This is a genomic window from Ancylobacter dichloromethanicus (assembly GCF_018390645.1).
GTDB lineage: Bacteria > Pseudomonadota > Alphaproteobacteria > Rhizobiales > Xanthobacteraceae > Ancylobacter > Ancylobacter dichloromethanicus.
The window spans coordinates 298,759-481,612 of record NZ_JAHBGC010000004.1 but is presented as its reverse complement, the minus strand read 5'-3'; the positions used below and the strand labels follow the sequence as shown (position 1 = coordinate 481,612).

Below are 182,854 nucleotides of genomic sequence, written 5' to 3'. Positions count from 1 at the left end.
GGCGGCGGCCTGCGCGGCGGCGGCCTCGGCCTCCTGGCGCGCGATCTTGGCGGCCTTGCGCGCTTCGGCGGCGGCCTGGCGGGCCTCGGCGGCAGCCTTGCGCTCGGCCGCCTTGGCAATCATCACCGGGTCGTCCGGCCCCGGCCGGGCCGCGAGCTTCTCAAGCAGGCGGGCCTTGGCTTCGGCGGCGGTCTTCTGGCGGTCTTGAAAGGTATCGCTCATTTTCATGCGCCTCCCTTATCTCTTTTTGAACGAGATTGACAGCCGCTTGCGACCAACTAGTTTCCGCGCGCGATCCGGCCGCATGCAGCCGCGTCTCGCTGCTCGCGGTGCGGTTCATGACTCCCAGAGATCTGGCCTCCTACGTCTTCCTGGCGTTCGTCTGGGGTGCGTCCTTCGTGGTGATGGATCACAACATCCACGCCTTCGGCTGGGTCGGCTCGGTCTCCTTCCGCGCCCTGCTGGCGGCGGCGACGCTGTTCCTCGCCGCCCGCGCCATCGGCCGCCGGCTGGATTTCTCGTTCGGCCTCTTTCCGCTGTTCGTGGTCGGCGCCACCACGGTCGCCGCCCAGCTGGCCCTGCTGGCCTATGGGCTGCCGCGCATCGGCACCGCCATGTCGGCGATCCTGGTCGCCACCATCCCGCTGTTCTCGATGCTGATCGCGGCGCTGTGGCGGGTCGAGCCGATCCGGCTCGGCGGCGCCGTCGGCATCGCGCTCGGCGCCGCCGGCATCGTGCTGCTGGTCGGCTTTCCGGCCCAGCCGGTGACGGCCGATTTCCTCGTCGGCTGCGCCGCGACGCTGGGCTCGACCCTGTCCTCGGCCTTCGGCAGCGTCTATGCCGGGCGCCGCCTGTCGGCCGCCGGCTCGTGGGAGATCACCATCGGCGCCTTCCTGTTCGGCGGGCTGCTCACCCTGCCGCTGCTCGCCTTCGTGCCGGTGCCGGGGATGCCGGAACTGAAGGATTTCGGCACGCTGGTCATCGCCGGGGTGGGCATGAGCGCCATCACCTATGTGATCTTCTACCGGCTGATCGCCTCCATCGGCCCGACCCGGGCGCTCAGCGTCGAGTTCGGCGTCACCGGCGTCGCCATCACCATCGGCACGGTGCTGCTGAACGAGCCGCTATCGCTGCCCCAGCTCGCCGGCGGCGCGGTCATCGGCATTGGCTGTGCGCTGGTGCTCGGCCTCATCCGCCTCGGCCGCACCGAGGCGGCGATGGAGCACCCGGGCGCCTGAGGGCGGTCGCGCCCCGCGCGGCGCCGATCCGGGACCCAGCGGCACCCCCCCGCGCAGCGGACAACCCCCGCCCCGGCCGTCACCCGGCGGAAAACCCGCGCAGGGGCGAAATCGACTTCACCCCGCCAGCAGCGTGGAGCGGCTGAGGCGGCGCACGGCGAGGTCGACCCGGGCGGAATCGCGCCGGGTCCGCTCCACCGTCTCGCCGGTGAATTTCAGGTGCTGGTAGATCGCCTTCTCCGCCGCCTCCGGGTCGGCCGCCACCACCGCCTCGCCGATGGCCTTGTGCTGGATCAGCAGCGCGTCGCGGGATTCGGCCTGGGTGAACAGGCTGGTGCGGTTGAAGAAGATGTCGCGCCGCAGCATCTCGGAGAAGGCCCGCATGACGTGCAGGATGACCAGATTGTGCGAGGCGGCATAGATCAGCCGGTGCAGCACGATGTCGGCCTCGGCCTCGCGGTCGGGGTCGCAGGCCTCGTGGGCCGCCTGCATCTCGGCGAGGCATTCGCGGATCGCCTGCCGCTCCGGTGCCGTCGCGCGCACCGCCGCCAGCCCGGCCGCCGTGCGCTCCACCGCCGCGCGGTATTCGAAATAATCCGCCGTCACCTGCTCGTTGGACTGCAACAGCCCGGCGAGCGGGTCGGTGAGGCCGGACAGGAACTCGGTCACGCGGGTGCCGTCGCGGCTGGTCGCCAGCAGGCCGCGCTGCTCCAGCAGCGCCAGCGCGTCGCGCAGCGAGGGGCGCGACACGTCGAGCCGCTCGGCGAGGTCGCGCTCGCTGGCCAGCCTTTCGCCCGGGCGCAGCACGCCTTCGAGGATCAGCCGCTCGATATGCTCGGCGATCGCCTCCGCCAGCTTGGGTGTGCGCAAGCGTTCCACGGTCTCCCCCTTTCGTGCCCTTCGGCGGCGGACACTACATCGGCGCGCGAGGCCGCGCATCCATCCTGCTTGACTTCGGTGGTAAGGAAATTTTACCAAAGCGCGCCTCGTCCTCCCGCCGGAGGCTGGGGCGGGCGGGCGGCCATGCGGCCGGCCATGTCGATCGGGCCCGCCCTGCCATACCATTGACGTCGGCCGGAGGAGGCGTATCAGCCTGCCCGGAAACAGAAGCCGGGGGAGAAAAACGCCAATGGCCGTCGTGACCAATATCCAGGACCTGCGCGCCATCGCCATGCGCAAGGTGCCGCGCGCCATCTTCCACTATGCCGACCGCGGCTCCTATGACGAGACCACGCTCGCCGCCAACCGGGCGGACCTCGCCGCCATCGGGCTGCGCCAGCGGGTGATGATCGACGTCTCCGACCGCTCCACCGCCACCACCCTGATCGGCGAGAAGGTCGCGCTGCCGCTGGCCATCGCCCCCACGGGGCTGACGGGGCTCTTCCATGGCGACGGCGAAATCCACGGCTGCCGCGCGGCGCAGGCGGCGGGCATCCCGTTCACCCTCTCCACCATGTCGATCTGCTCGATCGAGGACGTCGCCGGCGCGGTGGACAAGCCGTTCTGGTTCCAGCTCTATGTGATGCGCGACCGCAAATTCTCGGAATCGCTGGTCGAGCGCGCCAAGGCGGCGAAATGCTCGGCGCTGGTGCTGACGCTCGATTTGCAGATCCAGGGCCAGCGCCACAACGACATCAAGAACGGCCTCGCCGTGCCGCCCAAGCTCACCCTCGCCAATGCACTCGACATCGCCACCAAGCCGCGCTGGATCGCCAGCGTGCTGATGGGCAGGCGCCATTCCTTCGGCAACCTCGCGGTGCGCCAGGAGAGCGACAGCCTCTCGACCCTCTCGCAGTGGATCGCCGGCCAATTCGACCCGTCCCTGTCGTGGAAGGACGTGGAATGGGTGCGCTCGATCTGGCCCGGCAAGCTCATCCTCAAGGGCATTCTCGATGTCGAGGACGCGAAGATCGCGGCGCAGACCGGCGCCGACGCCATCGTGGTCTCCAACCATGGCGGCCGCCAGCTCGACGGCGCGGTGTCCACCATCAAGGCGCTGCCGCGCATCGTCGACGCCATCGGCGGGGGAAAGAGCGAGATCTGGTTCGACGGCGGCGTGCAGTCGGGTCAGGACATCCTGAAAGCGCGCGCGCTCGGGGCGAAGGGCTGCATGATGGGCAAGGCGTTCCTGTGGTCGCTCGCCGCCGGCGGCCAGGCCGGCGTCGCGCAGGCGATCGAGATCATCCGCAAGGAACTCGACGTCTCCATGGCCCTCACCGGCACCCGCGACATCGAGCAGGTCGACAGGAGCGTGCTGGAGTTGTGAGGGGCAGGCGCAAAAGCCTGTCGCGGCGTCGACCTATCGCGGCCTCGGCCTACCCCCTCGCCTTGCGCCGCACCGCCCCGCGCGGCAGGCGCAGCGGCCAGCGCACCATGTGGTCGATGAAGTCCTCCAGCGGCAGCTCGTCCTCCAGCGCCGCCACCTTGCCGCGCACCGAGACGCCGGCGGCGTGGACGCTCTCGGGGTCACCCGAGACCAGCGGGTGCCACCAGTAGAGGTCGCGCCCCTCCTCCACCAGCCGGTAGCCGCAGGAGGGCGGCAGCCAGTCGAGCGCGCGCACCGTCTGCGGCGTCAGCCGCACGCAATCGGGCACCTGCGCCTGCCGGTCGGGATAGTTGCGGCAGCGGCAGCCGAAATCGTCCAGCAGCTTGCAGCCGATGTCGGTATAGGCGATCGCGTCCGTATCCTCGTCCTGCAGCTTGACGAGGCAGCAGCGCCCGCAGCCGTCGCACAGGCTTTCCCACTCGGCGGGGTCCATCTCGTCGAGGCTCTTGGTACGCCAGAACGGCGCCGCCGCGGCGGCGGTCGAAGTATCGTGCATCGGTCTGGGTTTTCCGGCTCGGTCTCGGGCGCCGGTTCATGCTTCACGAACCGGCCATCACGCATTAGATAGCGTCGCATCCCCGCTCTGGCGAGCCTTGTTGCCGCCCTCGTCGCGCGGCAAGTGCTTTGTTATAAGAGCAAACGGGACTTCCGGGCGCCGCTGGAGCACGGGCTTGAACGACACGAACGCCGATCTGCCGGACCAGCCGCCACGGGAACCGCCCGCGGGCGGGCGCACGCCCTCGCGCCTGCGCCGGCGGCTGCGCCATCTCCTGCTCGGCATCGATTCCTGGATCGACTCGTCGATCTATTCCGGCGGCGTCGGGCTGCGCTCGACCTGGGACGGCTTCGTCGCCTTCACCGAACGCTTCAACGTGCAGGGCCCCCCCCGCCACGCCCTCTCCCTCGCCTCCGAAGCTATGACCTGGGGCGCGGTGGGCGCAGTGCTCATGCTGGCGCTCGCCGTCCCGGCGTTTCAGGAAACGTCGGATGACTGGCTCAAGCGCGCCGAGCTGTCGGTCACCTTCCTCGATCGCTATGGCAACACCATCGGCGAGCGCGGCATCCGCCACAACGACACGGTGCCGCTGGAGGAGTTTCCCGATCACCTGATTAAGGCCGTGCTCGCCACCGAGGACCGGCGCTTCTACGAGCATTTCGGCATCGACATTCCCGGCACCTTCCGCGCCGTTCTCTCCAATGCGCGGGCCGGCGGCGTGGTGCAGGGCGGCTCCTCGCTCACCCAGCAGCTCGCCAAGAACCTGTTCCTTTCCAATGAGCGCACGCTGGAGCGCAAGATCAAGGAAGCCTTCCTGGCGCTGTGGCTGGAGTTCCACCTCACCAAGAACCAGATTCTCAAGCTCTATCTCGACCGCGCCTATATGGGCGGCGGCGCCTTCGGCGTCGACGCGGCGGCGCAGTACTATTTCGGCAAGTCGGCGCGCGACGTGAACCTGGCCGAGGCGGCGATGCTGGCCGGCCTGTTCAAGGCGCCATCGAAATTCGCCCCGCATGTCAACCTGCCGGCGGCGCGCGGGCGTGCCAGCGTGGTGCTCGACAATCTGGTCGAAGCCGGCTTCATGACCGAGGGCCAGGTGTTCGGCGCCCGCCGCAACCCGGCCACGCCGGTGGACCGCAAGCAGGACGACCTGCCCGAATATTACCTCGACTACGCCTTCGACCAGGTGAAGCGCATCGTCGAGACGCTGCCGAGAAGCTATGCCGAGCGCTCCTTCATCGTGCGCACCGCGCTCGACCCCAACATCCAGAAGGCCGCCGACACCGCCATCCGCGACAGCCTGCGCCAGTTCGGCAAGGACTATGGCACCAAGCAGTCGGCCATGGTGGTGATGGAGCCGAACGGGGCGGTGCGCGCCATGGTCGGCGGGCGCGACTATGGCGAGAGCCAGTTCAACCGCGCCACCGACGCGCTGCGCCAGCCCGGCTCCTCGTTCAAACCCTTCGTCTACACGGCGGCGCTGATGACCGGGAAATACAAGCCCAACACCATCGTGGTCGACGGCCCGATCTGCATCGGCAACTGGTGCCCGCAGAATTACGGCCGCTCCTATGCCGGCTCGATCCCGCTGATCAACGCCCTCACCCGCTCGCTCAACACGGTGGCGGTGAAGCTGGCGGAATCGATCGGGCGCGGGCGCATCGTCGATCTCGCCCACGCCATGGGGCTGAAGACGGAACTGAAGATCACCCGCGCCCTGCCGCTCGGCGCCGCCGAAGTGACGGTGATCGACATGGCCACCGCCTATTCGGCGTTCGCCAATGGCGGCTACGCGGTCGATCCGCACGCCGTGGTGGAAATGCGCACGCCCAATGGCGAGCCGGTCTGGAGCTTCGCCCAGAACGGCGCAAAGCCGAAAGAGGTCATCCCGCCGGAGATCATCGACATGATCAACCCGATGCTCAACAGCGTGGTGGAGCGCGGCACCGGAAGGCGCGCCATGATCCCCGGCACCAAGGTCTCGGGCAAGACCGGCACCACCAATGCCTATCGCGACGCCTGGTTCGTCGGCTTCACCGGCAATTATGTCGGCGCCATCTGGTTCGGCAATGACGACTACACCTCGACCCGCCGGATGACCGGCGGCTCGCTGCCGGCGATGACCTGGCAGAAGGTCATGGCCTTTGCCCACCAGGGCATCGAGATCAAGCCGACGCCGGGGCTCGGCAACCAGCCGGCGCCGAAGCTCGACGGCGCGGCGGCGCAGGCCTCCGCGCTGGAGATCGAGGGCGTGCAGCGCCCGGTCACGCTTTCGCCGGCCTCGGCGGAGCGGCTGATGGGGCTCTCGGCGCGGCTGCGCGAGGCGGCGAGCGAGCCGGCCCGCCGGCCGACCGCCGCCATCGCCCCCGCCCCGCCCCCCGGCGCCAGCCTGGTGGGGAGCAACTGACCGCCGCAATTGACCCCGTCGCCGCAATTGACCTCGCCATCGCAAGCGCCCATCCATGTGGCGCCCGCTCCACCGGATAGCTCCTGCCCGTGCGCTCCCTGCTGTTCCTCCTGACCCTGGCCATCGGCGCCGCCCTCGGGCTGGGCCTTACCTGGATCACCACGGTGAACGGGTATGGGCCGGGGCTGGTGCGTTCCGGCCCCTGGGAGACCTGGCCGCGCGCCGGCACGGAGACGGCGGACCCCTATGCGCGCGCCGCCTTCGCCCGCGCCGGCGAGCTGCCGCTGGAACTGGCGGACGGCATCGCCTTCGTCGCCGACACCGATTCGAGCGGCAAGCCGCTCGACGGGCGCTGCGATATCCGCGTCTCCGGCGGCCTGCCGCAGGCCCGCTTCTGGACGCTGACCGTCACCGACCGGGACGGCAGGCTGATCGAAAACGCCGCCGACCGGACCGGCTTCACCAGCACCGAAGTGGTGTGGAACCGCGACAGCACGCTCGATGTGGCGCTCGGCCCGCGCGCGCGGGCCGGCAACTGGCTGCCCACCGGCGCGCGCGACCGCATCGTGCTGACCTTCCGCCTCTACGACACCTCCGTCGGCCTCGCCAACCGCACCAGCGACGCGCCACAGATGCCGAAGGTCGTCACCGAGCGCTGCCCGTGGGAGCGCACCTCGTGAGCGCGCCCGCCCGGCAGGTGCCGCGCCGTCCGCGCCGGAGCGCACCGCGATGAGCCGCATCGTCCTCACCGTCCTCGTCGGCCTCGTGCTCGGCCTCATCGTCCACCTCGCGGCGGTGCTGGTGCTGCCCTATCTGGCCGAGCAGGACGCCTATGCGCGCCTTGCCGCCGTGGCCACGCCGAACGAGATGACGCCGATCGACGATCCGTCGGCGCTCGGCGCCGTGCTGCCGGCCACCGACCCCGCCTTCATCTCCGCCGTATGCCTGTACGATCTCGCCGCGGGGCCGCTCAAGGTGCGGGTGCCGACCACCGAGGACTACACCTCGGTGTCGTTCTACACCCGCTACGGCCTGCCCTTCTACGCCATCAACGACCGATCGGCCGGGCGTTCCATCATCGAGCTCGACCTGATGAACACCAAGCAGCGCGCCGCTTTGCCGGAGGACGACGACGTCACCGCGGCCGACCGGCTGATCGTCGAATCGCCGGGCGACGAGGGCGTGGTGCTGATCCGGGCGCTGGTGCGCGAACGCAGCGCCCGCGAGGATGCGCGCGCGCGCATGCAGATGGCCAACTGCGCCCCCGCCTCCTGATCCGATGGCGGGTGACCGCGGCGTTCAATGCCGCGTCAGCACGGTTCCTGGGTCGCCGGGGCCAGCCCGTCGACGCCGGGCCGCACCATCTGCACCACGGGAAGGATGATCACCTTCGCCGAGCCTTCGGACGGCACGCGGACGCTCGGGGCCTGCCCTTGCGCCCAACGCTTCGGAAACGGCACCAATGCTCCCATCGCGCCCTCCCTTTCTCCAGCCAACCGGATGCGACCAGTACGGCGCAACCATGGTTAACGGCTTTCTAACGTTCGGTGCGTAGTTTTGTTTCGTGCCTCCGCCCGGGGCGCGAGGAGTCATTCACGAGCAGCCCGCCGTCCATGCCTTCCATGTCAGGCTCCGGCCCCATCGATCCGGTCGACCCCATGCATCTCCCCTACCGAGATACCCGTCCGGCGATGCTGCGGTTGCTGGTGCGCGAATTCCTGAAGCAGCCGGATCTCGGCGAGGCGGCGGAAGCGCGGTTCATTACCCTCGCGGTTCGGCTGATCGAAGGCGTGGAGGTGCCGGTGGCGGCCCGTTATGTGCGCGAACTCGCCCCGCACCCGGCGCTGCCACGCGCGCTGGCGCGTTATCTGGCGACGGCGAACATCTCGCTGGCCGGACCGATCCTGCGCCTGTCGCCGGTTCTCGACGAGAAGGATCTGGCCGAACTGGCCGAAAACGCCGCGCCCGCGCATCTCGCTGCCATGGCCGCCCGGCGCGAAGTCTCACCGGCGCTCGCCAAACGCATCGCCGAACTCATTCACCGCGGCCGCGCGCAAGCACCGGCGGATGATGCTGCCACGCCGCGAGCACAAGCCGGCCGCACCGCGCCAACGCAGGGCGTCGGCCTGTCGCCAGCCACTCCGGCCGCAGCCGCCCCGACGGCGCCAGAGCCCCCGCTTTCCGCCGGCCCCGGTTTTTTCAACGCCGGGCCAGAGGAACGTGCCGGCCTCGTCGCCCGCCTCGTAACCCTGCCGCCGCTGCCTCTAGCCGAGCGTCCGGCGGCGGCCCCGGCGAGCTTCGTCGACGCCTTGCTCGACGCTGCCAAGGCGAAAAGTGCAGACGCGCTCGCCACGCTGATGGAGCGGGCACTGGGCGTCACCCCGGAGAACGCCGCTCGCATCGTCGCCGACGACACCGGTCAGTCGCTGGCCGTGGTCGCCCGCGCGCTCGGCCTGTCCTTCGCCATCCTCTCGCGGGTGCTGTTCCGGCTTCATCCGGCGGGACGTTCCGCCGGGGAGATGGCGCGGCTGGCCGAAATGTTCGATGAACTGCCGCTCGCCAGCGCCCAGCATCTGGTGGCCTCCTGGCGGCCCGGACGGCGCCCGCCACGCGAGCGGACGGAAGACCCGCCGTCCATGCGCAGCTTCGGTGGACCGCACGCGACGGCGGCTGCGGCGCCGGCCACCGCCGACAATCGCCAACGCAAGCATTGACCCGAGAAAAACGACGGGAAAAGCCGGCTAGCCGCGCGAAAGATCGAGGAAGCAGCGCCCGGCGCGGTCTTCGATCTCGACCAGCCAGAGGTCGGAATCATAGCGCATCTCGCGCACCATCCGCGCTTCTGCCTCGCTCTCCGGCGCGCCCGCCGGCACCAGCGGGGTGAAAAGGCGTACCCCCTCCTCCGGAAGCCCTTCGAGTGACGGCAATGCCGGACCGTAGAGCGCGGCCCTGCCGTCCTGTGTCGCCACCTTGACGAACACGGCGCCCGCCTCCTCGGCACCGCGGCGTCGCACGGCGGCGAAAGCGCCGGCGCCATTGGCCCGACGCAGCAGGGCGGACACGAAGATCGCGCTTTTCAGCCGCATCGAGCCCTACCGGATCGTGAAGCCGGAGACGGCGTTCAACTCGCGAATCACACGCTCCGACATTTGCCCCGTCACCGGCAGGCGGCGGTCGCGCTCGAAGCGCTCGATGGCCTCCTGCGTCGCCGCGCCATAGACGCCGTCGATGCGGATCGGGCCATAGCCGAGGCGGGCCAGCGCCTTCTGGATATCCATGATCCGCGGCGACACGGGCACCTCGCCGGGCGGCAGAAGGCCGGAGGCCGACGCACCCGCGGCCTCCGCCATCGGCGTCGGCGCGGCGGGGGCAGCGGCGGCCGGTGGGGCAACGCGCGGCACTGCGGGCTTGGAAGGCGGCAGGGGTGTGGACGCCACTGCCTGCGCCGCGTCCATCGGCAGCGACGCCGCCGTCGCGGCAGGTGTAGGGGCGGCAGGAGTCGCGGCGGCGGGTGTCGGGGCTATGGGCGCCGGCGGGCTGGCAGCGGCGCGCGGGTTCTCCACCTGACGGATGTCGCCCGGCGCGGAGACCGGCACCGGAGCCCGGCCCGCCGTTCCCGGCCGCCCCTGTTGCAGGGCCAGCGCGTTGAACAGCACGGCGGCGCTGGCAGCACCGGCGAGGAAGAGCATGAACAGGTCCGACCGCCGCCGGCCGCTGCGGTATGGGCGCCCCGCGGCGCGCTCGCCGACGAGGTCGATATCGTCCACCAGAAGGTCGCTGGCGTAGGAACGGGGCATGGAACCGTATTCTGGCAACCGAATCGGGAAGCGCAATCGGCGCGGACGCAGCGACCATGCCATGCGCGGTTTAAGCGAACCCTAAAAGCCACGGGCGTGCTTAACATCGGCTTTCCGCGATCGACTGATTTTGCACGTTTCCGACACCGGTTGAGCAACCCGCAACCGCTATGGTCCGGCCATCGAAGTCTACATTCCGGGCGAGGCGTGCCATCCGGCGCACGCTCGGGACGGCATCCGCGAGAAGGATCATGTTCTTTCTGCTGCGCATTGGGTTCTGGCTCACCGTCGTTTTCCTGCTGCTGCCGGCGGTGATCGGCGGACCGGCCTCGCGCGCCCCGGACAGCGGCACGCCGGAGAGCGGCGAGCCCAAGGTCAGCGCCATGCAGGCGCTCTCGGCGGCGACCTCGGCGGTGGCGGACGCTGGGGGCTTCTGCGCCCGCCAGCCGCAGGCCTGCGCCATCGGCGCCAGCGTGATCGAACTCATCGGCGAGCGGGCCGAGGCCGGCGCGCGCTTTGCACTCGGCTATCTCTCCGAGCAGATCGTCGAGGAAAAGCGCAAGGCGGCGGCCCGTGCCGGCGGCTCGCGCGCCGGCGACACGCTGACCACCCATGATCTCAGCCCCGTCTGGCAGGGGCCGAAGCCGCCGGCCGGGTTTGCCCCTTCCGACATCACCGGTTCCGCCACCCCGGCGGCGCCGGCCCCCGGGGCGATGCCTGCCAAAGCCATCCCGGCCCTGCCGGCCGCGCCCGGCGTCGTCCCGCTGCCGCCCAGGCGGCCGGCCTGAGAAGGTCGGGCTGGCCCCAACCATTGCGCTCGCGCGCCCCGCCCCCCTATATGCGGGCGGAGAGGCGCCGATGACATCAAAGATCGACAGCATCATCGAGGACTTCGAACTCCTCGACAATTGGGACGACCGGTACCGCTACCTCATCGAGTTGGGCCGCGCCCTGCCGCCCTTCCCGGAGGAGCGGCGCACCGAGCAAGCCAAGGTCCAGGGCTGCGCCAGCCAGGTCTGGCTGGTGAGCGAGACCAAGCAGGGCGAGAACGGCCCGCGCCTCGCCCTGCTTGGCGATTCGGACGCGCATATCGTGCGCGGCCTGGTCGCCATCCTGCTTGCGCTCTATTCGGACCGTCCGGCCCGCGATATCTTGGCGACCGACCCGGGAGCGGTGTTTGCGCGCATCGGCCTCAAGGACCACCTGACGCCACAGCGCTCAAACGGCCTGCGCTCCATGGTGGAGCGGATCCGTGGGGAAGCGCGCAAGGCACTCGCGGACACCGCCGCCTAAAGCCCTTCGCCGGCGCCACCCGTGACCGCCGCCCTCCAGGCACGGGTGCGAGCGCGGCTCGGGCCCTGCGCCGCCTCGCTCAGCCCGTAGTGCCGCGCAAGCCGGTCGAGCCCCAGCGCCAGCACCACCTTGGCGGTGCGCGCCGGCCAGCCACGCTCCTGCTCGACCTGCTCCAGCCCCTTGAGGAAGCAGCAGACATCCATCAGCAGGCCGGAAAATTCCGGCCCCGCGGCCTCCATGGCGCGCGACACGCGCTGGCGGGCCGCGAAGGAGGCCTCCGAAGCGTTGAGCCCGGGCGCCGCGCCGCGCTGGTCCGTCCGCGTCACCGCGTCCCAATTGGCGGTCAGGCGCGGGGCCATGCCGGCGCGGGTGAAATCCGCCCGCAGCCGCTCGCCGGCGATAAGCTGCACCGGCGCGATGAATCGACTACCGTCGCGACCGCGCCGCCGCGCCAGCCAGCCGAGCGGGCTTTCCTCGAGGTCGACCGCGACGGCGCAGCGCACGCCGTCGATCTCCACCTCGACATGGTCGATGCGGCGTTCAACCATGGGCACCTCCCCGGTCTCCAGGGAGAGCGAGGCGTCGTACGTCCTCCTCCAGCGCGGCGACCCAGCGGTCCCAGCCGGCGATCTCGCGCCGCTCCTCGATCCGGCGGCAGGCATGGGCGACGGTGGAGCGATGACGGCCGAAACCGGTGGCGACCCGGGTCATGGGCAGGCCCAGCCCGACATGGGCGAGATACATCGCCAGGGCTCGGGCCGAGGCGCAGCGGCGGTCGAGCCGGTGCTCATGCAGCACGAGGCCGAGGGGAATGGCGGTCGCCTCGGCAGCCAACGACGCGGCGATGAGGCACGGCTCGGGCCCCGACGCCGTCGAAGGCGCCGGATTGTTGTCTACGGCCATGGACGAAATCTCCATTGAAGGAATTTAAGCCTACATGCGGAGGCGTCGACTGACAAGAACATAACTAGAACATACGTCAGTATGCATTTCCGCAACGAAGGGCATTGCGGAAACAGGCTCTCGTTCTAGGAATTATATCCGCACTGGCGTCACTGGCCCGATACTGAAGCCGGTTCAGCGGAGACATTCATGACATTCCACCGGCACCATCGCCGCATCCGCGCGGCACGCAGCGAGGAGCCCGAGGACATTATCGCCGGAAGGGTGGCCGCCCTGCGGCCGTTTCTAGGCTCGCCGGGAGCGGATCGCGGCGCGGCGCTGCAGCGTCTGCTGCGCGCCGAGCGACGCGCCGCGCGCAGCGGCATCGGCTATGACGCGGCGCGCCACGCCGCGCTGCGCCGCCTGCTCGCCGAAGTCGAGGCGCGGGCCCCCGCCGGGAAGCCAAACAACGAAAAAGGCCGCCACACATGGTGACGACCTTCCCGGTAGCGTGTCGCCGCAAAGGCGCGGCGCCCGATCTGCTTACTCAGCCGCCCGCGGCCGCCCGTCGGCGCTGCTGGCCGAGGCCCATCTCCTTCGCCAGCGCTGAACGCGCGGCAGCGTAGTTGGGCGCCACCATGGGATAATCCGCCGGCAGGCCCCATTTCTCGCGATACGCCTCGGGGGTAAGGTCATATTGCGTTCGCAGGTGCCGCTTCAGCGATTTGAACTTCTTGCCGTCCTCGAGGCAGACGATGTAATCAGGCATAACCGACTTCTTGAGCGGCACGGCGGGCTTCAGCGGCTCCGCAACCGTCTCGACCTCACCCTTGTCCACCCGCTGCAACGCGCCGTGCACTTCTGCAATGAGGGTGACTAGTTCATTGGCCGAGACCGCATTATTGCTCACATACGCCGAGACGATATCGGCGGCCAGTTCGATATAGCTGTCGGCGTCGTTGGTGTCGCTCATGGCTCATTCTTCAAATGATGTAGCTAAAGTTTGACGCGGCGCCGAAGCGCGCTCTCACGCCCGCCCTTGTACGTGCAAATACGTCTCTCTCCCACGTATTCGCGCCGCCATTGACCTCAAGAACACAGATAGACTTGAATAGCAGGGATAACAAGGTTTTTCGGCGGGATTCGTCGCAATCATGTGTGCAACGCCGTACAGCCGCCAGACTGTCGCCCCACTGTGCAAGCTCTACGAGGTCTAGAGGCTGCTTCACCGCCGACGACCTGGCGGCCAGCGCGCAGGCAAAACTTCGTGAACGACGCTAACACTTGCCGCTGCCCGTGGTGGCGATTATCTCTGCGGAAAACCTCAAGGATTTGCCCATGGACCAGACCTCCCGCCGCCCCCGCGTGGTGAAGACGGACGCCGAGTGGCGCGCCCGGCTCACCCCCGAGCAGTATCGCGTCACGCGTGGCCACGGAACCGAATGCGCGTTCAGCGGTCCGCACCTCGCCCAGAAGGAGCCGGGCCTCTACCGCTGCGTGTGCTGCGAGGCGCCGCTGTTCCGCTCCAATGCGAAGTTCGAATCGGGCACCGGCTGGCCAAGCTTCTTCCAGCCGGTCGATGCCGAGGCCGTCAGCGAATATCACGACCACTCCTACGGCATGCACCGGGTCGAGGTGCGCTGCGCCAGTTGCGACGCCCATCTCGGCCACGTCTTCCCGGACGGGCCGCCGCCCACGCGCCAGCGCTTCTGCATCAACGGCGTCGCCCTCGCCTTCGAGGCGGAAGCTCTCGCCGGCGAGGAAAAACCCGCGTGACAACGGACAAATCCGCCGTCAACGACATCGCCAACGGCGCCCGCCCGACTGCCGTGCACCCGCCGCTGGTGCGCCATTTCCACGGCCGGACGCTGGTCGACGAACACGCCTGGCTCCGCGCCGACAATTGGCGCGAAGTCATGCGCGACCCCTCCGTGCTCGGCGCCGACATCCGCGCCTGGCTGGAGAGGGAGAACGCCGAGGCCGAGGCGTGGCTGGCACCGCACGCTGAGCGGCGCCAGCAACTGGTCGGGGAAATGCGCGGCCGCATCAAGGAAGACGACACGTCCGTTCCGGCGACCGATGGTCCGTTCGCCTATTTCACCCGGTTCCGCGAGGGCGGGCAGCACCCGCTGATCTGCCGCCGCCCGGCCGGCGCCGTCGCCGGCGAGACTCTCCTCCTCGACGGCGACGCTCTGGCGCGGGGAAAGGCCTATTTCCAGTTCGGCGACGCCCGGCAATCGCCCGACCACCGGCTCTACGCCTGGACGGCGGACGAGGCCGGTTCCGAATATTACACGCTTCGCATCCGTGACATCGAGGCCGGCACCGATCTGCCGGACCTCGTCACCGAGACGACGGGCGATGTGCTCTGGAGCGCGGACGGCGCCTTTCTCTTCTACATCCGCCGCGATGCCGAGCACCGCCCCAGCTTCGTCTACCGCCACCGTCTGGGCGCCGATCCGGCCGAGGACACGCTGGTTTACGAGGAGCCGGACAAGGGTTTCTTCGTCTCGCTCGGCCACACCCAGTCGCGGCGTTTCGGCCTGATTTCCTGTGGCGACCACGATACCAGCGAGGTCTGGCTGCTCGACCTCGAAGCGCCGCTGGAGCCCCCCCGTCTCGTCGAGCCGCGCGAGGCGGGCCTGCGTTACGGCGTCGAGCATCACCCGTCGCTCGGCGGCATGGAAAGCCTGATCATCGAGACCAATGCGGAGGGGGCGGAGGACTTCAAGATCGTCGCCGCACCGCTGGCAACGCCGCGCCGCGCCCACTGGCGCGACCTGGTGCCGCACAAACCGGGCCGGCTGCTCCTGTCCATGAGCGTGCTGCGCGGCCATCTGCTGCGACTCGAGCGCGAGGACGGCCTGCCGCGCCTGGTCGTGCGCGCACTGGCGGACGGCGCGGAACACGTCGTCGCCTTCGCGGAGGAGGCTTATTCGCTTGGCTTCGATCCCGGCTACGGCTTCGACAAGACCGAGATCCGCTTCACCTATTCCTCGATGACCACCCCGTCCGAGGTATGGGACTACGATGTGGCGAGCCGCGCCCGCACGCTGCGCAAGCGGCAGGAGGTGCCCTCGGGCCACGATCCCAGGCGCTATGTCACCCGTCGCCTGATGGCGCCGACAGCAGATGGCGAACTGGTCCCGGTCTCGCTGCTGTTCGCCCGCGACACCCCGCTCGATGGCACCGCTCCCTGCCTGCTCTATGGCTATGGCGCCTATGGCATCGCCATTCCCGCCGGCTTCTCAACCACGCGCCTGTCGCTTGTCGATCGCGGCTTCGTCTTCGCCATCGCTCACATACGCGGCGGCACGGAAAAGGGCTGGCGCTGGTACCGCGAGGGCAAGCTGGCCAGCAAGACCAACACGTTCCGCGACTTCATCGCCGCCGGCGAGCACCTTGTCGCCGAACGGATCGTCGCCCCGGATCGCATCGTTGCCCATGGCGGCTCGGCCGGCGGCATGCTGATGGGTGCCGTGGCGAACATGCGCCCCGACCTGTTCGCCGGAATCGTCGCCGAGGTGCCGTTCGTCGACGTGCTGAACACCATGCTCGATGATACGCTGCCCCTGACCCCGCCGGAATGGCCGGAATGGGGGAATCCGATCACCGATCCGGAAGCCTTCGCTACCATCCAGAGCTATTCGCCCTATGACAATGTGGAAGCGAAGGACTATCCCGCCATCTTCGCCCTCGCCGGCCTCACCGACCCGCGGGTAACCTATTGGGAACCGGCAAAATGGGTGGCGAAGCTGCGCGAGATGAAGACCGGCAGTCGCCCGCTCCTGCTGCGCACCAATATGGAGGCCGGACATGGCGGCGCCTCGGGCCGGTTCGACCGGCTGGAGGAAACTGCCATGGTCTATGCCTTCGCCCTCGCCATGGCAGGACACTGAGCGAAGGCGTCCACATGGGAAACGAAAAAGGGCGCCGCATGGCGCCCTTTGCTTTGGTGAGGAGCAAGCAGGCCGTTCACTCGCGGCTGGCACCGCCGGCGACATGGTCGCGCAGTTCCTGCAGCGAGGCGAACCGCAGCATGCCGTCGGGCAGGTCGGCCTCGATCGAGCCGTCGGAATAGAGCTTGTAGCTCATGCCGCCGATGGTGCCCGACTTCAGCACGGTAACCCCTGGCGCAGCGGGCGCGGGCTCCGGCTCGTCCGAGAGCAGGTCTGCCTCCCGCAGGAAGGCGGGAGGTGCGTCATCCGGCTCGGGCGTGAATTCCTCGCGCAGGCGGGGTGCACGGATCTCCTCATCGGAGACAGCGGGCGCGGGACGTTCTGTCGGCGCCCCGCCACCGGCGCCCCCCGGCCGCAGAAAGGAAGGCGGCGGTTCCCGGCGCGCTGGCTCGGGACGCAAAGGCTCGGAGCGCAGGGGATCTGCGCGCAGAGGCTCCGTCCGCACAGGCTCAGTCCGCGCCGGTTCGGACCGCACCGTGTCCTGGCGAACCGGCTCCGGCAGCGGCGAACGGAAGGGCGGCAGTTCGAAGTCGGGCTCCGGCTCGAACTCCGGCTCAGGCGCGAAGGCCGGCTCGACACCGGCCGGCGGCTCGCCCGCCCGCTTGCGGGAAAACCAGGTCGGCAGTTCCCGCTCGTCGTCCTCGGCGGCCAGTTCAAGCGGTTCGCGCGCGGCGGGCGATGCATGCGCGGACGCTGGCCTCGGCGCTTCCGCGTGGGGCGGAGCGGCCGGCACAAAAGGCTCCTCCAAGATGGGGTTGCCGGCGGCCTCCACCCGTCCAGCGTGAGCCTCATCCTCGAACGACTCGAAATGAACCGCACCGTCGAGCTTCTCGGCGATGTCGCTCAAGACCCTCAGAATGAAACCGAGGGCCACGACGAGAAGACCGCCGACAAAACCGGTACTGCCGACCGTCATCAGGCCCGCCCCGGAAGTCGTCTCCACGGATCCGAACCCGATTGCTCCGAGGACGATGCCGATCGCAGCCAGCGCCGCACCGATCCCGATGACTATTGCACCCATAAAGAAACTCCGCCGGACCGATTCGCCGCCGGTCCTTCTTCTACGAGACTTTACGTCCAGTACAGCCTTAGCGAAAGCACGGAGGCCGAATGTCTGCGCATCGCCGCCGCCGGCGCGCTACGGCGAAGAAATCTGCCGCGCGCGACGCTTTTGGTTGTCCGCGCCCGCGGAGCGCCCTATCTAGTCGGAGCCGATCTTTCGCGGTGCCCGCGCACCCGCGAGGGGCGCCGAAGCGGCGCGGCCGGATTTCAATTTGCGGAGACAGATTCCATGTCCTTCACGCTTCCCGAGCTTCCCTACTCCTACGACGCGCTCGCCCCCTATATGTCGCGCGAGACGCTCGAATATCACCACGACAAGCACCACCTCGCCTATGTGAACAACGGCAACAATCTGCTGAAGGGCACCGAGTGGGAAGGCCAGTCGCTGGAAGAGATCGTCAAGGGCTCCTTCGGCAAGAATGCCGGCCTGTTCAACAATGCCGGCCAGCATTTCAACCACATCCATTTCTGGCAGTGGATGAAGCCGAATGGTGGCGGCGCCATCCCCGGCGAGCTTGAGAAGAAGATCGTCGAGGACCTCGGTTCGGTTGACAAGATGAAGGAAGACTTCATCCAGGCCGGCGTGACCCAGTTCGGCTCGGGCTGGAACTGGCTCGCGGTCAAGGACGGCAAGATCGTCGTGATGAAGACCGCCAATGGCGAGAGCCCGCTGGTCCACGGCGCCACCCCGATCCTCGGCTGCGACGTGTGGGAGCACTCCTACTACATCGACTACCGCAACCGCCGCCCCGACTATCTCAAGGCGTTCGTCGAGAACCTGGTGAACTGGGAACACGTCGCCGAGCTCTATTCCAAGGCCGTCTGATCCAGGTCCGCCTGAGCGGTCCTCGCGCGAAAACCGGGCGCCGTCGCTTGTCGACGGCGCCCTCTTTCGTCGACCGGCCCGCACTACTGGCCGAACGGCACCTGCGTGCGCGGGCCCGCCGGGCGGGCCTTGGGCGGCCAGCCCTTCACGCAATAGTCGTTCCAGAAATTGAGCTGCCAGGCCGAGCGCCACTGGTAGAGCCAGTTCTCGCATTCCGCCTTGCTGCGGAAGCACCCTTCGGCGGTGCGCCCCTCGATGAAATCATAATTCCACGGTGCCTGCCGGCGGCCGGTGAAATGGCCGTACCAGAGCTGCGCCGGTGGGGTCGAAGCCGCCATCTTCCGGCAATCACCGCCGGGAAAGGTCCCGGTGAATTCATAGGCCCCGGCCGTGCTGCCGGCCGCTGCCAGCATGAGGCCGGCCAGGACTGCCGCCGATGCAATCGCTTTCCCGCGCATGGTACTTCCCTCCACGGCCGGCGGAAGGTCGCCGCCGGCACGCCATCAATCTATGCGCCTGCCGGGCAAGGAAAAGGGGCGGCTTAGAGCCAGCGGACCATCCGCAGCCACGCCACCAGCCCGACACCGAGCATGCCGGCGAAAAAAGTCACCGCCCAGAAGCCGTTAGGGTCCTGCGCCCCGGGAATGCCTTCGACGTTCATGCCCATGAACCCGGTGATCAGCGTCAGCGGTGCGAAGATCACCGTCACCGCCGCCAGCACCAGCATGGAGCGGTTCATCTGCTCGGCGCGCCGTTCCACCATCTGGTCGTAAATCACGGCCGCCCGGTCGCGCACCGAATCCAGTTCCTCGGCGAAACGCGTCACCCGGTCGGCCGCCTCGCGCAGCCGGTTGCGGTCGCGCGGGGAGAGCCATTCGGCATCCTCCAGCGAGAAATGGTTCAGCGCCTCGCGCTGCGGAGCAATATAGCGGCGCAGGATGATGGCGACGCGCCGGACCTCGGAGACCTTCGGGCTCAGATTGGAAAGCGTGGCGCTCAGCACCTGCTCCTCCAGTTCGTCCGCCTGCTCCGCCAGCGCGGTGATCACCGTGTCCATGCGGTCGACCAGGCGCATGGAAAGGTCGGCGACAAACTCACCCGGGGTGCGCGGCGCCCGCCCGCGATGAATGGCGTCCTCGAAATCGCCCACCGCCGACAGCGCCCGCCGCCGCACCGAGACGATGCGGTGCGGCTCCACCCAGAAGCGGATCGAGTGCATCTCGTCCGGCAGCGAATAGGGCATCAGATTGATGCCGCGCAGATTGAGAAAGGCACCATTGTCGAACAGCGCGCAGCGCGGGCGCGTCTCGGCGGCGGCCAGCGACTCGAGGATCGACGGGTCGATGCCGCTGCCATCCGCCAGCCAGTTGTGCCCATGGCGGTGCTCCAGCTGCTGCAGGTTGATCCAGTCGAACCCTCCCCCGGAAGGCGGCCCGCTCAGGATGTCCTCCCAGCCGATCCGCCGCGCTCCGCCGGCCCCATCGAAGCTCCAGGCGGAAACGAGACCTTCCTTATCGTAATCGGGCAACGTTCTCGCTCCTCGTTTCCGGAATGAATGCCGGATGAACGCACGGATTGGAATGCGTTCAGTTTGATGAACCTTTTGCAACAGCCGGTTCAGTTTGGGTTCGGCAAGGGGCGACTAATGTGGCGTCGTCGAAGGCCTTCCGGCCCGCGAGCGACCCCGCAGAGTTCATCCGAGGATTTCGCCATGATCCGCTTCACCAAGACCAGCAAGCTCGCCGCGCTCGCTCTCGCAGGCGCTACCCTCCTCACCGCCGTTCCCGCCGCCGCCGATGGCTGGCGTGGCCCGGGCTGGCGTGGCCCCGGCTGGGGCGGTCCCGGCTACTATTACGGCCCGCGCCGCCACAATAACGGCGCCGCGGTCGCCGCCGGCATCATCGGCGGCCTCGCCGTCGGCGCCATCGCCGCCGGCGCCGCCAACAACTATTACCGCCCGAGTTGCTGGATGGAGACGCGCACGCTCTACAACAGCTGGGGCCAGCCCTACTACCGCGACGTCCGGGTGTGCCGCTGACGATTGTGCCGCGGGGTTCGGCGCGCCCTTTCCTCCCAGGGGGCGACGAACGGCCGGGGGCGGCGGAGCCATCCGCCGTCCCTCGCCGATTCAATAGGTTGCCGGCTGGGGCACGACCTTGACGATGCCGCTACGGTCGAGCCCCTGCAACGCCTCTTTTACCGCCACGCCGCCGACGACGAAGTCGGGCGCCAGTTCGCTCAGCGGAATCAGCGCAAAGGCGCGCTGCATCATGCGCGGATGCGGGATTTCGAGGTCCGGTTCGGCGATCGTCTCGTCGCCATAGAGCAGAATGTCGATGTCGATGGTGCGCGGCCCGAAGCGCACCTCGCGGCTGCGGTCGCGGCCGAAGGCGTGCTCGACGCCCAGCAGCATGTTGAGCAATTCCCGCGCCGAAAGCTCGGTCTCCACCGCCACCACCATGTTGAGATACGGCCCCTGCGGCACCGGGCCCCAGGGCGGGGTCTCGTAGAGCGAAGAGCGGGCGATGATCTTGAGCCCCGCGCGGGCGATCAGTCCCACAGCCTTCGCCATGGTCCCCGCCCGATCACCGAGATTGGAGCCGAGGCACAGATAGGCGACGCGCTTCTCGACCTTGCGCGGCCGGCGGATGAAGAATTCGGGAGGCAGCCTAGGAGGCATTCCGGATCGCCTCCGTCACCCGCACCGCCTGCACATGCGCCGCCACGTCATGCACGCGGATGATGGCGCAGCCGGCCAGAATCCCGATCACATTCGAGGCGATGGTGCCCGGCAGCCGCTCGGCCGGCGTAGCCTCGATCACCTTGCCGATCAGCGATTTGCGGGAAGTGCCGAGCAGCAGCGGGAAGCCGAGCCGGCTGAAGACCTCGAGCGAGGCCAGCGCCTTGAGATTCTGCTCGAAGGTCTTGCCGAAGCCGATGCCGGGGTCGAGGCTGATGCGCTCGGGGCGGATGCCGGCGCGTGCCGCCCGCTCCAGTGACTGGTCGAAGAAGCCGAGAATGTCGGCGACGATATCCACATTCGGGTCGACGCTGGCGCGGTTGTGCATCGCCACCACGCCGGCGTCATGGGCGGCCGCCACTCGCGCCATCTCCGGGTCGCCCATCAGCCCCCATATGTCGTTGACGATGCTCGCCCCGGCCTTGAGCGCGGCGGCGGCGACCACAGCCTTCTGGGTATCGACGGAAATCGGCACCGGCAGTGCGGCAAGCGCCTTCACCGCCGGCAGCACGCGCGCCATCTCCTCCTCGGCCGGCACCGGCGTGTGGCCGGGCCGGGTCGATTCGCCGCCAATGTCGAGAATGTCCGCTCCTTCCGCCACGAGGCGATGCGCGTTGGCGAGGGCGTCGTCGAGCACAGCGCTTCGCCCGCCATCGGAGAAAGAATCCGGCGTCACGTTGAGGATGCCCATCACCAGTGTGCGGCCGGCATAGTTCAGCCGGCGGCCGCGCGCCTCGAAGATGCGCTGGGTGGGCGGAGTGAGAGGAGCCATCTTGTTCCCGGCGTTGCTGTCTCGCCTCCAAATCGCCCGCCGCTACGCGGAACGCAAGCGCCTGCCGTCAAAACCATGCAGCCCGTCACGGCCGGGACGAGCCCGGCAGTGGCCGCCATCTCCATCGCCCCCGCTTGCCGAACCGCCCTCGCCTGCGCTCTAAAGGAGGCATTGCGAGCGTGCGGGGGAGACGGCCATGTCCGGGGACGTTGACGGCAGGATTTTTGTCGGCCGAAGCACATCGGGCGATGGCGGCCGATCCGAAGGCAAGCCCGAATACCTCACGCTCAAGCTCGCCAACCGGCACGGCCTCGCCACCGGCGCCACCGGCACCGGCAAGACGGTGACGCTGCAGACGCTGGCGGAAGGCTTCTCCCGCGCCGGGGTGCCGGTCTTCGCCGCCGACATCAAGGGCGACCTCTCCGGTGTCGCCATGCCCGGCGAGGGGCAGGACTGGATCGTCAAGCGCTGCGAGGAAATCGGCGTCGACTATGTGCCGGACGAGTTCCCGGTGATCTTCTGGGACCTGTTCGGCGAGCAGGGTCACCCGGTGCGCGCCACCGTTTCGGAGATGGGGCCGCTGCTGCTGGCGCGGCTGATGAACCTCAACGACGTGCAGGAAGGCGTGCTCAACGTCGTCTTCCGCATCGCCGACGAGCAGGGCCTGCTGCTGCTCGACCTCAAGGACCTGCGCGCCATGCTCGCCTTCGTGGCGGAGAACGCGGCCAAGCTCACCACCACCTATGGCAATGTCTCTCCCGCTACCGTCGGCGCCATCCAGCGCTCCCTGCTGGTGCTGGAAAATCAGGGCGCGGACAAGTTCTTCGGTGAGCCGGCGCTGAAGATCAGCGACATCATGCGGGTCGATCGGCGCTCGGGCTACGGCACCATCTCGCTGCTCGCGGCCGATCGGCTGATGGGCTCGCCCCAGCTCTACGCCTCCTTCCTGCTGTGGCTGCTGTCCGAACTGTTCGAGGAACTGCCCGAGGTCGGCGACCCGGACAAGCCCAGAGTGGTGTTCTTCTTCGACGAGGCGCATCTGCTGTTCGACGAGGCGCCCAAGGCGCTGCTGCAGAAGGTCGAGCAGGTAGTGCGGCTCATCCGCTCCAAGGGGGTGGGCGTCTATTTCGTCACCCAGAACCCGCTCGATGTGCCGGAAAGCGTGCTCGCCCAGCTCGGCAACCGCGTGCAGCACGCGCTGCGCGCCTTCACCCCGCGCGACCAGAAGGCGGTGAAGGCGGCGGCCGACACCTTCCGCCCCAACCCGAAGCTGGACACCGCCCAGGTCATCACCGAGCTCGGAAAGGGTGAGGCGCTGGTCTCGACACTTGAGGGCAACGGCACGCCCTCCATCGTCGAGCGCACGCTGATCGCCCCGCCCGCCGCCCGGGTCGGACCGATCACGCCGGAACTGCGCAAGGTCGCCATCGCCCAGAGCCCGGTACGCGGGCTCTATGACGAGACGCTGGACCGCGAGTCGGCCTATGAGATGCTCGCCAAGCGCGCCGAGCAAAGTTCCCCCGCCGAGGGCGCGCCAGCGCCGGCGCCCACGCAGGCCGATGCCGCCGGGGGCGGGGGATGGTTGTCCGACACCCTAGGCGGACTCTTCCGCCGCGGTCCGCGCGGCGGTATGAGCGTCGGCGAGAGAATGGTCAACCAGGTGACGCGGCAGGTCACCAACGAGGTCACCAGGGCCATATTGCGTAACGTTCTCGGCGGTGCCCGGCGGCGGTAAGCTCCCGGCACACCCTCATGGCCGGGCCTGACCCGGCCACCCGGCCCTTGACTAAGGCGCAAGGTATCTGGGTCCCCGGGTCAAGCCCGGCGATGAGGCGGAAAAGGCCTTCCAGAAAACGACAAGGATTCCGGCCATGGCCGCTCTTACCAAGACAGACCTCGACCGTGTCCTCGCCACTGTCGACGCCGACCTCAATGCCAGCATCGAGCGCCTGTTCGCCTTCCTGCGCATCCCCTCCATCTCGACCGACCGCGCCTATGCCGCCGAGTGCCGGCGCGCCGGCCAGTGGCTGGTGGACGACCTCGCCTCGCTCGGCCTGTCGGCAAAGCTCAACGACACACAAGGACACCCCGTCGTCACCGGCACCTCCACCGGCAGCGCGGCGCGGCGGGTGATGTTCTACGGCCATTACGACGTGCAGCCGGTCGACCCGCTCGACCTGTGGGAGAGCCCGCCCTTCGAGCCCCGCATCGTCGAGAACGCGGACGGTGTGAAGCGTATCGTCGCGCGCGGATCGGCCGACGACAAGGGCCAGGTGATGACCTTCGTCGAGGCGTGCCGCGCCTTCCTGCGCGCCACCGGCCGCTTGCCGGTCGAGGTCACGCTGGTGGTCGAGGGCGAGGAGGAGAGCGGCTCGGCCAATATCGGCCCGTTCCTCCATGCTCACAAGGACGCGCTGAAGGCCGACCTCGCCCTCGTCTGCGACACCGGCATGTGGGACCCGCAGACGCCCTCCATCATCCTGTCGCTGCGCGGGCTGATGCATGACGAATTTGTCATCCGCTGCGCCGACCGCGACCTGCATTCGGGCTATTATGGCGGGGCCGCCGCCAACCCGCTGCACATTATCGCGAAGATCATCGCCGCCGTGCACGGACCGGACGGGCGCATCGCCATTCCCGGCTTCTATGACGGCGTCGTCGAGCCGCCCGACTACGCCCGCGAGGCGTGGTCGAAGCTTGACCTGACGCCGGCGAACTTCCTCGGCCCCATCGGCCTCGCCAACCCGATCGGCGAAAAGGACCGCCTGCTCATCGAGATGATCTCCTCGCGCCCGACCTTCGAGGTCAACGGCCTGTGGGGCGGCTACACCGGCGAAGGCTCGAAGACCGTCATCCCCTCCATCGCCACCGCCAAGATCTCCTGCCGGCTGGTCGCCAACCAGGACCCGGTGCAGGTTCGCGACGCGGTGCGGGCGTTCGTCCGCGCGCAACTGCCGGATGACTGCACGGTCGAGTTCCTCGGCGGCGAAGGCAGCGCGGCGGTGGCGGTGCGCCATGACAATCCCGACCTTGCCAAGGCCGCCAGGGCGCTGGAAGCCGAATGGGGCACGCCGCCGGTCACGGTCGGCGAAGGCGGCTCGATTCCGGTGGTCGGCCAGTTCAAGAAGGTGCTCGGGCAGGACACGCTGCTGGTCGGCTTCTCGCTGGACGACGACCGCATCCATTCGCCGAACGAGAAATACGACCTCACCTCGTTCCACAAGGGCATCCGCAGCTGGGTTCGCATCCTGGCCGCGCTGGCGGAGTAGCGGACGCATGTCGCATCACTGGACCCGGACCTGGAGCTTCTTCAACGGCGAGTGGCAGGAGGGCAACATCCCGATCATGGGTGTGCGCACCCATGCCGCCTGGCTCGGAACCTCGGTGTTCGACGGTGCCCGCGCCTTCGAGGGGGTGGCGCCGGACCTCGCCCTGCACTGCGAGCGGGTGAATCGCTCGGCATTGGCGATGGGGCTCAAGCCTCTGGTCTCGGTGGAGAAATGGGTCGAACTGACCCATGAGGGGATCAAGCGTTTCGCCCCCGGCGCCGCGCTCTACATCCGCCCGATGTACTGGGCGGAATATCCCGGCGCCCGCACGGTCGATGCCGACCCCGAATCCACCCGCTGGTGCCTCAGCCTTTATGAGGCCGGCATGCCGAGCCCGGACCACGGCACCGCGATCACCCTGTCGCACTACCGCCGCCCGACCCTCGAATGCGCCGTTACCGACGCCAAGGCCGGCTGCCTCTATCCCAACAACAGCCGGGCGCTGGTGGAAGCGCATCGGCGCGGCTTCGACAATGCCGTGCTCTGCGACATGCTGGGCAATGTCGCCGAACTCGCGACCGCCAACGTGTTTCTGGCGAGGGACGGCGTCGCCTTCACTCCGGCACCGAATGGCACGTTTCTGGCCGGCATCACCCGTACCCGCACGCTGAACCTGCTGCGCGAGGCGGGAGTCGAGGTGGTCGAGGGAGCGCTGACCTGGCGCGATTTCCTGGAGGCGGACGAGATATTCTCCACCGGCAACTATTCCAAGGTCACGCCGGTGACGCGGATCGAAGACCGCGACCTCCAGCCGGGGCCGGTCTTTCGGCGCGCGCGCGAACTCTACTGGGAGTTCGCCCATTCCTGACTCAAAAAGGCCCCCACCGGATGGCGGGGGCGATTTCTTTGCCCGAACGAGGCTATCCCGCCTCGTCATGCGGCGCAGCGGTCACATCTTGAAGCGGCGGGACCACTCGTCGACCTGGCGGTTGGCTTCGTCCTTGGCGAGGCCATAGCGTTCCTGCAGAACCCCTTCGAGTTCCTCGCGCTTGCCATGCAGGCGATCCAGGTCGTCGTCGGTCAGCTTGCCCCATTGCTGGCGCACCTGACCCTTGACCTGCTTCCAGTTGCCTTCAATCCGATCCCAGTTCATGGGGGTCTCCTGTTGAAACAACGTCCCTGCCTCGTCAGGCAAAGGCTCGGCTGCTAGCATCATTCCGACAACGCGCAGGCCCCCGTTTTGATCCACGCCGCCCCGCTTCCCGCGCTCGACGAACTGGTCGACGGTGTCCGCCAAGGGCACCGCGCCACGCTGGCCCGTGCCATCACGCTGGTCGAATCGCGCAAGGCGCAGCATCGCGCATTGGCTGGCGAACTGCTGCAGGCGCTGCTGCCACATCAAGCTGCACGTCAAGCTGCAGGAATCCGCGTCGGCATCACCGGCGTGCCGGGGGTGGGCAAGTCGACCACCATCGATTCGCTCGGCTGCCATCTCCTCGCGCAGGGCCACCGCGTCGCGGTGCTGGCGGTCGACCCGTCCTCGACGCGGACCGGCGGCTCGATCCTCGGCGACAAGACCCGCATGGCCCGCCTGTCGATGGATGAGCGCGCCTTCATCCGCCCCTCGCCGGCCGCCGGCACGCTGGGCGGGGTCGCGGCGCGCACACGCGAGACCCTGCTGCTGTGCGAGGCAGCTGGCTATGACGTGGTGCTGGTGGAGACGGTGGGCGTCGGCCAGTCGGAAACCGCCGTGTCCGACATGACCGACACTTTTCTCGTGCTCATGCTGCCCGGCGCCGGCGACGAATTGCAGGGCATCAAGAAGGGCATCATCGAACTGGCCGACATCGTCGCGGTGAACAAGGCCGACGGCGCCAACCTCGCCCGCGCGCGGGCGGCGGCGAGCGAATACCGGGCGGCGCTGCATGTTCTGGGCGGGCGCGAGCCGTTCTGGAGCACGCCGGTGCTCACCTATTCCGGGCTCACCGGCGAGGGTATCGAGGCGCTGTGGGCGCAGGTGCTCCTGCATCGCGCGCGCAGCGAGGCCGCCGGCGCGCTGGAGGCGCGGCGCAGCGCCCAGCAGGTCAAATGGATGTGGACCCTGTTCGACGACCGGCTGCGCGAGCGGATGCGCGCCGAGCCGGCACTTCGGGCCCAATGGCCCGCCATCGAGCGCGCCGTCGCCGCCGGCACCCTCTCGCCGACGCTCGGCGCCTCCCGCATCGCGGCGCTTTTGGGCTGGCCGGAACTTTGAGCCGGTGAACTCCCAAAAAAGCCGAAATGATGGAACAATATTGCAAAGTTGGGCAACGGGACGGCGGTCGGCGCCGCACAGGCAGGTTCGACCGAAGGGGGCTACGTTATTACCATGGGGGATCAGCCCACGCTGTCAGGCCGGCGCGTCTTCATCGTCGAGGACGAAACGTTGGTAGCCATGATGATCGAGGGCATGCTCGAGGAACTGGGCGCCACCGTCGTCGGCAATGAATCGCGTTCGGACGACGCGCTGAATTTCGTCGCTTCGCGCCATGGCGAGATCGACGTCGCCATGCTCGACCTCAATCTGGGTACCGGGCACAGTTACGCCATCGCCGAGGCGATTGCCGGCCACGGCATCCCGATCGTGTTCTCCACCGGCTATACGGACGGCGCCATCGATGCCGCCTGGCGCTCCTGGCCAGTGCTGAACAAGCCGTTCCAACTCGCCGACCTGCACGGCGCGCTCGCGCGCGCGCTGGATGCTCGCGCGGCCTGATGCCGCTCGGGCGGACACCGCGCCTTCTCGTCACCGGCTTCGGCCGCTTTCCCGGCATGCCGGCCAACCCTTCCGCCGTGCTCGCGCGGCGGCTGGCCCGCAGCCACCGGATCCTCGGCGCCCGCATCGAGGCGCGCGTGCTGCCCACCCGCTGGGACGAGGCGGCGGCTTTTGCCGCCACACTCGACCGGCTGGCGCCCGACATCGTGCTGATGCTCGGCGTCGCCGCGCGGCGCCACCACGTTTCAATTGAATGCGTGGCGCGCAACGCCACCGGCGTCTTTCCCGACGTGGCGGGCCGCCGGCCGGCCTCCCGCCCGCTGGAACCCGGCGCCCCGGCGCAACGGGCGCCGAGTGCCACCCCGGCGACGCTGCTCGCGGCGCTGCGCGGGGCCGGCGTGCCGGCGCGGCTGTCGCGCGAGGCGGGTCGCTATGTCTGCAACGCACTGGCCTGGAGCGGCTATGGCTGGGCGCGCTCGGGCTCCCGGACCGATGGCGGCCCGCGCCTCGTCGTGTTCGTCCACATCCCCCTGCCGCGCCCCGGCGCCCTCTCGCAGGCACGCCTCACCCGGGCGACGGAAGCGCTGTTGCGCGCACTGCTGGCGCAATACCGGCAGAGCGGCAGAAGCCTCTGAACGAAAAGGCGGACGCCACGGTGGACCGTGGCACCCGCCAAGACAGCGCGGACGCCAGGCTAGGGCGTCTCGACCGTGATCTTGATCGAAGCATACCACGCCGCGAGATCGGCGATGTCGGCGTCGGACAGGCCCTTGGAGACCACCGTCATCATCTCGTTGACGCGCTTGCCGGAGCGGAAATCCTCCAGCGCCTTGGCCAGATAGATTTCCTGCTGACCGGCGAGATTGGCGGCCGTCGGCAGCTCGGCGATGCCTGCCTGGCCATGACAGACGGCGCATTGGACGGAAGCCTTGGCGCGGCCGGCCTTGACGTCCTGCGCCATGGCCGGGGCGCAGGCCAGCGTCGCCGCCGCGAGCAGCGATACTGCGGCGGACAGCGACAGACAGATGGTTCGTTTCATCAGGTGTTCCCGGCAGAAAGGGGAGAACCGCCCCCGCACCACGTGGCGCGGGGGCGGCAGGCGCTCACTTCTCGTAGGAGATGCGATAGATCGCGCCGGAGGTGTCGTCCGCCACCAGCAGCGAGCCGTCATTGAGCTGCGCCACCGAGGCCGGACGGCCGAGATACTCTCCGTTCGACAGCCAGCCCTCGGCGAAGGGCTCGGACTTGGCGGCGGTGCCATCCTCGTTCAGCGAGGTGAACATCACCCGCGCGCCGACCGGCGTGGTGCGGTTCCACGAACCGTGCTGCACCGAGAAGATGCCGCCGCGATACTTCGCCGGGAACTGCTTGCCGGTGTAGAAGGTCATGCCGAGATCGGCGGCATGGGCCGCCATCTCGACCTCCGGCTTCACCGCGTCGGCCGGCGGCGTCTGGTCCTTGTATTCGGCCGTGCGGACCGAACCGCCGCCGAAATAGGGAAAGCCGAAGTTCTGGCTGGCCTTGGTGGCGCGGTTCAGCTCGCCGGGCGGGATATCGTCGCCCATGCCGTCGACCTGATTATCGGTGAACCACAGGGTCTTGTCCTTCGGGTTGAAGTCCATGCCCACCGAATTGCGGATACCCCACGCAAAGACATCGCGATTCTTGCCGTCGCGATCCATGCGCACAATGCCGCCGATGCCGTTCTTCTTGTAGAGGTCGTACTTCTCCGGCGCGAACACGTTGAAGGGATTGCCGAGCGTTATGTAGAGCTTGTCGTCCGGCCCGATGCGGCAGACGCGGGCGGTGTGATTGTAGGATTCCTCACTGGGCGGGATAAGCTCGCCCTGCTTGACCACCTCGAAGGCGGCGACATCCGGCCCCTCGTAGAAGAACTCGGCCGCCGGGAACAGCAGCACCCGGTTCTGCTCGGCGATGAACAGGAAGCCGTCCTTGGAGAAGCACACGCCGTGCGGCAGCTTGAACTGGATCGACGGCGCGAACACCTTCACCTCGTCGGCGACGCGGTCCTTGTCGCGGTCGGTGACGGCCCATACCTTCGACTTGCGGGTGCCCACGAACACAACGCCGGTGGTCGGGCCGACCGCCATCTCGCGCGCGTCCGGCACGATCGCGTAGAGCGCGATCTTGAAGCCGTCGGGAAGCTTGATCCCGGCAAGCGTCTTGTTGAACGCATCGACGCGCGGGCCGGTCTGCGGCACGGTCTCCATTTCCATGGAGGCGCCGGTGGTCTGGAAGTTGGAGAGCTTCTGCATATTGTCGGTCGACTGGGCATAAGCCGAAGCCGACACCATCACTGCGCCCGCGAACATGGTGGATGCGAGCAGCGCAGCGGAACGCTGGCCGCGTCGGAAAATAGACATGGGGTTCCTCCTAGACATGCCGGGCCTCGCTCGGGCCCGTTGACGGCGGCACGCTAGCATGACGCTCCGAAACGTTAAGTCAGCAAAGCTGGCGTTTCCTCGCCTAAATCAACGTAGCGGCCAAAAATTATTACCACTTCTGAAAATGTAGCACTCAAATACTACATTATGCATAACTATATTGGATGTTTCATCTTTTATAATGTATTATAAAATCACGCATTGATGCGCGGCACGTGCAGCCGGCCGCCGGTGCCTGTTAAATCCTTGTTGCGCGAATCCTGCTAAGGGCTTCAAGGCATAAGCCCTGCCACGCCGGACCTGCCCGTGACGATCTATCTGCCGATAGCGGAACTGCCGGTAAACGTGTTCACGCTCCTCGCGCTGGGGATCGCGGTCGGGTTCATCTCCGGCATGTTCGGCGTCGGTGGCGGATTCCTAATGACGCCGCTGCTGATCTTCCTCGGCGTCCCCCCCGCCGTCGCGGTGGCCAGCGTTTCCACCCACATGGCCGCCTCCTCCTTCTCTGGAACGCTCACCTATCTCCGGCGCAAGCTGGTGGATGTGCGGCTGGGGCTGGTTCTGCTGGCGGGCGGCCTTACCGGCACGCTGGCCGGCGTCGTCACCTTCATGCTGCTGCGGCGCCATGGCCAGCTCGATCTGGTCATCGCCGTGACCTACATCGTCTTGCTGGGCACCATCGGCTCGCTGATGGTGGCGGAGAGCCTGCGCGTCCTGCTGCGCGAATGGCGCGGCGAGAAGGCAAGCGTGAAGCGGCCCGGGGCGCATCCCTGGTTCCTGCGCATGCCGTTCAAGATGCGCTTCCGCCAGTCGCGCATCTATGTGTCAATCATCCCGGTGGTGACGATCGGCTTCGCCATCGGCTTTCTCGGCGCGCTGATGGGCATTGGCGGCGGCTTCATCCTGGTGCCGGCGCTGATCTACCTGTTGCGCGTGCCCACCCTCACCTCCATCGCCACCGCGCTGATGCTGACGCTGGTGACGATGACCGCCGCCATCGTGATGCATGCGGTGCTCAACCAGACGGTGGACGCGGTGCTCGGCCTGGTGCTCATGGTCGGGGGCACGATCGGGGCGCAGTTCGGCGCGCGCGCCGGGCAGGCGATGCGGGCGGAGAGGCTGCGCCTGCTGCTCGGCCTGCTGGTGCTCGCCGTCGGCATCCGCGTCGCCATCGACCAGATCGTCACCCCGGCCGACCTCTACGCCGTCTCGATCGACGAGGCGGCGCGATGAGACGGCTCGGCGCGCCTCTCCTGCTGCTTCTGCTGGCCCTGTCCGGCGCCGAGGCGCGGGGCGCGGAGCTCGTGCTGTCGCTGTCCAAGGCCCGCGTCACCATCACCTCGAACTTCACCGGCGACACGCTGGTCCTGTTCGGCGTCATCGCACCCGGCGCGGCGTCGGCCGGCACCGGGACGCCGGACGTCATCGTCACCGTGCGCGGGCCGAGCGAGAGCTTCACCACCTGGCGCAAGGAGCGATTTCTCGGCCTGTGGGTCAATGTCGACAGCCGCAGCTTTCTCGCCGCGCCGGCCTATCTCGCCGTGCTTGCCAGCCGCGCGCCGGCGCTGATGGCGACCCCCGACATTCTGCGCCGGGAACAGGCCGGGCTGGACAATAACCGCCTGCTGCAGCGCATCGGCTCGGACTATGCCGACGTGGTGCCGGAAGATCCGTTCCGGCAGGCCTTCCTCAGGGTGAAGCAGGCGCAGGGACTGTATTTCGAGCGCCCGGCCGGGGTGGAGTTCATCGCCCCGAACGTGTTCCGCGCCTCCATCCCGATTCCCGGCTCGGCGCCCATCGGCACCTATGAGGTGGTGGTGAAGACCTTCGCCGACGGCGCGCTCGTCGCGCGTGGGACGCTCGGCTTCGAGGTGGCGAAGGTCGATTTCGAGCAGACCGTGGCCACCGCCGCGCAGAACCATCCCTGGCTCTACGGGATCGTCACCGCCCTGGCCGCCCTGTGCGTCGGCTTCATCGCCAATATCGTCTTCCGGCGCGACTGAACCTTACACCACCGGCTCCGGCGCGAAGGCGATTCCCGCCCGCTCCAGCGCCCGCGCGGCCTGTAGCGCCACGTCCTCGCGCCACGGCGCGGCGATGAGCTGCACGCCGATGGGCAGCCGCTCCCCGGTCGGGACCGGCACGGCGGCCACCGGCAGGCCGATGAAGGAGATCGGCTGGGTGTAGATGCCGATGTTCGGCCGCACCAGCATTTCGCGCCCGTCGAGCACGAACGTCGTCTGCCCGCCGCGCGGCGCCGGCACCGGCGTCGCCGGCGCGATCAGCACGTCCCAGTCGGCCAATAGCGCCAGAGCCCGCTCGCGGAACCAGCGGCGGAAGATCTGCGCCTTCGCGATCCACGCCGCCGGCAGCACCGAACCCGCCAGCAGACGCTCGCGCACCGCCGGGTCGAAATCCAAAGGCCGCGCGCGCAGCCGCCCTTCATGCAGCGCCGCGCCTTCCGCCATCGAGATGAGATACGCCGCCGCCCGCGCCCGCTCGACCTCGGGAAGCTCCACGCTGGCCGTGGCCCCCAGCGCCTTCGCCGCCCGCGCCACCGCCGAATAGGCCTGCGGCGTGCCCTGCCGGGCGAACCAGCCGCCCAGCACGGCGACCTTGAGATCGCCCGGCGCGTCGAGCGCCGGCAGGGTCGGCGCGAAGGGCTGGTCGGCAAGCGCGGGATCGTCCGCGTCTGGCCCGAGCAGCGTGTCGTAGCAGGCGGCGAGATCGCCGACATGGCGGGCGAACGGCCCGAGATGGTCGAGGCTGGCGACGAAGGGAAAGCTGCGCGCCCGCGACAGCCGTCCATAGGTCGGCTTCAGCCCGAAAATACCGCAGAAGGAAGACGGCACGCGGATCGAGCCATTGGTATCCGAGCCGAGCGCCAGCGGCACCAGCTTGCCGCCCACCGCCGAGCCCGAGCCGCCCGAGGAGCCGCCCGACATGTGCGCGGGATCATGCGGGTTGGCCGAGCGCCCATCATGCAGGTTCTCGCCGGTGAAATCATAGGCATATTCGCCCATGTTCAGCCCGCCGAGGCACACCGCCCCGGCCGCAGTCATCCGCTCCACCAGCGTCGCGTCGCGCAGCGCCGGCGCGCGGTCGCGGTTGATCTTCGCGCCCGCCCGCGTCGGCAGGCCCTTGAGGTCGAACAGGTTCTTCACCGCGAAGGGCACGCCGGCCAGCGGCCCGAGCGTCATTCCCGCCGCCCGCGCGGCGTCGAGCGCGTCCGCCTCGCCCAGCGCTCTTTCGCGGGTGACATCGGTAAACGCGTTCAGCACCGGATCGACGGCCTCGATCCGTGCCAGCGCCGCCTCGGTGACGGCGCGCGCGCTCACCTTACCCTCCCGCACCGCCGCGGCGAGGTCGCAGGCGGGACCGGCGAGCAGGGCGGCGGCCTCCGGAGCGTCAGCCATGGCGGCGCTCACGGCCGGTAGACCGGGGCCGGCTCGGCCTCGTCGGGAAGCGGGAAGTCGGCGACCAGCGCGGCCATCGCCACCGCGGTCTCCAGATGCATCAGCACGCGCGGGCGCAGTTCGGGTTCCAGCGGCAGGCCGGCCACCCTCAGGCCCGCGTCCAGAAATGCTTCGATATCCGCGCGATTCGCCGCCGCGCGCCCGGTCGTTTCCGACGTCTGCATGACGATGCCCCCTGCCCTCGCCCATTCCAGAGCGGAGATCATACAGGAAGCGTGCCACGCGCGGGCGACGGCCGATGGGGGGCACGACCGAGGTTGTCCACCCCGGTTGCGGAAGCGTGCGCGGTGGTCTTGCAAAGCGCGGGCCGCCAAAGTAGGTTCCGCGCCGTTCTGGCACGCAGCTGTAGCTCAGTTGGTTAGAGCGCCGGTCTGTGGAACCGGAGGTCGGTGGTTCGAGCCCACCCAGCTGTACCAGAACCGATCCGCGCGGTTTCCCCTCCCGCAGCACGTGACGATGCGGGCCGGGCGAAGAGAGGCGCCACCTGGCGCTCCCCAACAATCCGGGCGCTCGCCTGAGGCCAGACGCCGGGAAGCACGGCCGGACACGTCCGGTGCCGTGCTCGAAGCCCGGCGGCGCCTCAGCGCGTGTCGCAGATGTAGAGCGCCATGTCCGCCCCGGCCGCCCGCAGTTCCAGCCACACATCCGGCCGCACCCGCACCCTCCCGCCGCGCTTGCGCGCATAGGCCACCGCGAACGCATCGGAGGCGCGGACCCGTTCCGGCGAAAATGGGACGGGCGACGCCGGCGGCGGCGACACCGAACGGGGTGGCTTGGTCTTCGACGACATGGCGCGGGACCTCCTCGCTTCGAGCGAAGAGGCCCCATGCAAGTCGCCGGCCAGCCCGGTGGGGCCGGCCGGCGATGGCGATCAGGGCGCCAGCACCTCGGCGCCGGCGCTCGTCTTCGGGTAGGGCAGCTCGGTGACCAGCCGCGCCGCCGGCTTGGTCTGCGCGAACAGCGGGGCGAGGTCGATGGTGAGGTAGTTCAGCCGGTTGTCATAATCGGCGATCATCAGCTTGTTGTTGGTCAGATCCTTGACCACGATCCACTGCGTGTAGTCGGAGCCCAGCGTGCCGTCCTTCTGGTGGAACTGGGCGATGCCGATCGGGATGTCGACATTGTTGAGGATGTGGGCCACCGTCTGCGCCGCCGCGCCGACATCCTCCGGCTGCGTCGCATTGTGCCGCAGCACGGTCGCGCGGACAAAGCGCGAGGGCGGGGTGTAGTCGCCCGGCATGCCGAGCATGCCGCCGCCCTGGCCGAGTTCGGTCACATTCACATCGGCAACCTCGCGGCTCGACACGCCGACCGTCGAGAGGCTCAGATAGTTGCGGACATTGTTCAGATGCCAGTCATAGGTCGGCGCGTTGGTGAGCACATGCGCGACATTGTCGTGGATCTGCACCTCGCCGCCGACATATTCGACCACGATGCCCGCGCCGCTGCGGTCGACGAAGACGAAGTGAATGGTCGCCGGCGTCGGGCCGGTGGCGAGCGTGTCGTCCGCCCACACCTTCATCGTCTTCAGCGCCGCGCGCAGTTCCGCCACCGTGGCGAAGCTGCCCAGCGCCCACGAGCCGAAGGTGAGGACCGTCTGGTATTCCTTATCGTCCTTCGTCACCGTCTGGTACTGCGTGAAGCCGGGCAGGAAATTGCCGCTCATCGACAGGCCTTCGGAATTCTGGCCGTCGAGCAACGCCCCGCCGGGGATGATGCCGGCATTCACACCGACGACCGGGTATTTGGTCGTCACCTTGTGGGCCGGCAGGTCGAGGGCGGCCGGCGCGACCAGAGTCAGTTCGGTGCCCTTGGGCTGGCTGACCAGCTGCCATTTCATGTCGAACGCCCATTCCATGGTGCGTCCGGCGACAACGCTGCCATCCTTGGCGACGAGATCGACCGCGGTGCAGGCGAGAGACATGTTGACGGTGGCCAGCAGGGCCAGCGTGGTTGCGAGGAGTCTCTTCATCGTCTTCCTTTCGGATTTCTGAACCGTTGACCCCTACCGGAATACTGGAGCCACCGGCAGAACTGACCCTTTACAGGTTAAGATCGTCTTGCGTTTGCCCGGCGCGCGGCCGGCAGCATCGAACAGAAACCATAAAACGGGCACAGAAACACGAAAGCCCGGCGCGCGGCGCCGGGCTTTGATTTCCGGCACGGACCGCGGGCCTTAATGGGCCAGGAACAGCGGCACGGTCATGCGCTCGAGCATGTCGCGGGTGACACCGCCGAGCACGAATTCGCGCAGCCGCGAATGGCCGTAGCCACCCATCACCACGAGGTCGATGTCGCGCGCCGCCACTTCCTTCAGCAGCACGTCGGCAATGCCCTCGCCGTCGGTCGGCACCAGCTTGCGCAGTTCCACCGTCTTGTCGTGCCGCGCCAGATGGCGGGCGAGGTCGGCGCCGGGCAGGTCGACGCCCTTCTTGCGCAGCGGCTTGCCGCTTTCCACCACCACCGCCTCGACCAGATGGGCATGGCCGAGCAGCGCCCGCGCTTCCGCCACCGCGCGCGCGGAGGTGCGCCCGCCATCCCAGGCGACCATGATCCGCTTGGCCGAGAACGGTTTCTGCTGCTTGCGCGGCACCACCAGCACCGGGCGGCCGGAATCGAACAGCACCGCCTCGGTGATCACCTCCTCGGGACCCATCCGGTCCGGGTCGGCCTGGTTGACGATGGTGAGATCGTACAGCCGGGCCATTACCCCGATCTGTTCGGCGGCGCCGCCCGGGGTCCCGTCGATCAGCCGCACCTCGCCGGAAAGACCGAGCGAGCGCGCCGCCTCGCCGAAGCGCTCGACCGAGGTGCGCGCCTGGCGCTGGCTCTCCTCGCGCTGCGCCTCGATGAAATCGGTGGAGAAGGCCTCGGTATAGACCGGCGGAACGTCGATCTCGTAGCTCACCGCGACGCCCGTCAGATGCGCGCCGAGCGCAGCGGCGGCGGAGACCGCGTAGTCCACCGCCACGTCTTCCGAATTGTCCCCCACGCGAAGGCTGACGAGAATGTCCTTGATCATCTGGGTTCCTCCCCTGTTCCGGTCAAAACTTTTTTGCACGCCATGAAGTGTCGCCGCGTTGATGGCCGTCAAGTGTTTCCGCGTCTTCCATCCCGGGCAGCCGCGACCGTCGCGCATTTGCCGGGCTGCGGCTATAAGTGCTGCAACGAATGCAGGAATCTCCCCCATGGCCGCCATCGGGCGCGCGCTTGCCGTCACTCTCGTGCTGCTGGGACTCTGGGAAGGCGCGGTGCGCCTTCTTGGCGTGCCGGCCTACATACTGCCCGGTCCGCTGCGCATAGCTGTGACAGCGTGGGACAATGCCGGCATCCTCGCACACAATGCCGCGATTACGTTGGGTGAGATGCTGCTCGGGCTCGCTTGCGGCTCGGTACTCGGCATCGCCTGCGCGCTCGCCATGGCCGCCTCGCCGCTGGCGCGGCGCGCCATGCGCCCGGTGCTGCTGGTGGCGCAGGCGCTGCCGGTGTTCGCTATCGCCCCGCTGCTGGTGATCTGGTTCGGCTTCGGCCTCGCCTCGAAGATCGTGATGGCGAGCCTGATCATCTTCTTTCCCGTCGCCTCCGCCTTCCATGACGGGCTGGCGCGCACCGAGCAGGGCCTTGTCGACCTCGCCCGGCTCGGCGGCGCGGGAACGGCGAAAACGCTGCGCTTCATCCGCATCCCCGCCGCGCTGCCGGCTCTCACCTCGGGGCTGCGGGTCGCCACTGCCGTCGCGCCGATCGGCGCCGTGGTGGGCGAATGGGTCGGCGCCTCGGCCGGGCTCGGCTATCTCATGATCTATTCCAACGCCCGGATGCAGACCGACATGGTGTTCGCCGCGCTCGCCGTGCTGCTGGCCATGGCGCTGATCCTGTTCACGCTGGTCGACCGCGGGCTGACGCGGCTCGTGCCGTGGGCGCCGGAGACCGCGCCGGCATGACCCTGCATCTCTCCAATGCCGATGCCCGGCGCGTCTTCCTGGCCAAGCAGGGGCTCAGCCGGCCGCGCGGCGCGCTGACCAGGGCCGGGCTCCTCGAACTGATCGAGACCGTCGGCTTCGTGCAGGTCGACAGCATCTCAACTGTCGAGCGGGCGCACCATCACATCCTGTTCGCCCGCAACCCGAGCTACAAGCGCGCCCACCTCACCGCCCTGCTGGAGAAGGACGGCGCGCTGTTCGAGCACTGGACGCACGACGCCGCCATCATCCCCTCGGCCTTCTTCCCCTATTGGAAGCACCGCTTCGCCCGGGCGCAGGCGACGCTGGCGGAGCGCTGGCGCTCCTGGCACGAGAACGGCTTCGAGACCTATGTCGACCACGTGCTGCAACGGGTGCGCCATGAGGGCCGACTGATGGCCCGCGACTTCGAGCAGGACAGGAGCGCCGGCAAGCGCCCGGCCGGCGGCTGGTGGAACTGGCACCCGGAGAAGACCGCGCTGGAATATCACTGGCGCACCGGCGCGCTCGCCATCGCCGGGCGCGAGGGCTTCCAGAAGGTCTACGACCTCACCGAGCGCGTCATTCCCGCCCATTACCGCGCGAGCGAGGTCAGCGAGGGCGCTTTCACCGACTGGGCCTGCACCTCGGCGCTGGAACGTCTCGGCTTCGCGACCCATGGGGAAATCGCCGCCTTCTGGGACCTCGTCTCGCCGGAGGAGGCGAAAGGCTGGATCGAGGCCAATCGCGAGCGGCTGGAGCCGGTTCTGGTCGCGCCGGCCGATGGCGGCAGGCCGCGCGCCTCTCACGCCTTCGCCGGCAGTGCCGCCATCTTCGACGCCCTGCCCGCCGCGCCGGCGCGGCTGCGGGTGCTGAGCCCGTTCGACCCGCTGCTGCGCGACCGCGCCCGGGCGGAACGGCTGTTCGGCTTCAGCTACCGCATCGAGGTGTTCGTGCCGGCCCCCAAGCGGGTCTATGGCTATTATGTCTTCCCGATTCTGGAGGGCGACCGAATGGTCGGACGCATCGACATGAAGGCCGACCGCAAGGCCGGCACGCTCGATGTGCGCCGGCTCTGGCTGGAGCCGGCGGTACGCGCCTCGGCCGGACGGCTCGATGCGCTCGACGCCGAACTCGCCCGTCTCGGCCGCTTCGCCGGGGTCGAGCGCACCGTTTATCTCGACGGCTGGCGGGGGGGATAGCGAGCCCCCTTCCATCATGCCCGGGCCCGACCCGGGGACCCAGACTTTCCAGAGCGCCAACGTCGCTCGGTGCCGGGGCGGCTGGGTGCCCGGGTCGGGCCCGGGCACAAGGGCGTGGTGGCAGCCCTGCACCCGCTCTCCCGTCCATTTGCCCCGCCCTGCCGGCGATGCTAGTTTGCGCGCGTCCGAGGGGTGTCCCGCGATCGTTTCCGATCAAGGGGCTGAGATGGCAGCCGCCAGACCCTTTGAACCTGATCCGGGTCATGCCGGCGAAGGGACGGAGCGACGGCGGGGCCGCACGCGGTGCGTGACGCCCCTGCCGGATTTCCCCCGATAGCTCGCGCCGGGTCTCCAACTGGGAGGAGATCCATGTTCAAGACCATTGCCGCACGCGCCGGCACCCTGCTCGTCGCACTCACGCTCGGCCTCGCCTTTGGCCTGGCCCCCGCGGCCGCCGACGACAAGCTCACCGTACTGCTCGACTGGTACGTCAACCCCGACCACGCGCCGCTGATCATCGCGCAGGAGAAGGGCTTCTTCAAAGCGCACGACCTCGATGTGGAGCTGGTCGCCCCAGCCGATCCCTCCGCCCCGCCGCGCCTGGTCGCCGCCGGGCAGGCCGACATCGCGGTCAGCTACCAGCCGAACCTTTATCTCTCGGTGAAGGAAGGGCTGCCGCTGGTGCGCTTCGGCACGCTCATCTCCACCCCGCTCACCGCGCTGGTGGTGCTGAAGGACGGCCCGATCACCTCGATCGCCGATCTCAAGGGCAAGACGGTGGGCTATTCGGTGGCCGGGCTTGAGGACGCGCTGCTCGGCACCATGCTGGCAAGCGCCGGGCTGAAGCCGTCCGACGTGACCATGATCAACGTCAATTTCGCCCTCTCGCCCGCCCTCGTCGCCGGCAAGGTCGACGCGGTGATCGGCGCTTACCGCAATTTCGAACTCACCCAGATCAGGCTTGAGGGCAAGGAAGGCCGCGCCTTCTTCCCCGAGGAGCACGGCGTGCCGGTGTTCGACGAGTTGATCTACGTCACCCGCAAGGACATGATTGCCGACCCCCGGCTCAAGCGCTTCCTCGCGGCCGTGGAAGAAGCCACCATCTATATCCTCAACCACCCGGACGACGCCTGGGCGCTGTTCGTCAAGGCCAACCCGAAGCTGGACGACGAGCTGAACCGCACCGCCTGGACCGACACGCTGCGCCGCTTCACCCATGCGCCGGCGGCACTCGACGAAGGCCGCTACGCCCGATTCGGCGACTTCATGAAGAGCCACGGCCTGATCGACAAGGTCGAGCCGGTCTCGGTCTACGCGCCCGCGCTGCCGTAAGCCTCGCCCTGTCGTGAGCCTCCCGGGTGGCGCGTCGCGGTCAAACACGGCGCGGCGCCCGCCAAGTTGGGCCAGGCTTCTTCCGATACCCGGCCAGCGATGCTAACCGATGCGGGACGCATCCGGGACGGTGAGGACGAGGCATGGGGAACGTGGCGTATCACGTGGTGGCGATACTGGTGGGTGCCGTTGTCGGCGTTCTCGGCTCCGGTTTCCATGTCGGCGTCGAGAAGCTGACCGCGGCCTGGCCGGCCTTTCTCGACACCGGCCTCGGCCTCGACGGCTTTCCCCTCTACGCCGCCGCCGCGCTGGTCGCCGCCGCCATGACGGTCGTCTCGCTCTGGCTGGTGCGCCGCTTCGCCCCCGAGGCGAGCGGCTCCGGCGTGCCGGAGATCGAGGGCGCGATGGAGGGGCTGCGCGAGGTGCACTGGCATCGGGTGCTGCCGGTCAAGTTCGTCGCCGGCCTGCTCTCGCTCTCCTCCGGCATGGTGCTGGGCCGCGAGGGGCCGACCATCCATATCGGCGCCTCGGTCGCCAAGGCCGCCTCCGACCTGATGAAATGGTCGGGCGAGGACATGCGTGGCCTGCTCGCCGCCGGCGGCGCCGCCGGCCTTGCCGCCGCCTTCAACGCGCCGCTCGCGGCGGTGCTGTTCGTGATCGAGGAAACGCGCCGGCAGTTTCCCTATTCCTCGCGGACCTATATCGCCGTGGTGCTCGCCTCCATCGCCAGCGCCATCGTCACCGAATACCTAACCGGCAACCGACCCTATATGCTGCTGGAAGCCACCGCCATTCCCTATGGCTGGCTGCCCGCCTTCGCCCTGCTCGGCCTCATCCTCGGCGGGGCCGGCTTCGTCTTCAACCGCACGCTGGTCTGGTCGCTCGACCATGTCCGCCGCTTCGGCATGCGCAGCTCCTTCTACATCTTCCCGACCTTTGTCGGCCTCACTGTCGGCGTGCTGATGTTCGTGCGGCCGGAGGCGACGCAGGGCGGCGAATTGCTGGCGGTGCAACTCACCAAGGAATCACTGCCGCTCGGCATGCTGGCCTTCGTGGTGCTGCTGCGCTTCGTCATGACCATGGCGAGCTATTCCACCGGCGTCGCTGGCGGCATCTTCGCGCCGATCCTGGCGCTCGCGACCACGATCGGGCTCTGCTACGGCACCACGCTGGACCTGTTCTTCGACCTGCCCTACCAGGCCCACACCACCTTCGCCATTGCCGCCATGGGCGGGCTGTTCGCCGCCACCATCGGCGCGCCGCTGGTCGGCATGGTGCTGGTGCTGGAACTCACCAGCGCCTATGCGGTGCTGGTGCCGGTGATGATCTGCGCCATCTTCGCCCATATGGCGTTTCTGGCGCTCGGCGGACGGCCGATCTACGAGATCCTGCTGGAGCGCACGCTGGCGATCGAGGCGGAAGCCCGCGCCGCCGGCTCGCGCTGAGCGCCCCTCACGCCGCCGCAGGCGCCGGCACGGGGGAGATGAGCCGCGCCGGCCCTACAGCGTCGCGGCGCAGCGCGATCTGCCGCTCGTGCTGCTCGACCAGCGTCGAGCGGTGGCCGATGGAGAGCATGGCGGTCTGCGCCAACCGCTCGCGCAGTATGCGGTAGAGGGCGGCTTCGCTCGCCTCGTCGAGCGCCGAGGTGGCCTCGTCCAGCAGCAGCACGTCCGGCTTCACCAGCAGGGCGCGGGCCACGGCGAGGCGCTGCTGTTCGCCGCCCGACAGGATGGCGGCCCATGGCGCGCTCTCGTCGAGCCGCCCGGCGAGGGCTGGCAGGCCGACCGCCTCCAGCGCCTCGCGCAGCCTCTCGTCGTCATAATTCTCCAGCGGGTCGGGATAGGCGAGCGCGCCGCGCAGCGTGCCGACGGGGAGATAGGGCCGCTGCGGCAGGGTGAGCACCCGCGCGCCCGGCGCCAGCTCAACCTCGCCATGGCCGTGCGGCCAGATGCCGGCGATGGCGCGCAGCAGCGTGCTCTTGCCGCTGCCCGAGGGACCGGTGAGCAGCACCCGCTCGCCGCGCGCGAGGTCCAGCGCCTCGACTTCCAGCAGCGCCCGCCCGTCCGGCAGCCGCACCTCCATCGCGCTCACCGCCAGCGGCGCCGGACCCTCGGCCGGCACGCGGTGGAAATCGCTGCGCAGCGCCTCGGCCTGGGTCGCCATCACCGATTTCTCGAAGCCGACCAGCCGGTCGACCACCGACTTCCACTCCGCCAGCGTCGCGTAGGCGTTGATGAAGAAGGAGAACGAGCCCTGCACCTGGCCAAAGGCGGAGGAGGTCTGCATCAACTGGCCAAGCTGGATCGCCCCGGTGAAATAGGCCGGCGCGACAACGATGAAGGGGAAGATGACCGACAGCTGGCTGTAGCCGGACGTGAACCAGGTCAGCCGCTTCTGGGCGATCATGATGCCCCAGTAATTATGCACCACATGGCTGAAGCGGGAGAGCAGCCGCGTGCGTTCCACCGGGCCGCCCTGCATCAGCGCGATCTGCTCGCCATTTTCGCGCACCCGCACCAGGTCGACGCGGTAATTGGCCTCGAAGCGCTGCTGGTCGAAGTTGAGCTTCACCAGCACGCGGCCGATGAGATGGGCGATCAGCGTGCCGACCGCCGCATAGGCGAACGCGGCCCAGACCAGATAGCCGGGGATGTCCCAGCTGGCGCCGAACAGGTTGAAGGCGAAATCTCCCGAGAGGCCCCACAGGATGACCGCGAAGGAGGCCAGCGTCATCATCGCGCTGAGCAGGCCGAGGAACAGGCCGATGGTCTGGCCGATATAGGAGCGGATATCCTCGGCGATGCGCTGGTCGGGATTGTCGGCCTCGTCGCCCTTCAGCCGCATGCGGTAATGGGTCTCGTCGGCCAGCCAGGCGCTGAGGTACTTGTCGGTCATCCAGGTGCGCCAGCGTATCTCCAGCCACTGGCGCAGATAGATCTGGTAGACCGCGACCGCGATGGCGCCCGCGGCATAGAACGCGAAGATCCAGAGCTGGTGGACGAAGGCGGCGTAGTCCTTCTGCTGGATCGCGTCATAGAAGACCGCGTTCCACTGGTTGATCAGCACGGTCACGTAGACCCAGCCGACCTCCAGTGCGATCACCGCCGCGAGCAGCGCGCCGCCGCGCCATTTGTCCTCGCCACGGAAATAGGGGATCGACAGCCGCCAGACATCGGCGAGCAGGGAGGCAATCACACGCAAGGGGGCTACTCCGGCAGATGTCGCGATGACCACATCTACGCCGAGCAATGCTGGCGGGATGGTGGCCGCAACATTACCGATTGGAGAGCTTGGACGTCGTTCGCCGCTGCCGCGCCTTCCGTCGGCATAAAAGCGCGGACGCCGGGCGTCCGCGCTTACCCTGTCGATACGAAGGCCCGGAGGCGCGGCGTCAGATGAACTTCTTGCGGATGCGCTGGCTGATCAGGTCGAGCGCGGTGACCGTCACGATGACGATGATCAGGATCGCCGATGCCTGCGAATAGAGGAAGCCGCGCATGGTCTCGTTGAAGGTCATGCCGATGCCGCCGCCACCGACGATGCCCAGCACCGTGGCCGAGCGGACATTGGATTCGAAGCGATAGAGCGCATAGGAGATCCACAGCGGCAGCACCTGCGGCAGCACGCCGTAGATGATTTCCTGCAGCCAGGTGCCGCCGGTGCCGCGAATGCCCTCCACCGGCGCGGGATCGATGGCCTCGACCGCCTCGGAGAACAGCTTGGCGACCACACCGGTGGTGTGGACGAACAGCGCCAGCACGCCGGCGAACGGGCCGAGGCCGACCGCGGCGATGAAGATCAGCGCGAAGACGAGTTCGTTGATGGCGCGGCAGGCGTCCATCAGCCGGCGCACGCCGAAGGCGAGCCAGCGCGGCGAGACGTTGTCAGCCGAGAGGATGCCGAGCGGGATGCCGGCGATCACGGCCAGCAGCGTGCCCCAGATGGCGATCGCCAGCGTTTCCAGCATGGCGTTCGTATAGACGTCCCAATCCGCGAAATTCGGGCGCAGGAAATCGGCGCCGAGGGTCGCCATGTTGCCGGAGTCCCGCCACAGCTGCACCGGGTTCATCTCCGCCTCGTACCAGGCGCCGACCAGGATCACGATGGTGAGCGCCGCGATGGCGAGGCGGATCAGCCGGGTCGTCAGCGGCGTGACCGGCGGCGCGGGCATGGTGCGCGTGGCGGTGCGGTGGGCGGCGTCGGCAGCAAACATGTGGGGAGTTCCCGGTATGAAAATCCCCGGCGACATGCCGGGGATGAACTGTCTCACACAACCTTTTCCCCTCATGCCCGGGCTTTCCCCGGGCACCCAGGGACCGCGTGACGGCCCCGAGGCTGGGTGGCCGGGTCAAGCCCGGCCACGAGGGAAAACAGGCCGCACTCACATGCTGGGAAGCTTCTTCTGCTGCTCTTCGAGCGCGGCGAGCTTGGCGTCGATCTCCTTGATCTTCGCGGCCTTCTCGTCGGCGGAGAGCTTGTCGTCGTTCTGCACCTTGACCTTCGACTTGAACAGCTCGAGCTGACGGACCGGGATCAGCTGGGCGTCGGACGAAGCGAGGAACACACCCCAGCCATCAGAGGTCTTGGCCAGCACTTCACGCGCATGGGTGATCTCTTCCGGGGTGCCCAGGCGGCCATAGGTCATGAAGAAGGTGTAGATCTTCGCCTTCAGGTCGGCCGGCAGGTCCTTGCGCCACACGATCGGGTCGCCGGCGATCAGCGGCGAGCGCCACACTTCCTTGATCTTGGCGGCTTCTTCCGGACGGGTCGCCTGCAGGCGCGACACGTTCTCGGTGTTGTTGGTGGCGAAGTCGACCTGCTTGTTGGCGACCGACAGCAGGTTGGCTTCGTGATTGCCGGTCACGACGCGCTTGTAGCACTTGTTCGGGTCGACATTGTTCAGCGCGAACACGTAGTAGCTGGGGACCAGGAAGCCCGAGGTCGAGTTCGGATCGCCATTGCCGAAGTTATAGCCCTTCGAGCAATCCAGAACGTCCTTGAGGTTGTTGATGTCGCTGCGGTCGGCATTGGTGACGATCAGCGCATAATAGCCCGAGGAGCCGTCCGGCTTGGCGGTCTTGACGAACACTTCGCCATTGGCGCGGTCCACCGCTTCCATCGCCGACTTGTTGCCGAACCACGCGACATCGACCTTCTTGAAGCGCATGCCTTCGATGACGCCGGCATAATCACCGACGAAGAACGGCTTCACCGGAATGCCGATGGCCTTCTCCATGTCCTTGATCAGCGGCTCGAAGCTCTTGGCGAGATTGGCCGAGGACTCGGTGGAGATGAAGCCGAAGTTCAGCTCCTTGATCTCTTCGGCGCGGGCGGGGACGCTCGCAAGGGCGGCCAGCGCGAGGCCGGCGGCGATCAGGCGTTTCATGGGTGTGCTCCTGTCAGGAAACGGTCTGGGAGGGGGCCGTGGCATCGGCGGGGGCCGGCACCACGAATTGGCTGGGCAGGATCAGCTCCTCGGCGCTGGCGCCGTAGAGCTCGGTCAGGAAGGCGGCGTTGATCTGCGCGGCCGGGCCGTCGAACACGACCTTGCCGGCGTTCATCGCGACGATGCGGTCGAAATAGGCGGTGGCGTAGTCGACCTGGTGCAGAGAGACGACCAGCGCGATGCCGTGGTCGCGGCTCATCGTCACCAGCGTGTCCATCACCCGCTTGGCGCTCTTGGGGTCGAGCGAGGCAATCGGCTCGTCGGCCAGCACCAGCTTGGCACCCTGCACCAGCGCACGGGCGATGGCGACGCGTTGCTGCTGGCCGCCGGAAAGCTCGCGGGCGCGCTTGGCGGCGTGCTGGGCGATGCCGACCTCGGCGAGGGCGGCGTACGCGGTGCGCCGCTCATCGCTGTTGAACAGGCCGAGCGCGCCGCGCAGCGCGTTCATCCGCCCCAGCGCCCCGACCAGCACGTTGGTCATCACCGAGAGCCTGCCGGACAGCGCGAATTGCTGGAAGACCAGGCCGATATGGCGGCGCGCCGCGCGCACGTCGCGGGCCAGCTTGCCGCCTTCCTGTACCTTCACGCCGAAGGAATGGATGGCACCGGAGCCCGCCCCGTTGCCATCAGCAAGGACGAGGCCGGAGGCGAGGCGGATCAGCGTGGACTTGCCCGAGCCGGAGGCACCGATGAGGGCGACGCGCTCGCCGGGCTGGATGGTGAGCGAAACGTTCTCCACCGCGCGCATCTGCCCGAAGGTCTTGCTGACTCGGTCAAGTTGAAGGGCTGCCGCCATCGGTGCTCCGCCGGCCTGTTGAAGACCGGCTTGGGGTAGCCCTGCCCGGTGACGGGTGGATGAAATGTAGATTGCCGTTTTGTGACATCGGAGCGCCCTGCACCGCGGCTCCCTTTCACAAGGTGCGCAGGTGCCTCCGCATGGCTTCGCGCCCGGCGCCGTCACCGCTTTCCACGCCGCGCAGTCCAGTCCGGCGCGGGCAAAAAAACCTGCCGGCACATCGGCTTCATTGACTTCGGGGGCGCTTGGCCGCCACACTCGCGCCGGGATCGGGCAGGCTGAACGGAAGCGGGGGCCACATGTATTATGCAATTGTCGCATTGACGATGGTGGTGGCGCCGCTGCTGAGCATCGCGGCGGAGTATCCCAACATCACCGGCCTCGGCAGCCTGATTGTCGTCGCCACCAAATGGTTCGCCTTCTGGGCGGTGGGCGTGCGGCTGCTGCTGGCGGGCATCTCGCAGATCGTGAAGCCCGGCTTCACGCTCAAGGGCATTCTCGGCGCCGACGCGCCGGGCGCGCATGTGGTGGTGCAGGAACTCGGCTTCGCCAATGTCTCCATCGGCCTCGCCGGCCTGTTGTCGATCCTGTTCTCGATCTGGGCGCTGCCGGTGGCCTTCATCGGCGGCCTGTTCCTCGGCCTCGCCGGCATCAATCACCTGAGGCGCCCGCACCGCAACATGCACGAGAACGTCGCCATGGTGACGGACCTGTGGGCCGCCGCCATCCTGCTGGCGGTGTTCGTGTTCAGTCTGTTCTGATCCCGCGCGCAAGCTGCCCGCGCAGCCAGGTGGCCGCGCGGTCGAGGCCGGCGCGTCCATCGGCAAGCCGCGCGGACCACACCATCCAGGCGTGGATCATGCGCGGCCATATCTCCAGCGCCACCGGCACCTCGGCGGCGCCGAGCGCGCGGGCAATGCCCACCGCATCGTCCAGCATCACCTCGCTGGAGCCGACCTGGACCAGCGTCGGCGGCAGGCCGGCGAGGTCGGCAAAGAGCGGGGAGACTGCCGCATCGCGCGCATCGTGCCCCGCCAGAAAAGCCTCCGCCAGCCCCGCAAGGTAGTCGCGGCTGATCAGAGGATCGACCGCGGCCTTGCTGTCGAGCGTGGCGCCGCTCATCGTCAGGTCGCTCCAGGGCGACACCAGCCAGGCCGCGGCCGGCATCGCCTCGCCGGTTTCGCGCAGGGCGACCAGCGTGGCGAGCGTCAGGTTGCCGCCGGCGCTGTCGCCGCCAATGGCAATGGACTGCGGCGCGTAGCCCTGCGACCGCAGGAAGCGCCAGGCGGCGAGCGCGTCGTCGCGCGCGGCGGGATAGGGGTGCTCAGGCGCCAGCCGATAGCCGACCGCAAGGGTGCGGATGCCCGCGAGCTTGCCGACGGCGCCGACCATGGCGCGATGGCTGCGGATCGAGCCGGAGCAATAGCCGCCACCATGGAAATACAGCAGCACGCGCGCCGCGTCGCTTCCGGGCGCCTGCGACCACTCGGCCGGCAGGCTGCCGATGTCGACGGGCGAGAACGCGACATCGTCGGGCGGCGGGTCGATGGCGCAAATCTCGTCCATTCGGGCGCGGCGTTCCGTCCAATTGGTCGGGCGCGGCTGGGCGGCGAAGAGCTTCCTCAGTTCATCGATCTCGCTGGTCATCTGCCCCTCATGCGCCAATGCTGCCGACCGACACCGCTATCTCGGCCGAAACCCTACATAGCCGCCCTCGCCATCGAACAGCATGTCGAAGCCGTTCAGGAGGTGGTAGCTGGTGTTGACGAAAACCCGGTCATCCGCCACCCGCAGATGGATGGCGTCCGGCGCCAGCGGCGAACCATCGCCGGCGGCGAAGCTGTAGAGCGGGAACGCGCTGCCCTCCTCGCCGACGCTGATCGCCACCTGCGTGCCGGGCGGCAGCGTTCCTTCGGCGGCCGTTCCCTGAACCGATGGCGCCTGCGCCGCCGGCACCGTCATGTACATCACCGACACGCCGGTATCGATCAGCACCGTGCCACAGGCCGGCAGGGTCGAGCCGCCCAGCGCGATGCAGCCCGGCAGCGGCGCCCAGTCGGCGCCATCGGGCCGGCGGACGAGTTTGAGATAGCGGAAGGCGCCGCGCGTATTGGCGGCGGTCAGGCCGACATGCACGCCCTCCGGCGAGAGGATATAGCCCTGCCGGCGCCGCCCGTCGCCGCCGGTCACATGCAGCAGCGGGTTCTTGTCCGGCGTGCTCTGGCTCTGGCTGTCACCCTCGCGGGCGAAGCCGACGCCGATCATGGCGATGTTGCGCGGCTGGGTCGTCGGGCGGCAGTCGCGCGCATGACCGAGGCACTGCACCTCGGTCACCACCAGAACCGGCAGAGGTTCGGTCGTCACGCTCGCGCCCTCGCGGCCCGAGAGCGTGACCGGGGTGACAACCCACTGCCCGAGCATCACCCGCCCGGAACTTGTATAGGTCAGCCTCGCCGGCCCCTGAGAGGGCATCGCCTCGAAGCCGGGCACGAATTCGGCGGCGACCACGATGCCGGTCGAGCCGGAATCCAGTTCGGCCCGCAAGGGCTCGCCGCCGAAGGACAGGCCGAGCCGGGGCACGGCGCCGATCTCGCCCGGCGCGGCGTTGAGGTAGCTCAGGAACAGCCCCTCGCGGTAGGGCGCGTAATCGGGCGCGTCCTGCGCCCGGGCCGGCAGGCCGGCGCCCACCCATAGGCCGGCACCCATAATCACGACCGCGAGAAGCTGCCGCATCCTCATCCTCACATATTGGGGTAGTTCGGGCCGCCGCCGCCCTCCGGCGCCACCCAGGTGATGTTGCGGTTCGGGTCCTTGATATCGCAGGTCTTGCAGTGGACGCAGTTCTGCGCGTTGATGACGAAGCGCGGCGTGCCGCCCTCCTCCACCCATTCATACACGCCCGCCGGGCAATAGCGGGCCGAGGGCCCGGCATAGACGTCGTGCTCGGAAGCCTTCTGCAGCGCCATGTCCGCCACCTTCAGGTGGACCGGCTGATCCTCCTCATGGTTGGTGCTCGACAGGAACACCGAGGACAGCCGGTCGAACGAGACGATGCCGTCGGGCTTGGGGTAGTCGATGCGCCTGGCCTGTGCCGCCGGAACCAGCGTCGCCGAATCCGGCTTGCCGTGCCCCAGCGTGCCGAAGGGCGAGACGCCGAAAAGCGTGTTCAGCCACATGTCGAGCCCGCCCAGCGCGATGCCGGCATAGGTGCCGAGCTTCGACCACAGCGGCTTGGCGTTGCGCACCTTCCACAGGTCGCGGCCGATGGCCGAGTCGCGCCAGCCGGCCTCGTATCCGGCAAGTGCGTCGTGCCGGCGCCCCTCGCCCAGCGCCCTCGCCACCTCGTCGGCGGCCTGAATGCCGGACAGCACGGCGTTGTGGCTGCCCTTGATGCGCGGCACATTGACGAAGCCGGCGGCGCAGCCGATGAGCGCCCCGCCGGGAAACACCAGCTTCGGCACCGACTGGTAGCCGCCCTCGGTGATGGCGCGGGCGCCATAGGAAACCCGTTTGCCGCCCTCCAGCGTGGCGCGCACCAGCGGGTGAGTCTTGAAGCGCTGGAATTCCTCGAACGGGGAGAGCCACGGATTGGCGTAGTTGAGGTGAACCACGAAGCCCACCATCACCTGGTTGTCCTCCATATGGTAGAGGAACGAGCCACCGCCGGTGGCGTTGTCGAGCGGCCAGCCAAAGGAGTGCTGCACCAGCCCCGGCCGGTGCTTTTCCGTCGGCACGGTCCACAGTTCCTTGAGGCCGATGCCGTATTTCTGCGGCTCGCATCCGGCGTCGAGCCCGTAATGGGCGATCAACTGCTTGGAGAGCTGGCCGCGCGCGCCTTCCGCGAACAGCGTGTATTTCGCCCGCAGTTCCATGCCGCGGGTGAAGCGGTCGGTGATCGCACCGTCGCGGCCGATCCCCATATCGCCGGTGGCGACGCCCGCCACCGCGCCGTTCTCGTAGAGCACCTCGGCGGCGGCGAAGCCGGGATAGATCTCGACGCCGAGCGCCTCCGCCTTGCCCGCCAGCCAGCGGCAGACATTGCCGAGCGAGCCGATATAGGCGCCGTGATTGCTCATCAGCGGGGGCATCAGCATGTTGGGCAGCCGCAGCGCGCCGGCGGGGCCGAGAAAATAGAAGCGGTCGTCGGTCACCGGCGTCTTCAGCGGCGCATCGGCCTCCTGGCGCCAGTCCGGGAACAGGCGGTCGAGCCCGGCCGGGTCGATCACCGCGCCGGAGAGGATGTGCGCGCCGACCTCCGAGCCCTTCTCGACCACCACGACGGCGAGGTCCGCGTCGAGCTGCTTGAGCCGGATCGCCGCCGCCAGCCCGGCAGGCCCGGCGCCGACGACAACGACGTCGAATTCCATCGCCTCGCGTTCAGGCAGTTCCGCCGGCCGTTCCGCCGCGTCCATTCCGTCTCTCCGCTGCCGCAGGGTGCTGATTGGACTTCTTCCACGCTTGCCCCGGCCTGACAACTCTCCCCGCGAGGGATAGGATCAGCCATCCGACGGGAAGAATGCGCCTTATGAGTTCGACACTTAGCGACGACCGGAACGGCGACGACCGGAACGGCGACCGCGACGCGATCGCCGACATCCTCGCCTTCCATCTGGAGGCGGGGGCCGATGTCGCGCTGGGCGAGGAGCCGGTCGACCGCTTCGCCGAGAGCGAGGCCGCGCGCCGCGCCGCGCCGGCCGGCACCGCCCTGCCCCCGCCCGCCGGAAGCGACGCCTCCCGCGCTGCGCCTTCGCCATCCCGCCCCGCCCCCTCTCGCCCGGCGCCGGCGGCACCGCGCGCGCCGGCTGCCGAGGCTTCCCCGGCGCTGGCGCCGCCGCCCCCCGATGTGGCCGCGTCGGAAGCGCGCGAGGCCGCCGCCTCGGCACCCGATCTCGACGCGCTGCGGGCGCTGCTGGAGAGCTTCGAGGGCTGCCCGCTCAAGCACACCGCCACCCGCCTGGTCTTCGCCGACGGCAACCCCCAGGCCCGGCTGATGCTGGTCGGCGAGGCGCCGGGGCGCGACGAGGATATCGAGGGCAAGCCCTTCGTCGGGCGCTCGGGCAAGCTGCTCGACCGCATGCTGGCGGCTATCGGCATCGACCGCTCAAGCGCCTATATCGCCAATGTCGTGCCCTGGCGTCCGCCGGGCAACCGCACCCCGACGCCGCAGGAAGCCGCGATCTGCCTGCCCTTCATCCGCCGGCAGATCGCGCTGGCCAATCCCGATGTGCTGGTGTGCCTCGGCGGACCCTCGGCGCAGACGCTGCTCGGCATCCGCGAGGGTATCACCAAGGCGCGCGGGCGCTGGCTGGACTACGACACCGGAAGCCGGGTGATTCCGGCGCTGGCCACCTTCCACCCGGCCTACCTGCTGCGCTCGCCCCTCGGCAAGCGCATGGCCTGGCGCGACCTGCTGGCGATCGAGGCGAGGCTCGGCGGGTCGGAGCACTGACGGCCGCCTGTTGCCGCCGCCATCTCATTTCGCGATGAGAGTCCCGATCCTGCGGCGAAGGCCGAAGAAAGCCGACCTCGTCCTGAGGCGGAGCTTCTTCACCAAGTCGGGCTGCCCCGCGCCAGTCACCAGAACGCGGGTACAGGTCGATTGAAGGTATCTCTCGCGCAATGCGTGGTTCCATTTGCGCCGGAACTGGTCGAGCGAAGCCGCGAAGGCCGGTCCCATGCGGGCCTCGCCGAGATGCTGCAGGTGGTAGTCGATGACATAGGCGTTCCAGCCGAGAATGTCGGCCACCAGGCAGATGTCGGTTCCGTACATGTGGAAGCCGGTGAGGTTCCGTGACAGCCCGATACGGGCCTCGGCGCGAACGACGATGAAATTCTCGTCGAGGCTGTGAACGCGGACCGGGAACGGCCCGTTGCGTCGCTGATTATCGCCGAATTTGTCGGTAATGCGGATATGCAGGCGGTCGAAACCGCTTCCTCCACCATTGCCGGCCAGAGCCCAGCAGGGATCCAGTTCAGAGAGTTCGCGCAACCGCGCTTCCAACTCTGTCCGCCCGTCGCCGAACAGCACCACGTCCTGATGGCAGAGAATGACCAGCGGGGCGCTGGCCTGGTTCAGCAGACGGTTCAATCCGGCATAGGCGTCGGTCTGCCGGGAACCCGTATTGTCCACCGTGAGGAATTCGCAATCGTCCGCAAAGCCCTTCTCCCGGAAGGAGGCCTTCATCTGCTCATAAAGGCTTGGATCGGTGACGAGAGTAGCGATTGTGAACGCGGGCGTCGGCGCCATTACCTGATTATCCCTGGGACGTTCGAGAAGGGACAAGCCCCCTTCAATCTGCGGCGCAGACGCGATGATAATGCGATACCCCGCGCATGCCTGCAATGCAATCGGGGACTCCGTTGGCGCCTTCATTGGCGTTCACGTCGCCCTTCGGTCGAAGCGGCCGGCGGAAAGGCTCGTGCCCCCGCCCCCGACCGGGGCAATTCGACCGGGCCGCCGTCGATTTGAGGCATTCCATTGTAGGGCGGACCGGCTTAACCTACGTAACGTCACCCTCCGCAAGCGGTGACGGCAGGGGCAAAGCGATGGATTTCGATCCCACCATCCTGGCGCGCATCCAGTTCGCCTTCACCGTTTCCTTCCACATCATCTTCCCGAGCTTCACCATCGGCCTTGCGGCCTATATCGCGACGCTGGAAGTGCTGTGGGTGGCCACCGGGCATGAGCGCTACCACCGCATCGCCCGCTTCTTCACCAAGATCTTCGCCGTGTCCTTCGCCATGGGCGTGGTGTCCGGCATCGTGCTGTCCTACCAGTTCGGCACCAATTGGAGCCGCTTCTCCCACGTCGTCGGCAACGTCGTCGGCCCGCTCATCGGCTATGAGGTACTGACCGCCTTCTTCCTGGAGGCGACCTTCCTCGGCATCATGCTATTCGGCTACCGGGTGCCGCGCGGGCTGCACGTCTTCGCCTGCGTCATGGTGGCGCTCGGCACCACGCTTTCCGCGTTCTGGATCCTTTCGGCCAACAGCTGGATGCAGACCCCCGCCGGGCACGAGATCATCGACGGCATCGCCCATCCGGTGGACTGGCTGGCCGTCATCTTCAACCCCAGCTTCCCCTACCGGCTCGCCCATATGGTGACGGCCTGCTACCTCACCACCGCTTTCGTCGTGCTGGCGGTGGGCGCGCGCTATGTCTATGCGGGCCGCTACCCCGAGGACGGGCGCACCATGATGCGCATGGCGCTCGGCCTCATCGCCATCCTCGCCCCGCTCCAGGCCTTCATCGGCGACGCTCACGGGCTGAACACGCTGAAGCACCAGCCGGCCAAGATCGCCGCCGTCGAGGGGCACTGGGAGAACGAGCCGGGAGAGAGCGGCGTGCCGCTGGTGCTGTTCGCCATTCCCAACGAGGAAGCCGAGCGCAACGACTACCAGATCGCCATCCCGCATCTGGGCAGCCTCATCCTCACCCATAGCTGGACCGACACCATCCAGGGGCTGAAGGATTTCGCGCGCGACGAACGCCCGCCGGTCGCCATCCCGTTCTTCGCCTTCCGCGTCATGGTCGGCATGGGCCTGCTGATGATCGCCATCGGCTGGCTCGGCGTCTGGCTGCTGTGGCGGCGGCGCCTGTTCGAGACCGACTGGTTCCTGGCGCCGCTGCGGCACATCTGGCCGATCGGCTTCATCACCATCCTGTCGGGCTGGTTCGTCACCGAGGTGGGGCGCCAGCCCTGGGTCGCCTACGGCATCCTGCGCACCGCGGACGCGGTCTCGCCGGTCGAGGGCTGGGCTGTGGCCACCACGCTGGCGCTGTTCGTCGTGGTCTACGGCATCGTGTTCTCCGGGGGCATCTACTACATCAACCGGCTGATCGCGAAGGGGCCGCAGGGCTCCGCCGTCGAGCCGCCGGTGGGGCTGCCGAACCGCCCGCTGGCCTCCGCCCACAAGGCGACCCGCGCCGCCATCGACAACCCGGGGGAATGAGCATGTTCGTCGGCTCCGGCATGGAATGGTACCTGCCCGTCATCTGGTCGCTGCTGCTCGCCATCGCCATCGCCATGTATGTGGTGCTGGACGGCTTCGACCTCGGCATGGGCATCCTCTTCCCGTTCGCCGCCAGCGAGCGGGAGAAGGACCAGATGATGAGTTCGGTCGCCCCGTTCTGGGACGGCAACGAGACCTGGCTGGTGCTCGGCGGCGGCGGGCTGCTGGTCGCCTTCCCCCTCGCCTATTCGATCGTCATGCCGGCGCTCTACCTGCCGGTCATCTTCATGCTGCTGGCGCTGGTGTTTCGCGGCGTCGCCTTCGAGTTCCGGCATGTGGCCGACACCAGCCGCTTCCTGTGGAACATCGCCTTCGCTGGCGGCTCGACGCTCGCCGCCTTCTTCCAGGGCGTGCTGCTCGGCGGCTTCGTGCAGGGCATCAAGGTGGAGAACAACGCCTTCGCCGGCGGCCCGCTGGACTGGGCGACGCCGTTCGCGCTGCTGTGCGGCTTCGGCGTGGTGGCGGGCTACGCGCTGATCGGCAGCGTCTGGCTGGTGATGAAGACCGAGGGCGCCGCCGCCACCCGCTCGCGCGCCCGGGCGAAGATGCTGCTGCCGGTGGTGCTGGTCTTCATGGGCATCATCAGCCTGTGGACGCCGCTCGCCTTTCCGCGCATCGCCGAGCGCTGGTTCACCACGCCGAACCTGTTCTATCTCGCGCCGGTGCCCCTGCTCACGCTGGCACTGGCCTATGCGGTGTGGCGCTGGCTGGAACGAGGCTATGAGAATCTGCCTTTCTTCGGCGTGATCGGGCTTTTCCTGCTCGGTTATTTCGGCATCGGCGTCTCGATCTTCCCCTATCTCGTGCCGCCCGTGCTCACCGTGTGGGAAACCGCCGCGGCGCCGGCCAGCCAGGTCTTCATGCTCATCGGCACGGTGTTCCTGCTGCCGGTGATCCTCGGCTACATCGCCTTCGTCTACTGGCTGTTCCGCGGCAAGGTGCGCGAGGGCGAGGGCTACCACTGACAGAGTAAATTTCGCGGCGCGCTGTCGGATCGACGGCGCCCCGTTCGTCCTCGTGGCAGAACCGGCCCGCACGGCGCGAGCGCGCGCGGAACCCCGGGTCCCGGTCGCCCACGCCACTCACGAGGTAGCCATGCCCAGCACCATCCGCCTGCATCGCGTTCTCACCGCCCCGGCCGAGAAGGTCTATCGCGCCTTCCTGGAGGCCGACGCGCTCGCCAAATGGCTGCCACCCAACGGCTTCACCTGCACCGTGCACCATTTCGAGCCGAGGGTGGGCGGCACGTTCAGAATGTCGTTCCGCAACTTCACCACTGGCGACAGCCATGCCTTCGGCGGCGACTATGTCGAACTCGTGCCGGGTGAGCGACTGCGCTACACGGACCGTTTCGACGACCCCAACCTGCCCGGCGAGATGGAAGTGACGGTGACGTTGAAGTCCGTCTCGGTCGGCACCGAGATCGACATCGTCCAGGCCGGCATCCCCGACCTCATCCCGCCCGAGGCCTGCTATCTCGGCTGGCAGGAATCGCTTCGCGGCCTCGCCCGGCTGGTCGAGCCGGACATCCGCCAGTAGGCGCGCCGCTATTCCGCCGCCTCCGGCGCCGGCATCGCCAGCCGCGCCCGCACCGGGGCAAAGCTGGCGCGGTGGTGGCGGCACGCCCCCAGCGCGGCCAGCGCCTGCGCATGTTCGGGCGTGCCATAGCCCATATGGCGCTCGAAGCCGTAGCCGGGATGCGCCGCGCCGAGCGAGGCCATCAGCCGGTCGCGCGTGACCTTGGCCACGATCGACGCGGCGGCGATGGAGGCGACCAGCCCATCGCCGCCGATGATGGTGCGGGCGGTGCAGGCAAGGGGCGGCAGGTCATTGCCGTCCACCAGCACCAGACGCGGTGCGCAGGGCAGGCCCGCGACCGCCCGGGCCAGCGCCCACAGCGTCGCCTGGCGAATGTTGTGACCGTCGATGCGGGTGGGTGGCGCGAAGGCGAGCGAGACCTCGGCGGTGGCGCAGATCGCCTCGAACAGCTTTTCGCGCTGGACGGCCGAGAGCCGTTTGGAATCGTCCAGCCCTTCGGGCACCCGCGCGGGATCCAGCACCACCGCGCAGGCGACCACCGGCCCCGCCCACGGGCCGCGCCCCACCTCGTCGACCCCGGCCACCGGCACCTCGCCGGCGCGGTGGGCGGCCCGCTCCCGCGAAAAGTCCGGTTTCAGTCGCGCCTCGGCCATGTTCGAAGGTCTTTCATACGATTCGGGGAGACGCCCGCGCGCCGCCGCGCAACATGCCGATCGGGCGGCGATGATGCAACAGTCCCCGCTGCGGCGCAGGCACGGTATAAGCCGTGCGGCGCCGGGCTCTCTGGCGCCGGGTCTTCCAGCGCCGCCAGCGCTGGCTTCAGGGCATCCGGCAACTATTCGAGTGGATCATGAACTGGGCGGAACGCATTCAGGAATTCGTCACCCTGTGGGTGGTGATCGACCCGCTGGGGACGCTTCCCGTCTTCCTCACCGTCACCGCCGGCCTCAGTGTCGCCGATCGCAAGAAGGCGGCCCTGCTCTCGGTCCTGGTCTCGTTCGGCGTGCTGGTGTTCTTCGCCATGGCCGGCCACTGGCTGCTGCGCTCGATGGACGTGTCGATCGAGTCGTTCCAGATCGCCGGCGGCATCGTGCTGTTCCTGTTCGCGCTCACCATGATCCATGGCAGGAGCCACAGCGACTCGCACTCCCCGGCCGAGCTCAACCCGGTCGAGATCGCAATCTATCCGCTCGCCATCCCCTCCATCGCCAGCCCGGGCGCGATGCTCGCGGCGGTGGTCCTGACCGACAATGCCCGCCATGATTTTTCCGAGCGGGCGATGACCATCCTCACCTTCAGCCTGGTGCTGCTGTTCACGCTGGCCGTTATGCTGGCGGCGGGACGGCTGGTGCATCTCATCGGCCGCGGCGGCGCCTCGATCATCAGCCGGGTGATGGGCATGATCCTCGCCGCGCTGGCGGTCGACCTCGTGCTGAGCGCTGCCGCGCAGTGGCTGCACCTGCCGCCGATCTGAGGCCCGCGCCGCGCCCCTGACGTTCCGGCCGGGCTTGCACGGGCAGCCTGCCAAACAGAAAGGGCGCGGCTCGCGCCGCGCCCTTTCGTTGATGCTTCGGGATGGACGTCCTCAGAAGTCCATGCCGCCCATGCCACCCATGCCGCCGCCCGGCATGGAGGGGGCGCCGCCGTCGCGCTTGGGCGCATCGGCGATCATCGCTTCGGTGGTGATGAGCAGGCCGGCGACCGAGCCGGCGTCCTGCAGCGCGGTGCGCACAACCTTGGCCGGATCGACGATGCCAGCGGCGATCATGTCCACGAACTGCTCGGTCTGGGCGTTGAAGCCGAAGTTCTGGTCCTTCGATTCCAGCACCTTGCCGACCACGATCGAGCCCTCGACGCCGGAATTCTCGGCGATCTGGCGGATCGGGGCCTCAAGCGCGCGCAGCACGATCTTGATGCCGGCCTGGATGTCCGGGTTGTCGGAGGTGAGCTTCTCCACCGCCTTCTTGGCGCGCAGCAGGGCGATGCCGCCGCCGGGGACGATGCCTTCCTGCACCGCGGCGCGGGTGGCGTTGAGCGCGTCGTCGACGCGATCCTTCTTCTCCTTGACCTCGACCTCGGTGGCGCCGCCGACGCGGATCACCGCGACGCCGCCGGCCAGCTTGGCGAGGCGCTCCTGCAGCTTCTCGCGGTCGTAGTCCGAGGTGGTCTCCTCGATCTGCGCCTTGATCTGCGCGACCCGGCCCTCGATGTCCTTCTTCTTGCCGACGCCGTCGACAATCGTGGTCTTTTCCTTCTCGATGATCACCTTCTTGGCGCGGCCGAGCATGGTGAGATCGACGCTCTCCAGCTTGATGCCGAGCTCTTCGGAGATCACCTGGCCACCGGTGAGGACGGCGATGTCTTCCAGCATGGCCTTGCGGCGGTCGCCGAAACCGGGCGCCTTGACGGCCGCGACCTTGAGGCCGCCGCGCAGCTTGTTGACGACGAGCGTGGCAAGAGCTTCGCCCTCGACGTCCTCGGCGATGATCAGCAGCGGCTTGCCCGACTGCACAACGGCTTCGAGCACCGGCAGGATCGCCTGCAGGCCGGAGAGCTTCTTGTCGAAGATGAGCATGTAGGGATCTTCGAGATCCACCGTCATCTTCTCGGCATTGGTGATGAAGTAGGGGGAGAGGTAGCCGCGATCGAACTGCATGCCCTCGACCACGTCGAGCTCGGTCTCGGCGGTCTTGGCTTCCTCGACGGTGATCACGCCCTCATTGCCCACGCGCTGCATCGCGCCGGCGATCATCTCGCCGATCGAGGCATCGCCATTGGCGGAGATGGTGCCGACCTGGGCGACCTCGTCGGTGTTCTTCACCTTCTTGGCGCGCTTCTCGATATCCTTGATCGCCTCGGCGACCGCGATATCGACGCCGCGCTTCAGGTCCATCGGGTTCATGCCGGCGGCGACGAACTTGGCGCCTTCACGCACGATCGACTGGGCGAGCACGGTGGCGGTGGTGGTGCCGTCGCCGGCGAGGTCGTTGGTCTTGGAGGCGACCTCACGCACGAGCTGGGCGCCGAGATTCTCGAACTTGTCCTCGAGCTCGATCTCCTTGGCGACGGTAACGCCGTCCTTGGTGATGCGCGGAGCGCCGAAGCTCTTCTCGATGACGACGTTGCGGCCCTTGGGGCCGAGCGTGACCTTCACCGCATTGGCGAGGATATCGACGCCGCGCAGCATCCGCTCGCGGGCATCGCCGGCAAATTTAACGTCCTTGGCAGCCATCTGGCCTACTCCTGAAATTCAGCTAAGTCCGGGAAGGAACAGTCGGCTCAGCCGACGATGCCCATGACGTCGGATTCCTTCATGATCAGGAGGTCCTGACCGTCGATCTTGACCTCGGTGCCCGACCACTTGCCGAACAGCACCTTGTCGCCGGCCTTGACGTCGAGCGGGACGAGCTTGCCGGCCTCGTCGCGGGCGCCCGGGCCGACGGAGAGAACTTCGCCCTGGGAGGGCTTTTCCTTGGCGCTGTCGGGGATGATGATGCCGCCGGCCGACTTCTCTTCGGCGTCGAGGCGCTTCACCACGATGCGGTCGTGCAGGGGGCGGAACTTCAGCTTGGCCATGGGTCGATCCTCGGTCTTCATGTCGCGCGCCGTCGTGGCGCTGGTGAGAAGCTACTAGCACTCTTCAGGGATGAGTGCCAAACCGCCGCCGAAATAAGAACGGCTCCCGGGCGAGTCAAGCGGGCGGCGCGCGATAGGACCGTCACATTGTGTCATGCTGCCGGCGATGCCCGACGGACATGAAAAAACCCGGCCCGCGCAGGACGCGGACCGGGTGTCGGATCGCAACGGAAGCGGCGATCAGGCCGACTTCTTGATGTTCTTCTCGACCGACGCCTTGATCGGCTCGGCGGTATCGGTGGCCACCTTCTGCGCCAGCGTCGACAGTTCCTTGGCCTGCGACGAGAGCACGTCGAACTGCTTGCGCATATGGCCGGTCGAAAGCTCGACCGCTTCCGAGACGCTCTTGGCGCCGAACAGCGCGCCCATATAGTCGAAGGCGGCGTTCACATTGGTGCGCAGCGACTCGAGCGCCACGGCGTTGTACTCGGCCATGCCCTTCGAAGCGGTGGAATAGGTATCTTCGAGCAGGTCGGTGGTCTCTTCGGCGCTCGCCTTGATCTTCTCATAGGCGTCGCGCGCGCTCTGCACGTTCTTCTCGGCCATCTCCCGCACCACGGCGGGCACTTCCAGATGGGCCGGCATGTCGAATTTCGGCATGTCGAATTTGGGCATCGCCGCCTCGAAAGCAGAGGTGGCGGCCTTGGCGGCCTTCTTCGGGGTCGGCGGGACGGCGGTAGCCTCAACCATGGGTTTTCTCCACGCATTCGCGGCGGATTCAGGATGGCGACGGCCGCTCCGCGCTTGCGGCCGTGCCCTGACCGGCAAAGGCGTCGTCAGGATTGAAACCCGACCCCTTGCCTCGTCTCGTCCACTATAATTGTGCATTGCAATATCATATTGCAATGCACAATCAACCCGGAAATGCAGATTTTTGGGCTTTTGGAGGCAGAAATGTGGGCGAAATCGCCCCTCACTTCCCGGTCTTGGGGAAGGGCGAGGCAGCGCTCGCCCGCTCGCCGATCGCCTTGGCCTGCTCGGCGAGGCGGGCGGCCTGCTCCTTCACGTAATCGGCGTGAAGGCGCGCCCACTCGTCCACCGTCGACGCCTTGGCAATGCGGGACGCGAAGTCGAAGCCGGCCGCGATGTTGGCCTCCGCGAAATCGAGCGTGGTGCGGCCGAGATCGCGGGCATTGCCATGCGCTGCGTCGACCTGCCGCCCGGCATCGTCAAGCGCCTTGTGCGCTGCGGTGAGAAAACCGTCGATGGCGGTGCGGGCCTGGTCCACTCCATGCTCGGCAATGGTGCGCAGTTCGGGAGGCACGTCCAGTTTCGGCGTGTCGGCCATGGCGAAAGCGCTCCTTGCGACGATGCGGCATTCTAGGCGTTCGCAGGCGGCCGGCCATCCGGCCTGCTCCCTACAACCAAAGTAGTAGATGCACCGCAAAAGGCAACCCGATTCAACCTTCCCGAGAGGCGGCTGGTTGCAACTGATTAACCGGGATCAGTGGCAACCAATTAACCGGAAAAGGTGAAGCTGAAGCGACAGGCGGGCGAGTGCATGGCATGGCGCGCCCGCCCGCATTATTGTCAAGGTGCGGTGGCGGCCCTTTCCCGGGTCCGGCGCCGGCATCCGGTTCGCACCGGCGGGGTCATTCAGGGCGATCATGAACACACCGAGCGACGGTTTCGGCAGCGCGGCGACGCAGGCGCTGCGCGCGCGGGCAGCCACCGCCCTGGCGGCGGCGGCGCCGGCCGTGCTCGCCCATGTCGATGGAACGCTGATTGCCGCGAATGCGGCCGGCCGGGCGCTGCTCGACGCCGCCACGCTCAAGAACATCGCCCCGCCCCTGGCGGCGACGCTGCGCGCCGCGCGGCCGGCGCGGCTGGAACGGCTGCGGCTGCCGGGCCGGCTGACCCCGGCGACCTTCGCCTGCTCGCTGCTCGTCGCTGGCAATGCCCGCGCGCTGCTCCTCGTCGGCCTCGACCCGGTGCCCGCCGCCGCGCCGGCCGAGCCAGCCCCGGCCATCGCGGCGCAGGAGCCGCTGCCGGTCCCGGCCCGTTTCACCTGGAGCACCGGCGTCGACGCACGACTGAACCGCGTCGACCCGCGCCTCGCCGCCGCGCTCGACCGCCCGCCGGAACAGATCTTCGGGCTCGACTGGCGCGCGCTGGGCGCGCCGGACGCCCACCGGGCGGTGCTGGACGGGCTGAGCTTCAACCATCTGCCCGTGCATCTGCCGACCGGCCAGGGCGATGCGCTCGACGTCGAATTGGGCGGCGCGCCCATTCGCGGCGCCGGCATGCGCGGCTTCGGCGTGGTGAAGGGGCGCCGGCCGCTGGAGGCCCGGCCCGAGACGTTCGTCGCGCCGCCCCCGGCGATGTCGGCTCCCCCCGCCAATGTGACGCCCGCTCCGGCCACGCCGCCCCCTGCCCCGCCGCCCCACGCCTCTCCCGACACGGCGACGCCTGATGCCGACCCGGCCGAACCCGCCCCTCCGGTAAGGGTCACGCTGAGCCTCGTCCCCTCGCCGGCCAATGTCGTGCCGCTGCGCGCCGGCAATGGCGAGGCCGGGCGCGACAATGTCCGCTCCTCCTGGGAAGGGCTGTCGAACGGCGAGCGCAACGCCTTCCGCGAGATCGCCCGTGCGCTCGGCGCCCGGCTGGAAGGCGTCGACGATCCCGCCGACCCGTCCGCGCCTCCCTCGTCCGAGCCGGAAATCTCCATGCCCGAGGCTTCGACCACGCCCGGGGCGGTCGAGCCCGTCGCCACCGAGCCGCCGCCGCTCCTGCCGGAGCCGGCGGCAAATGACAGCGTCCCCGTCCCCCCGGCCCTCGCTGACGCGCCTCCCCTGCGCGGGGAAGGCGCCGAAGGTGCGGGCCTGCGCCGCGTGCTGGCCCAAGAGGGCGAGCGCCACGAGGACGAGCGCCCGGTGCTGGACCGGCTGCCGCTCGGCCTCCTCGCCTTCCGAGGCGACCGGCTGCTCTATGCCAACCGCGCCCTGCTGGACTGGACCGGCCATGCCGACCTCGCCGCGCTCGAAGCGGCCGGCGGCCTTTCGACCCTGTTCGACGCCTCCGCTGCGGCCGACCCCGACGAGGACCGCCCGCTGACGGTTCTCGGCGCCGGCGGCGAGCCGATCCGTGTCGATGCGCGGCTGCTGTCCTCGCCATGGGAGGGCGGCCCGGCGATGCTTTATGTCCTGCATCGCGCCGCCGCGCCGGAGCCGGTGCCGGCCGACCCGCTGGTGGATGAGCGCCTGCTTCAGGCGGAACTCGCCCTGCGTGAGGCGGAAAGCTCGGGGCGCGAACTGCGCGCCATTCTCGACACCGCCACCGATGGCGTGGTGCTGATCGACGCCGCCGGCACCGTGCTGTCGATGAACCATCCGGCCGAGGCACTGTTCGGCTTCAATGCCGGCGAGGTGAAGGGCGAATCCTTCACCCTGCTGCTCGCCCCGGAAAGCCACCGCGCCGCCGTCGACTATCTCGACGGCCTCGCCTCCAACGGCGTCGCCAGCGTGCTCAATGACGGGCGCGAGGTGATCGGCCGCGTGCGCGAGGGCGGGCTGATCCCGCTGTTCATGACGGTCGGCCGCGTCGGCGACGACCCGACCAAGTTCTGCGCCGTGCTGCGCGACATCACCCAGTGGAAGCGCGCCGAGGAGGAACTGATCGAGGCCAAGCGCCTCGCCGAGCGCGCCAACCACGCCAAGTCGGACTTCCTGGCCAAGATCAGCCACGAGATCCGCACGCCGCTCAACGCCATCATCGGCTTCTCGGAAGTGATGATGGAGGAGCGCTTCGGCGGCATCGAGAACCAGCGCTACCGCGATTATCTGCGCGACATCCACGCCTCCGGCGAGCATCTCGTCTCGCTGATCAACGATCTGCTGGACCTCTCCAAGATCGAGGCCGGCAAGCTCGACCTCGCCTTCACCAGCGTGTCGCTGAACGAGATCGTGCAGCAGTGCATGGGCATCATGCAGCCGCAGGCCAATCGCGAACGCATCATCATCCGCTCCTCGCTCGCCACCGACCTGCCCCCGGTGGTGGCCGACACGCGCTCGATCCGGCAGATCGTGCTGAACCTCGTCTCCAACTCGATTAAGTTCACCCAGCCCGGCGGCCAGGTCATCCTGTCGACCACGCTCACCGAGGAGGGCGAGGTGGTGCTGCGGGTGCGCGACACCGGGGTCGGCATGTCGGAATCCGACGTCGCCATCGCCATGGAGCCGTTCCGGCAGATCACCACCTCGGCCCGCGCCGGCTCGGGCGGCACCGGCCTCGGCCTGCCGCTGACCAAGGCGCTGGCGGAAGCCAACCGCGCCGCCTTCAACATCCGCAGCGCGGTGGATGTCGGCACCATCGTCGAGATCATCTTCCCCTCGACACGGGTGCTGGCGGAGTGAGAATTTGCGCTCTCTGCGGCATCTGTGCCGCAGGGACGGTGGCGTTGCGGCGGCGGCCGGATTAGGAAGGGGCCTCCAGACACGTTCCGACGGCTCCCCTTCGACGCCTGACGATGCTGCGAAACAGGTGGACCCAGCCGTGCCCTTCATGACGACGAACCCGGCGCTTGCCCGCGCTTTGGCCGAACGGGACTACACCAGCCCGACGCCGGTGCAGCTTGCCGTGCTGGCGCCCGAGGCGGCGGCGCGCGACCTGCTGGTCTCGGCCCAGACCGGCTCCGGCAAGACGGTGGCCTATGGCCTCGCCATGGCCGAGACGCTGCTGGGCACCGAGGAGCGCCTCGCCCTCGCCGGCGCGCCGCTGGCGCTGGTGGTGGCGCCGACGCGCGAACTGGCGCTGCAGGTGCAGCGGGAATTCGTGTGGCTCTACGCCGCCACCGGCGCGCGCATCGTCTCCTGCGTCGGCGGCATGGACCCGCGCCAGGAGCAGCGCCTGCTCAACCAGGGCGCCCATATCGTGGTCGGCACGCCGGGACGGCTGCGCGACCATCTGGAGCGCGGCCGGCTCGACCTGTCGGCGCTGAAGGTCGCAGTACTCGACGAGGCCGACGAGATGCTCGACCTCGGCTTCCGCGAGGACCTCGAATTCATTCTCGACGCCACCCCGCCGGAGCGGCGCAGCCTGCTGTTCTCCGCCACCATGCCGCGCGGCATCACCACGCTGGCCCGGCGCTACCAGCGCGACGCGCTGCGCATCGAGGTGGCGAGCGCCGAGGGCGGCCACGCCGATATCGAATACCGCACCATCCGCGTCGCCCCGACCGAAATCGACCACGCGGTGGTCAACGTGCTGCGCTTCTACGACACACCGAGCGCCATCGTGTTCTGCAACACCCGCGAGGCAGTGCGCCGGCTGCACGCCATGCTGCAGGAACGCCAGTTCTCCGCCGTCGCGCTGTCCGGCGAATTGAGCCAGAACGACCGCAACCACGCCCTGCAGGCATTGCGGGACGGGCGGGCGCGGGTGTGCGTGGCCACCGATGTCGCCGCACGCGGCATCGACCTGCCCAATCTCGGCCTGGTCATCCATGCCGACCTGCCGAACGATGCCGAGAGCCTGCAGCACCGCAGCGGCCGCACCGGGCGAGCCGGGCGCAAGGGCGTGAGCGTACTGCTGGTGCCCCCCTTCCGCCGCCGCCGCACCGAGGACCTGATGCGCGGGCTCGGCATCGCGCCGGCCTGGTCGGCCCCGCCGACCGCCGAGGACATCCGCAAGCTCGACCATGAGCGGATGCTGCGCGACGCGCTGCTCATCGACGCGCCGAACGAGGAAGACCTCGCCGCCGGTCTCACCCTGCTCGCCGCCCACACGCCCGAGCACCTCGCCGCCGCGCTGGTGCGGCTGTATCGCGCCGGCCTGCCCGCTCCGGAGGAGGTCGCCGATCCCGGCGAGCCGCGCGGCGGCGCCGTGCGCGACCGTGCCGCCGACCGCGAATTCGGCGGCGGGGCGGGTGCCGGCAGCGCCTGGTTCCGGCTCAATGTCGGGCGCCGCAGCAATGCCGACCCCAAATGGCTGCTGCCGCTGATCTGCCGGCGCGGAAACGTGACGCGCAAGGAGATCGGCGTCATCCGCATCCTCGACGAGGAGACCGCCTTCGAGGTCAGCCTCGCCGCCGCCGACCGCTTCGCCAAGGCCGTGCGCAGGCTCGAGGGCGGCGACGTCGTCATCGAGCCCCTGCCCGGCGGCCCGCCGGAAGGGCGCTCGATGCGCCCGACCCGCGACAGGCCGATGCGCGACAGGCCGAACCATGAGAGGCCGCAGCGGGAGCGGCCGACCTATGAGAAGCCGGCCCAAGGGACCCTGCCCCAGGACAGGCCGGCCTATGAGAAGCCGTTCCGGACGCCGCGATTCCGCGACGAGCCCGCCTCAGGAAGGCCGACGGACGGCACGCCCGAGCGCGGCACGCCCGAACGCAGCAAGCCCCGCGAATGGAACCCGTTGGCCAGGGACGATGCCGGGCGCCCGGCGACCGATGCTCGCCCCAACGCATTCGAGGGCAAGACGGCGGGCAGGAAGCCCAAGGGCACGCCCATGGCGGACAGGCCCTTCACGGCCAAGCCCTCGGCAGGAAAGCCGGCGGCGGGCAAGCCTTCGTCGGGCAAATTGCCCAAGGCCAAGCCGCCTAAAGGCAAGCCACCCAAGAGCAAGCCACCGCACCGTTCCTGACGTCAGGCGCGGTGGAAGGCTGGCGGCGCGCCTGCCACGCGGCGGGAGCCTGCCGGCCGTCCGCCCGCCGTCCATCCGAGGAACAGCGAGACGGCGCGGGCGCGATGGCCCCGGAGCCAGTTCGCGAGCCGCGCCGCGCGGGCGTGCCTCCGGAGCATGCCCCGCCGAGCACGGGGCGCCCCCCGCAGGATCGGGGCATGACGATTTGCGGCTTGCCTCGCCATGCGGTCGACGACATCGACAGGCGGCTGTCAGCAACGCTGGCCGACATTCGCGGCGAAAACGGACAGGAGCTCGCGAACGCCGATTCCAGTTCCTCCGGCGGCACGGTCGAGCGGGTGAAAAAATGGACGGCAGAAGGCAGCGTGCGACGAGGTGCGGGCGGCGGCTGCCATGGATCGGCGGCAGGTATCCCGACCATCGCCCGGGCCGGCATTGCGTAAACGCCGCCTGACATGCCGGCCATGTTTTCAGATCGGGTGAACGGCTCCTCCGGGATGGGGCGGCCATGGTGGACGGCGCCTCTGCGCCGACTTCGGGAACTGATTGGCGAGGCGGTGCCTGCCGACGGCGCCGTGCGCCTCGCACTGGCCGGCCTTGTCGGCATGCTCGTCGACTTTGTCGCCTTCCAGGCGCTCTTCTTCCTCGGCGCCGGGCTGGACGGCGCACAATTGTCGGGCTTCTGTCTCGCCAGCCTCTGCAACCATGCGCTCATCACGCGCTGGGCCTTCCCTGAAACGGCCGAGCGGCCGCGTCCACATCGGATTGAACGCGAAACGCTCTTTCTCCTCGTCTGCCTGCTGTCGCTGGCGCTGCGCGGCGGCGTGCTGGCGGGCCTCGCCGGCCTTCCCGCGCAGCGGGTCATCATGTCCGCCATCGGGGCGACGGCGATCGCGACTTTTCTCGGCTCGGCCTGTTTCGTCATTCCCCCGGCAAATCCGCCGGGCAGCAGCGCCGCCCGATGGCGCCTCGCGGCCATCGGCGCCGTCGGCTTCAGCGTGGTGCTGCGCCTGCTGTTCCTCGGTCGGGTGGAACTCATGCCGCAGGAGGCCTATTACTGGGACTACGCCCGGCATCTCGACATCGGCTATCTCGACCACCCGCCGATGGTGGCGTGGCTGATCTGGATCGGCACCTCCCTGTTCGGCAATAACGAGTTCGGGGTGCGCATCGCCGCCTGGCTCTGCTGGGGCGCAACCGCCTTCTTCAGCTTCCGCCTCACCCGCAACCTGTGCGGCGGGCCGGCCGCCTTCGTGAGCCTGCTGCTGGTGGCGGCCCTGCCCTTCTACTTCGCCACCGGTCTGGTGATGACCCCCGACGCGCCGCTGACCGCGTGCTGGGCCGGGACGCTGTACTTTCTGGAACGCGCCCTGCTCGGCGGGGAGCGGCGGGCCTGGTGGGGTGTCGGCCTGTGCATCGGCCTGGGCCTGCTGTCGAAATACACCATCGCCCTGCTCGCGCCGGCGGCGCTGCTGTTCATGCTGCTGGAGCCCCGGGCGCGGGTCTGGTTCCGCCGCCCTGAGCCCTATCTCGCCGCCGCCCTCGCGCTTGTCCTGTTCTCGCCGGTCATCCTGTGGAACATGGAGCACGGCCTCGCCTCCTTCGCCTTCCAGAGCACGCGCCGGATCGAGGGCGCCGTCCGCTTCTCGCTACCGGAACTGCTGCTCGGTATCGTCGGTCTGCTCACCCCGACCGGACTGGTCGCCGCCCTGACCGCGCCCTGGCTGCACGCGCGGGGAGTTCGACCCGCAGGCCCCGATCAGGGGAGCGGCCGCGACAAAGGCCCGGCGCGCCCCGGGGAGCCAAGGCGTTTCATCATCATTTTCACCCTGGTCCCCCTCTCCGTCTTTGCAGCGTTCAGCCTGTTCCACATGACGCGGCTGAACTGGACCGGGCCGCTCTGGCTGGCAGTGCTTCCAGCGGTCGCGGCCGGCATCGTGTCGACGGACGAGCACGCATCGGCGTGGCAGCGGCGCATCCAACGCGCCTGGGCTCCTACCCTTTCCATCTGCCTGGTGCTCTACGGCCTGGGCCTGAACGTGCTGGTTGCCGGCCTGCCCGGCCTCGGCGCCGTCGCCAGCCTTCCCAAGGTGCCGGTCGCCTGGGATGAATTCGGCCGGCAGGCCGCCGACATTGCCCGCGACGTCCGCGAAACCACCGGGCAGGAGCCGCTGCTGATCGGCCTCGATGCCTACAACATCGCAAGCGAGTTGGCTTTCTACGGTCATGACGACGCTGCGCCGCGCGGAAACTCCGTGGGACGCAGCGTCGTCGGCCAGCCCAGTCTCATGTACGGCTTCTGGTATCGCCCCGACACTCTGGCGGGACGCCCTGCCGTGCTGTTCGCCTTCACGCGCCACCAGATCGAGAACCCTCTTCTGGCCGGCTTCTTCAGCGATTCAGGCGAGGTGAGGCGGCAGGATGTGGTGAAGAACGGCCGGGTGGAAGGCCATTTCTTCTACAGGGTTGGATACACGCTTCCGCGTTCCGCCGCGCAGGTGGCCACACCCTGAAGCCGCGCCTTCTCAATGCCATCCGCCAAGGCAATTCGGCGGACTGGTCTCATTCGCGGCGTGGAGCGGCCACGGCCGCAGCGCTGGGCAATTGCCGCGTCGTTCGCGCCGCTTTTACCGGCCACCGCCGACGGCCGGCTCCGCGCCCGCTCCGTCACCGCCGCGCGCAGCCCAGTCGGGCTGGGTCAGGAATTCCTGGCGCCTGGGCCGGACGGTCAATGCCAGCAGCACCCCCCAGGTCAAGGCCATGACCGCGCCGAAATCCGGCGTCGTGCCGATCAAGAGCGAGACCGCGAAATTTGGCCAGAACGCCCATTTCAACGCCGCGCTCATCGCCTGCGCCTCGGGGTCGCGGCTGTCGGCGCGGCGCAGAAGCGATTGCAGGACAAATCCGAAATAGAGCAGCACGCCCAGGAGGCCGACGCTGCCGAAAAGCGTCGCGGCGAAATTCGACCCGCGCACGGAACCTATGCCGACGCCGACCATGTAACTCGAGATTCCCGCCTCGAACGCCACCCGGGTCCACATCGTGCGCTCGATATAGGAATCGCTCGATGTCTTGTTGAAGACCAGACTGTCCAGTCGCTGGATGACCGGATCGAACGCCGAGGGCGCCCACATCACCACCAGCGAGAACACAGCCAGGCCGACAAACACCATCGCGACGTCTTGCAGCACCCCCCGCCGACTCAGAATGGAGCGCGCAATCCGGGACGCCCGGGACTGCCATTCCAGCACGGCAACCATGAGGAACACGCCAATGCCGACATAGCCGGCGGAAGAGGTCGAGAGAATCAGGAACAGTGTCAAACCGGCCAGGAGAATATTGATCTGGAAGGTCAGTCGCCGGTCGGTAACGCTGCGCCGAAGGAAATAGAGGTAGGACAGAAGGAAAAGTACCGTACCCCCATAGGCGGACGCCTCAGGCATCAAGCCGGTCACGCGCTTGACGCCATCGCCGATCGTCACGTTCACCAGCAAAGCGTATTCGGCGGTGCGAAACGGCGCCAGAACCGGCGCAAGGGGAAGATAGGTCGATGCGTAGTCCAGCGCTCCGGTAATAATCGTGACCGTGGCCGCCAGCATAAGACCCCGGATAAGAACCATGCGAAGCGCCGGCGGCTCGAACATTTTTGCGAAAGCGAACACCGCGAATGTCGAAATGGTCAAATAGGCCAATTGCGACAGGTTCTGGATCGTCGGCCGCAAGCCCTCAATGCCAATGCCAGGCCTGACCGCCATCGGAATCACGTCGATCTGCCCGGCCAGGAACCGCGGGCTCAGCAGCGTGACACCAACCGCGACGATCCAGAACAGGGTGAGCAGCCCTCCGCGTCTGAGCGACAGGGCATTTGCCAGCAGGGCGTCAAGGCCGGAGCGCGAGAGCAGGAACTGTCGAACCAGGATCAACAGCACGGTCATTGTACTGGCAACGAATGACAGCCCCCCCGTCAGGCCAGGTGGAAGCACCGCGAAGCTGCCGAGCGGAAGCGTCAGAAAAAACAATCCGATCAGGATCTGACGCTTCGAAAGAAGCCCCCAGAGAGCGAATGCCCAGTAAATAGCCACCGGAACATAGATCATACCGTATCAGCGCCCGACGATTGTCTATACAATCAAACAGTATCCATCACATCTGATCGGTCATGCTCCAAACTTTGGAGAACCGCATCTAGCACTATCCGCGCCTGCCGCTCCCACGTAAAGGACCGGGCACGCTCCCCCCCTTTTCTGATCAGCGCATCCCGCGCGGGCTGGTTGTAGAGTACGTTGCGAACGGCGCCGACGATCGAGCTTACATCGAAGGGATCACAATATTCCGCCGCGTCGCCGCATCTCTCTCTGAATGCGGGAATGTCCGATACGACGACCGGGCAACCGAAATGCATCGCCTCCAGTGGCGGCAGAGGGGACGCCTCATAGAACGAGGGAAACACAAGCGCCGCCGCGCCGGCGTACAGCTCGGCCAAAACAGCCGCGTCTTCGATATGCCCAAGAAGAACTATCCGGTCCGAGACATCGTCAGGGATTTCAAACGCCATCGACGTGTGGACTGATGTCGAACTTCCAACAAAGACGAAGGGGGTGCCGTCCTCACGCGCCAGTTGAATAGCGGCACTCAGCACGCCCATGATGTTCTTACGCTGGGAAAGAGCACCAATATATAGCAGATACCCTCGATCGGGTAATTTACCGAGGCTCGGCGAGCCGTTTGCCGCCGCAGGAATCGAGCGCCAGCTTCCATTCTGCGCCACGACGATCGGATCGTCGCCCCGGTCCGTCAGCTTGAGCAGTTCGTCGCGCTCAGCCACCGACACTGTGACGAGCGGATCAGCCCGCCTCAGAAGCGCTGGCATGAGTGCCGAATGAGCGATCCGATAGCCCATACGGTACGCATGCGGATAATGCCGATAGGAAAGATCATGTATGACGACAGCCGGGGGCATGGCGGAGAGCAGCGACAAAATCGGTGCCGAATTTGCCAAGCAAAGCAGCTTGGCTCCGCGAGCCGCCCTGGGCAAGCTCAATTGTTCCCACAACTGGCCAGAGAAACCACCGACGCGTTGGACCGTAATCGCCGCCAGTTCCAGATCGCCCAGATCGGCGGATGGTTGGCAAATCAAGCGGACCGACAGATGAGGCACTTCCTCGGCTATAAGTCTATCCAGCGCGCGGGTGATTTCTCGAGCCACACGTTGAACACCTGTTGTTTTTTGTGTAAGAAATCGACCATTTATAACAATATCTACCATTATGAAACTCAGTCGGATCGACTTCTTTCAGATCAAACTTCTTCGAGGCCGCATACTGACACTACCGCATTTTACCTGAACTTCAATTCAAATTCCTACACAGAGAACGAACCGGAGTCCCGCTCCGAACGTATAGTTCTCAGCAGTTTCTCGGCCGCCTTCTGCCATGTGAACAATTTCGATCTCTCCAGTCCGCGTGCGCGATAGTCCGACGCAAGGTCAGGATCATCGACCAGCCGGCGCACGGCCTGAATCCACGCTTCGGGAAGGTAAGGATCGGCTTCAATCGCGGCATCGCCGCAGATTTCCGGAAGGGCGCCGCACGGCGAAATGATGGCCGGGCACCCGAGGGCCATGGCTTCCAGCGGCGGCAGTCCGAAGCCTTCGGTCAGGGATGGACACGCAAAGGCCGAGGCCCCTCGCATCAGGCCGACCAGTTGCTCATCTGTGACACGCCCGACGAATTTGACATTCGGCGGCACTGAACACCCCGCCCGCTCGAAATCCGCGGCACTTGCCGGACCGAACAGGACCAGGGAAACATCCTGAAGCTCGTCTGCCGAAAATGCCTTCAGCAAAATGGAAATATTCTTGTGCGGTTGAGTATTCGACAAGGCAAGAACGAAGTGTCGATTCTCAAGACCGAACTGACTCAGAACATCGTCGCTCGGCTCGATCCCAAGAACATGGTCGCAGCCATTGTGAATAACGACAATATTTTCTTTACGGGCGACGCCGAAACGGGACAGCTCAAGTTTCGAAAATTCAGAAATGGTAACTATCTTCTTGGATGTACGCCCAATGATTGGCAGTAAAAATCGATACCATATCCTGAATAACGTCCCATAGGAGGTCGGAACCAGGTAAACCTGTGCATCATGAATCATGGTAATCGAATTTTTATGCCCGACTGGACCAAGATTACACAGATTTACAAGAACATTATCTCTGGCCAAAGCCGGCAGGTTCAGATGCTCCCATGGAATATCTTTCAATATTCCGCTCAGTCCGCCCGATCTGACAACGTCGACATCGGGCGGCAGGAACGTTTTCTGCGGCGACGTCGGCGCAACGACGGTCAATCGCCATCCATTTCCACCTTCGACGTCATCGGAAGCAATGCGCGCGCAGGCGACAATCAGTTCCTTGGCAACGCGGTGCACGCCCGTTGCCGGAGCACGCAGAAACTTTCCATTGAAGACGACATCGATCACGGCAAGCTATCCACATTCCAAATTGCGTTTAACAGATGTCGGTGAAATGGCCCTGCCGGGCATGGCAGGGGCTGGTGTCCGCATCAGGCAGGGCCAGAGCCGGACGCCCACGCCGGCGAGACAATAAACGACTGTAATGTCCCTCAGATTTCGTATCCAGAATAAACATTATTTATATCAGCGAATAAGGCGGGGAGTGTCGGGGATATCTCCGACACATAGCGGGTGCTGCGTCTAGAGGGGCACGATCAGGCCCGCCGCTCAACAGGATTCGACTGCGCTCCCGAAGGCCCGCTGGAAGACGGCTCCGCCCGCGTTGCCCCGAGGGACTCCAGGAGCCGTTCGGCTTGACGATCTTCCAGGAGGTTTCAAACAGGATGTCAGCCATCGCCGGCCTGCCGCACCCGCCGGCCCGACGCGGAGGCGCCGTCAGGGCGCCGGCGCGGAAACGTCGAGCTTTTCCGAACCGCCAAGAAGCGCGCGCGCCGCGCCGGAACGGCGGATCAGCGCCTGTGGGTCGGGCAGTACAATCGGGCGCTGCCAATCGCCGCGGACGATGAAGGGCAACTCGAAAGTGACCTCCGTCGGCTTCGCCGAAGCGGTGTCCGCGGCTTCCACCTCGGCGGCGGGTGTGCCGGTATCGCCGCTGAGGCTCGCCACCAGCCCGGGCCGCGCGGTGCCCGCCTGAGCGTCGCCGGCCTGGCCTGCCTTGGCCGGTGCCGCCCGCACCAGTTGCGCCAGACCCGTGAGATCAAGGGTCCGCAGCGCGATCATGCTTTCGCCGGCCAGCGCCACATGCAGCCTGTCGCTGGAGAAATCGAGACGATCGAGCGTGACGACGCCGCCGGCGATGCTGGCATCCACGACGATGTCGCCGAACGGCGTGCGTCCGCCGCGCAGATCGCCGCCACCCGACAATGGCCGCTTTTCCAGCCGCGCGAGAATGCGCCCGACGTCAATGCCGACCAGCGCGCCGTTCTCGCCGTTCAGGGTGAAGGCGCCGTTCAGGCTCTGCGCGATCTCCATGATGCTGGTGCCCCCGCCCGCCGCAGAAAGCCGGAACGATCCGGTGCCTTCGAGGCGTGGGAAGCGGAACAGTTCGCCCAGCGCCCGCGCCAGCGCCACGTCGTCGCCGGCGAGGTCCATCCGCATATTCACCCCCGGCCCGGCGTCACGCGGCGCGAGCTGGGCTGACGCCCGGAAGATGCCGCCCCACGCCTCGGCCTCGCCGATGGTGAGCGACAGGCGGCCGCCCTTGGCGGTGGCGCTGGCGGCCATGCGCTGAAGTTCGGCCCCGCCGATGCGCACCTGCCGGGCGGAGAGCCGCAGGTCGACATCGAGCGCATGGGTGCGGCTGAGGTCGATATCGTCGTGACTCCAGCGCCCGTCGCGGGGGTTGGAGAAGGTCAGTTCGCCATAGGGCGACAGATCGACCGCCTCGCTCGCCAGCGAGCCCTGCAGCATCGTCCGATCGCCGTCGATCCGCAGATTGAAGGCGCCGACCCCCGAATTGCCGTCCAGATCGATCCGCGCCTCGTTGAGCATCGCGCCCTGCGCCGAGAGCAGTGCCTGCGCTCGCAGTTCAAAGGCGCCAAAACCGCGCTCCGTCGGCGCTTCCATGCCCAGCCACTGCAACGCGCCGCGAAGCTGCGGCGAGTCGGCGGTCAGGCTGCCGGCAACCACCGGCCCGCCGGCAAGCCGTGCCCCGCCCTTGAATGAAAGCGTCGCCGGCCCGCTCGCCAGCGAGACGTTCAGCTTGCCCGCCTCGCCGGCGGCCAGCCCGGAAAGGCCGGTGAGGCTGGTGTCGATGTCGACCGGCTCGCCACGCCACATCACCTTGCCGACCGCGCTCACGCTGTGCCCGCCGCGCCATGCGATCGTCAGGTCCGCCTGCGGAATCGCGATGTCCCGCTCGCCGCCGCGCGTGACCCTGAGGCTGCCATTGGTCACCACGACTTCGCCGTTCGAATCGGCCACGCCGAGGGCGGCGATGAAGCTGCCGAGGGCGGTGAGCGGGTCGCCGGGGTCGACCAGCGTCAGGGTAGGATCGGTGAGACTGATGTGGTCGGCACGCACGCGGCCGGTCAGCAACGGCAGCACGTCGAGCACCACCCGCGCCACCGGCACGTCGAGGCGCGCATGCGGATCGTCGATGCTCAGCCCGCCAATGTCGAGCGCCGGCCAGGGCAGCACCGAGAACGACACGCCGCCGAGCACCGGCTCCCGCCCGGTCGCCGCCAGGATCATCGTCCGCGCCTCGTCCCGCAGCCGCTCATCGGAGGCGAGCTTGGGCGCCAACACGGCAGCCGCGATCGCCAGCGCGACCGGCAGGAGAAGGAATGGAATGAACTTCTTCATCGCGTCGTCATGCTCCCGGCACTCGCTACCGCATCGGGGCGAAGCCGCGCAAGCAGAGGAAGCGCCCAACAGGCACGATCGAGCGCGGTGCCGTATCACAGTTGCCGCAACATGTTGGCCTTCTGTGTCTGTTTGATGGCCTGACAGACGTTCTGCCCGGCGTTATGACTGCTGCAGTGCGAAGCGGCGCGATGACGGCGCGATAACGCAGGGGGAGGAAGGCATGGGTGAAGCGGTAGGCGGAACAGCCACGAATGAAGGGGCTTCCAGCGGTGCAGGCCAGAATCAGGCCGGCCACGAAGCGCTCTGGACACCGAGCCCCGAACGGATCGCCCGCACGCAGATCGCCGCCTTCATCGCGCGTGTGAATGCCCGCCACGGCACCTCCCTCGCCGATTATCGGGCGCTCCACGGCTGGTCCATCGCCCATCCCGCCGCATTCTGGGAAGAGGTGTGGGACCTCGGCGAAGTCATCGGCACGCGCAGCGGCCCGGCGCTGGTCGATGGCGACCTGATGCCCGGCGCCCGCTTCTTCCCTGATGCAAAGCTGAACTATGCCGAGAACCTGCTGCGCGAGCGCGAGCGCGAGAGCGTCGCGCTGGTGTTTCGCGGCGAGGACAAGGTCGAGCGCCATGTCAGCTTCGGCGAGCTGACCGACCTGGTGTCCCGCATCCAGCAGGCGCTGCGCGCCGCCGGTGTCGGCGTCGGTGATCGCGTTGCCGCCACCCTGCCGAACCTGCCGGAAACCATCGCCGTCATGCTCGCCGCCTCGTCGCTGGGTGCGGTGTTCTCCTCCTGCTCGCCGGATTTCGGCGAGCGCGGCATTCTCGACCGCTTCGGCCAGATCGAGCCCAAGGTCTATGTCGCCTGCGACGGCTACTGGTACAATGGCAAGGCGGTCTCCATCGCCGAGAAGCTGCGTGCCGCCGTTCCCCACTTGCCGAGCGTGACGACCACCGTCGTCATCCCCTATCTCGGCCAGGCGGAAGAGGTCGCCGCCGGCCTGCCCAACGGCGTAGCGCTGGAGGCCTTCCTCGCCCCCTTCGCCCCGGCGCCGCTGACCTTCGAGCGGCTGGCCTTCAACCACCCGCTGTTCATCCTGTTCTCGTCCGGCACCACCGGCGTGCCGAAATGTATCGTGCACGGTGCCGGCGGCACGCTGCTCCAGCACATCAAGGAGCACCGGCTGCATTGCGACCTCGTCCCCGGCGACCGGCTGTTCTATTTCACCACCTGCGGCTGGATGATGTGGAACTGGCTGGTGACGGGGCTCGCCAGCCACCTCACCCTCTGCCTGTTCGACGGTTCCCCCTTCGCGCCGACGCCGCAGGTGCTGTTCGACTATGCCGAGAAGGAACGCTTCGCACTGTTCGGCACCTCGGCCAAATACATCGACTCGCTGCGCAAGGAAGGCGTCCGGCCCGGCGAGACGCACAACCTCTCGGCGCTCAAGGCGTTGACCTCGACCGGCTCGCCGCTGGCGCCGGAGAGCTTCAGCTTCGTCTATGAGGCGATCAAGCCGGACCTGCACCTCGCCTCCATCTCGGGCGGCACCGATATCGTCTCCTGTTTCGTGCTCGGCGACCCGACCGCGCCGGTCTACAAGGGCGAGATCCAGGCGCCGGGCCTCGGCATGGCGATCGAGGTGTGGTCCGACGAGGGTACCCCGGTCACGGGCGAGCGCGGCGAGCTGGTCTGCACCCGGCCCTTCCCCTGCATGCCGGTGATGTTCTGGAACGACCCGGATGGCGCGAAATACCACGCCGCCTATTTCGAGCGCTTCCCCAATGTGTGGTGCCATGGCGATTTCGCCGAATGGACCGCGCATGGCGGCCTCATCATCCATGGCCGGTCCGACGCGACGCTGAACCCGCAGGGGGTGCGCATCGGCACCGCCGAGATCTACGCCCAGGCCGAGCAGATCCCGGAGATCGTCGAGGCCATCGCCATCGGCCAGGAATGGGACAATGATGTGCGCGTGGTGCTGTTCGTCCGGCTGCGCGAGGGGGCGGTGCTCGACGCGGAGCTGGACAGGCGCATCCGCACCCAGATCCGCCAGGGCGCCAGCCCGCGCCATGTGCCGGCCCGGATTCTCGCGGTAGCCGACATTCCGCGCACCCGCTCCGGTAAGATCACCGAGCTTGCGGTGCGCGACGTGGTGCATGGCCGCCCGGTGAAGAACACCGAAGCGCTGGCCAACCCGGAATCGCTGGAGCTGTTCCGCAACCGGCCCGAACTGGCGGAGTGAGGGCGCGGCTGGCGCACCTCACCCGCTTGCGCCCTGTCATCTCACGCGCCAGCCCCGGGCTCCACGCCTTGGCCGGGCCGACGCCCCGCGTGCTTCGAGGCCGGGCTGCGCCCGGCACCTCAGCATGACGAGCCCTCTGGGGGTCCAACCGCATCCCGGGATCTATCAAGGCCAACGTCATCATAAGGCGCTCGGCACCGCCGAGCCTCGAAGGACGCAGGCCCTCACCGCCGCCACGTGTTGCCGCTCACCCCTGCCGCGGCCGCGAGAGGCGCGCCAGAAGGATCACCGGCACCAGGCCGACCAGCACGATGAGCAGCGCCGCCAGCGCGCCGTCCTCATAGGTGCCGCGCGCCGCTTCGGCATAGACATGGCTGGCCAGCGTCTCGAAATTGAGCGGACGCAGCATCAGCGTGGCCGGTAGTTCCTTCATGCAGTCGACGAACACCAGCAGCGCGGCGGCGCCGAGCGCGGGGCGCAGCATCGGCAGGTGGATCAGCCGCACCACCCCGCCCGGCCTTTCCCCGAGGCTGCGCGCCGCCATGTCGAGCGTCGAGCCGATCTTGCCGTAGCCGGCCTCCAGCCCGCCGACCGGGATGGCGAGGAAGCGGATCACATAGGCGATGATCAGCGCCGCGCCGGAGCCCGAGAGCAGCAGCCCGGTCGACACGCCGGTGACCTGCTGGCTGAGGTGCGAGACCAGATTGTCGAATCCGGCCAGCGGCACCAGCAGCCCGACCGCCAGCACCGTGCCGGGCACCGCATAGCCGAGCCCGGCGAGCCGCAGCGCCAGCGAGGAGCGCAGCGCCCCGGTGCGCAGTGCCACCACCACGGCGAAGCCCAGCAGCAAAGCGAGCCCGGTGCCGAGCGCGGCGAACAGCGCGGTGTTCACCGTCTCGACGAGGATGGTTTCCGACACGCCATGAAACGAGACCCGTTTCCACGCCGTGAGGGCGAGATGGCCGGCCGGAAGCACGAAGCCGAGCAGAACGGGGAGCAGGCAGGCGAGGAAAGCGAGCCCTGCCGCGCCGGGCGAGAGCGCACGCCGCGCCGGCGGGCGGGCGCGATCGCCGATATTGCCGGTCTTCAGCTTGCGGCGGCCCCAGCGCTCCAGCAGCACCAGCGCGAACATGATCACCAGCATGCACAGCGCGATCTGCGCCGCGCCGGGCAGGCTGGAGCGGTTGAGCCAGGTCGAATAGATCGACAGCGTCAGCGTCTGCACGCCGAGGAATTCGGAGGCGCCGATGTCGTTCACCGTCTCCATCAGCGCCAGCGTCACCCCCACCGCGATGGCCGGGCGGGCAAGCGGCAGGGCGATGCGGAAGAACGCCTCCCCCGCCCCCGCCCCCAGCGTGCGGGCGGCGTCCAGAACCGAGGCGGTCTGCACCAGGAAGGCGGCGCGGGCGGAGAGGTAGACATAGGGGTAGAGCACCAGCCCGAGCAGGATGATGCAGCCCGGCAGCGAGCGCACCTCGGGCAGCCAGAGATCGCGCGGGCGCAGGCCGAAGCTGGTGCGGATCAGCGTCGGGATCGGCCCGAGCGGGTGCACCGCGTCGACATAGACGAAGGCCTGGATATAGGTCGGGATGGCGAGCGGCAGCAGCAGCGCCCATTCGAACACGCCACGCCCGGGAAACCGGCACACCGCCACCAGCCACGCCGTGCCGGTGCCGATGACCCCGACGACCGCACCGACGCCGGCGACCAGCAGCGTGGTCTCCAGCAGCGCGTGCGGAATGACATTGGCGAGGAGGTGCGGCCAGAGGTCGCCCGAGCCCTTGAGCGCGGTCCAGCCCAGCGCCAGCAGCGGCAGCAGCACCAGAAGCACGACCGCCCCCGCCGCCGCCCTCAAAAGCAGGGAGCCGGAAGCGGAGGCCGCGCGGGGAGTGCCACTGAGTGCCAAGGTCATGTCGCGAAACGTCCCGGGGCGGAAGCCACCCCGGGACCTGAAAGGGCATCGGAATATCCGGGCGGCGCGCGCGAACGCGGCGCCGCCCGACGCGGGCTAGTTGTCGAAGCCGACCTTGTCGGCGAGGTCGGTTGCCGCCTTGCGCGCCTTGGCCACCGCGACCAGATCGACCGTGTCGACCTTGAGCGGGCCGAAGGCGGCGATGATCGGGTCGACCGGCGCGCCGGGCACCACCGGATATTCGAAATTGCCCTTGGCGTAGAGCGCCTGGGCCTCGGGGGAGACGAGATATTCCAGCAGCTTGACGGCGTTGTCCTTGTTCGGCGCGTTCTTCGCGACGGTAGCGCCGGAGATGTTCACATGGGTGCCGCCGCCCTCGAAGGTGGGCAGCACGACATTGATCGCCTTCGCCCATTCCTCCTGCTCGGGACCGCCCTTGCCGGAGCGCATCAGGCCCACATAGTAGGAATTGGCGAGGCCGAGATCGCAGATATCGCCGAGAATGTCGCGCGCCACGTCGCGGTCGCCGCCGGCGGCCTTGCGGGCCAGATTCGCCTTCACGCCCTTCAGCCATTCCTCGGCCTTGGCCTCGCCGTGATGGACGATATAGGCGGCGATCAGCGCGGTGTTATAGGGGTGCTTGCCGGAGCGGATGCAGACCTCGCCCTTCCACTTCGGGTCGGCGAAGTCCTCATAGGTGATCGCCGTTTCCTTCACCCGATCCTTCGAGGTGTAGGCGACGCGGGCGCGGGCGGAGAGAGCGAACCAGTCGCCATCGGCGCCGCGCAGATTGGCCGGAACGGCCTTGTCCAGAACGTCGGACGTCACCTTCTGGGTCACGCCCTGGTCGACGAGATCGAGCAGCGCGCCGATATCCACCGTCATCAGCACGTCGGCAGGCGAGCCCTCGCCCTCGGCCTTCACGCGCTCGGCGAGGCCGTCCTTGACGAAGACGCTGTTGACCTTGACGCCGGTCTTCTCGGTGAAGGCGTCGAACAGCGGCTTGGCGAGGCCCGGCTCGCGGGTGGTGTAGATGTTGACGACCTCTTCGGCCGAGGCGGCGACGGGCGCGAATGCCAGGCTGGCGGCGACGAAGCCCCCCAGCGCGAGGCGGCGAGCGAGGGGGGACGGGGTGCGGGCGTTCATCGGCGTCTCCTGCGTGCAGACCGCCCATGACAGGGCGATCGCATGGTTGACGTAAGGTCCGATGCAGGCGGTAACGGACGCAGGCGCGCCGGTCAACGAAAAGGTAAGTGATCTCAATATCTTAGAATAAGTCTAATGCAAAACAGTATCTGGCATCGCAGCATTCGCCTTCGATACCGCCGGCAGCGCGGCCAAAAAGGAAAAGGCCGGTCTCGCGACCGGCCTCCGGCAATCGGGTTCGTGCAGGGCGCGGTGGCTCAGTCGAGCTCGCCAATATGGTGCTGGGCGTAGAGCTGCACGCCGAGATTGGCGATCAGGTCGAGCTGGGTCTCGAGGAAGTCGATATGGCCTTCCTCGTCCGCCATCAGCGCCTTGAAGAGGTCGCGGCTGGGATAGTCCTGCACGCTCTCGCAATAGGTCGCGGCTTCCTGGTAGAGCGCGCGCGCCTCGATCTCGGCGGCGAGATCGCACTCGATCACTTCCTTGATGTCCTGGCCGATGCGCAGCGGATCGAGCACCTGCAGGTTCGGCAGGCCCTCAAGGAATAGGATGCGGTCAATGAAGCGATCGGCGTGCTGCATCTCCTCGATCGATTCAGCGCGCCACTTGGCGGCCAGCTTCTTGTAGCCCCAGTTGTCCAGCATGCGGTAATGCAGCCAGTACTGGTTGATCGCGGTGAGCTCCGACCGGACGCCGCGGTTGAGATATTCGATGACCTTTGAATCGCCCTTCATGGCAGCGCCTCTCCTTTTCCGAGCTTGCGCCACCTGTTTAGAAAACTTCTAAGAAATACGCAATGGCGTTCTCCCGCCCGGTTTGCCCGCGCTCAACGGGCCGGCGAAGGCCGCCGGCTCATTCGGCCGCCAGCGCCAGCGCCGCCGCCAGCGAGGAATGCGGGTGGGCGTGGTCGCGGCGCCCGTGCCGGCGCGGCCCCTGTTCACGCTGCGCGAGGCCCGAAGGCGCGGCCTCGCCATGGCCGGCCTGGCCCGGCACCTGCGCCGCGACCGGACACTCCAGCGGACACGTGCCGCAGCCGCCCGCGTTCACGTCGTCCAGCAATTTGCGGATGGTGCGCGCGCAACGCCCGCACTGCGCGCTGCAGCCGAGGCAGCGATACACCTGGCCCACGGTGCGGACGGACGCCTGCGTCTCCGTCACCGCGCTGCGGATCTGGCGATCGGAAAGCACATTACACGAACACACGATCATCGGGACGCGGCACCGAAGCTTTCGACCATTTAGAATTATTCTAAAAATGGCGTTTGTCTTCTTTTCTCGCGCTATTCCTCGGAGCCGTCAATTGGCAAAAGCCGATCTACCGATCAGGTGAGGCGATCGGTATAGTCTTCGTGATCAGAGATTTGAGACATTCCAGACTAGCCGCCGCCGCTCATCTCCGGTCCACTTTCGAACGGCACCAAACTGGCCGTCTCGAAATGCGGCGCGCGGGCAACCGGATCGCCCGCCAATCGGGCATAGAGCACGTGGTCCTGCCAGGCGCCGTTGATGCACAGATATTCACGGCCGTAACCTTCGCGCCGGAACCCGGCCCCCTCCAGCAGCCGCATCGAGGGTGCGTTGGTGGGCAGGCAGGCCGCCTCGATGCGGCGCAGGCCGAGCGTGCCATGCGCGAAGGGCAGCAGGGTCCGCACCGCCGCGCCCATATAGCCGCGGCCGGCATGGGGCTCGCCCATCCAGTAGCCGAGATTGGCCGTCTGGGTCACGCCGCGGCGGACATTGGACAGCGACACGCCGCCGAGCAGCGCCCTGTCGGCGCGCCGGAATATGAGGAATGGATAGGCCGCATCCTCGCGCACGTCGCGCAGATAGCGGCGCATCCGGCGCCGGAACGAGCCGCGGGTGAGATCATAGGCCGGCCAGACCGGCTCCCACGGCGCCAGGAAGGCCCGGCTCTGTTCGCGCAGCGTCGACCATGCCACGAAGTCCGACATTTGCGGCATGCGCAGCAGCACGGTCTCACCCTCGACGAGCATGGGGGGCTCATGCCAGGAAACGGTGCGAAACAGGGCCATGTGCGCTGCCGGGCCGCGGATTATGCTGCTGAGAGACGTTCCGCGATGCGCGCCGCCGATTCAAGCGATTTTCCGGGTCCGAGCGCCGCGAATGTCGGACGACCGCGCCCGATCAACGCCTTGCCGGCCGCGCGGGCGTCGTCCAGCGTCACCGCTTCGACCTTGCCGACGATCTCCTCCAGCGGAATCGGCCGCCCGAAGGCCAGCATCTGGCGGGCAAGCTGGTCCGCCCGCGCGCCGGAACTCTCCAGCGCCGCCAGCAGCCCCACCTTGGCCTGCGCCTTGGAACGAGCCAGCTCCGCCTCGGTCATGGTGTCGATGGTCGCGAGGATCTGATCCACCGCGACATCGACCAGTTCGTCGACATCCCCGCCATCGGTGCCGGCATAGACGCCGAACAGCCCGGTGTCGGCATAGCCCCAGTGGAACGAATAGACCGCGTAGCACAGGCCCCGCGCCTCGCGGACCTCCTGAAACAGCCGCGACGACATGCCCCCGCCGAGAATATTAGTGAACACCTGCAGCGCGTGAATGCCGGGGTCGCGATAGGAGAGCCCCGGCAGGCCGATCATGAGATGCGCCTGCTCAAGGTCGCGCCCGCCGCCGATCTCGACGCCGCCCTCATAGCGGCTCGGCAGCGAGGCCGGCTTGTCCTCGCGGGCGAAGCCCGACACGCGCCGCGCCGCCTCCGCCACCAGCGCCTCGTGCTCGACCGCGCCGGCCGCCGCCACGATCATCTTCGGCGCCCGGTAGTTGCGGGCGAGATAGGTGCGCAGCCGGTCCGGCCCGAAGGAGCGCACGCTCGCCGGCGTGCCGAGGATCGAGCGGCCGATCGCCTGGCCGGGGAAGGCCCGTTCCTGGAACAGGTCGAAGATCAGGTCGTCCGGCGTGTCGAGCGCGGCGCCGATCTCCTGCTCGATCACATTGTGCTCGCGCGCCAGTTCTTCGGGATCGAAGGCCGGGGCGGCGAGGATGTCCGACAGCACGTCGAGCGCCAGCGGCATGTCCTCGCCCAGCACGCGGGCATTGTAGGAGGTGTGCTCGACGCTGGTGGCCGCGTTGATGTCGCCGCCGACCGCCTCGATCTCCTCGGCGATGCCCCGCGCCGAGCGCCGGCGCGTGCCCTTGAACGCCATGTGCTCCAGGAGGTGGGAGATGCCGTGCTCGTCCGGCTCCTCGTCGCGCGCCCCCGCCCCCACCCATATGCCGAGCGAGGTGGTGGCGAGATGCGGCATGGAATCGCTGACCACGGTCACGCCATTGTCGAGCGTGGTGATGCGCGGGCCGACGGGGGTGTCCTTGCTCACGCGACGCCCTCCGCGGCCCGGGCGTGGCGGGCGATATAGGCCTCGATCGCGCCGATGTCGCTGGGCAGCGTCGGCGTGCGCTCCGGCCGCTCCATCAGGTCCGCGAGGTGCGGCGGCAGCGCCGGCCGCTCGCCGCAGGCGCGCGCCACAGCGTCGGGGAACTTCGCGGGATGCGCGGTGGCGAGCACCACCTGCGGCACGTGGCGGTCCTGCGGCAGGCGTTCGGCCACCGAGACCGCGACCGCCGTGTGCGGGTCGAGCAGATAGCCGGTCTCCGCCCGCACCCGGGCGATGGTCGCGGCAGTCTGCACCTCGTCGGCGCGGCCGGCGTCGAAATCGGCGCGGATCGCCGCCATCGCCGCGTTCGGCGGCGAGAACGCGCCCGATTGCGCCAGAGAGGCCATCAGCCCGCGCAGCGCGCCGGCGTCGCGGTCCAGCGCCTCGAACAGCACGCGTTCGAAATTCGACGACACCTGGATGTCCATCGAGGGAGAGGAGGACGGCACCACGCCGGTCACCTCATAGCGCCCCGTGGCGATGGTGCGGGCGAGGATGTCGTTCACATTGGTCGCCACCACCAGCCGGTCGACCGGCAGGCCCATGCGCTTGGCGACATAGCCGGCGAGCACGTCGCCGAAATTGCCGGTGGGCACGACGAACGACACCTTGCGGTGCGGCGCTCCCAGCGCCACGCCGGCGACGAAGTAGTAGACCACCTGCGCCACGATGCGGGCCCAGTTGATCGAGTTGACGCCGGCGAGCTGCAGCCGGTCGCGGAAGCCGTGATTGTTGAACAGCGCCTTCACATGCGCCTGGCAGTCGTCGAACGTGCCCTCGATGGCGATGGCGTGGACATTGGCGTCCGGCACCCCGGTCATCTGCCGGCGCTGCACCTCGGAGACGCGGCCGGCGGGGTAGAGGATGAACACATCGGTGCGGTCGCTGCCGCGAAACGCCTCGATGGCCGCGCTCCCCGTGTCGCCGGAGGTGGCGCCGACGATAGTGGCGCGCTGGTCGCGCTGCGTCAGCACATGGTCCATCATCGGGCCGAGCAACTGCATCGCCACGTCCTTGAAGGCGAGCGTCGGGCCGTGGAACAGCTCCAGCACGAAGCGGTTGGGGGCGATCTGCACCAGCGGCGTGGTCGCGGGATGGCGGAAGCTGGCATAGGCTCCTTCCAGCATCGGCGCCAGCACGGCCGGCGCGAACACCCCGTCGAGGAAGGGCGCGATCACCCGCCCGGCGACCTCGGCATAGGAATGGCCCGCCAGCGCCGCGATCTGCTGCGGGGCAAGCACCGGAAAGGCCTCCGGCACATAGAGACCGCCGTCGCGCGCGAGGCCGGCGAGAAGGGCATCGGAGAAGGCGAGCACGGGGGCCTCGCCGCGGGTCGAGATGTAGCGCACGCACGCCTCCGCTGGAGAAAGTGGCGGCAACCTAGTGGCGGGGGCGGCCTGAGGCAAGCACGGGCGAATACGGCACCGGCGCGGGCCAAGGCGAGAGACTCATGCGCTGGGTCCCGGATCGGCGCGGCGCGCCGCTTGTCCGGGAAACGAGAAAGCGCAACGCGGCGGGCATTGCCTTGTGTCCCGGACAAGTGACGCCGCAGGCGGAACGCGGCGCCGGGACCCAGCGAAGACGCTTCCGCAAAGCGCCCGCTCAGCGCCGCAGCCGGCCCCAGGCATAGGCGGCGAATACGCCGAGCAGCGAGGCCGCGAGGCCGAACCAGGTCAGGGCGTATTCGAGATGCCGGTTGGGAAAGGCGATCCGCGTGAGCCCGCCGCGCGGCAGCCCGCCGGGATTGGGCGCGGCGTCGGCGTCGATCAGGAACGGCGCCACGCGCACCAGTTCCTTGGCGCTGCCGATCGCCTCCGGGTCGCGCACATACCAGCTGTCGGTGGCGGCATCGTTGGCCGGGGTGAACAGGGCCGCCTCCTCGGGCAGCCGCAGCAGGCCGGTGACAGTGACGAGGCCCTCGACCTGCCCCTCCTCCCGCGTCGCCGGCGCCTTGCGGTCGAGCGGCACGAAGCCGCGATTGACAAGGACGAACGAACCGTCGCCAAGGCCGAGCGGCGTCACCACCCAGTAGCCCGGCCCGCCGAAGCCGTCCGGTTCCTGGTCGACCAGAGCATAGACCTGCACTTCGAGGTCGTGGCGGAAGCGGCCCTGCGCGGTGACGCGGCGATATTCGTCCTTGGCGAAGTCGATCTGCCCCCAATTGGCCTCCGGCGGCAGCTCGACCGGCGCCTGGTGGACACGGGCCTCCACCTGCGCGATGAGCTGTTCCTTCCAGGCGAGCCGTTCCAGCTGCCAGACACCGAGGCCCACCAGCAGGCCGAACGCCACCAGTGTGGTAAGGGCGACAGGCAGCAGCCGGCGCCAGGATGCCGCGCGGGGGCTCACGACTCCCCCTTGTCGAGACGACCTTCCTGCGCGCGCTTGGCATATTGCTGGGCGATCAGGGTTGCCTTAAGCGGCCGCAGCAGGCCGAGCGTCGCGATGAGAACCAGCGGGGTCCACAGCAGGGCGTGCACCCAGAAGGGGGGCTGCCAGGTCAGTTCGACCCACAGCGCGAGGCCGACCACCAGCGCCCCGGCGGCGAGGATGATGAACACCACCGGGCCGTCGCCGGAATCGTCGAAGCTGTAGTCCAGCCCGCATTCGGTGCAGGCGGGGGCCACGGTGAGGAAGCCGTTGAACAGGCGCCCCCGGCCGCAGCGCGGGCACCTGCAGGACAGGCCCGCCGCATAGGGCGAGACGCCGCTATTGAAAGGCTTGAGGTCCATGGCGGCTTCTACTCCGTTCGGTGACGCCACGCCGGCCGCAATCGGTCGCGCAAACGACAAGGGGCGGCCGGAAGCCGCCCCTCATAGCATTTTCGAGCAGGCTCAGTGCACCGCGCCGGCGCTGCCCCACACATAGATGAAGGTGAACAGGAACAGCCAGACCACGTCGACGAAGTGCCAGTACCACGCCGCCGCCTCGAAGCCGAAATGGTGCGTCGGGGTGAAGTGGCCGGCATAGAGGCGCCCGAGGCAGACGGCGAGGAAGATGGTGCCGACGATGACGTGGAAGCCGTGGAAGCCGGTCGCCATGAAGAAGGTGGCGCCGTAGATATTGCCCGAGAAGGCGAACTCGGCGTGGCTGTATTCGAAGCCCTGCAGCATCGAGAAGATGACGCCGAGGCCGACGGTGAGCCACAGGCCCCATTTGGCGCTCTGCCGATCGCCATGCACCAGCGCGTGGTGCGCCCAGGTGAGCGTGGTGCCGGAAGTCAGCAGGATCAGCGTGTTGAGCAGCGGCAGGTGCCACGGATCGAAGGTCTCGATCCCGGCCGGCGGCCAGTGCCCGCCGGTCACGTCGGCGCGGGCATAGTTGATCTCCTCGCCGACGAACAGCGCGGCGTCGAAGAAGGCCCAGAACCACGCGACGAAGAACATCACCTCCGAGGCGATGAACAGGATCATGCCGTAGCGCAGATGCAGCTGCACCACCGGCGTGTGCAGGTGCTCGTGCTCCGCCTCCCGGATGATGTCCCGCCACCACACGATCATGGTGTAGAGCACGCCGAGGAGGCCGACGATCATGACCAGCGAGGTGAGCTGGCCATGCATCCAGAACACCGCGCCCACCGCCATGACGAAGGCCGAAATCGAGATGACGAACGGCCACGGGCTCGGGTCGACGAGGTGGTAGTCGTGCTGTTTCGCGTGGGCCTCAGCCATGGGTCGCGCTCTCCGTTCCGTCTGCTTCTCTAGCGGGCCGTTGGCGCGGCCGCAATGTGGCGTTCCGCCCGCTTAAAGGGGCGCCTTTCCGTCCTTCGCCTTGCCGGCGGCGAGCGGCGCCGCCTTGGGGAAGAAGGTATAGGAAAGGGTGATGGTCTTCACGCCGTTCATCTCCGGATCCTCGGCGAAGGCCGGGTCGACGAAGAAGACGACGGGCATTTCGAGCGTCTCGCCCGGCTGCAGTGTCTGGTCGGTAAAGCAGAAGCACTGCATCTTCGCGAAATGGTAGCCGGACTGGGCCGGCGTGACGTTGTAGGTAGCCGCGGCGGTGACAGGCTCGGCACCGCGATTATGGGCGCGGTAATAGGCCAGCTTGGTCTCGCCGACCCGCACGGTGACGGAACGGACCTCGGGCTCGAAGCTCCAGTCGAGCCCGGGCGCGGTATTGGCGTCGAAACGGACCTCCACGGTGCGCTCCAGCGGCACGGCGGGCGCCGCGCCCGCCACCCGGGTGGCGCCGCCGAAGCCGGTCACCTGACAGAACATCTGGTAGAGCGGCACGGCGGCATAGGCCGCCCCGACCATGGCCATGACGAAGGCGGCACAGCACACCGCCACCACGCGATGGCTGCCGGAGCGGCGGCGCTCCGTCGCGCGGGCATCGGTCTCTACCGGATCTTCGCGTCCTGCTGCCATCGTTCCCTCACAGCGGCCGGATCAGCACGGCGGGGCCGAGCTTGACGATGGTGACGGCGTAGAACAGCAGGCACAGCGCCGCGAGAACCAGCGCGATGGCGATGGAACGCGCGCGCCGGCGGCGCTTCTGCTCCTCCGTCAGCACCACCCCTTCGGGCTCCTGCCCCCCGGATGGGTGCCCCGGCATCTTGTCGTCGTCGCTCATTCCAGCCCTCGCCAGCATGCGCTCACAGCCCGAACCAGGCCGGCGCGACCGCCTCCACGAGGAGGACCGCGAAGAGCAGGAAAAGATAAAGAATCGAGAAGCCGAACAGGCGCCGCGCCGCGATCTCGGCCGCCGCGCCCTCGCGGCGGCGATACACCTGCACCGCCAGCAGCAGCATCAGCGCGCCCGACACCCCCGAGACGGTTCCATAGGCGAGGCCGGCCATGCCCAGGAAGAACGGCGACATCGCCAGCGGCACCAGCAGCAGCGTGTAGATCAGGATCTGGCGGCGGGTCTCGGCGGTGCCGGAGACCACCGGCAGCATCGGCACGCCGGCGCGGGCATAGTCGCCGGACTTGTAGAGCGCCAGCGCCCAGAAATGCGGCGGCGTCCAGAAGAAGATGATGAGGAACAGCAGCAGGCTCTCCAGCCCGAGGCCGCCCGAGGCTGCGGCCCAGCCGACCATGGGCGGGAACGCACCGGCGGCGCCGCCGATGACGATGTTCTGCGGCGTCCAGCGCTTCAGCCACATCGTGTAGATGACGATGTAGAAGAAGATGGTGAAGGCGAGCAGCGCGGCGGACAGCGCGTTGACCAGCAGGCCGAGCACCAGCACCGAGCCCACCGCCAGCGTCATGCCGAAGGCCAGCGCTTCGCCAGGGGTCACATTGCCGGCCGGAATCGGGCGGCGGCGGGTGCGGGTCATCACCGCGTCGATGTCGGCGTCCCACCACATGTTGAGCGCGCCGGAGGCGCCGGCGCCGATGGCGATGCACAGCAGCGCGGTGAAGGCGATCACCGGATGCACCTCGCCGGGCGCCCGCACGATGCCGACCAGCGCGGTGAAGATCACCAGCGACATGACGCGCGGCTTCAGCAGCGCGACATAGTCCGCCACCGAGGCATGAGACGGCATGTCGAGCGCGCGCGGCGCGTTCGGGGGGCTGTCATATTCGCGCGAAGCGACGTCGCTCATCAACTCACTCCGGCGTCGCCGCGTGGCAACGCTTTCCATTCCGGCGGACCCGCACGGCGTGGCCGTGTACGCCGGGAAACCGGGCGGCGGACCGTCCCGGCCCTGCCGCCCCTGTTGCGCGACCGGCGCGCAAGCCCGCGCCGGGACGTCTTCGACAAGGCCCGCCGATCACTTGATCTTCGGCAGCACCTCGAAATGGTGGTAGGGCGGCGGCGAACTCAGCGTCCACTCCAGCGTGGTCGCCCCCTCGCCCCACGGATTGGCGCCAGCCGGCACCTTGGCGGCGAACATGCGCCAGACGCCGTACAGGAACACCAGCACCGCGAAGCCCGAAATGTACGAACCGATCGAGGACACGAAGTTCCAGCCGGCGAAGGCGTCCGGATAGTCCGCATAGCGGCGCGGCATGCCGGCGAGGCCGAGGAAGTGCTGCGGGAAGAACACCAGGTTCACGCCGATAAAGGTCAGCCAGAAGTGTACCTTGCCGATGCTCTCGCTGTACATGTAGCCGAACATCTTCGGCGCCCAGTAGTACCAGCCGGCGAAGATGGCGAACACGGCGCCCAGCGACAGCACGTAGTGGAAGTGCGCCACCACGTAATAGGTGTCGTGCAGCGCGCGGTCGATGCCGGCGTTGGACAGCACCACGCCGGTGACGCCGCCGACCGTGAACAGGAAGATGAAGCCGATCGCCCACAGCATCGGCACCCGCATCGAGATCGAGCCGCCCCACATGGTGGCGATCCAGGAGAAGATCTTCACCCCTGTCGGCACCGCGATGATCATCGTCGCGGCGACGAAATAGGCCTGCGTCGAGGAGGACAGGCCGACCGTGTACATGTGGTGGGCCCACACCACGAAGCCGACCACGCCGATCGCCACCATCGCATAGGCCATGCCGAGATAGCCGAACACCGGCTTCTTCGAGAAGGTCGAGACGATGTGCGAGACGATGCCGAAGCCGGGCAGGATGAGGATGTACACTTCGGGGTGGCCGAAGAACCAGAACAGGTGCTGGAACAGGATCGGGTCACCGCCGCCGGCGGGGTCGAAGAAGGTGGTGCCGAAATTGCGGTCCGTCAGCAGCATGGTGATGGCGCCCGCCAGAACTGGCAGCGACAGCAGCAGCAGGAAGGCGGTCACCAGCTGCGACCAGGCGAACAGCGGCATCTTGTGCAGCGTCATGCCCGGGGCGCGCATGTTGAGGATGGTGGTGATCAGGTTGATCGCGCCGAGGATCGAGGAGGCGCCGGCGATGTGCAGCGACAGGATCAGCAGGTCCATCGCCGGGCCGGGATGGCCGATCTTCGAGGACAACGGCGGGTAGATGGTCCAGCCGCCGCCGAAGCCGTTGGAGCCGGGCGCGCCTTCGACGAACAGCGACAGCAGCGCCAGCGCGAAGGCCGGCGGCAGCAGCCAGAAGGCGACGTTGTTGATGCGCGGGAAGGCGGTGTCCGGGGCGCCGATCATCAGCGGCACGAAATAGTTGCCGTAGCCGCCGATCATCGCCGGCATCACCATGAAGAAGATCATGATGAGGCCATGGCCGGTGGTGAACACGTTGAAGGTCTGCGGATCGGAGAATATCTGCATCCCCGGTTCCTGCAACTCCATGCGGATGCCGATGGACAAGGCACCGCCCACGACCCCCGCGACGATCGCGAAGATCAGGTACATCACACCGATGTCCTTGTTGTTGGTCGAATAGACCCAGCGCTTCCAACCCGTCGGGTCGCCCGCGTGACCGGCTGCGTATGCCATGGAACCGTCCCTCATTCGCGCCCTTTCAGGCGCTTCGCAACTTCAATTCGCCGAACCGGCACTCAGCGAGCGGTAACGCCCAGCGATTCGCCAACGGGCTCGCCCTGCGCCACGCGCGCCGGCGCATCCGCCGCCGCGAATTCCTGCTTGGCCTTCTCGACCCAGCCGGCGAACTCTTCCTCGCTCACCACCCGGATGGCGATCGGCATGAAGGCGTGGTCCTTGCCGCAAAGCTCGGAGCACTGGCCGTAATATACGCCCTCCTTGGTCGCCTGGAACCAGCTCTCGTTCAGGCGGCCCGGCAGGGCGTCGATCTTCACGCCGAAGGACGGCAGGGCGAAGGAATGGATGACGTCGGCGGCGGTGACCTGGATGCGCACGATCTTGTTGACCGGCACCACGACTTCGTTGTCCACCGCCAGCAGGCGCGGCTGGCCCGGCTTCAGGTCCTCGGTCGCGACCATCAGGCTGTCGAAACTGAAGCCGCCATTGTCGGGGTACTCGTAGGACCAGTACCACTGGTGCCCGGTCACCTTCACCGTCATGTCCGCCTGCGGCAGGTCAAGCTGGTGGAACAGCAGCCGGAACGAGGGAATGGCGATCGCCACCAAGATCAGCACCGGCACCACGGTCCACGCCACCTCGATCAGCGTGTGGTGGGTCGTGCGCGAAGGCACCGGGTTTGCCTTCTCGTTGAAGCGCATCATCACGACGACCAGCAGCACCAGCACCAGCAGCACGACCGCGACGATGATCACCAGAAGGAAGGTATGAAAGGAGTGCATGCTCTCCATCACCGGAGAGGCCGCCCCCTGAAGATTGATCTGCCAGGGCGAGGGCTGCCCGGTTCCCGCCAGCGCGGCCCCGTTACCAGCCAGCGCCAGCATGCCGAACACCCCACCGGCAAGGCCGGCGGCCGTGCGCGCAGCATTGCGGATCCACGAATTCATCGCGAACGTCACTCCCATCAGCTTCCCCGCGACCCGGACAAAGCGATGGCGATCGCGTGCCGGGCCAGCGGCATTTGACCTTCATCAAACACAAAAAGAACACCTGAGCAACGCGCCAGCGGGTTCCTCTCCTGCGACATGACGTCGGGTGCCTGGAACCGTTCTATCTGCAAGGGGCGGTGCATTGCCGCATTCTTGACATGGCGCTCGGGCGTTCTACGGCTTCCTGCCTGAGAGCGGCCGAAACGGGGGAGCGGCACGATTCGCCTTGTCCCCCGCCGGCGATTCTTTAGAAGACATAGCGGACGACACTTTTCGGGAGACAGCAATGCCCGGCTTCGCGGCCCTCCGTTCAGCCATAGTCGCGGCGATCGCCGTCGCGGCGCTGTTCGCCTCCATAGACGGGGCGGCGGCGCAGGGCGTCGTGCGCTCGGTCCACGGCGAATGGCAGATCCGGTGCGACACCCCGCCCGGCGCCCAGTCCGAGCAATGCGTGCTGCTCCAGAGCGTGCAGGCCGACGACCGGCCCAATGTCGGGCTCACCGCGATCGTGCTGAAGATGCGCGACACCGGCAAGTCGCTGCTGCGCGTGCTGGCCCCGCTCGGTGTGCTGCTGCCTTCCGGCCTCGGCCTCATCATCGACGACGCCCCCATCGGCAGCGTCGGCTTCGTGCGCTGCGTGCCCAATGGCTGCGTCGCCGAGGTGGAGATGGACGACAAGCTGATGGAACGCCTGCGCAACGGCAAGAAGGCCATCTTCGTCATCCGCGAGACGCCCGAGCCGGACGAGGGCATCGGCATCCCGCTCAATCTCAATGGATTCGGCCCCGGCTACGACGCACTTCCGTGAGGAGGTGACGGTGACCGGCCCGGCCGAAGGCGCGACGGAACACACGACCCCGCCCCGCCTCGTCATCTTCGACATGGACGACGTGCTGCTGCGCTACGATGTCGAGGCGCGGCGCACGGCCATGGGCGCCCTCGCCGGCCTCTCCGCCGCCGATGTCGAGCGGCTCGTCTGGCACAGCGGCATCGAGGATGCCTCCGACCTCGGCCAGCTCTCTCCGGACGCCTATCTCGCCGCCGTCGCCGGCGCGCTCGGCGTGGCCTTCGGTCGGGCCGAGTGGCAGCGCACCCGCGCTCTCGCCATGACGCTGGACCCGGAGGTCCTCGCCCTGGTGCCGCGGGTGAGCGCGCATGTGCCGGTCGCGCTGCTCACCAATAACGGCCATATCATGCGCGAGCATTTCGACGCGCTGGTGCCGGAATTGCGCACCCTGTTCGGCGCCGCCATGCATGTCGCCTGCGAGTTCGGGGCGAAGAAGCCGGCGCCGCGCGTATATAAAGGTGTCGCCGCGCTCTACGGCGTCGCGCCGCGGGACGCGGTGATGATCGACGACAAGCCCGCCAATGTCGCCGGCGCCCTCGAGGCCGGTCTGCGCGCGCACCGGTTCACCGCTGCCGCCGAACTCGCGGCCTTCCTGAAGGCGCACCATATACTGGCCTGAACCTCCCGCAGCGAGACCCTTGCGGCCATGCCCGAACTGCCCGAAGTCGAAACCGTCCGGCGCGGCCTGGCGCCGGTCATGGAGGGCCGCCGCATTCTCGTCGCGCTCGCCCGGCGGCCGGATTTGCGCTGGCCGCTGCCCGAGCGGTTCGCCGCGCGCCTGACCGGCAGGACGGTGCAGAGGCTCGACCGGCGGGCCAAATACCTGATGGCCGACATCGGGCCGGACGAGACGGGCGCCGACGAGGTGCTGGTCATGCATCTCGGCATGTCCGGCTCGTTCCGCATCGAGCCCGATGCAGGTGTGCCCGAGACGCCGGGCGACTTCGTGATGCCGCGCTCGCGCCTCGCCGCGCATGACCATGTGGTGTTCCGCATGGAGGGCGGCGTGGAGGTGGTCTACAACGACCCCCGCCGCTTCGGCGCCATGCTGCTGGTACCGCGCGACGGGCTGGGGGCGCATCCCCTGTTCCGCGACATCGGGCCCGAGCCGCTGCAGGCGGATTTCGACGCCGTCCACCTCGCCCGCGCCCTGGCCGGGCGGCGGACCTCGCTGAAGGCGGCGCTGCTCGACCAGAAGGTCGTCGCCGGGCTCGGCAATATCTATGTGTGCGAGGCGCTGCACCGCGCCGGCCTGTCGCCGGAACGCAGCGCCACGAGCCTCACGAGCCCGACCGGTCGCCCAACGCGACTCATCGTCCACCTGGTCGAGACCATCCGATCGGTGCTGGAGGAGGCGATCGCCGCCGGCGGCTCGACCTTGCGCGACCATGCCCAGGTCGACGGCACGCTCGGCTATTTCCAGCACACCTTCCGCGCCTATAACCGCGAGGGCGGCGCCTGCTCCACTCCCGGCTGCCGGGGAACCATCGCCCGGCTTGTGCAGAGCGGGCGCTCCACCTTTTACTGTGCCGCCTGCCAGCGATAGGAGACGCCCGCCATGGCCTACGACAACATCCTGGTCGAAACCAACGGACGCGTGGGCGTCATAACCCTCAACCGCCCCAAGGCCCTGAACGCCCTCAACGCAGCGCTGATCACCGAACTGGGTGCGGCGCTCGACGGGTTCGAACAGGACGCGGGAATCGGCTGCATCGTCCTCACCGGCTCCGACCGCGCCTTCGCCGCCGGCGCAGATATCAAGGAAATGCAGGCGCTTAGCTTTCCCGCCACCTATGTCGACGACTTCATCACCTCGTGGGAGCGCCTCTCGCGCTGCCGCAAGCCGGTGATCGCGGCCGTGGCCGGTTACGCGCTGGGCGGGGGGTGCGAGATCGCCATGATGTGCGACATCATCCTCGCCGCCGACAATGCCCGCTTCGGCCAGCCGGAGATCCAGCTCGGCATCATGCCGGGCGCCGGCGGTTCGCAGCGCCTCACCCGCGCCATCGGCAAGGCCAAGGCGATGGAGATGACCCTCACCGGCCGCACCCTCACCGCGGAGGAAGCCGACCGCTACGGCCTCGTTTCGCGGGTGGTGCCGCTGGCCGAGCTGAAGGACGAGGCGATGAAGATCGCTGGCACCATCGCCGGCCTGTCGCTGGCCTCGGCGATGATGACCAAGGAGAGCGTCAACCGCGCCTTCGAGTCCTCACTGGCCGAAGGCATCCGGTTCGAGCGCCGCCTGTTCCAGGCGCTGTTTGCCACGGCTGACCAGAAGGAAGGCATGGCCGCCTTCGCCGCCAAGCGCAGCGCCTCCTTCACCAACAATTAACGATTGGCGACGTGCCCGCCCGCGCCTTGCATATTGACGCGGCGCTGCCCCGCGACTATAAGCCCGCCACTCACGCAGGGCGCCTCCGGGGTCAGCTCTGCCAATCATTTGCAACCGACATTTCGGCAAGGCGCGGTACGCGGCGTCCTTGCGAAGATGAAGAGGATGGCCGATGGCCAATACGCCCTCCGCCAAAAAGGCGGCTCGCAAGATTGAGCGCCGGACTGAAGTCAACAAGAACCGCCGTTCGCGGATGCGCACCTTTGTGCGCAAGGTCGAGGAGGCTCTGGCCTCCGGCGACAAGGACGCGGCGGGCGCGGCGTTCAAGTCTGCCGAGCCGGAGATCATGCGCGCCGCCCAGAAGGGCGTGCTGCCCAAGAACACCGCCTCGCGCAAGGTGTCGCGTCTGGCGCAGCGTCTGGCCAAGCTGAGCGCCTGACCGGACGGCTTGTTCGCAAGCCAGCCCCATACAACCGAAAGTTACGTCAAGCCCGGCCTCGCGCCGGGCTTTTCGCGTTCGCGGCGGGAGACTCGTTCCGGCAGCCCTCCTCGCTAGACCCGCGCCAGCTTGACGCCCGGCAGCGACGCCCCGGAGCACGTTGCCGAAGTGTCACAGAGGGGCCGGCAGGACCGAACCGATCGGTCAATGAGCAGGATCGACCTTGACTCTCCTGCGGCTCCCGGAGCAGCACAAAAGTCGTGATTCTGTCCTCGAATTGCAGAATGGTCGCGCAGAATTTCCTTTAATTTATCAATAACTTATGACCCATGCCGACGGGTGCCTCGCAAATAGGGTACCCGCACGCCCACCCTCCCGTGCGCGACATAAATTTAGCTGCGGAAAGACCCACCAGTTCCGCTCCGTGAATCTTGCAAGCGACTCAGAGATTTGCCGACTGATGGCTGTTTTTTGGGCGGCTGATTCGCCCCTCCGCAGCGCCGCGGGGCCGCTTCGGCGGCGTCGACGGCGTTGCACCGGAGGGGGGGTCTGTGTATGTTGTCTTCATCCGGTTCCGCCGGGCACCTCAGCGAAAAGTTGAGTTTTGGAACTGCTCATTGCAACGTGAGGGGGCATAGTGTGTTGTATTCATCACCGCATCCCTTCGAGGTTACTGGTGCCCGTCGTAAAACGACACGGCTTCTCCTGAGAAGCTCTTGTTTGCGTAATGCGTAGTGTTGCGAATTTTAGTTCCATCATAACAATCAGAATGATTAAGGACGGCAATGTCCTTGCCGTGAAGGGGCTGCTATGACCACGCGAAAGAGCGCACGAGAGGGTGCGTGTCCGGATTGCCATGCCCTGAAGGCGGATGGCATCAGCGTCGACGAGACTTTGGACCCTCAGTTACGGCGCCTTGCGTGTGAGCCTCCCATCTTGGCAGATGTGCCGGGTTGAGATACTGACCCGGGCCGTCTAAAGACATCGCCCGGCATCTGACGGGCCGCCCGGCGGCCCGACCCATTCCATTCGCACTGACGAGCCCTTCGTCGCCTTGGCCGCTCTCGCGACCATGAGTGCCGAGGCGTCTCTCGTGCGTCCCAACAACCGCATAAAAAGCGCGGAGCAGACATGTTCAAAGATGGCATAGAACCCGCTGGCCAAGGCCAGTTCTCCGGGGTGGCGGCACGAGCCGGAGCGCGGGCCGGGTTGGACGCGGACGCTCGCGAGGCATGGGATCGGGTTCGCCGTCGCCTGCGCGCCGAGGTTGGGGAAGAAGTCTATTCGAGCTGGTTCCCGCGCATTGAGCTGGACGGCATTCATGACGGGTTCGTTCGCCTGTCCGTCCCCACGCGATTCCTCAAGACCTGGATTCAGCAGCACTATATCGAGCGCCTCGTGTCGCTCTGGCAGGAAGAGGGCTCCGCCGACCGCGTCGAGCTGATCGTCCGCACCGCAGTGATGCGGGCTCCCGGTGCCGCGCCGGCGCCTGTTCGCACCGTGGTGACGCGCGCCGCCGCTCCCGCGGATGTGGAGGCTGGCACCGTCGTCGTGTCGTCCATGTCCAATCCGGCCGAGGTGGCGAACGGCTCGCCGCTCGACCCGCGCCTGACCTTCTCGACCTATCGCCTCGGCGATTCCAACCGCCTCGCCCATGCCGCGGCGCTGAAGGTGGCGCATGCCCCGGCCGGCAGCGGGCCGGTGTTCAACCCGCTCTATCTCCACGCCGCCGTCGGCCTCGGCAAGACGCATCTGCTGCAGGCGATCGCCGCCGATGGCTCCGATCACGGCCGCCGGGTGGTCTATCTCACCGCCGAGCGCTTCATGTACGGCTTCGTCGCCGCGCTGAAGAGCCAGTCCTCGCTCGCCTTCAAGGAGCAGTTGCGCGGCATCGACACGCTGGTGATCGACGATCTGCAATTCCTGCAGGGCAAGAGCGTCCAGCAGGAGTTCTGTCACACGCTCAATGCGCTGATGGATTCCGGCCGCCAGGTGGTGATCGCCGCCGACCGCCCGCCGGCAGAGCTCGACGCGCTGGAAGAACGGGTCCGCTCGCGCCTCGCCGGCGGCCTCGTGGTCGAGATCGCGCCGCTGGACGACGAGCTGAAGCTCGAAATCCTCGCCGCGCGCATCGCCACATTGTCGCACCAGCATCCCGGCTTCGGCGTGCCGGCGGACGTGCTGAACTTCATCGCCCGCAATTGCGGCCAGAACGGTCGCGACCTCGACGGGGCACTGAACCGGCTGCTGGCGCATAACCAGCTCACCTCGCGCGCCATCACGCTGGAAATGGCCGAGACCGCCGTGCGCGACCTCGTGCGCTCCAGTGAGCCCAAGCGCGTGCGGGTGGACGACATCCTGCGCGTGGTCGCCAAGCACTACAATGTCAGCCGCGCCGACATCCTCTCGCAGCGCCGCACCGCCAATGTGGTGAAGCCGCGCCAGATCGCGATGTATCTCGCCAAGATGCTCACGCTGCGCTCGCTGCCCGAGATCGGCCGGCGCTTCGGCGGGCGGGATCATACCACCGTGCTGCACGCCGTGCGCAAGATCGACGGCCTTGTCGGTACCGACCGCGCGCTGGCCGACGAGGTGGAAACGCTGAAGCGGCTGGTCAACGACGAGTAGCCCCTGAGGCCGCCCGGCGGCGCCATTCCCGTTATCCCCGCAGATTTCCCCACTAAATCGGCGCATCCACAGGGTGCGCCGCTTGCCTTGGTAGGCCAGTGACGGCAATGTCGTCGCCCCCGGCGGTGCACCCGCGCCGCTGCCCGGGGCGCGTGGCCGGCATCGCCCGGCCGCCCGTGCCTCGTGAGCGTTCCCTTTCTCGTAAAGCCACGGGTGTCGCGGCCATGAAGGTCACTGTCGAGCGGGCCGAGTTGCTCAAGTCTCTGGCCCACGTCCATCGTGTCGTCGAGCGGCGCAACACCATTCCGATCCTCGCCAACGTGCTGATGCGAAGCGATCCGCGCGGGCTCGCCCTGCGCGCTACCGATCTCGACATCGAGATCGTCGAGACGATCGCCGCCGAAGTGCAGCAGGAAGGCGCCACCACGGTGCCGGCGCACACCATCTACGACATCGTGCGCAAGCTGCCCGAAGGCGCGCAGGTGCAGATCGAGACCTCCGGCGACCGCGGCACGCTCACCGTGCGCGCCGGCCGCTCGCGCTTCGCCCTGCAGACACTGCCCGAGAACGAATTCCCCGACCTCGCCGCGGGCGAGATGTCGCACAGCTTCACCCTTCCGGCAGGCGAGTTGAAGCGACTGGTCGACAAGACGCAGTTCGCGATCTCGACCGAGGAAACCCGCTATTACCTCAACGGTATCTACCTGCATGTGGCCGATGCCGGCGGGCCGGTGTTGCGCGCCGTCGCCACCGATGGCCACCGCCTCGCCCAGGCACAGACCGCCGCGCCGTCCGGCGCCATCGGCATGCCGGGCGTCATCGTGCCGCGGAAGGCGGTCGCCGAAATCCAGCGGCTCGCCGAGAATGCCGACGCCGAGGTGACGGTCGAGCTTTCCACCGCCAAGATCCGTGTGTCGCTCGATCGCGTGGTACTGACCTCCAAGCTGATCGACGGCACCTTCCCCGATTATGGCCGCGTCATCCCCTCCGGCAACGACAAGACGCTGATCGTCGACAAGGCGGACTTCGCCTCCGCCGTCGACCGCGTCTCGACCGTGGCCAGCGAGCGTGGGCGGGCGGTGAAGCTCTCCATCGGTGACGGCAAACTCACCCTCTCCGTCACCAATCCGGATTCGGGCAGCGCCACCGAAGAGATCGAGGTCGAATATGCGGCCGAGCCGATCGATATCGGCTTCAACAGCCGCTACCTGCTCGACATCACCTCGCAGATCGAAGGCAGCACGGCCGAGCTCAAGCTCGCCGATCCCGGCTCCCCCACCCTGGTGCAGGACCCGGAGAAGCGCGGCGCGCTCTATGTGCTGATGCCGATGCGCGTGTGACCCTGCGCACCACGGCACCGGCACGCATCTCCCGCCTGCGGCTGACCGACTTCCGCAGCTACCACATCGCCGAAGTAAGGGCCGGCAACGGTCCGGTGGTGCTGATCGGGCCGAACGGGGCCGGCAAGACCAATCTGCTGGAGGCCATCTCGCTGCTCGCCCCCGGGCGCGGGCTGCGGCGGGCTCATCTCGACCAGTTCGCCGCCCGCCATACGGACGGCACGCAGGCACCGGGCTGGGCGGTGTCCGCCGTGGTCGAGGGCGCCTATGGCGAGGTGACGCTCGGCACCGGCGTCGAGGCCGACAGCGAGGTCCGGGCGCGGCGCTGCCGTATCGATGGCGAGCCGGTGGGCTCGGCCGCCGCCTTCGCCGCGCATGTCCGTGTGGTCTGGCTGACGCCGGAGATGGACGGCCTGTTCCTCGGCCCGCCTTCAGAACGGCGGCGCTTTCTGGATCGTCTTGTGCTGGCGGTCGACGCCGAGCACGGCGCGCGGGTGAACGCGCTGGAGCGGGCCTTGCGGGCGCGCAACCGCCTGCTGGAGGAACCGGCCACCGATCCGCGCTATCTCGATGCCGTGGAGCAGGAACTCGCCGCGCTCGCGATAGCTGTCGCCGCCGCGCGGATGGAGACCGTGCGCCGCCTCGCCGCCGGGATCGCGCTGGGGCGTGACAACAACTCGCCGTTTCCCTGGGCGACGGTGGCGCTGGAGGGGGAAGTCGAGCGCGCGCTGGCGCGCGAGCCGGCGACCCTGGTCGAAGACCAGTACCGGCTCGCATTGCGCGCGGCGCGACTACGCGACCGGGCTGCGGGGCGCACGCTGGAGGGACCTCACCTCACCGACCTCCTCGTCGGGCACGGCCCAAAGGCGATCGCCGCCGCGCAGGGCTCCACTGGCGAGCAGAAGGCGCTCCTGATCGGCCTCGCGCTCGCCCATGCGCGGCTGGTGGGCGAGATGGCCGGCATGGCGCCGGTGATGCTGCTCGACGATGTCGTCGCCTATCTCGACCCCGAGCGCCGCGCCGCGCTGTTCGCCGCACTGGACGTGCTCGGCGGGCAGGTGTGGATGACCGGCGCCGACCCCTCAGCCTTCGCCGCGCTCGCCGGAAGGGCCCAGCGCTTCGCGGTGACGCCCGGCCATGTGTCTCCCCTCGTCACCTAGCGCGACTCCTTGAATAAAAAGGAGAAAATCACTATCTAGGCGGCGTGCGCGCGCGCCAGGCTGTCTGGCCTTTCCCGCCGGTTCGACCGCCACGAAATAACCGCGCGATTGCGCTATAAATCTCAATCAATTCAAACGATTCGAAGAGCTTCACCGATGGCCGAGCCCGACAACGCACCGACCCCCAACGCGAACGGGGAAGATTATGGCGCGCAGTCGATCCAGGTGCTTCGCGGCCTCGACGCGGTGCGCAAGCGCCCCGGCATGTATATCGGCGACACGGATGACGGCTCGGGCCTGCATCACATGGTCTATGAGGTGGTGGACAACGCCATCGACGAGGCGCTTGCCGGCTATGCCGACGAGGTGACCGTGACGCTGAACGCCGATGGCTCGGTGACGGTGACCGACAATGGCCGCGGCATCCCCACTGATATCCATGACGAGGAGGGCGTGTCGGCGGCCGAGGTCATCATGACCCAGTTGCACGCCGGCGGTAAGTTCAACCAGAACTCCTACAAGGTCTCCGGCGGCCTGCACGGCGTCGGCGTCTCGGTGGTGAACGCCCTCTCGACCACGCTCGACCTGACCATCTGGCGCAACGGGCTGGAGCACCACATGCGGTTCCGCCACGGTGACGCGGAAGCGCCGCTGGCGGTGAAGGGCCCGGCTCCAGCGGGCCGGCGCGGCACCATGGTCACCTTCGTGCCGAGCCCGAACACGTTCACCCACATCGAATTCGACTATGCGACGCTGGAGCACCGGCTGCGCGAGCTCGCCTTCCTCAATTCCGGCGTGCGCATCGTGCTGACCGACGCGCGGCATCCCGAGATCAAGCGCGAGGAGATGATGTACGAAGGCGGCGTGGAAGCCTTCGTGCAGTATCTCGACCGCTCGAAGCAGGCGCTGCTGCCGAAGCCGATCGTGATCCGCGCCGAGCGCGACGGCATCGTGGTGGAATGCGCGCTCTCCTGGAATGACAGCTACCACGAGAACGTGCTGTGCTTCACCAACAACATCCCCCAGCGCGACCGCGGTACGCATTTCACGGGCTTCGCCGCCGCGCTGACGCGCCAGATCATCGGCTACTCCGAACGTTCGGGCATCGCCAAGAAGGAAAAGGTCGACCCCACCGGCGAGGATTGCCGCGAAGGTCTGACCGCCGTGCTCTCGGTGAAGGTACCGGACCCGAAATTCTCCTCGCAGACCAAGGACAAGCTGGTCTCCTCCGAGGTTCGCCCGGTCGTCGAGTCGCTGGTGAACGACGCGCTCGGCACATGGCTGGAAGAACACCCCGGCGAGAGCAAGGCGCTGGTGACCAAGGTGGTCGAGGCCGCTGCGGCGCGCGAGGCCGCGCGCAGGGCACGCGAACTCACCCGCCGCAAGAACCCGCTCGACGTCGCCTCGCTCCCCGGCAAGCTCGCCGACTGTCAGGAGCGTGACCCGGCCAAGTCCGAACTCTTCATCGTCGAGGGCGATTCGGCCGGCGGCTCGGCCAAGATGGGCCGCAACCGCGCCTTCCAGGCCATCCTGCCGCTGCGCGGCAAGATCCTGAACGTCGAGCGCGCGCGCTTCGACAAGATGCTCTCCTCCGAGCAGATCGGCACGCTGATCACCGCGCTCGGCACCGGCATCGGCCGCGACGACTTCAATGTCGCCAAGCTGCGCTACCACAAGATCATCATCATGACGGACGCGGACGTGGATGGCTCCCACATCCGAACCCTTCTGCTGACCTTCTTCTTCCGCCAGATGCCGGAACTGTTGGAGCACGGGCATATCTACATCGCCCAGCCGCCGCTTTATAAGGTGACGCGCGGCAAGTCGGAGCAATATCTTAAGGACGAGCGCTCACTTGAGGACTACCTGATCAATCAGGGCCTCGAAGAGGCGTCGCTTCTTCTCACGTCCGGGGAAGTGCGCGGCGGCGCCGACCTTCACCACGTGCTGGTGAGCGCCCGCTCCTTCCGCCATGTGATGAACGGGCTGCACCCGCGCTACAACCGCGCCGTGGTGGAACAGGCAGCCATCGCCGGCGCCCTTACGCCGGGCCTGCTCATCGAGGAAGAGCGCGCCGCCGACATCGCCAAAGTCGTCGCCCGGCGGCTGGATCTCATTGCCGAGGACACGGAGCGTGGATGGACCGGTGAGGCCGACGGTGCCGGCTTCCGCTTCACCCGTACCGTGCGCGGCGTGAAGGAAGTCGCGGCGCTCGACGCCACCTTCGTCGGCTCGGCCGAAGCGCGACGGCTCGACAGCCTCGCCGCCGACCTGCAGGAAGTGCATGCCGAGCCTTCCACCCTGCGCCGCAAGGGGGCGGAAACGCTGGTGTTCGGCCCGATGGACCTGTTCGACGCCGTCACCGATGCCGGCCGCAAAGGCCTTGCGCTCCAGCGCTACAAGGGCCTCGGCGAGATGAACGCCGAGCAGCTTTGGGAGACGACCCTCGATGTCGATGCCCGCTCGCTGCTGCAGGTGAAGGTGAAGGAAGTGGCCGACGCGGACGACTTGTTCAACCGCCTGATGGGCGATGTGGTCGAGCCGCGCCGCGAGTTCATCCAGGACAACGCCCTGCGCGCCAGCGTGGACGTGTAAGCAGCGCCGCTGGCGCAGATGTGAGCGGCGGACGGCTCGTCGCGGGGCCGCCCCACCCCATAGTCTGGAGCGACTTCCGTAACGACAGGAGCCGCTTCATGCCCGCCATCACGCGCCCGAGCACCCGCCGCGCCCTTCTCGGTGCCGGCTTAGCCAGCCTCTTCGCGCTTTCCGCGCCCGCCCTCGCCCATCACGGCTGGAGCTGGGCGGAGAGCGAGCAGATGACGCTGGAGGGCACGATCAAGACCATCTCCATGGCCCCGCCGCATCCCTCGCTGCAGGTGACGGCGCGCGATGGCACGCTCTGGCAGGTGGATCTCGGCAATCCACGCCAGACCGCCAATTCCGGCTTCACCGGGGATACGGCCAAGCCGGGCGACGCCATCACCGTGCTCGGCAATCGCAACCGCGACCAGACCAAGCCGCACATGAAGGCGGTCCGCATCACCCTCGCCGGCACGAATTACGACATGTACCCGGAGCGGATCGGCAGCAACTGAGGCCGCCGTGGAGGAGCTGTCGAGCTTTCTCGCCGCGCTCGCGGGCTGGCCGGGCGCCCGCTGGCTGCGGGCGTCGTGGATCGCCTATCTGCTCGTGAACGCCGCCCATATCCTCGGTGTGGCGGTGCTTCTCGGTTCCATCCTCGTGCTCGATCTGCGGCTGCTTGGCGGGTTGCGGCAGGTGCCGCTGGCGGTGATCGGCCCGCTCCATGCCCGCGTCGCGGCGGGGGGAGCCGGCCTCGCCATCCTGACCGGACTGTGGCTGTTCACCGTGCGGCCGGCCGAATATGCGGAGAATCCCGCCTTCCAGATCAAGCTCGCCCTGCTGGCGGCGGCGCTGACCAATGTCGCGGTTCAGCATGCCAACCCGGCCTATCGACAGGCGCTGCGCGGCGGGGCGCTTACGGTCGGCGTGCGCGCTTCCGCCACGGCGTCGGCGCTGCTTTGGCTGGCCGCACTCGTCGCGGGGCGCTGGATCGGCTTCGCGTGAAGCATCGGGCGACCTTCGCGGAAGGCCCCTCGCGTTCCCTCGCCGCCGGCTCTAGAGTGCCGCCTCTTGTCCGCGCCCGAGTCCATTATCATGCCCCCCCTTCCCTCTCCCGCGCCGCGCACCGGTGCCCGCCTCCTTGTCGACGCCCTTCGCACCAATGGCGTCTCCCGTGCCTTCGGCGTGCCCGGTGAGAGTTACCTCGACGTGCTCGACGCACTTTCCGACAGCGAGGTCGACTTCGTCGTCTGCCGGCAGGAGAGCGGTGCGGCGATGATGGCGGAAGCCTGCGGCAAGCTCTCCGGGCGACCGGGGATCTGCTTCGTCACGCGCGGGCCGGGCGCCACCAATGCGAGCGCGGGCATCCATATCGCGCAGCAGGATTCGACGCCGATGATCCTGTTCGTCGGGCAGATCTCGCGCGCGATGCGCGGGCGCGAGGCGTTCCAGGAAGTCGATTACCGCGCCGTGTTCGGCCCCCTGGCCAAATGGGCGGTGGAGATCGACGAGGCGGCACGCATCCCCGAAATCGTCGCGCGCGCCTTCCGCGTCGCGATGCAGGGCCGACCGGGCCCGGTGGTGATCGCCCTGCCGGAGGACGTGCTCAGCGAGATCGCGCAGGTGCCGGACGCGCCGGCGGTGGAGCCGGCCGAGACCTGGCCGGGGCTCACCGACATGATGCGGCTGCAGCGGCTGCTATGGGCGGCAAAGCGGCCGGTGATGATCCTCGGCGGCGCCCGCTGGAACGCCCGGGCCGTGGCCGCGGTCGAGCGTTTCGCCGAGCGCTTCGACCTGCCGGTGGCGGTGAGTTTTCGTCGGCAGATGCTGTTCCCGGCCGACCATGAGTGCTTCGCCGGCGATGTCGGCTTCTCGGTCAACCCGAAGCTGATCGCCCGGCTGAAACAGGCCGACCTCGTCATTCTCGCCGGCGGCAGGCTCGGCGAGGTACCCTCGCAGGGCTACAGCCTGTTCGGCATTCCCGACCCCGGCGTGCCCCTGGTGCATGTGCATGCCGACCCGGAGGAACTGGGCCGGGTCTATCAGCCCTCCCTGGCCATAAACGCTTCCGCCAGCGCCTTCGCCGCCGCGCTGGAAGGCGTGCAGCCACCCAATGAATTGCCGTGGGGAGACTGGCGGGCGCAGGCGCGGGCCGACTATCTCGACTGGACGCAGGAGCCGCCCGCCAATGCCGGCGCGGTGCAGATGGCCACGCTGGTGCGCTATCTGCGGGCCTTGCCGAAAGAGACCATCATCTGCAACGGCGCCGGCAATTTCGCCATCTGGGTGCATCGCTTCCATCGCTTCCGCGGCTTTGGCACGCAGTTGGCCCCGACGTCGGGCTCGATGGGCTACGGCCTGCCGGCAGCAGTGGCGGCGAAGATCGCCCATCCGGCAACGCCGGTGGTCGCGGTGTGCGGCGATGGCGACTTCCTGATGACCGGGCAGGAATTCGCCACGGCGGTGCAGCATGGGGCGCCCATCGTCGCGGTGGTGATCGACAACGGCATGTATGGCACCATCCGCATGCATCAGGAACGCGAATACCCCACGCGGGTCTTCGGCACGACGCTGCGCAACCCCGATTTCGCCGCCTATGCCCGCGCCTTTGGCGGCTTCGGGGTGACGGTGGAGACGGATGAGGCATTCGTCCCCGCGCTCGACGCGGCCTTCGCCTCCGGCCTGCCGTCGATCGTGCATGTGAAGCTCGACCCCGAGGCGATCACGCCCGCCACCTCGCTGAGCGCGCTACGCGCGAAGGCGCTGGCCGCGCACCCGCCCGGATAGACCGGCGCGTTCAGTGCGCCGGGGGCTGCGCGGCAACCCTCACCGGGGCCTTCGCGAGGCGCCGGTACAGCCGACGCTCCTGCACCAGCGGCCACCAGTCGAACAGGAAAATCTCCATCGGCCGCCAGTTCGCCACCCAGCCGAGGATGACGAGGCCTTCCATAATCACGCCGGCGAGGCGTGAATCGGGGAAGAGATTGACCAGCGACTGGCCGACCAGAAGGCACAGGCCGAGCACGATCAACCCGATCACCAGCGCCTTGCGCCCCTGGGCGAACAGGCGGGAGAGTTCATTGCCGCGCCGTTCCGCCTGTTGCTGGAAATGCTGCCGGACAATGCCCGGCAGGTTCTGCGCCAGCAGACCATCCGTCTGCGCCGCCGGAAGGTGAATGGCGATGGCGAGCGGCGTGTCCGGCGGCACCTCGCCAGCGTGCTCGCAAATGTACTCGTCCACCTCGCCGTCAAGGCCGCGCTCGCGGAAGGGAAACGGGTCGAGCATGTCGAGAAGCTGCTGCGGGTCGTCCACCCGCAGGTCGATCTGTCCCTTGCGCCGCTTCGGCATGCCGCCCTTCCCCTCCGCCCCCGAGCGCCCGGCCGGCGCAGGCTCTATTCGGTGCCGCCCGCCAGTTCCCCGGAGAGCGCGCGGGCGATCAGCGCCCGCGTCTCCGCTATGCCGTAGGCGGCGACGAAGCCGCCGAAGCGCGGACCTTCCTTTTCGCCGAGCAGCAGCTCGTAGAGCGCGCTGAACCAGGCGAAGGTCACGCCCGGCCCACCCGTCGGGCTCTTGCGCTTGTGGTCCTGATAACGCGGCTCGGCGCGGCCGACATCGAGCACCGCGTTCTGGATCGCGTCGCGGTCCGAGCCGTCGAGCGGCGCCAGCGCGGCATCGAGGCGGGCGAGCGCCTGCGCCTCCACCTCGTCCGGCAGGCGGAAGGTGCGGCGCGGCTTCACCCGGTCGATGAAGTAACGCACCGCATAGCCGGCGAGTTGGTCGACGATCGGATGGGTCCGCGGCGACGTGCCCGGTGCGTAGCGCTCGATGAAGCGCCACAGCACGCCCTTGTCCTCGGCGTTTGAGGCCGAGGCGAGCTTGAGCAGCAGGCCGAAGCTGAGCGGCAGTTCCTCCACCGGCGGGTTGCCGGCGTGGATGTGCCACACCGGGTTGCCGAGCCGGTTCTTCCAGTCCTGCGTGGGGTAGCGGGCGAGAAAGCCGAAATACTCATCCACCGCCTTGGGGATGACGTCGAAATGCAATTTCTTGGCCGAGCGCGGCGACTGGAACATGTAGAGCGCCAGGCTCTCCGGGCTGGCATAGGTCAGCCATTCGTCGATGGTGAGGCCGTTGCCCTTGGACTTCGATATCTTCTGGCCGTTCTCGTCGAGGAACAGCTCATAGACGAAGTGCTCCGGCGCGGTGCCGCCGAGAACCTCGCAGATACGGTCATAGATCGGCGCGTTGGTCTGATGGTCCTTGCCGAACATTTCGAAATCGACATCGAGCGCCGCCCAGCGGGCGCCGAAATCCGGCTTCCACTGCAGCTTCACATGGCCGCCGGTCACGGGAACGGTCTTGTCCACCCCGTCCTCGTCGGTGAAGGTGATGGTGCCGGCCCCGGCGTCGACGGCCTTCAGCGGCACATAGAGCACCCGGCCCGAGACCGGCGAGATCGGCAGGAAGGGCGAATAGGTCGCCTGCCGCTCCTCGCCGAGCGTCGGCAGCATCACTTCCATAATGGAATCGTACTGCTCTGCCGCCTTCAGCAGCACCGCGTCGAGCTTGCCGGAGAAGTAGTACTCGGTGGCGCTGGCGAACTCGTAGTCGAAGCCGAACGTATCGAGGAAGCGTCGCAGCATCGCGTTGTTGTGGTCGCCGAAGCTCGCATAGTCGCCGCCGAACGGATTCGGCACCCTGGTCAGCGGCATCTGCAGATAGGGCCTCAGCGCCGCCGTATCCGGCACGTTCTCCGGGATCTTGCGCATGCCGTCCATGTCGTCGGAGAAGCACAGCAGGCGCGTCGGGACCTTGTCCTCGGTCAGCACATGGAAGGCGTGGCGCACCATGGTGGTGCGCGCCACCTCGCCGAAGGTGCCGATATGGGGCAGGCCCGAGGGACCGTAGCCGGTCTCGAACAGAACCTCCGCCTTCGGTTTCCGCTTCAGGCGCTCGACGATCTTGCGGGCTTCCTCGAACGGCCATGCGCCGGCGGTCTCCGCCAGCGTGCGCAGTTCGGCTGCAAAATCCCCGACCGGAGCGGTCGCCGTCATGATCTGCCCTCCTGGGCTTGGCTGCACTGAAACGTCGAAGGCGGCCGCGCCACCTCGGCCCCGCCACCTCCGGGGGAATGCTCTAGGTAGTGTGCGGGCCCGCGTCAATAAACGCTGATCGGGAACCAGCGCAGATAGAGGTCGGTATAGACCCCCTCCTCCCAGAGCTGGGCGAGGGCGTAATTGAGCGACTGGCGCAGCGCATCATTGCCGCGCTTGACCGCGATGCCCATGCCCTCGCCGAAATAGAGGCTCTCGGTGAACGGCCCGCCGACAAAGGCGCAGCAATTCGCGGAAGCCGTGCCGTTGAGCCACAGCGCCAGCTGAACGCCATCCCCGAATACGAGGTCGACATCACCCTTCTGCAGCGCCGCGCGCGCCGCCTCGGCGTCGGGAAAGGCGCGGATGGCGATCTCGTTGAAGAAATCGCGCAGATAGGCCTCATGCGCGGTATCGCCGACGACGCCGACGGATTTCGAGCCCAGCGCGCCCGGCGTGACCTTGAGCGCCGCGTCGGCGCGGCGGGCAACGAAACGGGCCGGCGAGCGGAAATAGCGGTCGGAGAAGTCGATGCGTTCGCGGGTCGCGGCGGAGATGGCAATTCCGGCTATGGCGGCATCCGCCTTGCCGCTCTCCAGCGCCTCGACCAGCTCCTCGAAGGGAAGGATTTCCAGCGTGCAGCGAATGGCCAATTCGGTGCAGATGGCGCGGGCGATGTCGACATTGAATCCGGTCGGCCGGCCGTCGCTGCCGCGGAAACTGAAGGGCGGGTAGTCCTCGGTGGTGACAAAGCGGATCTGGACCGGCAGGCGGGTCACGTCCGGCCGCTCCGGCCGTCGCTTGGGGTCCCAGAAGCCAGGCACCATCACCGGCGCCTCGGCACCGGACACCGTCGGCGCGGCGGCAGGCTGCGCGAGAGCAGCCCCGAAGGGCGTTGCGAGAGCGAAGGCGATGCCAATCGCGCAAATCGCGCCAGCGAGGGTCCTAGAGTATTTACTTACCGGACGAATATACCGCACACTGGCCTCGCGCTGGGTTCGGCGGCTGCCACGCCATCGCGATCTTCTACCGTTTCGGGGACGACTAGGCGAGGGGCCGCGCATGACACAGGTGGTGCGCTGGCGCTCGCCGAGCCCGACCGACAAGCCGCGCGCGACCGGGGTCCCGGTCGAAGCTTCCGGCGCGGCCCGATCACTGCCACCCGCCCTTGTCCAATACGCGCTGCGGCGGGCGAACCGGCTCGGCGTCGGCCTCGACGAGGTCCTGATCGCCGGTGGCCATGTCGCGGCCGACGCGCTGGCCCGGGAGGCCGCGCGCGAACTGGGCATCGCCTTCCAGCCACTCGACGACCCGCAGTTTCCGACACCGGCGCGACGTGACGGCCAGGACGCTGTCGCGGTGCTGCGCAGCGGCGTGATGCGCATGCCCGAAGGCCACCTCGTCATTGCCGCTCGCGGTCTGGCGCTGCGCCGGCTGGCGGCGACGCTGGACGGGCGTCCGGCGCTGCGCCGCCGTGTCAGCCTGACGACGCCCGAGCGGCTGGCAGCGTTTATCCGGCAACGCTTCGCGGCCGAGCTCGGCTGGCGGGCCGCCTACCAACTGCGCGACCGACACCCCCGCCTGTCGGCCGGAACGCTCACCCTGTCGCGCTGGGCTTTCGCCATCGCCGTGCTCGCGGTCGCCGCGCTGTTCCTAGTGGTGAATACCGCCAGCTTCATCGGCTCATGGGTGCTGCCCGGCCTCGTCGCCATCATGCTGGTCGGCAGCGCGACGCTCAAGCTTGCGGCCTGCACGATGCCGCCTCAGCCGCCGCCACGCCCGGCCCGCGACGACCGGTCGCTGCCCGATTACAGCCTGATCGTTCCGCTCTATCGCGAGGCACGGGTGGTGCCGCAGCTTATCGACGCGCTGGACGCCCTCGACTATCCCGGCGAGAAGCTGCAGGTGCTGTTCGTGGTCGAACCCGACGATGCGTCCACCGCTGCCGCACTGGCCCTCCACGCCTCGCGACCCGGCTTCGAGATCATCGTTGCGCCCGATGTCGGGCCGCAGACGAAGCCGAAGGCGATGAACGCCGCCCTGCCCTTCGCGCGCGGCACCGTGGTGGGCATCTACGACGCCGAGGACGTGCCCGACCCGCTGCAATTGCGGCAGGTCTGCACCATCCTCATGGCGCGCGGCAACCAGCGGATCGGCTGCGTGCAGGCGCGCCTCGTCATCGACAACCTCGCCGATGGCTGGATCACCCGCCAGTTCGCTGCGGAATATGCGGCCTATTTCGATGTCGTCCTGCCGATGCTTGGCCGCTGCCGGCTGCCGCTGCCGCTCGGCGGCACGTCCAACCATTTCCGCCGCGCGGCGCTTGATGCCGTCGGCGGCTGGGACCCGTTCAACGTCACCGAGGACGCCGATCTCGGCGTTCGCCTCGCCCGGGCGGGCTGGGATACGGCGGTCATCGCCTCGGCGACCGACGAGGAGGCCCCCAGCCGGTCCGGGACCTGGATGCGCCAGCGCACGCGCTGGTACAAGGGATGGATGCAGACGCTGCTGGTGCACGCGCGGCACCCGCTGCTGCTGGCTCGCGGCGCCGGATGGCCGGGAACGCTGACCCTCCTGTTCCTGCTCGGCAGCGGGACTGCGGCGGCGCTGCTCCATCCGGTGATGGTCGCCTCGCTGCTGCTCGTTCCGGTGATGGAGCCGCCCGCCTCCCCCTCGCTGACCGCAAGCCTGCTTGATGCGGTGTGGGCCTGCGTCCTGCTTACCGGGCTCTCGGGCGCGGTGCTCTCGACCGTGCTCGGCATGCGCCGCCGGCGGGCGCCGGGGATCGCGCGCGTCCTCGCGCTCATGCCGTTCTATTGGCTCATGACCGCGGCAGCGGCGTGGCGCGCGCTGTTCCAGCTGGTGCGCGCGCCCTATCGCTGGGAGAAAACCGATCACGGGCTGGCGCGCACATCGCGCAGACACCCGAGGCTTCGCCCCGTCGTGAGGCTCAGAGGTAGCGGCGCAGCTCGGCAGCGGCCTCATCCGGCGGCCGCTTCAGATTGAACGGCGCGACGAACTGACCATCCTTGCCCATCAGATACACAATGGCGGTGTGGTCCATCGTGTAATCCCCGTCTTGCGTCGGCACCTTCTTGGCGTAGACGCGGTAGGCCTTGATGACGGCAGCGATCTGCTCCGGCGTGCCCGAGAGCCCCTGAATGCTCGGATGGAAGCTGCCGAGATAGGACTTCATCACTTCCGGCGTGTCGCGCTCGGGATCGACCGTGATGAATAGCCCCGTCACCTTGCGCGCATCCGGCCCAAGCGCCTCGAACAGCTGCGACATCTCGAACAGCGAGGTCGGGCAGATGTCCGGGCAGTGGGTGAAGCCGAAGAACACCAAAGCCGGCGCGCCGGCGAAGGTCTCCTGCGTCACCTTCTGCCCGTCCTGGTCGACCAGTTCGAAAGGCCCGCCTATGGCCACCTGGTTCGACACCGTGCCCGCCCCCTGCGGCAGCAGGGCCAGCGCGCTGGCGACGATGACGACGGCGCCGACGACGAAGGCGGCGAGCAGCAGCAGAACACGACGATTGGACATGGCACCACGATGAAGGTCGGCGCGGCCGCCACGGCCGGCGCCAGGGTTTGGCTCTTGTGGCTAGAAACAATAGGCGATCCCGGTCGCCAGCATGTCGAAGAAAACGGCCGCACCGTGGCGCGCCCACAGACCGATCGCCGCAGCGGTCAGCACAAGGGCGGCGACCGCCGCCACCCAACGCCAGACACCCCCGAACCCGCTCGCCACCTGCGCCATGTCTCTTCCCGCGCCATCTGTCCCCATGCCGGCGCCGCCATTCTAGCACGGACAATGCTGTTGAGGTTCGTCCGACGAGGCGGCGGCGGCCGGGCGCCGCCGCGCCTCAATAGCCCCGACGCGGGTCGACCTCGTGCAGCGGCGCGAGGCCGCGGCGCACGCGGCGAATGCTCTCGGCCACATCACGGGCGGCCAGGGCCGGTACGGTGATGCTCGCCACATGCGGCGTGATCAGCACATTGTCCAGCGCCCACAGCGGGTGTCCCTCCGGCAGCGGTTCGGTCTCGAACACGTCGAGCGTCGCCTCGGCAAGCTGCCCGGAACGCAATGCCTCGACCAGCGCCGCCTCGTCGACCAAGGCGCCGCGGGAGACATTGACCAGCTTCGCGCCGGGCGGCATCAGCGCCAGTTCGCGCTCCCCGAGCAGGTGATGCGTCTGCGGCGTGAGCGGGACCAGGCACACCACGATCTCGCTCTCGCCGAGCAGGCGCTCCAGTCCCTCACGCCCGGTCCGCGCGGTGACGCCGGGAATGTCCTTGGGACTGCGCGACCAGCCGGTGACGGAAAAGCCCATATTCGCCAGCGCCTTCGCGGCAGCCGCGCCCAGTTCGCCAAGGCCCAGCACGCCAACCTTGATCTCGAACAGGGGACGGGGATGGACATATTCCCATTCCCCGCGCCGCTTGGCGCGCTCGAAGATGTGAATGTCACGGGCGTAGCGGGTGACGGCGAAGACGACATAGCTCGCCATCATCGCCTCCATGCCGGGATCGTTGAGACGCGCGAACCTCACCGGCACGAGGTCGTCACGCTTCATCAACGCGTCGACGCCGGCACCGAGATTGATGACAAGCTCCAGATTGGGAAAGCGGGCGAAGAACCCCGCCGGCGGCGCCCAGGCCAGCGCATAGCGGATGTCGGCGGGGTCACCGACCGCGGGGTCGATCCGCACATCGAGATCGGGCAGTTCGGCGGCGAGCGCCGCCTGCCACGCCTGGGCATTGTCCACGCGGCTGTAGAAGACGAGGGCATCCTGGCTCACGCGGCGTCTCCCGGCTGTCGACCGCCGACTCGGCGGCGGTGCCTATCCTAATGGCCGGACTCCACGTCACGAAAGCCGACCTGTCACGAGATGCCCCGCGCGGTCCGGCGTTCGTCGCCACTGGATGCATTGGAACCAATCCCCGCACTGCCGCATAGTGCCTGCGCATGGGGAGCGCACGGGCGGGATGGCGTGATGTCGAAATGGCAATGGATCCTGCGCCAGCTTGGTCGCAGGCTTTGGGTGCGGGCAAGCCTGATCGGCGCGCTCGGCGTGGCGGCGGCGATGCTGGCGGCGATCGCCGAACGCTTCCTGCCCTGGCAACTGACCTATGACATCGGCGCCGACGCGGTCGACAGCATCCTGACGATCATCGCCTCCAGCATGCTGACCGTCACCACCTTCTCGCTCAGCGTGATGACCTCCGCCTTCGGGGCCGCGACCAGCAACGTCACGCCCCGTGCCACCCGCCTGCTGGTGCAGGACCGGGTGACGCAGAACGTGCTCTCGACCTTCATCGGGGCGTTCCTGTTCGGCATTGTCGGCATCATCGTGCTGAAGACCGGCGCCTATGGGCCGCAGGGCCGCGTGGTGCTGTTCATCGTCACCGTCGGCATCGTGGCGCTCGTCGTCGGCACGTTGATGCGCTGGATCGACCACCTCACCAAGCTCGGCCGGGTGGGGGAAACCACCGACCGGGTGGAGGCGGCGACCCGCAACGCGATCGCGGCCCGGCTGCGATCGCCCTGCCTCGGCGGCCGGCCGCCCGCCCCAGATGCCCCCGAGTTGCCCCACCTGATCGCCTCGCGCGCGACCGGCTATGTGCAGCACGTCGACGTGGCGGCCATCGCCTCATGCGCCGAGGCGCTGCAGACGCAGGCGCGTGTGTGCGTGGTTCCCGGCGCCTTCGTCTATGAGGGCAGCGCATTGGCTCGCCTGGGCGAGCCCTCGAAGGAGGCGAGCGCGGCCCCGGATGCCGAGCAGCCCGGGGACGCCCACGACAGGGTGCGGGCGGCCTTCACCATCGGACACCAGCGCAGCTTCGACCAGGACCCCCGCTTCGGGCTCGCCGTGCTCAGCGAGATCGCCCAGCGCGCCCTCTCGCCGGCGATCAACGACCCCGGTACGGCGATCGACGTGATCGGCCGCTGTGCGCGGCTTTTGACGCAGTGGACGAACGGTCCGGACGAGGCGATCGACACCTGCCACGAACGGGTCGAGGTGCCACCCTTGAAGGCGGCGGACCTGTTCGACGACGCCTTCCGCCTGATCGCGCGCGACGGCGCGGCGCTGGTCGAGGTGCAACTGCGCCTGCAGAAGGCGCTGCGCGCGCTCGCCGGCATGGGCGACGCCGATTTCCGCCTGGCGGCGCGCCACCAGGCGAAGCTGGCTCTCGACCGCGCCGAGACCGCGATGGCACTGGAGGAAGACAGGAATCGCGTGCGCGAGGTGGCACGGCCGATCTAGCGGGCGCTGGAGCGGGCGAAGGGAATCGAACCCTCGTATGCAGCTTGGGAAGCTGCCGTTCTACCATTGAACTACGCCCGCTCGGGCAGGCGGCACCATAAGGGCGGCGCCGGGTCGCTTCAAGTCCCTTGCCGTGGGGTTCACAGCAGAAACCGGACAGGCCCGGCCATGATGCTTCCGGGGCCCCTCCCCGGTCTCGGTCCGAGACGAGGCTCCACCCAGCCGCGGCGGGTGGGGGCCCGACCGGCCCTGCGGCAACGCCGGTCCCGCACTTAAGACGGAAAACGTCGACAGGCTTCAAAGTTCAGCGATGGCGCCGTTCGGTATCCGCGCCTTGGCGGATTGATGCCCGTGCTTGCCGATGTCGTCGAGGCTGACGCCGGTCGTCTCAATGCGGAACCACCAGGTGATGGCGGCGCCGAGCAGCGACATCGCGACGAGGCCGTAAAGCAGCGATTGCTGGCCGATGGAGGCGAGCAGGATGGGGAGCCGAAGGCGGTAAGCACGGCGCCGATCTTGGCGAAGGCTGCCACGCAGCCGGCCGCCTTGCCGCGAATGTGGGCGGGAAAATCTCGCCGGCAAGCAGGTAGGTCTGCGCATTGGGGCCGAGATTGGTCATGAAGTTGAACATCATGAAGCCGATGAAAATGAGCGCCGTGCCCATCGCGCCGTCGTAATAGGCGGCGAACGAGGCGATCAGCAGCCCCGCGGCGCAGCCGATGAAGCCGAGTATCTGCAGCGGGATGCGGCCGACCCGATCGGCGAGCGCCACGGCAATGATGGTCGGCGTGAAGATGCCGATGCCATAGGTCGACAGGTCCTGCAGGAACCACGGCACCGAGGCGAGGATGGTGGCGCGGCGGTTCATGCCGGCGAGGGAAGCGGCGCCGACAACGCCATGCTCGACGGCACCGAGGCCGAACTCGTTGGCGATCAGCGACATCGCCACGCCCGTCATGAAGACCACGAGGCGCTCGAAGATCGAACGAGGAGCAGGCGAACAATGGCGGGACATGCATGAGAGGGCGGATTGCGGCACCCGATCGGCACGGTGATGCACGCGGGCCGACGCCATTGGCGACGACTTCCGCCGCCCGCTTCTCGCCCAACGGCGCGCAAAGCAGAGCGCGCACCCGGTGGTTTCCCTCCGGGTGCGCGCGCATGAAGACCGTTCAGACGACCTTGACGGTGAGCGTGCCGACGCCGTCAACGCCGCCCTCGAGCAGGTCGCCGCGCACGATGGCGCCGACGCCGGCCGGGGTGCCCGACATGATGACATCGCCGGGCTGAAGCTCGAACAGGCCGGAGAGGTAGGAGATCATCTCCGGCACCTTCCAGATCATCTGGTTGAGGTCGCCGACCTGGCGCGGCGTGCCGTTGACATTCAGCCACACCTTGCCCGCGGCCGGATGACCGACCACGGAGGCCGGCACCAGCGCCGAGCAGGGCGCCGAGGCCTCGAACGCCTTGCCCACTTCCCACGGGCGGCCAAGCTTCTTGGCCTCGCCCTGCAGGTCGCGGCGGGTCATGTCGAGGCCCACGCCATAGCCCCACACATGGTCGAGCGCGGATTCGACCGGGATGTTCACCCCGCCCTTGCCGATCGCGACCAGCATTTCCAGCTCGTAATGCACGTCGCTGGACTTGTCGGGATAGGGGAAAGTGCCATCGGTGATGACATTGTCGGGGTTCTTCTGGAAGAAGAAGGGTGGCTCCTTGTCAGGATCATGCCCCATCTCGATGGCGTGCTCGGCATAGTTGCGGCCAACGCAGTAGATGCGGTGGATCGGGAATAGCTGGTCCGAGCCTTCGACGGGCAGCGTCGGAATGCCAGGAGGCGTGATCACGTAGGCGGCGTTCTCGATAGGCGCGTTCATCAGCGTACTCCTGCGTAATAGTCGACGCGTTTTTCAATGTTCTCGATCAGGGCCGACAGTCCCATCGCCGCGGCGAACAGAATGATGGTCAGGGCCCAGAAGTTCACCATGTCGAAATTGCGCGAGTAGAGCTCGAACAACTCGCCATAGCCGATGATGGCCACCAGCAACTGGCCGATCACCACGCCCTTCACGCCGCGCACCACGCCGAGCCGGATACCGGCGAGGATTTCCGGCAGCGCCGCGAGGAAGATGATCTTGCCGTAGAGGGTGAAGCGCGAGGCGCCGTAGCTGCGGCCCATCTCGACCAGCGACTTGGGCACGCCCTGTATGCCGGCGCGGGTGTCGAGCACGATGATCCAGACCGCGAACAGGAAGACGGTGACCACCACCGTGGTCTCGCCCATGCCGAACAGGATCATCAGCACCGGCACCAGCGCGGAAAGCGGCGCCGACACGAAGATGTTGACCCAGATGCCAAGCAGGCTGTCGGCAGTGGTGGAGCGGCCCATCAGCACGCCCAGGATCACGCCGACCACGATGGCGAAGAACATGCCGAGCAGGAAGCTGTTCAGCGTGGTGATTGCCGCCGCCTGCCAGGTGCCGGTCTGCACCAGCGCCACCACCGCGACAAGCACGTCGGAAAGCGGGGGAATGAGGAACATCGCGCCGGAGCGCCCGACGATTTCCCAGATGACGCACCAGACGAGGAGCGACGCCATCATGGGCACGCGATAGCCAAACATCGTCATCGCGGCCTCCCTCAATCGACGTAGTGCTTGAGGCCCTGCCAGATCTCCTCGACCGTATCGAGATAGCCCTGGTCACGGCGGATGGCGTCCGGCGAGGCCGAACGGTCGATCTCCGGCTCGATGATCTGCGCGATCCGCCCCGGACGGCGCGAGAGGATGACGATGCGGTCGGAGCAGTAGACCGCCTCCTCGATCGAGTGGGTGACGAAGATGAAGGTCTTCTTCTCCTTCTCCACCAGTTCCAGGAGGTCTTCCTGGAACTTGCGCCGGTTCTGCTCGTCCACCGCCGAGAACGGCTCGTCGAGCAGCAGCACGTCGGCATTCACGGCGAAGGCGCGGGCGAGGCCGACGCGCTGGCGCATGCCGCCGGAGAGCTCGTGCGGGTATTTGTTCTCGAAGCCGGACAGGCCGACCTCGGCAATGTATTTCTGCGCGATCGCCTGGCGCTCGTTCTTGCCCATGCCCTTCAGTTCGAGGCCGAAGCCCACATTGCGCATCACCGTTGCCCACGGCATCAGCGCGAAGTCCTGGAACACGAAGGCGCGCTCGGGGCCGGGGCCGGTGACCGTGTTGCCATTGACCCGAACCTCGCCCGAAGTGGCGGGGATCAGGCCGGCTACGATTTTCAGGAGCGTGGTCTTGCCGCAGCCGGACGGGCCGAGCAGCGTGGTGAGCTTGCCGGCCGGGAAGTCGAGATCGATGCCGCGCAGCGCCTCGATCTCATTGTACATCTTGCAGATGCCGCGCACTTCCACCGCGACGTCGGCGCCGGCAGGGCGGGCGGCAGCGGTTGCCGCCTGGGCGGTGATGTTGCGCATGGTCAGGACTTCCTCTTCTCGGGACGCAGCACGCGAAGCTCGAAGGCCTCAAGCGCGGCCAGCGTGAGGGTGGACACCAGGATGATGGAGACGACGGCGGCGTACATTTCCGGATAGTCCGCCACCGAGCGGTGATAGGTGATCAGATCGCCAATGCCGGTCGGGGTGATCAGCAGTTCGGCGAGGATCACGCCGATGAATCCGGCGGCAAGACCGAGGCGCAGGCCGGCGAAGATGACCGGGCTGGCATCCGGGATGATGATCTTGGTGATGCGCTGCCACCAGTTGCCCTGGAACGAATAGCACATGGCCACCAGCGAGGGATTGGCGTTGCGCACCGCCTTGTAGCCGTTGAGCACGATCACCGGCAAAGCGAGCATGATCACCGCCAGCGTCTTCGACACCAGCCCGATGCCATAGACGAAGGTGATGAGCGGGATCAGCGCCGCCATCGGGGCCGCCTGCAGCACGATGAACACCGGCGCCGCCAGCCATTCGGCGAAGCGCGACAGACCCATGACGATGCCGAGGCCGATGCCGATGACGGCCGAGATGGCGATGCCGATCACCAGCGGCTGCAGCGTTTCCGCATAGGCGGCGACGAAGGACCCGTCGAGCGTCATCGTCACAAAGGCGCGCAGCGTTTCCAGAAAGGTCGGGAAGGCGAAGCTGATCGGAATCCGGCCGGCGATTTCCCAGACGAGGAAGAAGAGGCCGATCGACGCGGTGCGCCAAAGGGCCGTGCGGTGCTCCGAGAGCTTCCTCCAGACGAAGGAAGCCTCGGAGGGGGGAACGGCTCGCGAGGAGCCGTTCGCCTGTACCGGAAAACTCATTCAACCGGCCTTCAGTTCGTGCCGACCTTGCCGAGCGCGCGGTTCAGCGGCTCGAGCGCCCAGAAATCCTCGACCTTGAGGCTCGCAGGCTCGCCCTGCAGCTGGCCGGAGAGGGTGTAGAAGGCGAAGTCATCCTTAGCCGCCGCCTCGCCGCCACCGTTGGGCGGGAACGCCTTGCCCTCGGCGAGCTCGGTGAAATACGGGGTGATTTCGGCCACCTGATCGGCCGGCAGGTCGGGCAGAAGATTATACTTCTTGCGCCACTCGGCGACGATGGCCGGGTTCTTGGTCACCTCGCGCCAGGTGGTGAGCACCGACTCGACGATGATGTCGACGTCCTTCGGATTCTTGTCGAGGAAGTCCTGGCGGGCGAACAGCGCCTCGTCGGTGGCGTTGATGCCATCGAGCGGCAGGATGATGAACTTGCCCGGTGCCTTTTCCTGCAGCAGGCGGCGGCCGGCCGAATCCACGATCGTCGCCTTCACGTTGCCCTGCAGCAGCGCGCCGGTGCGCACTTCGGAGCCCGGGATGTAGCTGATCTTGGAGAACTTGATGCCCTGCTTTTCCTCCATCAGCTTCATGATGGCCTCGGTGCCGGAACCGCGCGAATGCACCGCGATCTCCTGGCCGTCGAGGTCCTTCCAGGTCTTGTAGAACTCGGCATTGACCGCCGGATAGAAGCGCAGCGTGGAGAGCTGGAGGAAGATGCGCACCGGCACCTTCACCTTCTGCATCAGGGCGTAGGGTCCGCCGACGCCGACATCCGCCTGCCCGCTCACCACCGCCTGGGCGGCGATGTCCTCGGACTTCAGATAGGTCATCTCGATCTCGACGCCCTTCTGCTTGGCCAGCTCGAAGGCGGCCAGCAGATGCAGGTTCTCGACGCTCGCAATGTCGCCATAGGCGACGCGAACCTTCGCTTCAGCGGGCATCGCCGCCAGAGCAAGCCCGATGCCGACGGCAACCGCTGCACCGGAAAGACCGCACAGTTTTCTCGTAAAGTCCTTGAGCATTTCCAGTCTCCCATGAGAGCCGGGCGGTTCAACCCGCCACTTCACCAACCCGCGAGGTTGGATACCAATTGAGTTTTGGTTTATATTGGCACCGTTGAGCGGTCAAGGCCGGATTGGCTTGACTGCGGCATTTGAAGGTTCCATAGACGGAACCAATTGGAACTTTGGTTGAGCCGAACACCCATGCTTACGCCTCCCGCCGACGCGCATCCGGAAAAGACGATCGTCACCCAGCTACGGGGCTATCTCGGCCAGATCGACCTTCCCGACGACGGCCGGCTGCCGCCCGAGAGGGAGTTGTCGGCGGTGCTCGGCGTGTCGCGTACCGAGCTTCGCAAGGCGCTCGACGTGCTGGAGGCCGAGGGCCAGCTCTGGCGCCATGTCGGCAAGGGCACCTTCATGGGCAGCCGGCCGCTGGACACCTTCGCCGACATTGCGGCGCTAGCCCGCCGCAGCAACCCGGCGGAAGTGATGCGCGCGCGCATCGTGATGGAGCCGGAGATCGCCCGCGCTGCCGCGTTCACCGCCACGCCGGCCGACATCGCCGAGATGCGCATGTGCCTCGCGCGGTCGCGGCAGGCCGAGACCTGGCGGCAATATGAGGCGTGGGACACGCGCCTCCACCGCACCATCGCCGAAGCCTCGCAGAACACGCTTCTCCTCGGCCTGTTCGACACGTTGAACGCGGTGCGCCGCGCCGTGACCTGGGGCCGGCTGCGTACCGAACCGGTCAAGCCGCTCCCGGACCATCACAGCTTTGCCGAGCATGAGTCCATTGTCGACGCCATCGAGCATCGCGACATCGCCGCCGCTGCGGCGGGCATGCGCGCACATCTGCAGACGGTGGAGCGCAAGTTGCTGGACCGCCAGTAAGGCGGGTGTCCGCGAGGGTTCATTTGCCGCGCCGCCGGGCTTGAACAAACCGGCATGTTAGGTCTGGATGGAGGCTTGCCCGGCCATCACGCATCGCGCATCCCCGCGCCGGGCCATTGAGGAGCCGATTCAGGTGAACCCGCGCGCCCCGGAAATGCCGCCCCTTGGCGACGCGGCACCCCAGCCATGACGAGCGCGCAGCGCAGGCCCTCGCTCCCCGCCCGTTGGCGCAGGCTCGGCTGGCGCGACCGGGCATTGCTGGCCGAGGCGCTGTTGCTGCTGAGTTGCGCACGCCTCGCCATCGTGCTGCTGCCATTCCGAAAGGTGACCCGCTTCGCGTCGACCCGGCCGAGCCGCGAACTGCCGGACGACGCGCAGGTACAGATTCGGCGCGTGCGCTGGGCGATCCGCGCCGTAGCGCGCCGGGTGCCGTTCCGGGCCATGTGCCTGGAGCAGGGGCTGACGGCGCGCGTCATGCTGCATCGACGCGGCGTACCGACAACGCTTTACTATGGGGTGGCCAAGGACGAGGATGGGCACCTGATCGCCCACCTCTGGGCGCGCTGGGGCAGCACCGACGTGATCGGCACCGAGGCGCTGGAACGCTTCACACTGCTCGCCACCTTTCCCCCGGTCGACAAGGCGGACGCCGCTCTCGGCGCCGGCGGCGCCCGCTGATCCGGCGAGCCACGGCGGGCGGGCCGTCGATCAGTCCAGCGTCTGGCGGAAGCGTTTGACCGCGATCACCATGGCGACCAGCATGATGATGGCGAGGCCGAGAATGTCCTGCACCAGGTCGGCCGAAGTCGCTCCCTTCAGCAGGATGCCGCGCACCATCCTCAGATAGTGGGTGAGTGGCAGCGTTTCGGCCACCCACTGCGCCCAGACCGGCATGCCGGCGAAGGGAAACATGAAGCCCGACAGCAGAATGTTCGGCAGAAAGTACATGAACGTCATCTGCACCGCTTGCAGCTGGTTCTGCGCAAGCGTGGAGAAGGTGTAGCCGATCGACAGGTTGGTGAGGATGAACAGACCGGTCAGAACGGTCAGGAGCGCCAGATTGCCCACCACAGGCACGTTGAATAGCAGCACCGCCGCGCCGAGGATCATCGCCGCCTGCATCGCGCCCACCATCACATAGGGGGCGATCTTGCCGACCATGATCTCGACCGGCCGGATCGGCATGGCCAGCAGCGTCTCCATCGTGCCGCGCTCGATCTCGCGCGTCACCGACAGGGCGGTGAAGATCAGCATGGTCATGGTCAGGATGGTGCCGAGCAGCCCCGGCACGATGTTGAGCTGGGTGACGGCCGCCGGGTTGTAGCGCGGGTGGGTGCGGAACTCGAAGGGCGGCGGCGCCTTTTCGAGCCCGCTGCCTTCCGGCGCGTCGTCGAGGTTGAAGCGCTCGCGCCGCACCGAAGTCTCGACCAGCCGGCCCAGCGCGGCCAGCGCGCTGGTGGAGGCGACCGGATCGGTCGCGTCGGCCGAGACCAGCAGCGCCGGGCTCTCGCCACGCCGCACCGCGCGCTCGAATCCGGCAGGGATTTCCACCACGAACAGAACCTGTCCGGAGCGCAGCAGGTGCTCCGCCTCCGCCTCGTTCACCGGGTGGCGGGTGATGGAGAAGTACTTGGTGTTCTCGATGGCGGCGAGAATCGAACGGGTCAGCGCGGAATTGTCATAGGCCAGCACGGCGGTCGGCAGGTGCCGCGGCGTCGTGTTGATGGCATAGCCGAAGAGGATCAGTTGCAGCAGCGGGATCGAGACCATCGCCGCAAAGGAAACCCGATCCCGCATCAGCTGGATGAATTCCTTGCGTATCATCGCGCCGATGCGGCGCAGAAATCCTGCCACGCCCTTCACCGGAAATTATCCCTTGAGCGGTTGATCAGGTCGATGAACACGTCTTCGAGGCTGGCGCGGTCCGGGCGCCAGACGAGTTCCTCCCGACCGGCGAAGCGAGCGATGGCGATGTCCAGCGCCGCCCGGTCCCGCCCGCCCACATGCACGCTGGTGCCGAACGGCGCGACGAGCTCGATGCCGGGCGTCTCCATCAACTCCCGGGTCAGCGCCGCCGGATCCGGCCCCGTCACCCGCCACATGTGGAGCGCCGAAGCGGTGACGACGCTCTCCACCGTGCCCTGCGCCAGCAATTCGCCATAGGCGATATAGGCGATCTCGTGACAGCGTTCCGCCTCGTCCATGTAATGGGTCGAGACGAGGACGGTCACGCCGCCGGCCGCGAGGTCGTGGATCTGGGCCCAGAACTCGCGCCGCGCCTTGGGGTCGACGCCGGCAGTCGGTTCGTCGAGCAGCAGCAGCTTGGGCTGCGGCAGGATGCAGGCGCCGAGCGCGAGCCGCTGCTTCCAGCCGCCGGACAGATCGCCGGCGAGCTGCCGTTCGCGCCCTTCGAGCCCCAGCGCGACGATCGCCTCCCGCGCCGCCTCATCGGCATGGGGCACGCCGTAGATCCGGGCGACAAATTCGAGATTCTCCCGCACCGACAGATCGGCATAGAGGCTGAACTTCTGCGTCATGTAGCCGACATGCCGGCGGATGGCGCGCCCCTGGGTCAGAATGTCCAAGCCGAGGCAGGTTCCGGTTCCCTGGTCGGGCGTCAGCAGCCCGCACAGCATCCGGATGGTGGTGGTCTTGCCCGAGCCGTTGGGGCCCAGAAAGCCGTAGATCTGACCGCGCTTCACCTGCATGGAGAGATTGCGGACGACCTGGTTCGTCCCGAAGCTTTTGCTCAGCCCACGCACATCGATGGCGTAGTCCGGCGCACGATGCCGCGCGGACGGAACGCCGCCCGCCGCCCCTGCCGGCGCGTTCACGGCGCGATCTCGACGGTCACCGGCTGTCCGGGACGCAGCCTCGAAGGGTCGCGCGGCCGGGCCTCCAGCATGAACACCAGCTTGGAGCGCTCCTCCAGGCTATAGATCACCGGCGGCGTGTATTCGGCACTCGCGGCGATAAAGCTGACCGACGCCTCGATATCCTCCTCGCAGCCGTCGCAGCTCACCACCACGGCGGTGCCGAGCTGGAACTTCGGCAAGGACGGCTCCGGCACGAAGAAGCGCACCTTGATCAGTTCCGGCGGCAGGATCGAGACCACCGGCCGGCCGGCCGGCACGAGTTCGCCGGTACGGAAATAGATCGTCTCCACCGTGCCGCTGACGGGCGCGGACATGCGCCGCCGATCCAGCCGCACCTGCGCGGCCGCGAGGGCGGCGCGGGCCGCGTCCACCGCCTTCTCGGCGGCGGCGATCTCGTCGTCGCGCCCGGCAAGCCTGGCGGCCTCGATTTCCCGGCGCGCCTGGTCGAGCGACGCCTCGTTCTGATTATAGGTCTGCTGCGCCACATCCAGCGCCGCCTGCGACGCTACCTGCTTGGACTGGAGGTCCTTCTGGCGCTCGAGTTCGAGACGGGAGAGTTCCAGCGCCGCCGCCGCCCGACGCTCGCCGGCCTCCAGCACCGCCACCTGCTCCGGACGCTGGGCCGAGGCCTTGACATTGGCGAGCTGGGAAAGCGCCTGCCCGAGGCTGGCTTCGGCCGATTTGACGTCGGCCACCTGCAGGTCCTCGTCGATGGTGAAGAGTGGCATTCCTTTCGTCACCCGGTCACCCTCATCGACCTTGAGATCGACGATCCGCCCGGCCTCGTCCGGTCCCACGAAGATGAACTCGGCCTCCGCGTAGCCCTGATACCCGCCGGGGGCCGAGACGACGAAGATGGCGGCAAGAGCGAAGAGAACGAGGGTGAGGATGACGACCACTATATTGGTCGGCAATCGAAAACGCGGCGTCATCGTACCCCCAGCAGCAAGGCCCGCGAGAGCCCCCCTCGCTGTCAGGCCGGCACCCTCTTCCTCAGCCGCGTGGGCACGGCAAGTATTTCTTGCCGGCATGTCTTGCGCGCAGACGCCGAGGGAGGATGCTTTTACATACGATCAGATTTTTCGCCAGACTTCCAGCGCGTTAGGCGCCCTGATGCTTCAATGCCAAAAATCCAATCAAAAATAGTCGGCTATCTGCGACATTTGTTGCCATATGGGGGAAGATTTGTCCCTGTCGTTTGGCCCGCAAAATGCTTATACCAAAGCTCCACGCATCGCCGGGGGGCAAAAGATGCCATCAGTCGCTATTTTCTTGCCGGGACTTTTTGCGGGCTCCTGGATATGGTCCTCGCAAATAGAGATCATGAAGGCGAAAGGCTACGAGCCTATCGTCTTCAACGACCCTTTCGTAAAATTCGGGAAGGGTTATGGTACAGTTCCAAGCCTGATAAACTTCGTAAAGGACGCTCTACGCCCGAGACAACAAGCCGACGCTGTTGTGTTCGGGAACTCGATGGGCGGCTATATTGCGCTTGCTCTGGCCAGTGACCCGGACTTCAACATAAAACAGGCCATTGTCAGCGGCTGCCCGGGCGCAGGGGAGAATGTAACGCTCGGCCTCGGGGTCAGCCGGATTCTGTCGCTCGATTATGCACACAAGATTTCACGCGAGCTTTTCCACGACCCCTCCCGGCTCGACACGGAAATGATCGAGTCAACATTCCGCGAGATCGCGAATCGCCAGTGCTTCATGATGGGGCTTTCCATCCTGCGCTCGCTGCAGAAGATCGACGTCCGGGAATTCATCGACAAGGTCGCCGTCGACACCCATCTCATCTGGGGTGCACATGACCGGGTGACGCCGATCCAGCCCTGGTGCGACATGGCCGCAGCCAGTCCGTTCCTGCACCTGCATTCAATCGCCGATGCCGGCCATTGCCCCATGATCGAGACGCCCGACGCCTTCAACGATGTGCTTGAGCGCGTGCTCTACACGGGGCCGGCACCACACTCGTCCGACCTGCCGCGGGAAGCCCGGCCAACCTATTGATGAGACGGCGCGACCGTCGCGCCTGAGGCGCCCAGGCGTCAGAATGCTGGGCAGGCACGCCTTCAGGCCGGCCGCCGCCGCGAAAAATTCGCCTGAAAATTCGTCTGGAGGCCCGTTACGTCGCCCTTCAGCCGGTCGCCCCGACTTCCTGCTTCTCGAACCGCTGCGAGCCGTAATCCTGATAATGGTTGCAAAAAAACTGCCGCGCGATCTCGGCGACAAGGCGGGCGCGGGTCACATGGGAACCGGCGATTGTCTTGTCGACCCACGCATCCGGCACGGTAAGCACCATTCCTGATTCCAGCCGGCACAAAATCTTCCGCAGTTCGTCGCCATCCATCGCGCTCTCCCTCGCAAAGCCATGCGGGCACGCTATAAGCTGCGGGGCAGGCCGAAATCCAGCCTTGGCGCCCATTTTGCGCCCCGACCCGCAGGTTGTATCCTGCCCGCCGATCCGGAAAAGGTGTGGCGCAAACGCCGCCATGCGGCAACCTTTCACCATATTGCCAATTATTTCTGCAACCGGTTTGCCTTCATGTGCTAAGAGCAACCCTGCGGAACTTAGCCTGTCGGAGGTCAGAGGGACGATGAAGTATTCCATTTTCGCGGTGGTGATGGCTGGCTGTCTGTCGGTCGGCGCCATGGGCAGCGCAAAAGCCGACGATGCCTGTCTGGCTGCGGGCAGGCTGACTCAAGCGGTCGGCTCCGTCATGGTCGACAGGGGCAATGGCTTCGTACCCGGCGTGATCGGCACCTCGCTGAGGGGTGGCGACAAGATCGCCGTGCGCGGCCAGGGCAGGGCTGTGGTCGACTTCGGCGATGATCGGACCCTGATGGTTCCGGCTTCTACGACCGAGACGATCCGGGTGCCGGGCTGCGGCATGCTGCAGACCAATGCCAGCGGCATCAGCCCGACAGTCGGCACGTTCGGAATGCTCGCTATCGCGGGTGCTACGGCGGCGGCGATTTCGACGACCGACAGCAAGAGTGGCACCGTCTTCTTCCCGGTCAGCCCCTGATTCGACGGGTCGCCGTCTTGCCGCCCGCAGAGGGCGGCAGGCGGAGTCGTGACTGTACGTGCTCCGGTTTGGATAGCGCCCGCCTGTGCCCCAGGAAATGGGCTTTTTGAACCGCCGCCATGTAACGGGCGCGGATCTGATGGATCTCGTCTTGTCCGTGTCACCCCGAATGGTTAGCTTCCCACAAGCATAATAGTGGTATCAGGTGCCAGCGGTGCTGTGCGGCCGTCTGTTTCCGTCGAAGGCCAAGGGACTGGTAATGCGAATTGTTTCTTCCCTGCTGGCGGCTGGCGTCTTGTCGCTGGCGGCGATCAGCAGTGCGTCGGCAGCCAATGATGTCTGCTATTCCCCCCTGAAACGCCCCGTCGGCCAAATCACGTCGATCACAGGCTCGGTGATGGTGGATCGCGGCAATGGTTTCGAGCCGGCGACGGTCGGCATGAAGCTCAGGGCCGGCGACAAGATTTCAGTGATCGGCGATGGCAGCGCGGTATTCGGATACATTTCCCGCAAACCGCTGACGGTTGCCAGTTCGTCAACCAAGACGATTTGCGCGACGGAATCGACCAGTGCGGTCACGCCGACCGTCGACCCCACTCTCGGCATCGCCGCCACGATCGGCACCGGCGTCGGTGTCGCTGCGGCGATTTCGACCACCGAAGGCAAGAGCGGCACCGTCTTCTTCCCGGTCAGCCCCTGACCTGATCCTTCGGCGTCTGCCGGCAGGCCGGGCGGCGGCGACCTTCCCGCCCCGCCTCCGAGGCATCGCGACCGGCTCTGACGGCATCGGGCCCGCGATTATCCGTTGCGGGCGGCCGCCGCCTTTGATGCGCCCTCCCCGCGCGCGCCTCTCTCCCGACGAGACCGTTCGCCGCGGGCGTCAGGCGCCACCCACCCCAAGGCCCGATCTCCTGCTTGACCGCGCGCGCCGGGCGGCGGAGCATTGCGCGCTCCGACCGCGCGCCATTCCACAACAAGACGGCGGAGCGGGAGGATCGCATGCCTGCACGCCTTGGCGCGGCCATTGCCGCCAGCCTTCTCCTGCTGTTGTCCCCGACGCTCGCCGACCCCTCCGGCGACCCTGCCGCCGTCAGCTCAACTGACGGCGAGTACAGCGACAAGCAGGGCAACCCGACCTTTCACATCGACAAGGACGGCACGGTCGACTGGTACACCTCGGTCGGCTACATCCGCTACACCGCCAATTGCATGCAGTGCCATGGCCCGGATGGGCTCGGCTCGACCTTCGCGCCCTCGCTCGTCGATGCCCTGCAGAACCTGAGCTACAGCCAGTTTCTCGACACCGTCACCAACGGCAAGAAGAACGTGAGCGCCAGCCAGGACCTCGTCATGCCGGCCTTCGGGGTAAACCCCAACGTGATGTGCTACATCGACGCCATCTTCATCTATCTCAGGGCGCGGTCCGACGGCGCGCTCGGCCGGGGCCAGCCGGCGAAGAACGCGCCGAAGCCGGCCGGCTACAGCGCGACCGAGGATGCCTGCATGGGCTGACGCCCTGCCCCCTCAGTTGCGCAGCCCGGGCGCTTCCTGCCCGGTGCGGGCGACATATTCGGTATAGCCGCCGCCATATTGGTGGATGCCGTCCGGCGTCAGTTCCAGCACGCGGTTCGACAGCGCGGCGAGGAAGTGCCGGTCATGGCTGACGAATAGCATCGTCCCCTCATAGTCGGCCAGCGCGGCGATCAGCATTTCCTTGGTGGCGATGTCGAGATGGTTGGTCGGCTCGTCGAGCACGAGGAAGTTCGGCGGGTCGTAGAGCATGCGGGCCATGGCGAGACGCGCCTTCTCGCCGCCGGAGAGCACGCGGCACTTCTTGTCCACGTCGTCGCCGGAAAAGCCGAAGCAGCCGAGCAACGAGCGCAGGGAGCCCTGCCCGGCCTGCGGAAAGGCATCTTCCAGCGTCTCGAACACGGTGCGCTCGCCTTCCAGCACCTCCATGGCATGCTGGGCGAAATAGGCCATCTTCACGCTGCCGCCGACGGACACACTGCCGTCGTCCGGCGTGGTCTCTCCCGCCACCAGCTTCAGCAGCGTCGACTTTCCGGCGCCGTTGACGCCCATGACACACCAGCGCTCGCGCCGGCGGACATGGAAGTCGAGCCCGTCATAGATCCGGCGGGCGCCATAACCCTTGTACACATTCTTCAGGCTGACCACGTCCTCGCCGGAGCGCGGCGGCGGCTGGAATTCGAACGCCACCGTCTGGCGCCGGCGCGGCGGCTCGACCCGCTCGATCTTGTCGAGCTTCTTCACCCGGCTCTGCACCTGCGCGGCATGGGAGGCGCGCGCCTTGAACCGCTCGATGAAGGCGATCTCCTTGGCCAGCATCGCCTGCTGGCGCTCGAACTGCGCCTGCTGCTGCTTCTCCGACAGCGCACGCTGCTGGGCGTAGAATTCGTAGTCGCCGGAGAATGAGGTGAGTGAACCAGCGTCGATCTCGACCACCTTGTTGACGATCCGGTTCATGAAGGCGCGGTCGTGCGAGGTCATCATCAACGCGCCGTCGAAGTTCTTCAGGAAAGCCTCCAGCCAGATCAGGCTCTCGATGTCGAGATGGTTCGAGGGTTCGTCGAGCAGCATCACGTCGGGGCGCATCAGCAGGATGCGGCCGAGCGCCACGCGCATCTTCCAGCCGCCCGACAGCCGACCGACATCGCCGTCCATCATCTCCTGGGAGAAGCCGAGACCGGCCAGAACCTCGCTGGCGCGGCCCTCCAGCGAATAGCCGTCAAGTTCCTCGAAACGCGCCTGTACCTCGCCATAGCGTTCGATGATGGCGTCCATCTCGTCGGCGCGGCCGGGGTCGACCATGGCGGCCTCCAGCGCGCGCAATTCGGCGGAAATGACGCTGATCGGCCCGGCACCGTCCATCACCTCGGCGAGCACCGACTTGCCGGCCATGTCGCCGACATCCTGGCTGAAATAGCCGATGGTGATGCCGCGATCGACAGCGACCTGCCCCTCGTCCGGGGCCTCCTCGCCGGTGATGAGGCGGAACAGCGTGGTCTTGCCCGCGCCATTGGGGCCGACGAGCCCCACCTTTTCACCCTTCAGCAGCGTCGCCGATGCCTCGATGAAGACGAGCTGCTTGCCGTTCTGCTTGCCGATGGAGTCGAGCCGGATCATGCGCGCGAAGGTTCCCGAGAAAATCTCCCGCGCACTTAAGCCATTCGCAGCGCCGGCGGAAGGGTCCGCTGAGCCGCAGGTCGTTGAATGCCTCCCGACAAAGATACTTGGAACCAGTCCAATGATCTTCATATTCCGGTCATGATCGCCTATGATTTCTCTATTATCCATGAACTTCAATTAACAACACAAAAATACCTCCATGAAGGCCAATGTCATATGCCATACCCACAAGGAAATACTCATACACATTCAAAAAATGGGCGGAAATTCAATAATTTAACTGTTCGGACAATGCGTTTATCTTACTGACGAGCATTATATGCGCGCGATTTACGCGAGCGCTATGGTCATCACTATTGGAACAGCTACTTCAAATTCGCCGTCGTCCGGGACCCGTGGGATCGCCTTGTCTCCTGGTGGGCCATGATCGACGCCCACAGGCCGGACTAGGAGCGCGGCATACGGCTCAATGCCTTCCAAACCTATGTGCTGGAGCGGAAACTGCCTGCCCGTATCAGGCCGGCGTTACGCGCCAGATGCAGTCGCCGACATCGTCGACTACCAGCAGCCCGCCGCGCCGGTCGACGATCACCCCGACCGGACGGCCCAGCGCCTTGCCGTCGACCCGGAAGCCGCCGAGGATTTCCTCCGGCGGGCCGGCCGGCTTGCCCTCGGTGAAGGGCACGAAGATCACCCGGTAGCCGGACGGCGGGTTGCGATTCCAGGAGCCGTGCTGGCCGATGAAGGCACCATGGGTGAAGCGGGCGCCGAAGCGGTCGTCATCGACGAAGGTCAGGCCAAGCGAGGCGGTATGCGAGCCCAGCGCGTAATCCGGCTTGAGCGAGGCGGCGACCAGATCCGGCCGCTGCGGCTTCACCCGCTCGTCGACGATCTTGTCGTAGTAGCAATAGGGCCAGCCATAGAAGGCGCCGTCCTTCACCGAGGTCATGTAGTCCGGCACGAGGTCGTCGCCGATCTCATCGCGCTCGTTGACGCTGGTCCATAATTCGCCGGTGACCGGGTTCCAGTCCATGCCGACCGGGTTGCGCAGGCCGCCGGCGAAGACGCGCCGCGTGCCGGTGGCGATGTCCACTTCGAGGATGGCGGCGCGGTCGACCTCCTCCCCCATGCCATACTCGGCAACGTTGGAGTTGGAGCCGACGCCGACATAGAGCTTGGTGCCCTCCTTGTTGGCGACCAGGCTCTTGGTCCAGTGATGGTTTCGGCCCGAAGGCAGGTCGCACACCTTCACCGGCGGCGCGTCGATGCGGGTGGCGCCGGGCACATAGGGAAAGCGCACCAGCGCATCGGCGTTGGCGACGTAGAGCTGGTCGCCGACCAGCGCCATGCCGAAGGGCGAATAGAGGTTCTCCAGGAAGGGCAGCTTGATCTCGGCCACGCCGTCGCCATCGGCGTCGCGCAGCAGGGTGATGCGGTTGGCGCTCTTCACGCCGGCACCGGCGCGCGCCATGACGAAGCCCATCGCCCACCAGCGCAGGCTGAAGATCCCCGCCGGCCAGGGCGGGCCGGCGGTCTCGGCGACGAGAATGTCGCCATTGGGCAGCTCATAGACCCAGCGCGGATGATCGAGATTCTCGGCGAAGAAGCTGACCTTGAAGCCCGGCGCCGGCTTCGGCTTCTGGCCCGGTGCCCAGCCGATCGCCGGGGCGATCTTCATGATGGGGATGAGCGTCGGCTTGGGTCTGGGCAGCTTGGGGAGGTCGCCATAGCCGGCCTCCTCCGCGAGGGCGGGAGCCTTGCGCAGGTCCGTGAGGAAATGCACCGCGCCCGTAATGCAGGCACCAAGGAAACCGCTGATCTTCACGTAGTTGGCCATGACCGGCTCCGGCAAAAGGGGGGACGGCGCCATCACAGCCCGGAAAGGCGCGGCCACGCAACACCTTCCTTGGGTTATACGCCTTCAGTCACCTCCCTCCCCCTGCGTCACCACCGGGAATTCAAGCATCTGGCGCAGCCCGACCGGCATGTTCTCCAGCCTTAGCGTCCCGCCATTGCGGGTAACGATCTGCTCGGCGATGGCGAGGCCCAGCCCGGCACCCGGGGTCGACGCGCCGCGCGCCGGGTCGACCCGGAAGAACGGTTCGAACACACGCGGCAGCAGTTCCTCGGGAATGCCCGGACCGACATCCTCCACCAGCACCTGAACCTTGCCGCCGGCCGCCGCCATCCGCACGGTCGCCTGCCGCCCGTGGGTGGCGGCGTTGATAAAGAGATTGCGCAGGGCCCGCCGCAGCGCCTCCGGCCGCGCAGCTATGGTCGCCGAGCAGGTCTGCGTCAGGTTCACCCCGTAGCCGATCTCGCGAAGCTCCGCCGTCGTGTCGGCCACCATGGCGTCGAGACGCAGGAATTCGCCGCTATTGCTCTCCACCTCCTCGCGCACGAGGCGGATGGCGCTGTCGGCGATCCGGTCCAGTTCGTCGAGGTCATCAATGAAGGCCGTTCGATCTTCCCTGGGTAAAAATTCGGCGCGAAGCCGCATGCGCGTCATCGGCGTGCGCAGATCGTGCCCGGCCGCCGCAACGAGCCGCATGCGGCTTTCCATCACCTGCCTCAGCCGCGTCGCCAGCTGGTTGATGGCGCGCGCCGCCGCCCGCACCTCGGCAGGCCCCTTCTCGGGAACCGGATCGACGTCGCTGCAGGGCGTAATGGCATCGGCGGTCCGTTGCAGCAACGCCAGCGGTTCGGTAAGCCGACGGACGGCGAAGATCATGACCAGCGTGACGCCGAGCGCCACCAGTAGAATCCAGCCGATTAACCCCCACGAATCCTCGGGTCTGGGCTTCGGCACCGCCAGCGGCACGATCAGCCAGCGCCCATCGGAAAGCCGGGCGGAAATGGTCGGCCACCCCACATCGGGCGGCTCGGTGACGACGATCTGCAGGGCGCGCCCGCGCCGGCCGAGGGCCGCGTTGATGCCCTCGGTGGCCGGCTCGACACGCGGCCCGCCTGCCGGCGCGGACGAGATTCGGCCATAGGGGCCCTCGTTCACCGCTTCCTGAGTGCGTTCGGCGAGATCGATCAGCATGCCGAGCTGTACCGCCGCCGCATCGTCCATCCGCCCGAAGTCAGGGGGCGTCAGAATGAGGAGGGACAGCCCGGTCGCCACCACGAGCACGCCGAGCACCGAGCCGACCAGAAGCGCCGTGAGCTTGGTGCGGATCGTGTTCACGCGGGAGGTACCTCGGGCCCCGGCGCAAGGTCGACACGCGCGGCCAGCTGATAGCCCCCATTGCGCAGGGTCTTGATGATCTGGAAACTCCCCGCGTCGCCCAGCTTGCGCCGCAGACGGCTGATCAGCACGTCGATCGAGCGGTCGAACCCTCCCGAGGCCCGACCATGGGTGATGTCGAGGAGCTGCTCGCGCGAGAGCATCCGTCCGGGCCGCTCCAGCAGGGCGAGGAGGAGATCGAACTCGGCCCCGGTGAGGACGATCTCCCGGCCGTCGGGGTCCCATAACTGGCGGCTGGTCGGATCGGCCATGAAGCCGCCGAAGCGCATGCGCAGGACCGGCGCCATGGGCGCCGTGTCGCGCGGCGACAGGCGGCGGAGCACGGCGCGGATACGGGCCACCAGTTCACGCGGGTTGAACGGCTTGCCGAGATAGTCGTCGGCGCCGATCTCAAGCCCGATGATCCGGTCCACATCCTCCTTCAGCGCGGTGAGCAGGATGATCGGGACCGGGGAGCGCGCGCGGATCGCCCGGCACAGGTCGAGGCCGGACACGTCCGGCAGCATCAGGTCGAGCACCACCAGGTCGATGCGGCCCTCGGTGAGGCGGCGCTCCGCCTCCCGGCCGTCAGCCGCAAGCGACACGCGAAAATTCTGCTCGGCGAGATAGCGCCCGAGCAGTTTGCGTATCTGCTGGTCGTCGTCGACCACAAGTATGTGCGGGCCGCTGCCCGCATCCGAACCGCGCATGTCGTTCATGCCGTCCCTATAGCCGCCCGGCCGGGCCCGCGCCGGAGAATTTTACGAACCAGCATTGCTATCCCGGCGTGCGCAACGCCAGGAAACAATTCTGGCGCATTTCCGGTGCTACGGGAAACAGAACGGCAATCCGGCAGGCGGGCTCAGTTGACCAGCGGCCCGATCGCCAGTGCCTCGGTGATGAAACAGAAGCCATCCGCCTCGATCGCCTCGGCGGCGGCGGCGTGGCCGGCGAAGCGCTGGGCGGCAAGCCGGCGGAAATCCTCCCAATGTCCGCTGTCGTCGATGCGAGGCAGGACCGCGGCGCTGTCCACCGGAAGAATCGCCCAGATCTTGGAGCGGACATTGCCGCGCTTGACCCAGTTCATGATCGCCCACTCGTCCTTCACCAGCCGAACTCCCTCACATCGTCCCCGCGCCGGTCAGTCATTCATATAGGCGGGCAGCCATGTCGAGAGACCTGGCACCCCGATCAGCAGCAGGGTGAACCCGAGCGTAACGACGAAGAACGGCATGTTGGCCCGGAACACCTGCCACTGGTCGACCTTGGCGATGCGGGCGGTGATGATGAGCGACATCGCCACCGGAGGCGTGATCTGGCCGATCACCACCGCCATGATCATCAGCACGCCGAATTGGGTGAGGTCGATTCCGTAGGCCAGCAGCGCCGGCATCAGCACCGGCACCAGCACCGGGATGAGCGGATCGATGAACATGCCGGCAATGACAGCAATGACCATCATCGCCAGCAGGCGCATGAACATGCTGTCGCCGATGGTGATCAGATCAATGAGGCCGGTGAAGGCCTGCGGCACATGGGCGGCGGACAGGGCGCTGCCGAGCGCCACCGACAGGGCAACGATGCCGAGCAGTTCCCCAGTCATCTGCACCGCCGCGACGGTGGCGCGATAGAGCCCCCTGAAATCGAGCGTGCGATAGATCGCGCAGGAAACGAAGGCCGCGTAGAACGCACCGAACGCGCCGGCCTCCGACGGGGTGAAGGCGCCGACCACCAGCCCGCCGATGATCAGCCCGGGCATGCCGAGCGCGAAGGCGGCGGCAAGGCCGGTTTTCCACACCTCGCGCAGCGAGAAGCGGCCATAGGTGGGATAGCCGTGCCGCCGCGCCAGCCACGCAATGGTGAGCATGAAGACAAGGCCCAGCAGCAGGCCGGGGATGAGGCCAGCGAGGAACAGCGCGCTGAGCGAGGTGCCGGTGACCGCGCTGTAGAGAATGGCCGGCGAGGATGGCGGGATCAGCGGGCCGACGCCGGAGGACGAGGCGGTAACGGCAGAGGCCAGAGAGCCGGAATAGCCGTGACGCTTCATCGCCGGGATCATCACCGATCCGGTGCCGGCAAGATCGGCCGCTGACGAGCCCACCATGCCGCCGAAGAAGATGCTGGTCAGCACGTCCACCTGCGCCAACCCGCCCTTGGTCCAGCCGATCAGCGAGCGGGCGAAGTCGAACAGCCGCACGGCGATGCCGCCGGAATTCATCAGGCTGCCGGCATAGACGAACAGCGGCAGCGCCAGCAGCGTGTAGCTGGACATTCCCACCACCATGGTCTGCGGCAGTGACAGGCCCCACTGGCCGCTGAGATAAAGCAGCAGCGCGACCGCCGTCAGCAGCGCCGCGATCATCGGCACGCCGAGCACGAGGAGGCAGAGCAGAATGCCGATGGCAATGAGGGCGCCGGTCATCGTGCCGCCCCCTCCTCGGAGATCGGCGCGGCGCGCGGGGCGCGCAGACTGCGCAGCAAATCCACCAGGAAGGCGAGCGCGAGCAGCACCGAACCGATGACCATCGCCGAGACGAACCAGCCCTTCGGAATCTTCAGGTAAATGGTCCTGTCACCGCCGAACAGGGCGAAATAGTCCAGCGAGAAGAAGGCGAGATAGGCGAAGGAGGCCGCCGAGAGCAGATCGGCGAAGGCATTGGCGACGCGCCGAAAGCGCTCCGGCAGGCGATTGGCGAAATGGGTGATGCGGATGATCTCCCGCCGGCGCACCGACAGGAACATGCCGATCATGGTGAGCCAGGGAACGAGCGCGATCACGATCTCGTCCGCCCAGATGATGCCGAAATTGAAGAGATAGCGCAGCGCGCCATTGGTGAAGACCAGGATGGTGATGACGGCGAGCGTCGCCGCCCCGAGGGCGCCGGCGATGCCATTGATCCAGGCGTCGACGCCGCGTTCGTTCTGTCCGAGCTCGACCTCGAATTCGGCCTCCTCCAATTGCCGGCGGAGGTCCTCGTCGTTCGGGGCGGGTGGGGCGGGCAAAGACATCGCGTCCGTTCCTGAAAGTGGCGACCGGCGAACCACAGGCCGCCGGTCGCCACAGATGCGGGGACTGGCTGGCGCTACTTCACGGCCTCCAGCAGGTCGGCGGCGTAGGTGCCGCCGGCGATCGCGCCGATCTGTTCGTAGAGCGGCTGCGACGCGGCGACGAACGAGTCGCGGTCGATCTCGATGATCTCGTTCTTGCCGGCTTGCTTGAGCTCGGCGAGGAGTTCGACGTCCTTGACCGCGCCAAGCTCGCGCACTTCCTTGGCGGCTTCGAGCGCGGCCTCCTTCAGCATTGCCTTCTGGTCGTCGGGCAGAGCCGCGTACTTCCGTGCGTTCATCACGAAGGTGACCGGCGTGTAGACGTGGTTGGAGATCGAGATGTTGGGCTGGACCTCGTTGAGCGAGCGCTCGACGATGTCGTTCAGCGGGTTCTCCTGGCCGTCAATGGTCTTGTTCTGCAGCGCCAGGAAGACCTCGCCGAAATTCATGTTGACCGGCGTCGCACCGAGCGTCTTGAAGGTCAACATGCGGGTCTCGCTGCCCGGAACGCGGATCTTCATGCCCTGGAAATCCGCCGGGGTCTTGATCGGGCGCACGCTGTTGGTGATCTGGCGGAAGCCGATCTCGCCGAAGGCCAACACTTCGAGACCGGCCTGCTCCCGCATGGAAGCCGCCATTTTCTCGCCGAACGGGCCATCCAGCGCCTTGGCCACCGCCGCGCGATCAGCGAAGATGAACGGCATGTCGAACACCGCCCATGCCGGATCGAGCGTCACGGCATCCGAACCGAGCGGCGTCATGTCGATCTGGCCGGTGCGCACCTGCTGCATGTGCACGACCTCGTCGCCGATCGTGGCGTTGTCGAACAGCTCATAGGTGAACTGATCGCCCATCTTGGCCTTCATTTTGTCCGCGACCTTCTGCGCCATGACGGTGTCAAAGCCGCCGGCCGGCGACGGGCTGGCGATCTTGAGGTGCAGCGGCTGGGCATTGGCGGGGACGGCGAAAAGGGCCGCGCCAAGAACGAGCGCGCCGAGGACGGCACTGGACGTAAAACGACGTGTCATATCTCCGTCTCCTGCGTTGGCCCGTCACGCCGTGACGAGCGTTTCCTTGAGGACATCCTTGTCGAGAATGACGCCGAAGCCCGGCGCGGCCGGGATGGCGATCCGCCCGTTCACCGGCCTCGGCGGTTCGACGAACATCTGCTCTTCGACCTGTTCGGTTCCGAGGTGGATTTCGGCGAGCGTGCCGTTTCTGAACCCGGCGACGTGATGAAGGCACCAGACGCCGCCGCCACCCGCATCTGACAAAGGCTTATTATAGATCTGGGAGAGATGAGCGACCCGCCTCGTCTCGGTCATTCCGCCATTATACATGCTGTTCGGCATGAAGATGTCGATCGCATCGTGCTCGATCCACTCACGGAAGCGCAGCGAATGCCCGTCCATCTGGCCGGCGGAGAGCGGGATGCTGGTACGCTTGCGCATATTGCCCATGTCGCGGGCGTCGACACGCTGCAGCGGGTCCTCGAACCAGGCGATATTGTAGGGCTCGATCATCCGGGCGATGCGCAGCGCCTCTTCCGCCCGCAGACTCTCATTGGCGTCCACCGCGAGCAGGATGTCCTCGCCGACCGCCTCGCGCACGGCGGCGACGCGGCGCGCGTCCTCCACCAGCCCACGGCCGGTGCCGACCAGCATCTTGAGGCGCGTATGCCCCTTGCCGATCAATATGTTGGCCATTTCGACGAGGTGTTCGGTCTCGAACGCGCCGAAGCCATAGGTGACATAGGCATCGGCGTAATCCTTGGCCCCGCCGAGCATCTGGGCCACGGTACGGTTGCTCGCCTTGCCGATCACGTCCCAGAGCGCCAGATCGACGCAGGAGAGCGCGGACAGGTTGATGCCGGTCATCGCGCCGCGTTCGGAAATCAGCGGCTGCAGTCGGGCATGGATCTTCTCCAGATCACGTGGGTCCATGCCGAGGATCGCCGGACCGAGATGCTTTTCAACGATTGCCGCCACGCCGTGCCAAAGAAAGCGCGACGCCATGCCGATGCCGACATGCCCCTCATCGGTCTCGATCTCGCAGATGATGCGGTAATCATCCTCGATCGGCTTGTTGATCAGCGGCACCATGTTCTTGAAGCGGTGCACGCTGACGCGGACGTCCTTGATCTGCAAAACCTGCCCTCCAGTGATCAGCACGGTGTCATCGCGGAAAACGGCACGCCCATGCCTCGCGGGCAAGGGCCCGCATGACCTGCCGGCCGCGCGGCTTCGCGGCGCGCCGCTGCTTTGTGCATTTGCCATGCACCCTTGCGCGGCCGCCGGACGTTCGGGCGTGCCGCTGTACTTACGCAAAGGATCGCCGCCTCGGCCCGCGCCTGACAGGCGGCAGTAGCGGCGCCCGGCGAAACCTTCCAGTGGCCGAGAAGCGCTCTCACCTCATGGATGGGTAGATCAAGCATGATCGAAAACTCTCATGCGCCTGAACTTTTCGAGAAATTGCCGTATCGTCAAGCATCTCTGAATGCGAATCGCTCGATAATGAAAAATTTGAGCAAATGACTATTTTGTAGACAAAAAAATGTTGCCTCGTGAGGCAAATTATTTGATTTTATTATTCTATAACGACTTAAAGCCCGAGCAATATCCGCTCAGGCTTGAACTATTATATCAATAAATACTTCGTCGAGCTACTCGTGACTCAGAACGACGCGCGTTGCCCCGGGCAGCCGCGGAATGAACTTCTCCCCGCCCGCCATGGCGAAGCACCGACAGCCCCTTCGCCTTCCTCTCCGGAAGAGCGCTGGATCGGTCTCAACAGGTAGTGGCGGAATGGACCATTCGCGGCTCCCGATGGCGACAGCATCGGAGCGTGCCGCTTGGCCGCCCATCAATAAAATATATTTATTCGCTGCCTTGCATAGAACTTCCCGATATCCCGTGCGTCATTCAACGGGAAAGGCGCGCGTCGAAAAGCCGGCCATAGCCTGGCCGCGCGCCATGGATGCCGGTTATCTCCAGGCAGTGCCAGAAGGACGCCTGAACCGCCGAAATGACCGGCTTGCCCAGTGCCGACTCCAGCGCCGCAATCACCCCAACCGATCGGAAATTGGTGCAGCTGATGAAAATGGCGGTGGCATCGGGATGATCGACCGAACAGACGAGGTCATAGACTTTCTCCAGCGGCACCTCGGCCAGGGCATGGTCCTCGTCAATGCCGAGATTGCCGTGCCGCAGCACCGGGTGACCGTTGGACTGGAGGAAATTGATGGCCCGCTGGTGAATGGCGTCGACATAGGGCGTCGCCAGCGCCACCGGGCCGGCCTTCACCGCGGCCAGCGCGGCCAGCGAAGCGGTAGAGGCCGTCGTCACCTTGGGACCGGGCACCCAGCCTTCCATACGGGCGATGAGCGCCTTGTCATAAGCGGTGCCGTAGACGAACGAGGCACTGGTGCCGCCGAAGCACAGCACGTCGATCGGGGCGGACCCGACCAGGCGCGCCGACTGTTCCAGTTCGGGCGCCGTCATCATCGCGTCGATGCCTTCGAGCGTGACCTTGGGCAGGCGGATACGCGTGGTGTGCACCGAAAGACCGGGCGCCGCCATTGCGGCCATTTCGGCATCCATCACCACGCTGGAAGCGATGTAGATGAGGCCTATGCGCCCAAGCGTGCCGAAGCCGTCATATGCGAAGGTCGCACTCGCCTCGGCTCCAGCAAGTGTTGTCATGCGAGACTCATCCGTCCGTCATAAAAGGCGAAAAATCACTCGGATATTGTTAGCTCAAGCCATTTTTATTTGGAATAACAAACACGTCTCGAAATATAAAGGCGATTTAATATTATCAAATCCATTGGATAGAAATGTCTTATGGCACACGTCTTTGCGTGGACCGCGCCGCAGCAGACATGGTGAGCGGCAGGTTAGATCGACACGGGCACCGGCTCGCCGCCGCATAGGGGAACGCCCGCCCTAGGCCCGTCCGGCGAAAGCCGGGTTGCCGGACGGGCTCTAGGCGCTTGTTTTTACGCATTTTCTTCACGCGAGCCGGAACCCACTTCGCTCGAAAATGCTCTAGCTGCGCCATTTGCGGGTTGTGGCCATGATGGCGTCGATGCCCGCACCGGCCTCCGTATACCCAGCCGCCTGAAGCGCCTCGAAGAGGCGTCTGGCCGAAGGAAAATCCCGGAGGTTGAAATAGGACCAGGCCCTGATCATCATCAGGTCCTGCTGCTCCGGTGCGATGCGGCTGCGTTCGTCCAAAGCAAGAATGGCCTCGACATAGCGCGCGTCGCGATAGGCCGCGACCGCTTGCTGGGAGAGAAGATCGGCACTGAGTTCCACCGCGCGGGCGGACGGCTGCGATGTCTCGACCGCCGCAACCTGTGCCTGGTTGGTAAGGCCCAGCCTGAGGTAGGCCAGCGACTTGCCATAGGCCGCATCTTCGGCGACCCGGCCGGTACTGATACGGAAGGCGAGATCGAACGCATCGACGGCTTCCATCGGGCGGTCGAGGTCAAGCAGGCACCAGCCGCGGGCGACCGCGTCCTCGCCCGAAATGCGACCGGAGCGGAACGCGGCCTCGGTCGAGCCGGCACATTGGCCGGGGCCGCGCCCGCCGGACGATGGCGACGCCCGGCCCGCGCCGGGCTCAGGGCTCGTAGCGGCAGCGAGTGGCGCGGGATAGCCGGGCTCCGAAACCGGCGTATTCAACTGAACCGGCAATTGCGGGCGCGAAGGCGGCGTCGCGGGTGCCGATGGCGGCACGGCGACGCTTGCCGGCCGGCTCGCAAGCCGGCGGCGGGCTTCCGGCGAGACCAGTGCGAGAATGCGATCGGAACGCGTTCCCCAGCGACCGACGACGGCGTCAAGTGTCGCCTTGTCCTTCAGCCGGGCCGCCGCGAGAGCAAGACCATAGGCGGCCGGTTCGTCGTCCGGCGCCCATTGCGCAGCGGTACCAAACCAGGAGGCGGCGGTACCTATCTGCCCGGTATTATAGGCGTACCAGCCGAGTGCCTGCGCGCCGGCGGCGGATTTGTCCTCGGAGACGACCGGGGCAAATCGCGCCACGACCGATTGGTCGAGGCGCGGCGGCGGCGAAGTGGAAAGAAGCCCGGCCATGATGTCGATATAGGCCTTGCGGTTGTCGGCGCCGGACTCGCGCCACTGATAGGCGATGGGCTCCGCCTGTAGCGCGCGGCGGGTCGCCGCCAGCGCGAGCACATAGCCCTCGGCCGCCTTGGCCCCGCCATCGCGATCCAGCGCAAGCTTGAACCAGTCGACCGCCCGCGCGGCGTCGCCGTGCCGGAAGGCGTACCAGCCGAGAACCAGCGCATCGTCGGCTGCCGTTCCACCGCGGGCGAGCGTCTCCAGCCCGGCAAGATCCTCGGCCGTGACGGTGGCGGACGCATCCTGCGCCGCGCGGCCGACGCGGGTACGCAGAAGATCGTCGCGCAGGCCGGCAAATTCCCTGGTGCCGTCGGGATTGGTGCGCTCCAGCGCGAGCAGCGTGTCCAGGTCGGGCCCGTCGAGCAGTTGCATCGCCTTCTGCGCGGTGGCGAGACGCTCCTCGGGATTGGTGCAGGTGTTGAGGATATAGGTGTAGACGTCGAGCGCACGTTTGGGCGCGTCGGTCCTGACAAAGGCTTCCGCCACCCGCCACAGCACTTCCATATTGCCGCACACGAGCATGCCCGGCGCGTCGGTGGCGATGCGCAGAACCGACGCCCATTGCCGGGCTTCCGAGGCATTGACCAGCCGACGGGCGGCCTCGCCCTCATCGAGCCGGGTCATCAGTTCGGCCGGCGGCGTCCAGTCCGGCTCCGTGGCCTGCCGCTGCGCGATCGCGGCGCGCATGTCGGAGAACTTCCCCTCCGAGAACAGTTGCCACAACCGGGCCAAGTCCGGGTCCTGGTCGGGCGTCGGGCTGAACAGATCCTTGGGTGGCTGCCAATTGGGGTAAAGCGCGCGCAACCGCGCTATTTCGGCGTCGAGCCGCCGGCTGTCGCCCTGCGAGGCGAAGAAGCGAAGCGCCGATTCGTCGACCTTCGGCGCCGCAGCAGAGTCCGGCGCGGTCGCCGTGGCGGCAGGGGTGGGCGGCGAGGTAAATTGCTGACCGATCGCCGGAACGGTGACCGCTCCGACCAAAACCAGCAAAATAGACCTCAGGAAAGACATTTCGGATATTTCTCGCTCACCAGCGAAAGACTGAGCAGGTACAGGGTCGACGGGTAGTAGTGCGTCGGCTGCAACCGGCGCAGATCCGCAGGAATGACCGTTCCGTCGACAGCGCATGCGAGCGTGGCCGCCAGCATCCGGTAGCCGGGCTCCGACAGCCTTGCCAGGGCCTTGCCGGTCGGGATGTTCACAATCGCGGGCACCCCCCCATTGGCGACGAACCAGTTGTTTCTGATAGCCTTCTGAACGTCGGTGCCGGTGATGCCTGCGCGCAGAAGGTAAAGATCTATCCTTAACGAATTGTAACCAAAGACCGGCTCGAAGCCCGAAGCAGGCACCAGCGGGCCGTTGGCCGGCGCGGACAGCCAGTCCGGCGGGAGCTGCGCGGGGCCGAGCCGCGCCAGAGTCAGCAGTTCCCGGCCCGACGCGGCAAGGCCGGTCCAGTCGACATCCGGGGCCAGGACGGCCAGGACGGGGAAGGCCTCGAAAATCCAGTAGGACAGGTTGAGCACCGGCCCGTCCTGGCGTTCGGAAGCAGAGAAGCCCGTCACGCCCGGCAGTAGCACCAGCCGCCCGCCCTCGCGGCGTACCGCCTGCTGGCCCAGCGCTTGGGCGATGCGGGTAGCGGCCCGCTTGTAGCGGGGCTCGTTCCAGGCTTGGTTGGCGAGCGCGAGCGAATAGGCGATCAGGATATCGCCATCGCTTGCGACATTGATGTCCGTGACGTGCGGGTCCGCGGCCGGGTCCCAGCGCCAGGCGGCAAGCCCGTCGTCGCGAATGAGCAATTCGGTGCGGGTGAAGCTCCAGATGCGCTCGAAGCTGCCGCGGTCACCGGCGAGATAGGCCAGGAGCATGCCGTAGCCCTGCCCCTCGGAATGGCTGATGCCGCCATTCGCATCGTCGACCACCCTGCCACTCGGGTCGACAAAGCGCGCGCGATAGGCCGCCCAGTCGTCCGCTGCGAGCGAGGCCGACCGAGGCAGCGCGTGCACGGCGGACGGTTGGGCGAAAACGGCCGGGAGCAGCAGGCCTGCAAGGATAAGGGCGCGATTGACCCACCGCCTCACCCGCCGCCACGCGGAGAGCGCCGAAGCAGCAGGCTGGTGATGACGGCAAACGCGATACAGCATAGGACCAGAACCAGCGCATAAGTGACAATGTTCAGCGACAACCAGTTCGCCGCGATGAGCCGAAGATTGGACGGCCCGAGAGGCTGGGTCACGACAAATCGCCTGCTGCTGGGCGTGCGAATCTCCATCTGCCCGGTTGCCGCATCAAAAGCCACCGCCCGGCCGAACGGCTTCAGCCAGTATTCTCCCACGGTGAAATCTTGAAAGCCGGCAAGAAGGCTTTCCGCCGTATGACCGGTGACGAGCGTCCACAGCGCATTGCTGTTCGGCGCGAAGCCCTGAGCCACCAGCACCGAGGTGCCTGGCGGCGGGTTGAACGGTGCCGATTCGCTGTCGGCTCCCGGGAAACCGAGCGAAATATCGAAGGTATCCTTGACCCATTTCTCGAAACGAAGGAGCGCCGCGCTTAATCCGGTCTCTCCGGTGACCTCGTCGCGCCAGCGGTCATAGATGTCCTCGTCGCCCGATGCCGGACGCACGCGTACGGCCGTGTCCAGCATCGGCAAAGCTATCGGCGAGCGCGCGACGGGGCCGTTCGCCCCCATTCCGGCAGCGGTCGGCGTGCCTCCCGGCTCCGCGCCACCGCCATCGCGCTCGGAAATCCAGCGTATCTTGCTGGCATTCACGATTCCCACCTGGTTCAGGACCTCGGAGGGAATGCGGTTGATCTCGCCGATGAAGAGAACGGGACGGCTCTTCAGCGATGCAGGAGGCGGCGCGGTATCGACCCGTGTCGTGCCCTCATGAAACAGAGCGAGGCGGGCCATGAGCGTCGCGGCGGTCGCGACCGTCGGAGCGTCGTGACGCATCACCACCGCGATCGGCTCGGCCTGGCGGAAATAGGGATAGCCCCGGCCGAAGAACGCCGCCAGATTGGGTTCCGTGCCGATCCTCGCGAAGTCGTCCATGACAAATTCGCTGGAATCGAACAGGACAAAGCGCTGCTGGTTGACAAGGGTAGCGCCGGGTTCGCAAGTCTCGTCGGAATCGACGTTGAGCAGAATCTCCATCCAGACCCGGTTGATGCCGGCGTGGAAATGGGTCAGCGGGATGTTGATTTCCTTGTACTCTATCAACCCGCCATGCTGCCCGGTAAGAACGTAGGAAGAGGCGAGCGAACCGTTCACATAGACCGAGAGCTGGCTGCCCGGACGCACGCTCGGGGCGTAGGCGGCATTGAGCAATATGCGCGCCTGACCGTTGGCCGCCCCATAGAAATCCGCCGGCAGGGCGACGGGAAAGCGGATTCGGAGCCGGCGACCGGCGAACTCCTGCGTCGGCACGCCCAACTCCGAAAAGCGGACGGACCGCGCCCCGGTGAAGAAGGGCGCGTCGGGCGCGTAGGCGCTGGAGATCGACATTTTTTCGTCGTCGGACCGCTCGACACCCGCCACGAGCCGCTCGATGGCCGCCATGACGGCTTGCTCCGTTTCACCGCCGAGCACGAGAGCGGGGCCGCCCGCCCGGATGTCGTTGACCAACCGCAGAACCGGCTGTCCGGACGCGATCGACGGGGGGGCGGCCAGCGCCGCGCGCAGATCTTCGGGCGAGCCTAGCACCACGTTCAGCGTCCCGGTCGGCGCCGGGCCGGCGTCCGGCGCGACGATCGACACGACGGGGTGGGGATAGCGCCCGCGCAAGGTGAGAGCCTGGACGGCGAACAGCATCTGTTTGCTGAAGCTCGGCTCGATCGGTCCGTCGTGGATGAAGCGGATACGGGTGGTGCCCTGCGCGTCGACACCTATCGCGGGAAGGTCGTCGATCATGGCGGGAGGTGCGCCGGGACCGCCCTGAAACGCCACCCCGGTCAGGCTGTTGTCGAAATCGGTCCAGAGATCATAGGTCGAATCGACCGAGCAGTCGGTGCGATGCACCGCATGCATCTCGAAGCGGATGAGATTGCCCCCGGCGTGCAGCACGCCGGGGGGATGGCCTGCGCCACCTGTGTCGTTCCCTGCGAGGCGATACGCAGGTCCGCGACGAACTGGCCGTTGATCGTGACGCGAAGCCGCGAGAGTTCCGGCATGACGTAGATCGAGGTGCTATAGCCGATCAGCAGAGTGGCGGGGCGCTCGGCCTCCTGCTGGGTGAAATAGGTCACCCAGCCGTACGATTCCGCTTCCCCCTCAAGACGCAGACGCTGGATCGGCACAATGAAGCGATCCGGCGTGCGCGGCGCGGCCGCCTCCGTGCGCGGCGGCCGCGCCGGTACGGGAGCGGGCTGCCCCGGGACCATCTGGAAGGGAGCCGCAACCTCGGGCGAGCGCGCGGCGGGAGCGCCGGCCGGCCCCTTGGCGGCACCGGTCGACTGCATGTTGAAGGGCGCGCCCGTCGGTGCCGCTGTTGCCGGCGCCACCATGGCGTCGGCGGGCTGGCCGGTCCCGTCCGGCATCTGGAAGGCAGGGGTGCGGGTCTCGCCGGCGCCGATGCCGTCGGCTTCGAATGCGGGTTGCACCGCCGCGCCCATGGGCGCGGGGCCTTCTGCCCGCATGTCGAACACCGTCTGCGCGGCAGCCGCCTGCGCTATCAGCCCTGAGGCCAAGAACATCAGCGCGGCAAGGCGGATGCCGCCGAGCCCGTGGTGCCGAGCGGTCCTCATGTGCGCCTCGCCGCCACGGCGGCCTTGTGCCCGAAGCGACGTGAGAGCTTTTCGATCTGCGTCACATAGGCGAGCCCGCGCAGGGTCTGATAGCTCGCGATCATGAGGAACATCAGCGTCCCCCTGAACACGCCCGGATTGTTCCGCCGCGAAGCCTGGAATTTTTTCCACTCGTCCGCATTGGCGAAGATGAGGTCTGCGATCAGCTGATAGTGTGCGGCGCTCCTCGCGTTGAACTGCGTGCCAAGCACGACCGCGTCCCCGTCGTGAGCGACATTGCGCACAAGGACCGGCAACGTGTCGCTGAGGCATTTGTCAGGGGGGGTCACACGGACCACGCCATGCATGCCGATGGCCGCATTGGCCTCCGGCGGCAACTCCGTGCGTATCCGTATCCCACCCATCGACACGTCCTCGATGACGGCAGGGACCTCGACCCCGTCGATCAACAGGCTGCACCGCCGCGAGACGGCTATGCGCTGGCTGTGCCGTTTTGCCGCCCGCTCGGAGACGACGCCGAGCGCGCAGCCCGAAATGATCAGGTTGAGCAGGTTCCACGCGCCGACGACAATGGTGATATCGGCCGCGTATGGCTCGGCTGCAATCCGCCAGAAGGTGACGAACACGGCGACGATCTGCACCACAAAGATAACGAAGATCGGAATGCCGATCTCGGAGATGCGGTTCTCGTCGATCGTCTCGCCCTTGGCCGTCACCCGGAAGGTCGGTTTCTTCGGATTGATCATCACCGACAGAAGGGCGGGCAGAAGATAAACCGACTGTATGTATTCATACAGTTCGGAGAACCAGGGCCACCGGTATCTTCCGTAAAGATAATTCTGCATGAACAAATTTATCAGGATGTATACGGACGTATAGGCAACGAATTCGGCACCGGATCCGTTGAATATTTCCAAGGAAAAAAACAGGTAAAAAAATGGAGATATCAGAAATATCGCCCGCGAAAATGGAAAGAACCAGAAAAGTATGCTGGACATGTAGCAGACGCGCTGCGCGAACGTCAGACCGGACCGGAAAAGCGGAAAATGAAAGCGCAGGATCTGATACATACCCTGCGCCCACCGTGAGCGTTGGCCGATGAAGCTGGCGAACGTCTCCGGCTGCAGCCCGGCGATCAACGGCGTGTCGACATAGACGCTGTGCCAGCCGCGCGCATGCAGGGTGAGGGCGGTTTCGCAGTCCTCGGTGATGGAGGAATGGGCGAATCCACCTGTTTCCCGCAGGGCCTCGCGCCGCAAGACAGCGGCCGAACCGCAGAAGAACGCACCGCCCCAGCGGTCGAGGCCGCGCTGGATGACGCCGTAGAACATCTCGTTTTCCGACGGCATGCGGCGCCAGGTGTCGAGGCTGCGTTCGACCGGATCGGGATTGATGAAGAAGTGCGGCGTCTGGACGAGGAATATCCGGGGATTCTCGTTGAAATAACCGAGGGTCTCGCGCAGGAACGAACGCGCGGGCGCGTGGTCCGCGTCGAACACCACGATGAGTTCGCCGCTCGAATGGCCAAGAGCGTGATTGAGATTTCCCGCCTTCGCGTGTTCATTGCGCGGCCGGGTGAGGTAGTTCACGCCGAGTTGGCTGCATAACTCGCTCAATGTCTGCCGCCGCGTCTGCGCCTCGCGTGCGGCGGCAAGGTCGTGCTGCTCGCATTTCTGGTCGGTGCCGCCGTCGTCGAGCAGCCAGACCTTGAAGCGGTCCCTCGGATAGTCGATGGCGACCGCAGCGGCCAGCGTGGTGGCGAGCAAGCCCACGTCTTCATTGTAGCTCGGCACGAAAATATCCACCGTCGGCTCGGCCCCGGGAGCAATCGCGGGTGCCGTGCGCGGCGGGTGGGGCGCCGAGACGACAAAGAGACTGAGCGCCAGCAGGGTCACGCTGTACATCTCGGCGACGTAAAGGAGCAAAGCGGGGATGAAATTGCTCAGATCCTCGACCGGAGGCAAGGTCGAGGTCGTGCGCCAATAGACATAGCGTGACACCATCGCGACGCCGAGAGTGAGCGCAACCATGCGCGGCACCCCCTCGGGAGCAAATATTTTCAAAAAAACAATTAGTAGAATCACAATGCAGCCTGTAACAAGCTGCGCCTGGAGGTTAACCGGCAAGGTTATGATGAACGCTGCCGTAACGCCCAAGGCTACCCAAATACCGACAAGCCATTTCTTGTTCATTGTCTTGACGGCTCTCCCGATCGTCCAGAAGCGATGGCTCTTACGTTGTGAACTCGGCGGCCGCAAGCCACGAGACGAACTTGGCGCTCGACATCGTAGAACATCTTGTCCGATGTTTGACCGTTTCTGCTGCGGCGCAGGGGCGCTAGATTGCGGGAATGGCTGATTCGTTCCTCGATCCGACCCGCTCCCGATGACTCGTCCAAACGTCGACATGGCTGGCAACCACGTGCTGCGCGAGAGGGGGCGTGACGCCGCCTCGCGCACGCCTGATTTTCGCCGGGCGCTTGTCGGCGCCGGCTGCCTTCTGCTGCTGGGAGGCTGCGTGACGACACGCGGCGGCGCTCCGGTCGTCGCGACCATGACGATCGAAGTTCCCGCCGCGGAAGCGCTGATCCTGCCACAGCCCGGCGGACCGCGCGTCGTCGGCGTCATCGAGACGCGCTTTGCCAATGCGCTCCAGCAGAAGGTGATGCTCGGCACCGACGCGCTGACCCCCGGCCAGAACGCATTTGACGTCACCTTTTTCGGGCCGGTCGAGGGCCGCACAGGTGACGAGAACATCAAGACCGACAGCTTCCTCGGCGATGACGCGCTGGCGGAGGAGATGGAGCGCGCGCTGCCGGGCGTCGACATGCGGCCATCGACGTATTTCGTCCAGAACCGCTATGGCCCGTTCGGCTACGCGCTGGGGCGCGGGAGCGGCCGGGACCTGTGCATGTATGCCTGGCAACGCATTCAGTCGCAGGAGCGGGTCAATGTCGTGACCGGAGATCGCGGCGTGCTCTCGGTGCGCCTGCGCCTGTGCCAGACCGGGGCGACGGAAGCCTCGCTGTTGCGGGTCATGTATCGCTACACCATCAATGGATATTTCCTGCCGCGCAGCTGGCAGCCCTATGGGCGCCCCCTCCCCGTGCCGACGGACATCGGCCGGGTCGGCGGCCCGCTCATCTACCCGGCGGAGGCCTTCGGACCCGGTGGCGCTGCAGCGCCACCGCCCGAACCCGCACGCACGCCAAGGGCGGCATCGCCCACGGCGCCGGTTGCACGCAAGGACGCGCCGACCGTGCCGGCCGGGCCGTTGGAAGGCTACCCGACGGTGCCCGCGCCGCAGTGACGGCCGTCACGCTGCCGCGATGCGACCTGTCTTGTGGAATCTGGGCGCGCTAGCCGCGCGGACGATCGCCAGGGGGGAGCGGAATGCCGAGCGTCGCGGCCGCGGGCAGTTCAAACAGCGCCGGACTGGTCGGCGCGGCTTCCGGTGGGCTGGGCTTCGCCGCCACCGCGATGGGTTTCGCCGGCGGGGCGCCGACCACCGTGCCGGTGGGCTGCGGCTCAAGCGGTTCGGCCTTGATGGCACCCAGCCGCCAATGGCCATCTACCGGCTCGAACGCGACATCGAAGCCGATCCGCACCGGCGCGGTGGGAAAATAGCCGCTGAGGCGCAGCACGCCGTCCGGCCCGATGGCCGGCACCCCGGAAAGCTTCGCGTCCAGCAGGAGCACAGCGGCGAAGTCGAGCCGGTTTTCACGCCAGATGCGAAAGCGGTCGGCCAGGGCCGCGCTCGAATTGGCATCGCGGAAGGACGGCGCCGCAAGATCGCGCAGCACGGAATAATTGCCGGTCACATTGGCCTGATTGAGCGCCGTCAACGTGCCACGCAGCAGCGCGAGCAGCACGGCCGGCGGTGGCATCGCGTCGGCGGGCCGTCCCTGCGTGTGCGCGACAGGCGGCGAAAGCGTCGCCAAAAGGAGGCCGATGCTCAGGAGGCGGGCGGCGCGTCGCATCGGCATCACCACGCGAACAGCACGCCGGCCTTGCCGCCGACCGTGCCTTCGTTGAGACCGAGACCGATGCTTCCGGTAATGAAGAAGGAATCCTCGTGGATGCGCGCGATGCTGGAGAGGGCCAGTGCGTTCTGTCCGCCGAACGTGCCCCATTGCGCGCTCAGCGCCATGTTCTTGCCGGTCGGCAGCGGCGGCGTGTCCATCGCCATCGCCATGGCGACGCCCTCGCTCACCCGGTCGATCTCGGCCATTACCGGGCGTAGGTCGAAAAGCTCCGAGGCATTGGCGCTGGCGAGATTGCCGGCGGCGTCGGTGGTGACGACCTGCACCGCCCCGCTCTGCGCGGCACGGCTGGCACCGGATGTCAGGCCGGCCATGGTGTAGGTCGATCCGCCGGTTCCCAGTGCGATCTGGTTGGCCCGGCTGGTGGTCGCACCGGTACCGATCGCGGTCGAGCCTTCATAGGAGGCGATGGCCCCGTAACCGATAGCGCTGGACTGGGAGGCCGACGCATTGGCGTTCTGACCCAGGGCGGTGGAGCTGGCCCCGGCCGCGACCGCATTCTGGCCGAGCGCGGTGGCGCCGGCGCCGTTTGCGGTGGCCCCGAAGCCGAGAGCGGTCGCGTTGTCCGCATTGGCCACAGCCCCCCGCCCGAGGGCCGTGGCACCGACGCCATTGGCGGTGGCACCGGCGCCCAGCGCGGTCGCATCCTGCGCGTTGGCGACCGCCCCCTGGCCGATGGCGGTCGACGCCGCGGCGTTGGCGCGCGCGCCCTGCCCCACGGCAGTGGCGTCGGCGCCATTGGCGAGTGCGTTCTGGCCGAGCGCGGTCGATTGCGTACCGTTGGCGTTCGCGGCACTGCCGAAGGCTGACGAGAACTCGCCATTGGCGACGGCGCCCTGCCCCGTCGCGGTGGACGCCTCGCCATTGGCGGTCGCGCTCCAGCCCACGGCCGTTGAGGACACGCCGTTCGCCACAGCAAGCTGGCCGAAGGCGCTGGCATTGTCGGAGAAGGCACGCGAGCCCTGCCCGACGGCGGTGGTGCCGGCCTGTGTCGCCTGGGCGTCGTCGCCGATCGCGGTTGAATCATCGCCGCTCGCCGTGCCGCCGCACTGCAGCGCGGTGGCGGTGAGTTGGCAGCTGATGTCCTCGGCGGCGGCCGGCAGGATGGCGAGACCCGCGAACAGGGCGATGGCGGCGGATCCGCGTATGGTCGAAAGGCGCCGTCGCATCGAAAATTCTCGGTTCCGCCGGGAGGCGCCACGAACCGCGCCGTCCGGCAGAATCGCCGCCTCATGGTTAACGCGGCGTTAACTTCGCGCGACGCTCCGCTGCCGAAACAGCGGCCGATGCGGACAGAATGGCCGGCGCCGTCGGGAGGCCGGGTCCATTCCGTCCGAGCGCAAGACGGCACGTGCGTTTCCGATCGGCGTACGTTGCGGTCTTATCAGCGCGTATTCCGGCTTCGCCGGCGTCTCCCTGCCGGGTGCCGGCAACGCGCTGCCCCGCCCATTCCGACGCCGCGACTTTTGCAAACCAGCGTTGCTGCTCGGATGGAGGCAACGCTGGGCAACAAATCTCGTGCCTCACCGGGAGCACCGGCAACAGGCCGGCAATCCGACCGCGCTACTCCAGCGCGGTTCGTCGGCGCCAGCGCCGATGACACGAACCGAGTGAGGAATGGTGAAGGGCAGACTTTTGACGCCGGTCCTATTCGCGGCCGTCCTGGCATTGCTCGCCGGCATCTACGGCGCGCGCGGCCAATGGACCGGGAACCCTGCCTCCACGCTGGTGACGGCGTCGGTGGCGCGCGGCGACGTGGAAGAGGCGGTGCTCGCCAGCGGCACGCTCAAACCGGCCCGGCTGGTCGCCGTCGGCGCGCAGGCGTCCGGGCGCATCACCCGCGTCGCGGTCGCGCTCGGCCAGAAAGTGAAGGCCGGCGACCTGCTGGCGGAGATCGATTCCGTCTTGCAGGACAACGCCCTGCGCACCGCGCGAGCGGCGCTCGACAATGTGCGCGCGCAGCTCGCCGAGAAAGAGGCCCTGCTGCATCGCGACGAGCTGATCCTTCAGCGTCGCGCCTCCATGGTGACGAGCAAGATCGTCTCGCAGGCCGATTTCGAAGCGGCCGAAGCCGACGTGAAGGCGACGCAGGCACAGATCGAGCAGCTCAAGGCGCAGATCATCGAGGCGCAGGTCGCAGTCGAGAACGCGCAATCCAATCTCGGCTATACGCGCATCACCGCGCCCATCGACGGCACCGTTCTCGCCATCGTCAGCCAGCAGGGCCAGACGGTCAACGCCACCCAGTCGGCGCCGACCATCATGGTGCTCGGCCAGCTCGACACCATGACGGTGCGGGCCGAAATATCCGAGGCCGACGTGGTGCGCACGGCGCCCGGGCAGCCCGCCTATTTCACCATCATCGGCGAAGGCAACCGACGCTACAAGACCGAGCTCGCCTTCATCGAGCCGGCACCGGAATCGATCAAGAGTGACGACAGCTTTTCCTCCGGCACAAGTACCTCGACGTCGTCGAGCAGCTCCAGCAGCAGTTCGGCCGTCTACTACAACGGCATCCTCAACGTGCCGAACCCGGAGGGGCGGCTGCGGACCTACATGACCGCCGAGGTGCATATCGTCGTGGGCACCGCGCGGGATGCGCTCACCGTCCCCGCCATGGCGCTCGGCGCGCGCGGCGCCGACGGGCGCTACGAGGTGCGGGTGCTCGGCTCCGACGGACACGTCGAGACCCGCTCGGTCGAGATCGGGCTCAACGACAAGACCGTCGCCGAGGTCCGTGCCGGCCTGTCGGAAGGCGAGCGCGTGGTGACGGGGGATACCGCCAGCGTGGCGCCCTCCGCCTCGAGCATGCCCGGTCCGCCGCCGATGGGGTTATGAGCATGGACCACAAAGCGGCCAGCGGGGCGCCCGCCGGAACCCCGCTTATCGCGCTCGACGACGTGACCCGCGTCTATGTCTCGGGCGAGGAGACGGTGAAGGTCCTCCAGGGCCTCGACCTCACCATACATGCCGGCGAGATGGTGGCCATCGTCGGCGCCTCGGGCTCGGGCAAGTCGACGCTGATGAACATCCTCGGCTGCCTCGATCGGCCGAGCGGGGGGCACTACCGCATCGCCGGCCGCGACGTCGCGCGGCTCTCGGCGGACGAACTGGCGGCGCTGCGGCGCGAGCATTTCGGCTTCGTGTTCCAGCGCTACAACCTGCTCGCCGAGCTGACCGCGCTGGGCAATGTCGAGATGCCGGCCATCTATGCCGGGCTCGCGGCGGGTGCGCGCCGGACCCGCGCGGCCGCGCTGCTCGGGCGGCTCGGCATGGGGACGCGGCTCGGCCACCGGCCGGGCCAGCTTTCCGGAGGCCAGCAGCAGCGCGTCTCGATCGCCCGGGCGCTGATGAACGATGCCGACGTGATCCTCGCCGACGAGCCGACCGGCGCGCTCGACCGCCAGAGCGGCGAGGAGGTGCTGAAGATCCTCGGCGAACTCAACGCCGAGGGCCGCACGGTGATCATCGTCACCCACGACATGAACGTGGCGGCGCGAGCCCGCCGCATCATCGAGATCGACGACGGCCGGATCGTCGATGACCGCCGCACCGGCCCCGCCCCCGCGCCGACCGCGAGGACAGCACCGGCAGCCAAAGCACGGACAGCCTCGCCGCCGGGCTGGCGCCATGCGCTCGGCCAGTTCGGCGAGGCATTCCGCATGGCGCTGCGCTCGATGAACGCACATCGGCTGCGCACCGGGCTCACCATGCTCGGCATCGTCATCGGCATCGCCTCGGTGGTGTGCGTGGTGGCATTGGGCGAAGGCTCGCGGCAGAAGGTACTCGCCAATATCAGCGGGCTCGGCACCAACACGATCGAGATTTTCGCGGGCAAGGATTTTGGCGACACCCGCTCGGGCCGCATCACCAGCCTCGTGGTGGCCGATGCCGACCAGCTCTCGCGGCAGCCCTATGTTGCCGCCGCAACCCCCACCGTCTCGACCCAGAGCACGGTGCGCTTCGGTGCCAAGGAGGCGAACGCGCTGGTGAACGGCGTCAGCGAGCAGTACTTCGCTGCCAAGGGGACCAGGCTCGCCCGCGGCCGCTTCTTCGACGCATCGAGCGTCGCCGCCCGTGCGCTGGATGTCGTCATCGACGAGAACACCAGGAAGGCCCTGTTCGACGAGGTGGGTGTCGAGCCGATCGGCGCTGTGGTGCTCGTCGGCAGCGTACCCGCGCGCGTGATCGGCGTTATCCAGGCGCAGCAAGGCGGGTTCGGATCGAGCCAGAACCTTTCTCTCTATCTGCCCTATACGGCCGTGCAGACCCGTATCCTCGGCTCCAACTCGCTGCGCTCGATCACCCTGAAGATCCAGGACGAGGTCGATAGCGCCTATGCCGAGCAGGCGGTGACGCGCTTTCTCACCCAGCGCCACGGCAACAAGGACTTCTTCATCATCAACACCGACGACATCCGCCGCACCATCACCAGCACCACCCAGACGATGACCGTGCTGATCGCCGCCATCGCCGTCATTTCGCTGGTGGTCGGTGGCATCGGAGTGATGAACATCATGCTGGTCTCGGTGTCGGAGCGCGTGGGCGAGATCGGGGTGCGGATGGCGGTCGGGGCGCGGCGGAGCAACATCCTGCAGCAATTCCTCACCGAGGCGGTGATGGTGTGCCTGCTCGGCGGCGCGACCGGCATCGCTCTGGCGCTGGCCTTCGGCGCCGCCTTCACGCTCGCCGGCTCGAATTTCACCCTCGTCTATTCGACCACCTCGATCGTCGGCTCTTTCGCGTGCTCCAGCCTCATCGGCATCGCCTTTGGCTACCTGCCGGCACGAAACGCGTCCCGCCTCGACCCCGTTGCAGCTTTGACGAACTCTCGCCAGTAATACTCGGAAACATTATCGCATAACGCAGAAATATTCGCACCATACTCTCAACCAAATGCACCGCGAATGTACACACAACAATTTGTTATCGCGGTGAAAAGCATACATGCTGAATTTTATCCTGCGACTATGGCATTGGGTGGCCGACCCATACGAAAACACTTGCCCCTATTGTGAGGACGGCGAGCTGTGCGAGGAATGCCTGTATTTTTGGTCGATCAAATAGAGACGGCAAGAGAACTCGCCCGCCGTGAAGGGGCCCAGCAAACGGACGCGAAATGAGATTCCTACTCGGCGGGGGTGTGGACGACGCCCGGCGCGACCTCGGCATGGGCGGTGTGGTGGACACGCCCGATCAGCGAATAGACCACCGGCACGACGAACAGGGTCAGCAGCGTGCCCAGCGTCATGCCGCCGACGATGACCCAGCCGATCTGCGACCGACTCTCCGCGCCGGCGCCGCTCGCCAATGCCAGCGGCACCGCGCCCAGCACCATGGCGCCGGTGGTCATCAGGATCGGCCGCAGGCGCAGCACCGCCGCCTCGATCACCGAGGTCCGGCGGTCAAGCCCGGCCTCCTGCTGCTGGTTGGCGAACTCGACGATCAGAATGCCGTGCTTGGTAATGAGACCCACCAGCGTCACCAGCCCGATCTGCGAGTAGACGTTGAGCGAGCCGCCGGTGAAATACAGCGCCGCCAGCGCCCCGGTCATCGACAGCGGCACGGTGATCATGATGATTAACGGATCGCGGAAGCTCTCGAACTGGGCCGCCAGCACAAGATAGATGAACCCCAGCGCCAGCAGGAACACCACGGCCAGACTCTGCCCGGCGGCGCGGAACTCGCGACTCTGGCCGGCAACGTCGGTCTGCACGGTCTGCGGCAGCACCTCGCGTGCGGTCCGCTCAAGGAAGGCAAGTGCCTCACCCTGCGAGAAACCGGGCGCCAAATTGGCGGAAATGGTGGCTGAGCGCAGCTGGTTGAAGCGCTTCAGCTCCTGCGGCGCCACACTTTCGCGCACCGTGACGAGGTTGGAGAGCTGCACCATCTCCCCGCTTGTCGAACGCAGATAGATGGTGTCGAGGGTGGTCGGCGAGGAACGGTCGCTGGCGTCGAGCTGGACATAGACGTCGTATTGCTCGCCCCCCGCCTCGAAGCGCGTCACCTGGCGCCCACCGAGCAGGCTTTCCAGCGTGCGGCCGAGCACCGCAATGTCGATGCCCAGATCCGCCGCCTTGGCCCGGTCCACCGCGACCGAAATCTCGGGCTTGTTCAGCTTCAGGTCGCTGTCGATGCTGGTGAGGCCTGGATAGTCACGGATGCGTTCGAGGAAGCCGTCGACATATTGGTCGAGTTGCTCATAGGTGGCCGACGTCTGAATGACGAACTCGATCGGCCGTGAATTATTCGAGGCGCCGAGCGAAGCGGGATTGCTCGCATAGGCGTTGATACCGGCAATGCGCCGCAGTTCCGGCGACACTTCCTGGACGATTTCCTGCTGGCGGCGGTCGCGCTCGTTCCAGTCCTTCAGACGCCCGATGACGAGGAAACGGTGCACTTCGGGGAAGCCGTTGATGATGAGCACGCTCCCCATCTCCGGCGCCTTCTCGAGCACGGTTTCGATCTGGTTGGTGTAGCGCGAGGTATACGCCAGCGTCGACCCTTCCGGCCCGCTGCCACGCACGCGCACAACGCCCCGATCCTCCACCGGCGACAGTTCCGACGGAAGGGCCATGACGAAGTAAACGCTGCTGGCGGCGACGGCGAGCGCCATGACGAGCACAACCGGACGCACGCGCAAAGCCCCGCCGAGAAGGCGCCGGTAGCCCGTCTCCAATGCGCGGAGGCGTCGTTCGATGAAGGCTGAGACCCGGCCCGGCTTCGCCTCGTGCTTGAGCAGGCGTGAGCACATCATCGGCGTGAGTGTCAGCGCCACAAATCCCGAGATGACGACGGCGCCGGCAAGTGTCAGCGCGAATTCGAGGAAGAGCCGTCCGGTCCGTCCCGGCGCAAAGGCGACGGGCGCGTAGACGGCGGCCAGCGTCATCGTCATGGCGACGACCGCGAAGCCGATCTCGCGCGCGCCCTTGATCGCGGCGGGGATCGGCTTCATGCCATGCTCGATGTGGCGGAAGATGTTCTCCAGCACCACGATGGCGTCGTCCACCACAAGGCCGATGGCGAGCACGAAGGCGAGCAGCGTCAGCGTGTTCACGCTGAAGCCGAGCGCGTACATGATGGCAAGTGTGGTGATGAGCGAGATCGGGATGGTGACGATCGGGATGATCGAGGCCCTGAACGAGCGCAGGAACACCACAATCACCAGAACCACCAGCAGCACGGCCTCGAAGATGGTGTGGAACACCGCCTCGATCGAGCGGTCGATGAACACCGCATTGTCGTTGCCGATGGTGGCGCTCATGCCTTCCGGCAGGCTCTCATTCACCGCCGGCAGCACGGCGCGGGCACCGGCGGAAACATCGAGCGGATTGGCGACCGACTGCTTGATCAGGCCGACAATGATCGCCGCGCCGCCGTCGAAGCGGCTCGCCCGGCGTTCGTCGGCGGCACCGAGTTCGACACGGGCAACGTCGCTCATGTGAACCTGCGCGCCATCCGCCCGCTTGACGACGATGTTGCTGAACTGGTCGACCGTGGTCAGGCCGGTACGCGACAGCACCGTGAACTCGCGGTCGACGCTTTCGATCCGCCCGGACGGGATCTCCACGTTCTGCGCGCTGAGCGCGTCCTCGACGTCCTGGACGGTGAGGCTGTAGGCGGCGAGCCGCTCGCGATCTATCCAGATGCGCATGGCATAGCGTCGCTCGCCATAGATCTGCACATCGGAGACGCCACTGATGTTCTTGAACCGGTCGACGACATAGCGGTCGATATAGTCGGACAGTTCCAGCGGCGACATCTTCTCCGAGCGGAAGACAATGAACAGCACCGGCTGCGCGTCGGCCTCGACCTTGGAAATCACCGGCTCGTCGATCTCGTCGGGCAGGCGCTGGCGTACCCGGCTGACCCGGTCGCGCACGTCGCTGGCGGCCACGTCCGGGTCGATCTCCAGCCGGAACCGTACGGTGATGCGGCTCGATTCCGAACGGCTGGTGGATTCCAGCACGTCGATGCCCTCGATGCCGGCAATGGAGCCTTCCAGCACCTGCGTCACCTGGCTCTCGACGATGCTCGCCGAAGCGCCGGGATAGGTCGTCACCACCGAGACGACCGGCTCGTCGATATTGGGATATTCCCGCACCGTCAGCCGGCTGTAGGAAACGATGCCGATGAGCACCAGCAACAGGCTCAGCACGGTCGCGAAGACCGGGCGCCGGATGCACAGTTCGGAGATGCCCATGATGCGGCCTCAGCCCTGCGGCGCCGGTGGTGGCGGCGCCACCACTTCCACGGCGGCGCCGGCTTGCAGGCGCCCCTGCCCCGCCACCACAATGGAGGCACCGGCCGCCACGCCTTCGACCTCCACCTCGCCCTTGCTGCGCTGGCCGAGCTGCACCTTGAGCTGCTGAGCCTTGCCATCGACGATCTGCCAGACGAGACGCTCCTGGCCGCGTGGCACGATGGCGCTTTCCGGCACGAAGACGGCGTCCCGGGCCTCGCTTCCCTTCACCACCACGCGGGCGAACAGGCCCGGGCGCAGCACGAGATCCTTGTTGGCGAGCCGCGCCCGCACGCTGAGCGAACGGCCGTTTATGTCGACCATCGGGTCGATGGCGTAGATCGTGCCGGAAAAGGAGCGCCCAGGCAGCGCGTCAAGCGTGATGATGACCGTCTGGCCCTCGGCGATGCTGGAGAGCTGGGTCTCGGGAACCTTGAAGTCCAGCTTCAGCGTGTCGATCTTTTCGAGATTGACCAGTTCGGTGCCGACCGCAATGTAAGCGCCGTTCGATACTGAGCGCAGGCCGACCACCCCGTCGAAGGGCGCGGTGATGGTATGCTTGGCAATCTGCACGCGCTGGGAATTGAGCAGCGCGCGCGAGGTATTCAACTCCGCCTGCGCCTCGTCGAGCGCCCGGGCGGTGCCGGACCCCGTCTTCTGCAGCCGCTGGGCGCGGTCGAAATTGGCTTCGGCGAGATCGAGCCGGGCCTCCGTTTCGTCGAGCGAGGCCTTCACCAGCGCCGCGTCGAGCTGCACCAGCACCTCGCCGGCTTTCACATGCTGGCCTTCCTGGAAGCGGATTTCCTGAATGCGCCCGGCAACCTCGGACGCCACCTTTATCGATTCGTCGGACTGCAGCGAGCCGATGGAGGAGATATCGGTCGTCACCGATGCCGCGCGAGCCGGCGCTACTTCGACAGGAATCCGTGGCGTCGCCGTCGGCTCGGCCGCGGCATTGGCCTCGCCCTGGACACCGAAAATGCCGGCAACATCGACCCAGCCCTTCTCATGCGCGAGCCAGCCAGCCCCCACAAGAACGGCGATGGTCAGCAACAAGCCGGTTCCACGTCGCATCGAGCCCCCATTGTGCTGCGTCGGAAGCAGAAATTTCCATGTTGCGACACAACAGATATGAGGAAAAGTTCCAACTTAATTATGTGTCATAATCCGACCGCGCGGATCACATTCGCGCGGCCACCAGATCATCATACTCCATTCCCTCATCCATTGCCGAAGCGTCGGAGGGCATCAGGCTGCCGGCGGTGAAATGGCCGAAATCAGCCGTTCCTAACCATTACATGACGCACCACGGTATAATCCTCCAGCGCATAGGCGCTGAGATCCTTGCCGTAGCCGGACTGCTTCAGGCCGCCATGGGGCATTTCGCTGACCAGCATGAAATGGCAGTTCACCCAGGTGCAGCCATATTGCAGGTGCGAAGCGGTGGCCATGCCGCGGCCGACATCGCGGGTCCACACCGAGGAGGCGAGGCCGTAATCGCTGTCATTGGCCCAGCCCACCGCCTCGTCGACATCGGTGAACCGGGTGACCGACACCACGGGACCGAACACCTCGCGACGGACGATCTCGTCGGATTGCAGCGCACCGGCCACCACGGTCGGCTGATAGAAGAACCCCTTGCCCGAGCCCGCGCCGCCGGCGACCTTGCCGCCGGTGGCGATCTCGATGTGGCTGAGTTCGGATGCCCGCTCGACGAAGGAGGCGACGCGGGCGCGCTGGCGGGCCGAAATCAGCGGACCGATGTCGTTCTCGCCATCATCCGCCTGGCCGAATTTCAGCCCAGAGACGGCGGATGCGAGGTCGGCGACCAGCTTCTCATAGACCTTCGCGCCGGCATAGATACGGCAGGCGGCCGTGCAGTCCTGCCCGGCATTGTAATAGCCGAACACCTTCACCCCCTCGACCACCGCGTCGATGTCGGCATCGTCGAACACGATGACCGGCGCCTTGCCACCGAGTTCGAGATGGGTGCGCTTCACCGTCTTGGCGGCAGCCGTCAGCACCTTCTTGCCGGTGGCGATATCGCCGGTGAGCGAGACCATCGCCACCTTGGGATGGTTGATCAACGCATTGCCGACGCTCTCGCCGCGCCCGACGACGACATTGACCACGCCCTCGGGGAAGAGGTCGGCGATGATCCTGGCCAGCTTCAGCAGGGTCAGCGGGGTCTGCTCCGAAGGCTTGATCACCACCGTGTTGCCGCCCGCCAGAGCCGGCGCCAGCTTCCATGCCGCCATCATCAGCGGGTAGTTCCAAGGCGCGATCGAAGCGACGACACCGATCGGGTCGCGCCGGATCATCGAGGTGTGCCCGGCCAGGTACTCGCCGGCCACCATGCCGTGCTGGGTGCGCGCCGCGCCGGCGAAGAAGCGGAAGCAGTCGACCACGCCGGGAAGCTCGTCATTCAGCACCGCGTGGCGCGGCTTGCCGCAGTTCAGCGCCTCCAGCGTGGCGAAGGATTCCGCTTCGGCCTCGATGCGGTCCGCCAGCTTGAGCAGCAGGGTGGAGCGCTCGGCCGGCGTGGTGCGCGACCAGGTACGGAAGGCCTTGTCGGCCGCGTTCACCGCCGCGTCGATCTGGTCCGGTGAGGCCTCCGGCAGCTCGATCAGCGTTTCCTCGGTCTTCGGGTTCAGCACCGTTTCCGGCGTTTCGGTGCCGGCGACGAAGGTGGAGCCGATCAGCATTTCGGTATCGGAAAGGGCAGTCATGGGGCGTCTCCTATTTTCCCGAACCGGCCACCGCCTCGCCATGGCGGGTGAGGTAATAGGCGGCGAGGATGGGCAGGAAAGTCACGAGGATCACGAGCACGGCGACCACGTTGGTGACGGGCCGCTGCCGCGGGCGGATGAGTTCGGACAGCATCCATATCGGCAAAGTCGATTGCTGGCCGGCGGTGAAGGTGGTGACGATGACCTCGTCGAAGCTGAGCGCGAAGGCGAGCATGCCGCCGGCCAGCAAAGCCGTGCCGATATTCGGCAGCACCACGAGGCGGAAGGTCTGGAAGGCGTCGGCGCCGAGGTCCATCGACGCCTCGATCAGCGAGGGCGAGAGCCTCCTCAGCCGGGCCACGGCGTTGTTGTAGACGACGACGATGCAGAAGGTGGCGTGGCCGAGCACGATGGTCCACACCGAGAAGGGTATCTCCATCAGCCCAAAGGCCTGGCGCAGCGCGATGCCGGTGACGATGCCGGGCAGCGCGATCGGCAGCACGAAAAGCAGCGAGACCGGCTCGCGGCCGAAGAACCGCGCCCGCGCCAGCGCCCCGGCCGCCAGCGTGCCGAGGACCAGCGCCAACACGGTGGCGATGGTCGCCACCTTCAGCGACAGCCCCACCGCAGCCCAGATGTCGGCTCGCCCCCACACCACGCCGAACCATTTCAAGGTGAAGCCCGGCGGGGGGAAGGCGTAGCTCTTCTCTTCCGTGGTGAAGCAGTAGAGCAGGATGAACAGCAGCGGCACGTGCAGGAAGGCGAGCCCGCCAATGGCGGCGATCTTGAGCGAGAGCGGCGCGCGGGTCATGGATTGGCGCTCCTGCTGAACAGAAGTGATGAGGCTGGAAGGGTATTCCCCGAGTCCCGGATCGGCGCTCCACCTACGGTGTCGCTTGTCCCGGACACGAGCGACTTTCCGTTTCGCGGACCAGCGGCGCGCAGCGCGACGCCGATCCGGGACCCGGGGAATGCCCGTCCGCCAAATTCCCTTCCGTCACAGCGCATCGAACGCTCCCGTCCGCTTGGCGACGGTGAGGAACAGCGCCATGACGAGGATCGGCACCAGCGAGAAGGCGGCGGCCAGCGGGATGTTCCCGGCCGTGCCCTGCAGCGTGTACACCGCCTGCCCCAGCACCAGCGCCGAGGTGCCGATGATCTGCGGCACGATATAGTCGCCCAGAGTCAGCGAGAAGGTGAAGATCGCTCCCGCCACCACGCCGGGCATGGCAAGCGGCAGGATCACCGTACGGAAGACGAGGCCAGGCGAGGCGCCAAGATCGCCTGCGGCTTCAATGAGATGCGGAGGCACCCGCTCCAGCGCCGCTTGCACCGGCAGGATCATGAAGGGCAGCCAGAGATAGGTGAAGGTCAGCACCATGCCGGTGTAGCTGACAGAGAGCGAGGGCCCGCCGACCAGCGGTAGCGCCAGCCACGCCTCCAGCGCGCCGCCGAGGCCGAGCTTGCCGGCGAACCAGCCGATGGCGCCTTCCTTGGCGAGCAGCAGTTTCCAGCCATAGACCTTGACCAGATAGCTCGACCACAGCGGCATCATCACCGCGAGGTAGAAGGCCGCCTTCACCTTCGGCCCGGCATAGCGGGCGGCGTAATAGGCGATGGGGAAAGCAATGACCGCGCAAAGCATTGTCACCGCTGATGAAATGCCGATGGTGCGCAGCACGATGTCGTAATTCGCCGGGCGGAACAGTTCGAGCAGCGTCGCCGTGGTCGGCTCGCGCACGATGGTGCCGGAAAACTCATCTATCGAAAAAACCGATTGCGCGAGGAAGACGAACAGGCTGCCGAGATAGACCAGCCCCAGCCACAGCAGCGGCGGCACCAGCAGCAGCAGCGTCAGCAGCCGGCCATGGCGCACCAGCGGGTCGGAGAGCCGGCGCATCACGCCCTCGCGCGGCGCGGGAAGATCGCGCGTGGCAAGGCTCATTCCTCGCCCTCCATCGGGCGCACCGCGTCCTTCGGCACAGCGAGCCGAACGGTCGCGCCCGCCATGATGCCGGTGGTTCCGGCCGGCACGGCGGCGGTGAGCGCCAGCCCCTCGCTGGTGCGTGCGCTGACCCGGCGCACCGGGCCCTGATAGGACACCTCGGTGACCTCGGCCGCGACGAGCACCGCGCCGTCGGGACCCGGCGCGCCGGGGGCGAGAAGCAGGATTTTCTCCGGCCGCAGGCTGCAGGGACGCGCCGGCCCGCCGAGCGCCTGCGACTGCCGGGCGTCCAGCACATTGGCCGAGCCGACGAAGCCGGCGACGAAGCGCGTCGCCGGCCGCTCATACACCGCCTCGGGCGGGCCGACCTGCACGATCCGCCCCTCATTGAACACGGCGACGCGGTCGGCCATGGACAGCGCCTCGCCCTGGTCGTGGGTGACGAAGACGAAGGTGAGACCGAGCGCGCGCTGCAACCCCTTCAGTTCACTCTGCATTTCCTCGCGCAGCTTGAGATCGAGCGCGCCGAGCGGCTCGTCGAGCAGCAGCACCTTGGGGCGGACGACAAGGGCGCGGGCGAGCGCCACGCGCTGGCGCTGGCCGCCGGAGAGCTGGGCCGGACGACGCGCCTCCATGCCGCCGAGCTTGACCATGGCCAGCGCCTCGCCGGCCAGCCGATCGCGCTCGGATCGGCCGATGCCCCGAACCCGCAGGCCATAGGCAACGTTGTCACCGACCGAGAGGTGCGGGAACAGCGCGTAGTCCTGGAACACCGTGTTCACCGCCCGCCGATAGGGCGGCAGGCCCTCCACCGTGTCGCCGAAAATCTCGATATGGCCGGCATCCGGCTGCTCGAACCCGGCGATCAGGCGCAGGCAGGTGGTCTTGCCCGAGCCGGACGGGCCGAGCATGGCGAAGAACTCACCCGGCGCGATGGCGAGATCGACGCCATCCACCGCCCGCACCGCGCCGAAATGCCTGACGACACCGGCAAGACGGACGGCGGGCGTGGCGAGGGGAGCGGCGTGAGCGTGCATGAAGGGATTCCGTATGGCGCACGCCACGTCATCCTGAGGTGCGAGCGAAGCGAGCCTCGAAGGATGCCGAGCCGGCGATCTCAGTGAACATCCTTCGAGGCCCGGGCTTTCGCCCGGGCACCTCAGGATGACGTCGCTTGTATCGATTCCTACCGCCCGCCGAGCACGGCGATATAGTCCGACACCCAGCGGTAGTGGGGCACGCAGCCTTCCGCCTGGGTGGCGCATTTGGCGACCGGCGTGCGCCAGAAATGGATGCGCTCGAACTCTTCCATGCCGTTGGTCTTGCAGCCCTCGGCACCGAGCAGCTCATTGCCCTTGCAGGCGGCGGGGACGGCGGGCACCGAGCCGAACCAGGCGGCGAGGTCGCCCTGCACCTTCGGCGAAAGCGAGTGCTCCATCCACATATAGGCGCAGTTGGGATGGGCGGCGTCGACATGCATCATGGTGCTATCGGCCCAGCCGGTGGCTCCTTCCGAGGGGATGGTGGAAGCGATCGGCTTCTTCTCGCTCTGCAGCAGGTTGACCTGGAACGGCCAGGAGGACGAGGCGACGACGCCCTCATTGGTGAAGTCGTCGATCTGGATCATCGCGTCGTGCCAGTAGCGCTGCACGATCTTGCGTTGCTGGCGCAGCAGGTCGAGCGCCGCCTTGTACTGCGCCTCGGTCAGCTCGTACGGGTCCTTGATCCCCAGCTCGGGCTGGTGCGCCATCAGGTAGAGCGCGGCGTCGGCGATGTAGATCGGTCCGTCAAAGGCCTGGATGCGGCCCTTGTTGGACTTGCCGTCCGGCAGCGTCTGCTCCTCGAACACCACGTTCCAGCTCTTGGGCGCCTCGCCCTTGAACGCTTCCGTGTTGTACATCAACACGTTGGAGCCCCACTGATAGGGCACCCCGTAGTGCACGCCGTTCACCGTGTGCCAAGGCGCGTCCTGCAACCGCTCGTCCACCGTGCCCCAGTTCGGGATCAGCTTGGTGTTGACGGGAGCGACCTTCTTGCCGGCGATGAGGCGCAGCGAGGCATCGCCCGAGGCGGTGACGAGGTCGAAACCGCCCTCGTTCATCAGCGCCACCATCTCGTCCGAGGTGCCGGCGGTCTTCACATTGACCTTGCAGCCGGTTTTGGTCTCGAAATCGGTGACCCAGTCATAGGCCTTGTCGGTATCGCCGCGCTCGATATAGCCGGCCCAGGCGACGATATCGACCTGCCCCTCGCCCTTGCCGACCGAGGTCATTTCAGCAGCGAAAACAGGGTTTAACGCGAGCGAGGCGCTGGCGGCGAGCGCCGGCAGACGCAGATAACGGGAGAGGCGCGGCATGGTCTGATTCCCTCTGTTCTGCGGGCGCTGACGGCCCTTTGCGGGGAGTGTGCCGCTGCGTCGAACCTCACGCCACACCAAAGATCAGAAGGCAGATATCGGGAAAATCGATGAGTAGGGAATGGGCATCCATGCCCCCTCATGGCCGGGCTCGACCCGGCCACCCAGACTCTTCCCGGGCAAGAGCGGCGAGGCTGGGTCCCCGGGTCACGCCCGGGGATGAGGGCGCCTGGGACGGGCGCGTCGGGGAACGAGAAACAGGCGCGGCGAAGAAGACCCGCACTCTACCGCCCCCGCCCGCCATGCCGCGTCGCGGCGATGGAGAGGAAGCCGGCGGCGGCGGGCGAGAGCGGCGAACCGCGCCGCCAGGCGGTCGCCACCTCCACCGCCGGCACGTCGTCGATCAGCGTGCGGGCCTCGATCTTGTCGCCTTCCAGCGACCACGGCCGATAGGTGAGGTCCGGCAGCACCGCCACCCCGGCCCCGGTCGCCACCAGCGAGCGCACCGCCTCGACCGAGCGGGTGCGGAACGCCACCGGCGGGCGGATGCCGAGCCGGCGCCAGACGATTTCCGAGGCCTCGGCAATCTCGTCGATGGTGAGCAGTACATGCGGCTCCTCGCTGAGGTCGCGCAGTGAGACGCGCTCCTCCGCCAGCGCCGGATGGCCGAGCGGCATCCACACCCGATAAGGTGATATTTCAACAGCTTGCGTCTGCAACGCCGCCGACTGGCGGCCCGGCGGCAGCACCATCACCGCGACATCGAGCTCGCCGCCGACCAGCAGGTGCTCCAGATAATCGGCGGCGTCCTCCACCGCCTCCACGGCGACGCCGGGAAAGGCGCGGCGGAAGCGGGCGATGAGGTCGGAATAGATGTAGCCGGCGACCAGCGGTGTCACCCCGACCGCCAGCCGGCCGGTCAGCGCCGCCGCCTCCACCCCCGCCAGCGCCCGCCGCGCATCCGCCACGTCGCCGAGGATCTTGCGGGCGTGGCGCAGGAAGTGATGGCCCTTGAGCGTGAGATCGGCGCCGCGGGCGTGGCGCTCGAGCAGCTTGAAACCGAGGTCAAGCTCCAGTTCGCGCAGGGATTCCGTCACCGTCGACTGCGAGATCGACAGCGTGTGCGCCGCCGAGGAGACGGAACCGTTCTCCGCCACGGCGACGAAATACTGGAGCTGGCGCAGCGAGAAAGCCATCGGAAGTTCCGAGGGGACAGGTGCCCGCCGATCCTAAACGCCCGGCCGGTGCCCGCCTAGCACCGGTTTCCGCCGTGGAGGGTGAGACCGACGGAGTGGACGATGAGACCGAAGGGGTGGACGATGGGACCGATGAGGCCGATGGGAACGAACCGGCGCGGCGCGGCGCCGGAGGGCTACCTCGCCAGCAGGCTCTTCAGCTCGAAGCCCTCGTCGCCCGCCTGCGCGGGGGTGAGGGCGGGGGTGCCGGCGAGCAGGCGGCGGCCGAGCATGTGGTCGGCGCCACGGTTGACGCTCTCGATGGCGGTGAGCACGCCGTCGCGGAAACGGAACACCGAGAAGCGGCGCGAGGCGGGGTCGCCGCGCAGCACGGCGGCGTCGGTCGCGCCCGCAAGCCCGACCATCTGCAGCTTGAGGTCGGCCTGGTCGCTCCAGAACCACGGCACCGCGTCGAACGGCGCCGGCTCGCCGGTCGGCGACAGCTTGCCGGTCAGGCGATGGGCGAGGCTGCGCGCCTGGTCGGCGGCGTTCTGCACCGATTCGAGCCGCACCATGACAGGGCCGTCCTTCGCGGCGAAGCGGCTGGGATAGGCGACGGCGTCGCCCAGCGCCGAAATCGCGGGGTCGGCGGTGGCGAGATGGGCGTCGACCACGATGCCGTTGGCCACCTCCAGCCCGGCCTTGGCGGCGAGCTCGACATTCGGCACCACGCCGATGCCGACCAGCACGAAATCGGCCGGGTGCACCGCGCCATCGGTGGTCTCGACGCCGGTGACGTGGCCATCCCTGCCCTGAAGCCCGATGACGCCGGCGCCGAGCCGCAGCCTCGTGCCCATAGCGGCGTGGGCGTCGGCGAAGAAGGCGGACATTTCGGGCGAGACGGCGCGGGCGAGCACGCGGCTGGCCCCTTCCAGCACGGTCACCTCATGGCCGAGGGCGCGGGCGACGGCGGCGAATTCCAGCCCGATGAAGCCGGCGCCGATCACCACCACCCGGCGGGCCTCGTCGAGCCGGCCCCGCAGCGCGTCGGCATCGGCGCGGGTGCGCAGATAGAACACCCCGGCGAGGTCGTGGCCCGGCACCGGCAGCGGTCGGTTGCGGGCGCCGGTGGCGAGGATGAGATGGGCATAGGGCAGCGCCTCGCCGCGCCCCAGAAGCAGGCGCTGGCCGGCGCGGTCGATGGCGGCGGCGCGGGCGTTGACCAGCTCGATGCGGTGATCGGCGTAGAAGGCGCCCGCGCGCAGTTCGATCTGCTCGATGCCGGCCTCGCCCTTCATATAGGCCTTGGACAGCGGCGGGCGCTGATAGGGCAGGCCCGGCTCGTCGCCGACCAGCACGAGGCGCCCCTGATAGCCGGAGTCGCGCAGCGAGGCGGCGGCCTGGAAACCGCCCTGCCCGGCGCCGACGATGACAATGCCGGCCTCGCTCATGACATCGCTCCCGCCTCGGCGACCAGCCGGTCGCGCTCGTGATAGATCGCCTCGCTCAGCCGGGCCATGAACTCCCGGTCCGGCAGGCCGGGCGGGATGGACGGCAGATAGGAGACGGTGATGGTGCCTGGCCGGATGGCGAAGCTGCGCGCCGGCCAGAACAGGCCGGCATTGTGCACCATCGGCACCACCGGCAGGTCCAGCGCCTTGTAGAGCAGCAGCACGCCGCGGTGGAAATCGGCCCGCTCGTCCACTGCCCGGCGGGTGCCTTCGGGGAAGATCAGCAGGTTGCGGCCATGTTCGCTGGCCTCGCGGCCCTCGCGGAACATCTTCTTCACCGAGGAGGCGCCGCCGGCGCGGTCGATGGCGATCATCGGCGAGCGCTTGAGGAACCAGCCGAACACCGGGATGCGGTACAGCTCTTCCTTCAGCACGATGGCGACGTCAGGGATCAGCACGGCGGCGGCGATGGTCTCGAAGGCGGACTGGTGGTTGCCGACATAGAGCGCCGGCTCGGCCGGCCGGTTGGCCCCGCCGACGGTGCGGTAGGAAAGCCCGACGAGGCGCAATATCGCCATCACCCCCCCGGCCCAGAGGCGCGAGAAACGGCGCGTCGCCGGCGGCGCATTCCGCAGCGCGTAATAGGGAATGGTCACGGCCAGCAGAGCCGTCCACACGACAAGCAGCAGCAGGAAAACGGTCGAGCGCAGGCGGGCCATCGGCACGGAATCCCCGAAATGAGGGCCGGGTCTAGCAGATCGCGTCGCCCGGCGGGAGCCCCGGCCGGTCGCCCGACCCCAGCCCCCGGCGGCAGCCGAGCGCCGACACGCCGCCCGCGTGGAAACGGGCCGAGCGGCGACGGCGCGGGACCGGCCGCCGGCGCCACGCGGCCACCGGCCGGTCCGTGTGTCAGGGCATCATGCGGATGTGCTGGTCGTAGAGGATCCAGATGGTGCCGGAGACCATGATGATGAGGATCAGCACGGTGAACAGGATCAGTAGCAGGTCGTCGCGGTGCGAGCGCTGAAGGTCGATATGCAGGAAATAGCGCAGGTGCACCACCGCCTGGATCAACGCGAGCCCCCCCAGCGCGGCGAGCGCGGCGCCCCCGCTCAGGAGATCCAGCCACACCACCGCGAACGCGGCCGTGGTCAGCGCCAGCGCCAGGGCGAGGCCGATCATGTAGCTCAGCCGCTCGCGCCCCTCATCCTCGTATTCGCCCGGGGGCATGTCGGCGGGAATCCGGTTGCTCATGAGGCGACCCCGAACAGGTAGACGAAGGTGAAGATGCCGATCCAGACCACGTCGAGCATGTGCCAGAACAGCGCGAGGCGCATCAGGCGCAGTTTCACCGGCGTGTTCAGCCCGATGACCGTGACCTGGATCGCCATGATCGCCATCCACACCAGCCCGGACGACACATGCAGCGCGTGGGTGCCGGTGAGCAGGTAATAGGCGGAGAGGAAGCCGCTGGCCTGCGGCGGCGCCGCGTGCTGGGTGATCATCACATAGTAGTCGTGCAGTTCCATGCCGACGAAGGCGGCGCCGAGCACGCCGGTGACGAGCAGCCAGGCCAGCACGCCGCGCCGGCTCTCGCGGTACTTCATCTCCAGCATGGCGAAGCCGAAGGCGAAGCTGGAGAGCAGCAGCAGCAGCGTTTCCAGGAAAGCGGCGGTAAGGTCGAACACCTGGGCGGGCCCGGGGCCTTCGGCGATGCCCTGCACGCTCATCGCCGCATAGGTCGCGAACAGCACTGCGAACAGCACCAGATCGCTCATCAGGAAGATCCAGAAGCCGAACAGCACCTCTTCGGCGGCCACATGGCTTTCGGGATCGGTGCCGGCGAGGTTCAGCCCGGGGTGAAGGCGTTCGGAAAGGCTCATGGCAGCACCTCCACCGCGGCGCCGGGGGAGGCCGGGCCGGCACGGCCCTCCAGCCCTTCCGGCAGCGCCCGGCCCCGATTGTCGGATGTCATCTCCCGCTCGCGGCTCACGCCCGGGGTGGCACGTGCGGCGGCGAGGAACGCCTCGTTCGCCGCCTTCACCGTCGCGGCGGGCACGGTCTCCTCGGTGTCGGTCTGGAACGAGCGGGCGATGACCACGGCCCAGATGAGCACGAAGGACACCACCACCAGCCACCAGATGTGCCAGACCAGACCGAACGCCCAGGCGCAGGCGAACAGCCCGATCAGCGGCGCCGTCGCGGTGTTGCGCGGCACCTCGATGTCCGCATAGGCGGCCGGCGAGCGATAGGCGGTGCCGGCCTTCTTGGCCTCGTAGAAGGCATCGCGCGCCGTGACCTGCGGCAGCACGGCGAAGTTCCATTCCGGCGGCGGCGAGGGAATCGACCATTCCAGCGCTCGCCCGTCCCACGGGTCGCCCAGCGGGGCGGCGAGCTGCGCGCGCTGGCGCACCGAGACCACGATCTGCGCCACCATCAGCGCGAAGCCGGCGAGGATGAGCGCGGCGCCGGCCATGGCGAGGGCGAGCCAGGGCAGGTAGTCGGGGTCCGTCCACATATAGGTGCGCCGGGTCGCGCCCATCAGCCCCAGCCAGTAGAGCGGAAAGAAGGCCAGCAGGAAGCCCGGGGCGAAGCACCAGAACGAGGCCCGGCCCAGCCCCTCATGCAGCCGGAAGCCGAACATCTTCGGGAACCAGAACTGCACCGCCGCGAACATGCCGAACAGCACGCCGGGAATGATCATGTTGTGGAAATGCGCCACCAGGAACAGCGTGTTGTGGACCTGGAAGTCGATGCCGGGATTGGCCAGCAGCACCCCGGTCATGCCGCCGAGGATGAAGGTGAGCAGGAAATTGATGTGGAACAGCATCGGCGTGGTGAAGCGGATGCGCCCGCCGACCATGGTCAGCAGCCAGTCATAGACCTTCACCCCCGTCGGCACGCCGATCACCATCGTGGCGATGCCGAACATGGCGTTCACATTGGCGCTCTGGCCCATGGTGAAGAAGTGGTGCAGCCACACCGCGAAGGAGAGCACGGCGATGCACATGGTGGCGTAGACCAGCGAGGTGTAGCCATAGATGCGCTTGCTGGAGAAGGTGGCGACCACCTCGGACCAGACGCCGAAGGCCGGCAGGATGAGGATGTACACCTCCGGATGGCCGAACAGCCAGAACAGGTTGGCGTAGTTCATCATGTTGCCGCCGTCGCCATTCGTGAAGAAATGGAAGCCGGCATAGCGGTCGAGCGCGAGCATGGCGGTGGCGGCGGTCAGCGGCGCCATGGCGAAGATCATCAGGATCGACGTGCACAGCGTCGTCCAGGTGAACAGCGGCATGCGGAACAGCGTCATGCCGGGGCAGCGCTTCTTGTAGATCGTCACCGCGAAGTTGAGCCCGGTCAGCGTCGAGCCGATGGAGCCCAGCGACACCGCCCAGATCCAGTAGTCGACCCCCTCGCCCGGGCTGAACTCGATGCCGGTGAAGGGCGGATAGGCGCTCCAGCCGCCGGTGGAGAACTGGCCGACCACCAGCGACACCATGATGAGGATGGCCCCGGCCATGGTCAGCATCAGCGAGATGGCGTTGAGCAGCGGGAACGACACGTCGCGGGCGCCGATCTGCAGCGGCATGACATAGTTCATCAGCCCGGTGATGAACGGCATCGCCACGAAGAAGATCATGATGGTGCCGTGGGTGCTGAACAGCTGCCCGAAATGGTCTGCGGACAGGAAGCCGCCGCTATCGGTGGCGGAAAGCTGCTGGGCGCGCATCAGCGCCGCCTCGATCACCGCGCGGGCGAACATCACCAGCGCGATGGCGATGTACATGATGCCGACCTTCTTGTGGTCGATACTGGTGAGCCAGTCGCGCCACAGCGGCACCCACCAGCCCTTGACCGTCAGCAGGACCACGGTGGCGAGTGCGCCCAGCACCGCGATGGACCCGGCGCCCGAGGCGATGGCCTCGCTGAGCGAGGGATTCTCGATCATCCCGGCGAAGACGAAGGAGGTCCACTTGATCTGGCCGAATATGAGCTCCCAGTTCATTGCGCGGCCTCCGGCGTGTGGTCATGGCCCTGATGCGGGGCCGGCGCGGCGGCCATTCCCGCCGCGCCGTGGCGCTCGGACATATCAGTATGGTTCGTGCCGCGATGGAACATGCCGGGCGCGAAACCCGCCATCACCTGGTCGAACAGGCCCGGGGTGAACTGGCCGTAGAGCACCGGCTCGCTCACCACCGAGGGCGGCAGCAGCCCGGCATAGCCGGCGGCGTCGAGCGCGGTTCCCTGCGCCTTCGTCGTCTCGACCCAGCGCTCGAAGTCGTCCGGGCTCAACACCCTTGTGGTGAAGGACTGGGTGGCGAAGCCGAGGCCGTTATACTGGGTGTTGCGCCCGACGAAGTCGCCGGCCTCGTCGGCGATCAGGTTGAGCTGCGTCTGCATGCCCGCCATGGCGTAGATCTGGCCGGCGAGGCGGGGAATGATGAAGGACTGCATCACCGTGCCGCTGGTCAGCTTGAGCGTGACCGGGCGGTCTTCCGGCAAAGCGAGCAGGTCGAGCGTCGCCACGCCCTGTTCGGGGTAGAGGAACAGGAACTTCCAGTCGAGAGAGACGACTTCCACCACCAGCGGGTCGGGGCCGAGCGCCCGGTAGGGATCGCCCAGGATCGTCTGCCGCCACAGCGCCGTGCCGAGGGCGACGACAAGGGCGACCGGGACGCCCCAGATCAACAGCTCAAGGCCCCAGTTGAACTCCCAGTCCGGCCGGTAGGTGCCCTTGCCGCCGCGGCGGTAGCGCCACAGCACGAGCGGCAAGGCCACGAACATCGGCACGATGACGATGAGCATCAGCGCGCTGATCGTACCGAAATGCGAGAGCTGCGCCGAAGCGATCGGCCCCGCTGGCTCCAGGAAGCCTTCGGCCCACGCGGCCCCAGGCCAGGCGAGCCCGGTCCAAACGACCGTTGGCCAAACGACACACGGAGCGGCGGCTGCGCGCAGCCCGACTAATCCCCTCGACCTCACGCTGCCCCCCTCACGACCGATCCTCGCCCTGCCGCGCGGAGCCTCTCATCCGAAGGCATCAGCCCGAACCCCTGCCGCAGGAGAACACGAATTGGAATGAATTTCATCGTGGTCCGCGCAACACATTGTGGAAACTTGACGGCGCCGGGACGGCGGTCACAGGGCAACCCTGCCTATCACAGGGTCGGGCGCGGACCCTAACCGATACCGCCCTTTAGGCGCGAAAAAGCGCCTTAACACATTGAAATGTCATAAATGACGCGATGGCCGGCGCCACCGGCGGCCCAGCGCCCGCCTCCCGGGGAGACGGACGGGTCGGCCTATTCACGCCTTATTCGCCGCTGCGCCGGCGGCTTGGGGGGCAGCGCCTGCCGGGCCGGGCCGGGCCGCCGCGCGGGCCGCGTCAGCCGTTGCCGGCCGGGGGCCGCTGCGACTCAAGCAGGGCGAAGGCGTCGACGTCGAACATGCCGAAATCGGTGATCTTGAGATGCGGAATCACCGGCAGCGGCAGGAAGGCGACCTGCAGGAACGGCTCGGCCAGCACCACGCCCAGCGCCTTCGCCGCCGCGCGCAGCGGGATGAGCGCGTCGTGCACCTCTTCGAACGAGGTGTCCGCCATCAGCCCCGCCACCGGCAAAGCGAGTTCGGCGGTCACCACGCCGCCCTGCGCCACCGCGAAGCCGCCGCGCAGCGCGATCAGCCGGTTCACCGCCAGCGCCATGTCGGCCTCGTCGACGCCGACCACGGTGATGTTGTGGCTGTCATGGCCGACCGAGGAGGCGATGGCGCCGCGCTTCATGCCGAAACCGTGCACGAAGCCGCGGCCGACATTGCCATTGCGCCCGTGCCGCTCGACGACGCAGACCTTCACCGCATCCTTCTCCAGATCGACCTGTTTCTCGCCGCCGACCAGTTCCAGGTCGAAATGCAGGTCCTCGGTGATGATGCGCCCCGGCACCACGCCGATGACCCTTGTGGCGCGCTCATGGGCGGGAATGGCGAAATCCGCCGCCGTCACCGTGCGAGCCTTCACCGAATCGAGGCCCACCGGGGCCACGCTGCCGCGCGCCGCGAACAGTTCCGGCGTCACCAGCCGCCCGGCGGAGATGACGTGGCGGACCGAACAGGCCTGCAGATCGTCGACCAGCACGATGTCCGCCCGCCGCCCGGGGGCGATAAGGCCGCGATCCCTCAGCCCGAAGGCGTTGGCCGCCGACCAGCTCGCCACCCGGTAGACATGGTGCAGCGGCGCGCCGTGGCGGATCGCCTCGCGGATCATGTAGTCGAGATGCCCCTCCTCGGCGATGTCGAGCGGGTTGCGGTCGTCGGTGCAGAAGCCGAGAAAGGCGGACGTATCGGGCGTGATCAGCGGGATCAGCGCGTGCAGGTCCTTTGAGACCGAACCCTCGCGGATGAGCACCGACATGCCCTTCATCAGCTTCTCGCGCGCTTCCTCCAGCGAGGTCGCCTCGTGCTCGGTGCGGATGCCGGCGGCGATGTAGCCGTTGAGATCGAGGCCGCGCAACAGAGGCGCGTGGCCGTCTATATGGCCGTCCGAGAACAACGAGAGCTTGGCCAGGCACCCCTCGTCGGCGAACAGCACGCCGGGGAAGTTCATGAATTCGGCCAGCCCGATGCCGGATTGATGGCCGCGCAGCAGAGCGAGGTCGGGCGCCGCCAGCTCGGCGCCGGCAGTTTCGAAGGAGGTGGCCGGCACGCAGGAGGAGAGCTGCACCCGCAGGTCCATGATGGTGTGCTCGGCGCAGCGCTGGAAATAGGCGATACCTTCCATGCCGAGCACATTGGCGATCTCGTGCGGGTCGCAGATCGCCGTGGTGATGCCGTGCGGCAGCACGCAGCGGTCGAATTCCAGCGGGGTGACCAGCGAGGATTCGACATGCAGATGGGTGTCGATGAAGCCGGGAACGGCGAACAGGCCGGCCCCGTCGATCTCCCGCGCGCCCTGATAGCTGCCATAGGTGCCGACGATGCGCTCGCCGACCATGGCGATGTCGGTCTGGGTGATCGTGCCGGTGATGACGTCCAGCAGGCGGACGCCCCTGATCACCAGATCGGCCGGGGCGGTGCCCCGCCCGGCCTCGATGAAGCGCGCGATTGCGGCCGGGGACTGGGTCGCCATGGTCCTATTCCTTCCAGGCGCTGGCCTTGTCGAGGCGCGCCATGTCGGCACCGGTGAGCGTGAGGTCGGCACTGGCGATCAGGTCGGCGAGCTGCTCGATGCGCGAGGCGCTGGCGATGGCCGCCGTGATGCTGGGGCGCGCCATCACCCAGGCCAGTGCCACCCGGGTGGGGGTGGCGCCATGGGTCGCGGCCACCTCGTCCAGCGCGGCGAGGATGCCCTCGCCCCGGGGGTTGAGGTATTTGTCGACCAGCGAGCGCCCGCGCACGCTCTTCTGCGCATCGGCCCGGCTGCGATACTTGCCGGTGAGGAAGCCGGCGGCGAGCGAGAAATAGGGGATGACGCCGAGCCCGTTGGCGGCGCAGACCGGCTCGATATCGGCCTCATAGCCGGCGCGCGCGTAGAGATTGTACTCGGGCTGCAGCGTCTCGTAGCGCGGCAGCTTCTCCCGGGTGGAGACGGCCAGCGCCTCGAACAGCCGGGGGGCGGAGAGGTTGGAGGCGCCGATGAGCCGCACCTTGCCGGCCCGGACCAGTTCGTCATAGGCGCCGAGCACCTCCTCGAAGGGGGTGTCGGGATCGTCGTAATGCGACTGGTAGAGGTCGATATAATCGGTCTGCAGCCGGGCCAGCGAGGCCTCGATGGCAGTCCTGATGTAGCCGGGGCCGAGATTGACCCTGCCCTGCCCCATATCGGCGCCGACCTTGGTGGCGATGACCAGCCGGTCGCGGTTGCCGCGCGCCTTCATCCACTTTCCGATGATGGTCTCGGATTCGCCGCCCCGGTGCCCGTCGACCCAGCGCGAATAGACGTCGGCGGTGTCGATGAAGCCGAATCCGGCCTCGAACAGCGCGTCGAGCAGGCGGAAGGAGGCGGTCTCGTCGGCGGTCCAGCCGAACACGTTGCCGCCGATGCACAGCGGCGGGACCAGAATATCGGAGCGTCCGAGGCGGCGCAGTTCCATTCGTCTCTCCTCCGGCGGCAGAGCGCGGGTCCCAGGCACCTGTTCCGCCCGCGAAAACGAACGGCGTTCGCGGATCAGGCGCCGGCGGACGGCGAGTTTAGGGCAGGCAGGCCCGGAGGCTAACCACCCTGATGTTGCAATGCGGGGTTATCAGAACCCGTCCTCGTCAAGCGACCCGACCTCGATCAGTTCCACCTGCTCGCGCTGGCAGACATGACGCAGCTCCGGCGACGATACGGTGTCGGTGACGAAGGTGTCGACCTCGGACATCGAGCCGATGCGCACCGGCGCGGTGCGCTCCAGCTTGGAGCGGTCGGCGACCAGGATGATCTGGCGGGCATTGTCGATGATGGCGCGGGCGACCTGCACCTCGCGGTAGTCGAAATCGAGCAGCGTGCCGTCCTCCTCGATCGCCGAGGCGCCGATGACGGCGTAGTCGACGCGGAACTGGCGCACGAAATCCACCGCCGCCGAGCCGATCACCGCCCCGTCGGCATGGCGCACCGGGCCGCCGGCCATGATCAGCTCGATCCTGGGATGGCGGTAGAGCAGCGTGGCGACGTTGAGGTTATTGGTGATGACCAGCAAATCCTCGTGGTCGGCCAGCGCCCGGGCGACCTCCTCGGTGGTGGTGCCGATATTGATGAACAGCGAGGCGCGGTTGGGCACCATGCTGGCGGCCGCCTCGGCGATGGCGCGCTTGGCGCCCTGCGCCATCGCGCGGCGCGCCTCATAGGCGAGGTTCTCGACGCCGGAAGCGACCACGGCGCCGCCATGCACGCGCGACATCAGCCGCCGCACGCACAGATCGTTGAGGTCCTTGCGGATGGTCTGGGGCGACACGTCGAAGCGGCCGGAGAGGTCCTCGACGCTCACCCGTCCCTGCGCGCGCGCCAGCACGAGAATGTCCTGCTGGCGTGAGGAAATCGCGTTCATGCGGCCGGCGACCCTCTCCCGGGAACAAATGAGCGTCTTCTGCGGACGATTCGTCCCGCATCCTGCACAAGGAAGGGGGGCGCCGCAAACGGCTGTTTAGACGCGTTGCAACATGAGCGCGCTGCCCAGCCCGCCGGCCGCGGCGATGGCGGCGAGGCCGAGCGCGCCGGGTGCCTCGCCCGCCAGCTCATGGAACAGGCGCACGGCGAGGATCGCCCCGGAGGCGCCGATGGGGTGGCCGCGCGCCAGCGCCCCGCCGCCGCGATTGAGGGTGGCGGGATCGAGGCTGTTCCATCGGCAGTTCTTCAGCGCCTGCCCGGCCGAGGCTTCCATCAGTTCGACGACGGAGATCTGGCTCCACTCCAGCATGAAACCAAGGCTCGTATTGTCGATGTCCACGAAAGCGGTGTCACGAGCGGTCTCCGCCAGCGCCCGGTCGATCGCCGCCGGCGGGTCTTCCGGCGCGGCGGCGAAGGAGCGGGCATAGAACACCTCGCACACCGGGCGGCCGACATGCAGGCGCCGCTCCGCCCATTCCTGTGAGGCCACCAGCACCACAGCGGCGGCGTCCGCCTCCACCGCCACGCCGGCCGCGTCCAATTCCGTCTCGCCCTCGCGGTAGAGCACCGGCGCGCGGGCGCACAAAGCCGGGGTGAGCGCGCGGGTGAAGCTGTCGAAGGAAAGGCCCGCCACCGGCACGATCTCCGCTTCCAGCCGGGCGCGCGCCGCCAGCGCCTTGGCGTGGCTCTCGATGGCGAAGGCCGCCTGCTCGGCCCGGCTGAGGCCGCGCGCCGCCTTTGCCAGAACCTCGATCATGTCGGGGTCGCGCGCCGGCCAGGGGGTGAAGGGCGGCCGGTCGTAGAAAACCGGCGCCTCGCCTTTCGCCTTCGGCCGCACGGCGCGCAAAGGCGAGCGGCTGAAGCTCTCCACCCCGCCGGCGAGCACGAGTTCGGCCGCGCCCGCTTCGACCATGCGCGCCGCCAGTTGGATGGCATCGAGCCCGGAACAGCATTGCGTGTCCAGCGTCAGCGCCGGCACGCTTGCCGGCAATCCCGCCGCCAGCGCGGCGAGGCGGGCGACATTGCCCCCGCCCGACAGGGCATTGCCGAGAATGACGTGTTCGACCTCGTGCGGCGCGCGGCCAGCGTCACTGAGGCAGGCGCGCAGCACCGGGGCGGCGAGGTCGTGCGCTTCCACGGCCCGAAAGGCGCCGCCGCGCGGGGCGACCGCCGTGCGGCGGGCGGCGAGGATAAAGGCGCCGCTCATCGTGCCAGCCTCTCGCGGGCGATCGCCTCCAGCGCCCGCAGATCGGCCTTGCCGCCGGAGGTGCGCGGCCAATCCTCCAGGCTGAGGAAACGGCGGGGAATCTTCGCCGCCGGCAACAGCGCCCGGCAGGCGGCGCGCAGGGCCGGCTCATCGAGCACGCCGCGCAGCACCGCCACCAGCTCGACCCCGCGCAAATCATCCGGCAGACCGAACACCGCGGCCTCTTCGATGCCGGGCAGGCTGGCCAGCACCGCCTCCACCTCCTCGGGATAGACATTGAGGCCGGAGGTGACGAGCATGCGCTTCTCGCGCCCGTGCAGATAAAGGAACCCCGCCGCGTCCAGCCTCCCATGGTCGCCAATGGTGAGGAAGCCGCCCTCCCGGCGGGTCTCCGGGGCGTGGCCGCAGGCGTAGTCGTCGAACAGCATGGAACTGCCGACCCAGATCGCCCCCGCCTCGCCGACCTTGAGGTCGCGGCCCTGCGCGTCGCGGATGCGCAGGGCGACGCCGTGGGCAGCGCGGCCGACCGAGCCCGGCGGCACCGCCTCTTCAGGGTGGGCGATGGTGATGAAGCTGGTTTCCGAGGCGCCGTAGAATTCGGCGATGCCGGCATTGGGAAACAGCGCCCGCGTCGCGGCACGGGTCTCCGGCCGCCATTTGGCGCCCGAGATCATCAGCCGGCGCAGCGTCGGGAAACGCTCGCCCGCGCCGGCCTCGACCAGCATCTGCAGCTGGGTGGGGGTGGCATAGAGCGCGGTGACGCCGTGCCGGGCGATGAGCCGCAGCACGCGGCGCGGGTGGAACTGGCGCAGCATCACCGCCCGCGCACCGATGTGCAGCGCATGGACCACGCCGTAAAGATGCAGCGAGGCGGCCAGCCCGCCCGGCGCCAGGATCACGTCGTCCTCACCGAGGCCGAACTCCACCTCGCTCGCCATGAAGCTGTCGACCCAGGAGCGGTGCGAACGCCGGTAGCCCTTGGGCAGGCCGGTGGAACCGGAGGTGAAGCCGACATAGAACGCCGCGCCCGGCATTGGGGACGGCGGAAACGGCGCGGGGGCGACCTCGGGCAGCGCCTCCAGCGTCAGCGCCGGGGCGAGCGCGGCGTCGATGGCGGCGCGGTAGGGCGCGGGCCAGCCGGGATCATAGACGAGGGCCTGCCGGCCGCTGACCGCACAGGCGAGGAACGCTTCGACCAGACCCGGCGCATTGCCCATGGCCAGCGCGATGCCCGCGCCCGGCGCGGTGCGCGCCGCCAGCCACGCCGCCAGCCCGCCGACGCCCTCGGCAAGGCGCGCGCGGGTGAGCACCTGCTCGTCGCAGACCAGCGCCGCACGGCCGGGAGCAGCGGCGGCGAGCGCCGGGATGGCCGAGCCGACGGTCGGGGTCATCGCCTCAGGCGTTGCGCGAGAGCAGGGCCTCGGGCAGGCCGCGCGCCACGGTCTGGGCGATCAGCGCCACCAGCACCGCCTTGATGGCGTCGCCGGGAATGAAGATGAGGCAGGCCTTGGTGGCATCCATCACCGTGAGCCCGCCGACCAGCGCCATGCCGGCAATGCCGAAGGCGTACATCACCACGATGCCGCCGATAACGGCGGCGATCAGCGCGGCGGGGAAGACCGGGGCGCGGCGAAGGGCCTGCATGATCCAGCCGGCGACGAAGGCCACCGCGATCCAGCCGAAGATGAAGCCGACCGAGGGGGTGAAGAACACGCCGAGCCCGCCGCGCCCGCCGGCCAGCAGCGGCGCGCCGAGCGCGACCACGAACAGCAGCAGCACCATCGCCAGCGCCCCGCGCCAGGCGCCGAGCATCACCCCCGCCAGCATCGCGCCCATGCTCTGGGCGGTGATCGGCACGCCGGCGGCGAACGGCAGGTCGAAGCGCGGCAACAGCCCGAGCACCGCGAAAATGGCGGCGTAGAGCGCGACCTGGACGAGCGTGCGGTCTTTCATCGGCGGCCTCTCCGCGGTGCGCCGCCACGCGCGGCCAGCGCCTCGGCGGTGTGGTGGGACAGTCTGAGCGTCTGGATACAGAAAGGCGCGAGCAGGCGCCAGCCGCCGCGCTTGCCCGTGCGGGCGCGCCAGGAATCGTTCAGCGCCTCCCACAGCGCGAACAGCAGCGGAATGAGGCGGATCATCAGCGCCACGGCGAGGGCCACCGCGCGCGGCGCCACGCCGACCCAGGCCAGCGGGCCCAGCAGCGGTTCCACCGCGTCCATCATCGCGTCCATCCGGGTGGTCATGGTCACCGCATTGGCCAGCAGCACCATGGCGAGGATGCGTGCCAGCACGACGATTCCAAGCAGAATGTCGCCATTCCACCCATGCAGGGCCAGCAGAATGAGAAACAGCGGCCAGAGCGGGCGCAGCAGCGCGATCTGCGCCAGCGCCGCCTTGCCGAGCGAGACGTAGAGCGCCAGCACGGCGACCATCAGCGCGGCCATGAACGGCAGGCTGTCCAGCGGCGCGGCAATGAGGCTGATCAGAGCCAGCGCCAGCAGCTTCCAGCCGGCGGGGACGGCGTGCAGCCAGGTGCGCTGGGGAAGATAGAGCGAGATCACCGCGGCGCCTCCCGCATCCGGGCGCCCCATCGTGTCCCGGCCCAGCGCGGCCGCAGGCGGAGCGCCGCGCCGGGCCCCAGCGGAAAAGGCGCCGCAGGCGGCGCGAACCACTTTGCTTCAGCGAAAGCGGCAGCCGCGAAGAGGCTCTCCTGGGTCCCGGAGCGGCGCGGCACGCTGTGCCGCTGGTCCGGGACACGGAGGGGTCGCCGCGCGCTCACGCCAGCCCCTCGGCGAAGGCGCGGTAGGCGGCGATCACCGCGGCGGGCGGGCCGTCCATCGCCACCCGGCCCTCATGCAGCCAGATCACCCGCTCATAGAGGGCGAAGGCGTCGAGTTCGTGCGCCACCAGGATCACCTGCTGCGGCAGGCCGGCGACCAGCGTCTCCAGCCGGCGCCGGGTCGGCAGGTCGAGGCTGGAGAACGGCTCGTCGAGGATCAGCACCGCCGGCTCCATCACCAGCACGGCGATGATGCAGAGGAACTGCTTCTCGCCCTCGGAGAGCGCGTGCACCGGCCGCTCCGCCCAGTGGGCGCGGTCGAACCGGGCGAGCGCGGGCACCGCCTGCCTCGCCGCCTCCCGGCGCGGCAGGCCCGCCTGTTCGAGGCTGAAGGCGACCTCCTCGGCGACGGTGGGGAAGATGATCTGGTGGTCGGGATTCTGGAAGATGAAGCCGACCTTGCCCGGCAGTTCGCCCGCCTGCGCCTTCGCGTCGAGGCCATGCACGGTGACGCGGCCTTCATCGGCGGCGAGCAGGCCGTTGAGCAGGCGCACCAGCGAACTCTTGCCCGAGCCATTGGTGCCGATCAGCCCGACGCGACGCTCGGTGATCGCGAGCGACACCGCGTCCAGCACCCGCCGCCCGCCACGGCGCAGGGTGACATTTTCGAGGTGGATCGACGGGGCATCGGGCACGGGAGACGTCCGGCGGCAGAAGGCGGGAGAAGGCGGCGAACCGTCGCCGCTTATCGGGCCGGGACCGCCCTCCTGTCGAGGGGGCGTTTCGTCGGCCCGCGCGCGCCTCAGCCCCCTGCCGCGCCCACCCCGCGCGTGAGGGTCGCCTGCATGAAGGTGCGGAAACGGGCAAAGGCCGCCGGCCCGTCCCCGGCCCGGGCGCGGATCACCGCGCCCTCGAACGTGTCGATCACATGGGCGGCGGCCTCCACCGGATCGAGCGCCGGGTCGACCTCGCCGGCACGTTGCGCCTCGGCGATCAGGGCGGCGAGATCCTGCTCCCAGGCGGCGAAGGCGGCGTTCAGCCGCTCGCGCAATTCGGCGCCCAACCCCGGCGAGGCCTGGGCGAGAGCACCGAGGAGACACGACGTCACGCTCGCATCCGCCGCCGCGTCGCGCTCGACCTGCACCAGGTGACGCTCGATCCGCGCCAGCGGGCTCAGGCCCTCATCGGCAAACAGTTCCTGCCGCTGCTGGCGATACTGGGCGCTATAGGAATCGAGGACCGCGGCGGCGAAATCCTCCTTGCTGGCGAAGAAGTGGTAGAACGAGCCCTTGGGTACCGCCACCGACGCCAGAAGCGGGCCGATGCCGGTACCCGCATAGCCCTGTTCCAACATCGCCGTTCTGCCCGCCGCGACGATTTTGTCGCGCGTGGATATCTTTCCTGTCATGACTAGACGACCGGTCTACTTTGATCCATCCTGTGCCGGATCGGAACACAGAGAGGCCGCCATGTCCATCGTGCCCAACTCCATTGTGACACCGCGTTCGACCGGCCTGGCCGTGGTTCTCGTCTCCACCCTGCTGTGGAGCCTGGTCGGCCTTTTCGTCCGCATGGCGGAGACGGATCTGTGGTCGATCATTCTCTGGCGCTCGGTCTTCGCCGCGCTGGCGCTCGGCCCGTTCTGGCTGTTTGCCACCGGGAACAAGGCCGGGGCGCTGCGCGCGACCTTCTCGAAGCCCGGCATGGTCACCGTCGGCTTCGCCGTGTCGGGCAACATCGCCTATATCGCCGCCGTGCAGC

The 182,854-nt window shown here is 67.6% G+C and carries 171 protein-coding genes, 2 tRNA genes, 1 pseudogene and 1 riboswitch (1 of these 175 cut by a window edge); of the genes and pseudogenes, 62 read left to right on the top strand and 112 right to left on the bottom strand.

Features of this window, described 5'->3' with window-relative positions:
- On the bottom strand, positions 1-222 hold a 222-nt coding region (locus KHC23_RS02430; protein ID WP_246543990.1), incomplete at its 3' end, for a DUF6481 family protein.
- 116 nt (positions 223-338) lie between these two features.
- On the opposite strand from KHC23_RS02430, the gene KHC23_RS02425 reads away from it, so the two are divergent.
- Positions 339-1,238 carry a DMT family transporter gene (locus KHC23_RS02425; protein ID WP_213369020.1) on the top strand — a complete coding sequence of 300 codons (900 nt, stop codon included), beginning with the start codon at positions 339-341 and terminating at the stop codon, positions 1,236-1,238.
- Positions 1,239-1,355: 117 nt separating this feature from the next.
- On the opposite strand, the gene KHC23_RS02420 is transcribed toward KHC23_RS02425, so the two are convergent.
- The gene (locus KHC23_RS02420; RefSeq protein WP_271188731.1) at positions 1,356-2,117 is read right to left on the bottom strand and encodes an FCD domain-containing protein; all 762 of its coding nucleotides are present in this window, start codon (positions 2,115-2,117) and stop codon (positions 1,356-1,358) included.
- Between the two features lie 250 nt (positions 2,118-2,367).
- Between KHC23_RS02420 and KHC23_RS02415 the strand changes: the two genes are divergently transcribed.
- Positions 2,368-3,504, top strand: coding sequence for an alpha-hydroxy acid oxidase (locus KHC23_RS02415; RefSeq protein ID WP_213369016.1), 1,137 nt, complete (start codon positions 2,368-2,370; stop codon positions 3,502-3,504).
- Between the two features lie 49 nt (positions 3,505-3,553).
- Here the strand turns inward: KHC23_RS02415 and KHC23_RS02410 are convergent, their stop codons facing one another.
- Positions 3,554-4,060: a YcgN family cysteine cluster protein gene (locus tag KHC23_RS02410; RefSeq protein WP_213369014.1), complete on the bottom strand. Its 507-nt coding sequence runs from the start codon at positions 4,058-4,060 to the stop codon at positions 3,554-3,556.
- A 175-nt stretch (positions 4,061-4,235) separates the two neighbouring features.
- Between KHC23_RS02410 and KHC23_RS02405 the strand changes: the two genes are divergently transcribed.
- The 3 genes from KHC23_RS02405 (at position 4,236) to KHC23_RS02395 (ending at position 7,742) form a co-directional block, all read left to right on the top strand.
- A complete protein-coding gene (locus KHC23_RS02405; protein ID WP_373878537.1) occupies positions 4,236-6,467 on the top strand; it encodes a transglycosylase domain-containing protein in 2,232 nt (743 codons plus the stop codon).
- Between the two features lie 89 nt (positions 6,468-6,556).
- Positions 6,557-7,147, top strand: a complete 591-nt coding sequence (locus KHC23_RS02400) for a DUF1214 domain-containing protein (protein ID WP_213369013.1) — start codon at positions 6,557-6,559, stop codon at positions 7,145-7,147.
- Positions 7,148-7,196: 49 nt separating this feature from the next.
- Positions 7,197-7,742 (top strand): DUF1254 domain-containing protein, encoded by a 546-nt coding sequence (locus KHC23_RS02395; protein ID WP_213369011.1) that lies wholly within the window; start codon positions 7,197-7,199, stop codon positions 7,740-7,742.
- Between the two features lie 35 nt (positions 7,743-7,777).
- Here the strand turns inward: KHC23_RS02395 and KHC23_RS02390 are convergent, their stop codons facing one another.
- Positions 7,778-7,939, bottom strand: a complete 162-nt coding sequence (locus tag KHC23_RS02390) for a hypothetical protein (protein WP_213369009.1) — start codon at positions 7,937-7,939, stop codon at positions 7,778-7,780.
- A 141-nt stretch (positions 7,940-8,080) separates the two neighbouring features.
- On the opposite strand from KHC23_RS02390, the gene KHC23_RS02385 reads away from it, so the two are divergent.
- On the top strand, positions 8,081-9,181 hold the full coding sequence (locus KHC23_RS02385) for a DUF2336 domain-containing protein (RefSeq protein ID WP_213369007.1): 1,101 nt from the start codon (positions 8,081-8,083) through the stop codon (positions 9,179-9,181).
- Positions 9,182-9,208: 27 nt separating this feature from the next.
- On the opposite strand, the gene KHC23_RS02380 is transcribed toward KHC23_RS02385, so the two are convergent.
- Both KHC23_RS02380 and KHC23_RS02375 read right to left on the bottom strand, forming a co-directional pair.
- Positions 9,209-9,553: a DUF1491 family protein gene (locus tag KHC23_RS02380; RefSeq protein WP_213369005.1), complete on the bottom strand. Its 345-nt coding sequence runs from the start codon at positions 9,551-9,553 to the stop codon at positions 9,209-9,211.
- Positions 9,554-9,559: 6 nt separating this feature from the next.
- Entirely contained in the window at positions 9,560-10,264 is a 705-nt protein-coding gene (locus KHC23_RS02375; RefSeq protein ID WP_213369003.1) for a peptidoglycan-binding domain-containing protein, read from the bottom strand.
- 251 nt (positions 10,265-10,515) lie between these two features.
- Here KHC23_RS02375 and KHC23_RS02370 point away from each other — a divergent pair, with 251 nt between their 5' ends.
- The gene (locus tag KHC23_RS02370; protein ID WP_213368997.1) at positions 10,516-11,052 is read left to right on the top strand and encodes a DUF5330 domain-containing protein; all 537 of its coding nucleotides are present in this window, start codon (positions 10,516-10,518) and stop codon (positions 11,050-11,052) included.
- Between the two features lie 70 nt (positions 11,053-11,122).
- On the top strand, positions 11,123-11,557 hold the full coding sequence (locus tag KHC23_RS02365; RefSeq protein ID WP_213368995.1) for a SufE family protein: 435 nt from the start codon (positions 11,123-11,125) through the stop codon (positions 11,555-11,557).
- Here the strand turns inward: KHC23_RS02365 and KHC23_RS02360 are convergent.
- Together KHC23_RS02360 and KHC23_RS02355 are read right to left on the bottom strand one after the other, a co-directional pair.
- On the bottom strand, positions 11,554-12,105 hold the full coding sequence (locus KHC23_RS02360) for a DUF6456 domain-containing protein (RefSeq protein ID WP_213368993.1): 552 nt from the start codon (positions 12,103-12,105) through the stop codon (positions 11,554-11,556). The two genes, KHC23_RS02365 and KHC23_RS02360, sit on opposite strands and share 4 nt — an antisense overlap.
- Positions 12,098-12,460 (bottom strand): helix-turn-helix domain-containing protein, encoded by a 363-nt coding sequence (locus tag KHC23_RS02355; RefSeq protein ID WP_213368991.1) that lies wholly within the window; start codon positions 12,458-12,460, stop codon positions 12,098-12,100. Before KHC23_RS02355 ends, KHC23_RS02360 begins: the two co-directional genes overlap by 8 nt.
- 189 nt (positions 12,461-12,649) lie before the next feature.
- Between KHC23_RS02355 and KHC23_RS02350 the strand changes: the two genes are divergently transcribed.
- Positions 12,650-12,934, top strand: a complete 285-nt coding sequence (locus tag KHC23_RS02350; protein ID WP_213368989.1) for a hypothetical protein — start codon at positions 12,650-12,652, stop codon at positions 12,932-12,934.
- A 52-nt stretch (positions 12,935-12,986) separates the two neighbouring features.
- Here the strand turns inward: KHC23_RS02350 and KHC23_RS02345 are convergent, their stop codons facing one another.
- Positions 12,987-13,412, bottom strand: a complete 426-nt coding sequence (locus tag KHC23_RS02345) for a Ros/MucR family transcriptional regulator (RefSeq protein ID WP_213368987.1) — start codon at positions 13,410-13,412, stop codon at positions 12,987-12,989.
- Positions 13,413-13,777: 365 nt separating this feature from the next.
- Between KHC23_RS02345 and msrB the strand changes: the two genes are divergently transcribed.
- On the top strand, positions 13,778-14,215 hold the full coding sequence (gene msrB / locus KHC23_RS02340) for a peptide-methionine (R)-S-oxide reductase MsrB (RefSeq protein WP_213368985.1): 438 nt from the start codon (positions 13,778-13,780) through the stop codon (positions 14,213-14,215).
- Positions 14,212-16,338, top strand: coding sequence for a S9 family peptidase (locus tag KHC23_RS02335; protein ID WP_373878536.1), 2,127 nt, complete (start codon positions 14,212-14,214; stop codon positions 16,336-16,338). The genes msrB and KHC23_RS02335 overlap by 4 nt, the downstream gene beginning before the upstream one ends.
- A gap of 76 nt (positions 16,339-16,414) precedes the next feature.
- Here the strand turns inward: KHC23_RS02335 and KHC23_RS02330 are convergent, their stop codons facing one another.
- Positions 16,415-17,419: a hypothetical protein gene (locus KHC23_RS02330; protein ID WP_213368978.1), complete on the bottom strand. Its 1,005-nt coding sequence runs from the start codon at positions 17,417-17,419 to the stop codon at positions 16,415-16,417.
- A 270-nt stretch (positions 17,420-17,689) separates the two neighbouring features.
- Between KHC23_RS02330 and KHC23_RS02325 the strand changes: the two genes are divergently transcribed.
- Complete coding sequence (locus tag KHC23_RS02325) at positions 17,690-18,286, top strand: superoxide dismutase (RefSeq protein WP_213368976.1); 597 nt, start codon at positions 17,690-17,692, stop codon at positions 18,284-18,286.
- An 83-nt stretch (positions 18,287-18,369) separates the two neighbouring features.
- Here KHC23_RS02325 and KHC23_RS02320 read toward each other — a convergent pair whose 3' ends face one another.
- Both KHC23_RS02320 and KHC23_RS02315 read right to left on the bottom strand, forming a co-directional pair.
- Complete coding sequence (locus KHC23_RS02320) at positions 18,370-18,744, bottom strand: hypothetical protein (protein ID WP_213368974.1); 375 nt, start codon at positions 18,742-18,744, stop codon at positions 18,370-18,372.
- Positions 18,745-18,827: 83 nt separating this feature from the next.
- Complete coding sequence (locus KHC23_RS02315; RefSeq protein WP_213368972.1) at positions 18,828-19,814, bottom strand: zinc transporter ZntB; 987 nt, start codon at positions 19,812-19,814, stop codon at positions 18,828-18,830.
- Between the two features lie 183 nt (positions 19,815-19,997).
- Here KHC23_RS02315 and KHC23_RS02310 point away from each other — a divergent pair, with 183 nt between their 5' ends.
- Complete coding sequence (locus tag KHC23_RS02310; RefSeq protein WP_213368970.1) at positions 19,998-20,324, top strand: hypothetical protein; 327 nt, start codon at positions 19,998-20,000, stop codon at positions 20,322-20,324.
- Positions 20,325-20,414: 90 nt separating this feature from the next.
- Here the strand turns inward: KHC23_RS02310 and folK are convergent, their stop codons facing one another.
- Both folK and folP read right to left on the bottom strand, forming a co-directional pair.
- Positions 20,415-20,966 (bottom strand): 2-amino-4-hydroxy-6-hydroxymethyldihydropteridine diphosphokinase, encoded by a 552-nt coding sequence (gene folK / locus KHC23_RS02305; RefSeq protein WP_213368968.1) that lies wholly within the window; start codon positions 20,964-20,966, stop codon positions 20,415-20,417.
- On the bottom strand, positions 20,956-21,798 hold the full coding sequence (gene folP / locus KHC23_RS02300; protein WP_213368966.1) for a dihydropteroate synthase: 843 nt from the start codon (positions 21,796-21,798) through the stop codon (positions 20,956-20,958). The genes folK and folP overlap by 11 nt, the downstream gene beginning before the upstream one ends.
- 196 nt (positions 21,799-21,994) lie before the next feature.
- Here folP and KHC23_RS02295 point away from each other — a divergent pair, with 196 nt between their 5' ends.
- The 3 genes from KHC23_RS02295 to KHC23_RS02285 all read left to right on the top strand — a co-directional run bounded on the left by KHC23_RS02295 (position 21,995) and on the right by KHC23_RS02285 (position 25,935).
- On the top strand, positions 21,995-23,533 hold the full coding sequence (locus KHC23_RS02295; protein ID WP_213368965.1) for a helicase HerA-like domain-containing protein: 1,539 nt from the start codon (positions 21,995-21,997) through the stop codon (positions 23,531-23,533).
- A gap of 136 nt (positions 23,534-23,669) precedes the next feature.
- Positions 23,670-25,067 (top strand): M20/M25/M40 family metallo-hydrolase, encoded by a 1,398-nt coding sequence (locus KHC23_RS02290; protein WP_213368963.1) that lies wholly within the window; start codon positions 23,670-23,672, stop codon positions 25,065-25,067.
- 7 nt (positions 25,068-25,074) lie between these two features.
- On the top strand, positions 25,075-25,935 hold the full coding sequence (locus KHC23_RS02285) for a branched-chain amino acid aminotransferase (protein ID WP_213368961.1): 861 nt from the start codon (positions 25,075-25,077) through the stop codon (positions 25,933-25,935).
- 81 nt (positions 25,936-26,016) lie between these two features.
- Here KHC23_RS02285 and KHC23_RS02280 read toward each other — a convergent pair whose 3' ends face one another.
- The gene (locus KHC23_RS02280; protein WP_213368959.1) at positions 26,017-26,220 is read right to left on the bottom strand and encodes a CsbD family protein; all 204 of its coding nucleotides are present in this window, start codon (positions 26,218-26,220) and stop codon (positions 26,017-26,019) included.
- A gap of 87 nt (positions 26,221-26,307) precedes the next feature.
- Here KHC23_RS02280 and meaB point away from each other — a divergent pair, with 87 nt between their 5' ends.
- The 3 genes from meaB to KHC23_RS02265 are packed head-to-tail and all read left to right on the top strand — an operon-like array spanning position 26,308 to position 28,457.
- Positions 26,308-27,321, top strand: a complete 1,014-nt coding sequence (gene meaB, locus KHC23_RS02275) for a methylmalonyl Co-A mutase-associated GTPase MeaB (protein WP_213368957.1) — start codon at positions 26,308-26,310, stop codon at positions 27,319-27,321.
- Positions 27,322-27,369: 48 nt separating this feature from the next.
- Positions 27,370-27,822 (top strand): response regulator, encoded by a 453-nt coding sequence (locus KHC23_RS02270; protein WP_246543989.1) that lies wholly within the window; start codon positions 27,370-27,372, stop codon positions 27,820-27,822.
- Positions 27,822-28,457 carry a pyroglutamyl-peptidase I gene (locus KHC23_RS02265; RefSeq protein ID WP_213368955.1) on the top strand — a complete coding sequence of 212 codons (636 nt, stop codon included), beginning with the start codon at positions 27,822-27,824 and terminating at the stop codon, positions 28,455-28,457. Before KHC23_RS02270 ends, KHC23_RS02265 begins: the two co-directional genes overlap by 1 nt.
- Positions 28,458-28,516: 59 nt before the next feature.
- On the opposite strand, the gene KHC23_RS02260 is transcribed toward KHC23_RS02265, so the two are convergent.
- Positions 28,517-28,861: a c-type cytochrome gene (locus tag KHC23_RS02260; protein WP_213368954.1), complete on the bottom strand. Its 345-nt coding sequence runs from the start codon at positions 28,859-28,861 to the stop codon at positions 28,517-28,519.
- Positions 28,862-28,925: 64 nt separating this feature from the next.
- Positions 28,926-30,206, bottom strand: a complete 1,281-nt coding sequence (locus tag KHC23_RS02255) for a PQQ-dependent sugar dehydrogenase (RefSeq protein WP_213368952.1) — start codon at positions 30,204-30,206, stop codon at positions 28,926-28,928.
- 327 nt (positions 30,207-30,533) lie between these two features.
- On the opposite strand from KHC23_RS02255, the gene KHC23_RS02250 reads away from it, so the two are divergent.
- A complete protein-coding gene (locus KHC23_RS02250) occupies positions 30,534-31,460 on the top strand; it encodes a sulfite exporter TauE/SafE family protein (RefSeq protein ID WP_213368950.1) in 927 nt (308 codons plus the stop codon).
- A complete protein-coding gene (locus KHC23_RS02245; RefSeq protein WP_213368949.1) occupies positions 31,457-32,230 on the top strand; it encodes a TIGR02186 family protein in 774 nt (257 codons plus the stop codon). Before KHC23_RS02250 ends, KHC23_RS02245 begins: the two co-directional genes overlap by 4 nt.
- 3 nt (positions 32,231-32,233) lie before the next feature.
- Here the strand turns inward: KHC23_RS02245 and KHC23_RS02240 are convergent, their stop codons facing one another.
- Both KHC23_RS02240 and KHC23_RS02235 read right to left on the bottom strand, forming a co-directional pair.
- Entirely contained in the window at positions 32,234-33,643 is a 1,410-nt protein-coding gene (locus KHC23_RS02240) for an AtzE family amidohydrolase (protein ID WP_213368947.1), read from the bottom strand.
- 8 nt (positions 33,644-33,651) lie between these two features.
- A complete protein-coding gene (locus KHC23_RS02235) occupies positions 33,652-33,867 on the bottom strand; it encodes a DUF4089 domain-containing protein (protein WP_213368945.1) in 216 nt (71 codons plus the stop codon).
- Positions 33,868-34,042: 175 nt separating this feature from the next.
- On the opposite strand from KHC23_RS02235, the gene KHC23_RS02230 reads away from it, so the two are divergent.
- A tRNA-His gene (locus KHC23_RS02230) sits at positions 34,043-34,119 on the top strand.
- A 164-nt stretch (positions 34,120-34,283) separates the two neighbouring features.
- Here the strand turns inward: KHC23_RS02230 and KHC23_RS02225 are convergent.
- The 3 genes from KHC23_RS02225 to KHC23_RS02215 all read right to left on the bottom strand — a co-directional run bounded on the left by KHC23_RS02225 (position 34,284) and on the right by KHC23_RS02215 (position 36,725).
- Entirely contained in the window at positions 34,284-34,493 is a 210-nt protein-coding gene (locus tag KHC23_RS02225) for a hypothetical protein (RefSeq protein ID WP_213368943.1), read from the bottom strand.
- A gap of 81 nt (positions 34,494-34,574) precedes the next feature.
- Positions 34,575-35,675 carry a choloylglycine hydrolase family protein gene (locus KHC23_RS02220; protein WP_213368941.1) on the bottom strand — a complete coding sequence of 367 codons (1,101 nt, stop codon included), beginning with the start codon at positions 35,673-35,675 and terminating at the stop codon, positions 34,575-34,577.
- Positions 35,676-35,879: 204 nt separating this feature from the next.
- On the bottom strand, positions 35,880-36,725 hold the full coding sequence (locus KHC23_RS02215; RefSeq protein WP_213368938.1) for a universal stress protein: 846 nt from the start codon (positions 36,723-36,725) through the stop codon (positions 35,880-35,882).
- A 166-nt stretch (positions 36,726-36,891) separates the two neighbouring features.
- On the opposite strand from KHC23_RS02215, the gene KHC23_RS02210 reads away from it, so the two are divergent.
- From KHC23_RS02210 to clcA, 4 genes are all read left to right on the top strand, one after another.
- Positions 36,892-37,644: an ABC transporter permease gene (locus tag KHC23_RS02210; protein WP_213368936.1), complete on the top strand. Its 753-nt coding sequence runs from the start codon at positions 36,892-36,894 to the stop codon at positions 37,642-37,644.
- Positions 37,641-38,843 carry a winged helix-turn-helix domain-containing protein gene (locus KHC23_RS02205; protein WP_213368933.1) on the top strand — a complete coding sequence of 401 codons (1,203 nt, stop codon included), beginning with the start codon at positions 37,641-37,643 and terminating at the stop codon, positions 38,841-38,843. Before KHC23_RS02210 ends, KHC23_RS02205 begins: the two co-directional genes overlap by 4 nt.
- A 178-nt stretch (positions 38,844-39,021) precedes the next feature.
- Positions 39,022-39,138: riboswitch (TPP riboswitch) on the top strand.
- A 74-nt stretch (positions 39,139-39,212) separates the two neighbouring features.
- Positions 39,213-40,175: an ABC transporter substrate-binding protein gene (locus tag KHC23_RS02200; RefSeq protein WP_213368931.1), complete on the top strand. Its 963-nt coding sequence runs from the start codon at positions 39,213-39,215 to the stop codon at positions 40,173-40,175.
- Between the two features lie 143 nt (positions 40,176-40,318).
- Complete coding sequence (gene clcA, locus KHC23_RS02195) at positions 40,319-41,620, top strand: H(+)/Cl(-) exchange transporter ClcA (RefSeq protein ID WP_213368930.1); 1,302 nt, start codon at positions 40,319-40,321, stop codon at positions 41,618-41,620.
- A gap of 7 nt (positions 41,621-41,627) precedes the next feature.
- Here clcA and KHC23_RS02190 read toward each other — a convergent pair whose 3' ends face one another.
- The 4 genes from KHC23_RS02190 to phnC all read right to left on the bottom strand — a co-directional run bounded on the left by KHC23_RS02190 (position 41,628) and on the right by phnC (position 46,417).
- The gene (locus KHC23_RS02190; RefSeq protein ID WP_213368927.1) at positions 41,628-43,376 is read right to left on the bottom strand and encodes an ABC transporter ATP-binding protein/permease; all 1,749 of its coding nucleotides are present in this window, start codon (positions 43,374-43,376) and stop codon (positions 41,628-41,630) included.
- A gap of 190 nt (positions 43,377-43,566) precedes the next feature.
- Positions 43,567-44,388 carry a phosphonate ABC transporter, permease protein PhnE gene (gene phnE / locus KHC23_RS02185; protein ID WP_213368925.1) on the bottom strand — a complete coding sequence of 274 codons (822 nt, stop codon included), beginning with the start codon at positions 44,386-44,388 and terminating at the stop codon, positions 43,567-43,569.
- A gap of 168 nt (positions 44,389-44,556) precedes the next feature.
- Positions 44,557-45,561: a phosphonate ABC transporter substrate-binding protein gene (gene phnD / locus KHC23_RS02180; RefSeq protein WP_213368923.1), complete on the bottom strand. Its 1,005-nt coding sequence runs from the start codon at positions 45,559-45,561 to the stop codon at positions 44,557-44,559.
- 13 nt (positions 45,562-45,574) lie between these two features.
- Positions 45,575-46,417: a phosphonate ABC transporter ATP-binding protein gene (gene phnC, locus KHC23_RS02175; protein ID WP_213368915.1), complete on the bottom strand. Its 843-nt coding sequence runs from the start codon at positions 46,415-46,417 to the stop codon at positions 45,575-45,577.
- A 299-nt stretch (positions 46,418-46,716) separates the two neighbouring features.
- Here phnC and KHC23_RS02170 point away from each other — a divergent pair, with 299 nt between their 5' ends.
- Complete coding sequence (locus KHC23_RS02170) at positions 46,717-47,178, top strand: hypothetical protein (RefSeq protein WP_213368913.1); 462 nt, start codon at positions 46,717-46,719, stop codon at positions 47,176-47,178.
- Here KHC23_RS02170 and KHC23_RS02165 read toward each other — a convergent pair.
- From KHC23_RS02165 to KHC23_RS02155, 3 genes are read right to left on the bottom strand one after another with little or no spacing between them, the layout of a single operon-like run.
- Entirely contained in the window at positions 47,165-48,064 is a 900-nt protein-coding gene (locus KHC23_RS02165; RefSeq protein WP_213368912.1) for an alpha/beta hydrolase, read from the bottom strand. The genes KHC23_RS02170 and KHC23_RS02165 overlap by 14 nt on opposite strands.
- Positions 48,065-48,100: 36 nt before the next feature.
- Entirely contained in the window at positions 48,101-49,150 is a 1,050-nt protein-coding gene (locus KHC23_RS24260; protein WP_246543983.1) for a hypothetical protein, read from the bottom strand.
- Positions 49,151-49,158: 8 nt separating this feature from the next.
- Positions 49,159-50,829: an electron transfer flavoprotein-ubiquinone oxidoreductase gene (locus KHC23_RS02155; RefSeq protein WP_213368909.1), complete on the bottom strand. Its 1,671-nt coding sequence runs from the start codon at positions 50,827-50,829 to the stop codon at positions 49,159-49,161.
- Between the two features lie 113 nt (positions 50,830-50,942).
- Between KHC23_RS02155 and KHC23_RS02150 the strand changes: the two genes are divergently transcribed.
- Positions 50,943-51,866: a uracil-DNA glycosylase gene (locus KHC23_RS02150; RefSeq protein WP_213368900.1), complete on the top strand. Its 924-nt coding sequence runs from the start codon at positions 50,943-50,945 to the stop codon at positions 51,864-51,866.
- A gap of 24 nt (positions 51,867-51,890) precedes the next feature.
- Here the strand turns inward: KHC23_RS02150 and KHC23_RS02145 are convergent, their stop codons facing one another.
- A complete protein-coding gene (locus KHC23_RS02145; protein ID WP_213368898.1) occupies positions 51,891-52,664 on the bottom strand; it encodes a hypothetical protein in 774 nt (257 codons plus the stop codon).
- Between the two features lie 299 nt (positions 52,665-52,963).
- Between KHC23_RS02145 and KHC23_RS02140 the strand changes: the two genes are divergently transcribed.
- From KHC23_RS02140 to KHC23_RS02130, 3 genes are all read left to right on the top strand, one after another.
- A complete protein-coding gene (locus tag KHC23_RS02140) occupies positions 52,964-54,370 on the top strand; it encodes a cytochrome ubiquinol oxidase subunit I (RefSeq protein ID WP_213368896.1) in 1,407 nt (468 codons plus the stop codon).
- A 2-nt stretch (positions 54,371-54,372) separates the two neighbouring features.
- Positions 54,373-55,395 carry a cytochrome d ubiquinol oxidase subunit II gene (gene cydB, locus KHC23_RS02135; RefSeq protein ID WP_271188730.1) on the top strand — a complete coding sequence of 341 codons (1,023 nt, stop codon included), beginning with the start codon at positions 54,373-54,375 and terminating at the stop codon, positions 55,393-55,395.
- Positions 55,396-55,525: 130 nt separating this feature from the next.
- A complete protein-coding gene (locus tag KHC23_RS02130) occupies positions 55,526-55,969 on the top strand; it encodes an SRPBCC family protein (protein WP_213368893.1) in 444 nt (147 codons plus the stop codon).
- A gap of 8 nt (positions 55,970-55,977) precedes the next feature.
- Here KHC23_RS02130 and KHC23_RS02125 read toward each other — a convergent pair whose 3' ends face one another.
- Positions 55,978-56,622: a ribonuclease HII gene (locus tag KHC23_RS02125; protein ID WP_213368891.1), complete on the bottom strand. Its 645-nt coding sequence runs from the start codon at positions 56,620-56,622 to the stop codon at positions 55,978-55,980.
- A gap of 197 nt (positions 56,623-56,819) precedes the next feature.
- On the opposite strand from KHC23_RS02125, the gene KHC23_RS02120 reads away from it, so the two are divergent.
- Entirely contained in the window at positions 56,820-57,443 is a 624-nt protein-coding gene (locus tag KHC23_RS02120; RefSeq protein WP_213368888.1) for a MarC family protein, read from the top strand.
- Positions 57,444-57,554: 111 nt separating this feature from the next.
- Here KHC23_RS02120 and groL read toward each other — a convergent pair whose 3' ends face one another.
- The 4 genes from groL to KHC23_RS02100 all read right to left on the bottom strand — a co-directional run bounded on the left by groL (position 57,555) and on the right by KHC23_RS02100 (position 60,893).
- Positions 57,555-59,201, bottom strand: coding sequence for a chaperonin GroEL (gene groL, locus KHC23_RS02115; RefSeq protein ID WP_213368886.1), 1,647 nt, complete (start codon positions 59,199-59,201; stop codon positions 57,555-57,557).
- A 47-nt stretch (positions 59,202-59,248) separates the two neighbouring features.
- Complete coding sequence (locus KHC23_RS02110; protein ID WP_213368885.1) at positions 59,249-59,545, bottom strand: co-chaperone GroES; 297 nt, start codon at positions 59,543-59,545, stop codon at positions 59,249-59,251.
- A 240-nt stretch (positions 59,546-59,785) separates the two neighbouring features.
- On the bottom strand, positions 59,786-60,295 hold the full coding sequence (locus KHC23_RS02105) for a phasin (RefSeq protein WP_213368883.1): 510 nt from the start codon (positions 60,293-60,295) through the stop codon (positions 59,786-59,788).
- Positions 60,296-60,518: 223 nt separating this feature from the next.
- Positions 60,519-60,893, bottom strand: a complete 375-nt coding sequence (locus KHC23_RS02100) for a phasin family protein (RefSeq protein WP_213368881.1) — start codon at positions 60,891-60,893, stop codon at positions 60,519-60,521.
- A 319-nt stretch (positions 60,894-61,212) separates the two neighbouring features.
- On the opposite strand from KHC23_RS02100, the gene KHC23_RS02095 reads away from it, so the two are divergent.
- The 4 genes from KHC23_RS02095 (at position 61,213) to KHC23_RS02080 (ending at position 68,697) form a co-directional block, all read left to right on the top strand.
- Positions 61,213-63,957, top strand: a complete 2,745-nt coding sequence (locus tag KHC23_RS02095; RefSeq protein WP_213368879.1) for a PAS domain-containing sensor histidine kinase — start codon at positions 61,213-61,215, stop codon at positions 63,955-63,957.
- A 148-nt stretch (positions 63,958-64,105) separates the two neighbouring features.
- A complete protein-coding gene (locus tag KHC23_RS02090; protein ID WP_213368877.1) occupies positions 64,106-66,184 on the top strand; it encodes a DEAD/DEAH box helicase in 2,079 nt (692 codons plus the stop codon).
- A 197-nt stretch (positions 66,185-66,381) separates the two neighbouring features.
- Positions 66,382-66,627 (top strand): hypothetical protein, encoded by a 246-nt coding sequence (locus KHC23_RS02085; RefSeq protein WP_213368875.1) that lies wholly within the window; start codon positions 66,382-66,384, stop codon positions 66,625-66,627.
- A gap of 132 nt (positions 66,628-66,759) precedes the next feature.
- Positions 66,760-68,697: a glycosyltransferase family 39 protein gene (locus KHC23_RS02080; protein WP_213368873.1), complete on the top strand. Its 1,938-nt coding sequence runs from the start codon at positions 66,760-66,762 to the stop codon at positions 68,695-68,697.
- Positions 68,698-68,811: 114 nt separating this feature from the next.
- Here the strand turns inward: KHC23_RS02080 and KHC23_RS02075 are convergent, their stop codons facing one another.
- The 4 genes from KHC23_RS02075 to KHC23_RS02060 all read right to left on the bottom strand — a co-directional run bounded on the left by KHC23_RS02075 (position 68,812) and on the right by KHC23_RS02060 (position 75,022).
- Positions 68,812-70,281, bottom strand: coding sequence for a hypothetical protein (locus KHC23_RS02075; protein ID WP_213368871.1), 1,470 nt, complete (start codon positions 70,279-70,281; stop codon positions 68,812-68,814).
- Between the two features lie 32 nt (positions 70,282-70,313).
- Positions 70,314-71,450, bottom strand: coding sequence for a glycosyltransferase family 4 protein (locus KHC23_RS02070; RefSeq protein WP_213368869.1), 1,137 nt, complete (start codon positions 71,448-71,450; stop codon positions 70,314-70,316).
- Between the two features lie 95 nt (positions 71,451-71,545).
- On the bottom strand, positions 71,546-72,664 hold the full coding sequence (locus tag KHC23_RS02065) for a glycosyltransferase family 4 protein (RefSeq protein ID WP_213368867.1): 1,119 nt from the start codon (positions 72,662-72,664) through the stop codon (positions 71,546-71,548).
- 429 nt (positions 72,665-73,093) lie between these two features.
- On the bottom strand, positions 73,094-75,022 hold the full coding sequence (locus KHC23_RS02060) for an AsmA family protein (RefSeq protein WP_213368865.1): 1,929 nt from the start codon (positions 75,020-75,022) through the stop codon (positions 73,094-73,096).
- 223 nt (positions 75,023-75,245) lie between these two features.
- On the opposite strand from KHC23_RS02060, the gene KHC23_RS02055 reads away from it, so the two are divergent.
- Positions 75,246-77,270, top strand: coding sequence for an acetoacetate--CoA ligase (locus tag KHC23_RS02055; protein WP_246543981.1), 2,025 nt, complete (start codon positions 75,246-75,248; stop codon positions 77,268-77,270).
- Between the two features lie 247 nt (positions 77,271-77,517).
- Here the strand turns inward: KHC23_RS02055 and KHC23_RS02050 are convergent, their stop codons facing one another.
- The 15 genes from KHC23_RS02050 to coxB form a co-directional block, all read right to left on the bottom strand.
- The gene (locus KHC23_RS02050; RefSeq protein WP_213368858.1) at positions 77,518-79,182 is read right to left on the bottom strand and encodes an ABC transporter permease; all 1,665 of its coding nucleotides are present in this window, start codon (positions 79,180-79,182) and stop codon (positions 77,518-77,520) included.
- A gap of 96 nt (positions 79,183-79,278) precedes the next feature.
- Complete coding sequence (locus KHC23_RS02045) at positions 79,279-80,328, bottom strand: Fe(3+) ABC transporter substrate-binding protein (RefSeq protein ID WP_246543979.1); 1,050 nt, start codon at positions 80,326-80,328, stop codon at positions 79,279-79,281.
- A gap of 257 nt (positions 80,329-80,585) precedes the next feature.
- Positions 80,586-81,062 carry a bacterioferritin gene (bfr, locus tag KHC23_RS02040; protein WP_213368856.1) on the bottom strand — a complete coding sequence of 159 codons (477 nt, stop codon included), beginning with the start codon at positions 81,060-81,062 and terminating at the stop codon, positions 80,586-80,588.
- Between the two features lie 118 nt (positions 81,063-81,180).
- Complete coding sequence (locus tag KHC23_RS02035; protein WP_213368849.1) at positions 81,181-81,537, bottom strand: (2Fe-2S)-binding protein; 357 nt, start codon at positions 81,535-81,537, stop codon at positions 81,181-81,183.
- Between the two features lie 167 nt (positions 81,538-81,704).
- Positions 81,705-82,361, bottom strand: coding sequence for a GNAT family N-acetyltransferase (locus KHC23_RS02030; protein WP_213368842.1), 657 nt, complete (start codon positions 82,359-82,361; stop codon positions 81,705-81,707).
- 20 nt (positions 82,362-82,381) lie between these two features.
- Positions 82,382-83,596 (bottom strand): M16 family metallopeptidase, encoded by a 1,215-nt coding sequence (locus KHC23_RS02025; protein WP_246544079.1) that lies wholly within the window; start codon positions 83,594-83,596, stop codon positions 82,382-82,384.
- 68 nt (positions 83,597-83,664) lie between these two features.
- Complete coding sequence (thrC, locus tag KHC23_RS02020; protein WP_213368838.1) at positions 83,665-85,074, bottom strand: threonine synthase; 1,410 nt, start codon at positions 85,072-85,074, stop codon at positions 83,665-83,667.
- Positions 85,075-85,327: 253 nt separating this feature from the next.
- A complete protein-coding gene (locus tag KHC23_RS02015) occupies positions 85,328-86,071 on the bottom strand; it encodes an SURF1 family protein (RefSeq protein WP_213368836.1) in 744 nt (247 codons plus the stop codon).
- Positions 86,068-86,454, bottom strand: coding sequence for a DUF983 domain-containing protein (locus KHC23_RS02010; RefSeq protein ID WP_213368834.1), 387 nt, complete (start codon positions 86,452-86,454; stop codon positions 86,068-86,070). The genes KHC23_RS02015 and KHC23_RS02010 overlap by 4 nt, the downstream gene beginning before the upstream one ends.
- Positions 86,455-86,556: 102 nt before the next feature.
- Positions 86,557-87,393 (bottom strand): cytochrome c oxidase subunit 3, encoded by an 837-nt coding sequence (locus tag KHC23_RS02005; protein ID WP_213368832.1) that lies wholly within the window; start codon positions 87,391-87,393, stop codon positions 86,557-86,559.
- A 72-nt stretch (positions 87,394-87,465) separates the two neighbouring features.
- Positions 87,466-88,089 carry a cytochrome c oxidase assembly protein gene (locus KHC23_RS02000; RefSeq protein WP_213368830.1) on the bottom strand — a complete coding sequence of 208 codons (624 nt, stop codon included), beginning with the start codon at positions 88,087-88,089 and terminating at the stop codon, positions 87,466-87,468.
- A gap of 7 nt (positions 88,090-88,096) precedes the next feature.
- On the bottom strand, positions 88,097-88,294 hold the full coding sequence (locus KHC23_RS01995) for a hypothetical protein (RefSeq protein ID WP_213368828.1): 198 nt from the start codon (positions 88,292-88,294) through the stop codon (positions 88,097-88,099).
- 22 nt (positions 88,295-88,316) lie between these two features.
- Complete coding sequence (locus KHC23_RS01990; protein WP_213368826.1) at positions 88,317-89,270, bottom strand: heme o synthase; 954 nt, start codon at positions 89,268-89,270, stop codon at positions 88,317-88,319.
- Between the two features lie 168 nt (positions 89,271-89,438).
- Positions 89,439-91,031: a cytochrome c oxidase subunit I gene (gene ctaD, locus KHC23_RS01985; protein WP_213368824.1), complete on the bottom strand. Its 1,593-nt coding sequence runs from the start codon at positions 91,029-91,031 to the stop codon at positions 89,439-89,441.
- A 62-nt stretch (positions 91,032-91,093) separates the two neighbouring features.
- Entirely contained in the window at positions 91,094-91,999 is a 906-nt protein-coding gene (gene coxB, locus KHC23_RS01980) for a cytochrome c oxidase subunit II (RefSeq protein WP_213368822.1), read from the bottom strand.
- A gap of 310 nt (positions 92,000-92,309) precedes the next feature.
- Here coxB and KHC23_RS01975 point away from each other — a divergent pair, with 310 nt between their 5' ends.
- The 12 genes from KHC23_RS01975 to KHC23_RS01920 all read left to right on the top strand — a co-directional run bounded on the left by KHC23_RS01975 (position 92,310) and on the right by KHC23_RS01920 (position 106,136).
- Positions 92,310-92,831, top strand: a complete 522-nt coding sequence (locus KHC23_RS01975) for an invasion associated locus B family protein (RefSeq protein ID WP_213368820.1) — start codon at positions 92,310-92,312, stop codon at positions 92,829-92,831.
- A gap of 10 nt (positions 92,832-92,841) precedes the next feature.
- A complete protein-coding gene (locus KHC23_RS01970) occupies positions 92,842-93,489 on the top strand; it encodes an HAD-IA family hydrolase (protein ID WP_271188728.1) in 648 nt (215 codons plus the stop codon).
- Positions 93,490-93,516: 27 nt separating this feature from the next.
- Positions 93,517-94,416: a bifunctional DNA-formamidopyrimidine glycosylase/DNA-(apurinic or apyrimidinic site) lyase gene (gene mutM, locus KHC23_RS01965; protein ID WP_213368815.1), complete on the top strand. Its 900-nt coding sequence runs from the start codon at positions 93,517-93,519 to the stop codon at positions 94,414-94,416.
- 12 nt (positions 94,417-94,428) lie between these two features.
- Complete coding sequence (locus KHC23_RS01960) at positions 94,429-95,202, top strand: enoyl-CoA hydratase (protein ID WP_213368813.1); 774 nt, start codon at positions 94,429-94,431, stop codon at positions 95,200-95,202.
- A 172-nt stretch (positions 95,203-95,374) separates the two neighbouring features.
- Positions 95,375-95,641: a 30S ribosomal protein S20 gene (gene rpsT, locus KHC23_RS01955; protein ID WP_018389771.1), complete on the top strand. Its 267-nt coding sequence runs from the start codon at positions 95,375-95,377 to the stop codon at positions 95,639-95,641.
- A 1,209-nt stretch (positions 95,642-96,850) separates the two neighbouring features.
- Positions 96,851-98,269 carry a chromosomal replication initiator protein DnaA gene (dnaA, locus tag KHC23_RS01950; RefSeq protein ID WP_213368811.1) on the top strand — a complete coding sequence of 473 codons (1,419 nt, stop codon included), beginning with the start codon at positions 96,851-96,853 and terminating at the stop codon, positions 98,267-98,269.
- Between the two features lie 224 nt (positions 98,270-98,493).
- Positions 98,494-99,609, top strand: coding sequence for a DNA polymerase III subunit beta (dnaN, locus tag KHC23_RS01945; protein WP_213368804.1), 1,116 nt, complete (start codon positions 98,494-98,496; stop codon positions 99,607-99,609).
- The gene (recF, locus tag KHC23_RS01940; RefSeq protein WP_271188727.1) at positions 99,606-100,769 is read left to right on the top strand and encodes a DNA replication/repair protein RecF; all 1,164 of its coding nucleotides are present in this window, start codon (positions 99,606-99,608) and stop codon (positions 100,767-100,769) included. Before dnaN ends, recF begins: the two co-directional genes overlap by 4 nt.
- A gap of 156 nt (positions 100,770-100,925) precedes the next feature.
- Entirely contained in the window at positions 100,926-103,364 is a 2,439-nt protein-coding gene (gyrB, locus tag KHC23_RS01935; protein ID WP_213368802.1) for a DNA topoisomerase (ATP-hydrolyzing) subunit B, read from the top strand.
- A gap of 98 nt (positions 103,365-103,462) precedes the next feature.
- The gene (locus KHC23_RS01930) at positions 103,463-103,864 is read left to right on the top strand and encodes a DUF6152 family protein (protein ID WP_246543976.1); all 402 of its coding nucleotides are present in this window, start codon (positions 103,463-103,465) and stop codon (positions 103,862-103,864) included.
- A gap of 7 nt (positions 103,865-103,871) precedes the next feature.
- The gene (locus tag KHC23_RS01925; protein ID WP_213368800.1) at positions 103,872-104,354 is read left to right on the top strand and encodes a DUF6644 family protein; all 483 of its coding nucleotides are present in this window, start codon (positions 103,872-103,874) and stop codon (positions 104,352-104,354) included.
- Positions 104,355-104,444: 90 nt separating this feature from the next.
- Positions 104,445-106,136: a thiamine pyrophosphate-binding protein gene (locus KHC23_RS01920; RefSeq protein ID WP_213368798.1), complete on the top strand. Its 1,692-nt coding sequence runs from the start codon at positions 104,445-104,447 to the stop codon at positions 106,134-106,136.
- A 10-nt stretch (positions 106,137-106,146) separates the two neighbouring features.
- Here the strand turns inward: KHC23_RS01920 and KHC23_RS01915 are convergent, their stop codons facing one another.
- The 3 genes from KHC23_RS01915 to KHC23_RS01905 form a co-directional block, all read right to left on the bottom strand.
- A complete protein-coding gene (locus KHC23_RS01915) occupies positions 106,147-106,698 on the bottom strand; it encodes a hypothetical protein (RefSeq protein WP_213368796.1) in 552 nt (183 codons plus the stop codon).
- Between the two features lie 44 nt (positions 106,699-106,742).
- Positions 106,743-108,401: a lysine--tRNA ligase gene (locus KHC23_RS01910; RefSeq protein ID WP_213368794.1), complete on the bottom strand. Its 1,659-nt coding sequence runs from the start codon at positions 108,399-108,401 to the stop codon at positions 106,743-106,745.
- Positions 108,402-108,505: 104 nt separating this feature from the next.
- Entirely contained in the window at positions 108,506-109,267 is a 762-nt protein-coding gene (locus KHC23_RS01905) for a transporter substrate-binding domain-containing protein (RefSeq protein ID WP_213369107.1), read from the bottom strand.
- A 235-nt stretch (positions 109,268-109,502) separates the two neighbouring features.
- On the opposite strand from KHC23_RS01905, the gene KHC23_RS01900 reads away from it, so the two are divergent.
- Positions 109,503-111,446 (top strand): glycosyltransferase, encoded by a 1,944-nt coding sequence (locus KHC23_RS01900; protein ID WP_213368792.1) that lies wholly within the window; start codon positions 109,503-109,505, stop codon positions 111,444-111,446.
- On the opposite strand, the gene KHC23_RS01895 is transcribed toward KHC23_RS01900, so the two are convergent.
- The 3 genes from KHC23_RS01895 to KHC23_RS01885 all read right to left on the bottom strand — a co-directional run bounded on the left by KHC23_RS01895 (position 111,391) and on the right by KHC23_RS01885 (position 113,239).
- Positions 111,391-111,981: an SCO family protein gene (locus KHC23_RS01895; protein WP_213368790.1), complete on the bottom strand. Its 591-nt coding sequence runs from the start codon at positions 111,979-111,981 to the stop codon at positions 111,391-111,393. The two genes, KHC23_RS01900 and KHC23_RS01895, sit on opposite strands and share 56 nt — an antisense overlap.
- 60 nt (positions 111,982-112,041) lie before the next feature.
- The gene (locus KHC23_RS01890) at positions 112,042-112,197 is read right to left on the bottom strand and encodes a hypothetical protein (protein ID WP_213368788.1); all 156 of its coding nucleotides are present in this window, start codon (positions 112,195-112,197) and stop codon (positions 112,042-112,044) included.
- A 106-nt stretch (positions 112,198-112,303) separates the two neighbouring features.
- Positions 112,304-113,239: a 2-hydroxyacid dehydrogenase gene (locus tag KHC23_RS01885; RefSeq protein ID WP_213368786.1), complete on the bottom strand. Its 936-nt coding sequence runs from the start codon at positions 113,237-113,239 to the stop codon at positions 112,304-112,306.
- 195 nt (positions 113,240-113,434) lie between these two features.
- On the opposite strand from KHC23_RS01885, the gene KHC23_RS01880 reads away from it, so the two are divergent.
- A complete protein-coding gene (locus KHC23_RS01880; RefSeq protein WP_213368784.1) occupies positions 113,435-114,706 on the top strand; it encodes a DUF2254 domain-containing protein in 1,272 nt (423 codons plus the stop codon).
- 7 nt (positions 114,707-114,713) lie between these two features.
- Here KHC23_RS01880 and KHC23_RS01875 read toward each other — a convergent pair.
- From KHC23_RS01875 to KHC23_RS01845, 8 genes are all read right to left on the bottom strand, one after another.
- Positions 114,714-114,787, bottom strand: a tRNA-Gly gene (locus tag KHC23_RS01875).
- 216 nt (positions 114,788-115,003) lie between these two features.
- Entirely contained in the window at positions 115,004-115,138 is a 135-nt protein-coding gene (locus tag KHC23_RS24630; protein WP_271188726.1) for a hypothetical protein, read from the bottom strand.
- Positions 115,095-115,664 (bottom strand): MFS transporter, encoded by a 570-nt coding sequence (locus tag KHC23_RS01870; RefSeq protein ID WP_246544067.1) that lies wholly within the window; start codon positions 115,662-115,664, stop codon positions 115,095-115,097. The genes KHC23_RS24630 and KHC23_RS01870 overlap by 44 nt, the downstream gene beginning before the upstream one ends.
- 214 nt (positions 115,665-115,878) lie before the next feature.
- Positions 115,879-116,583, bottom strand: a complete 705-nt coding sequence (locus tag KHC23_RS01865; protein WP_213368782.1) for a fumarylacetoacetate hydrolase family protein — start codon at positions 116,581-116,583, stop codon at positions 115,879-115,881.
- Positions 116,583-117,335, bottom strand: a complete 753-nt coding sequence (locus KHC23_RS01860) for an ABC transporter permease (protein ID WP_213368780.1) — start codon at positions 117,333-117,335, stop codon at positions 116,583-116,585. Before KHC23_RS01860 ends, KHC23_RS01865 begins: the two co-directional genes overlap by 1 nt.
- A gap of 11 nt (positions 117,336-117,346) precedes the next feature.
- Positions 117,347-118,153 carry an ABC transporter ATP-binding protein gene (locus KHC23_RS01855; protein ID WP_213368778.1) on the bottom strand — a complete coding sequence of 269 codons (807 nt, stop codon included), beginning with the start codon at positions 118,151-118,153 and terminating at the stop codon, positions 117,347-117,349.
- 2 nt (positions 118,154-118,155) lie between these two features.
- Positions 118,156-118,986 (bottom strand): ABC transporter permease, encoded by an 831-nt coding sequence (locus KHC23_RS01850; RefSeq protein WP_213368776.1) that lies wholly within the window; start codon positions 118,984-118,986, stop codon positions 118,156-118,158.
- Positions 118,987-118,997: 11 nt separating this feature from the next.
- Positions 118,998-119,999, bottom strand: coding sequence for an ABC transporter substrate-binding protein (locus KHC23_RS01845; protein WP_213368774.1), 1,002 nt, complete (start codon positions 119,997-119,999; stop codon positions 118,998-119,000).
- A 183-nt stretch (positions 120,000-120,182) separates the two neighbouring features.
- Between KHC23_RS01845 and KHC23_RS01840 the strand changes: the two genes are divergently transcribed.
- A complete protein-coding gene (locus KHC23_RS01840; RefSeq protein ID WP_213368773.1) occupies positions 120,183-120,872 on the top strand; it encodes a FadR/GntR family transcriptional regulator in 690 nt (229 codons plus the stop codon).
- Between the two features lie 186 nt (positions 120,873-121,058).
- Positions 121,059-121,550: a lasso peptide biosynthesis B2 protein gene (locus tag KHC23_RS01835; RefSeq protein ID WP_213368771.1), complete on the top strand. Its 492-nt coding sequence runs from the start codon at positions 121,059-121,061 to the stop codon at positions 121,548-121,550.
- A gap of 30 nt (positions 121,551-121,580) precedes the next feature.
- Here the strand turns inward: KHC23_RS01835 and KHC23_RS01830 are convergent, their stop codons facing one another.
- Genes KHC23_RS01830 through KHC23_RS01820 form a run of 3 tightly spaced genes read right to left on the bottom strand, consistent with a single transcriptional unit; the run spans position 121,581 to position 124,680 of the window.
- A complete protein-coding gene (locus tag KHC23_RS01830) occupies positions 121,581-122,696 on the bottom strand; it encodes an ABC transporter permease (protein WP_246544066.1) in 1,116 nt (371 codons plus the stop codon).
- A gap of 35 nt (positions 122,697-122,731) precedes the next feature.
- Complete coding sequence (locus KHC23_RS01825; RefSeq protein ID WP_373878534.1) at positions 122,732-123,706, bottom strand: ABC transporter ATP-binding protein; 975 nt, start codon at positions 123,704-123,706, stop codon at positions 122,732-122,734.
- Complete coding sequence (locus KHC23_RS01820) at positions 123,703-124,680, bottom strand: HlyD family secretion protein (RefSeq protein WP_213368760.1); 978 nt, start codon at positions 124,678-124,680, stop codon at positions 123,703-123,705. The genes KHC23_RS01825 and KHC23_RS01820 overlap by 4 nt, the downstream gene beginning before the upstream one ends.
- A 253-nt stretch (positions 124,681-124,933) precedes the next feature.
- Here KHC23_RS01820 and KHC23_RS01815 point away from each other — a divergent pair, with 253 nt between their 5' ends.
- Positions 124,934-125,758: an alpha/beta fold hydrolase gene (locus KHC23_RS01815; RefSeq protein ID WP_213368758.1), complete on the top strand. Its 825-nt coding sequence runs from the start codon at positions 124,934-124,936 to the stop codon at positions 125,756-125,758.
- Between the two features lie 127 nt (positions 125,759-125,885).
- Here the strand turns inward: KHC23_RS01815 and KHC23_RS01810 are convergent, their stop codons facing one another.
- Positions 125,886-126,098 carry a hypothetical protein gene (locus KHC23_RS01810; protein ID WP_213368756.1) on the bottom strand — a complete coding sequence of 71 codons (213 nt, stop codon included), beginning with the start codon at positions 126,096-126,098 and terminating at the stop codon, positions 125,886-125,888.
- Between the two features lie 247 nt (positions 126,099-126,345).
- Here KHC23_RS01810 and KHC23_RS01805 point away from each other — a divergent pair, with 247 nt between their 5' ends.
- The 3 genes from KHC23_RS01805 (at position 126,346) to KHC23_RS01795 (ending at position 128,289) form a co-directional block, all read left to right on the top strand.
- Entirely contained in the window at positions 126,346-126,777 is a 432-nt protein-coding gene (locus KHC23_RS01805; protein WP_213368754.1) for a hypothetical protein, read from the top strand.
- A 214-nt stretch (positions 126,778-126,991) separates the two neighbouring features.
- On the top strand, positions 126,992-127,477 hold the full coding sequence (locus KHC23_RS01800) for a FecR family protein (protein ID WP_246543974.1): 486 nt from the start codon (positions 126,992-126,994) through the stop codon (positions 127,475-127,477).
- Between the two features lie 299 nt (positions 127,478-127,776).
- Positions 127,777-128,289 (top strand): c-type cytochrome, methanol metabolism-related, encoded by a 513-nt coding sequence (locus tag KHC23_RS01795; RefSeq protein ID WP_213368752.1) that lies wholly within the window; start codon positions 127,777-127,779, stop codon positions 128,287-128,289.
- Positions 128,290-128,301: 12 nt separating this feature from the next.
- On the opposite strand, the gene KHC23_RS01790 is transcribed toward KHC23_RS01795, so the two are convergent.
- Entirely contained in the window at positions 128,302-129,924 is a 1,623-nt protein-coding gene (locus KHC23_RS01790; RefSeq protein WP_213368751.1) for an ABC-F family ATP-binding cassette domain-containing protein, read from the bottom strand.
- Positions 129,925-130,284: 360 nt separating this feature from the next.
- On the opposite strand from KHC23_RS01790, the pseudogene KHC23_RS24830 reads away from it, so the two are divergent.
- A pseudogene (locus KHC23_RS24830) lies at positions 130,285-130,377 on the top strand (sulfotransferase family 2 domain-containing protein); the annotation flags it as partial.
- A gap of 64 nt (positions 130,378-130,441) precedes the next feature.
- Here the strand turns inward: KHC23_RS24830 and KHC23_RS01780 are convergent.
- The 14 genes from KHC23_RS01780 to bcsA form a co-directional block, all read right to left on the bottom strand.
- The gene (locus KHC23_RS01780; RefSeq protein ID WP_213368749.1) at positions 130,442-131,764 is read right to left on the bottom strand and encodes a PQQ-dependent sugar dehydrogenase; all 1,323 of its coding nucleotides are present in this window, start codon (positions 131,762-131,764) and stop codon (positions 130,442-130,444) included.
- Positions 131,765-131,848: 84 nt separating this feature from the next.
- Entirely contained in the window at positions 131,849-133,117 is a 1,269-nt protein-coding gene (locus KHC23_RS01775) for an ATP-binding protein (RefSeq protein WP_213368747.1), read from the bottom strand.
- On the bottom strand, positions 133,114-133,875 hold the full coding sequence (locus KHC23_RS01770) for a response regulator transcription factor (protein WP_246543972.1): 762 nt from the start codon (positions 133,873-133,875) through the stop codon (positions 133,114-133,116). The genes KHC23_RS01775 and KHC23_RS01770 overlap by 4 nt, the downstream gene beginning before the upstream one ends.
- 143 nt (positions 133,876-134,018) lie before the next feature.
- Positions 134,019-134,264 (bottom strand): hypothetical protein, encoded by a 246-nt coding sequence (locus KHC23_RS01765; protein ID WP_213368746.1) that lies wholly within the window; start codon positions 134,262-134,264, stop codon positions 134,019-134,021.
- A gap of 33 nt (positions 134,265-134,297) precedes the next feature.
- Entirely contained in the window at positions 134,298-135,578 is a 1,281-nt protein-coding gene (locus tag KHC23_RS01760; RefSeq protein ID WP_213368744.1) for a TRAP transporter large permease, read from the bottom strand.
- A complete protein-coding gene (locus KHC23_RS01755) occupies positions 135,575-136,165 on the bottom strand; it encodes a TRAP transporter small permease (RefSeq protein ID WP_213368742.1) in 591 nt (196 codons plus the stop codon). The genes KHC23_RS01760 and KHC23_RS01755 overlap by 4 nt, the downstream gene beginning before the upstream one ends.
- A gap of 74 nt (positions 136,166-136,239) precedes the next feature.
- Positions 136,240-137,232, bottom strand: coding sequence for a TRAP transporter substrate-binding protein (locus KHC23_RS01750; RefSeq protein ID WP_213368740.1), 993 nt, complete (start codon positions 137,230-137,232; stop codon positions 136,240-136,242).
- 24 nt (positions 137,233-137,256) lie between these two features.
- Positions 137,257-138,375, bottom strand: coding sequence for a mandelate racemase/muconate lactonizing enzyme family protein (locus KHC23_RS01745; protein ID WP_271188724.1), 1,119 nt, complete (start codon positions 138,373-138,375; stop codon positions 137,257-137,259).
- Positions 138,376-139,125: 750 nt separating this feature from the next.
- On the bottom strand, positions 139,126-139,905 hold the full coding sequence (locus KHC23_RS01740) for a maleate cis-trans isomerase family protein (protein WP_213368738.1): 780 nt from the start codon (positions 139,903-139,905) through the stop codon (positions 139,126-139,128).
- A 345-nt stretch (positions 139,906-140,250) separates the two neighbouring features.
- Entirely contained in the window at positions 140,251-142,332 is a 2,082-nt protein-coding gene (locus KHC23_RS01735) for a hypothetical protein (RefSeq protein ID WP_246543970.1), read from the bottom strand.
- 8 nt (positions 142,333-142,340) lie between these two features.
- Positions 142,341-143,420 (bottom strand): family 8 glycosyl hydrolase, encoded by a 1,080-nt coding sequence (locus tag KHC23_RS01730; protein ID WP_373878540.1) that lies wholly within the window; start codon positions 143,418-143,420, stop codon positions 142,341-142,343.
- The gene (locus KHC23_RS01725; protein WP_373878533.1) at positions 143,417-145,357 is read right to left on the bottom strand and encodes a cellulose biosynthesis cyclic di-GMP-binding regulatory protein BcsB; all 1,941 of its coding nucleotides are present in this window, start codon (positions 145,355-145,357) and stop codon (positions 143,417-143,419) included. The genes KHC23_RS01730 and KHC23_RS01725 overlap by 4 nt, the downstream gene beginning before the upstream one ends.
- Positions 145,291-146,082 carry a cellulose biosynthesis cyclic di-GMP-binding regulatory protein BcsB gene (locus KHC23_RS24825; protein ID WP_373878532.1) on the bottom strand — a complete coding sequence of 264 codons (792 nt, stop codon included), beginning with the start codon at positions 146,080-146,082 and terminating at the stop codon, positions 145,291-145,293. The genes KHC23_RS01725 and KHC23_RS24825 overlap by 67 nt, the downstream gene beginning before the upstream one ends.
- Entirely contained in the window at positions 146,079-148,274 is a 2,196-nt protein-coding gene (gene bcsA / locus KHC23_RS01720) for a UDP-forming cellulose synthase catalytic subunit (RefSeq protein ID WP_213368733.1), read from the bottom strand. The genes KHC23_RS24825 and bcsA overlap by 4 nt, the downstream gene beginning before the upstream one ends.
- A gap of 214 nt (positions 148,275-148,488) precedes the next feature.
- Here bcsA and bcsN point away from each other — a divergent pair, with 214 nt between their 5' ends.
- The gene (gene bcsN, locus KHC23_RS01715) at positions 148,489-149,391 is read left to right on the top strand and encodes a cellulose biosynthesis protein BcsN (protein ID WP_246543969.1); all 903 of its coding nucleotides are present in this window, start codon (positions 148,489-148,491) and stop codon (positions 149,389-149,391) included.
- A 49-nt stretch (positions 149,392-149,440) separates the two neighbouring features.
- Here bcsN and KHC23_RS01710 read toward each other — a convergent pair whose 3' ends face one another.
- Entirely contained in the window at positions 149,441-150,061 is a 621-nt protein-coding gene (locus tag KHC23_RS01710; RefSeq protein ID WP_213368731.1) for a hypothetical protein, read from the bottom strand.
- Positions 150,062-150,066: 5 nt separating this feature from the next.
- The gene (locus tag KHC23_RS01705; protein ID WP_213368729.1) at positions 150,067-151,293 is read right to left on the bottom strand and encodes a YadA-like family protein; all 1,227 of its coding nucleotides are present in this window, start codon (positions 151,291-151,293) and stop codon (positions 150,067-150,069) included.
- A 448-nt stretch (positions 151,294-151,741) separates the two neighbouring features.
- On the opposite strand from KHC23_RS01705, the gene KHC23_RS01700 reads away from it, so the two are divergent.
- A complete protein-coding gene (locus KHC23_RS01700) occupies positions 151,742-152,962 on the top strand; it encodes an efflux RND transporter periplasmic adaptor subunit (protein ID WP_213368727.1) in 1,221 nt (406 codons plus the stop codon).
- Positions 152,963-152,964: 2 nt separating this feature from the next.
- A complete protein-coding gene (locus KHC23_RS01695; RefSeq protein WP_213368725.1) occupies positions 152,965-154,965 on the top strand; it encodes a MacB family efflux pump subunit in 2,001 nt (666 codons plus the stop codon).
- A 287-nt stretch (positions 154,966-155,252) separates the two neighbouring features.
- Here the strand turns inward: KHC23_RS01695 and KHC23_RS01690 are convergent, their stop codons facing one another.
- The 23 genes from KHC23_RS01690 to KHC23_RS01580 form a co-directional block, all read right to left on the bottom strand.
- Entirely contained in the window at positions 155,253-158,327 is a 3,075-nt protein-coding gene (locus KHC23_RS01690; protein WP_213368724.1) for an efflux RND transporter permease subunit, read from the bottom strand.
- A 9-nt stretch (positions 158,328-158,336) separates the two neighbouring features.
- Entirely contained in the window at positions 158,337-159,440 is a 1,104-nt protein-coding gene (locus KHC23_RS01685) for an efflux RND transporter periplasmic adaptor subunit (protein ID WP_246543968.1), read from the bottom strand.
- Positions 159,441-159,643: 203 nt separating this feature from the next.
- On the bottom strand, positions 159,644-161,095 hold the full coding sequence (locus KHC23_RS01680; protein WP_213368722.1) for a gamma-aminobutyraldehyde dehydrogenase: 1,452 nt from the start codon (positions 161,093-161,095) through the stop codon (positions 159,644-159,646).
- 10 nt (positions 161,096-161,105) lie between these two features.
- Positions 161,106-161,906 carry an ABC transporter permease gene (locus KHC23_RS01675; RefSeq protein WP_213368720.1) on the bottom strand — a complete coding sequence of 267 codons (801 nt, stop codon included), beginning with the start codon at positions 161,904-161,906 and terminating at the stop codon, positions 161,106-161,108.
- A gap of 186 nt (positions 161,907-162,092) precedes the next feature.
- Positions 162,093-163,040 carry an ABC transporter permease gene (locus KHC23_RS01670; protein WP_213368718.1) on the bottom strand — a complete coding sequence of 316 codons (948 nt, stop codon included), beginning with the start codon at positions 163,038-163,040 and terminating at the stop codon, positions 162,093-162,095.
- Positions 163,037-164,077, bottom strand: a complete 1,041-nt coding sequence (locus KHC23_RS01665; protein WP_213368716.1) for an ABC transporter ATP-binding protein — start codon at positions 164,075-164,077, stop codon at positions 163,037-163,039. The genes KHC23_RS01670 and KHC23_RS01665 overlap by 4 nt, the downstream gene beginning before the upstream one ends.
- 149 nt (positions 164,078-164,226) lie before the next feature.
- Positions 164,227-165,396 carry an ABC transporter substrate-binding protein gene (locus KHC23_RS01660; RefSeq protein ID WP_213368714.1) on the bottom strand — a complete coding sequence of 390 codons (1,170 nt, stop codon included), beginning with the start codon at positions 165,394-165,396 and terminating at the stop codon, positions 164,227-164,229.
- A 284-nt stretch (positions 165,397-165,680) separates the two neighbouring features.
- Positions 165,681-166,592, bottom strand: a complete 912-nt coding sequence (locus KHC23_RS01655) for a LysR family transcriptional regulator (RefSeq protein ID WP_213368712.1) — start codon at positions 166,590-166,592, stop codon at positions 165,681-165,683.
- Between the two features lie 176 nt (positions 166,593-166,768).
- Positions 166,769-168,022 carry an NAD(P)/FAD-dependent oxidoreductase gene (locus KHC23_RS01650; RefSeq protein ID WP_213368710.1) on the bottom strand — a complete coding sequence of 418 codons (1,254 nt, stop codon included), beginning with the start codon at positions 168,020-168,022 and terminating at the stop codon, positions 166,769-166,771.
- A complete protein-coding gene (locus KHC23_RS01645; protein WP_213368708.1) occupies positions 168,019-168,741 on the bottom strand; it encodes a lysophospholipid acyltransferase family protein in 723 nt (240 codons plus the stop codon). The genes KHC23_RS01650 and KHC23_RS01645 overlap by 4 nt, the downstream gene beginning before the upstream one ends.
- Positions 168,742-168,931: 190 nt before the next feature.
- Positions 168,932-169,276, bottom strand: coding sequence for a cytochrome o ubiquinol oxidase subunit IV (gene cyoD, locus KHC23_RS01640; RefSeq protein ID WP_213368706.1), 345 nt, complete (start codon positions 169,274-169,276; stop codon positions 168,932-168,934).
- Positions 169,273-169,905, bottom strand: a complete 633-nt coding sequence (locus tag KHC23_RS01635; RefSeq protein ID WP_213368705.1) for a cytochrome c oxidase subunit 3 — start codon at positions 169,903-169,905, stop codon at positions 169,273-169,275. The genes cyoD and KHC23_RS01635 overlap by 4 nt, the downstream gene beginning before the upstream one ends.
- Positions 169,902-172,031, bottom strand: a complete 2,130-nt coding sequence (locus tag KHC23_RS01630; RefSeq protein WP_213368703.1) for a cbb3-type cytochrome c oxidase subunit I — start codon at positions 172,029-172,031, stop codon at positions 169,902-169,904. Before KHC23_RS01630 ends, KHC23_RS01635 begins: the two co-directional genes overlap by 4 nt.
- Positions 172,028-172,831 carry a COX aromatic rich motif-containing protein gene (locus KHC23_RS01625; protein ID WP_213368701.1) on the bottom strand — a complete coding sequence of 268 codons (804 nt, stop codon included), beginning with the start codon at positions 172,829-172,831 and terminating at the stop codon, positions 172,028-172,030. The genes KHC23_RS01630 and KHC23_RS01625 overlap by 4 nt, the downstream gene beginning before the upstream one ends.
- Before the next feature lie 580 nt (positions 172,832-173,411).
- Positions 173,412-175,148: an adenine deaminase gene (gene ade, locus KHC23_RS01620; RefSeq protein ID WP_213368699.1), complete on the bottom strand. Its 1,737-nt coding sequence runs from the start codon at positions 175,146-175,148 to the stop codon at positions 173,412-173,414.
- Between the two features lie 4 nt (positions 175,149-175,152).
- Entirely contained in the window at positions 175,153-176,112 is a 960-nt protein-coding gene (locus KHC23_RS01615) for an aldo/keto reductase (RefSeq protein WP_213368697.1), read from the bottom strand.
- Positions 176,113-176,262: 150 nt separating this feature from the next.
- Positions 176,263-177,048 (bottom strand): DeoR/GlpR family DNA-binding transcription regulator, encoded by a 786-nt coding sequence (locus tag KHC23_RS01610; protein ID WP_213368695.1) that lies wholly within the window; start codon positions 177,046-177,048, stop codon positions 176,263-176,265.
- A 96-nt stretch (positions 177,049-177,144) separates the two neighbouring features.
- Entirely contained in the window at positions 177,145-178,314 is a 1,170-nt protein-coding gene (locus KHC23_RS01605) for a thiolase family protein (RefSeq protein WP_213368693.1), read from the bottom strand.
- Positions 178,311-179,705: an AMP-binding protein gene (locus KHC23_RS01600; protein WP_213368691.1), complete on the bottom strand. Its 1,395-nt coding sequence runs from the start codon at positions 179,703-179,705 to the stop codon at positions 178,311-178,313. The genes KHC23_RS01605 and KHC23_RS01600 overlap by 4 nt, the downstream gene beginning before the upstream one ends.
- Positions 179,706-179,709: 4 nt before the next feature.
- A complete protein-coding gene (locus tag KHC23_RS01595) occupies positions 179,710-180,267 on the bottom strand; it encodes a biotin transporter BioY (RefSeq protein ID WP_213368689.1) in 558 nt (185 codons plus the stop codon).
- The gene (locus KHC23_RS01590) at positions 180,264-180,875 is read right to left on the bottom strand and encodes a CbiQ family ECF transporter T component (protein WP_213368682.1); all 612 of its coding nucleotides are present in this window, start codon (positions 180,873-180,875) and stop codon (positions 180,264-180,266) included. Before KHC23_RS01590 ends, KHC23_RS01595 begins: the two co-directional genes overlap by 4 nt.
- 214 nt (positions 180,876-181,089) lie before the next feature.
- Positions 181,090-181,788, bottom strand: coding sequence for an energy-coupling factor ABC transporter ATP-binding protein (locus KHC23_RS01585; protein WP_213368680.1), 699 nt, complete (start codon positions 181,786-181,788; stop codon positions 181,090-181,092).
- 107 nt (positions 181,789-181,895) lie between these two features.
- A complete protein-coding gene (locus KHC23_RS01580; protein WP_213368678.1) occupies positions 181,896-182,501 on the bottom strand; it encodes a TetR/AcrR family transcriptional regulator in 606 nt (201 codons plus the stop codon).
- Positions 182,502-182,562: 61 nt separating this feature from the next.
- Here KHC23_RS01580 and KHC23_RS01575 point away from each other — a divergent pair, with 61 nt between their 5' ends.
- Positions 182,563-182,854 carry the beginning of a DMT family transporter gene (locus tag KHC23_RS01575; RefSeq protein WP_213368676.1) on the top strand. Its footprint extends 608 nt past the window's final position, so only the first 292 of its 900 coding nucleotides appear in the window; its start codon is at positions 182,563-182,565; the stop codon falls past the right edge of the window.

Coding starts and splice junctions, on each gene's coding strand:
- KHC23_RS02215 (WP_213368938.1), bottom strand. CDS start 36,725: ATGATCAAGGACATTCTCGTCAGCCTTCGCGTGGGGGACAATTCGGAA.
- KHC23_RS02330 (WP_213368978.1), bottom strand. CDS start 17,419: ATGGGTGCAATAGTCATCGGGATCGGTGCGGCGCTGGCTGCGATCGGC.
- KHC23_RS01810 (WP_213368756.1), bottom strand. CDS start 126,098: ATGGATGGCGACGAACTGCGGAAGATTTTGTGCCGGCTGGAATCAGGA.
- KHC23_RS02050 (WP_213368858.1), bottom strand. CDS start 79,182: ATGACCTTGGCACTCAGTGGCACTCCCCGCGCGGCCTCCGCTTCCGGC.
- KHC23_RS02220 (WP_213368941.1), bottom strand. CDS start 35,675: ATGAAGAGACTCCTCGCAACCACGCTGGCCCTGCTGGCCACCGTCAAC.
- KHC23_RS02030 (WP_213368842.1), bottom strand. CDS start 82,361: ATGGCCCTGTTTCGCACCGTTTCCTGGCATGAGCCCCCCATGCTCGTC.
- KHC23_RS01905 (WP_213369107.1), bottom strand. CDS start 109,267: ATGGTGCCTGGCTTCTGGGACCCCAAGCGACGGCCGGAGCGGCCGGAC.
- KHC23_RS01920 (WP_213368798.1), top strand. CDS start 104,445: ATGCCCCCCCTTCCCTCTCCCGCGCCGCGCACCGGTGCCCGCCTCCTT.
- coxB (WP_213368822.1), bottom strand. CDS start 91,999: ATGGGAGTGACGTTCGCGATGAATTCGTGGATCCGCAATGCTGCGCGC.
- KHC23_RS01650 (WP_213368710.1), bottom strand. CDS start 168,022: ATGAGCGAGGCCGGCATTGTCATCGTCGGCGCCGGGCAGGGCGGTTTC.
- KHC23_RS02290 (WP_213368963.1), top strand. CDS start 23,670: ATGGCCGCTCTTACCAAGACAGACCTCGACCGTGTCCTCGCCACTGTC.
- KHC23_RS01975 (WP_213368820.1), top strand. CDS start 92,310: ATGCCCGGCTTCGCGGCCCTCCGTTCAGCCATAGTCGCGGCGATCGCC.
- KHC23_RS01635 (WP_213368705.1), bottom strand. CDS start 169,905: ATGAGCCTTTCCGAACGCCTTCACCCCGGGCTGAACCTCGCCGGCACC.
- KHC23_RS02280 (WP_213368959.1), bottom strand. CDS start 26,220: ATGAACTGGGATCGGATTGAAGGCAACTGGAAGCAGGTCAAGGGTCAG.
- KHC23_RS02100 (WP_213368881.1), bottom strand. CDS start 60,893: ATGGCCGACACGCCGAAACTGGACGTGCCTCCCGAACTGCGCACCATT.
- KHC23_RS01665 (WP_213368716.1), bottom strand. CDS start 164,077: ATGCACGCTCACGCCGCTCCCCTCGCCACGCCCGCCGTCCGTCTTGCC.
- cyoD (WP_213368706.1), bottom strand. CDS start 169,276: ATGAGCAACCGGATTCCCGCCGACATGCCCCCGGGCGAATACGAGGAT.
- KHC23_RS02350 (WP_213368989.1), top strand. CDS start 12,650: ATGACATTCCACCGGCACCATCGCCGCATCCGCGCGGCACGCAGCGAG.
- groL (WP_213368886.1), bottom strand. CDS start 59,201: ATGGCTGCCAAGGACGTTAAATTTGCCGGCGATGCCCGCGAGCGGATG.
- KHC23_RS02145 (WP_213368898.1), bottom strand. CDS start 52,664: ATGGCGCCGACGCCCGCGTTCACAATCGCTACTCTCGTCACCGATCCA.
- cydB (WP_271188730.1), top strand. CDS start 54,373: ATGTTCGTCGGCTCCGGCATGGAATGGTACCTGCCCGTCATCTGGTCG.
- KHC23_RS01705 (WP_213368729.1), bottom strand. CDS start 151,293: ATGCGACGGCGCCTTTCGACCATACGCGGATCCGCCGCCATCGCCCTG.
- rpsT (WP_018389771.1), top strand. CDS start 95,375: ATGGCCAATACGCCCTCCGCCAAAAAGGCGGCTCGCAAGATTGAGCGC.
- KHC23_RS01960 (WP_213368813.1), top strand. CDS start 94,429: ATGGCCTACGACAACATCCTGGTCGAAACCAACGGACGCGTGGGCGTC.
- KHC23_RS01655 (WP_213368712.1), bottom strand. CDS start 166,592: ATGGCTTTCTCGCTGCGCCAGCTCCAGTATTTCGTCGCCGTGGCGGAG.
- KHC23_RS02395 (WP_213369011.1), top strand. CDS start 7,197: ATGAGCCGCATCGTCCTCACCGTCCTCGTCGGCCTCGTGCTCGGCCTC.
- KHC23_RS01695 (WP_213368725.1), top strand. CDS start 152,965: ATGGACCACAAAGCGGCCAGCGGGGCGCCCGCCGGAACCCCGCTTATC.
- KHC23_RS02110 (WP_213368885.1), bottom strand. CDS start 59,545: ATGGCCAAGCTGAAGTTCCGCCCCCTGCACGACCGCATCGTGGTGAAG.
- KHC23_RS01675 (WP_213368720.1), bottom strand. CDS start 161,906: ATGACCCGCGCGCCGCTCTCGCTCAAGATCGCCGCCATTGGCGGGCTC.
- KHC23_RS02345 (WP_213368987.1), bottom strand. CDS start 13,412: ATGAGCGACACCAACGACGCCGACAGCTATATCGAACTGGCCGCCGAT.
- KHC23_RS01890 (WP_213368788.1), bottom strand. CDS start 112,197: ATGGCGCAGGTGGCGAGCGGGTTCGGGGGTGTCTGGCGTTGGGTGGCG.
- KHC23_RS02355 (WP_213368991.1), bottom strand. CDS start 12,460: ATGGCCGTAGACAACAATCCGGCGCCTTCGACGGCGTCGGGGCCCGAG.
- phnD (WP_213368923.1), bottom strand. CDS start 45,561: ATGAAACGCCTGATCGCCGCCGGCCTCGCGCTGGCCGCCCTTGCGAGC.
- KHC23_RS02070 (WP_213368869.1), bottom strand. CDS start 71,450: ATGGTAGATATTGTTATAAATGGTCGATTTCTTACACAAAAAACAACA.
- KHC23_RS02320 (WP_213368974.1), bottom strand. CDS start 18,744: ATGCGCGGGAAAGCGATTGCATCGGCGGCAGTCCTGGCCGGCCTCATG.
- KHC23_RS01690 (WP_213368724.1), bottom strand. CDS start 158,327: ATGGGCATCTCCGAACTGTGCATCCGGCGCCCGGTCTTCGCGACCGTG.
- KHC23_RS01625 (WP_213368701.1), bottom strand. CDS start 172,831: ATGCTCATCGTCATCGTGCCGATGTTCGTGGCCTTGCCGCTCGTGCTG.
- mutM (WP_213368815.1), top strand. CDS start 93,517: ATGCCCGAACTGCCCGAAGTCGAAACCGTCCGGCGCGGCCTGGCGCCG.
- bcsA (WP_213368733.1), bottom strand. CDS start 148,274: ATGAACAAGAAATGGCTTGTCGGTATTTGGGTAGCCTTGGGCGTTACG.
- phnC (WP_213368915.1), bottom strand. CDS start 46,417: ATGGCGGCAGCCCTTCAACTTGACCGAGTCAGCAAGACCTTCGGGCAG.
- KHC23_RS01595 (WP_213368689.1), bottom strand. CDS start 180,267: ATGAAAGACCGCACGCTCGTCCAGGTCGCGCTCTACGCCGCCATTTTC.
- KHC23_RS01670 (WP_213368718.1), bottom strand. CDS start 163,040: ATGAGCCTTGCCACGCGCGATCTTCCCGCGCCGCGCGAGGGCGTGATG.
- KHC23_RS01855 (WP_213368778.1), bottom strand. CDS start 118,153: ATGCGCAACATCACCGCCCAGGCGGCAACCGCTGCCGCCCGCCCTGCC.
- msrB (WP_213368985.1), top strand. CDS start 13,778: ATGGACCAGACCTCCCGCCGCCCCCGCGTGGTGAAGACGGACGCCGAG.
- KHC23_RS01880 (WP_213368784.1), top strand. CDS start 113,435: ATGTCGAAATGGCAATGGATCCTGCGCCAGCTTGGTCGCAGGCTTTGG.
- KHC23_RS02390 (WP_213369009.1), bottom strand. CDS start 7,939: ATGGGAGCATTGGTGCCGTTTCCGAAGCGTTGGGCGCAAGGGCAGGCC.
- KHC23_RS02150 (WP_213368900.1), top strand. CDS start 50,943: ATGAGTTCGACACTTAGCGACGACCGGAACGGCGACGACCGGAACGGC.
- KHC23_RS01605 (WP_213368693.1), bottom strand. CDS start 178,314: ATGAGCGGCGCCTTTATCCTCGCCGCCCGCCGCACGGCGGTCGCCCCG.
- KHC23_RS01770 (WP_246543972.1), bottom strand. CDS start 133,875: ATGAACGACATGCGCGGTTCGGATGCGGGCAGCGGCCCGCACATACTT.
- KHC23_RS02425 (WP_213369020.1), top strand. CDS start 339: ATGACTCCCAGAGATCTGGCCTCCTACGTCTTCCTGGCGTTCGTCTGG.
- KHC23_RS01700 (WP_213368727.1), top strand. CDS start 151,742: ATGGTGAAGGGCAGACTTTTGACGCCGGTCCTATTCGCGGCCGTCCTG.
- KHC23_RS01870 (WP_246544067.1), bottom strand. CDS start 115,664: ATGACGGGCGTGGCGATGTCGCTGATCGCCAACGAGTTCGGCCTCGGT.
- KHC23_RS02360 (WP_213368993.1), bottom strand. CDS start 12,105: ATGGTTGAACGCCGCATCGACCATGTCGAGGTGGAGATCGACGGCGTG.
- KHC23_RS02055 (WP_246543981.1), top strand. CDS start 75,246: ATGGGTGAAGCGGTAGGCGGAACAGCCACGAATGAAGGGGCTTCCAGC.
- KHC23_RS02370 (WP_213368997.1), top strand. CDS start 10,516: ATGTTCTTTCTGCTGCGCATTGGGTTCTGGCTCACCGTCGTTTTCCTG.
- KHC23_RS02260 (WP_213368954.1), bottom strand. CDS start 28,861: ATGAAACGAACCATCTGTCTGTCGCTGTCCGCCGCAGTATCGCTGCTC.
- KHC23_RS02285 (WP_213368961.1), top strand. CDS start 25,075: ATGTCGCATCACTGGACCCGGACCTGGAGCTTCTTCAACGGCGAGTGG.
- KHC23_RS01910 (WP_213368794.1), bottom strand. CDS start 108,401: ATGACGGCGACCGCTCCGGTCGGGGATTTTGCAGCCGAACTGCGCACG.
- KHC23_RS02310 (WP_213368970.1), top strand. CDS start 19,998: ATGATCCGCTTCACCAAGACCAGCAAGCTCGCCGCGCTCGCTCTCGCA.
- KHC23_RS01840 (WP_213368773.1), top strand. CDS start 120,183: ATGCTTACGCCTCCCGCCGACGCGCATCCGGAAAAGACGATCGTCACC.
- KHC23_RS02200 (WP_213368931.1), top strand. CDS start 39,213: ATGTTCAAGACCATTGCCGCACGCGCCGGCACCCTGCTCGTCGCACTC.
- KHC23_RS01685 (WP_246543968.1), bottom strand. CDS start 159,440: ATGCGACGTGGAACCGGCTTGTTGCTGACCATCGCCGTTCTTGTGGGG.
- clcA (WP_213368930.1), top strand. CDS start 40,319: ATGGGGAACGTGGCGTATCACGTGGTGGCGATACTGGTGGGTGCCGTT.
- KHC23_RS01615 (WP_213368697.1), bottom strand. CDS start 176,112: ATGGAACTGCGCCGCCTCGGACGCTCCGATATTCTGGTCCCGCCGCTG.
- KHC23_RS02045 (WP_246543979.1), bottom strand. CDS start 80,328: ATGAACGCCCGCACCCCGTCCCCCCTCGCTCGCCGCCTCGCGCTGGGG.
- KHC23_RS02120 (WP_213368888.1), top strand. CDS start 56,820: ATGAACTGGGCGGAACGCATTCAGGAATTCGTCACCCTGTGGGTGGTG.
- KHC23_RS02325 (WP_213368976.1), top strand. CDS start 17,690: ATGTCCTTCACGCTTCCCGAGCTTCCCTACTCCTACGACGCGCTCGCC.
- KHC23_RS02265 (WP_213368955.1), top strand. CDS start 27,822: ATGCCGCTCGGGCGGACACCGCGCCTTCTCGTCACCGGCTTCGGCCGC.
- KHC23_RS02255 (WP_213368952.1), bottom strand. CDS start 30,206: ATGTCTATTTTCCGACGCGGCCAGCGTTCCGCTGCGCTGCTCGCATCC.
- KHC23_RS01830 (WP_246544066.1), bottom strand. CDS start 122,696: ATGATACGCAAGGAATTCATCCAGCTGATGCGGGATCGGGTTTCCTTT.
- KHC23_RS02295 (WP_213368965.1), top strand. CDS start 21,995: ATGTCCGGGGACGTTGACGGCAGGATTTTTGTCGGCCGAAGCACATCG.
- KHC23_RS01750 (WP_213368740.1), bottom strand. CDS start 137,232: ATGACACGTCGTTTTACGTCCAGTGCCGTCCTCGGCGCGCTCGTTCTT.
- ade (WP_213368699.1), bottom strand. CDS start 175,148: ATGGCGACCCAGTCCCCGGCCGCAATCGCGCGCTTCATCGAGGCCGGG.
- KHC23_RS02140 (WP_213368896.1), top strand. CDS start 52,964: ATGGATTTCGATCCCACCATCCTGGCGCGCATCCAGTTCGCCTTCACC.
- KHC23_RS01805 (WP_213368754.1), top strand. CDS start 126,346: ATGAAGTATTCCATTTTCGCGGTGGTGATGGCTGGCTGTCTGTCGGTC.
- KHC23_RS02085 (WP_213368875.1), top strand. CDS start 66,382: ATGACGATTTGCGGCTTGCCTCGCCATGCGGTCGACGACATCGACAGG.
- KHC23_RS02205 (WP_213368933.1), top strand. CDS start 37,641: ATGACCCTGCATCTCTCCAATGCCGATGCCCGGCGCGTCTTCCTGGCC.
- KHC23_RS01900 (WP_213368792.1), top strand. CDS start 109,503: ATGACACAGGTGGTGCGCTGGCGCTCGCCGAGCCCGACCGACAAGCCG.
- bfr (WP_213368856.1), bottom strand. CDS start 81,062: ATGAAGGGCGATTCAAAGGTCATCGAATATCTCAACCGCGGCGTCCGG.
- dnaN (WP_213368804.1), top strand. CDS start 98,494: ATGAAGGTCACTGTCGAGCGGGCCGAGTTGCTCAAGTCTCTGGCCCAC.
- KHC23_RS02240 (WP_213368947.1), bottom strand. CDS start 33,643: ATGGCTGACGCTCCGGAGGCCGCCGCCCTGCTCGCCGGTCCCGCCTGC.
- KHC23_RS01755 (WP_213368742.1), bottom strand. CDS start 136,165: ATGTCTTTGCCCGCCCCACCCGCCCCGAACGACGAGGACCTCCGCCGG.
- KHC23_RS01865 (WP_213368782.1), bottom strand. CDS start 116,583: ATGAACGCGCCTATCGAGAACGCCGCCTACGTGATCACGCCTCCTGGC.
- KHC23_RS01740 (WP_213368738.1), bottom strand. CDS start 139,905: ATGACAACACTTGCTGGAGCCGAGGCGAGTGCGACCTTCGCATATGAC.
- KHC23_RS01710 (WP_213368731.1), bottom strand. CDS start 150,061: ATGCGACGCGCCGCCCGCCTCCTGAGCATCGGCCTCCTTTTGGCGACG.
- KHC23_RS02130 (WP_213368893.1), top strand. CDS start 55,526: ATGCCCAGCACCATCCGCCTGCATCGCGTTCTCACCGCCCCGGCCGAG.
- KHC23_RS01845 (WP_213368774.1), bottom strand. CDS start 119,999: ATGCTCAAGGACTTTACGAGAAAACTGTGCGGTCTTTCCGGTGCAGCG.
- KHC23_RS02235 (WP_213368945.1), bottom strand. CDS start 33,867: ATGCAGACGTCGGAAACGACCGGGCGCGCGGCGGCGAATCGCGCGGAT.
- KHC23_RS02375 (WP_213369003.1), bottom strand. CDS start 10,264: ATGCCCCGTTCCTACGCCAGCGACCTTCTGGTGGACGATATCGACCTC.
- KHC23_RS02170 (WP_213368913.1), top strand. CDS start 46,717: ATGTATTATGCAATTGTCGCATTGACGATGGTGGTGGCGCCGCTGCTG.
- KHC23_RS02105 (WP_213368883.1), bottom strand. CDS start 60,295: ATGGTTGAGGCTACCGCCGTCCCGCCGACCCCGAAGAAGGCCGCCAAG.
- KHC23_RS24630 (WP_271188726.1), bottom strand. CDS start 115,138: ATGTCGCTGCTCGGCGCCGCCATCACCTGGTGGTTCCGCATTGAGACG.
- KHC23_RS01630 (WP_213368703.1), bottom strand. CDS start 172,031: ATGAACTGGGAGCTCATATTCGGCCAGATCAAGTGGACCTCCTTCGTC.
- KHC23_RS24260 (WP_246543983.1), bottom strand. CDS start 49,150: ATGCGGCAGCTTCTCGCGGTCGTGATTATGGGTGCCGGCCTATGGGTG.
- folP (WP_213368966.1), bottom strand. CDS start 21,798: ATGGCTCCTCTCACTCCGCCCACCCAGCGCATCTTCGAGGCGCGCGGC.
- KHC23_RS02165 (WP_213368912.1), bottom strand. CDS start 48,064: ATGACCAGCGAGATCGATGAACTGAGGAAGCTCTTCGCCGCCCAGCCG.
- KHC23_RS01660 (WP_213368714.1), bottom strand. CDS start 165,396: ATGCCGCGCCTCTCCCGTTATCTGCGTCTGCCGGCGCTCGCCGCCAGC.
- KHC23_RS02415 (WP_213369016.1), top strand. CDS start 2,368: ATGGCCGTCGTGACCAATATCCAGGACCTGCGCGCCATCGCCATGCGC.
- KHC23_RS02095 (WP_213368879.1), top strand. CDS start 61,213: ATGAACACACCGAGCGACGGTTTCGGCAGCGCGGCGACGCAGGCGCTG.
- KHC23_RS01850 (WP_213368776.1), bottom strand. CDS start 118,986: ATGAGTTTTCCGGTACAGGCGAACGGCTCCTCGCGAGCCGTTCCCCCC.
- KHC23_RS02005 (WP_213368832.1), bottom strand. CDS start 87,393: ATGGCTGAGGCCCACGCGAAACAGCACGACTACCACCTCGTCGACCCG.
- ctaD (WP_213368824.1), bottom strand. CDS start 91,031: ATGGCATACGCAGCCGGTCACGCGGGCGACCCGACGGGTTGGAAGCGC.
- KHC23_RS01760 (WP_213368744.1), bottom strand. CDS start 135,578: ATGACCGGCGCCCTCATTGCCATCGGCATTCTGCTCTGCCTCCTCGTG.
- KHC23_RS02410 (WP_213369014.1), bottom strand. CDS start 4,060: ATGCACGATACTTCGACCGCCGCCGCGGCGGCGCCGTTCTGGCGTACC.
- KHC23_RS02365 (WP_213368995.1), top strand. CDS start 11,123: ATGACATCAAAGATCGACAGCATCATCGAGGACTTCGAACTCCTCGAC.
- KHC23_RS01835 (WP_213368771.1), top strand. CDS start 121,059: ATGACGAGCGCGCAGCGCAGGCCCTCGCTCCCCGCCCGTTGGCGCAGG.
- KHC23_RS01930 (WP_246543976.1), top strand. CDS start 103,463: ATGCCCGCCATCACGCGCCCGAGCACCCGCCGCGCCCTTCTCGGTGCC.
- folK (WP_213368968.1), bottom strand. CDS start 20,966: ATGCCTCCTAGGCTGCCTCCCGAATTCTTCATCCGCCGGCCGCGCAAG.
- KHC23_RS01795 (WP_213368752.1), top strand. CDS start 127,777: ATGCCTGCACGCCTTGGCGCGGCCATTGCCGCCAGCCTTCTCCTGCTG.
- KHC23_RS02210 (WP_213368936.1), top strand. CDS start 36,892: ATGGCCGCCATCGGGCGCGCGCTTGCCGTCACTCTCGTGCTGCTGGGA.
- KHC23_RS01780 (WP_213368749.1), bottom strand. CDS start 131,764: ATGGCCAACTACGTGAAGATCAGCGGTTTCCTTGGTGCCTGCATTACG.
- KHC23_RS01680 (WP_213368722.1), bottom strand. CDS start 161,095: ATGACTGCCCTTTCCGATACCGAAATGCTGATCGGCTCCACCTTCGTC.
- KHC23_RS01915 (WP_213368796.1), bottom strand. CDS start 106,698: ATGCCGAAGCGGCGCAAGGGACAGATCGACCTGCGGGTGGACGACCCG.
- KHC23_RS02245 (WP_213368949.1), top strand. CDS start 31,457: ATGAGACGGCTCGGCGCGCCTCTCCTGCTGCTTCTGCTGGCCCTGTCC.
- KHC23_RS01790 (WP_213368751.1), bottom strand. CDS start 129,924: ATGATCCGGCTCGACTCCATCGGCAAGCAGAACGGCAAGCAGCTCGTC.
- KHC23_RS02225 (WP_213368943.1), bottom strand. CDS start 34,493: ATGTCGTCGAAGACCAAGCCACCCCGTTCGGTGTCGCCGCCGCCGGCG.
- KHC23_RS01820 (WP_213368760.1), bottom strand. CDS start 124,680: ATGACGCCGCGTTTTCGATTGCCGACCAATATAGTGGTCGTCATCCTC.
- KHC23_RS02385 (WP_213369007.1), top strand. CDS start 8,081: ATGCCTTCCATGTCAGGCTCCGGCCCCATCGATCCGGTCGACCCCATG.
- KHC23_RS02010 (WP_213368834.1), bottom strand. CDS start 86,454: ATGGACCTCAAGCCTTTCAATAGCGGCGTCTCGCCCTATGCGGCGGGC.
- phnE (WP_213368925.1), bottom strand. CDS start 44,388: ATGTTTGCTGCCGACGCCGCCCACCGCACCGCCACGCGCACCATGCCC.
- KHC23_RS02060 (WP_213368865.1), bottom strand. CDS start 75,022: ATGAAGAAGTTCATTCCATTCCTTCTCCTGCCGGTCGCGCTGGCGATC.
- KHC23_RS01990 (WP_213368826.1), bottom strand. CDS start 89,270: ATGAGCGACGTCGCTTCGCGCGAATATGACAGCCCCCCGAACGCGCCG.
- KHC23_RS01895 (WP_213368790.1), bottom strand. CDS start 111,981: ATGTCCAATCGTCGTGTTCTGCTGCTGCTCGCCGCCTTCGTCGTCGGC.
- KHC23_RS01860 (WP_213368780.1), bottom strand. CDS start 117,335: ATGACGATGTTTGGCTATCGCGTGCCCATGATGGCGTCGCTCCTCGTC.
- KHC23_RS02000 (WP_213368830.1), bottom strand. CDS start 88,089: ATGGCAGCAGGACGCGAAGATCCGGTAGAGACCGATGCCCGCGCGACG.
- KHC23_RS01610 (WP_213368695.1), bottom strand. CDS start 177,048: ATGAACGCGATTTCCTCACGCCAGCAGGACATTCTCGTGCTGGCGCGC.
- KHC23_RS01645 (WP_213368708.1), bottom strand. CDS start 168,741: ATGGCCCGCCTGCGCTCGACCGTTTTCCTGCTGCTGCTTGTCGTGTGG.
- KHC23_RS02035 (WP_213368849.1), bottom strand. CDS start 81,537: ATGATCGTGTGTTCGTGTAATGTGCTTTCCGATCGCCAGATCCGCAGC.
- KHC23_RS02155 (WP_213368909.1), bottom strand. CDS start 50,829: ATGGACGCGGCGGAACGGCCGGCGGAACTGCCTGAACGCGAGGCGATG.
- KHC23_RS02090 (WP_213368877.1), top strand. CDS start 64,106: ATGACGACGAACCCGGCGCTTGCCCGCGCTTTGGCCGAACGGGACTAC.
- KHC23_RS01995 (WP_213368828.1), bottom strand. CDS start 88,294: ATGAGCGACGACGACAAGATGCCGGGGCACCCATCCGGGGGGCAGGAG.
- KHC23_RS02075 (WP_213368871.1), bottom strand. CDS start 70,281: ATGATCTATGTTCCGGTGGCTATTTACTGGGCATTCGCTCTCTGGGGG.
- KHC23_RS02125 (WP_213368891.1), bottom strand. CDS start 56,622: ATGGCCGAGGCGCGACTGAAACCGGACTTTTCGCGGGAGCGGGCCGCC.
- bcsN (WP_246543969.1), top strand. CDS start 148,489: ATGGCTGGCAACCACGTGCTGCGCGAGAGGGGGCGTGACGCCGCCTCG.
- KHC23_RS01600 (WP_213368691.1), bottom strand. CDS start 179,705: ATGACCCCGACCGTCGGCTCGGCCATCCCGGCGCTCGCCGCCGCTGCT.
- KHC23_RS24825 (WP_373878532.1), bottom strand. CDS start 146,082: ATGAGGACCGCTCGGCACCACGGGCTCGGCGGCATCCGCCTTGCCGCG.
- gyrB (WP_213368802.1), top strand. CDS start 100,926: ATGGCCGAGCCCGACAACGCACCGACCCCCAACGCGAACGGGGAAGAT.
- KHC23_RS02025 (WP_246544079.1), bottom strand. CDS start 83,596: ATGCCGCATCTCGCCACCACCTCGCTCGGCATATGGGTGGGGGCGGGG.
- KHC23_RS02380 (WP_213369005.1), bottom strand. CDS start 9,553: ATGCGGCTGAAAAGCGCGATCTTCGTGTCCGCCCTGCTGCGTCGGGCC.
- KHC23_RS01580 (WP_213368678.1), bottom strand. CDS start 182,501: ATGACAGGAAAGATATCCACGCGCGACAAAATCGTCGCGGCGGGCAGA.